Genomic DNA, 227,610 nt, shown 5'->3' on the forward strand with positions numbered 1-227,610 from the left:
AGCCGCCGACCGACGACGAGGTGGCCCGGTGGGCGGCCGAGGCGGACGGGGCCACGCTGGATGATTTCGATGCGTTGTGCGCGCACCTGGCCACGATGCACCCGTCGCGGTATCTGACGCTGATCGAAGGGGTTTCGCAGGTGTTCGTCACCGGCGTGCATCCGATTGACGATCAGAACGTGGCGTTGCGGTTGGTCTCGCTGACCGACCGGCTCTACGACGCGGGCATTCCCGTGGTGGCGTCGGGCACCAAGCTCGACACCATCTTCAGCGAGGAGATGCTTGCCGGCGGGTTCCGCAAGAAGTACCTGCGGGCAACGTCGCGTCTACTGGCGCTGACGGCGGCGGGTCAGGCCGGCCGCACCATCACATAGTCCTGTTCCCAGTGGCCGCCGAGGCGGAATGTCTTGGTGCCGGCGACGGCGAAGCCGTGCTTGGCGTAGAACCGCTGGGCCCGCTCGTTGCGCTGGTTGACGCCGAGCCACACCGACGCGGCCTCCCGGGTCCGGGCGCGCTCGACGACGGCGTCCATCAGTGCCGACGACACGCCGGCGCCGTGACTTTCGGGCACCACGTACAGCTTCGACAGCTCGACGGCCGGTCTGACAGTCACCGCCGACGACACGTCCGGATCGTCGGAGACACCGTCAATCGTCATGGCGTACCCCATGATTCGGCCATCCGCCACGGCGACGAGCACGCCGCGCCGCGGATCGGCGAGGTAATCGGCGAAGCGTTCGCGGGTCAGGTTCTCGGCGATGAACGCGGCGACGTCGTCAGGGCTGACCGACGGCGGGCAGGCAAGCGGGAAGGTGCGGGCGGCGACGTCGGCGAGTTCGGCGAGCTGGTCTTCGGTGGCGGGCTGGACCGTCAGCCGACGTTCCACTGGGCCAGTCGCAGTCCGGTGAGCTTGTCGAGCAGCACGACGTTCGAGACGAGGTCGCGGTAGCAGTCCCACCACACACCACCGGTCATGGTCTGGCCGACCCGGGCGCTCGCCATCATGTTCTGCAGCGCGTCGGGAGCGTCGCTGTTGCGGGGCTCGTAGGCGTCTCCGGTCGGGGTGACCCCGCGGAACGCGAAGGTGATCCCCATGGCGTACGGCGTGGGCAACTGCACGGGCGTGATCGTCACGTCGGCGCGGAACACCTGATTGCGCGGGGCGCGCGGGGGATAGCCGAATCCGGGCGGAGGGGGCGTGGGCACGATGTTGTTGACCGACACGTCGGCAACGAGCCCCTTGAATTCGACCCGCAACACGTCGCCGAGCCGCCCGATAGGGATGCCGGCCGCCGAAGCCGGTGACGCCATCACCCCCGCCAGTGTTGCCAGGGTGGCGGTCAGGAGAACGAGCCAGCGACGCATGCTTGGCATGATCGCACACCCCTTCCGTCGACTGGATGGTCTTGGTGCTTCATCCGCTGCTCGATTCCAATTGCAGCAGCGCGGTCTTGGCCTCCGGCCCGCCGATGTACTGGCCGCTCGTCCCGTCGGATCGCACGACACGGTGGCACGGAATGACCACCGGCAACGGGTTGTGGGCGCACGCCGAGCCCACCGCGCGGACGGCGCGCGGGCTTCCGACCGCGGCCGCGACGTCGGCATAACTTGCCCGCCGCCCGTAGCCGATGTGGCGCAGGTGTTCGACGACGTTGCGTCGGAACCCGCGCGCCAGAGTCAGATCCACGGCGACGTCGAACGTGGTGCGGCGCTTCGCGAAGTACTCGTCCAGTTGGCGGGCGACGTCGTCGAGTCGGTCGGGGGCCCGCAGGATGCGCGGGCTCACGGACTCGGCGAGACGGGCCAGCACGACCTCGTGCCCCTCGACGTCGAAGGCCACCCGGACCAGGCCCGCGGGGGTCGCCGCCAGCAGAAGGGTGCCGACGGGGGAGTCGATCGTCCGGTAGGCCACGTCGAGCACTCCGGCCGGTTCGGCCGCCTCGGCGAGACGGTCGTGCAGCCTCCGCAACGTGTCGTCCTCGTCGGAGGTGGGAATGTCGAAGCCCGGAACGTCAAAAGCGATGTCTATCATGCTGATTCGTCCTCACGGTAGTACGAGCGGAGGGCCTTGATCCCGTCGGCCGCGGCACGCCGCGCGGCCTCGGGGGAGTTGCCCAGGATGACGGCGATCTCGGTGAAGGGCAGTCCGGCGATGTGGTGGTAGGCCACGGCGTGGCGCTGTTTGTCGGGAAGCCGAGCGAGCGCCGCCCACAGGTCGGGGTCGCGGGCGGCGGGGTCTGCACGCGCATCGCAGCGTTCGGGGACCGAGTCGGTGGGGACCGCCCGCCGCGAGCGGGCTCGGCCGAGGTCGAGGGCACGCCGGTGGGCGATGGTCACCAGCCATGCCTCGACATTGGCGTCCTCGGGAAGCTCGGGGTATGCACGCAACGCCGACAGGAACGTCTCGGACCACGCGTCCTCGGCATCCACCGGTCCCACGACGGCGCGGCACACCCGGAGCACGGTCGCACCGTGACACGCCACGATTTCTTCGAACGGTCGCACCTTCACATCATGAAGACGCCGGGGGACACCGGGATGTGAGATCACGTCCCGGGCAACCCGTCGAGAGCTTGTCGCAGGTCGCGCTCGAAGCGCTCTGCGTCGATGCCGAGCCCGTGCAGTACGCCGTCGGCATCCTCTTCCTCATAGAGGGCGAGCAGCAGATGCTCGGTGCCGATGTAGTTGTGGCCCAGGCGAAGTGCGTGCCGGAACGTCAGCTCCAGGGCCTTCTTCGCGCGTCCGTCGAACGGTACGAGGGCGGGCACGTCCTCCGACCGCGCGGGCAGCACGATGCGGTCCCGGATGCCGTCGAGGGCGATGCCCTGAGCCGCCACCAGCTGGGCGGCGAGACCGCTCGGATCCGAGAAGAGTCCCAGGACCAGGTGCGCGGGCGCGATCTCGCCGTTGCCCGCGGCGTGGGCCTCGTTCTGCGCGTGGACCACCGCGGCGCGGGCCCGTTCGGTGAACCGGCTGAAGCCGGCGTCGGGGTCGAGGGCGGCCGTGTCGGTCGGCGTCTTCGGCACGAAGCGTTTCTGGGCCGCCTGCTTGGTGACGCCCATGCATTTACCGATCTCGGTCCACGACGCCCCGGAGCGGCGGGCCTGATCGACGAAGTGCCCGATCAGGTGGTCGGCGACGTCGTCGAGAGCTTCGGCGGCCAGAACGGCGTCGGTCAACTGGTCGAGCGGTTCGTCGTGGACGCGGGTGATGACCTCGATGAGGTCGTCGAGACGGACGGGGCGGCTGATCTTGGCGGCATCACTCATGCGTCAACTGTAGGTTGACGCCACCAAAGCGTCAACCAGTAGTTGACGCTAGCTGCGCGGGTAGCCGCGCCGGACTGTGCGGTCGAGGATCCCCAACGTTCCTCGTAGGGCGAGCTCGGAGATCACGGGGAAGATCCCCATGTCGCGCCAGTGCTGGTGGATGTCGGACCAGTCGTAGAACGAGGTGACGAGGGTGCCGGTGTCGGCGGGCTCCAAGCGGTAGCCGTAGACGTGACCGATCTGCGGCTTGAGCTGCCCCAGGATGGTCCAGGCGATCAGCGCGTCCTGTTCGTACTGCGTGATGGCGACGGTGACGTCGTAGCGGCCGAGTTCGGGGAAATCATTGAGCGCCGCGCGGTCCATGTGGACGACGAAGGAGTCCCCGACGGCGCGGGCGGGCGAGCCGTCGGCGTCCTGGAGCATGCCGGTGGCGTCGATGGCGACGTGGCCCTGGGGGTCGCACAGCACCCCGAATATGTCGGCGGGCGGTGCGGCGATGATGCGGGACACTTCGATGCGATCGGTCATGGCGCCATCGTGTCATGCAGTGGCATAGCTCACGCTCCTGTTTCGTTCCGCCGTCGCACCGGGAACTCGAACGCATGATGCGGGCTAACGACAAGACCACGATCCAACCGAGGATGCTGCGTCGGGCGTTGGACTTCATGCACGAGAACGCCCAGTACGACATCACGATCCGCGACATCGCGTCGGCGGCCGATGTCACTCCCCGGGCGATCCAGTACGCGTTTCGCGAGCACCTGGACACTACGCCGCTGGAGTACTTGCGACGTATCAGGCTCGAACGGGCGCATCGAGAGCTGATGTCCGCCGACCCGTCCTTCGACACGGTGACCTCGATCGCGGGACGATGCGGGTTCAGCCACCCGGGCAGATTCAGCAGCGCCTACAAGCAGGTGTTCGGCACCGAACCGAGCCGCACGCTACGCAGTTCGTAGGGCGTCAGGCCGGCGAGGGGTTACATCGGGGTGAAGCCCACCCCGTTGTATTTCCCGGCCTGCCATCCCTGAGCCCCGAGGCACACCAGGGGCCGTCCGTCGGGAGCCTGCGCGGCGGATTGCGGTTTGGGGCACGGTGCGCCGATGTCCTGGACGCCGAACAATTCGTAGCTGGTCTGCCAGAAGCCCGTGTAGATGGGCGGCCACTGATTCGGGATCCATCGGCATTGCAGCGCTTCGCCACCGGGTCCGCGACCGAACGTGAAGCGGTCCATGTTCGTGCAGGGGCCGGTCAGGTGGGCGTCGTAGTTCATGCCCGGCACATCGGTGGAGTAGCGGACGGGATCGTCCCAGTAGATCGGGCCGGGCTGCGCGGACGCGACGGGTGCGCAACAGAGGGCGGCGCCGAGCGCGCTGGCCACGAGCATCTTGCGGATCATGTTCCACCCCTACGTCGTCGACGGCCGTACCGGCGTCTTGCGACATTAGTCGGTGCGATGGGGCGCTGGAAGCTTTCCCGCGGGGGAAGAGGCCTGAAACGATCTCGGCCCGCCACCCGGGGGGTTGGTGGCGGGCCGAGGGTATCGGGTTTCGCAGTTCGTTTCTCAGTCGAACAACTCTGAAGCTATGGCCCCAACCTGAGAGGGGCCTAATAGCTACATAGGTCTGCGCTACGAAAAATTCCGGGTCGCCGTCACTTGAGCCGCAGGACCGACGCCGGGACCCAGTGGGTGACGGAGTCTTTCTGGCCGCCGTGGGTGATCGGATACGTCACGAGTCCCCACCACCGGCCCTGCTCGCTCAGGCCCCAGCACGTCAGCCGGCCCTCGACGATCGAATCCATCTGAAGACCTTTGGGGTGGTACCTGCCGTCGCAGTGGGCCTCGCGGGGGAAGAGGGCGACGAGATCGATCAGCACCCGGTGCGGTGGATGGACCCGGCGGAAGACCGGGCGCAGCGGTTGACCGCCGTGCCCGATCTGCTGCATCGCCATTGCTCGATCATATGTTCGAAACGGGCGTCGGTGAAGGTCGGCCCGGAAACGACTCAGGCTCGGTCGAAACCGGGCCTGATGCGAGGAAATCTGGTGCGAGGTCCTGGGTTTGACGTAGGTCAGTCGCATTTCTGAAACCGTGAGGTACCGGGCTCGCCAGAGTCGCGAACCGACGTTACGACGTCGTGCAACGGTTCCGGCGACTCCGCGAAGAGTTCCGTCTATACATTGATCGCTGTACTATGGCGCCGTGCGGACGGTTTTCCACGGCGATGCCCTAGCCCGGTTCGGGCATGCCTTATCCGATCCGGTCCGGGCGAGGTTGCTCCTGGCGTTGCGCGAGGGGCCGGGCTACCCCGCTGAACTCGCCGATGTCCTGGGCGCGACTCGGCAGAACGTCTCGAACCACCTGGCGTGTCTGCGTGGCTGCGGGTTGGTCGTGGCTGCACCCGAGGGCCGGCGCATGCGATACGAATTGGCGGACGTTCGTCTTGCGCACGCGCTCGGCGCCCTGCTCGAACTCGTCCTGGTGACGGATCCGAGCGCCTGCCCCGCTTCGCCCGCCGATGATTGCTGCTGAGGACGACTCCGATGACCGACCCCGCCGCGGAGGAGCTGAAACCGCTGATCGCCAGTTCGGCGGGCTGCACCGACGCCGGTTGCACTGCGACCGCGGCCACGGTCTCTCCCGCGCGTCGAGCGGTGCTCACCCGTCGGGTAAGGCTGTTCGTCCTGGCGACCATCACCTACAACCTGATCGAAGCCGTAGTGGCGATCAGCGCAGGCACGATCGCGTCGTCTGCGGCCCTCATCGGGTTCGGGCTCGACTCGCTCATCGAAGTCGCCTCAGCCACCGCCGTCGCCTGGCAGTTCGCAGGCCGAGACCCTGAGGAACGCGAGCGCACAGCGTTGCGGATCATCGCCGTCTCGTTCTTCGCGCTTGCCACCTACGTCACCGTCGAGTCGGCACGAGCACTCTTCGGCGCGGCGGAAGCGGCGCCATCGCCCGCCGGCATCGTGCTCGCGGCGGTGTCGCTCGCCGTCATGCCGTTCCTGTCCTACGCGCAGCGCCGAGCCGGCCGAGAATTGGGTTCCGCAAGCGCTGTAGCGGACTCGAAGCAGACTCTGCTCTGCACCTATCTGTCGGGCGTCCTGCTCGTCGGCCTCCTACTCAACGCTCTGTTCGGGTGGTCATGGGCCGATCCGATCGTTGCGCTCGTCATCGCCGGTGTTGCGGTCAAGGAAGGCCGCCAGGCATGGCGCGGCGAGCACTGCTGTTGACGCACACAACCGAGGGGACCGGATTCAATGACCCGTATCAGCGCTCAGGCGCGGGCCGTCTACGACACCGAAATGCAGGCCGCCCGCGCGACCGCCTCGGCCGACCAGCGCTGGCACCACCTTGAGCGGGCGCATATCGTCTCTCAGCCCTTCGCGTGGCTGCACACCCGCAACCACATCGCCATGCTCAGACTCGCGCTCACACAACATGATCGGCGCGAAGCTTTCGGCCAAGTCATCCGAATCTTGGTAGCCGCTCCCGGCTCGCTGACGGGCCGGTATCCCGAGGGAAATACGGGACGTGTCGCCGCGGGGCTGACCACACCGATGCCGGTGCCACGCGACCTTGCCGCCGTTATGCGGTCTGCCTAGTTCACGTTCGTTCTCGGTTCAACGGACCCGGATTGCCCGAGCGTGACGCCTGCCGGCGCGCCTTCGGGTCATTGCGGTGCCGTAGGGGATGCACCAACCATCGGAGAGCCGCCCGCATTGGGCACAGAAACACGAAAGGCCCGGAATTGCCGGGCCTGACCTGGTAAAACGCTGGTGCGCGATACTGGGATTGAACCAGTTTCATTAGGCGGCCGGTGTGGAACCGTCTGACCTGTGCAGAAAGCCTCTGAACAGGCGACACGCACGACAGTAACGCTGGAGCCAAGCGGAAGCAAGAGGAACCTGGGCTAGTCTCTTATTGCGCGTTTATTGCGCGGACGGGAGGCCACAGTGACGCAGGCGAAAAAGCGGGACCGCCGCAAGTTCGGTCGCATTCGGCAGTTCAAGTCCGGCCGGTGGCAGGCCAGCTACACCGGACCCGACGCCAACGTCTACATCGCACCCAAGACGTTCGACGCGAAGGTCGACGCCGAAGCGTGGCTGACCGACCGCCGGCGCGAGATCGACCGCGAACTCTGGTCGCCGGATAGCGGGCAGGAAGAACGGCCCTCAGCGCTGTTCGGCGAGTACGCCGAAGGGTGGCTGAAGCAGCGGGGCATCAAGGACCGCACCCGCGAGCACTACCGCAAACTGCTCGACAATCACATCCTGCCGAACTTCGCTGACGTCGAGCTGCGCGACATCGCTCCCGACGCCGTGCGCCGCTGGTACGCCACGACCGCCGTCGGCACGCCCACCATGCGCGCACATGCCTACTCGCTGCTGCGGGCGATCATGCAGACCGCGATGGCCGACGATCTCGTCGACTCCAATCCGTGCCGGATCTCTGGTGCCTCGACGGCCCGCCGTGTTCACAAGATCCGACCCGCCACGCTCGGCGAACTGGAAACCATCACCCACGCCATGCCGGCGGCCTATCAGGCGTTCGTTCTCATGGCCGCCTGGCTGGCGATGCGCTTCGGGGAACTCACCGAACTGCGCCGCAAGGATGTCGACCTGGCCGACGAGGTGGTGCGCGTGCGCCGTGCCGTGGTGCGTGCGGGTGACGACTTCAAGGTGACGACGCCGAAATCAGACGCCGGTATCCGCGACATCAGCATTCCGCCGCACCTCGTTCCGGCCATCGAGGACCACCTCGACCATTACGTCAGACCTGGGAAGAACTCGCTCTTGTTTCCTTCGGTGGGAGATCCTGAGCGTCACCTCGCGCCGTCGGCGCTGTACCGCATGTTCTACACCGCCAGATCGAAGGCCGGTCGTGACGATCTCCGCGTGCACGACCTCCGGCACTCGGGTGCGGTGCTCGCTGCGGCGACCGGCGCGACCCTCGCCGAACTCATGGGCAGGCTCGGACATTCAACCCCCCAGGCCGCATTGAAGTACCAGCACATTGCCGGTGGGCGCGACAAACAGATTGCCGCACTGCTGTCGAAGATCGCCGAGAACGGGGGAGCGTGATGGACGCTGTTGCCGCGTACCGTGCTATGACGGCAAAGGACCGTCGTAGCGTCCTGCTTGCTGAATACCGTTGTCACGAGCGATGTTTACTTCTGCACATTTGGCAGGCTCCCACTGGGCGGTACTACTACCAGCCGCCCTATCGCTTGTCGCCCGAGATCACCGCACTCGAGACTGCCGAATCAGCGCGTCGCAAGCGCACGTCGGATGGATACCGCCGATGGCGTGAACGTGCGGGCTCGGTCGACGAACTAATAGAGTTCGCCGCCGGTGGCCCACCCGACGTGTTCATTGGGTTAACCCTTACCTGCGACCACGTCCGAGAAGCGGTTCCTGCGGGGCGATTCGTGTTGGACGCAGCGCAGCCCGGGCGGCCGCTAAGAATCCTCGTTCCATAGGGATGCGGGTCGCGTGACACGCAGTGCGCCCGGAGTGTCATGGAATGTCGCGGCGCGAACATACGGTTATAGTGAGTCTCATCGACGCCCGGCATGGAATGCCTAACCCGAGAATGTAGTCGGCACCTCGGAAACCTCTGGAGGTTTCCGCATGCCTGGAAATTCGTCGAATAACATCCGCCGTCGCCGCTACGCCAAACTGGGCGAAGCGGCCGACTACCTCGGCGTCACCGACCGCACTATCCGGCAGATGATCGCCGACGGTCGACTGACGGGTTACCGCAGCGGCAATCGCCTTGTCCGCGTAGACCTCAACGAGATCGACGCCGCTATGAAGCCGTTCGGCGGTGCGGCCTGACATGACGACCGCAAAGAGAAACCGCCCGAGCGGGGGAACTCGGGCGGCATCAAAGTCCAGGGCGACGGACTACCACCAGAATAGCGGCGATTACCGTCACGAGCCCGAAAGCGCGCAGGACCGTGCCGTGCGTGCCGCTATCGAGCTACTGGCCGATCACGGCTACGCCGTCTCCGCTCGGTGTATCGACTGCGGGCACGTCATCGCCACTGATTCGAGTCTGGCTCGGATGCGCGGGCCGCACTGCCACGCCAAGGCGAAGGCGGTGACCGCATGACGTACGAGTCTGCATCGCAACAGGTGTCGTGGTCCGACGTGCACGCGTTCGTGTTGCCGAAGCTCAAGAAAGCCGGCGACTGGCCGATGGCCGGATCGCCGGAATGGTGTCTGCTTGACGACCGTGATCCGGTGAAGTGGGCTGCGGTTTTGGACGCGGGCCAGCACTGGATTCTGCGGGTCGAAGGCTGGCAGACAGCGGATTGTGACGCATCGGCGGCGATCTCGGCGGGTGCGGATTGGGCCGCGACTTCCCGCCTGGTGACTCAACACAATTCCTATTTCGCAGCACGTCCGTGGACTGCGCGTCAGACATTTCTCCCGAAGGTTGGGGGGTGGCTGCAATGACCGTCGACCGTTCCGACGAGCTTGTTGAGTGGTACGCCGAGGACAACCCTGATGGCGCCCAGCTCCTCGATGACGTCGAGGCATGGTTCCGAAGGTTCATCTGCGTGACAGATGATGGAGACTTGGCGCTGCTCGCGGTATGGACTGTCCACACCCACCTTGTGACAGAGTTGCGGACAACGCCACGGCTGCAACTGGATTCGACAGTTCCCGAGTCTGGCAAGACGACAGTGCTGGACCATCTATACCGGTTGTGTTGGCGGGCAATCTTGGTCGCCAGCCCGCCGTCGCCTGCCCTGATACCTCGGCTCTTGGACCAGGAAATCCGAACCGTCGAAATCGACGAGGTTGACCGGGTGCTGCGCCCGGACGGCCCTGCCACGCCGGATCTGTTGTCCATCATCAATAGCGGCTATCGGCTCGGCGCCACCCGACCCGCGCTGGTACCTGTGAAAGGAGGGGGCTGGGAAGCCAAAGAGATGTCGACCTTCGGGCCCGTCGTGCTATCCGGCAACGCGCCGAATCTACCAGATGACACCCGCTCACGGATCATTCGCATCTTGCTGATGCCCGACTACGGCAATGTCACCGAGGATTCGGACTGGGAGCTGATCGAGGATGAGGCTCAGCGGCTCCATGACCGTATCGCCGCGTTCGCCGATGCGGTGCGGGAACTGGTAGCGGGCCTGGCAGTGGAGCTGCCCGATGGTTGCGTACGCCGCGCGAAAGAGAAGTGGCGCCCACTCAAGCGTGTCGCGGTCGCTGCTGGTGGAGACTGGCCCGCCGTGGTCGACAGCCTTATCAAGCGAGGACTCGCCGAAGACCAGGCCGAGCGCGACGCGGGGCTACGCGCACTGCCGCCCGGCATGGTGCTGCTCGCTGACCTCCGCAAGGTCTGGCCGGACCGCGATGACCTCGTACCCACCGGCGAGTTGATCAATTTGCTGGTGCAACACAACCCCGACTACTGGGGTCCATCGAGCCCGTACGGCAAGTCGATCACGCCGACCCGGTTGGGCAAGTTGTTGACCCAAGCAGCCAAGGTCACGTCTCAGCGCCCTGGTGGACGTGGCCCGCGTGGCTACCTGCGCAAACAGCTCACCCCGGTATGGGAGCGTCTGCGCTTGCAAAGCTCAGACACACCCCCCGGTGCACCCGGTTATCTTGGCGAACCCGGTGCGGAGATGCACCGGGATAACCGGGATAACCAACTGCACCGGGTTGAACCGGGTGCCCCACCGAAGCCAATTCCGCCACCGATCATCACCGGCCCCGGCCGCTGCACCGAATGCGGCTTCCACATCCAAACCCAAGGGCACCGCGACGATTGCTCGGCGGGTGCGGCATGAGCGCCGCGCATGACTGGTGGATGGGCCTGTCGCAGCAGGAGCGCGACCACCTCAACGACATCGCGCAACAGACGCCGCTCGGCCTTCTGGTCTACCCGTACTGGGACGCCAAAGCTGCCGCCGAGATCCTGGCATGGCTGCAACTGGAGAACGACATCCTGCAAGCACATGGCGACTGGCTGTCGCGCACCAAAGCCAGATTCGAGCGCAACGGCTGGCCCTGGACCACCGGAGAACTCATGCGACGAGCACACCTATGGGAGCACGAATGAGCCATCACCCGACCGACCTGTTCGCCGCGCAGCGCGGCGCGCCGTCACTACCCGGTGCCCGCTGTCGGGGTAAGCCGCATCTGTTTGACGAGGCGGCGTCCGACGAATCTGAGGACGTTGTCGCCCAGCGTCATTCACAAGCGCTCGGTCTGTGCCGTCTGTGCCCGGCGCTCGCGTCCTGTGCAACGTGGTTCGACGAACTACCGAAGTCCAAGCGTCCACCCGGTGTGGTCGCCGGCAGACTCAACCCCCAAAAAGCAGGAAGGCCAAGGAAAACCGCATGACATCCACCCGCCGCCGCACCACACGCCTGTGCCTGCTCTGCCAGAAGTGGGCCACACGACACCCCAGCGGCCTCTGTCGCGAATGCCGACCAGTCGCCGGTGACGCAATAACCCAATTCAGCGCCACAATTGAAAGGAACACCACGCCATGAGCGAAGAACACGACCTGTCCGAGGGATTCCCCGAATACCAACGGCCGCCCAAAGACATCGTCGCGCACATCCCGGACCCGGACGCGCCACCGATCCCGACCGGGCCCGGCCACACCGTCACCGTCACTGAATGGGACGAGAACGGCGTCACCCAAACCGAATCCGAAGCGTTCATCACGCGCGCTATCACCAATCTCGATGACCTCTACCGAAGGAATGACAACGATGACTGACAACACCGACGCCCCCGACGCCACGCCCGAAGAATCCACCACCCCGGAGGGCGCCGACACGGACACCGCACCGGACGAGCCCGACCAGGACCACCCCGACGCCACCCCTGACGCGGTCAAGGAAGCCCGAAAGTACCGGCGCAGAGCACAAACCGCCGAATCCGAACGCGACACCCTCAAAGCCCGACTCGAGATCCTGCAACGCGGCGAAGTGGAACGCCTCGTCGCCGACCGCCTCGCCGACCCCGCCGACGTCTGGCGCGACGGAGCCACCCTCGACACCCTCCTCGACGACGACGGCAACATCGACCCCAAACGCGTCGACGACCTCACCAAAACACTTCTCGCCGCCCACGCCCACTGGGGAATCACCCGCCACAAGCCAGCAGGGTTCCAATCCGGCGCTGCTGCACAAACATTCCCGCGCCGCGACTCATTCACAGCAGCATTCGCCCCGAAGGAACGCTAAACTGGGAGGTGCGCTCGGGCATCCGGGCCGGGAGCCCACCCCGAGCGCACCGTCACCCCAGCGGGGGAACCAGGCGCAGCCCAGCGGGCCGCCAGGACAACCAATCCTCCACCGCAGCAATCCCTTCCGTGGACGCTGCCAACACTGGGAAGTGACACACAATGGCAATGGAAACAACCACCACCAGCGCCTACGCTTGGCGCCCCGACGACACCACCTTCGCAGCCGCCGACGTCGTGCCCGAAGCGCTCATCCTCAAGACCTCCACTGTCGCAGGCAGCATCGAAGGTGACAAGCCGTCCTTGCACGTCGCCTACATCGACGACGCCGACGCCCAGTTCATCGCCGAGGCAACCGAAATACCGGAATCCGACCCGACGTTGGCAGAGGTCCTCGTACATACCGGCAAGATTTCCCAGCTTGTCCCGCTTTCCGCCGAGCAATTCAGCCAGGACGGCACCGCCTCGCAGATCGCGCAGTCAGTGTCCCGCGCCCTCGTCAAGCGCGCCGATCAGGCTTACCTCGCGCAGGTCGCGCCGACCCCGCCCGCGGTGCATCCGCCCGCCGGCCTGATCAACATCGACGGCCTGACCGAAGGCAACGACCTCGTCGGGGATCTCGACTCCCTCGTCGATCTCATCGCCGAACTCGAAGCCGAAGGCTCCACGCCTTCGCACATCATCGTCGACCCGCTCGGCTGGGCATCGATCCGCAAATTCAAAACCGGCGCCTCCTATAACTCCAGCCTCTTGGGCGCAGGCACCACCGACGCCGTCCCCATGCTGCTCTCGCTGCCCGTCCTCGTGAACCGCTGGGCACCGGCCTTCTCCGGCATCGTCGTCGACCGCAGCGCCGTAGTCTCCGCCGTCGGACCCGTCAAGGTCGCCACCAGTGAGCACGCCCTGTTCCGCAGTGACAGCGTCCTCGTGCGCGCCACCTGGCGGATCGGCTGGAACGTCGTGCGTCCCGAACGCTGCGGCACCTTCGGAATCGCACTGCCCGGCAGTTAAAAGACGTGGGTCGCGGCGCCCTCACGGTGCCTCCTTTCACCAACAGCGGCAGCCACACCCACAACGCCTGCGGTCCCGGCCTTTTCATGGCGGGCCGGGACCGCAGGCAACACCCCAACCCCACGAACCAAGGAACCGGGAATGACCCGAGCCGCCGAACGAGCCCAACGCCGAGCCGCACGCCACCACCGCGCCGAAATCCTCGCCCGCGACGACTTCCGATGCCAGATAGGCAAACCCGGCTGCAACATCATCGGCAACCACATCCACCCCACCAAACAGATCGCCGCCTGCGAACCCTGCCTCACCCGCAAGCCAGCGGCATGAGCACCATCACCGCAGGTCAACCCCCTGGGGAGGGGGCTCGACGCTCCCTCGATCCAAGCCCGGATGGCATAGGGCTTGCCGCTCCCTCGATCCAAGCCCGGATGGCATAGGGCTTGCCGCTCCGTGGATGCACTTTCGGGCCTGAGATGAGGAGATGAATATGACTGCTGCGGAGCGTGTCCGCGCTGGCTTGGACGCTGCGCTGGCTGAGGCTGGTCAGCAGATCGGGGCGACCCTGGAATGGGATGCGCGCGAGCGTGAGCATGTCGAGGCTGCGGTTGCGGCTGCCGAGGTTGTCGATGTGCTCGATGAGCTGCTGGACGCCGAGCGGGCCGGAGAGCGCCGGCCTTCGATGATTGTGAAGTTGGCGGCCGAGCAGCGGTTGCAGCGGTTGGCGGTGTCAGAGCATTTGCGTCGCCTGAATCTCGACACGCTGGCGCCGGAACAAGGGTCGCGGCAGCATTCGGAGGCTGCGCGGGCTCGGTGGGGTGCGGAGCGTCCGAAGCGGAGGAACGCCTGATGGCGAAGATTGTGCGAGACCCGAGCGTGAGCCATGACGGCTTGTATGGGTCGGTGACTGTCGCCTATGAGCGGGACGCTGAGAGGTCACCGGGCCGGTACCAGTACCAGGCGACCCTCGACGCTTTACACGGCTATGAGCCCGCGGTGGTGGGTTGGTGGGCGTTGCCCGAGGTGATCCGGTCGGGGCGGCCAGCGAGGGTCTCGGGGTCTCGTCAGATGGCCCGTGTCGCCCCGGATGATTCGGTGGAGTGGCTCGGTGTCGTCGAGTCGGCCGATGCCGAGTTGGCCGAGTACCGCGATCTTTGAAGGGACGACCCCGCATGAACGAGGCCAGGCAGTTCCTTGAAACCTGCTTTGGTGATGCGGAGGGCTGGTTGTGTGGGGCCGTCGGCAGCGACCCGTTTCGGCATCCGGGCGGCATGTATGACCACCACGAGTGGAACGAGGTGGCAGTCCGTTGGCCGCGGGATGTTGACCGGGCGGCCGACTGGTTCGCGGAGCGCGCCCCGGTTGGTGATGTGTATGTGTGCCCGTATCTGATGCGGGTGCCGTGGCGGGAGAAGGGCGGATCGGTGCGCCGGGCGTTGATTCACGCCGATGTCGATATTGATGTAGACGAGGAGAAGGTGGCCCGGTTGGGCGGGTTCATCGTGTGGTCGGGCACTGGCGGTCACGGTCACGTCTACGTGCCGCTGCCAAGTTCAGTTTCGGTGACGCGACATGAAGCGTTGTGCCGCCGGCTGGCGGTGACGCTGGACGGGGACGCCAAGTACACCGATAAGGATTTGATGCGTCTGCCGGGAACCTGGAACTACAAGAGCATTATCGATGGTGGGGAGCCTAGCCCGGTAGTCCTACAGATGGGCCGCGACCACGCTGCGGGCTGGCCGCGCGGGCTATGACAGCAGTGCGCCCCGGGCACCGTATCGACGGAGCCGGGGCGCTACTGGGCTTCGGGGGTTCAGACGCGCTCGGGATCTCGCATGAGCCGCAGCGGGATCGGTGGTTTCTGCTGCCGGATCTGTTTGCGCTCCAGCGGCGTCCTCACGACGGTCAGCAAGGTGATGATCTCGTCGGTGCTCATATCGGCCGGGGCGAGATCAGCCAGGGCTTCGCGCAGCTCGTTCACTAACGCCGTGCGGTTCGCCGCGCTCATCGGTCACCCTTGCCGACGAGAGTTAAGCGTGTCGGCCGCTCACGCAGCGCTAGGACTCGGGCATGGGCAGGAGTGAGCGTTGCGATAACCGCCATCATCTCGTCGGTAGAGAGGTCGTCGGGGCTGACACGGTTCAATATCGCCTTCAGTAGCCACACCACATGTGCCCGGACGCCGTCGTCGTCTGCGGACACCGTTGCTATTACGGGGCGGTCCGAGCCCCCGTCGCGGTCGCTCATCGCTTGCCATCCCTTACAACGCTGAGTGCTACCACTGGACAGCCGACACGCGCTTGTCGGCGCTCGTTGACTGTCCGCAGGATCGCGACGAGGGCGGCGAGGTCGCCGCCGGTCAGGTCTTCGTAGCGGAGGGTTGTCAGCATGGCGTTCGCTTCGTGCGCCAGGTCGAGACGGGCAAGCGCGAACACGTCATCAGCTTGGGCGCTCATCGCTGCGCAGTCTTGTCGGCCTGCACAGCTGCGACGAGCAGTGCAGAGGCAAGCTCTCGCGCCTGGTCGGAGTTCAACGGCAATTCGTGGTCGATCTGATCGAGGATGATGCCTGAGTCTGCTGTGTGCACGATGGCCGGGTGGTCGGTGATCCGGTGGACCGCCGAGCAGTAGCGGGTGTGGCGGCCTATACCTCCGCAGCAGGTGCGGGTGGCGGAATCGACGGGGTAAGGGTTCGTTTGCGTCATTTCGTTTCCTCCCGGGGCGACGCTGTTCCCACCGGCCCTATTGCGCGTTTATTGCGCGGAAACGACGAAGGCCCGGTGAAAACCGGGCCTGACCTCGCCGAACAATGGTGCGCGATACTGGGATTGAACCAGTGACCTCTTCCGTGTCAGGGAAGCGCTCTCCCGCTGAGCTAATCGCGCCGGGACAAACTTTGGAGGTGGAGACGGGAATCGAACCCGTGTGCACGGCTTTGCAGGCCGTTGCCTCACCACTCGGCCACTCCACCGCTGGGGTTGATGCCACTGCATCCTCGAGCGGATGACGGGATTCGAACCCGCGACCCTCACCTTGGCAAGGTGATGCGCTACCAACTGCGCTACATCCGCGTGCCACGGGCGAGATCGTCGTCCGTCGCGATGCACGACATTAGTCCACTGAGCCGGGCATATACAAATCCCTTGCCCGTGCGGCGTGCCGCGGTTCAAAACACCTGATAGGCCTCCCGGGCGAGGACAAATCCGTGGCCGTCGGAGTTTGAGCACCGCATGCCCGACGGCTCGCTGTTACAGCTCATACCGCCTCCGGCCTCGTACTGCCCGAACGGCAGCGCAGGCCCACTGCCCAGCGTGGTGTCGCCGGCGCAGACGAACGCCGCGGGCCCGGTGGGGCTCAACGTGATGCCCTGGCCGTAACCGGTGACGTCGGGACAGTCGGCGGGCCGAGGGGGAGGGTCCCAGCTCCGTGACGCGATGTCGCAGCGCACCATCTCGTCGGTCAGGATGCAGCCGATGTTGCCGCTCGGGGAGGTGAATCCGACGAGATCGGCCGTGGCCGTCGGGGAGGTGAGCATCGCGGCCGACGCCCCCGCAGCGGCGGCCCAGATCCAGCGCTTCATGGCCTGACACTACTGACGCAGGGCGCTGAGCAGAGGCAGACTGCCGAATCGACAGCCGGGGGATTCTCGGGGGACCGGCGCCGCGTGTTAGTCTTCTGCCTCGTTCGACTCGTCGGATGGCCGGTCTCGTAGCTCAGTGGGAGAGCGTCCGCCTCACACGCGGAAGGTCGCTGGTTCGAAACCAGCCGGGACCACACAATTCTTCATCTCGCCACCGTGGCCGACTCCGGTGCGCGCCTGCTGAGGTCGCCCGAGCGCCAATGTCGATCTTCGTCGTGGACGTCGTCGCCTTCATCGAATCTTCACCGGAACACGAACCCACCCTTATCCGGGCGTCGGAGGCTGGAAGCAGAGATCCTGCCTGCCTGACGGGGTCTCGGACGCCGTTGAGAAAGGATGCGCCATGCAGCACAAGGGATTTCGTTTCGGCGTTGCCGCGATCGCCGCGTCGGCACTGGTGGTGAGCGCGTGTTCGAACGGGTCGACGGACTCGTCGTCGGACTCGGCCACCACCTCCGCCGCCGCGTCGGCCACCTCCAGCGTGGCCTCCGGTGCCACCGCGCACACCGGCTCCGACGTGATGTTCGCCCAGGGGATGATCCCGCATCATCAGCAGGCGATCGAGATGAGTGACATGCTGCTGGGCAAGCAGGACATCGACCCTGAGGTGGTGTCGCTGGCCGAACAGATCAAGAGCGCCCAAGGCCCGGAGATCGAGCAGATGCAGGGCTGGCTCCAGGAATGGGGGGTGGGTTCCACCCCGCCGGAGGGCGGTGCGATGCCCGGCCACCAGATGCCCGGCCATGACATGCCTGGACACCAGATGCCGGCCGGTGGCGACATGGGTTCGATGCCCGGCATGCCCGCCGGCGGCCACGGCATGATGTCGCAGGCCGACATGGCCGCGCTCCAGAATGCGCAGGGAGCCGGAGCCGGCCGACTGTTCCTGACCCAGATGATCACGCACCACGAGGGGGCGATCATGATGGCGCAGCGCGAGATCGAGGGCGGTCAGTACCCCGCCGCGGTGGACATGGCGCGCACCATCGTCTCGTCGCAGCAGGCCGAGATCGACCAGATGCGCGCAATGCTCGCCGGATGATGCCCTGATCAGAGAGGGGTCGTCGGCAGCTCGACGGTGAACGTCGCGCCGGTGCCGGTCCCGCGGCTGACCGCGGCGATCGATCCGCCGTGCGCGTCGACGAGAGCTTTCGCGATGGCCAGGCCCAGCCCTGCTCCGCCGTGTTCGCGGTCGCGGGCGTCGTCGACGCGGTAGAACCGGTCGAACACGCTGGACAGGTGCTCGGTGGCGATCCTCTCACCGTTGTCGGCGACGGTGATCGTCACCCGGCCACCGTCGGCGCGGCAGTGGATTTCGACGCGACCTCCGGGTGCGGTGTGTCGGAGCGCGTTGTCGAGCAGGTTGTCGAGGACCTGCGAGAGTCGCTGTTCGTCGGCCCAGAGCGGCGGCAGTGCCTGCGCCGTCCGGAGTTGCAGCGCAACACCTTTGGCGTCGTAGCGTTCGCGGGCGGCCGCCACGGCGTGACGGACCAGCCGTTCGGTGTCGACCTCGGCGTAGGCCATCGTGACGGAGCTCTCCTCGGCCTTCGCCAGCGCGGCGACGTCATCGGAGAAGCGCACCAGGCGCCCCGTCTGATCCCGTAACACGGCAACGGTTTCCGCGTTCAGGGTACGCACCCCGTCCTCGAGCGCCTCGACGTACGCGTCGAGCACCGCGACGGGCGTGCGGATCTCGTGGGCGAGGTCACCGAACAGCCGTCGGCGTGTGCGCTCCACCGACTGCAGCCGCGACGCCATCTGGTTGAACGCCGTGGCGAGAGCGTCGAAGTCGTCGCCGAGACGGGGCGGGGACACCCGTACGTCGTAGCGCCCCTCGGCGACGAGCGCTGCCGCACCGGCGACCTCGGTGACGGATCGCTGGAGTCGCCGGCTCACGTAGACGCTCACGGCGAGCGCGGCCAGCGCCGACACCGCGAGCGCGCCCCCGATGGACATCACCGTGGCGTATCCGTAGGCCTCCTCGGCGTGCATCTCTTCCGGCGAGTTCGTCGGGACACCCGCGCGGTGCAGATGCTCCCGGAACAACGGCGGACCCACCACGGCCGCCACCACCGCGGTGGTGGCGGCGCCGACGGCCAACACGATGGCCTGGGCGGCCAGCAGACGCAGACCGATTCCGGGCCGACGCCACCGGCGCGTCGGCGACGCGGCGGTCCGGCGGGTGGCACTCACTCGCCCGTGCCCATCCGGTAACCGACACCGCGCACCGTGACGATGTAGCGCGGGCGTGTGGCGTCGTCACCGAGCTTGCGCCGCAGATGCCCGATGTGGACGTCGACGAGTTGGTCGTTGCCCACCCAGGGTTCGTCGCGGACGATCTCCAGAAGTTGGCGCCGGCTCAGCACGACTCCCGGTCGGCCGGACAGCGTCTGCAGAATGTCGAACTCGGTGCGCGTCAACAGAATCGGTTCGTCTGCGATCCGGACCTCCCTGGCGGCGACGTCGATGCTGAGCGCACCGAAGCGTCGCGGTGGCGCGACCTCTCGATCGGCGCCGGTCGGCGGGGACTGCAATAGCCGGGGACGTCGCAGCATGGCCCGGATGCGCGCGACGAGTTCGCGAGGGCTGAAGGGTTTCGTGACGTAGTCGTCGGCGCCGACGGTCAGGCCGAGCACCGTGTCGAGTTCGGTGTCCCTGGCGGTCAGCATGACGACGTACGCGTCGGAGAAGGTGCGCAGCGTCCGGCACACCTCCAGTCCGTCGATTCCCGGCAGACCCAGATCCAGGACGACCACGTCCGGGTCGAAGTCGCGCGCGAGCGCGATCGCGTCGACGCCGTTGTCGGCGACGACCGCGTCGAACTGCTCACGATGCAGATAGCTGGCCACCACCTCGGCCAGTGGAACTTCGTCGTCGACGACGAGCGCGCGGTATCCCCTGGAGTGCTCGGAGGGCGAACCCTGTGGATGGTCCATAGTGCTCATGGTGCCTGGCGACTGCGCCGTGACGATACCGGTGGCGCGATCACGTACCCAGGGGCGATGCGCGGTCGCTTGCCGTATACCCCATAGGGGTATACGGTGGGACCTGGTCGATACCCCGCGTGCCGGAAGGGAATGACAGTGAGTACAAGCAGATACGCCGTGTCCGGAATGACCTGCGGGCATTGCGAATCATCGGTGCGCGAGGAAGTCGGTGAGGTCGCCGGGGTGGAATCCGTCGATGTCAGCGCCGCGACCGGAACCCTGGTGGTGACCACCAGTGGCCCCGTCGACGACACGAAGATTCTCGACGCGGTGGAGGAAGCCGGGTACTCGGCCGTGCGCGTCGCTTGACCGCCGGAGGCAGCTCCCATGTGAGGAGAGTGCAACGTGACAGGCAATCACGACCATCATGGACATGCCGGGCACGGTGACCACGTCGCGCAGTTCCGGAAACTGTTCTGGCTCAATCTGATCCTCGCCGTTCCGGTCGTCGCGTTCTCGGGGATGTTCGCGATGCTGGTCGGCTACGACGTTCCCGACGTGCCTGGGGCCCGCTGGGTCGCTCCGCTCCTCGGGACGGTGATGTACGTCGTCGGCGGACGCCCGTTCCTCTCCGGGGCGCTGGACGAAATCCGTTCCCGCAAACCGGCAATGATGCTGCTGATTGGCCTGGCGATCACCGTCGCCTTCGTCGCGTCCTGGGGTGCGAGCCTGGGGCTGCTCCACCACGAACTGGAGTTCTGGTGGGAACTGGCACTCCTCATCGTGATCATGCTGCTCGGTCATTGGGTGGAGATGCGCTCTCTGGCGCAGACCACCTCGGCGCTGGACTCCCTGGCCGCGCTGCTGCCCGACGAAGCCGAAAAGGTCGACGGTGACCGAACGATCACCGTGGCGCCTGCGGATCTGCGGGTCGGCGATGTGGTGGTGGTGCGACCCGGCGGCAGCCTCCCGGCCGACGGCCGCATCATCGACGGCCGCGCGGAGGTCGACGAGTCGATGATCACCGGGGAGTCGCGGCCCGTGGGTCGCGGCGTCGGCGATGCCGTGACCGCGGGCACGGTCGCGACGGACTCGGGACTGCGCGTGCAGGTCACCGCCATTGGTGAGGACACCGCGCTGGCAGGGATCCGGCGTCTGGTCACCGAAGCGCAGAATTCGTCGTCGCGCGCCCAGCGTCTCGCGGACAGGGCGGCGGGCTGGTTGTTTTGGTTCGCCCTGGTCACCGCCCTCGTCACCGCGGCGGCATGGTCGGCGATCGGAGACGTCGACGCCGCCGTGATCCGCGCGATCACCGTCCTCGTCATCGCGTGTCCGCACGCGCTGGGTCTGGCGATCCCACTGGTCATCTCCATCGCCACCGAGCGCGCCGCCCGCGGCGGGGTGCTGATCAAGGACCGCCTTGCGCTGGAGGGGATGCGCACCGTCGACGCGGTGCTGTTCGACAAGACGGGCACGCTGACCAGAGGCGAGCCGACGGTGACCGCCGTCGACGCGGTCGCCGGTCTCGACAGCGACACCGTGCTCGCCCTCGCCGCGGCGGCCGAGGCCGACAGCGAGCATCCCCTCGCCCGGGCGATCGTGCGCGCCGCGCAGAAGCGGCGGATCACCGTGCCGACCGCCGCCGGTTTCACGTCGTCCCCGGCGGTCGGTGTGGCCGCCACCGTGGAGGGGCACGACATCCGTGTCGGCGGACCACGTCTGCTTCAGGAGGTGGACGCCGACGAGGTCGCCGAGGCCGATCGGTGGCGCGCCGAAGGGGCCATCATCCTGCACGTCGTGCGCGACGGCGCGGTAGTGGGCGGGCTGCGACTGGCCGACGAGATCCGTCCCGAATCACGTGACGCCGTCGACGCCCTGCACACCCTGGGTGTCGAGGTCGTCTTGATCACCGGCGACGCCGACGCCGTCGCGATGTCCGTCGGCCGGGAACTCGGCATCGACCGGGTCTTCGCGGGCGTGCGGCCGGAGGACAAGGCGACGAAGGTCGCGGCGCTGCAGCACGAGGGCAAGAAGGTCGCGATGGTCGGCGACGGCGTCAACGACGCGCCCGCGCTGGCGCAGGCGGATGTGGGTATCGCCATCGGCGCGGGCACTGATGTCGCGATCGCGTCCGCCGGTGTCATCCTTGCCAGTTCGGACCCGCGCTCGGTGTTGTCGGTGATCGAACTGTCCCGCGCGACCTACCGGAAGATGAAGCAGAACCTCTGGTGGGGCGCCGGCTACAACCTCGTCTCGGTGCCGCTGGCCGCCGGCGTGCTCGCGCCGGTCGGCTTCATTCTGCCGATGTCGGTCGGCGCGGTCCTGATGTCGCTGTCGACGATCGTCGTCGCGCTCAACGCGCAGCTGCTGCGACGCCTGGATCTGAGCCCGGAGGCCGGTACGAGGGCGGTTCTCAGTGGTGATGGTCGTGGCCGTCGGACGGCGCCGGCGGCGCCCCGGCAACCCCGGGGGACTGAAGGGGCGGAGGCGTCGGCGCCCCGGGGCCGGAGTCGTTCATCTTGATCACGGGCATCGGCGCGGAGGGCGCGTGGTGCGAACCCGCTTCGGCGTGGCCGGCTCCCGCGTCGTGGTGCCCGTGGCGCAGACCCGACGTGACCCCCACGGTGGACGCGAGGATCACCACGCCGGCGGCGCCGAGGGAGACCAGAGCGTTCGCGAACGCGGGGATCGACTCCCCGCGGCGTCCGCGCCGCCATACCCAGCCTGCCCCCATCACCGCATAGATTTCGAGCAGCAGCGCACACAGGTCGGCACCCTGGATGTGTTCGACGGTTCCCGCGTGCGGGCCGAACGGCGCTCCGGCGGAACGGGACAACGCCCACAGCACGATCGCCGAGATGTTGAGCGCAATCCCGAAGAACAGCACCGGTGCCGTCGTCCGGAGCAGGATCAGAAGCGCCCACCCCGCCTGCGCCAGTGCCATCGCCGCGAAGAACACACCGGCGGGCATCCACTCGTTCCAGTGCGCCGGCACGACTGCGGCATGGATGACGCCCGCCCCGAGGGAGGCGAAGGCAGCCAGACGCGCCGCCAGTCCGCTGTCGGTATTACTCAGTGCTCTGCGCGCCACCGTCCGATGATGGCAGCAAGTGCGCCGAGAGTCGTTTCCTGCAACTGCATCTCAACCCGACCGAGATTCTTCTGTCACCCTGCGGCGAGGATCGAAGTAGATGTGAGGTCTGCCGGTGTCCGGGTGGCGCTGCACGGTTGCACTGACCTCCCAGACGTCGCCCAGCATTTCGGCGGTCAGGACGTCCGCCGGGCTTCCGGCCGCGACCTGACGTCCGTTGCGGAGCACGTGGATGACATCGCAGTACTGGGCGGCCAGATTGAGATCGTGCAGCGCGATGACGGCTGTGACGCCGAGGGTTGCCGGCAGGGCCAGCACGTCGAACGTGTGCCGTACATCGAGGTGGTTGGTCGGTTCGTCCATGAGCAGCAGGCGTGGCTGCTGCGCGAGCGCCCTGGCAACCAGGACTCGCCGGCGCTCGCCGCCCGACAGCAGCGGGAACGGGCGGTCTTCGAGGTGTGCGACGTCGACCAGTGCCAGCGAGTCACCCACGATTCGGATGTCGGACGCGTTGTCGCCCTCGAACATCCGCTTGTAGGGGCTGCGCCCCATCAGGACCACGTCGCGGACCCGAAGGTCGAAATCGCCCGCGGAATCCTGCAGGACCGCCGCGACGGTGCGTGCGAGCTGCCGTGCGCCGAGGGTGGCGATGTCGGTGCCGTCGATGCTCACCACGCCCGATGCCGGTCGCAGGATGCCGCCGAGCGTGCGCAGCAGGGTCGATTTGCCGCACCCGTTGGGGCCGACGATGCCGACGACCCTGCCCGCCGGAACGTCCATCGACACGTCCTCGACGATGCGGCGGCCGCCCAGATCGACGCAGAGCCCGGCGGTGCTCAGGCGGGCAGCGGTCACCAAGCCGCTCCGGTGTCGGCCCGCCGCGCGTCGCGTCGCAGCAGCCACAGAAAGAACGGCCCGCCGCACAGCGCGGTCAGCACGCCGACCGGAATCTCCTGCGGCGACGCCCACGTGCGCGCCGCGATGTCTGCCAGCACCAGGAAGCCGGCCCCGGCCAGCGCCGCGGCCGGCAGCGCGCGGCGGTGATCGCTGCCGACCAACAGGCGCACGGCATGCGGCAGGATCAGGCCGACGAAACCGATCGGTCCGCTGACAGCGACCAGCACGCCGGTCACCAGGGATGTCAGCACGAACGCGCGCACCCGGAAGCGTTGCGTGTCAACGCCCAACGTCGCGGCGGCCTCGTCACCGGCGAGCAGGACGTTGAGGGTACGGCCGTGGGCCATCAGCACCACCAGGCCCGCGCCGACGACGGCCAGGGGCAGCCAGAGGTTGTCCCACCGCGCACTACCGAGACCGCCGAGCAGCCACGTCAACACCTGCCGGGCCCGGTCGCCACCATCGGCGGTGATCAGCATCAGGCTGGTGACCGCTGACAGCACGTACGCCACGGCGACCCCGGCGAGCACCAGCCGGGTCGTGGTGACCCGTCCGCCCGCGCGAGACAGGCCGTACACGAGCGAACACGCCAGCAGTGCGCCGGCGAAGGCGGCCGCCGACGTCGACAGTGCCCCGACGAGGCTGACCCCGGTGACGATCACCGCCACAGCGCCGACCGACGCCCCGGAGGACACCCCGAGCAGATAGGGATCGGCCAGGGGATTGCGCACCAACGCCTGCAACGTCATGCCGACGACGGCGAGGCCGGCCCCGACCACGGCGCCCAGCACCACCCGGGGTCCGCGGACCTGGGTGATGACGGTCTGGAAGTGGGCAGGCCAGGTGGGGTCGACGAGGTTCGGAACGATCTGGTGGGCGAGGATGCGGGCGACGTCGCCCGGCGGTATCGCGATCGAGCCGATCGCCAGTCCCGCGACGACGGCGGCAAGCACCGTGGCCGCGAGACCGAGCATCAGCACCGGGTAGGGGAGGGAGGCCCGCGCGGCCCGTGTCACCGAAAGCGCTCCGGATGTACTTGTCGGGCAAGGGTCTCGACCGCGTAGGGCGCGCGGACTCCGAGGACCGCATCCTGGAGGGTCAGCACTGCGTAGCGGTCGTCACGGATGGCGGGTACGCCGGCGAGTTCGGGCCTGGACTGCAGGAACGCCCACTTGTCCTCCACCGACGGGGTGCCGAAGTAGTCGTAGATGACGATGACGTCCGGGTTGCGCTGTACCACCTGTTCCCACGAGACGTCGGCGAACGTGTCCTCGACATCGCCGAAAATGTTCGTCCCGCCCGCCAGTTCGATGATCTGGTTGCCGATGCCCTGACGGCCGGCGGTGAACGCGGTGTCCTCGCCGCTGTCGTAGACGAAGATCTTCGCGGTGCGGACGCCGTCGACGGCCGCGGCTGCCGCCGCCACCCGGTCCTGCATCTCCTCGATGAGCGCGTCGGCCCGTTCCGGCACACCGAAGATCGCGGCGATCGTGCGGATCTCGGTGTGCACATCGTCCATCGTGATCGGTTCTGTCGCAAAGTATTCCGGGTTGAGATAGGTCGCGACGCCGGCATCGTGGAATGCCCGCCGGGAACGTCCGGCGGTGTCGTCGAACGCACTGGCATACCCGCCGTAGACGAAATCGGGTGCCGCGGAGAGGACCTGCTCGAAGGACGCGTCCTTGTTCGACAACTGCGGGATCGACCGGTAGGCCTCGGCGTACCGCGGCAGCGGCGGATTGTCGGGGTAGACCGTGGCCACCACGGACTCGCCCAGTCCCAGTGCGAGCATCAACTCGACGGACTGCTGGAAGTAACCTACGGCGCGCTGTGGAGGAGCCTCGAGACGGATCTGCTCACCGCAGTTGTCGACCGACACGACCGCTGACGTGGCGCCCGACTCCGGCGGGGCGGACGCAGCGCAACCGGTCAGCGACACGAGGGCGGCCATCACCGCGGCGACAGAGGACAGGCAGCGACGTGAAGGCATCATGCTTCGGCTCCATCCGGGATTTCCGCGTCCCAGCAAGAGGGCCGACGAGAGCAGTATCCTGACTCCCGGATCAGCGCTCACCCCGACCTTCCAGCCTCTCGGCCGTGGTCGACGTGGGGTTCGCTCCCCGGTCACAGTGGCGGGACCGCGCCGGATTCACACCGGCTTCCTGCCTGTTCATCGGGGCCGGTCGGGTCGACCAGCCATACAGACCTTAGCCGACCCGCCGCGCGTCACACCCGCCACCTGCGCAACGCAATCGGGCCCCACCGGTGACGGTGGGGCCCGATTGTCTGGGTGCGTGGCTACTTGGCGCTCTCTGCGCTCTCCTGGCGGGCCTCGGCGGCGCTGGCGGCGGCGCGGGCAGCCTCGGCCTCGGCTTCCTTCTTCGCGACGTCGCGCTCGGCTTCGGCCTTGTCCTGCTGGGCGCGGCCTTCTTCGCGCAGGCCGTCGTTGTCGGTCACGATGCCGGCAACTTCCTTGGCCTTGCCCTTGACGTCTTCGATGACACCTTCGACCGCGTTCTCAGGTCCGCTGTCGCCCATGGCATTTCCTTTCGCCGTGTTTTCGAGGTGAGATCCCGATACCCGTTCGCTATCCGGATACCAACTTCGTGTGACGGACGTCATGGCCCGGGGGCCGGGACCGGTTACAGGTGCGGTGCTTCCTTGATGGTGCTGTCTTGTTTGCCGACGGTCTGGCAGAACGCGGTGATCGACAGCCGGGTTCCGGTGAGCTCGGCGTTGGCGGGTTCGTTCTTGCCCTCGTCGGTGAGCATCTTGGTGATGGCTTCGTTCTGCTTCTTCTCGTCGGCGGACGCGAAGTCCGCGCACGTGGTGTCACCACCGTCATTGGTGACCTGAGAACAGCCGCTCAACACAGCCGTCGCCGCCAGTGCTGACATCAGAAAAACTTTCGCGTGCGTCATGGCTGTACATGTTGCCCACGAAGCACACGGGCCAAACCACCCGCGCCGGGTCTAGCCCGTGCGCCAACCCGACCGCGCCGACCAGACGAACGGCGTGTGGCGCTGGGCACGCCGGTCCAGTCGTGCCAACGCCGCGGTGAGGTCGTCGGCGAGCGGCAGTTCGGATTCCGGGTCGCAGATCGACAGGAGCCGCCGCACGGGCGGACTCGCGACGATCGCCCAGTCCACATCGCTGCGGGTGCAGTGCACGCTGATGTAGTACAACGCGGTGAAGCCCTGGCTTCCGAAGAAGTCGACGGCACGCAGATCGAGCACGAGCTGCCGTGAAACCCGAAGGTGCCGTTCGACGTAGCGGGCGAGCTCGCGCCCGTTCACCGCGTCGACCTCGCCGACGACGGCGACCGCGATTCGATTCGGAGAACAGGGACGTGTAGCGAAGATTGCTGCACCGCAACGGGTTTGGTCCTCATCGGACGAGATCGACGGCGCGAATATCCGCTCGGTCCTGATGGCTACCATTCTCACTCTCACAGTTCGTGCGGAGGAGCCTCGCCGGTCGTCGCTGGCCGAGGGTGCGCTGAACAAGCGCTTCCGCGGGCTGATAGCTCAACCGTGAACCAGGATAGTACGAAATCCGAAGTTGTCGACACGCTTGCGACAAATTACCGAAATGTCGCCGTAGCCTGACGTTTTCCCACCCGGCGCGGGTAGTGATACTGACGGCTCCGTCAATCTGAGGTGTCCCCGGCGACGGAATCCGTAGGGCACTCAGCGCGGAGGCAGGCGCACCACCTGGACGAAGAATTCGTCGATCTGGCGCACCGCGCTCATGAACTGGTCGAGGTCGACCGGTTTGGTCACGTACGCATTCGCGTGAAGCTTGTAGCTGCGCAGGATGTCCTCCTCCGCGGCCGAGGTCGTCAGCACCACGATCGGGATGTCGCACAGCTCGGGATCGGACTTGATCTGCTCGAGCAGTTGCCGACCGTCGTACTTCGGCAGGTTCAGGTCGAGGAGTACCAGATCAGGGCGAGGTGCCAGCTCGTGGGCTCCGCGCCGGTACAGGAAGTCCAGGCCCTCCTGCCCGTCGCGAGCGACGTGCAGCGTGTTGGCAATCTTGTTCTGCTCGAACGCTTCTCGGGTGATCAATTCGTCGCCGGCGTCATCCTCGACAAGGAGTACGTCGATCGATCGGGTGGGGGCTGTCATCGGATTCCCTTCAGGGCCTTGGGGTCGCGCTGAGGTTGCGCAGAGGTCGCGCATGCGACGTTTCGCTCTGGCGTTGGCGCTGAATGCTGAACGGCAACCCGGTCGAACACCTGCGAACTGGTGATGCTTCGGTTCAGCGGGTGCTTCATTGTCGCACAGAACCCGGGACCGATCCCGGGTTCTGCGCAGCGTGATCCTCAGAGCAGTCGCGAGTCGAGGAAGGTGAGCGCGCGGTCGACGACGTCGCCGGGCAGCGGGTTGTTGTGCGACGCGGCGATGAGCACGCCGACGACGGCGCCGGCGATGACCCGCCGCTCCATCGCGTCCGTCGGTTCGGGCAGACGGTGCGCGAGACCGTCGGCGATCAACCCGAGCAGCCGGACGTACTTGTTGTAGACCAGCCCGCGCGCGTCGGGCACCGTGTACAGCAGTCGCTGACCCAGGATCGCGTTGTCCCGCTCCTCTGGAGACAGCCCGGCGAACACCTCGGCGACGGCGTGCCGGTACGCGGCGATCGGGGACATGTCAGACGGTGCGGCGACGAAGGCGTCGACGATCGGTGTGGTGTGGTCGTCGGAGAGCAGGACGGCCTCTTTGACGGCGAAGTACCGGTAGAACGTACTCGGCGAGATCTCGGCCGCATCGGCGATCTGTTCCACCGTGGTGTTTGCGTAGCCCTGATCCTCGAACAGGCGGAAGGCCTCGCGGCGGATCGCGAGCCGGGTGGCGGCTTTCTTGCGTTCGCGCAGCCCCCGCGTCTCGCCGGATTGCGTCACCGGCACAGTGTGGCAGCCGACACCCTGGACCGGACGCGGCATCCGGATTTGCCCGGAATGGGGGCGGTCGGCGCTAGAGTGCAGCGATGGCACAAGTGCAAGGCGACGATGCCGGTCTGGCGGTCGGCCGCCGGGTCCGCACCGTCGGAGATGACGGGGCGACGGGAGAGATCGTCGAGGATTTCGGGGACCTTGCGGGGACGCCGGTGGTCGTCGATGCCGAGTCGACCGTCCGGTCGCGCCGCTGGGCTGTCGCTCTTGACGACGGTCAGCTGGTTTTTCTCGACGACGATCAGCTCGAGCTGCTGAATTAGACGAGCCCGGCCCGACCCGGCCGGGTTCCCGCCACGTGTGGCGTGCCATCGGGGTCCCGGGTGATCAGCCCGCGATCTTCGAACGTGCTCAACCAGCCCTCCATCGGCCACTCACCCCACCGGCGGTGGAACAGTCGCGCGTTGCGCACGATGTCGGCGAGATGCTGCACCGGGGGGTTGCTGACGGCGTGGTGCTGATGGAATGCGTGCGCGCCGCCGACCCATCGCATCGGGACATTCCTGGCGGCGGCGCAGCGGGCGAAGTCGGTGTCTTCGCCGCCGTACCCCTGATACTCCTCGCAGAATCCGCCGACGGTGCGCCAGGTGTCCGCAGTCACCGCGAACGACAGCGACCAGAACAGCGCGTAATCCGTGGTGCACACCACGGTGTCGCCCGGCGGTGAGGGACGGGCGGGGTGCGGGTCGATCGCATCGTCCGGAACGGGCAGGGGGTAGCCGCGCGTACCCGGTGGCGGGAGGTAGGTGACGGGGCCGCACAGCAGCGCGTCGCGGTGGTCACCGTGATCCGCGGCCGCGCGATAGCGCGCGATCAGACGCGGTGACGGGATGCAGTCGACGTCGAGGAAGACGATCAACTCGGCCGCCGCGTCGAGGGCGGCGTCGGCTCCGAGGTTGCGGGCCATTGCCAGGGGCAGGTGCGGTCCGGCTGCGCACTCGAGGACGGTTGCCGCTGCGTTCTCCTCGCGCACCACGCCCGCGATCGCCGGGTCGGCCAGCGCAACCACGAAGTGCGTGTCGGGCTGCTCAGCGCTGAGGCGCAGGCCGCGCAGCTGCCGCCGGAGATGCCCGTGCCGCCCGTGGGCGACGGTCACGACGGCGGTCTTCACGCGACCGGCCGTCGGCAGCGGTGCGCGGTGTCTTCGATGGCCTCGGCGGCGCGTGCGGCCGCACCGTCGACACGCCAGCGTCGCCACCGACCCGGATCGGACTCTCGCGCGGTCTGCAACAGCAGCGGCCATGCGTCGTCGTCCGGCCATCCGGTGGCGGTGGCGGCCAGCCCGTGGCGCGCAAGGACGTTGGCGGTGGCCTCCTGCTCGTCGAAGGGCCGTGGCTGCGGGATGACGATGGCGCGCCGCCGCGCCGCCGCGAGGTCGGCGACGCTGTTCTGACCGGCGTGGCTCACCACGACGTCCGCGTCACAGATGGCCGCCCACGGATCGTCCACCCAGTCCCCGCCTGCACCGCCGAGCGCATTCCACCGGACCCCGTCCGGTCCCGCCGACGGTATCCGTTCGTCGAACCCACCACCGTCCCCGCCGAGCAGCAGCACGCTCAACTCCCCGGCCCTGATCCGGGCGTCCCGATCGGCGTCGTACCCGTCGACCGTGCGCCCCTCGAACCGGCTGATACCGCCGACGTAGCTCGTCTTCGCCGCGTGCGGGAGGAGCCAGCGGGGTGTGTTCAGCTCGCGCGGCCACGGGGCGAGGATGTGGTCGGCGACCTGGTAGACCAACGTGTGCGCCGGGTCGGTGCGATCGCCGGGCTGGGCCACGACGATGACGGGCACCCCGAGGAGTCGCAGGAACACGGCAACCTCCACCGACACGTCGACGACGCACGCATCGGGGCCGGTGTCGGCCACCCACTCGGCGAGGGCCTGCATGCGCGCGCCGTAGCCGGCGTCGTGGTGGGGTGCCCAGTGCAGGGCGCCGTGCGCCGTGGGTTCGGCGACGTGCTCCGCGGTGTCGTCACGGGGGAGGGTGACGGTCGCGGTGAAGGGATGCGCCTCAGGCAAGGGTCGAGAGGTCAGCGCTGTGACAGGCCGCTGCAGGTGTGCGCTGATGCTGACGGCTCGCGCCATGTGGCCATGGCCGTGATGGTGGATGTAGTAACCGATCATCGGTGTCGTCGCTTCTCGCAGAGATCATCTGCCGGTAGAGGGACAGGTAGGCATCGACCATCGCAGTGGCCGAACACCGCCGGATCGCGTGCTCGCGCACCGCCTTTCGAGAGAGTCGGGACGCGGCCGGTATCGCGGCGGCGAGGGCGTCGACGTCGTTGGGCGGGACCAGCAACCCCGCCTCGGCCGACACCAGCTCCGGGATCCCGCCGCGCTCGAAGGCGACCACCGGCGTTCCGCAGCACATCGCCTCGGCGACCACCAGACCGTAGGGCTCGTCCCAGACCGGGGTGACGAGCGCGACGGCCGCCGAGCCCACCAGGCGCGCCAGCTCCCGGTGGACGAGGTGCCCTGCGTAGCGCACGTCAGGGCCAAGGTGCGGCTCGACGTGCTCGGCGTAGTAGAGCGGATCGGAGATCGGACCGGCGAGCGTGATGGTCCGGCCCGCGCGGCGGGCGGCGGCGATCGCCAGATGGGGCGCCTTCTCGGCGGTGAGCCTGCCGAACCACACCACCGAGTCACCACCGGGGCCCAACGGCCACGCCCGCGCGTCGATACCGTTGGGCACCACCGTGAACGGTCCTCCGCTGGACGCCCACGCCGCCGCGGTGTGCGCCGACACCGCGGCGAATCGGGTTCCGTGCCGGTGCGACGCCTGGATCGCCGACTCCAGCCAGGGTGTGGGCGGGGTGTGGACGGTGGTCAACATCGGTGTGGACAGCGTCGCGGCCATCGCCACCGGCAGGTAGTGCAGGCTGTGGTTGTGGACGACGTCGAAACTTCCGGCGTCGATGCCCGCCAGCTGCATCATCAGGGCGAGGTAGGCGTGGTGGTCGGCCATGAAGTCCGCGGCCGGCATCGAGACGTCCGACATCGCGGCGCCGGACAGCCGTAGCGGGTGCACCGACAGCGAGGCACAGTCCAGGTCGGCGTCCGAACCGTCGGCGGCGTAGAGCGCGACGGTGTGTCCCTGATCGGCGAGCGCCTTTGCGAGGTGCCAGACGTGGGCCTCCAGGCCGCCGGCAAAAGGCTGGCGGATGGGAAACCGCGACGAGGCGATCAAGGCGATCCGCAGCGGCGTCGTCATCGGAGAACCTGACGGTAGATCGCGTGGTGCGCCGAGGCCAGCATGGAGCGCTCCGTCCTGCGCTCGGTCCATGTCGCCCTCGGCGCGGGGGTCCCGCCGAGCCAGTCGCCGTAGGCGAGTTCGACAGCGCTGCTCAGGGAGTCGACGTCGAATTCCTCTTCGGTGAAGGTGTATTCGTGGCAGGGGCGTTGCTCGCTGTAGAACCCGCAGCTGGGGGCGATCACGGCGGTGCCGAGGTCGTAGCAGGCCTCCAGCCATCCGGAGTGCGTGCCGAATCGGTACGGCAGTACCGATACCTGCAGCGACGCGAGGTAATCCCACAGCTGCGCATCGGAAAAGTAGGGGTGCTCGGTGACCCGGACGTGTTCGTAGTCGCCGAAGGCGCGCACCGCCTCCCCGATATCCGGTGCGTACCAATGATTGTCGGGGATGAACACTTCGTCGTGGATGTTGATCGCCAGTTGGGCGGCGGGCAGTCGGGAGGTGATCTCGGTCAGCGCGGCGAGGACCGGAAGGGGGTCCATGTTCGCCCGGATGCTCTTGACGTGCACTCCCACCACGAAGCGGTCGGTGGGGACGCGGGCCGCCTCGATGCGACGACGGTCGAGGACGTGGGGGTGGGGGAGTACAACGGCGTCCTTGTCCCACCGCCGCCGGATCTCCTGCGCGGCGCCGGGGGTGAGCGTGATCAACGCGTCGGCGGCGGCGACGAGGACATCCTGCTGCACCGTGTGCTCGACCGGGTCGACATGGTGGGGGTTGCGCAGATCGTGCACCGTGTACACGAGCGGCTTGTCGCAGGCCTTGAGTTCCTGCACCACACCGGTCAACACGTCGGCGCCGACAGCGTCGAAGCCGAAATGGACGTGGAACACGTCGAAGAGATCGTGATGGGCGCCGACCCAGCCTGGTTCGAGCATCAGCGGCGGCCACCAGCCGCCGGGCACCTTCCGTCGGTCAGCGGGTACCGGGTCCTGCAGACGAACGACCCCGGGGATGTCAGGGTGGGACAGGTGCCGCACGTAGACGTGCGAGCCGGGCACCGAGGCAACGCGCAACAAATCACGACTCCTATCCGGGTGAGGTGTGTCGCGAGGCGGGGACGCACGCGCCGCGAGGCCGTCGTCCCGGGTTGCCCGGCGAACGTATGACTGCGCTTACCCGCCGCAAGAGGGTCAAAACGTGACCGGATGTGACGTGAATCCGACTGTGCTGCGACCGCTTTCGACGCTGCGCGGAGACGTGGGGAGGAGCTAGGCGACCCGGCCGGATCGCGACGGTACGAAGTCGGCCGCCGTTCCGTCGCTGAGCGCCTGGTCCCGCAAGGTGGCCAGCGCTTTGGCCAGCAGTCTGGACACGTGCATCTGCGAATAGCCCATGCGTTCGGCAATCTGCGTCTGGGTCATCTCGTCGAAGAAGCGCAGCTTCAGGACCGCCTGCTCGCGCGGCGGCAGCTTCTCGATCAGCGGGCGGATGGTCTCGTTGTCCACCACGGCGTCGAGCCGTGCGTCCGGCTCTCCCAGGGTTTCCCGCAGCGCGACGAAGTCGCCGTCGGGGCCGGACGTGCTGTCGGTGGACAGCGTCGCGTAGTTGCTGCTCGCGATCGTCGCCTGCACGACTTCTTCCCGGTCGATGCCCAGGTGCGCGGCGACCTCGCTCGGGGTCGGGGCACGGCCCAGCTGCTGGGTCAACTCCGCACGCGCCTTTGCCAATTGGCTGTTCAGATCCTTGAGCCGGCGCGGAACCTTCACCGCCCAGCTGCAGTCGCGGAAGTAGCGCCGCACCTCGCCCATGATCGTCGGTACGGCATAGGCGAGGAAATCCGAACCGCTGTCCGGGTCGAACCGCTTCACCGCGTTGACCAGGCCCACGCTGGCGACCTGGAAGAGGTCGTCGTGGGACTGACCGCGGCCGCGAAAACGCCGCGCGGTGTGCTGAGCCAACGGCAGTGTCATCGCGATGATGCGCTCGTGCAGGCGGCGGTACTCCGGCGATGCCGGATCCAGCTGACGCAGTGCGCGGATCATGTTCGGCACGTCGCTGTACTCGCGGCGGGGCTCAGACAACGGAGGACTCCTCACAAGGCGGTGAACGACGGCTCGTCGCTGAACCAGGTGGCGGTGTTTACCCCGCCGACCACCTGGGCAAACCTCGTCCCCGCCGGGCCGCGTGGACGCAGCCTCAGGAGTGCGTCGCCGGCTCGCCGCCGACCTGATCGCGCAGCGTCGCCAGGGCGCGGGCCAGCAGTCTCGACACGTGCATCTGGGAGACCCCGATCTGCTCGGCGATCTGGCTCTGGGTCCTGTCCTCGAAGAAGCGCAGCTTCAGCACGAGGCGGTCCCTCTCGGGCAGCGCCGCCAGCAGTGGCTGCACGGTGTTGACGTCGATGACCTTCTGGATGTTGTCGTCGGGGGCGCCGAAGGTGTCCTGCAGCGACAATCCCTCGCCGTCTCCGCTGAACGTCGTCGGCTGTTCGGTCGACCGCGTGGAGTACGCATTGGCCGCCACCAGCCCCTCGACGACCTCTTCGCGGTCGATCCCCAGATACTTGGCGAGCTCGCTGGGAGTGGGCGCACGGTTGAGGTCCTGGGTCAGGTCGGCCCGCGCCGCGTTGAGTCGCACATTGAGTTCCTTGAGACGTCGCGGGACCTTGAGCGACCATCCGTGGTCGCGGAAGTACCGCCGGACCTCACCCATCATGGTGGGGACCGCGAACGCCAGGAAATCGTTGGCGCTGTCGACGTCGAACCGGTTGACGGCATTGAGCAGTCCCACGCGGGCCACCTGGACGAGGTCCTCGTGGCCCTCGCCACGGCCTCGGAACCGTCGCGCGATGTGATCGGCCAGGGGGAGGCAGCGAGCGATGATGGCCTCGCGCTGCCGCCGGAACGCCGCCGAGTCGCGGTCGAGGACGGCGAGTTCGCGGAACATGTCCAGGACGTCGTCGTATCCGTCCCGCTTGCGCGGAGAGGTGGTGCGGGTGGGGGGCGAAAGAGACTGGGTGTGCACTGGAATCACGGCTTCCGTGTCGAGCACGTTTCGCGGGTCGGTCCGGGGTCCGTCGGTCGAACTGGGACGTCCGGCGGCGGTGGACCGATGTGCTGTCGTTCCGGCTTTCCGGGCCGGTAAGGCGTAGCACGCACGCGAAACGCTGAGTAACCGCTCACTTGCGTTGGCACCAGGCCAATGAGGTCACGCCGGAGTCTCGACATGCGCTTGTTACGGCAGGTTTATCGCCATGGCTTTCACAGGTGCTCAAGGTCGTCGTCACGGCGATACATGCGTTCGAACACCTGAGTACGAGAATACGTCGTCCGCCGTCGAAAGCAACCCTGCAACGCGGCCGTCACGGCCGAGCGACACGGGTGAGCATCGCGTGCACCGGGTCTGATCAGTGAATTCGGCGTCGACGCTTCGCTTTTTGTCTCTCATTGCCGGTGTACTCCTCATGGAATCCTCAGGAAGGCGCAGTTTGAGGCGGGCTTCCTGCCGGCCCGGGGGGCGAACCGTCCTGAGTCGCGGGGCGCGCCCGGGCGCAATCGGCTTTCCTGGGCTTTCATGCCGCGAGCAAAGTGCCCCGTGGCCCGCTGCGACTCGGGCGATACAGGACGGTGACCACGTAACAGGCTGGTGGCGTGAGGATTTCGCGTGGGCGTCTGCCGGTCCGCGACGAGGGAGCCGACGCGACACGCATACGGTCCGGTGTTTAAGCGACATCTGCCTGGTTATCCGTCCGCTGGTCGGAGCCCAAGCGAGGAGCAGAACATGATCGGAACCATCATCGGCGCAATCGTCGTCGGTCTCATCGTCGGTGCGCTGGCACGGCTCGTGATGCCGGGCAAGCAGAACATCGGCGTGTTGATGACCATCGTGTTGGGCGCCCTCGGGTCGTTCCTGGGGACGTGGATCACCTACACCCTGGGGTATTCGAATTCCAATGGGGGATTCGAGGTCATCCCGTTCCTGGTCGGCATCATCGTCGCCATCGCGCTGATCGCCGCCTACCTCGGAATCACGGGTCGCCGCGGCACCCGCCCGCGCGTCTGAGTCCCCCGTGGGAGCACTTCGACCCGCGGCGGTAGCGGGAGCATTCGCCGCGGGACTGGCCACCGGTGTCCTCACACGGTCGCAGCGGAACACCCACGCCGGCCCGGATGAACTGCCGGAGTCCGCTGCGTCGGCTGCCCCTGAGCCCGCCGAGGCCGAGAAGGTGGACGCCCCGCCGGCCGACGATCCGGCCAAACCCGAGTCGCCCACCGACCTCACCCGGCCGTCGTGGCTGTTCGTGTTGCGAAAGACCGCCCGGGAGTTCACGCACGACCAGTGCACCGATCTCGCCGCGGCGTTGACGTACTACGCGGTGCTGTCGCTGTTCCCCGCGCTCGTCGTCGTCATGTCTCTGCTCGGAGTCATCGGGCAGAGCGAGCGCACGGCCGACGCCGTGCTCGGGATCGTCGATGACGTCAGCCCGGGAGCAGCCGTCGACGTGCTGCGGGAGCCGATCCAACAGCTCGTGAACGCACCGTCGGCCGGATTGACGTTGGTGCTGGGCATCGTCGGCGCGTTGTGGTCGGCCTCGGGCTTCGTCGGGGCGTTCGGGCGGGCAATGAACCGCATCTATGAAGTGGAGGAAGGCCGACCCGGCTGGAAACTGCGCCTGCAGCAACTGTTCCTGACGTTGGTCGGGCTGATCGTCGCCGCGACGGCCGCGCTCCTGCTGGCCGTCAGCGGGCCGGTGGCAGAGGCCGTCGGCGGATACCTCGGGGTCGGAGCCACGGGATTGACGGTCTGGAACATCGCCAGGTGGCCGTTGCTCCTCGTTCTCGTCGTGTTCGGTGTGGCGATGCTCTACTACGTGAGTCCGAATGTGCGCCAACCGAAGTTCCGGTGGATCAGTGTGGGTGCTGCGATCGCGATCGTCACCTGGGTGTGCGCCTCCCTCGGATTCGGGTTCTACGTCGCGAATTTCGGCAACTACAACAAGACCTTCGGCACGCTCGCCGGTGTCATCGTGTTCCTGCTGTGGCTGTGGCTGACCAATCTCGCGCTGCTCTTCGGTGCCGAGGTCGACGCCGAACTCGAGCGTGGTCGCCAACTGCAGGCGGGCATCAGGGCGGAGGACACCCTCAAACTGCCGCTGCGGGACACCAGCCTCATCGAGAAGAACAAGGCCAAGGAGCACGAGACCCGGCTGCGCGGCAGGGTTCTGCGGCGGTCCCGGGGGCGGCATGACGGTTTCGGTGACGATCCGCAGGGGTAAGGCTCGTGCACTGTCCGTGCGTTGATTGAGGAGACGATTCCGTGAGTGTCATTCGTCGTTCACGTTCGCTGGCGCGACGTGGTCTGAAGGTCCAACGACGGGTGGCCTTGGCCCAGTTGCTCTTCTGGCCGGCGCTGATCGGCACGGCCGCCGCGGCCGGACTGGCCACCGTGATCTCGTTGCGGCGCACGGGCGATGACGGCCCCCGGCATGGCGTGTGACCTGTGCGTATCGTCATCACGGGCGCCTCGGGCAATGTCGGCACCGCGCTGCTACGGCGTCTGATCGGGACCGGCGACGGACACGACCTCGTCGGCATTGTGCGCAGGCCACCTCCTGCCGAGGGCGTGTATCGCGAAGTAACCTGGCACGCAATTGATCTCGCTGACGCCGATGCGCAAGACCGGCTCCGCCCGATCTTCGAGGGCGCCGATGCCGTGGTACACCTGGCGTGGGGGTTCCAGCCCACCCGCAACACCGAATACCTGACGCGAGTGGGGGTCGGGGGCACCCGCGCCGTTCTCGGCGCCGCACATGCCGCCGCCGTGGGACATCTGGTGCACATGTCCTCGGTGGGCGCTTATGCGCCGGGCAGATACGGTGACTACGTCAACGAGGACTGGCCCACCCTCGGGATCCGGACCTCGCCCTACAGCAGGGACAAGTCCCGCGCGGAGTCGCTCCTCGACGAGTATCTGGACGAGCAGGGCAGTGCGGCGATCCCGGTGGCCAGGCTGCGGCCGGGATTCATCGTGCAGCGCGATGCCGCCAGCGGTTTGATGCGTTACGCGCTGCCGGGCTATGTGCCGATGCCGGTTGTACCGCTGCTTCCGATCGTGCCTCTCGACCGCAGGTTGTGCATTCCGCTCGTGCACGCCGATGACGTCGCCGCGGCACTCGTGGCCATCGTGCACCGCTGCGCCGTGGGGCCGTTCAACGTCGCCGCGGAGCTCCCGGTGCGCCGCGCCGACGTCGCCGAGGTCCTGAACGCCAGACAGATTCACGTCCCGTCGCAGATCCTGGGAACACTCGTCGATCTCACCTGGCGGGCACGGCTGCAACCGATCGACCGGGGATGGCTCGACATGGCTTTCAGCGTCCCGTTGCTCGACTGTGCGCGGGCGGAGAAGGAACTCGGCTGGCAGCCCACGTGGTCGTCGGTGGCAGCGCTCGCCGACGTCATCGACGGTGTGGCCCGCCAGGCCAGTACCGAAAGTCCGCCACTGCGCCCACGCTCGATGCTCGAACAACTGCGGCGTGACCTCACCGAGGGCCTGATGACCACCCGTCACCTTCCCTGATCGGAAGTGGCGGTGACGCAGCACGATTCCGTGGCGCAGCGCGGTTCCGTCGAGCCCGGGGCCGAACAGGTGGTGGTGCTCGGAGCCGGACCGGCAGGCCTCGGCATCGCGCGCGAACTCAAGCACCGGCACGGAGTCGATCCGTTGATCGTCGACCGGTCCGACGCGCCCGCGGCGAGCTGGCGGGCGCGCTACGACGGGTTCCGCCTGAACACATGCGGATTCTGGTCCCACCTTCCGGGGCAGAGGATCCCGCTGAGTTTCGGGCGCTGGCCGACACGCGACCAGATGGTGGAGTATTTCGACGATTACGTCCGGCGTCAGGGACTGCGGTTGCGGCTGGGAGTGCGCGCCGAGCGGATCGACCGTGACGGTGCGGGGTGGTCGATCACCACCGATGACGCGGACGTGCGGGCCTCGGCGGTCGTCGTTGGCCTCGGCAACCACAACACGCCCGGCCTGCCCCCCTGGCCGGGGATGGACGGATTCACCGGACAGCTTCTCCACGCGGCCGACTATCGGAGTGCGGAGCCCTTCGGTGGGCAGGAGGTGCTGGTGGTCGGGTCGGGGAATTCCGCCGTGGACATCGCACTGCAGCTCAGCAGCGCAGTCGCGGCCAAGGTGTGGATGTCGGTACGGACACCCCCGCAGCTGGTTCCGCGTTCGACGGCAGGTCTTCCCATCGACACGCTCGGGCCACTTCTGGCGACGCTGCCGGTCTGGCTTCTCGACGGTGCCGCCACCGCGATGCGACGGGTCTGGTTCGGCGAGCTCGCAGGCGTCGGGCTCCCGCCGCCGCGCCAGGGCATCTACACCGCGCTGCGGGCGCGGGCCAAAGTGCCGACGATCGCCGACGAGCTGGTGCCGCGGGTCAAGGACGGCCGTATCGAGATCGTCTCCGCGGTGGAATCATTCGAGACGAATCGTGTCGTTCTGGCCGACGGCACCGCGTTGGCTTCCCAGGTGGTGATCGGCGCGACGGGTTACCGCCGCGGTCTCGATGCGCTTGTCGGGCACCTCGGGGTGTTGACCGACGACGGTCATCCGGTGGTCAACGGCCCGCCCGCCGCGGCCCCCGGGCTGTGGTTCGCGGGGTACGAGGAGCCGTTGATCGGTCCGCTCCGGGCGTTCCGCCGGCAGGCACCGGACGTCGCGGCCGAGGTCGTATCCCATCTCGCCGCGTCATCGGCTGCCTCGCAGACCCTTTCGCGCTGATCCGGCCTCCGGACATGCCGAAAGCCCCTGCAAGCAGGGGCTTTCAGCGAGTGTCCGAGGGAAAAGCGGCTAGAACCAGACTTTTCGGCCGCCGACCGGGCGTCCGACGGCGCCGAGGATCCAGAGCACGACACCGACGACGACGAGAATGCCGCCGATCGTGTACAGGATCGAGAGGCTGGTGAAGTATCCGATCAGCAAGAGGATGATTCCGAGGATGATCATGGCAAATCCAATCGGTAGGTGGGTGACGCTTGCGCCCAGAGGTATTGCCCACTTCGTCAAAACCAAACGCGTCTTGCCCAAAGGGGTCTCCTGAGCTCCCCTTCCGGCCCGAGAACCGGCGTGAATCCCCAGGTGAACGGGTACTCCAGCCGCGGCGATCCGGGTGTGCCGGGAACTGCGGGAGGTCACGATGGTCGAGTGGTTGGACCGTCTGCAGCGACGGAGCAAAGCTGCCGGCTTCGTCATCGCCGTCATCTACAAGTATCTCGACGACCAGGGGAACTACCTCGCGGCGCTGCTTGCGTACTACGCGTTCGTCTCCTTGTTCCCGCTGTTGCTGCTGCTGACCACCACCCTCGGCGTGCTGCTGTGGAACCGGCCGCAGTGGCGGGCCGAGATCATCGATTCCGCGATCAGCCAGTTTCCCCTGATCGGTGAGCAACTCAGCCGCCCCGAATCGCTGAGCGGCGGAACGACAGCGGTCGTCATCGGCATCGTCGGCGCCCTCTACGGCGGACTGGGTGTCGGGCAGGCGCTTCAGAACGCGATGGACACGGTGTGGGCGGTTCCCCGGTACGTGCGGCGTGACCCGATCAAGTCCCGCGTGTACAGCATCCTGTTGCTGATCGTGCTCGGGTCGTTTCTGGTGGGTACGACGCTGCTGACCGGTCTGGGACGGAACTGGGCGAATCTGGGCTTTCTGGGCACCTCGGCGGTGGTCGTCGGCTCGGTTCTGTTGAACGCCGCCGTCTGCGCCGTGGCTCTGCGGGTCACGACGGTGCGACCGTTGACGTGGACCCAGGTGCTGCCGGGGGCGGTCCTGGCCGCGGTGTTGTGGCAGGCGCTGCAGTGGTTCGGCGCCACCTATGTGGCGCATGTGGTCGCGTCCGCGAGCGTGACCAACAGTGTGTTCGCAATCGTGTTGGGGCTGTTGGCATTCCTGTATCTCGTGTCCACCGCCTTCATGATCTGCGCCGAGATCAACGTGGTGCGCGTCGATCGTCTGCATCCGCGTGCACTGCTGACAGCGTTCACCGACAACGTCGATCTCACCCATGCCGATCGCCGAGCGTATGCCGGGCAGGCGGAAGCGCAGCGCGCCAAAAGCTTTCAGCAGGTCGCTGTGTCGTTCGAGGAGGAGCTCGAGGAGGAGCTCGAGAAGGAGGCGGAACCCGGCGCCTCCGACGGCGGCACGCCGACCGCTCCCACCCCATAACCTCCGCTGTCGCTGTCGCTGTCGCTGCCGACGGCCGGGATCGGCCCGACCGCGCGGTCACCTCGGGAGTCAGATTCTTTACTCCGGTGTGATCCGGCAACGCCTACGGCGGGACACGAGCCGGGCCGGCCGCTGCTTCAGTCCCCGCGAGGGCGATCCGGACAATCGCCGGTGGATTTGCTGAACCACCGACCATGAGAATTGTGCGTTTTGTCGATTTCGGCCCGGTTCACCCTCTGGTCACGCCTACAGCGGCGACACACACAGCGAAACCACTTGTCTGGGGGCAGAACACATGCGAATCACGAAGAGGGGAGCGCGCAGCGCGGGCATGGCGTGCGGCACCGTCGCGGCATCGGCAGCGCTCGCGGTGAGCACCGCGACCTCCGGGTGGGGCGTGAGCACGGCGATCGTCATCGGCGGCATCGGGACACCGTCGATGCACGAGGTCGTGACCAACCAACTTCTCGGCGGCGCGCTGCAGGATTACGACCAGCGGGTCAGTGTGAACTGGCCGGCGGAGGCGCGACCGTACACGGGGGAGGACGACATGACCCTCGGCCAGTCGATCGAGATCGGCAGGGCCAACCTGAACGCCCAGATCGACACCGCGCTCGCCCAGCTCGAACGTGACGCGGACGGGAACCTGCTCGACGGCGAACAGGTCACCGTCGTCGGACTGTCCGCCGGCTCCCTGGTCGTCACCGAAACCCTGCGTGGCTGGCAGTCGGACGACAAGGAGGATCCGGACGCTGAGGAGATCAACTTCGTCGTCGTCGCGGACTCCAGCCGCCAGGAGATCATCGATGACACCGAGCAATACAACCCGACCTACGACTACACCTACCGGAAGGCTCCGGAGACCGTGTACGACACGGTCGAGGTGACCGGGGAGTACGACGGAATGGCCGACTTCCCGGACCGTTTCAATCTGACCGCGATCTCGAACGCGTTGGCCGGGTCGGTGCTGCGGCACGTGCAGACGATGTTCTCCGATCTGTCCGACGTGCCGAAGCAAACACCACCGTGACGGAGAACGCGCTGGGCGGCACCACGGTCCGCTACCTCGTACCCGCCGAAACCCTGCCACTCGTCCAGTCCAACCCGAGCCTCGCCCCGCGCGAAGCGGAGCTGAGGGCCCAGGTCGACCGCGGCTACAGTCGCAACGATCCCGCCAATGTCGCGGCCCGACTCGCCGGTCCCGACGTCCCCGAACGAATCCGGGACATCGTCACACCGGAGGCCGCTGCGCAGGACACCGAGGACGTCGACCTGGGTATCACCGCGGCGGTGCAGCAGGACGAGGAGAGCGGTGCCGGCGCGATCCCCGAGATCGACGGACAGCGCAGTCTCGGTGAGCAACTCGAAGCAGCGCAGAACGCCGAGGATGGCGCCGATACCTCGCCCGCGCCGACGTCGCGCACGATCGGTGCGGCGGTCGAAGCGATCAGCGAAAGATCCACGACCGCAGACGATGACACGGGTGCAACCCCCCTGACCCCGGACGCCGGCGACACGGAGTCGTCCACGTCCGACGGGGCGAGCGAGTCGGCGGGTTCGGACGTCGGCGATTCGACCACGAGGACCTCGACGAAACCGAGTTCCGACGGCGCAGCGCGCTCCTCATCGTCGGCGGAGTGACCCGCGCATCTCTCGGCCGGCCCCGAAGCCCCGGTTGCCGCCGGGGCTTCGCGGCGTGCAGGGGCACGGGCGCGACGGAGTGCGAGCAGGTTCATTTACATTGAACCTGTCCCATCACGCTTACCGTGATGCTTTCCGGCTGCGAAGGAGAACGCCCCATGGATCCGTCCGGTGTCGCAGGAGCCGAGCCGTCGATCCTCTGGCGCCCTGACCCCTCGACGGTCCGCGACACGGCCATCGTCCGGTTCGCCCGTTGGGCGGCGACGTGCCGGGACACCCGCATCACCGATGAACTCGACTACCGTGCCCTGCACGCGTGGTCGGTGCGTGACCCGGAGGGGTTCTGGTCGGCGGCGGCCGAGTTTCTCGGCGTGATGTTCCGGGATCCGCCGCAACGGACGCTGGGGAGCGCGCAGATGCCGGGCACGCAGTGGTTCCCGGGCTCGACGCTGAACTACGCCGAGCACGCGCTCACCGCCGCTCCGGGCAGAGATGATGCCGACACCGCCGTCGAGTTCGTGCGCGAGGACGGCGTGGAACGCACGGTCAGTTATGCCGAGCTGCGGGATCTGGTCGGTCGGGCGCGAACCGGGCTGATCGCTGCGGGTGTCGGCCGCGGAGATCGTGTCGTCGCGTTGGCCCCCAACTGCGTCGAGACGCTGGTGATGTTCCTGGCCTCCGCGTCTCTGGGGGCGGTGTGGTCCTCGTGCTCGCCGGATTTCGGTACCCGCGCGGTGATCGACCGGTTCGCGCAGATCGAGCCCACCGTGCTTCTCGCCGTCGACGGATACTGCTACGGCGGCAGGCGATTCGACATCCGGGACCGTCTCGAGACGTTGCGCGGGAACCTCCCCACCGTCACCACCACCGTGCTTGTTCCGTACCTGGATCCCGCGGCCGAATTGAGCGGGTCGATCGGCTGGGCGGATTTCATCGCCGCCGACGGCACGCTCGACTTCGATCCGGTGCCGTTCGACCATCCGCTGTGGGTGCTCTACTCGTCGGGCACCACGGGCCTGCCGAAGGGCATCGTGCAGGGGCACGGCGGGATCGTGCTCGAACACCTCAAAGCGCTGCGACTGCAGAGCGACCTCGGTCCGGGCGACCGGTTCTTCTGGTTCACCACCACCGGCTGGATGATGTGGAACTACCTTGTCGGCGGACTGCTGGTCGGCGCGACGATCGTGTTGTTCGACGGCAGCCCCGGTCACCCCGACCTGAACGTGCTCTGGGAGTTGGCCGCCCGACACAGGGTCCGGTTGTTCGGGGTGTCGGCCCCCTTCGTGCATTCCTGCATGGACGCCGGGATCAGCCCGCGTGAACACCATGACCTGTCCTCGATGCGTGTTCTGGGATCGACCGGATCTCCGTTGTCGGTCAAGGGTTTCCGGTGGATCGGCGAACACGTCGGGGAGCACGTGCAGATCTGCTCCGTCTCGGGCGGCACCGACGTGTGCACGGCGTTCCTGGGCGCGGCGCCGACCGTTCCGGTGTGGCTCGGCGAGTTGTCCTGCGCCGCACTGGGGGCCGACGTGCACTCGTTCGACGAGGACGGTGCCGATCTGCGGGGCGAGGTGGGTGAGCTCGTCCTCACCCAACCGATGCCGTCGATGCCGGTGATGTTCTGGAACGATCCGGACGGGACCCGGCTGCGGGCCGCCTACTTCGAGGACTACCCCGGCTGCTGGCGCCACGGCGACTGGGTGGTGGCGACCGAGCGCGGCTCGTTCGTCATCCAGGGCCGGTCCGACTCGACTCTCAACCGCGGCGGGGTACGGATGGGCACCGCCGACTTCTACGCGGTCGTCGAAGGGTTCGCCGAGGTCCTCGACTCGCTGGTGATCGACACCACCGAACTCGGCGACGACGCCGAAGGAGAGCTGCTCTGCTTCGTGGTCCTCGCGCCCTCGGCCTCCCTGGCGGATGTCGAGGCGGCGCTGCGGACCGCGCTGCGCCGCGAGCTCTCCCCGCGACACGTACCCGACCGCTTCATCGCCATCGATGCGGTACCGAAGACGTTGAGCGGCAAGAAGTGTGAGGTTCCGGTGAAGAAGATCCTCGCCGGAGCCGACCCGGAGAAGGCGGTCAGCCGCGAGGCGCTGCAGGATCCCGACGCCATCGCGCCGTTCCTGGCGATGGTGACGAAGGGGACCGTCGACGGGCGCTGACGCTCGTCACCACCATCCGGTCGCCGCCGCGATCTGGCGGCCGAGTTCTGCTGTCATCGTGCGCATGTAGGTCGCGGACACGTGGTGTGAATCGTGGTAGACGAGGATGTTTCCCTCCGTGACCCGGCAGTCGGTCTCGTCGCACACCGCGTCTGACATGTCCAGCGGGTGCAGCAGCGGGTAGTAGGACGCCAGGTCCAGCGTCGGATTGGTCTCCGAGAGCGCCCACGAGCGCTTCACCCCGCAACTCACCGAGTCCCCGCCCCGGGACAGACAGTCCGCCGGGTCCGCCAGCCGTCCGTCGCGGATCAGCCATGGCGTGTCCCGCATCCCGAGGATGCTGATCCCGTTGGCCGACAACGTGTCCCAGATACCGAGATAGGCCTCGGGTACCAGATCGCCCGGTTCGTCCGCGTTCGGCCTCGTCGTCGTCGTGAACACGAAATCGGGGCGGTCGGTGAGCAGCTTGTCCATCGCCCGCTGATTCCACTCGTGGCACTGCGGATACTCCTCGCTGGAGATCGCGATCGTGGGCACCATCTCGGTGGTCAGCGGACACCCCATCTTCAGATAGGTCACCACCCGGAACCCGTGGCGCGTCCCGAGGGTGTCGAGCGCGGTGATCCAGTGTTCGGCGTGCGAACCGCCGGCCAGCGCGATGGTGCGGACCGCGTCCGGGTCGCCGTAGATGCAGTTGATCAGCTCGACGGTCACGAAGTCGCTGATGCACCCGTCCAAGGTCGTCGCCGGGATGTCATCGCGTGCCTCCAGGACCGTCGGCCGCATCGGTAACTGGGGCACGCGGATCCGGTTCGTCAGAGCGAGTGCGCCCGGGTAGTCGCGCTCGGGGAGCTGCGCGAGCTCGTGCCCCTTCGCGCGCTGCATCACGACATGCTCGCGCCAGGCGAACGACGTCACCGCCAGCGAAACGGCGAGAAGCACCACCGCCGACCCGAGCGCGAACCGCGGGCGTCGTACCCAGACCCACACCCGGGCCGCGCGGTCGGCGTCACCGGCCGAATCCGGGTGGCGCAACGGGTTCTCGATCAGGCGGGTCGTCAGGTAGGCCAGCACCAGGGACACCGCCAGCACACCCAGGCCGTCGAGGATGCCGACTCGGGGCGCTCCGGTGTGCACGAGCCAGAAGATCAGCACCGGCCAGTGCCACAGGTACAGCGAATAGGCCATCGCTCCCAGCGCTACGGCGGGGCGCCCCGCCAGCAGTCGAAGGGGGGCGGGTTCGCGCCGCGGCTGCCCGGCGCCCGCGGCGATCACCAGCACGGTCGCCCCGACGGGGACCAGTGCCCAGGGCCCGGGAAAGAGTTGCGCCCCGTCGATCAGCGCTCCGCACGACAGGATCGCGACGACGCCCACGGCCGCCGCGGCGGTGCGTGCCCACATCGGCATGCTCACCCGGGTGAGCAACAGCGCGGCCAGCACCCCGGCCAGCAGTTCCCACGCGCGCGCGAAGCTGTCGTAGTACGCGCCGGCCTGATGTTCGCCGTGGGCGACGATCGCATACCAGAACGACGCGGCGGCCAGTACCGCGAACACCCCGACGAAGACGGTTTTGAGACGGCTGCCGACGAAGCGGCGCAGCACCGCGGCCAGACCCAGTGTCACGGCCAGCATCGCGAGATAGAACTGTCCCTGCACCGACATCGACCACAGGTGTTGCAGCGGGCTGATGGCCTCCCCTGCGCGGGCGTAGTCCGACGCCGCAGCCGACAGGTACCAGTTCTGGTAGTAGCCCAGACTCGCCAGGCTCTGGTCGGCGAACGACTCCCACCGTGTCTGCGGCTGCAGCGTGAAGGTGAGCACGGCGGCACCGCCGAGGACGACGATCAGGGCCGGCAGCAGGCGGCGGGCCAGTCGCTGCAGCATCGGCAGCGGCGACAGGGAAACGCCCGGAGTGAGGGCACGGCCCAGCACCATCGCGCCGAAGAAGTAGCCGGACAGGACGAGGAAGACGTCGACGCCGCCCGAGACCCGCCCGAACCAGATGTGGAACACCGCGACCAGCGCGATCGCGACGCCCCGCAGCCCGTCGAGATCCCCTCGGCGGCGGCCCGGGGACGCTGATACCGACACGCCCGACACTTCACCGCCTCACTGACACCACCGGATGTACGCGGCCGGGTGAACGACACCGGCCGTCGTTGGCCGACAATTTACCGATGCCGTCGCGAAGTGCCTATTCGGACGCGTAGCGCCCAGGCGGGTCGGTCAGTCGACGACGGCGTCGTGCGGGGCCACCACAAAGCCGAATCCGCCGCCGTCACCGGCGTCGTCGCTGGGATCCACCTTCGTCTCGCGTCCGCACACCGGGCAGGTCGCTGCCCTCGCCGGCGGCGGATCACCGGGCAGTTCGCGGCCGCTTCCCGCGCACTCGTGCATTGCACCTCCAGGCTCTCGGTTCGGTCGGTCCGAGACCCCATACCCGCGTCGCACCGCGTCGAAGCGGCGCCCACGCCACGGCGTCACCCCGGCACGGGATGCAGATCGACCTCCTGGGCCTTGACCGCGAAGTACACCGTCTGGCCGGGAGTGAGGTCGAGGTCGGCCGCCGCGGCGGCGGTGATGTCGGCGGCCAGCCCCGTGCCGCCGTCGGGCTGGTCCGTGCCCCGTACCCGCACCGCTGCGCCGTGGACGTCGACCTCGGCGAGGGTCACCGCCATCACGTTGCGGGGGCTGCCGCGCGGGGGTGCGAGATGAACGGCGACGGCGGCCGGTCGGAACAGCGCGACCGCCGCGGTGCCCGGGACCGCGTCGCCGGTTCCACAGATCTCCGCGCCCCAGGCCGCGCGGAGCACGCCGGGGGCGCTCACCGTTCCGGGAACGAGGTTCACCCCGGCGATGCGGGCGGCGAACCTGCTGCGCGGCGCCGTGAGCACCGTGCGGGTGGGACCCGCCTCGGCAACCCGGCCGTCCTCGATGACGACCGCCCGGTCGGCGACGGCCATCGCATCGAGCACGTCGTGGGTGACGATGAGCGCCGTCCGGCGCTGCTCCCGCAGAATCTCGCGAAGCAGCCGTCGCAGCGGAGGCGCGGCCGTGACGTCGAGCGCGGCCATCGGCTCGTCCAGCAGCAGGACGCGTGGCTCGGCGGCCAGCGCGCGGGCCAGGGCGACGCGCTGCGCCTGCCCGCCGGACAGCTGCGCGGGTCTGCGGTCGGCGAGCTCGACGGCGCCGACCGCCTCCAGCCAGCGGCGTGCGCTCGCGCGTGCCCTGGACCGGGACTGCCCCCGGCAGCGGGGTGCGTAGGTCACGTTGGCGGCCACCGACATGTGCGGGAACAGCATCGCCTGCTGGCTGAGCATCGCGACCCCGCGGGCGTGCACCGGCACGAACGTTCCCGACGCGGTGTCGGTGACGACCGTGTCGCCGACCTCGACCCGGCCGTCGTCAGGGCGCAGCAGACCGGCGACCAGCTGAAGCAGGGTGGACTTGCCGGCCCCGTTGGGTCCGAGCACCGCCAGCACCTGGCCGTCGGTGACCGACACGTCGAGGTCGATGTCGCGCTCGCCGAGTCGGGCGCGCACCCGGACGCCGCTCACAGCGGCCCCGCGAGGCGCTGGCTCGCCGAGCCGATCACGATCAGGGCGGCGACCACGATCAACACCAGGGACAGGGCGACTGCGGCGTCGGCGTCGGTCTCGCGCTGCAGGTAGATCTCCAGCGGCAACGTCCGAGTGACGCCCTGCAGCGAGCCGGCGAAGGTCAGCGTCGCGCCGAACTCGCCGAGCGATCGCGCGAACGCCAACACCGCACCCGAGATCAGGCCCGGCACCACCAGCGGCAGCGTCACCGTGCGCAGCACCGTCGTCGGCGCGGCGCCCAGGGTGGCGGCAATGCGCTCGTACCCGGCGCCGGCCGAGCGCAGCGCTCCCTCCAGGCTGACCACCAGGAACGGCAGCGACACGAAGGACTGGGCCAGCACGACGGCGGTGGTGGAGAACGCGATCCGGACGCCGAGCACCTCGAGGTGCTGCCCGAGGAGGCCCTGTCTGCCGAAGGTGTAGAGCAGCGCGATGCCGCCGACCACCGGGGGCAGGACGAGGGGCAGCAGTACCAGGGCCCGCAGCACCTTCTGTCCCGGGATGTCCCCGCGCGCCAGTACCAGGGCCATCGGGACACCGAGCAGCACACACACCGCGGTGCTCGCCGCGGCCGTCTTCAGGCTCAGCGCCAGTGCGGCCCGCGAGGATTCCGAGGTGATCAGCGGGACGAAGTCGGGCCAGTCGATCCGCAGCAGGATCGCCGCCAGCGGCGTGAGGACGAACAACGCGCCGACGGCGGCAGGCAGGTAGATCCACGCGGGGAGACCGACCTCGATCGGTCCGGCGCGACGGCGCACCGGCATCAGGGCCTCCCGAAACCCGCTGCGGCCAGCACGTCGCGGCCCTGCGGGCCGGTGACGAACTCGATGAACGCCGACGCCGCCGCCGGATTGGTGGAGTCGGCGAGCGCCGCGATCGGATAGCTGTTCACCGCATCCGCGGCTTCGGGGAACGCGACCGCGGTGACCGCGTCGCCGGCCGCGGCGGCATCGGTGACGTAGACCAGGCCGGCGTCGGCCTGGCCTGAGGTGACCTTGCCCAGCACGTCGGTGACGGCGGACTCCTCGCTCACCGGTGTCAGGGTGACACCTGTTGCGGCCTCGACCTTTTCGGTCGCCGATCCGCACGGCACCTGGGGTGCGCAGACCACCAACTGGACGCCCGGCCCGGCGAGATCGGCGAAAGACGCGATGGCCCTGGGGTTTCCGGGTGCCGTGACGATCGTCAACGTATTGGTCGCGAAGACGACCGGATCACCGGCGACGGTCCCGCCGTCGACGGCCCGGTCCATGGTGGACGTGTCCGCGGAGGCGAAGACGTCCGCCGGAGCGCCCTGGGAGATCTGCGCGGCCAGATCTGTCGAACCCGCGAAGTTGAACACGACCTGCGTGCCGGGATGGTCTGTCTCGAAGCGGGATCCGAGTTCGGTGAAGGTCGACTTCAGCGACGCCGCGGCGAACACCGTCAGGTCACCGGTGACCGCGTCCGAGGTCGGCAGTGTCGCCGCGGGTCGGTCCTCGCCGGCGGTCGAGCATCCCGACATGAGCGTGGCGACGGTCAGCGCGACTGCGGCCGCTGAACGTCGAATCACGAGGGCCGACCCGGGGTTTCGATGATCACGGTGGTCGCCTTGACCACCGCCACCGCCACGACCCCGGGCTCGAGCCCCAGCCGGCGAACGGACTCGGAGCTCATCAGGGACACCACGGTGAACGGCCCGCACTGCATCTGCACCTCACTCATCACGGTGTCGGCGGTCACGGCGGTCACCAGGCCGACGAGGCGGTTGCGCGCCGAACTCCCGACGCCGAGCACATCCGGTGGCGGCGAGGCGTGCTCCCGGGCGAAGTTCGCGAGCACCCTGCCGTCGATCACCTTGCGCCCGGCCCCGTCCTTGGCGGACTCCAGCGTGCCGCTGTCGATCCAGCGCCGGACGGTGTCGTCGCTGACGCCGAGCAGCGCCGCGGCGTCCCTGATCCGAATCATGGTCACGCGACACCCTCGACTTCCATCCGCATCTGCGGACACGACGCCGAGATTACTCCGAATCTACGGAAGGAGGTTCAGCGGGGCACGCTGAGCGCGATCACCGCGGCATCGTCTTCGAGTCCGTCGCCGAAGCTGGCGAGCAGCACGCGAACGGCCTCGACGAAAGCACCGGCGTCGGTCGGCGTGTGGCGCCCGGCGAACTCGAGCAGGGCGTCGTCGTCGTCGAAGCGCCTCGTGCGTCCCGTCTTCGCCTCGGTCAGACCGTCGGTGTACATCACCAGCGTGTCCCCGGGGCCCAGATGCACGCTGGTCGAGACGAATCTCGGGTTCCTGATCAGCCCCACGGCCTGACCCCCGGGGGTGGCGACGTAGCGTGCGGGGCCGTCCACCGGCAGCAGCAGCGCGGGGGGATGACCGCCGGTGGCGAGCTGCACGTCGAAGCCGTCGGGTGCCGCGGTGATCACCCCGAAGATCACCGTGCAGAACCGGGGGTCGTCGCCGTGGAACTCGTGGCTGAGGACCGCGTCGAGGGTGTGCAACACCGCGACCGGGTCGCGGTCGTTGACCGCGGCGGCGCGCAGGGTGTAGCGCGTCAGCGAGGTCACGGCGGCCGCACCGGCGCCCTTACCCGACACGTCGCCGAGGAACATGCCCCATCTGTCCTCGGCCATCGGGAAGAGATCGTAGAAATCTCCACCGACGTCGTCGCGGGAGGCGTTGTGGTAGTGGGCCGCCGCGGTCAACCCGCGCGGCGGCGACAACGTCGGCGGGATGAGGGACCGCTGCAGGGTCGCGGCGAGCACCTGCGCACGCTCCCGTTCACGGTCGGCGCGGCGCCGGGTCTCGAGGAGTTCGCGTTCATACGAACGGCGTTCGCTGGCATCCTGGATCGCGATCCGCAGCGCCACCACCGCCCCCGCGGCATCGCGCTCGACGTTCGCGGTGACGAATCCCGCCAGCCTCGTTCCGTCCGCGGTCAGCAGATCGGCCGCGACGCCGTCGAGCGAGCCGTTCATGTGGAGCATCGACACGAAGTGGGTCTCGTAGTGGATCCTGCTGCCGGCGGCGAGCAGATCGGGGAACTGCCGGCCGGTGAGGTGCTCGGACCGGTATCCGACCCATCGGCTGAACGTCTCGTTGGCGCGGATGATCCGACCGTCGGGTGAGGTCAGCAACAGCCCGCAGGGCGCACTGTCGAAGAATTCGTCGAGCCCCCCGATCGGACGCGGATCGTCTGTCACAACCGCAGGGCGAAGTCGGCGATCGCGGCCGCGGTGTCCTCCGGGGCGCTCAGATGCGGGCAGTGCCCGCTGGCGTCGAGGGTGACCAGCGTGCTCCCTGCGATCTGCTCGTGGCAGTAGGCGCCCACCTCCCGCGGTGCGAGTGTGTCCCTGGCGCACTCGACCACCACCGTCGGCACCGTGACCCGCGCGAGATCGGCCCGGTTGTCGGACAGGAATGTGGCCCTCGCGAACGCCAGCGCCCGTTGCGGGTCGGTGCGGCAGAACGCGTCGGCCAGTTCGCCTTCGAGGTCGGGACGCTCCGGGGTTCCCATGATCACCGGCGCCATCGCACGGGACCATCCCAGATAGTTGCTCTCGATGGAGTCGAGCAACTCGTCGATGTCCAAGCGGGTGAAGCCGCCGCGGTAATCGCCATCGTCGAGATAGCGCGGGGACGGGGTCAGCAGAACGAGCCCCGCGAACGCGCCCGGGTTCTTCGCGGTGGCGAGCACACCCATCATCGCCGCGACCGAATGGCCGACGTACACGACCTCCCGCAGCCGCATGCCGTCGACGATCTCGAGGATGTCATCGGCGTACTGCTGCAGGTCGGCGTACCGCTTCGCGGTCCACGCTCCGGCATCGGAGGAACCCGACCCGACGTGATCGAACAACACGATGCGGAATCTGTCGGAGAGCAGCGGAACGACGAGTCGCCACAGGTTCTGGTCGCAGCCGAAGCCGTGCGCGAGCATGAGGGGGCGTCCGTCCGGCCGCCCGACGACGCGGACGCTGTTCCTGATGCGGACGTCCATGTAGCGATGATCGCATCTTCGCCGCGTTACTCGTCGTCGAGCACCGAGAAGGGCTCGGTCGGAACCTCCACCACGGCGAGCTGCGCGGCCGACTCCGACGGTACGACGTTGCGCGCCAACGCCTGCAGCGCACGTTCGGTACCGACGTCCTGGCCGGCGCGCTCGGACAACAGCCACCGCACCTCCAGCAGATCGCAGTAGGCCTGGATCGGGGTCCCCGCGCCGCCGACCGCTCGGTGCGCACGGTGCATGGTGGGTGTGGCCACCTCCATCACCCACAACTGCGCGGCGGTCCGCTCATCGACGTCGTGGCCGGCTTCCCGGCACAGCTGCCCCTGATAGGCGTGCAGATCCCCGAGCAGGATCCGTGCCTGCCCCTCGCCGACGTCGAGCCCGGTGAGCCGCCGCAGCTGGGTCGCATGGAAGTTGCGGTCGCCCACCGCGACGTGTAACCGCAGATCCTCGGCGCCGGAACTCACCGGCTGCAGCGACACCTCGTCGACGGCGAAGCCGAGTTCGTTGAGCTTGCGGATCGTGCTCTCGACCCGGTAGCGATCGGCGAAACCGAACGTCGGCTTCGCATCCAGCAGGTTCCACAACTGTTCGTAGCGATCTCTGATACCGACCGCTTCGGCGATGAAACCCGGCTGCAGATCCGGTCTTTCGAGCTTGGCGGCCATGTCCAGCAGCCCGGCCCCGACGTTCTCCACCGTGATGTCGATGTCGTGTGCGCGCTGCCCGTCGGACAGTCCCGGATGCACCTCGCTGGTCTCGGCGTCGACGAGGAACGCCTGCAGCACCTGCCCGTCGCGCGAGAACAAGGTGTTGGCCAGCGAGCAGTCGCCCCAGAAGACACCGTGACGGTGCAGCTCGACGAGCAGCGTGGCCATCGCATCGAACAGCCGGGCCCGGTGTTTGGGCGCATCGGGCGGCAGTCGCATGAAGAGCCGCCGGTACTGCCACGAACCGACCAGATACCGCGTCAGCAGGATCGCGGTGTCGAAATCCGGCTGGAAGACCACACCCGCCGCACGTACGGAGTTGATCCCCATCTCTTCGAGCCGGCTCAGCACGCCGTACTCGCGGCCGGCGATCCGGGGCGGCAACTCCTTGAGCGCCCACAGTTCGCCGTCGGATTCGACGAACCTGACCAGGTGCCTGCTCGGCCCCACCGCGATGTCGCGCAACGCGACATCGGGTGCGGCCCAGTCGGCGAGCGGCCGGTCCCACGGCAGCGCGATCAGCCCCGGGCGCGGGGCCCGTAGCCGCAATTCGGGAGCGGCCATCGGTGAGAGCGGCGGTCGGCTCAGCCCGCGGTCGCCGCGTGCCGGCCCCGGGATTCGGGTGGATTCTGCTCGCGCGGGCGCTCGTGGGAGACCCGGGTCAGGTTGTCACCCGAGTGCGGGTCGAACAGGTGCAGCCGCTCCGAGTCCAGCCACAGGGTGGCCTTGTCTCCGGAACGCACCCGGCTCAGCGGGTCGAGCTCCACACAGATCTGCGTGCGGAGCTGCTCACTGTCGAGTTCATTTGCCAGCTCGGCCAACTGGCCCGAGATCTCCGTCGTCGCCTCGAACGGCACGAAGGCGTACTGCTCGTTGCCCAGCCATTCGGTGACATCGATCTCGACGTCGAAAGTGACCCCACGCGAAGCCTTGTCCCGGTCGACGAACTCGGCGTCCTCGAAGGCACCCGGCCGGATCCCGGCGATATAGACCTTCCCTTCCTCCACCGAGCCGCGCCACTCGTCACGCAGCGGGACGGTCGCGAACGGCAACTCGATCTCGTTGCCCGTCACCCGCGCCGGGACGAAGTTCATCGGCGGCGAGCCGATGAAGCCGGCGACGAACAGGTTGACGGGCTGGTCGTAGAGTTCGCGCGGGCTGGCGACCTGCTGCAGCACACCCTTTTTGAGCACCGCGACGCGATCGCCCAGCGTCATCGCCTCGGTCTGGTCGTGCGTCACGTACACGGTCGTGACACCCAGTTTGCGTTGCAGGCGCAGGATCTCGGTGCGCATCTGGCCGCGCAGCTTGGCATCGAGGTTGCTCAGCGGTTCGTCGAACAGGAACGCGTCGGCCTCGCGCACGATCGCGCGACCCATCGCGACCCGCTGACGCTGACCGCCCGACAGGTTGGCCGGCTTGCGGTCGAGATGCTCGCCGAGCTCGAGCGTCGTGGCCGCGTCGTTGACCCGCTGCCGGATCTCGTCGTCGGACAGCTTGCCCGCCAACCGAAGTGGGAACGCGATGTTCTCGAACACCGTCAGGTGCGGGTAGAGCGCGTAGTTCTGGAACACCATGGCCAGGTTGCGGTCGCGCGGAGCCATGTCGTTGACCCGCTTGTCGCCGATCATCATGTCCCCGGACGTGATGTCCTCGAGCCCCACGATCATCCGCAGCAGGGTCGACTTGCCGCAGCCCGACGGACCGACGAGGATCACGAACTCACCGTCGGCGATGTCGAGGCTCACATCGTTGACGGCCGGATAGCCGTCACCGTATTTCTTGACGATATTGCGCATCGTGATTGCTGCCATGGGGCTATCCCTTCACTGCTCCGGAAGTAAGACCGGCGACGATGCGCCGTTGGAAGACGAGAACCAGGATGACGACGGGGATCGTCACGATCACCGAGGCCGCCATGATGTAGGGGACGGGGGATTCGAAGTACGACGCGCCCTGGAAGAACGCCAGCGCGGCGGGCACCGTGCGTGCGCTGTCCGTGGACGTCAGCGAGATCGCGAACAGGAAGTCGTTCCAGCAGAAGAAGAACGTCAGGATCGCGGTCGTGAACACGCCCGGCGCGGCCAACGGCACGATCACCTTGCGGAACGCCTGCCACTGGGTGGCGCCGTCGACCTGTGCGGCATGCTCCATCTCCCACGGGATCTGCCGGAAGAAGGCCGACATCGTCCAGATCGACAGGGGCAGTGCGAAGGTCAGGTACGGGATGATCAGACCCAGCCAGGTGTCGTAGATGCCCAGCCCGCGCCACATGTCGAACAGCGGACCGACGAGTGCGGCCTGCGGGAACATGGCGATGCCCAGCGCCAGCGACAGCAGCACCTTCTTGCCCGGGAACTCCAGACGCGCAATGGCATACGCGGCGAACATCGCGATGATCACCGAGATGACGGTGGCGACCAGCGCGATGCCGATCGAGTTGATCAGCGCCCTGGTGAACAGCGGATTGCTGAAGATCTGGGCGAAGTTGTCGAACGTGACGGTGCTCGGCAGGAACGACGGTTCGCCCGACACGATGTCCGACGGCGGCTTGAACGCCAGGCTGATCATCCACAGCATCGGCACGAAGCTGTAGATCACGATCACGATGCCCGCGATCGTCCACCACTTGGTGTTCTTGGTCACTGGTCACCCCTGACTTGCGAGAGGTCGGTCTTGAAGACCTTGATGAATATCCACGCGATCGCGACGACCGACAGGAACAGCAGTACCGAGACCGCCGATCCCATACCGAGATTGACCAGTGTCACGTTCTGCCGGTAGGCCAGGAACGAGATGGTCTCGGTGTTGTTGGCGCCGGCCGTCATCACGTACGGATTGTCGAAGATGCGCCACGCGTCCAGCGTGCGGAACAGCAGAGCGACCATGATCGCCGCCTTCATGTTCGGCAGCGTGATCTTCCACAACCGCTGCCACGCCGTGGCGCCGTCGACCTTCGCGGCCTCCTGCATGTCCTCGGGGACCTGGACCAGGCCTGCGAGCAGCAGCAGCGAGATGAAGGGGGTGGTCTTCCAGATCTCGGACAGGCAGATCACGAAGATGGCCGACCAGCGGTCTCCGAACCAGTCGAAGTCGGTCAGGTTGAGCCACTGGTTGACGAAGCCGGAGTCGATGGCGAACGCGTAGCGCCAGATGAACGCCGAGACCACCGTGACGATGCCGTACGGGATCAGGATCGCCGTGCGCAACGGGCCCCGGCCCCGCACGATGCGCAGCATCACGAACGCGAACCAGAACCCGAGTACCAGTTCGATGGCCACCGTCACCACGGTGATCGCCAACGTGGTGACGAAGTCGTTCCACCAGATCGGGTCGGTCAGGATGACGAGGTAGTTGCCCAGGCCGACGAAACTGCGGCCCTCGGGGTCGGTGAGCCGGAAGTTGTACAGCGACAACACCAGCGCGTAGCCGAGCGGGTAGGCGGTGACGAGCAGCATCACCACATACGAGGGCAGGGTCAGGTAGAGCCCGAGCCGGCGTTCGCCTTTGGCGCGCTCGCTGACCGAGGGTTTACCCGGGTCCTTCTGGATGGGGGCGTCTGCCGGTGCGGTCACAGCAGTCGCCTCCCCGCCAGCACGTCAGCCATGAATTGGTCTGTCCTTAAGTTCGTAGTTGCAGTTACTTCGTGTTGTTACGTTGGGCTGTGACCCGGGTGGGTCGGGTGAGGCTGCATGGTCGTAGCCGGCCCTGGTGGTGCGGCTTGAAAGGACTGGCCGCCCGGCCTGCCTGGACTCCTCTGGCCGCTGATTGAGATCTGCGATGTGATCGCTTGTTTAAGGAAATGCTGGCGGGGTTGTCCATGGGGATCATGTTGGTAGACAGGCGAAAAGAGGGGTGATGACGACGGGCCAGGTGTGGGCTGGAGTGGATGTTGGTAAAGAGCATCACTGGGTTTGTGCGGTCGACGACAGCGGGAAGGTGGTGTTGTCGCGCCGGCTGGTCAACGACGAGCAACCGATCCGGGAGCTCGTCGCTGAAATCGACGAGCTGGCCGAGCGAGTGTCGTGGACGGTGGACCTGACCACGGTGTATGCCGCACTGGTGTTGACGGTGCTGGCCGACGCCGGCAAAACGGTCCGGTATCTGGCCGGCCGGGCGGTGTGGCAGGCCTCGGCGACCTACCGCGGTGGGGAGGCCAAAACCGATGCCAAAGACGCTCGGGTGATCGCCGACCAGGCGCGCATGCGCGGCCAGGACTTGCCCGTTCTGCATCCCGATGATGACTTGATCAGCGAGTTGCGGATGCTCACCGGCCATCGCGCCGACCTGGTGGCCGACCGCACCCGCACGATCAACCGGCTGCGCCAGCAACTCGTCGCGGTCTGCCCGGCCCTGGAACGAGCCGCCCAACCGAGCCAAGACCGTGGCTGGGTGATACTGCTGGCGCGCTACCAGCGTCCCAAAGCGATTCGACAAAGCGGTGTTTCGCGGCTGACCAAAGTCTTGACCGATGCCGGTGTGCGCAACGCCGCCTCGATCGCGGCGGCTGCGGTGGCTGCAGTGAAAACCCAGACGATGCGCCTGCCCGGCGAAGAGGTGGCCGCCGGGTTGATCGCTGATCTGGCGCGGGAGGTGATCGCCCTCGATGACCGCATCAAGACCACCGACGCCGACATCGAGGGCCGATTTCGCCGCCATCCACTCGCCGAGGTGATCACCAGCATGCCCGGCATAGGATTTCGGCTGGGCGCCGAATTCCTCGCCGCCGTTGGTGATCCCGCGCTGATCGGATCGGCTGACCAACTCGCGGCCTGGGCCGGCCTGGCGCCAGTGTCTCGAGACTCCGGAAAGCGCACCGGACGACTGCACACCCCCAAGCGTTACAGTCGCCGACTGCGCCGAGTCATGTACATGTCGGCGTTGACCGCGATCCGCTGCGACCCAGATTCCAAGGCCTATTACCAGCGCAAACGAGACGAAGGAAAGCGGCCGATCCCCGCCACCATCTGCCTGGCGCGACGGCGCACCAACGTTCTCTACGCCCTCATCCGTGACAACCGGACCTGGCAACCTGATTCACCCCCGGTCACCGCCGCGGCTTGACTTCTTCATTGAGAGTCCTTTCCGGAGTTTCGGAAGTCACCGACGCGGGCGGATGCCACGTCTGCTGGATCGCGCCCGAGATGTCGGTGTAGAACGGCGTGGGTGGACGGGGGCCGCCGTCGCCGATCGACTCCCGGATCAGGTCGGCGTTCTCGTAGGTCTCCCGGATCTCGGGGTTGTCGTAGGACGCCGCATACGGTGACGGCTCACTCTCGTCGAGCATGTACTGAGTGGCCTTCGGTTCGGCGTTGATGCACTCGACCAGCGCGACGGCCTCCTCCGGATACTCCGTGTACGCGCCGATGCCGAGGTTCGCACCGCCCAGCGGCGGCGCGCTCGGCATATCCGGGGACACCCTGGGGTAGCGGGCCCAACCGATGTCGTCGACGACCTCCTGCGGCAGCGTGCCCTCCTCGGCGGCGCTGCGCGCGGCGGCCAGCACGTACGGCCAGTTGACCATGAACATGCCCTGATCGGACTGGAAGTTGGCGCGCGCCTGCTCTTCCGACGCGTTCGACATGTCGGTGGGCGCGGCGGGAGAGCGACCGAGGGTGCCGACGATCTCGGCGGCCTTGAGCCCGGGCGGAGTGTTCAGCGACGGTTTGGCGTCGCGTCCGGCTTCCACGTCTTCGAGGAGCGCACCGCCGCCCGAGAGCACCAGGGCGTTGATCAACACGGTGTAGCCCTCGTACCGCTGGGCCTGGACCGCGATCTTCTTCTGCTGCCCCACAGCGGCTTTGAGCATCTCGTCCCAGGTGAAGGTCGGAGAGGCGGGGTCGACGCCGGCCGCGGCCGCCGCGGACTTGCGGTACCAGAGCAGCTGCGCGTTCGACTTGTACGGCGCGCCGTAGAGGGTGTCCTCCCACATCCCGGTCTCGATCGGGGCGGGCAGCATCCCGGCGGTCAACCGGCTGGTCTCCTCTGCGGTGTACGGGCGCAGGAACCCGGCGTTGGCGAACTCCGCGGTGAAGACCACGTCCATGCTGACGAGGTCGATCGACGAATCACCGGCGGCCAGACGGCGAACCATCTGTTCGCGCTGGGCGGTCGCGGTGCTCGGCAGCGACTCGATACGCACCTGGTAGGCGCCGTTGGACGCCTCGGCGCACTGCTCGGCACGCGCGACCGAGCCGCCGTTGTCGGGAAGGATGTACCACGTCAAGGTCGGGGGACCGCTCTGGGCGCCGCACCCGGACAACAACGACGCGGCCACCAGAGGCGCACTGGCCAGCGCGACTGCGCGACGCCGTCGCCCGCGGGCGAACTGATTTCGTTTCATCACGTCCTCGTCTATGAAGTTTGCCCTCGTGTCGGAAGTTGTGGTCTCCGATAGGGCCACGTGCAGCACATTCACCTACGGGAAGAGTGTGTCACACCTCACAAGGCTGGTGGGGGAGCGGTCCGCGTGCGGCGGGGCGGTGCCGCCGCTGACCGCCGGTCCGGTGGGCAGGGTGGTCGCCGGAGATGACGTCGGCTGCTGCGCCCCGGGACGGCGATGCGATCATCGCCACCGTATCGACGTTGCGGCGCAAGTGAAGTGCCCCGCCAAGCGGTGCCGGCCCCGACGGTGACGATGGTCGAGCGAGAACACCGGCGCGACGATTCCCGAGGTTTGACACATCAGGCCGACACACCGACGCTGAACACGCAAACTTTCACGCAATCCCGATGTCTTCGCCGAGGAGTTCCCCGTGGCACCCCAGCACCCGTGGTGGCAGACCGCCGTCGTCTACCAGGTCTACATCCGCAGCTTCGCCGACGGCAACGGAGACGGCATCGGCGACATCCGGGGTCTGCGGGCGCGGGTGGGTTACCTGGGCGCCCTGGGCGTCGACGCGATCTGGATCAACCCCTGGTATCCCTCTCCGATGGCCGACGCCGGCTACGACGTCGCCGACTACCGCGACATCGAACCGGCCTACGGGACGTTGACCGAGGCGCAGGACCTGATCGACGCCGCCCACGCGGTCGGCATCCGGGTGATCCTCGACATCGTGCCGAACCACACCTCGGACCGGCACGCGTGGTTCGAGGCCGCGCTCGCCGGTGACCCGGCGGCGCGCGACCGGTATCACGTCCGGCCCGGGCGCGGCGCGAACGGTGAACTGCCACCCAACGATTGGCAGAGCGTGTTCGGCGGACCGGCATGGACACGCATCACCGACGGGCCGCTGCAGGGCCAGTGGTATCTGCATCTGTTCGCGCCCGGTCAGCCCGATCTGAACTGGGAGAACCCGGAGGTCCGAGCCGAGTTCGAGGACATCCTGGCGTTCTGGTTCGACCGCGGCGTCGACGGGTTCCGCATCGACGTCGCCCACGGTCTGGTCAAGGCCGAGGGGCTGCCCGACGGCGCGCAGGCGGACGCGCCGCAGGCGATGCTGCAGGTCGAGGCGCAGCATCCGGCCTGGGATCAGGACGGCGTGCACGACATCTACCGCGGCTGGCGGTCGGTGGCGCAGCGCTACACCCCCGAGCGGATCTTCATCGCCGAGGCGTGGGTGTCCAGCAACGAACGACTGGCCCGGTATCTGCGTCCCGACGAACTGCACACCGCGTTCCAGTTCGACTTCCTGCGCTCGCCGTGGCGCGCGGCGAACCTGCGCGGGGTCATCGACGACGCGATCACCTCGGCCGCCTCGGTCGGTGCGCCTCCGACCTGGGTGCTGTCGAATCACGATGTGACGCGCACAGTCACGCGTTTCTCGCGGTCGCAGCCCGACCATCTCGTCGAGACGGATTGGGAACGGGGACGCTGGTCCGGCGAGGAACCCGATCACGAGCTCGGGCGACGGCGTGCCCGCGCCGCGGCCCTGGTCCAGCTGGCGCTGCCCGGCACGGCCTACGTCTACCAGGGTGAGGAACTGGGTCTCGAGGAGATCGAAGACCTGCCCGACGACGTCCGCCAGGATCCGACCTGGGCGCAGTCCGGCTTCACCGACGTGGGCCGTGACGGATGTCGGATTCCGTTGCCGTGGAACGAATCCGAGCCGACCTACGGGTTCGCCGACGGTCCGGACGCGGTGACGTGGCTGCCTCAGCCCGGGCACTGGGCCGAGCACAGCGTCGAGGCGCAGGAGCGTGATCCGGACTCGATGCTGCACCTCTACCGTGCGGCGCTGAAACTGCGGCCGTCGCTGTGGCGGGACGCCGGAGAGGTGACCTGGCTCGACGTCGCGGCCGAGGTGGCCGCGTTCGACCGCGGCGGCGCGCAGTGCTGGGTCAACACCGGGACCGCTGATGTCACGCTTCCCGCCGGTGCCTCGGTGGTGCTCGCGTCCTCGCCCGGGGTCGACGGGGTGCTGCCCGGCGACACCGCGGTGTGGCTGCAGACCTGAGGAAAGGACTTTTGCTCTGATCACAGAAGTCCCTGTAGCGCACTCTGGATGGAGAACACGACTCCTGAAGGGGTGGCAAAGCATGAATGCGCACTTTCCAGACGCCGAGACGCTGCGCTCAGCGCTGTCCCTGGCCAATCGTGCACCGTCGGTGCACAACTCGCAACCATGGCAGTGGCGGGTCGGGCACGAGAGTGTGCATCTGTACGCCAACCCCGATCTGCTGCTGCCGCACACCGATCCCGATGCCCGGGACCTGATGCTCAGCTGCGGTGCGGCGCTGCATCACTGTGTGGTGGCCTTGGCTGCGCTGGGTTGGCAGGCCAAGATCCACCGGTTCCCCAATCCGGCGGAACCGGACCACCTCGCCGCGCTGGAACTCCGCAGATATCCGGCGGCCGATCTGGACGTGACGCTGGCCGCTGCGATCCCGCGGCGCCGCACGGATCGTCGGTACTACAGCTCCTGGCCGGTGCCCCAGGGTGACGTCGCGCTGATGGGCGCCCGGGCTGCCCGCGCGGGCGTGGCGTTGCGCCGCGTCGATGATCTGGCGGGGCTCAAACGGCTCGTGAGCGCCGCGGCTTTCCAACACCGGACGGATGCCGGATATCTCACGGAGCTGGCTGCCTGGAGCGGCCGGTACGCCGCAACGGCGGGTGTCCCGGCCCGCAGCGTCCCGGCCGAGACCGCGGGGGCGGTGTCGGCGCGGGCCTTCGCGGGCGGGGTGCTGCCGCAGACACCCGACACCGCCGCCGATCAGGACAATGCGGTGGTGCTGGCGCTGGGGACGGCCGGCGACGACCGGCTGTCCTGGCTGCGCGCGGGGGAGGCGACGAGCGTCGTGTTGCTCACCGCGACCGCGCTGGGCCTGGCGAGTTGCCCGATCACCGAGCCTCTGGAGATCGCCGAGACGCGTGAGGCGGTGCGCCGCGACGTGTTCGGCACCGACGGATACCCGCAGATGCTGCTGCGGGTGGGTTGGGCGCCGGTCAACGCCGACCCGTTGCCTTCCACTCCTCGCCGCGACCTCTCCGAAGTCGTTGTGAAGCTGGATGATTCACCGGTGGAGTGAGGATCGGCGGGCGGTGCTCAGGCGCCGCCCGCGCCGTGTCCGCGGTCGAGTTTGGAGATGAACACCGCGGCCTGGGTTCGCCGCTCCATGCCGAGCTTGGCGAGCAGTCGCGAGACGTAGTTCTTGACGGTCTTCTCGGCGAGGAACATCCGCGCGGCGATCTGTTTGTTCGTCAGGCCCTCACCGAGAAGGTCGAGCAGCACCCGCTCCTGGTCGGTCAGACCGGACAGCGGATCGGTCCTCTCGCCCTCGCCCCGCAGCTTCGCCATCAGCGCGGCCGCGGCGCGGTTGTCGAGCAGCGACCGGCCCGAGCCGACCTCCTTGATGGCCCGTGCGAGCTCCATGCCCTTGATGTCCTTGACCACGTAGCCGCTGGCGCCGGCCAGGATCGCGTCGAGCATCGCCTCGTCGGAGGTGAACGACGTCAGCATCAGGCACCGGAGGTCGGGCATCAGTGACAGCAACTCACGGCACAACTCGATGCCGTTGCCGTCGGGCAGACGCACGTCGAGTACGGCCACATCGGGCTGTGCGGTCGGGACACGGGTCAGCGCCTCGGACACCGAACCCGCCTCGCCGACGACGTCGAGCTCGGGATCGCTTCCGAGCAGGTCGATCAGACCACGCCGGACGACTTCGTGGTCATCTACCAGAAAGACCTTCACCATTGCGAGGCTTACCCCTGTGGTCGGCACCGTTTCACAGTGCGTTGGGCGGTTCGCACACCAGTATCGAACAGTCGGTGTCGCGCAGGGCGGCGTTACCGGGTGTTCCGACCAGAGGGGCGACTCCACCGGGCCGGTTTCGGCCGGTGACCAGCAGCTGTAGTCCGTCCCCGTGGGCCGCCAGGTAGTCGAAGAGTCCGTCGCGGGCGCGGACCGCGGAGATGTCGAGGTCCGGATAGCGGTGGCGCCATTCGGCGAGCCGGCGTTCCCAGCGGGCGGTGACGTCGAGTTGCGGCCGCGCCGAGGTCAGCACGCGGACCGGTGCGCCGCGGCGGCGTGCCTCGTCGAGCCCCCGTTCCAGCACTGCGCCCCCGTCGACGTTGTCGGTGATCTCGATGACGACGGCGCGGTCGGGGCGCCGGTGCGGACGGTGCGCCCGTACCACCGCGACAGGACAGTGGGCGGTCGCCGAGACCGCGGCGGCCGTCGAGCCGATCCTGCCCTGGGTCGAGTGCTTGAGCCCGCGGGCGCCGAGGCAGATCAGCACCGCCGAGCGCGCCGCCTCCAGCAGGGTCTGCACCGGCCTGCCCCGCAGAATCTCCACTTCGATCTTGACCGGTTGTTCCGTCGACTCCAGCGCCGTCAGGGCATAGCGCACCGCCATCTCCGCGGTGGCCAGTTGTCGCGCCTGGTCGTGGGGATCCACGGCGCCCTCCTCGTCGGCGTCGATCACGTACACCAGACGCAGCGGGATGTCGCGGTCCACCGCCTGATCGACCGCCCACAGCGCCGCGTCGATCGCGGCGGGCGAACCGTCGATCCCGACGACGATGCACGGTGTGGATGTGGCGTCTAACATGCTGCACCTCTGTGTATTTCGAGTACGTCGCGGACCGGCCGGCGCGGTGTGGGCGCGGGGGTGGCGTCCAGGGCCGGGGCCGCTCCGACCCGCACCAGGACCTGGGGGATCGCCGTGGTGCCGAGCACCGTTGCGACCACCTCGCGACCCGCAGGCACCTCGGTGATGTGGGTGACCGTGCAGGTCGCCAGTCCTGTCATGGTGGCGTCCAACAGAAATGCCGACAGTGCCTCGCCGCAGCGCAGCACGCTCTCGCGCGAATCGTCCTCGGTGGAGAGCACCACGATGGCGGCATCGTCGGACTCCAGTTCACCGCGGCGCTCGGGCTGCGTGGTGACCGGAAACGTGCGTCCGATACCGACACGGTCCCCTTCGGCGGCCGAAACCAGTGCACTGCGCGGGATTCCCTCGGTGGCGACGAAATCAGCTGTCCACCAGAACAATTCGGAGTGGTAGTCGGAGTCGTAGAGCCGCAGCACCTCCGCCAGCTGGGAGGCCTCGACCAGCATGTCGCGCTTGTCGCCCGGTACCGTGTGCACTCTCACCGGATTGTCCGGCTCCGCACCGGCCGCTCCGGTTTCGCCGGGTACGTCCCAGTCCCGCGGCGCGCTGAGCGGCAGACGGTCTGTGCGGCGCACCAGGATCGCATCGGCCCGGCGCTTCTGCTCGGCGGTGACCTCGGTGGCGGTGGCGAATCTGATTCTGGCGATGTGACGGGGGTCGGACGGTTCGGGCAGCCGCTCGACGGTGATGCTCCAGCCCGCGGCGGCCATCGCGACCCGGAAATGGTCGAGAACGGCGCCGCAGCTGATCAGAGCCTCGCGGCCGGTGGAGTCGGCGGCCCGGATCATCCGGTCGGGGTCGGCGTAGAGGTCGACGCCGTGATCGGTGGCCACCCAGCGCCACGGCTGGCTGTTGTGCAGCGACGGTGCCCGGCACGCCACGTCCACCGCGTCGATGATGGTTTCGATGCGAACCTGTGTCGCTGACATGGTGGCCTCCATCGGTCCACCTTCGATACTGCGCGGCGGCAGCGGGGGAGGGCAGGGCCAATGGTCCTCAGATGACGTGTGGCTCGGCGCGGCCGGGGTGGTGCACGATGGAGCGGTGGGGGACGCAGGCGACCATCGGGCAGATGACGGCGCACGCCCGGTCCGTGCCACGTTGTCGCAGTTGAGGCTCCGTGAGCTGCTGACCGAGGTGCAGGATCGGGTGGAGCAGATCATCAAGGGCCGCGACCGGCTCGACGGACTGGTCGAGGCGATGCTCGCGGTGACCTCGGGGCTGGAGCTCGACGAGACGTTGCGGACCATCGTGCACACGGCGATCGAGCTGGTCGACGCGCAGTACGGCGCGCTCGGGGTGCGCGGTCACGACCACGAACTCGTCGAGTTCATCTACGAGGGGATCGACGAGCCGATGCGCGAGCGCATCGGGCACCTCCCGGAGGGGCGGGGCGTGCTCGGCGTGTTGATCGACGATCCGAAACCCATTCGGCTCGAAGACATCTCGCGGCACGCGGCCTCGGTGGGCTTTCCGCCGAACCATCCGCCGATGCGCACCTTCCTGGGGGTTCCGGTCCGCATCCGCGACGAGGTGTTCGGGAACCTGTACCTGACCGACAAGATCGACGGCCAGCCGTTCAGCGAAGACGACGAGGTGCTGGTTCAGGCGCTGGCGGCCGCGGCCGGCATCGCGATCGACAACGCCAGGCTCTACGCCCAGTCGCAGGTCCGCCAGTCGTGGATCGAAGCGACCCGCGACATCGGCACCGAGTTGCTGTCGGGCATCGACCCGGCCGGGGTGTTCCGGCGGGTCGCGGACCGGGCGCAGAAGCTCAGCGGTGCGGCGGCGACCCTGGTCGCCATCCCCGATGATCCGGACCTGCCCGTCGGGGAGGTCGCCGAGCTGACGGTGGCGGCCTCGGCGGGGGAGACGATCGCCGCGGCCCACGACCCGATCCCGGTCGCCGGCACCGCGATCGGAGACGCCTTCGTGCACCGGACACCGGGCATGACGGACGGCGCAGACATCGGCATCGGTGCGACCGTCGGTCCGGCGCTGCTTCTTCCGTTGCGCGCACCGGACGCGGTCCCGGGGGTGCTGATCGTACTCAGACCCGTTGGCGCGCAACCCTTTCGCAGCGATGAACTGGACATGCTGGCGGCGTTCGCCGATCAGGCCGCCCAAGCGTGGCAGTTGGCGAGCACCCAGCACCGGATGCGCGAGCTCGGCATCCTGACCGACAGGGACCGGATCGCCCGCGACCTGCACGACCACGTGATCCAGCGACTGTTCGCCGTCGGCCTCTCGCTGCAGGGATCGATCGCGCGCGCCCGGTCCGAGGAGGTGCAGCAGCGCCTCTCGGCCAACGTCGACGATCTGCAAAGCGTGATCCAGGAGATCAGGACCGCGATCTTCGACCTGCACGGCGGGTCGTCGGCGGTCACCAGGCTGCGGCAGCGTCTCGATGCGGCCGTCGCCGCGTTCCCGGAATCCGGCGTGCGGACCTCGATGCAGTGCGTGGGTCCGCTGTCAGTCGTGGACGCAATGTTGGCCGACCACGCCGAGGCCGTGGTGCGCGAAGCCGTCAGCAACGCCGTTCGCCACGCAGAGGCCTCGACGGTGGCGGTCACCGTCACCGTCGAGGACGACCTGGCGATCACCGTCACCGACGACGGCCGGGGGATCGCCGCCGAGGTCACCGGCAGCGGGCTGACCAACCTGGCGCGCCGCGCGCAGGACGTCGGCGGCTCGTTCTCCGTCCGACGCGGTGCGCAGGGCGGCACGACGCTCACCTGGCGCGCCCCACTGCCGTGAGCCCCGACGCGGCGGCGCGCCGGACTCGCGTCGTCTGATCCTGTTTTCCCAGCGTGCTGCGATGAATGCCCAGGTCGGTGTGCGCGGAGGGGTGGTGACGGCTGTGCTTCTCCTTGGCAACGGTTGCATAACACCCCCTCTGTCGCGTCGGTGATTCCGCCAATTGTCGGTTCAGTAAGCCCGGTAACTACGCGGATGTAATTCGCACGGCGCGGACGCAGAAGGACTGGGAGCACATGTCTCGGACGAAAAAGAGCATCGTCGTTGTCATGATGGGCAGCGCAGGATTGTTCTTGAGTGCCCCGCTGCTGGGTCCGGCGGCAAATGCGACTCCCACCCGGGGCGGTGTGCCGTGCGTTGGAATCCTTCAGCAGATCGTGACCCGTCCCGGCGAGATCCCCCAGGCGCTGACCGACACGGCCCGCTCGTTCACCGAGCCGCCGAATCCGGCCCCGCCGGTCGTCAGGCCACCCGCGAGCTCGTCGTCCTCGGCGGGCACTCCGCCCGTGCCCGGCAGGCCGCCGGCCTCGGTCGTCACCCCGTCGTCGGGGGCGACACCACCCGTCCCGCCGTCTCCCGGAACTCCCGCATCCACGTCGACCCGTGGCGGCACGCCACCGGTGCCGCCGGCCCCTCCTGCTCCCGCCGGCACGCCGGCGTCGGGCGCGACGCCGCCCGCCCCGCCCGTCCCCGGGGTTCCGGCCGTGACGTCCACCGGCGGTGGAACGCCGCCGGTTCCTCCCGTGCCCGGCGCCCCCGTCGGCGCCCCGGTGGCCAACCCGGGACTGCCGACGCCGCCCGTTCCCGGTGCGCCGGTGTTCGGCGACGGCGGTGCCGTCCTGCCGCCGCTTCCGCCCGCACCCGCCGGCCCCGCGGGTGGTCCCGCTGGTCTCGTCGCTCCGCCTGCGCCCCCGGTTCCGGGCGGCCCGGCCGCAGTCCCGGCCGGAGTGGCGCTGCCCCCGGCCCCACCGGGGGCGCCGGGCGCACCGGTGTTCGGTGAGGCCGGCGCGGCTCCGTCCGGCGCTGCTGCACCTGTCGCGCCTGCGGCCGGCTCCGGTGGAGCCGGTGGAGTAGGCGGTGGCTCGGGCATCGGTGGCCCGGGCGGCGGCGGTGCCCCCGTCGAGGGCGCCGGAGGCGCAGTGCCGGCAGGCGCACCTCTGGCCGCAGCAGGGGGCGAGGTTCCCCCTCCGGCTCCGCCGATCCCGGGCGCGCCGGTGATCGGCGAGGCCGGTGTCGTCCCGCCGCCCGCACCGCCCGCGCCCGCACCGCCGGCCGGCGGGCTGGGTGGCGCGGTGCCGCCGCCCGCCCCAGGTGCTCCGGGTGTTCCGGCCGGTGGTGAGGGGGGTGTGGTGACTCCGCCTGCACCGGGTGGACCGGGTGTTCCGACCGGTGGTGAGGGGGGTGTGGTGACTCCGCCCGCTCCAGGTGCTCCGGGCGTGCCGGTGGTGGATGAAGCCGGTGTGGTGACCCCGCCCGCTCCGGGTGGACCGGGTGTTCCGACCGGCGGTGAGGGCGGTGTGGTGACTCCGCCCGCCCCGGGCGCTCCCGGCGCCCCGGTGGTGGACGAGGCCGGTGTGGTGACCCCGCCTGCGCCGGGCGGACCGGGTGTTCCGGCCGTCGGCGACACCGCGGTGGTGACCCCGCCCGCCCCGGGCGCCCCCGGCACCCCTGCGGTGAACTCGGTCGAGACGTTCTCACCGCCCGCACCGCCGGCTGCGACGCCGCCGTCGTCGGGATCGGTCGAGACGTTCTCGCCGCCCGCACCGCCCGCGCCCGGCACAGGGACGAACTCGACCGTCGAGATCTTGACCCCGCCGCCGCCCGGGACACCGGGCCTTCCGTCGGAGGGGTCGACGACCTACACGACACCGCCGACCCCGGAGATCACCTTGAATCCGGCGAACTCCGGAATCGACATCGCCACGCCGCCGGCGCCGGGCCTGCCCGGTGCTCCGCTCGAGGCCACGGCGAACTTCACCACCCCGGGCACCCCCGGTGTGCCGGGCGCTCCGGTGAACTCGTCGATCGACGTGGCGACGCCCGGCGAGGTCGGCGTTCCCGCAGCCCCGATCGAGCGCTCCATGACGGTGACGACACCCGACATCCCGGGTGCTCCCGGCGCGCCGGCGAACGCCGCGGTCGATGTGGCCACTCCGCCTGCTCCCGGTGTTCCGGGTGCTCCGGTGGTGGGTGAGGCGGGCGTGACGACGCCGGGTGCCCCGGGTGCTCCCGGCGCGCCGGCGAACGCCGCGGTCGATGTGGCGACTCCGCCTGCTCCCGGTGTTCCGGGTGCTCCGGTGGTGGGTGAGGCGGGCGTGACGACGCCGGGTGCCCCGGGTGCTCCCGGCGGGCCGGCGAACGCCGCGGTCGATGTGGCGACTCCGCCTGCTCCCGGTGTTCCGGGTGCTCCGGTGGTGGGTGAGGCGGGCGTGACGACGCCGGGTGCCCCGGGTGTTCCGGGTGTGCCTGCCGGTGGGGATGCGGGTGTGGTGACGCCGCCTGCTCCCGGTGTTCCCGGCGCTCCCGCGGCCACCGAGGCCGGGCTGGCGACCCCTCCGGGTCCCGGTGCACCGGGTGCCCCGGTGGTCGGGGACGCCGGTGTGGCGACCCTTCCCGGTCCCGGTGTTCCAGGCGCCCCCATCGTTGACGAAGCCGGACTCGCGACTCCGCCTGCTCCAGTGGCCCCGGTCGAGGGTGCCGGTGGCGCACTACCTCCGGCGGGCCCGCCGGCAGCCCCGGTCTTCGGGGACGCCGGCGCCCCCGTCGAAGCCGCAGCCGGTGTCACCGGCGGTGGTTCCGGCGCAGGCGCAGGCGCCGGTGGTGGCGCAGGCGGTGCTGCGGGTGGTGCCGGTGTCGAGGGTGCCTCGGGTGCTGTCGGCGCAGCCGGTGGTCCCGGTGCAGGCGCCGCTCCCGCAGCGGCCGGCGGTGCCGCGCCGGGTGGCGCGCCCGGTGGACCTGTCGCCGGCGGCGGCCCGGTCGGTGGCCCGGGTGCTCTGCCCGCACCAGGTGCACCGATCGTCGGTGAGGCCGGTGTGGTGACCCCGCCTGCGCCGGGTGTTCCCGGTGGGGCGGCGGCGGTGCCGGCCGGTGCGGTGACCCCGCCCGCGCCGGGTGTCCCGGGTGCGCCGGTCTTCGGTGAGGCCGGTGTGGTGACCCCGCCCGCGCCGGGTGTCCCCGGTGGGGCGGCGGCGGTGCCGGCCGGTGTGGTCACGCCGCCTGCGCCGGGTGTCCCCGGTGGAGCGGCCGCGGTGCCGACCGGTGCGGTGACCCCGCCCGCGCCGGGTGTCCCCGGTGCGCCGGTCTTCGGTGACGCCGGTGTGGCGACACCCCCCGTGCCGGGCGTGCCCGGCGGCGGGACGACGGTGCCCGCCGCGTCGGTGACGCCGCCGGCGCCGGGTGTGCCCGGTGGCGCGACGACGGTGCCCGGCAATGCCGGCACGCCGTCGACCCCGGGATTGCCGCCCGGGTCGACCGACACCTACATCAACTACCCGGCTCCTCCGGTGCCGCCGACCCCGCCGAACTCGACGGGCGTCTCGGCCGGTACTCCGGGATCGCCCACCCCCGGCACCCCCGGAAGCACCCTGACCCTGACGGATCTGCTCACCCCTCCCGGCATCGCCAGGACCCTGCAGAACACCGCGTCCTCGGTCATGGGTGCGACGCCTCCCGGCACGCCGCCGGTGCCCGGCGGCTCCGGCTCGGTCAGTCTCGCCGTGCCGGGCACGCCGAGCCCGATCGCGCCGCTGGCCGCGACGGGTCTGTCGAACCTGGTGTCGCCGCCGTCGCTGACCATCCCGTCGATCCCGGGTCTGCCGGTGCCTTTGCCCAACACGGTGCCGGTGCCGTCCGATCTGCTCTGTGTCGGCACGGACTGGTCTGCCTCGCAAGGGGATTCGGCAGCCACGCCGCCGGCCGCCGAGGTCCCGCGGGTAGTGACCGGCGCCGCACCGACCGGTGACCGTCGGGACCGCTGGGGCAACCGGTAGAAAGCCGGCCCACGAGCCACCCGGCGGCGTCTGAGGAGACAGCGACCTCCCTCAGACGCCGTCGGGTCAGGGTCTAGCCGGTCTGACCGTTCGAGGTCTGCGCCTGGGCGACCAGGTCCGCGGCCACCTTGCTCAGCGGGACGTTCGAATCCTGGGACAGTTTGCGCAACAGTTCGAATGCCCGGACAGCGTCGACGCGGTACCGCTCCATGATCATGCCCTTGGCCTGACCGATGACGTCGCGGCTCTCAAGGGCACGCTTGAACTGCGCCTCACGGCGCGCCGAGTTCCACGCCACCGACGAGTGCGCGGCGAAGATCAGGCCGAGTGTCCGCGCCTCGCTGCCGAACACATCGGGTTTCTCGGAGTACACGTTCAGCGCGCCGAGAGACTCGTCGGCGATGAACAGCTGGAAGGCCATGATCGACCGGATCGGCGTCTCGGCCAGCGCGTCCCGCCGATAGTTGGGAAACCGCTCCTCGGTCTGTAGGTCCCGGACGTGGACAGTCTGCTCTTCCCACGCCGCGGTCAGGCACGGCCCTTCGAGGTAGCGCTGCTGGATCTTGTCCAGCAGCAGCGGCCAGTGATGGGTCGCGGCCGGGGTCTCGACGTGTTTGGCGTTGCGCGTCAACGTGATTCCGGCGTACTGCGCGCCCGGGATCTCGGCGGCGGCATGCTCGGCGAGCTCGGCCACCACCGTGTCCGAATCCGCATCGGGCCTGTTGTGCAGACCCTGCACCAACTCCGCCACACGAAGGTGTGCGGCTTCCACGTCGGCTGAATCGTTCACCGTCACCGTCCGAGTATTTCGCGTCAATAAGACGTCCAGATTACCGCTGCCCCGCGCCCGGGGAGCGCGCATGGGCAATGTCGCTTCTGTGACGACGCCCGCACCGCAGACCGCGGTCGGTGGTGCACCCGGGCACGCAGCACACGGCCACCGGTCCGGCCACGCAGCCACAGCGAACGCCGCAATCGCACCCTCTGGTCAGAGGGCTCGCAGGTAGCGGTCGGTGACCGCGCGCTGAATGGCCGACGTCAGCGGAGCGCCCAGCCGGCTCCACCACGTCGCGTGCCGGGAGAACGCCCTCACCTCGGCGTGGACGAGGTCGGTGGAGGGGTCGTAGCGCACCAGGAACAGTTCCTCACCCGCCTCCGCGTGCCCCGGCAGCGTGCCGTAGGCGAAACCGCGTCGGTCCTGCTCGTCGACGACATAGACGACCCGGCACGGAGCGACGACAGGCCCGAGATGAACCAGCACCTCGGCGCCGACCTCGGCGACCGCCGTCGTCGTCTCCACGCGCAGGCCCGCGCCGCGCAGCATTCCCCACCGCATGCCGTCGTTGCCGGCCCGCTCGAACCGCTCGCGGCCGCGCCCGATCACCGCCGACTTGCTCACGTGGTGATACCCCGCGGGCAGCGCCCCCGCGGTGGCGCCGACCTCGGTGTACGTCAGCGATTTGCCGGCCAGGTCGGTCAGTTTCACCCGCCCAGCTTGTCACCGCGGGCGGGAGAACGGCGCGGCACCCAATACGGTGAGCGGGTGAGCACCAACGATGCGGCCGAAGCGCACACCGGTACCGGATTCGACGCCCACGTCGGCACCGGATTCGACGCCCACGTCGGCGGGGGCTTCAATCCGCCCCGGCCCACCGACCGCGGCGGGCCGGACTACGGCCGCTTCGTCGAGGCGGTCCGCACTCTGCAGGACCACACCCGCGCCGCCGACGCCCCGGACGACGTGATCACCGCGGCCGCCGATCTGATCGAGAAGGCCTCGGCGCTGCTGGCCCCCTACGACGCCGACGAATGGTCCTCGCCGTCGGGCCGACGCATGGACCTGCCCAACCGCGGCAACATCCTGAGCCCGCCGATCGATCTGCGGGTGACCGACGGCCGCGTCGTCGGCACCGCGTGCTTCCGCCGCTACCACCTCGGACGCAACGGCGCTGCGCACGGCGGTGCCGTGGCCCACCTGTTCGACTCGCTGCTGGGCTTCACCGCGTTCAAGCTCAGCGGGAGCAAGGCTCAGCGCACCGCGTTCCTCCACGTGGACTACCGCAGGATCGCGCTGATCGGCGCCCAACTGCAGGTCGAAGCCGCCATCGACGATATCGTCGACCGCAAGATCTACGTCTCGGGACGGCTGCTCGACGGCGAGCACGTCCTGGCCGACGCACATTCGCTGTTCGTGAAGCTGAAACCGGGTCAACCATGACCGACACCGACAAGCCGGGATTCACCCGGCGGTGGGCGCGCCGCCGCGACCGGCTGCGCGAGCGACCCGTCGTCGACCTCACCTACCGCATCTCCGTGGGCGTCGTCGGGCTCGTCGTGCTGGGCCTCGGCATCCTGGCGATCCCGTATCCCGGCCCCGGCTGGGCCATCGTGTTCCTCGGGCTGGCGATCCTGGCCACCGAGTTCGACTGGGCCAAGAGGCTACTGGGCTACGCGCGCCGGCGCTACGACGCGGTGATGGACTGGTTCAAACAGCAGGGCCTGTGGGTGCAGGCGCTCGGCGCGCTGTTCACCTGCGCCGTGGTGGTGGGCACGCTGTGGCTGTTCGGGGCACTCGCTTTCGTCGGCAGGTGGTTCGGCCTGGAGTACGGCTGGCTCGATAGCCCCATTGGTATCGGATCGTGAGGTGACGCCCCGATAGCATGGTCGCGGTCGATCCCGACCCGCCATACCGACAGCGTCCCCACCCACGGAGAGTTTGGAGAGCCCGCATGAGCGCCCCCGCCCGCCCCGCCCCGGCAGCCCCGATCCGGGTCACTGCCGGGACGACCGCAGGGCAGGCGGTTCGCGACGCCGGCTTGCCGTCCCGCGGAGCACCCGACGCCGTCGTCGTGGTCCGAGACGCCGACGGGCGCCTGCGCGATCTGTCCTGGGTGCCCGACACCGACGTCGAGGTGACGCCGGTGGCCGCCGACACCGAGGACGGACGCAGCGTGATCCGGCATTCGGCCGCCCACGTGCTCGCCCAGGCGGTGCAGGAGATGTTCCCCGACGCCAAGCTCGGCATCGGGCCGCCCATCACCGACGGGTTCTACTACGACTTCGACGTCGCCGAGCCGTTCACCCCGGAGCACCTTCAGGCTCTCGAGAAGAAGATGCGCAAGATCGTCAAGGACGGTCAGATCTTCGAGCGGCGGGTGTTCGGATCCAAGGACGAAGCCCGCGCCGAGCTGGCCTCCGAGCCGTACAAGCTCGAGCTCATCGACGACAAATCCGGAGCCGACGATCCGGAGGTCATGGAAGTGGGTGGGGATGAGCTCACCGCCTACGACAACCTCAATCCCCGGACCCGCGAACGGGTTTGGGGTGACCTGTGTCGTGGTCCGCACATCCCGACCACCCGCTACATCCCGGCGTTCACGCTGACCCGCAGCTCGGCGGCGTACTGGCGGGGCGATCAGAACAACGCGAGCCTGCAGCGCATCTACGGCACGGCGTGGGAGTCCCAGGAAGCGCTCGACCGTCACCTGGAGCTGATCGAGGAAGCGCAGCGCCGCGACCACCGCAAGCTCGGCGTCGAGCTGGACCTGTTCAGCTTCCCCGACGAATTGGGTTCGGGCCTACCGGTTTTCCATCCCAAGGGCGGCGTGGTGCGCCGCGAGCTCGAAGAGTACTCGCGTCGCAAGCACATCGAGGCCGGCTACGAGTTCGTCAACACCCCGCACATCACCAAGGAACAGCTCTACATCACTTCCGGGCACCTGGAGTGGTACGCCGACGGCATGTTCCCGCCGATGCAGATCGACGCCGAGTACAACGAGGACGGCACGGTCCGCAAACCCGGCCAGGACTATTACCTGAAGCCGATGAACTGCCCGATGCACCATCTGATCTACCGGTCCCGGGGTCGCTCCTACCGCGAACTCCCGTTGCGGCTCTTCGAGTTCGGCAGTGTGTATCGCTACGAGAAGTCCGGTGTCATCCACGGGCTGACCCGGGTGCGGGGCATGACGCAGGACGACGCGCACATCTACTGCACCCGTGAGGAGATGCGCGACGAGCTGGCGCGGCTGCTGCAGTTCGTGCTCGACCTGCTGGCCGATTACGGCCTGGACGACTTCTATCTGGAGCTGTCGACGAAGGATCCCGACAAGTTCGTCGGCTCCGACGATCTGTGGGAGGAAGCCACCGAGACGCTGCGCGAAGTCGCCGAATCGTCCGGCCTGGCGCTGGTGCCCGACCCGGGCGGCGCGGCGTTCTACGGGCCGAAGATCTCGGTGCAGGTGCGTGACGCGCTGGGGCGCAACTGGCAGATGTCGACCATCCAGCTCGACTTCAACATGCCCGACCGCTTCGAGCTCGAGTACACCAGCTCCGACGGCACACGCCGGCGGCCGGTGCTGATCCACCGCGCCCTGTTCGGCTCGATCGAACGGTTCTTCGGGGTGCTCACCGAGCACTACGCCGGTGCGTTCCCGGTCTGGCTGGCGCCCGTGCAGGTCGTCGGCATCCCCGTCGCCGACGCGCACGCGGGCTACCTCGACGGCGTCGCGGCGGAGCTGCGCCGGCGCGGTATCCGCGTGGAGGTGGACGCCAGCGACGACAGGATGGCCAAGAAGATCGTCAACCACACCAACCAGAAGGTGCCGTTCATGCTCCTGGCGGGCGACAAGGACGTGGAGGCGGGCGCCGTCTCGTTCCGTTTCGGCGACCGCACCCAGATCAACGGGGTGCCCCGCGACCAGGCGGTGGAGGCGATCGTGGACTGGGTCCGCCGCCGCGAGAACGCCACTCCCACAGCCGAACTGGTCGTCCTGCCCTCGGGCGACGCGCAGAGTCCGGTAGCAGGCGAGGGGTGACGTGGACCCGGAGGACACGATCGTAGATCGCGGCGTCGGCGACCCGGACCGTCTGCAGCGGCTCTGGACGCCGCACCGGATGACGTACATCGCCGACGCGGTGAAGGGCGGTTCGGCGGCATCGTCGGAGCCGTTCAGCGACATCCCGAACATGTCGGACGAGGACGGGCTGGTGGTGGCCCGCGGCGATCTGGTGTACGCGGTGCTCAACCTGTACCCGTACAACCCCGGTCACCTGATGGTCGTGCCCTACCGCCGCGTCGCCGAGCTGGAGAACCTCACCGAGGACGAGAGCGCCGAGCTGATGGCGTTCACGCAGAAGGCCATCCGGGTGATGAAGACGGTGTCGCGGCCGCACGGCTTCAACGTCGGACTCAACCTGGGCACCTCGGCGGGCGGCTCGCTGTCGGAGCACCTGCACATGCACGTCGTTCCCCGCTGGGGTGGGGACGCCAACTTCATCACCGTCATCGGCGACTCCAAGGTCATTCCGCAGCTGCTGCGCGACACCCGGCTGCTCCTGGCCACCGAGTGGGAAAACCAGAAGTGAGCAACTTCTATCTGATGACCCGCGCGGCGTATGCGAAGCTGTCGCGTCCCGTGGCCAAGGGTGCACTCAAGGTCGGTCTGACCCCCGACAGCGTCACGATCCTCGGCACCGCCGGATCGGTGCTCGCCGCGCTGACACTGTTCCCGATCGGGCAGCTGTGGTGGGGCGCGGTCGCCGTCTCGTTCTTCGTGCTCGCCGACATGCTCGACGGCGCGATGGCCCGCGAACGCGGCGGCGGAACACGATTCGGCGCCGTGCTGGACGCCGCCTGCGACCGGATCAGCGACGGCGCGGTGTTCTGTGGCCTGCTGTGGTGGGCCGCGTTCGGCCTGCAGAGTGCCGAACTGGTGGTCGCGACGATGATCTGCCTGGTCTCCTCGCAGGTCATCTCCTACATCAAGGCCCGCGCCGAGGCCAGCGGACTGTCCGGTGACGGCGGCCTCATCGAACGTCCCGAGCGTCTGGTGATCGTGCTCGTCGGGGCGGGTCTGGCGGGCTTCCCGCTGTTCCCGCTGCCGTGGCTGCTCCACGTCGCGATGTGGCTGCTGGCGGTCACCAGCCTGATCACCGTGGGTCAGCGGCTGCACAGTGTGCGCACCTCCGCCGCGGCCATGGAGCCGCTGTCGGTGCCCGACAAGCCGGAGGCCACCGAGCAATGACCCGCGACCAGGGTGCGGTGCGCGACGGTGGGGGACTGTTGGCGTTTCCGTCGGCGCTGGCGGGTCAGCTCAGCGACTGGGGGTACGCCGCAGGCTGGCGGCTGGTGCGTGCCGCGCCGGACATCGTGGCGCGCAACACCTTTGAGGCCGGTGCCGTGTGGGCGTCGCGCAACGGCGGACCCGACCAGCTGCGCAGGAACCTGGCGCGGGTGATCGGCTCGGCTCCCGCGGAGGTGCCGGATTCCCTGATGCGGGCGTCGCTGGCGTCCTACGCGCGCTACTGGCGTGAGGCGTTCCGGCTGCCGTCGATGGACCATGCGGAGCTGGGCAGGAAACTGTGGGTGCGCGACATCGAGACGGTGTTCGCCGCGCTCGAGCACGGTCGCGGCGCGGTGCTGGCGCTGCCGCACAGCGGCAACTGGGACATGGCCGGGGTGTGGCTGGCGCAGAACCACGGCACCTTCGCCACCGTCGCCGAACGGCTCAAGCCCGAATCGCTGTACAACCGGTTCCTCGCCTACCGGCAGAGCCTGGGGTTCAACGTGGTGCCGTCGTCGGGGGGCGAACGACCCGCCTACGACGTGGTCCGCGACTGGCTGCTCGACAACGGCATCGTCTGCCTGATGGCCGACCGGGACCTGAGCCGCCGGGGTGTCGAGGTCGACTTCTTCGGCGAGCCCAGCCGACTGCCCGCCGGGCCGGCGAAGCTCGCGATCGAGACGGGTGCCCCGCTGTTCCCGGCGCACTGCTGGTTCGACGGCGACGGCTGGGGGTGCGCCGTGTACGAACCGATCGACACGTCGTCGGGTGATGTCTCCGCGGTCACCCAGGCCCTGGCGGACCGGTTCGCGGCGAACATCGCCGCGCACCCCGAGGACTGGCACATGATGCAGCCCCAGTGGGTGGCCGACCTGTCCGACGAGCGCAGGGCCCACCTGGAGGGAACGTGAGGCGCGGGCGTGCGACGAGGCGACCGTCCTGATGCGCATCGGCATGGTCTGCCCCTACTCGTTCGACGTGCCCGGCGGGGTGCAGTCGCACGTGCTGCAGCTGGCGGAGGTGATGCGCGTCGACGGGCACGAGGTCAGCGTGCTCGCGCCGGCGTCCCCGGACGCCCAGGACTCGCTGCCCGACTACGTCGTCTCCGGCGGCAGGGCGGTGCCGATCCCGTACAACGGTTCGGTGGCCCGGTTGCGGTTCGGTCCCGCCACTCACCGTCTGGTGAAGAAGTGGATCCAGCAGGGCCGTTTCGACGTCCTGCACCTGCACGAACCGAACGCGCCGAGCCTGTCGATGCTGGCGCTGAACATCGCCTCCGGGCCGATCGTGGCGACGTTCCACACCTCGACGACGAAGTCGCTGACCCTGTCGGTGTTCGAGCCGATCCTGCGGCCCATGCACGAGAAGATCGTCGGGCGCATCGCGGTGTCCGATCTGGCGCGCCGCTGGCAGATGGAGTCGCTGGGCAGCGACGCCGTCGAGATCCCCAATGGCGTGGACGTCGGCAGCTTCGCCACCGCGCCGCTGCTGCCCGGTTACCCGCGAACGGGCCCGACGGTGCTGTTCCTGGGCCGCTTCGACGAACCCCGCAAGGGCATGGCGGTGCTGCTGGGGGCGCTGCCGGCGGTGGTGGAGCCATTCCCCGACGTGGAGATCCTGGTCGTCGGCCGCGGCGACGAGGACGAACTGCGCAGCCAGGCCGGACCGCTCGCCGGGCACCTGCGGTTTCTGGGGCAGGTCGGCGACGCGGAGAAGGCGTCGGCGATGCGCAGCGCCGACGTGTACTGCGCACCCAACACCGGGGGTGAGAGTTTCGGCATCGTGCTCGTGGAGGCGATGGCCGCCGGCACCGCGGTGGTGGCCAGCGACCTGGACGCATTCAGGCGCGTTCTCGACGACGGTGAGGCCGGCCGGTTGGTGACCGTCGACGACTCCGCCGCCCTGGCGCAAGGGCTGGTCGAGGTGCTTTCCGATGCCGCCGTGCGCCGCCGTTACATCGAGTGCGCGACCCGCGCCGTGGCGCGCTACGACTGGTCGGTGGTCGGTAAGCAGATCATGCGGGTCTACGAGACCGTCGCGGGCTCCGGGGTGAAGGTGCGGGTCGAGTCGTGATCCCGTGGATCACCGCCGTCGTCATCGCGGTCGTGGTCGGCGCGGTGCTGCTGATCCTGACGTGGGCCTATCAGACCGCGACCCGGTTGGACCGTCTCCATGTGCGCTACGACCTGTCCTGGCAGGCGCTCGACGGCGCGCTGGCGCGCCGGGCGGTGGTCGCGCGCGCCGTCGCGGTGGAGGCGTACGGCGGGGGACCCGAGGGTAGACGGCTGGCTGCGCTGGCCGACGTCGCCGAGCGGGCGCCGCGGGCGTCGCGCGAGGCCGCGGAGAACGAGTTGTCCGCGGCGCTGGCCCGGGTCAACCCGTCGTCGCTGGCGGTGGCCATGGTCGCCGAACTGGCCGACGCCGAGGCGCGTGTCCTGTTGGCCCGCCGTTTCCACAACGACGCGGTCCGCGACACCCTCGCGCTGCGCGAGCGCCCGTTGGTGCGCATGCTGCGTCTCGGCGGCACTGCTTCTCTACCAACCTATTTCGAGATCGCCGAGGCAGGGGAGATGTCTGCGCGGGAACTGGCGCCGGCGCGCAGGCGCACGTCGTCGCGCATCGTGCTGCTCGACGAGGACGGCGCCGTGCTGCTGCTGTGCGGCTCCGATCCCGCCGGCGCGGACGCGCCGACACCCCCGCCCCGCTGGTGGTTCACGATCGGCGGCGCCACGCAGCTGGGGGAGTCGCTGGCCCAGGCCGCGGTGCGCGAACTCGAGGAGGAGACCGGGCTGGCGGTGGCTCCGGAGGCGATGGTGGGTCCGGTGTGGCGCCGCGACGCGGTCATCGACTTCAACGGCGCGGTCATCCGCAGCGAGGAGATGTACTTCGTGCACCGCACCCGGCGGTTCGAGCCCTCCGACGCCGGCCGATCCGGGCTTGAGCGCACCTACATTCACGATCACCGATGGTGCGATGCGACAATGATCGGCAAGCTGGTCGCCGACGGTGAGAACGTGTATCCCCGGCAACTGGGTGAGCTTCTCGACGAAGCCAACAGGCTCGCCGACGCGCCGGACGAGGTGCCGGCCGGCCCGGTGCGATCGATCAGGTGAGGTGAGTGGGCTCACAGGCCCGGCGCAGCGGATCGAATGGATTTGCGGCCGCCTCTAAACTGGATCAGCAGCGAATTAAGGAGATAGCAGTGGAATCCGAATTGACGGGGGCGGCGTCAGGGGCTCCCGCTCGCGGAACCGCCCGGGTGAAGCGCGGCATGGCCGAGATGCTCAAGGGCGGCGTCATCATGGACGTGGTCACACCCGAGCAGGCGCGTATCGCCGAAGGCGCCGGTGCGGTCGCGGTGATGGCGCTCGAGCGCGTCCCCGCCGACATCCGCGCCCAGGGCGGGGTGTCGCGGATGAGCGACCCCGACATGATCGAGGGCATCATCGACGCCGTCACGATCCCGGTGATGGCCAAGGCCCGGATCGGCCACTTCGTCGAGGCCCAGATCCTGCAGAGCCTCGGCGTGGACTACGTCGACGAGTCCGAGGTGCTCACCCCCGCCGACTACACCAACCACATCGACAAGTGGAAGTTCACCGTGCCGTTCGTCTGCGGCGCGACCAATCTGGGCGAGGCGCTGCGCCGCATCACCGAGGGCGCGGCGATGATCCGGTCCAAGGGTGAGGCCGGCACCGGCGACGTCTCCAACGCGACCACCCATATGCGCAAGATCGGCGGCGAGATCCGCCGGCTGACGTCGCTGTCGGAGGACGAGTTGTACGTTGCGGCAAAGGAATTGCAGGCCCCGTACGACCTCGTCGTCGAGGTCGCCCAGGCCGGGAAGCTTCCGGTGACGCTGTTCACCGCGGGCGGCATCGCCACCCCCGCGGACGCCGCGATGATGATGCAGCTCGGCGCCGAGGGGGTGTTCGTCGGCTCAGGGATCTTCAAGTCCGGCAACCCCGCCGAGCGTGCCGCCGCGATCGTCAAGGCCACCACGTTCTACGACGATCCCGACGTGCTGGCCAAGGTCTCGCGGGGGCTGGGCGAGGCGATGGTCGGCATCAACGTGGAGGACATCGCGCAGCCTCACCGGCTCGCCGAACGCGGCTGGTAACGGTAGCGATGGCGATCGAAGAGATCCTCGACCTGGAGCAGATCGAGGTCAACATCTATCGGGGCGGCGTCTTCAGTCCCGAGTCGGGATTCCTGCAACGCACGTTCGGCGGTCACGTCGCCGGGCAGTCGTTGGTCTCCGCGGTGCGCACCGTCGACCCGAAGTATCAGGTGCATTCCCTGCACGGGTACTTCCTGCGCGCCGGTGACGCCCGCTCGCCGTCGGTGTACACCGTCGAGCGGATTCGCGACGGCGGCTCGTTCTGCACCCGCCGGGTGACGGCGATCCAGCACGGCGAGACGATCTTCTCGATGTCGGCGTCGTTCCAGACCGACCAGAGCGGCATCGAACACCAGGACGCGATGCCGCATGCGGTGCCGCCCGACGACATCCCTGATTTCAAATCGGTCAGCAAGGTGTTCGACGACGCGAGCTTCAAGCAGTTCGACGAGTGGGACGTCCGGATCGTGCCGCGCGAGCGCCTCGGTGTGCGGGAGGGCAAGGCGTCCCAGCAGCAGGTCTGGTTCCGCCATCGCGACCCGCTGCCCGACGACCATGTGCTGCACATCTGCGCGCTGGCCTACATGAGCGACCTGACTCTGCTGGGTTCGGCCCAGGTCAACCACGTCGAGGAGCGCAAGCACCTGATGGTGGCCTCGCTCGACCACGCGATGTGGTTCATGCGGCCGTTCCGCGCCGACGAGTGGCTGCTCTACGACCAGTCGTCGCCGTCGGCGTGTGGTGGCCGCTCGCTGACGCAGGGCAAGATCTACAACCGCTACGGCGAGATGGTCGCCGCGGTGATGCAGGAGGGTCTGACCCGCTTCACCCGCGACTTCACGCCTCAGCGAGGGTGAGCGACCCGCGGGTCGGGGTGCTCGCGTTGCAGGGCGACACCCGGGAGCACCTGGCTGCTCTGCGAGAGGCGGGTGCGCAACCCGGCACGGTGCGTCGCGCAGCGGAGTTGGCCGCGGTCGACGCGTTGGTGATCCCCGGCGGGGAGTCGACGGCGATGAGCCATCTGCTGCGGGAGCTCGAGCTTCTCGAGCCGTTGCGGGCGCGCCTGGCCGACGGGATGCCCGCGTACGGGTCGTGCGCGGGGATGATCCTGCTGGCCACCGAGATCGCCGACGCGGGTGTCCCCGGGCGCGAGGCGCTGCCCCTGAGCGGAATCGATATGACCGTGCGGCGCAACGCTTTCGGCCGCCAGGTCGATTCCTTCGAGGACGACATCGCGTTCGACGGCCTCGACGGTCCGGTGCATGCGGTGTTCATCCGGGCGCCTTGGGTCGAGCGGGTCGGGCCCGGGGTCGAGGTGCTCGCACGGGCCGCGGGCCATCCGGTCGCGGTGCGTCAGGGCCGCAACCTGGCCACCGCGTTTCACCCGGAGGTGACCGGCGACCGCCGGGTGCACCGGTTGTTCGTCGACTCGCTCAGGTGATTGCGGTGTAGTTGGTCATTTCGGTGTATTTGGTCACGCCCACGTTGACGAACGACACCGAAATCGCGGTCAGCGGATGGGCAGACCCGTGATCGCGCGGGCCATCACCAGGCGCTGGATCTCGCTGGTGCCCTCGAAGATCGTGAAGATCTTGGCGTCGCGGTGCATCCGCTCGACCGGGTATTCACGGGTGTAGCCGTTGCCGCCGAGGATCTGGATCGCCTCGTCGGTCACGTAGACCGCGGTCTCGCTCGCGACGAGCTTGGCCATCGATCCCTCCGCGGACTCGAATGCCTTGCCGTTGCGCGCCATCCACCCGGCGCGGTAGACCAGCAGCCGAGCGGCGTCGATCCGGGCCTTCATGTCGGCCAGCTTGAACGCGACACCCTGGAACTCGCCGATCTTGCGGCCGAATTGCTCACGCTCGCAGGCGTAGTCGCGGGCGTACTCGAAGGCGGCCCGCGCCACGCCGACCGCCATGGCGCCGACGGTGGGGCGGGTGCGCTCGAACGTCGCCATCGCGGCCTGGCCGGCGGCCTTCTTGCCCTCACGGACCTTCGCGATGCGCGCGTCGAAACGCTCCTTGCCGCCGACGATCATCCGGCCGGGGATGCGGACGTCGTCGAGCACGACCTCGGCGGTGTGCGACGCGCGGATGCCGTGCTTGAGGAACTTCTGCCCCTGGCTCAGACCCTTCGTCCCGGGCGGGATGATGAACGAGACCTGGCCGCGGGTGCCGAGTTCGGGGTAGACGGACGCGACGACGACGTGGACGTTGGCTATACCCCCGTTGGTGGCCCACGTCTTGGTGCCGTTGAGCACCCACTCGTCGGTCGCCTCGTCGTAGCGCGCCCTGGTCAGGATCGAGCCGACGTCGGACCCGGCGTTGGGTTCCGAGGAGCAGAACGCGGCGACCTTGGGATCGTCGACGCTGCCGAACATCTGCGGAACCCATTCGCCGACCTGCTCGGGTGTGCCGTTGGCTGCGACGGACGCGGCGGCCAGCCCGGTGCCCAGGATCGCCAGCGCGATGCCGGCGTCACCCCAGAACATCTCCTCGAACGCGACGATCATGCCGAGTCCGCTCGGTTCGGCGGCCTGCTCGGCGAAGAACTCCATGGAGTACAGCCCGACTTTCGCGGCCTCCTGGATGATCGGCCACGGCGTCTCTTCGCGCTCGTCCCATTCCGCGGCGGCGGGACGGACCACGTCGGCGGCGAACTCGTGGACCCATTTCTGCACGTCCAGCAAGTCCGAGGACAACTCCAGCGAGAATGTCATGGCCGTACCTTACTCTTCAGTAAGATATCTGGGCCATAGGGTGTGGCTCAGCTAACAGTCGTGGGCGCCGTCCGGCCGTGCCGGCGATCGCGGGGTTTGGCGCCGACGACGTCCGGTGTCGGTGAACGCCCACGTAGAATCGTCAACCGGACTTTGATTCAGCTCGACCCGGACGACCGAGACGAAGAAGGTAGTACCTGCATGAGCGGCCATTCCAAGTGGGCCACCACCAAGCACAAGAAGGCCGTGATCGACGCGCGTCGCGGCAAGAACTTCGCCAAGCTCATCAAGAACATCGAGGTGGCGGCCCGCACCGGTGGCGGTGACCCCGGCGGGAACCCGACGCTCTACGACGCGATCCAGAAGGCCAAGAAGAACTCGGTCCCCAACGACAACATCGAGCGCGCCCGCAAGCGCGGCGCGGGCGAAGAGGCCGGCGGCGCCGACTGGCAGAACATCACCTACGAGGGCTACGGCCCCAACGGTGTCGCGATCCTCGTGGAATGTCTGACCGACAACAAGAACCGCGCCGCCGGCGAGGTCCGGGTGGCGATGACCCGCAACGGCGGCAACATGGCCGACCCGGGCTCGGTGGCCTACCTGTTCACCCGCAAGGGCGTGGTGACGCTCGACAAGAACGGGCTCAGCGAGGACGACGTGCTCGCGGCGGTGCTCGACGCCGGCGCCGAGGATGTCAACGATCTGGGTGACAGCTTCGAGATCATCTCCGAGCCCACCGATCTCGTCGCGGTCCGCACGGCTCTGCAGGATGCCGGGATCGAGTACGACTCGGCCGAGGCCAGCTTCCAGCCGTCGGTGTCGGTGCCCGTCGACCTCGACGGTGCCCGCAAGGTGCTCAAGCTCGTCGACGCGCTGGAAGACAGCGACGACGTGCAGGACGTCTACACCAACGTCGACATCCCCGACGACGTCGCCGCGCAGCTCGACGCCGACTGAGGCGCGCGGAACCGCGGCGCGTATGGAGAAGGTCGAAGACTCCGACGGTGTGCAGTGGCGGATCCGCCGCTGGTGGTGGAAGACCGTGCCGTGGGAGACCGGATTCGCGACGCTGGACGCGATGATCTTCCTGATCGTGCTGCCGTTCATGCTGATGTGGCCGTTCTGGCTCGCGGCCAAATGGTGCGGGGTGTCGTGGACGGTCCTCGTCGAATGTGACGGCTCCGAGGTCGCCCGGGAGCGGGTCCGTGGCTGGCGTGCCTCGGGGCAGCGGATCGCCGAACTCGCCGAGTCGGCCCGGGCGGGCACACTGGCCCCGACGCTGGAGTCATCGGAGTCCTGAGGTGCGCGGGGCGCGTGTCCCTGCCCGCTCCCGTCGGTCGCAGAAGCTAAGCTCTCGAACAAATGTTCACCGTGAAGGAGCTGGCGTGCGGGTGATGGGAGTCGACCCGGGACTGACCCGGTGCGGCCTGTCGGTCATCGAGAGCGGCCGGGGCCGGCAGGTGATCGCCCTCGATGTCGACGTGGTGCGCACGCCGTCGGATCATCCTCTGGCGCATCGCCTGTTGGCCATCAGCAACGCCGTCGAACACTGGCTGGACACCCACCGTCCCGACGTGATCGCCATCGAGCGGGTGTTCTCCAATCAGAACGCCAACACCGCGATGGGGACCGCGCAGGCCGGTGGTGTGGTCGCGCTGGCCGCCGCGCGGCGCGACATCGATGTGCACTTCCACACGCCCAGTGAGGTGAAGGCCGCGGTCACCGGCAACGGCCGCGCCGACAAGGCCCAGGTCACCGAGATGGTCACCAGAATCCTTGCGCTGCAACAGAAGCCGACTCCAGCCGACGCGGCCGACGCGCTGGCGCTCGCGATCTGTCACTGCTGGCGTGCGCCGATGATCTCACGGATGGCGGCCGCCGAGGAGATGGCCGCCGAGCAGCGCCGCAAGTACCAGGCGACCCTCAAGGCGAAGACGCGCCAGGTCTCACGGAGCGCCCGGTGATCGCGTCGGTGCGCGGCGAGGTCCTCGACATCGCGCTCGACCACGTCGTCATCGAAGCCGCGGGCGTGGGATACAAGGTCATGGCGACGCCGGCGACACTCGCGACGTTGCGCCGCGGCTCCGAGGCCAGGCTGATCACCGCGATGATCGTGCGCGAGGACTCCCAGACGCTCTACGGGTTCGCCGACTCCGACGCCCGCGATCTGTTCCTCACGCTGCTCGGGGTCTCGGGTATCGGCCCCAGCATCGCGCTCGGTGCCCTGGCGATGTACGACGGGCCGACGCTGCGGCAGGCCATCGGCGACGGTGATCTGACCGCGTTGACGCGAATCCCGAAGGTGGGCAAGAAGACCGCCGAGCTGCTGGCGCTCACCCTGCGTGACAAGGTCGGGTCCTCGACGTCCTCGGGCGTCGCCGCTGCCGGCGGGCACGGCATCCGGGGCCCGGTGGTCGAGGCGCTCGTCGGTCTGGGTTTCGCGGTCAAGCAGGCCGAGGAGGCCACCGACAAGGTGCTGGCCAACGACCCGGAGGCGACGACGTCGAGCGCCCTGCGCGCCGCGCTGTCGATGCTGGGGAAGAAGTAGCCGATGGGTCGCTTCTCCAATGCCGACGGCCCCGGCGACGACGCCGACGAGCGCGAGGTCGCGCCGGCGCTGACGGTCGGCGAAGGTGACATCGACGCCAGCCTGCGGCCGAGATCGCTGGGCGAGTTCATCGGTCAGCCCAGGGTGCGGGAACAGCTCCAGCTTGTTCTGGAAGGCGCCAAGAATCGCGGCGGCACCCCGGACCACATCCTGCTGTCGGGTCCGCCGGGCCTGGGCAAGACCTCGCTGGCGATGATCATCGCCGCGGAGCTGGGTTCGTCGCTGCGGGTGACCTCGGGACCCGCGCTGGAACGCGCCGGCGACCTCGCCGCGATGTTGTCCAACCTCATCGAGGGTGACGTGCTGTTCATCGACGAGATCCACCGGATCGCGCGGCCCGCCGAGGAGATGCTCTATCTCGCCATGGAGGACTTCCGGGTCGACGTGGTCGTGGGCAAAGGCCCTGGGGCGACGTCGATTCCGCTGGAGGTCGCGCCGTTCACCCTGGTCGGGGCGACCACCCGGTCCGGCGCGCTGACCGGTCCGCTGCGCGACCGCTTCGGCTTCACCGCGCACATGGACTTCTACGAGCCCGCCGAGCTGGAACGCGTCCTGGCCCGGTCGGCCGGGATCCTCGGCATCGAGCTCGGCGCCGAGGCCGGGGCCGAGATCGCCCGCCGTTCGAGGGGCACGCCGCGTATCGCCAACCGGTTGCTGCGCCGCGTCCGTGACTACGCCGAGGTGCGCGCCGACGGCGTCATCACCCGTGACATCGCCAAGTACGCCCTGGAGGTCTACGACGTCGACGAGCTCGGCCTCGACCGCCTCGACCGCGCGGTGCTCTCGGCGCTGACCCGCAGCTTCGGTGGGGGACCGGTCGGGGTGTCGACCCTGGCGGTGGCCGTGGGTGAGGAGGCGACCACGGTGGAGGAGGTCTGCGAACCGTTCCTGGTGCGGGCCGGCATGATCGCACGCACTCCGAGAGGGCGGGTCGCGACCGCGCAGGCCTGGAAACATCTCGGGATGACGCCGCCCGCCGGGGCGGGCGGTCTCGGACAGGTGGGTCTGTTCGAATGACAGGAGCGTGATCGCATGCAGTTGGCAGGCCTCATCGTGGCGGTGCTGGCCGCCGTTTTGCACGGCTACATCTTCGTGATGGAGTCGCTGACCTGGACCTCACCGCGCACCCGAGCGGTGTTCGGTCTTACGGCCGAGGAGGCGGAGGCCACCAGGATGCTGGCCTTCAACCAGGGGTTCTACAACCTGTTCCTCGGCATCGTCACCGTCGTCGGTGTGGTCTTCGCGCTCACCGGTGACACCGCGGTGGGGCGGGCGCTGGTGTTCGCCGGCGTCGGCTCGATGCTCGCCGCCGCCGTGGTCCTGCTGGCGTCGTCGCCGGAGAAGGCGCGCGCGGCCGTGACCCAGGGGGCGCTGCCACTGGTGGCGATCGTGCTGCTGGTGGTCGGGGCCGTGTTGTAGCGTCCGGGCAGCTCAGGCCGCCGACTCGCGGGCGCGCCGATACTGGTTGCCGCCGGACCGTTTGGCCTCGTACATCGCGGAGTCGGCGGCCTCGATCAGGTCGCCGAGAAGCTCCCGGGTGTCGGCGTCCCCGTTCAGCCGGCGACAGGCGACACCGACACTGGCCGTGATGCCCCACGACGTCGATGCGATCGCCAGTCGCAGCCTCTCGGCCAGAGCCTCGGCGTCGTCGTCGCGGGTGGCCTCGGCGATCAGGAACTCCTCACCCCCGACCCGGCCCACGACGGCCTCGCCGCGGGCGCAGTGGCACAGGCACCCGCTGATGCTGACGAGCAGGCGGTCACCGGTGGCGTGGCCGCGGGTGTCATTGATCTGTTTGAAGCGGTCCAGGTCGATCATCGCCACGGTCAGGAAGTTCAGATCCCGGTCGGGTGCGGCTCTGAGAAGGCGGCGCACCGACCGGTAGAAGCCGCGGCGGTTGCGCAGTCCCGTCAGCGGGTCGGTGTGCGAGTGCAGGGCGTCGTCCCCGAGCAGATGCACGAGGACCTGGGCGGAGAACGGCACGGCCAGCACGGCGACGGCGATCATCATGAATGCGACCGCGGCCAGGTAGGCGTCCCCGCCGGCCGTGATGTCGGCGGTGCAGATGATCGCCACCCCCGCGGCTGTCGCGAGCACCATCACCAGGTAGTGGCTGGAGTGGAAGAACGCCACATAGCCGGCGAGCGCCGCGAACGTGATACAGCCGAGCAGTCCGGTCAGTGGGTCCGGCCACGAGAGGGCCACGACGGCGATGCTGATGTTGGACAGGATCGAGAACGCGATCGACTCGGCTCTGGTGGGCCAGTGCAGAAACCACACCCCGGCCATCAGCGCGCAGAGCACGGACAGGACGAGGCCGGCCGCCACGCCGAAGCCGGTGTCGGGGCCGGAAGGACTGAGCACCATCAGGGCCGGAACGATCGCGAGCACGAGGTTGATGAGGCCCATCATGCGGCGTGTGAAGCCCTGCAGATTCCGGTCGCCGAGGTACCCCGACAGCCAGTGGTAATGGTCGGGCTGCGCCCACCGCTGGCGAATTCGGCTCACGTCCCGATGGTAGTGAAAGGTCGTCAATAGGCGCGCGTGTCAGTTTCTGGCAACGATCGCGTCGGCCCTCCTATGGGGGGCGGTGCGCCGTGGCCGGTTATCGCTTCCGCAGTCTGGGTATGCGCTGATCACCTGTAGGAAAGGTGAGGACCATGGCCGACACGACGACCCGGGCAGGCCGGGGCACGATGCAGATTCCGCGGAGCAGGGGCGCCGTCAGCGGCCTGCTCATCGTGGCTTTGGGCGTATGGGGCGCGCTGATTCCGTTCGTGGGCCCACTCTTCGACTTCGCGTTCAGCCCTGACCGTCCGTGGGCGTGGACCGCGGGCCGCGGATGGTTGCAGGTGCTGCCCGGACTGGTCGCGGTCCTGGGCGGGCTTCTGCTGTTCGCCTCCCGCAATCGCGCCACCGCGATGCTCGGCAGCTGGATGGCGGTGGCGGCGGGTGCCTGGTTCGTCGTGGGGCGTGCCGTGGCCGGCCCGTTGGGCCTCGGGAACGCTGGTGAGCCCGTTGCCGCCACCGAGGCGCACCGGGTGTGGCTGGAGCTGACCTACTTCTCCGGACTCGGTGCTCTGATCATCTTCCTGGCTGCGCTGGCGGCCGGGAGGTTGTCGGTGCGTAGCGTCCGCGACATCGCCTACCGGGACTCCCGGGCCCAGACCGTGGACGACCCCACGGTCACCGACACCTCGGGATGGTCGCAGCACGGGCCCGCCACCGGTACCGGACCCGATGCGGTGACCGAGCCCGTGGGTCGCCGCCGACGGAGCCTGTTCGGCCGGCGCCGCCGCGACTCCAGGGACACCCTGACCGTCTAGGCGTACCGCGACATTCGGCCCGGGTAGAGACCTCGAGCACAGGGCGACCGGCGGCGTCGACCACGCCACAGAAGGGCCGCGCGAGGTCGGTTCCCTCGTCGCAACTGGGTACTGTTGGCTAGCCAGCCTAAGAAACCCGGAGGCGTAAGTGAACCTGCCGTCGCACCCGCTCGCGGAACTGTTCTCCGCCCGGTTGTCGTGCGCGCCCGTCGACGACGCCCCCGCCGTGGTACTCGGACCCCGGATGGTCAACGTGTGCACCGCGCTCGGCGCACCGCTGAGGGATTGGTGGCAGGTCTGTGAATGGGCGTCGCGCCTCGACGACGACCGGGTGCGCGACACCTTCGGTGCCTACGTGGACGTGCTGGTGGCCGATCGCTGCGTGCGACTCGGAGACGACCTGGTGTCGGAGTTGATCGTTCACGAGGTCGACGGCGATGGCTTGACGGCGGACGAGATCCGCACGCTCCTGGTCGATTTCGTGCAGGCGGCGGCTCAGCCGGTGTAAGCCATCACGTGCTTGATGCGCGTGTAGTCCTCCAGGCCGTACATCGACAGGTCCTTACCGTGGCCCGAGGACTTGAACCCGCCGTGCGGCATCTCGGCGACCAGCGGGATGTGGGTGTTGATCCACACGCACCCGAAGTCCAGCGCGTTGGAGACCCGCAGGGCACGGGAGACGTCCTTGGTCCACACCGACGATGCCAGGCCGTACTCGACGCCGTTGGCGTAGCCGATCGCCTCGTCCTCATCGGTGAACGACTGCACGGTGATCACCGGTCCGAAGATCTCCTGCTGAATCAGCCGGTCGTCTTGACGCAATCCGCCGACCACCGTGGGCTCGACGTAGAAACCCTTGTCGCCCTGGCGGTTTCCGCCGACTGCGACTGTGGCGTGGGACGGGATGTCGGAGAAGAACGACAGCACCCGCTCCATCTGGTTGACGTTGTTGACCGGCGGAACCCATGCGTCCTCGTCGTCGGCGGGGCGACCGAAGGTCGTCGTCGCTCCCTTGGCCTGTTCGGCGAGCGCCGCGGTCAGATCCGCGGCGATCGACGCGGACGCGAGCACCCGGGTGGCTGCCGTGCAGTCCTGGCCGGCGTTGAAGTATCCCGCCGTCGCGATGCCTTCGGCCGTGGCAGCGAGGTCGGCGTCGTCGAAGACGATCACCGGCGCCTTGCCGCCCAGCTCCAGGTGGGTGCGCTTGAGATTCCCGCCGGCGCTGACGGCCACGGCCTTGCCCGCCGCCACCGATCCGGTGATGGCGACCATTTCCGGCGTCGGGTGCGACACCAGATTCGCTCCGGTGACCCGGTCACCGGTCACGACGTTGAGGACGCCCGGGGGCAGGTGCTTGGCGGCGAGCTCGGCGAGCATCACCGTCGTGACCGGCGTGGTGTCGCTGGGCTTGATCACCACGGTGTTGCCCGCCGCGACGGCCGGGCAGATCTTCCAGATCGCCATCATCATCGGGTAGTTCCAGGGCGCCACCTGACCGATGACTCCGACCGGTTCGCGCCTGATCCACGAGGTGTGGTCGGCCATGTACTCACCGGCCGATTTGCCCTCCAGCACCCGCGCCGCGCCGGCGAAGAAGCGGATCTGGTCGACCATCGGCGGGATCTCCTCGACCGCCGTCACGTGGTTGGGCTTGCCGGTGTTGCGGCCCTCCGCGGCAACAAGAGCGTCCGCGTTCCTTTCCACCTCGTCGGCGAAGTCGAGCAGTGCCTTCTGCCGCTGCGACGGGGTGGTCTTCTTCCATTCCTTGAACGCGCCGGAGGCCGCGGCGTACGCGTTGTCGATGTCCTGCTCGTTGGACACCGGGGCGGTGCCGTACTGCTCGCCGGTGCTCGGGTCGATCAGCGGCATCGTCGCACCGCCCGTCGAATCGACCAGCTCGCCGCCGATGAAGTTCTTGACCGTGGTCATGCTCAGCTCCTTCTACAGGTCGCGCAGGATGAGTTCGAGGATGTCGAGGCCTTCGAGCAGGAGGTCGTCGCTGATGGCCAGCGGCGGCAGGAATCGCAGCACGTTGCCGAACGTGCCGCAGGACAACACGATGACCCCCGCCGCGTGTGCGGCGGTCAGCAACTTCCGGGTGAGCTCCGGGTCCGGCTCCAGGGTTCCGGACTTGACGAGCTCGACGGCGATCATCGCGCCCCTGCCGCGGACATCGCCGATGCGGTCGTCCTCGGCCTGCATGCGACCCAGCCTGTCCTTCATCAGCGCTTCGATCTGCGCCGCCCGCGCCACCAGGTTGTCGGACTCGATGGTCTCGATGGTGGCGAGGGCCGCCGCGCACGCGACCGGGTTGCCGCCGTACGTGCCGCCGAGGCCGCTGACATGCGGGGCGTCCATGATGTCGGCGCGGCCGGTGACCGCCGACAGGGGCATGCCGCCGGCGATGCCCTTCGCGGTCACGATGAGGTCGGGGACGATGCTCTCGTGCTCGCAGGCGAACATCGCGCCGGTACGCGCGAACCCGGTCTGCACCTCGTCGGCGATGAACACGACGTCGTTGGCCCGGCACCAGTCCAGCAGCGTCGGCAGGAAACCCTCGGCGGGCACGATGAAACCGCCCTCGCCCTGGATCGGCTCGATGATCACCGCGGCGAGATTGCCGGCGCCGACCTGCTTGTCGATCACGGTGATCGCACGACGCGCGGCCAACTCGCCGTCGGTGGCCAGCTCCTTACCGCCGAACTCGGCGTCGCGGAACGGATAGGACATCGGGGCACGGTAGATCTCCGGGGTGAAGGGTCCGAACCCGTGCTTGTAGGGCATCGACTTCGCGGTGAGCGCCATCGTGAGGTTGGTGCGGCCGTGATAGGCGTGGTCGAAGGACACGACCGCCTGCTTGCGTGTGAATGTCCTGGCAATCTTGACCGCGTTCTCGACGGCCTCGGAGCCGGAGTTGAACAACGCCGACCGCTTGTCGCCGTCTCCGGGTGTCAGCCGGTTGAGGGCCTCGGCGACCGCGACGTATCCCTCGTACGGGGTGACCATGAAGCACGTGTGGGTGAACTCGGCTGCCTGGGAGGCGACGGCCTCCACCACCCGCGGTGACGCGTTGCCGACGGTGGTGACCGCGATCCCGGAGCCCAGATCGATCAGCCGGTTGCCGTCGACGTCCTCGACGATGCCCCCGAAGGCGCGCGCCGCGTAGACCGGCATGGTGGTGCCGACGCCGCGGGACACCGCCGTGTTCTTTCGGCTCGCCAGTTCCACGGACCGGGGGCCGGGAATCGCGGTGGCGAGGTGGCGGCTCTGTTCGAGAGCGCTCACAGGAGACCTCCTACAGGGCCCGGGGCCGGACGGTGATTCGACGCGTGGCGCGTACGTGTGGAGCCTAGTCGCTGTGCGCATCGATCCGTCGACTACCGGCGCAGACGATGACGAAATCATCGCAGAGACTCACGAACCGCGACGGATTTCGTCGGTGAAGCGGGCACGGAAACGCGCCGGGCGGACGGGGGGCGTCGGTGGGGCCCGCCGCAATGGCACACTGGACACCTGAGTCTTGGTCGACGGGCTCCCGCCGGGTCGGGCGGGGAGCGCCGGACGCGGGACCGACACCAAGAGAATTCTCAAAACGTAGAGAGACGCTGTCGCCATGGATCTGGTCGTATTTTTGCCCCTGCTCATCATCATGGGCGCCTTCATGTACTTCGCGTCGCGGCGGCAGAAGAAGGCGATGCAGGCCACCATCGACCTGCACAACTCGCTGGAGATCGGCGACCGGATCCACACCACCTCGGGGCTTCAGGGCACCATCACCGGGATCGGCGACGACTACGTCGACGTCGAGATCGCGCCGGGGGTCGTGACGACCTGGATGAAACTCGCGGTACGTGATCGCATCGTCGACGATGTCGAGGACGACGCAGAGCTCGACGACGAGTCGGCCGTCGAGATCACCGAACGCCCCAACTTGAACAAAGACTGACGGCTGAGATCTCAGCAGCAGCACGTACTCTTTGCGGTGCTGACGACCTGATCTCGAGGAGAATCTGAAACGTGGCATCGTCTTCGACGGTTCACCCTGCCCGCTACCTGGCTTTGTTCCTGGTGTTGCTCATCGGCGCGTTCCTGCTGGTGTTCTTCACCGGCGACAAGAAGCCGGACCCGAAGCTGGGCATCGACCTGCAAGGTGGCACCCGTGTCACCCTGACGGCGCGTACCCCCGACGGTTCGGAGCCGTCGCGCGACGCGTTGCTCCAGGCCCAGCAGATCATCAGTGCCCGCGTCGACGGCCTGGGCGTCTCGGGGTCCGAGGTCATCATCGATGGCAACAACCTCGTGATCACGGTGCCCGGGGACGACACCAGCGAGGCCCGCAGCCTGGGGCAGACCGCACGTCTGTACATCCGTCCCGTCGTCCACGCGATCCCGGCAGGCGAGGGTGCGGCACCGGGCGGCGCGCCCGAGGGGATGCCACCGGGCGCGATCCCGGGCATGCCGGGGGGAGTCCCCGGGATGCCTCCGGGTGCGATTCCCGGGATGCCGCCGGGCGCGATCCCGGGCATGCCGGGGGGTGCGATGCCGGGTATGCCGGAGGGCGCGATGCCGCTGCCGCCGGGAGCGCTTCAGGGCGGACCCGGCGGGCCGGGCGAACCCGTCGCGCCGGCGCCACAGCCGCGTCCGTTCCCGCAGCAGCCGGCGCCGAGTCCGGCTCCCGAACCCCCCGCCGATCCGGCGGCGCCGATCCCGCCCGGCACCCCTGCGGGGCCCGGCGGAATGCCGGCCGATGACGAGAACCTGTCGCTGGCCGACCAGATCAAACAGGAGAAGCTGCGCAGGCAGAGCTCCGACCAGATGATCCAGATCCTCGCCATGCAGCTTCAGGCGAGTCAGTGCGGTCAGGAAGATGTGCTCGCCGGCAACGACGACCCGAACCTGCCGCTGATCACCTGCTCGCAGGACGGCACGACCGTCTACCTGCTGGACAAGTCGATCATCGCCGGCGAAGAGATCGCGAATGCGACATCGGGCCTCAACCAGCAGGCCGGCGAGTACGTCGTCGACCTCGAGTTCAAGGATCAGGGCTCCAAGACCTGGGCGGAGTTCACCGCCGCCAACGTCGGGGTGCAGACCGCCTTCGTGCTCGACTCCAAGGTGGTCAGCGCGCCGGTCATCAATGAGCCCATCCCCGGCGGCAAGACCCAGATCACCGGGCAGTTCACCCAGGACACCGCCCGCGAGCTGGCCAACGTGCTCAAGTACGGGTCGCTGCCGCTGTCGTTCGAGTCCTCCGAGGCCGAGACGGTCTCCGCGACGCTCGGGCTGTCCTCGCTGCGGGCGGGGCTGATCGCGGGTGCGGTCGGTCTGGCCGCGGTGCTGTTGTACTCGCTGCTCTACTACCGGGCGCTCGGCGTGCTCATCGCGCTGTCGCTGGTGGCCTCGGGTGCGATGGTGTTCGCGATCCTCGTGCTGCTCGGCAGGTACATCAACTACACACTCGATCTCGCCGGTATCGCCGGTCTGATCATCGGTATCGGTATGACGGCCGACTCGTTCGTGGTGTTCTTCGAACGCATCAAGGACGAGATCCGGGAAGGACGCTCGTTCCGGTCGGCGGTGCCCCGCGGCTGGGCCCGTGCCCGCAAGACGATCCTGTCCGGTAACGCCGTGACCTTCCTCGCCGCCGCGGTGCTGTACTTCCTGGCGGTCGGACAGGTGAAGGGCTTCGCGTTCACGCTCGGCCTCACCACGATCCTCGACGTGGTCGTCGTGTTCCTCGTGACGTGGCCGCTGGTCTACCTGGCGTCGAAGTCGCCGCTGTGGGCCAAGCCGTCGTTGAACGGGCTCGGCGCCGTCCAGCAGATCGCACGCGAACGCCGAGCGGCCGCCACCGCGGCGGGACGGGGATAGACCATGGCCACAGGAAACCGCACCGACGTCGAGTCGGGCGCCGTCGAAGCCGCCGATCTGGAAGCCGCTTCGATCAATGCCCCCAAGCACGGCTTCTTCGTCCGCCTCTACACCGGCACCGGCGCCTTCGAGGTCGTCGGCAAACGCAAGCTCTGGTACACCGTCAGTGCCCTGATCGTGGCCGTGTCGATCGGCGCGATGATCCTGCGCGGGTTCACCTTCGGGATCGACTTCGAGGGCGGCACCAAGGTGTCGTTCCCGCGCAGCGACACCCAGGCCACCACACAGCAGGTCGAGACGGTCTTCAACGACACCATCGGCAGCCCGCCGGAAGCGGTCGTGATCGTCGGCAGCGGTGACTCGGCCACCTTCCAGATCCGGTCGGAAACGCTGACCAACGACGAGATCATCGAGCTGCGCACCGCGTTGTTCGACGCGTTCCAGCCCGTCGGTCCGGACGGCCAGCCCAGTGAGCAGGCGGTCAGCGACTCGGCGGTGTCGGAGACCTGGGGCGGCCAGATCACCCAGAAGGCGCTGATCGCGCTGGTGGTGTTCCTGATACTGGCGGCCATCTACATCACCGTGCGCTACGAGTGGTCCATGGCGCTCGCGGCGCTGGCCACCCTGGTGTTCGACCTGGTGGTGACCGCGGGCGTGTACGCGCTCGTCGGCTTCGAGGTCACCCCGGCCACCGTGATCGGCCTGCTGACGATTCTGGGCTTCTCGCTCTACGACACGGTGATCGTGTTCGACAAGGTCGAGGAGAACACCGACGGCTTCGAGCACACCACCCGCCGCACCTACGCCGAGCAGGCCAACCTGGCGGTCAACCAGACCTTCATGCGCTCGATCAACACCAGTGTGATCTCGGTGCTGCCGATCATCGCGCTGATGGTGATCGCGGTGTGGTTGCTCGGTGTCGGCACATTGATGGACCTGGCCCTCGTGCAGCTGGTCGGTGTCATCGTCGGCACCTACTCGTCGATCTACTTCGCGACCCCGCTGCTGGTCAGCCTCCGGGAACGCACCGAGGCGGTGCGCAAGCACAACCGGCGCGTGCACAACCGGCGTCAGACCGCGGCGGCCAAGGCCGCCGGCGTCGAGGTCGACGACGAGATCTCCGAGAGCGCCACGAAGTCGGAGGCCGTCGCCGCGGCGGTCGCGGCGCAGACGGCCCCGGCCGACAAGCCCGCCCCCGGGGCGCGTCCGGTGCGGCCCACCAGCAGCCGGACCGGGCGGCCGTCGGGTAAGCGCACGCCCCGGAACCGGTAACCGATGGCAGGCCGTTGGCGTGCGCTGACCGCGGTGCTCGCGGTGGTGGGCGGACTCGGGCTCACCTCCTGCGGCGAGGCCACCGCCGACTCCGTCGACTACGCCGTGGACGGAGTGCTGACCAGCTACAACACCAACACGGTCGTGGGCGCCGCCTCGGCAGGGCCGCAGGCGTTCGCGCGGGTGCTCACCGGCTTCAGCTACCACGGGCCCGAGGGCCAGATCGTCGGTGACCACGACTTCGGCACGATCTCGGTGGTCGGGCGGACCCCGCTGATCCTCGACTATGAGATCAAGCCGGAAGCGGTCTACTCCGACGGCAAACCCATCACCTGCGATGACATGGTGCTCGCGTGGGCGTCGCAGTCCGGCCGGTTCCCGGCGTTCGACGCGGCCAGCCGTTCGGGCTACGCCGACATCGCCGCGATCGAATGCGCGCCGGGACAGAAGAAGGCCCGGGTGTCGTTCGCGCCGGAGCGGGCGTTCACCGACTACGGGCAGTTGTTCACGGCGACGTCGATGATGCCGTCCCATGTCGTCGGCGACGTGCTCGGGCTCGGAGACGGTGCCGTCACGACCGCGCTGCTGAACAACGACATCCCGGCCGCCGAGCGCATCGCGCAGGTGTGGAACACGACCTGGAACCTCGGTCCGGATCTGGACCTCAAGAAGTTCCCGTCGTCGGGCCCCTACAAGCTCGACTCCGTCACCGCCGACGGCGCCGTGGTGCTGGTCGCCAACGACAAGTGGTGGGGCGCCAAGCCGGTCACCGACCGTGTCACCGTCTGGCCCCGCAGCCCCGACATCCAGGACCGCGTCAACGAGGGCGCCTACGACGTCGTCGACATCGCCGCCGGCTCCTCGGGCACCCTGAACGTGCCCGACGACTACGTCCGCACGGACGCCCCGTCGGCGGGCATCGAGCAGCTGATCTTCGCGCCCGAGGGAGCGTTGGCGGCCGTGCCCGCCCGGCGCGCGCTGGCGTTCTGCACCCCGCGCGACGTGATCGCCCGCAACGCCGAGGTTCCCGTGGTCAACGCCCGCCTCACCACCGCCACCGCCACCGAGGACGCCATCGGGTCGGCCGAGCTGACGCCGCAGATCAACGAGTTCGCGGTGGCCAATCCCGACGCTGCGCGCCAGGCGCTCGGCAACACACCGCTGACCGTGCGCATCGGCTATCAGACGCCGAACGCCCGGCTGGCGGCGACGGTCGGCACCATCGCGAAGGCCTGCGCCCCGGCCGGTATCACCGTGCAGGACGCGGCGAATGCCGACACCGGGCCGACGGCGTTGCGGGACAATCAGATCGACGTGTTGATCGCGAGCACCGGGGGAGCGGCGGGCAGCGGGTCGTCGGGCTCGTCGGCGGTGGACGCCTACACGCTGCACAGCGGCAACGGCAACAACCTGCCCCGCTACGCCAACGGGCGCATCGACGCGATCATCTCCACGCTGGCGGTGACCACCGACCCCAAGGAGTTCGCCCGGCTCCTCGGCGAGGCCGGCCCGATCCTCTGGGCGGATATGCCGACGCTGCCGCTGTACCGTCAGCAGCGGACGCTGCTCACCTCGACCAAGATGTCCGCGGTGATCGGCAACCCGACACGATGGGGAGCGGGCTGGAACATGGACCGTTGGAAGCTCAGCCGGTGAGTGGCGAACCGGGCACCGACATCGCCGAGGTCATCAGATCGCTGATGCGTGAGGTGCCCGACTTTCCCGAGCCGGGCGTCCACTTCAAGGATCTGACGCCGGTGCTGGCCGACGCGTACGGCCTGGCGGAGGTGAGCCGTGCGATCGCCGACTCCGCGCGGGGGGCGGACCTGGTGGCCGGTGTCGACGCCCGCGGGTTCCTGCTCGGCGGGGCGGTCGCGGTGACCCTGGGGATCGGCGTGCTGGCGGTCCGCAAGGGTGGCAAGCTGCCGCCTCCCGTTCTCGGTGAGACCTACACCCTCGAATACGGTTCCGCCACTCTGGAAGTACCGGCCGACGGTGTCGAGCTCGCGGGGCGTTCGGTGGTCGTGATCGACGACGTGCTGGCGACCGGCGGAACACTGGCCGCCGCTCATCAGTTGCTCACGAAGGCGGGCGCGAACGTGACCGGCGCCGTGGTGATGATGGAGCTCACGGCCCTGGGCGGGCGCGCGGCGGTCGACCCGCTCGAGGTCACGAGCTTGTACAGCGTCTGAGCGGATATCCTGCCAGGAGCACAGATCTGCGGAGGTGAGCATGGCCGACAAGGTTCGCACGGACCCCGGCTCCGGCCAGGCTGTGCAGACACCGCCTCCGGCTGCGTCCGCCAGCCCGGAGACGCAGCCGATGGAGATCGTCAAGCCCGCGCCCACCAGTGCCTCGCGCCGGGTGCGTGCCCGGCTGGCCCGGCGGATGACCTCGCAGCGCAGCACGGTCAACCCGGTGCTCGAACCGCTGGTCGCGGTGCACCGCGAGATCTATCCGAAGGCCGATCTCACGCTGCTCCAGAAGGCCTACGAGGTCGCCGAGCAGCGCCACGCCGATCAGCTGCGCAAGTCCGGTGATCCCTACATCACCCATCCGCTGGCCGTCGCCAACATCCTGGCCGAGCTCGGCATGGACACCACGACGCTGATCGCGGCGCTGCTGCACGACACCGTCGAGGACACCGGCTACACGCTGGAGGCGCTGACCCAGGAGTTCGGCGTCGAGGTCGGCCACCTGGTCGACGGGGTCACCAAGCTCGACAAGGTCGCCCTCGGGACCGCCGCCGAGGGCGAGACCATCCGCAAGATGATCATCGCGATGGCGCGCGACCCGCGCGTGCTGGTGATCAAGGTGGCCGACCGGCTGCACAACATGCGCACGATGCGGTTCCTGCCGCCGGAGAAGCAGGCGCGCAAAGCCCGCGAGACATTGGAGGTCATTGCGCCCCTTGCGCATCGGCTCGGAATGGCGACCGTCAAGTGGGAGCTCGAGGATCTGTCGTTCGCGATCCTGCACCCGAAGAAGTACGAGGAGATCGTCCGTCTGGTCGCCGACCGGGCCCCGTCGCGCGACACCTACCTGGCGAAGGTGCGTGCCGAGATCACCGCGACGCTGAACGCGTCGAAGATCAAGGCGACGGTCGAGGGCAGGCCGAAGCACTACTGGTCGATCTATCAGAAGATGATCGTCAAGGGCCGCGACTTCGACGACATCCACGATCTGGTCGGCGTCCGGATCCTGTGCGACGAGGTCCGCGACTGCTACGCCGCCGTCGGTGTCGTGCACTCGCTGTGGCAGCCGATCGCCGGCCGCTTCAAGGACTACATCGCTCAGCCCCGGTTCGGGGTCTATCAGTCCCTGCACACGACGGTGGTCGGCCCCGAGGGCAAACCGCTGGAGGTGCAGATCCGCACCATCGACATGCACAAGACCGCCGAGTACGGCATCGCGGCGCACTGGCGCTACAAAGAGGTCAAGGGCCGCAACGGTGTACCGGCGGGCAGTGCGGCCACCGAGATCGACGACATGGCGTGGATGCGCCAGTTGCTCGACTGGCAGCGGGAAGCCGCCGACCCTGGGGAGTTCCTCGAGTCGCTGCGTTACGACCTTGCGGTGCAGGAGATCTTCGTGTTCACCCCGAAGGGGGATGTGATCACGCTGCCGACCGGCTCGACCCCGGTGGACTTCGCCTACGCGGTGCACACCGAGGTCGGGCACCGCTGCATCGGCGCCCGAGTCAACGGCCGCCTCGTCGCGTTGGAGCGCAAGCTCGAAAACGGGGAAGTCGTCGAGGTTTTCACCTCGAAAGCCCAGAACGCGGGCCCGTCGCGGGACTGGCAGGGCTTCGTGGTGTCGCCGCGCGCGAAGGCCAAGATCCGTCAGTGGTTCGCCAAGGAACGGCGCGAGGAAGCGCTGGACTCCGGCAAGGAGGCCATCGCCCGCGAGGTGCGCCGTGGCGGACTTCCGTTGCAGCGCTTGATGAATGCCGAGACGATGGCGGCGCTGGCCCGCGAGCTGCGCTATCTCGACGTCTCGGCCCTCTACACGGCCGTCGGCGAGGGGCATGTGTCCGCCCGCCACGTCGTGCAGCGGCTGGTGGCCCAGCTCGGCGGTGACGACGAGGCCGCCGACGAGCTCGCCGAGCGCTCCACCCCGGCGACGATGCCGATCCGTCAGCGCACCAGTGACGACGTCGGGGTCGCGGTTCCCGGCGCGCCGGGCGTGCTGACCAAGCTGGCCAAGTGCTGCACCCCGGTGCCCGGCGACAACATCCTGGGCTTCGTCACCCGTGGCGGCGGGGTCAGTGTGCACCGCACCGACTGCACGAACGCCGCGTCACTGGAACAGCAGTCGGAGCGGATCATCGACGTGCAGTGGGCGCCGTCCCCGTCGTCGGTGTTCCTGGTCGCCATTCAGGTGGAGGCGCTCGACCGGCACCGGCTGCTGTCGGATGTGACGCGGGTGCTGGCCGACGAGAAGGTCAACATCCTGTCGGCGTCGGTGACGACTTCCAACGACCGGGTGGCGATCAGCCGGTTCACCTTCGAGATGGGCGACCCGAAACATCTGGGCCATGTGCTCAATGTGGTGCGCAACGTCGAGGGCGTCTACGACGTCTACCGCGTCACCTCCGCGGCCTGACGTTCTCCCGCGAGCAGACACAAACTCGCGTGTCGCTACGGCGCGTCGTGCGAGTTCGCGTCTGCTCGGCAGGGGAACCGGTGTCAGTCCAGCTGGATGTTCTTGACGGTGACCGGGAGCTTCGGCGCGCCGTCCGGTCCGCCGCCGTCCACGCCGGCTTCGGCGATCTTGTCCAGCGTCTCCAGGCCCGTCTCGTCGATGGTGCCGAATACGGTGTACTGCGGGGGCAGCTGCGAATCCTTGTAGACGAGGAAGAACTGGCTGCCGTTGGTGCCCGGACCCGCGTTGGCCATCGCCAGCGTGCCGCGGGGGTAGACGACCGGCTCGCCGAGCTTCGGGTCGTCGGGCTGGTACTGATCGGTCGGGTATTCGTTGTCGAACTGGTAGCCCGGGCCTCCGGTGCCTTCACCCGTCGGATCGCCGCACTGCAGGACTCCGAGCGAATCGCTGGTGGTCAGCCGGTGGCACGGCGTGTTGGCGAAGTAGCCCTGCTGGGCGAGGCTCGCGAAGCTGTTCACGGTGCAGGGCGACTTGCCGTTGTCGAGCTGCAGCCCGATGTTGCCCTGATCGGTCTCCATGCTCGCGCTGACCTGAGCCGGTTCGGTCGGCACCTTGCCGGTGCGGGGCGCGTTGTTCGGCTTGCTGGCCGGCTCGGCCTCCGGGTACTGGCAGTTGCCGCCGAGCCCCTCGGGGGCCACGAACTCCGGCAGCGTTACGGCCTCGGCGGGCGGCGGGACGTCGAACGGCGACGACGTCTCGGTGGTGGACGTCGACGCCGACGCGGTCTCGGTACCGGAGTCGCGGTTGACGAGCACGATCGTCGCGACCACCGCGGCGACCACGAGGACTCCTCCGACCGCTGATCCGATGATCGTGTACTGGCGGCGCTTGCGTTCACGCTCCGCCCGATGTTCGAGCTGACGCTCGAGCTTGCGCTTGGCTGTCGCTCGCCGTTGTTCGTTCGTCGGCACGGCCGGTGTCCTCCTTGGCAGTCGATCCGGTCGGCTCCGAGTGTGCCAGCTGATGCTGAGCGCGCACGGCGCGACCCTCGTGAGCCGGGCCGCGACCTGGGCATGGGAAGCTTGCAGGCGTGTTGATCACCGGATTTCCGGCCGGCCTCCTGGCATGCAACTGCTATGTGCTGGCCCCTCGGCAGGGCGCCGACGCCATCGTCGTCGACCCTGGTCAGCGCGCAATGGGCTCGCTCGCGCGGATCCTCGACGAGAACCGGCTCACCCCGGCGGCGGTGTTGTTGACCCACGGGCACATCGACCACATGTGGTCGGCGCAGAAGGTCGCCGACACCTACGGCTGTCCTACGTTCGTCCACCCGGCGGACCGGCACATGCTGACCGATCCGATCGCGGGCCTGGGCCAGGGCTTCCTGGCCGGCCTGGGAAGGCTCGCGCTGAGCCCGGTGTTCCGCGAACCCCGCCAGGTGCTCGAACTCGACCGCGACGGCGACAAGATCGAACTCGGCGGCATCACCGTCACCGTCGACCACACCCCGGGCCACACCAAAGGGTCGGTGGTGTTCCGGGTCGAACAGGGTCCCGACCAGGTCGCGTTCACCGGGGATACGCTCTTCCGCGCGTCGGTGGGGCGCACCGACCTGCCCGGCGGGAGCGGACGCGACCTGCTGGAGTCGATCGTCACCAAGCTGTTGGTGCTCGACGACGACACCCTGGTATTACCGGGGCACGGCGAGCGCAGCACCATCGGCGTCGAACGCCACACCAACCCATTCCTCGAAGGCCTGAAACCATGACCGACTCGTTCAAGGCGCCCAAGGGCGTCCCCGACTACTTCCCACCCGACTCGGCCGAGTTCGTCGCGGTCCGCAGTGGCCTGCTGACCGCGGCGCGACGCGCGGGCTACGGCGACATCGAGCTGCCGATCTTCGAGGACACGGCGCTGTTCGCGCGCGGGGTCGGTGAGTCCACCGATGTGGTCTCCAAGGAGATGTACACCTTCGCCGACCGCGGCGAGCGTTCGGTGACGCTGCGTCCGGAAGGCACCGCCGGGGTCATGCGAGCGGTGATCGAGCACGGCCTGGATCGCGGACAGCTGCCGGTCAAGCTCTGCTATTCGGGGCCGTTCTTCCGCTACGAGCGGCCCCAGGCCGGGCGCTACCGGCAGTTGCAGCAGGTCGGCATCGAGGCCATCGGCGTCGACGATCCGGCGCTGGACGCCGAGGTCATGGCGGTGGCCGATGCCGGGTTCCGCTCGCTGGGCCTGGACGGATTCCGGCTGGAGATCACATCATTGGGTGATGACAGCTGCCGGCCGCAGTACCGCGAACTGCTCCAGGAGTTCCTCTTCGCGCTGGACCTTGACGAGGAAACCCGCAGGCGTGCCGAGATCAACCCGCTGCGGGTGCTCGATGACAAGCGTCCCCATATCAGGGAGATGACCGCGAACGCACCGGTGATGCTCGACCATCTCTCGGATGCGGCAAAGGAGCACTTCGACACGGTGCTGGCGCATCTCGACGCGTTGTCGGTGCCGTACGTGATCAATCCGCGGATGGTGCGTGGGCTGGACTACTACACGAAGACGACGTTCGAGTTCGTCCACGACGGGCTCGGGGCGCAGTCCGGTATCGGCGGTGGCGGACGATATGACGGGCTGATGGCGCAGCTCGGCGGCCGAGATCTCTCGGGGATCGGGTTCGGCCTCGGCGTGGACCGCACGCTGCTCGCTCTGCGCGCTGAGGGTAAGACGGCGGGGGAGACCGCACGGGTCGACGTCTACGCGGTGCCGCTCGGTGCGGACGCGAAAGTGCGTCTCGCCGTGCTGGCCGCGCAGCTGCGCGCGGCCGGCGTGCGGGTCGATGTGGCCTACGGCGACCGCAGCCTGAAGGGCGCGATGAAGGGCGCCGACCGCTCCGGTGCGTCGATCGCGCTGGTTGCGGGCGACAGGGACCTGGAGGCGGGGACCGTCGGGGTGAAGAGCATGGCGACCGGTGAGCAGGTGGATGTCGCTTCTGATGACGTTGTGGCAGAGGTTCTTTCACGACTCACCTGAGTGTCGCGCCGGTAGGATCGCACGTTCATCGGGTGGACCCTGCCCGGCGGGATGTTATGCCGTGCGCCACAGCCGCGGCAATGATCAGTGCTCCCAGCGCCCCCGACGTGATGGTCCAGAGCCGCCGATCCTCGAGGTCCATGTCGCACAGTCTGGTGAAATTCGCGTCGTTGACGAGGCCGCCGGGCACAGGGGTATTCGCGGCACCGGCGTCGTCGTTGGCCCGGGCCGCGGACAGGTCGGGGGCAATCACGCTTCCGCAACCGACGACCTTTCCCTCCGCGGACACCGAGACGGGGGCTATCAATCCAACGATTCCGACGAGCAGGGCCACAATGCCCAGGCCGCCGATCAGCAGTCGCATCCTCATGTAAGCCACGTACCCCCGATCGAAATGTTGATACGGGCCCCTGGTTCGTGAATGTGTGTCCGGGACAGTATGAGTCGGTGCTGGGTGGGTACGTGTGCATATGGATGTTCGACCGGCGACCTGGGTTCCGCGAAACCCAGTCCGGTTCGGGGCGGTTGCCGCGTTGATGACCGTGCCTCTGGTTACGGTGGCGTGCTCCACTGCCTATGAAGCCCTCGGACACCGGACCGCGTATGTGTTGGTGAACGGTATCGAGGTCGCAGATCAGCCGCGGGTGAGATGCGACCAGGTGGAGTGGGTGTGGTTCATCGAGAGTGTCCAGGACAATCCCGGTTTCAGCGCACAGATTCGCACCGGTGACGACGTAGCGGCCCTCCTGGTGCGGATCGAGAACCTGGGTGGCTTCACCGGAAGTTCCTGGAACGCCGCCGAAACCGCGCCGGCTTCTGCGGCCGCCGTCGAAGCGGACGCCGAGGTCGCCGACGGCGACTTTGTCATCACAGGCACAGCAACGGGGTTTTATCGGGATGATCCCGCCGAGACCGCGACGGCCACCTTCGAGATCCGCACCGACTGCTGAGAACGCCGAACGGCCGCCGCGACGAAAGTCGTTGGGAGACAACAGTCAGGGCTGTTGAACCGGGCAAGCTTCGACCGGGACCGGCAGCGTCACCTCACCCGCGCGCTCGAACCGGAAAGTGACGTCGGTGCTCGTGGCTGGGACCAGATCCGGGTCCAGGCGGTCCAGCACCACCGCCGGAGCGCTCGCGTCGTCGACGCCCGGCTCTGCGTTGGGTTCACCGAAGCTGACCGTCGACTTGGGCGGGATGACCACGTCGCGGATGACCCGTGCCTGCTCTGCCGCACTCGTCGATATGCCGAGGAGCCGCTCGGTTTCGGCCGGGCGGTTGTTGGTGAGGGTGAACCGCAGCGCACCGCCGGCGTTGAGCTGTATCGCACATCGGCCCGGCACGTAGGTGGGCACGATGTAGGCATTCTCCACCGAGGTATCGACGGTGTCCGACCCCGATCCGCGATTGGACGACTCCGGAAGGGGGTCGTCAGCGCACCCGACGGTGGAGGTCAGCAGCGCCACGGAGACCGCCAACGCCGAACCACTCTTACTCAGCTTCTCTGAAGGCATGGTCGTCTACGTTCCCCATCGAGCGGTTCTGATACCTCGCGCTTGCCCGGCGGATGTACGTAGGTCACAGAGTTAAGAGCGCGCTGTGGAAGGCGTGCGATTCCACTGAGTCTTTGCCGTCTCTCGACGGCCAAACACTCCGCCCTGGTTGCGATTTCGCAACGATTTCCCGCTGGGAATTGTCCGGTGCCCTACCCGGGTAGGCGATCTGCAGATTGTCCGCAGAAGCCGCCCATCGCTTCTGCGATTCAGAGGGAGGCCGCCATGACCGTGGTAGAACGCATCGGCAACACAGAGTTGACCGGCGCAGGAACCGGGGCCGCACGCGATCTGGACTGGATGGACGTCGAGAAACAGTTGTCGTCGATGGCAGCGTGCGGCGACCGGGCTGAGCGTCGGCGACGCAGGCAACACATCATCACCGAATGCCTGCCGCTCGCCGATCACATCGCGTGTCGATTTGCCGGCCGGGGCGAGCCATCTGATGACCTGATTCAGGTCGCGCGCATCGGACTGGTCAAGAGCGTTGATCGCTATGTGCCGGACAAAGGCCGCTTCATGGCGTTCGCGGTGCCGACGATCCGCGGTGAGGTACGACGACATTTCCGCGACAGCACCTGGTCGATGAGGGTGCCCCGAAAAATCCAGGACACGCAACTGCGAATGCGGCACGCCGCAGAAGAACTCTCACAACGGTTGAAGCGAGCACCGACGGATCGAGAAATCGCGCGGGAACTGGGGGTCGACGACGGTGAAGTCTCGCGATGTCGTTCGGCGCACTGGGCATATCGACCGGTGTCACTCGACGCGCCCCGAGGGGACGCTGAGCAGGAGTGCGCCGGCATCGGGGAACTCCGCGGTGCCGACGATCCGGGCTTCGACTCCGTAGAGGATCTCATCGTGTTGAGCGGAGTCATCGCCGAACTGGATCCTCGCCGCCGCGCAATCTTGGGAATGCGCTTCTACGACTGCCTGACCCAACGAGAAATCGCCCTACGTCTGAATGTTTCGCAGGTGCAGGTCTCCCGGCTGCTGGACAGCACGTTGGCCCGGCTGCGTCAACGCATGTTCGTCGAGGTGGTCGCGGTGTAGTGCATCTTCGCGCCCATTGCCGGCCAGTGCCGGCCAGTTCTGAACTTCGATCCTGAAAGTGGTTGCACCCCAGATCGTTTGATTCTGGTGCGACCTGGTCAGGGTAACGTCGGTCGGCTTCGCGGCGTACGTCGCCCGGCAGGCGATCCGGTTGTCCGGTCATGGTGATGTCAGCAAGATCGCCGCAGTCATCCTGGCGTCCGGCGGCTCACTCAGCGTCATCACCGTCGCCAAGGTCGGCGATTGGTCGGCGCTGGACGGGTGCGGAACTCGGCGAAAGGATGGACGGACCGGCTGATACCGGTTGACCGCGAAATCGATCGCTCTCAGGTGGCCGGCCAGCGTCTGTCCAGTGCCTCGCGTACGTGGTTGATCAGACGATCCAGCCGGTCGCGGTCGGTGCTGTCGAAATCCTGCTCAGCGACAACGCGTTCCATGCGTCGCAGCCGGTCGCTGAGGGCCTCCCGGTGGGCCGGGACGACCACCACCCAAGCCAGTTCCCGCAGCATCGACACCAATCGGGCCAGCACGGTCGGATCGCTCGCGCCATAGAGTTGCGGCTGATCGCAGACCATGTCGAGCAGGTCGGGCAGGTCCGGCCGGGCCAGCACCACCCGCACCACTCCGTCGTCGTCCCGCAGCGTCCGGCGCCCCAACCGGTACCTGGCGAGTTCGCACAGTGTTGCGCTGCACGAGTTCAATCCGTGTACGGCGGTGGTGGGATCGTTGATGCCGGGGCTTAGGGCGCGGACCACCACATCGGTGAGCTGACGGAGCCCGTAACCGATGTCCTGTGCTGCGGTGCGCTCCAGACCGGTGCTCAGCGCGCCGCGAACCTGCTCGCGCAGTCGCGACAGGCGCTCGCCGGAAAGGGGATCGCCGGGCGGCCCGGTTGACCAGCACAACGCCGCCGGCACCCCCGACACGATGTCCGACCCAACCGGGCGGTCGATCCAGACCACCACGTCCGCCTCGACCGCCGCCGCAAACAGCGCCTGCTCGTCGACCTCGACGAGGAAACCCGACGATCGGGCGGTGACCACAGACGCGTCGGTGGGCGGGAAGGGTGTGTAGTCATGGTCCGGTGTGTCGTCGAGCCGTTTCAGCATGCGGCGCGCCGTGGTCTCGATGTCGGACGAAACATGGTCGAGCATGGTTTCTATCCGGATCTGGCGTACCAAATGCCCGAGGAACAGGACCAACGCCAACACGCTCACCATGGCCAGGAGGTAGGCGACCGTCACCGAGAGTTGGGGGACGAACTCCGCCCCCGCGTCGGCGTCGTTGCGGACGGTACGCAACACCGTCAACGCATAGACGAACGTCGCGAGGAACAGTGCCAAGGTGCGCTGGACGAATGGGTCCGCCGCGAATGTGCGCAGCAGTCGCGGTGTGTACTGAGTGCTGGCCAGCTGCAGAGTGACCACGGTCAGGGAGAAGGTCAGCGACGTCACCGTGATCAGCGACGTCGCGATTGCCCCGAGGACTTCACGCGCCGCGTCGGCCCCGCCACCGAACAGGTACGCCGACAATGTCTCAGGCATCCGCTTATCGAGGGCGGCATCGAGTTCTGGGAGGGCGACGCCGGCGACGATCGCAAAGACGACCCCGAGAGCGGGGACGGGCCACAACCGGCTTCGCCAGGCATCGACGAACACGGTGCGTCGGCGCCGGACGGCTTCCAGCGGCCAGGGCTTGTCCCGATCTTCCCCGCGGTCACGGCTCATGCGACCGAAGCTACCCAGTGCGCACTTCGGGTTCGTCAAGAACGGCGCCAGGGGTCGAGAGTTCATCCGTGAGCTCAGGTCGCGCCTGGGGTGTGGCGTCAGCGTCCAAAATCTGTGATCAGCTGCTGCCCGCACGTTGCCGGCACGGAGGTGCGCGCGGCGGGACCGGATCTGCCAGGATCAACCAGGGTTTAATTGACGCATATGTTAACCTCGTGCGCACGTGTCCTCGATGCGCAGCGGCTGCGGTATTCGCTGGCGTTCGCGAGGAGTTTGCGAGAGAGTGCAAATTCTGCAGCCCTCCGAGGTAGCTCGTTGACTGGTCGTAGCAGCCTCAGCTGTGCTGCTCGATTGCTGATCTGATTGCTCGGAGCTAGCCACGCGGTTGCTGGTGTGTGTATTATCGTCCGTGTAAATTTAGCTGGTGCACGTTACGCGCAGCTCCGAAGGGGCGGCGTGACGCGTGTCCGGTGTCATGTCACAGAGACACCTCCGGCTGTTCGACACGCGGGTAGAGCCCCCAGACGGTCTCGCTGAATGTCTGGGGCTCGGCACGGAGTCGACGGGCGCAGGGTGTGACGGAGCAAAGGAGCTGCGTTGGCCGCCGCCAGTCCCCGAAAGTCGCGTCGGACCCCCGGCCGTCACCGCAAGCCCAGCAACCATGCCCACTGGTTGAGGGTCGGTGCCGTCGGCTTCGGTCTGGCCGCAGCGATCATCAGCGGTCAGGGCGTGGCGACCGCGGATACCGACGACTCGTCGGGGTCGGGCGAGAGCAGCGCGACGGCCAGGGGTAAACAGGCCGCCGTCGCCGATCGCCCGAGCGCGTCGGAGCAGAGCGAATCGCCTTCGTCCCCCGACAGCGACAACGATGGCGTCGGCACCGACGACGAGACCACGGACGACACCGACACCGACACCGGCGCGGAGAGCCCGGACGTCGAGGTAGACGAACAAGATCAGGATCCGCAGCCCGACACCGTCGAGGAGCCCGACGAGGACACGTCCGAGGTGACCGTCGACGAATCCGACGGTTCGCGCACGCACCAGAAACCGGTCGTCACCGAGACCACGCCCCCTGCCGAGGCAAGCCCGCCGTCGACACCCGCGGACGGGACCGACGCGCCTCAACCGGAAACGGCGCCTCCCGCCACGGGCGGCAACAACGCTGACCCGGGCACCACGCCCGCGCCGAGTTCGCCCGGCGGGTCGACGGGCGGCCCGTCGACCGCGGCACCTGACGACGAAGCCGCCACACCGGAGACTGAGGCCGAAACCGAAGCGGCGTACCTGCTCAATTTCGTCAAAGAGTTGGTGAAGGTGTTCGGAGGGGCCACGACCGACGGTGGCGGCACCGCACCGCCGATGTCGTGGGACAAAGTGCTGCAGGGCCTCTTCCTCGGGCGCAAGGATCAAGAGACGAGAAACGCCACCAGAGAGTTGATTGAGCTCGCCAACGAGAAGACGCTCGCCGAGCTCGGCACGTCGATCGGATGGGTTCCCTTCGTCGGGACGGGCCTGTACGGGGCCAGCTTCGTGGGCAATCTGGGAGCGCTGATCAGCGCTGTGCTGCGCGGCGACAGCGCTGACATCGCTGACGAATTCCGTGATCTCGGCCGCGACCTGGTCGGCATGGTCCCGGTCGTCGGCGCACCCACGGCGGCGAAGCTGTACGCCGGCGGATCGGACGCCGTCGGTGCGTCAGCCCAGATGTCGGCCCAAATGTCGGCGCAGATGACAGCGATGGCGACAGCGACGCCACCCCCTCCAGTGGGAACGCAGGCGCACTTCCTGTGGGTGCTGCAGCGCGCCGTGAACCGGTTGGCGGGCTGGCCCGGACCGGCGGGTCAGAACTTCGTCGACATCACGAACCGTGTGACCGACCAGACCCTGGACAACGCCGACAATCAGCTCGACATCCTTATCGCCAATGCGTTCGCGGGCAGTCCGGCTGTGTGGCTTCCCGACCTGGGCAGGGTTCTGGGGCTCTTCGTACTGACGGCAATACCCGGGTACTCCTACACCGACAGCCTGAACGCCTGGGGCAGCTTCCTGAACAAGATCATGCCGCCTTACAAAATCGCCGACGGGGCGGGCACTCTCGACGTTATCTCGAACTACAAGATCACGGGTGCTGCCGTGGTCGGCGCAGCGACTCTTCTGAGGGACATGCTGAACGGGATCTACGATCCGGTTCAGTGGGAGATCAACATCATCAAGACGACCACCGGGGCGACCGTCACGGCGTCGGATCTCAATGACTTCAACACGATCATGACCAAGGTCGCCGCCGCTCAGGCCGGGGCTATTTTGATCGGCGGTGACGGTGGTGCGTTCGACGATCCGACCAGAGCCTGGAATGTCACGCTGCCCACCTGGACCGAGGCTCAGGTTAATCCGTACACGATCACCACCTACGTAGCGCTCGTCGCCATCTACAAGCGCTTCCAGGAGATGGCCACGCTGACGACGTTCACCACATGGACGACGTACGACAGTTGGCACTACACCAACGCTTTGGGCATGTACGCGGCCGGAACGTTCCACGCAGTCGATCCCGACGGCGGCTCGATCGAATTCCGTGCCGACGGCACGCTCGGCAGGACGTACACCACTGAGGGCAATGCGCTGGTGACCATCAACACCGTCGGAGGCGGCTTCACCTACACTCCGCCGGCGTTGTGGGACCCCCAGGCTCAAGGCGCGGCGTTCCGCCACCGCAGCACTGCAGAGGACCCGGAGGAGAGGTTCGACTGGGTCACCGTGGACGCGTACTCCGCCGACGGCGTCCCCTACAGCCTCCGGATGGGCATCGAGATCATCGACGGCACGAACGCCGTGCCGGTGTACACCGGTGTCACGGGCCAGAGCACGGACGCGTTGGGCGTGGTGAAGGGCAAGCTCAACGCGACAGACTCCGACGGCGACCCAATTAGGTACTACCTGGTCGAATCATCGGTCAACGGTCTGAACGGTAACTCCGCCTACACCAAGAACGGCGCCGGCAACGGCGGCATCGTCACCGTCAACGAGAACGGTGATTTCACCTACGTGTCGAGTGCGACTGCCGGCGCCACGCAGAGCTTCCAGGTGCGGGTCAACGACGCCCACCACGGCAACACGATCGTCACGGTCACCGTGCCGAACACCACCAGCATCACCCCGGGCAACGTCAACACCTCGACGCCCTACGTGGTCACCGGGACGGTGCCGGCTTCGACCAACAAGCCGGGAGCGTTCACCAGCTACACCCTCGTCGGCGGCACGACGAAGGGCACGGTGACCTCGTTCAACCCGGTCACCGGCGCGTTCACCTACACCTCCAGTGTGGGCCGTGTGTTGGACAACGACGATGTGATCACCGTGATCGGCACCGACGCCGACGGCCGTTCGGTGACGCTGCGCCTGAACGTGAAGCCGACGACGGTCACCAATGCTCCGACGTTGACGCTGACCACGGCCCCAACGGTCGGCACGCTCGTCGGCACCACTCAGACCAGCACGGGCAAGTTCACGTACTTCGATGCCGACGGCGACGCGCCGATCTGGCCGACAAGTGTGACCAGCTCGCGCGGCGGCACCGTCACCGTGGCCGCCGACGGTACGTTCACCTACACGAGCAACCTCACAGTGGCGCAGCGCCACGCGGTCGCCCGGATCGGGGCCGCGGGCAGCACCTTCAACGGTGTCGCCCTCGCTGCCTGGGAGGATGCGTTCACCATGACGGTCTCCGATGGGTTCGGGGGCACCGCCACGCAGACGGTGAAGGTGCCGATCTACGCGATCAACGCCAATCCCACGCTGGGCCTCGGGGGCCTCGCGTGTGGGTTCGGGACCTGCACCATCACCATCACGACGACCGACCCGGACGGCGACGATCTCAGCGGCAGCTTGAACACCTCGAACAACGGCCAAGGTGATCCCTGGTACACCCTCGAGAGAGGGTCGGTCACTATCAACGCGGGAAACCAGCACACGATGAGCTGGACTGGAAACAGCGGCGGCCTTGGCACCCAGCAAACGGGTGTCCAGAGATACACCGTCTATGACGGCTACTACCGGGTCACCAACGGCGTCGTCGACTCCAGCTACTTCGCGCGGGCGTGGGTTAACTGGAACAACACCACCAGGACCACCGGGAACTAGTGCAGGCGCGCCGAACTGCGCCGAACCCCGCAGCGAGCGCGCGGTCTTGCACACCCCGACACGGAGTGTCGGTGTGCAGACCCGCGCGCTCGCGGGGAAACGCTAGATCGCCATCGCGGCGCGCACGTCGGCTTCCGACGCCGAACCGCCTGTGCCGCTGGAGGTTACGCGACCGGCCTCGAGGATGTAGTAGCGCTGCGCCGATTCGAGCGCGAAGCCGATGTGCTGCTCCACGAGGAGCACGCCGAGGTCGCCGCGACTGGTCAGCGCGGTGATGGCCTCTTCGATCTCATGCACGACCGACGGCTGAATACCCTCGGTCGGCTCGTCGAGGATCAGGCACTTCGGCGTGGTGATCAACGCCCGTGCGATCGCGAGCTGTTGGCGCTGGCCGCCCGAGAGCAGACCGGCGCGGCGGGTCAACAGCTCCTTCAACGCCGGGAACAGATCGAGTTGTTCGTCGATCAGTGCCTTGCCGTTCTTTCGGCCGTCGGCGACCACCTGCAGGTTCTCGGCGGTGGTGAGTTGTCCGAAGGACTGCTGGCCCTGCGGGACGTACGCCAGGCCGCGGTGCACCCGCGCGCTGGGCCGCAGCCTCGTGATGTCCTCGCCTCCGAAAAGCACCTTCCCCGCAGTGCATTTCAGCAGGCCGACCGCCGCGCGCAGCAGTGTCGTCTTGCCGGCGCCGTTGTGTCCCATCACCGCAGCGACACCGTCGGTGGGGACTTCGATGCTGACCCCGTGAATGACCTCGCTGCGTCCGTAGCTGGTACGGACGTCGATCAGTTGCAGCATCAGGAGTTCTCCTCGACCAGTTCGATGCCGTCGGCGCCGGCCGCGGCGGTCCCGAGGTAGACCTCCTGGACGCGGGGGTTGGCCTGCACCTCGGCGACCGAGCCTTCGGCGATCACGTGGCCGCGGGCGAGCACGGTGACCGACGTGGCGAAGGCCCGCATGAAATCCATGTCGTGCTCCACGACGACCACGGTGCGTTCGGCGCCGATGCGGCGCAACAGGTTTCCGGTCTCTTCCCGTTCTTCGGCGCTCATGCCCGCCACGGGTTCGTCGAGCAGCAGCACGTCGGCGTTCTGCACCAGCAGCATGCCGATCTCCAGCCACTGCTTCTGACCGTGGGCGAGGACTCCGGCGGGTTTGTCGGCCAGATGGGTCAGCCCGGTGGTGTGCAACGCCTGCTCGATGGCGGGCAGCACACCGTTGCGCCGCCGGAGCAGCGTCCACACCGATCTGCCTGCGCCCGCGGCGATGTCGAGGTTCTGCAGCACCGTCAGCTGTTCGAACACGCTCGCGGTCTGAAACGTGCGCCCGACGCCGAGGCGCGCGATCTGGTTGACCTTCTTGCCGAGCAGTTCGACCCCGGACTTGTTCACCGATCCCGACGCCGACACCAGCCCGGTGATTGCGTCGATCACGGTCGTCTTGCCCGCGCCGTTGGGTCCGATCAGGAAGCGCAGATCGCCCTGGAACAGGGTCAGGTCGACGTCGCTGACGGCCTTGAATCCGTCGAAATCGACTGTGAGACCCCGCACTTCGAGGTACTGCGCGCCCATGCCCGCGTTGCCGCCCTCGGCGGGCTCCTTCGCCGCGATGCTCGCCTCAACGTCACTCATGAGCTCGCACCCACCTTTTCTGCGTCGGGGTCCGTGTCGGGGGCCTTGTCGGGCTCCGTGTCGGCCTCGGCTTTGCGCCTGCGCTTGAGGAACACCCCGAGTCCGGCCAGCCCCGCGGGCAGGAACCCGACGACGAGGATGAACAGCAGACCCTGGCCGTAGGTCCACGCCGACGGAAAGCGTTCGGAGAACAGTGTCTGGGCCCATGCCACTCCGATGGCGCCGAGGACCGGCCCCAGCAGCGTGGCACGCCCGCCGATGGCGACACCGATCAGGAACGCGATCGACGGGAGGATGCCGACCTGCGACGGGGCGATGAAACCGACGATCGGCGCGAACAGCGCCCCGGCGATGCTCGCGAACAGCGCCGCGACCGCGTAGGCCACCACCTTGATGTTGGCGGGGTCGTATCCGAGGAAGCGGACCCGCTCCTCACCGTCGCGCACCGCCACCAGCAGCTCGCCGTAGCGACTCTGCATCAGCTGGCGCACCACCGCGACCACGAGCAGCAACACCGCCGCGGCGATGAAATACAGCATCCTGCGGTTCGCCGGATCGTTGAGGGTGAAGCCGAAGAAGGTGCGGAACCTGTTGAGCCCGTTGGACCCTCCGAGACTGGTCTGACCGACGAGCAGGATGGCCAGCGCGGCGGCCAGCGCCTGGGACAGGATCGCGAAGTACGCTCCCTTGACCTTGCGCTTGAAGACTCCGAGACCGAGCGCGACCGCGATACCGGTGGGAATGACGACGATGGCGATCAGCGTCACCGCCGGCGAGGCGAACGGCGTCCAGTACGACGGCAATTCGCGAACACCCTGGATCTGCATGAAGTCCGGCACGTCGTCGCCCCGCAACTGCGCATCGGCGATCTTGAGGTGCATGGCCATCATGTAGCCGCCGAGGCCGAAGAACACCCCCTGGCCCAGCACCAGCATGCCGCCCCGCCCCCAGGCCAGGCCGATGCCGACGGCCACGATCGCGAAGCACAGGAACTTGCCGAGCAGGCTGAGCCGGAAATCCGACAGGATCGCCGGTGCCAGCACGAACAACACCAGCGCCGCGACCCCGAAGCCGGCCCAGGTCTGCCACCGCCCTAAGAGGGCCCTCATACGAGACTCCTTGTCCGGACCGTGAACAGCCCCTGCGGCCGCACCTGGAGAACGATCACGATGATGACGAACACGATCACCTTGGCCAGTGATGCGGTCGTGTTGTACTCGATGAACGAGTTGAGGAAGCCGAGCGCGAACGCCGCGATCACCGTGCCCTTGATCTGGCCGAGGCCGCCGATGACGACCACCAGGAACGCGTCGATCAGATAGCTCTGCCCGATCGTCGGACTGGTCGACCCGATCAGCGTCAGCGCCACACCGGCGACAGCGGCGAGACCGGATCCGATGAAGAACGTCGTGATGTCGGTCTTGCGTGACGAGATGCCGCTGGTCTCCGCGAGGTCGCGGTTCTGCACCACGGCCCGGATGCGTCGACCCATCGGGCTGACCTTGAGGACAGCGGCCAGCACGGCGACGCATGCGATCGCCAGCACGAGGATGAAGATGCGGGTCTTGGGCACCACGGCGCCGAAGATCTCCACGCCGCCGGAGAGCCACACGGGCGCGATGACGTTGACCGCCGGCGCACCGAAGATGTCACGGGCCACCTGCTGCAGGATCAGGCCGACGCCGAACGTCACCAGCAGTGTGTCCAGCGGACGGTGATACATGCGCTGGATCAGCGTGACCTCCAGCAGCGCCCCCATCGCGCCACCGACGAGGAATCCGATGACCAGCGAGAGGATCAGCGACACACCGGCATTCGACACCACCTGCTGCACCACGTAGGCGGTGTAGCAGCCGGCCATGATGAACTCGCCGTGCGCCATGTTGATGACGCCCATTTGGCCGAACGTCAAAGACAACCCTAGTGCGGCCAGCAACAGGATTGAGCCGAGGCTCAATCCCGTTGCCAGCTGCCCGATTACGACATCCACGTGATACCTATGCGATTCCCGTCGCTTCGCTCGCCCTCTTATCCGGACAGTCCGGCGGCCCAGGGGTAGGACTTCAGGAAGGGATCGGGCTCGATCGGCGCCGGGGATTCCCACACCGTGTAGATGAGCCCGTCGGGACGGATCTCGCCGATGCGGGCGGTCTTGGTGATGTGGTGGTTGTCGCCGTCGATCGTGACCAGGCCTTCGGGGGCGTCGAACGTCACCCCGTCGGCGTTGTCCTGGATCGCCTTGACGTCGAAGGACTGGGCCTTCTCGACGGTGTTCTTCCACAGGTAGACCGACACGTAGGCGGCCTCCATCGGATCGGAGGTCGGCTTGTCGGCGCCGAACTTGTCCTTGTAGGCCTTGACGAACTCGTTGTTCACCGGGGTGTCGATGGTCTGGTAGTAGTCCCATGCGGTCAGCTGACCGTCGATGTTCTGCACGCCGATACCGCCGACCTCCTCCTCGGCGATCGAGACCGAGACGACCGGCATGTCCTGCGGCGTCAGGCCGACGTTCTTGTATTCGCGGAAGAACGCGACGTTGGAGTCGCCGTTGAGGGTGTTGAACACCGCGTCGGCGTCGGCCGAGCGCACCTTGTTGATGATCGTGGAGAAGTCGGTCGAGCCCAGCGGGGTGTAGTCCTCGCCCTTGATCTCGATGCCGTTGGCTTCGGCGTAGGCCTTGATGATGCGGTTCGCGGTCTGCGGGAAGACGTAGTCGCTGCCGACCAGGTAGAGCGACGTGACGCCCTTCTCCTTGAGGTAGTCCAGGGCGGGCACGATCTGCTGGTTGGTGGTCGCGCCGGTGTAGAAGATGTTGGGGGAGGACTCCAGGCCCTCGTACTGCACGGGGTAGTAGAGCAGCGAGTTCGCGCTCTCGAAGACCGGCAGCATGGCCTTGCGGCTCGACGAGGTCCACCCTCCGAAGACCGCGGCGACGCAGTCGCTGCTGATGAGCTTCTCCGCCTTCTCGGCGAAGACCGTGGGCTCGGACGCTCCGTCCTCGCTGACCAGCTGGATCTGCTTGCCCAGGACGCCACCCGAGGCGTTGATCTGCTCGACTGCCAGATCGATGGCGTTGCGCACGGTGACCTCGGAGATCGCCATGGTTCCCGACAGCGAGTTCAGCGCGCCGACCTTGATCGACGAGCCGGAGGTGTCAACGCAGGACTCGGCATTTGCTGAGTCCGTTTCGCTCGCTTTACTGCCACAGCCGGCCAGCAGCAGGCTGGCGACGGCCACGACGCTTCCTGCAGTCAGCGCCGAGCGTGAGAACGAATGGCGTCGAGGTTGTTGCATGAACGGCCTTTCTGGCAGACGGCAGCACACATACCCTGATGAGGCGCCGTGTTGGGTTCCTTCGGCACGCGTCAGAACAGTTCTGTACGGCGAAGTTTCGACACCGCCCCGGTGTCGAATCGGGACGTTAGAGCGCCTGTGTTTCTGCCAAATGTCTGTGTGTGACGGGCAGGTTAACCTGTGTCGTCACCGACAGTTTGTTTGCCGTCAACCCGCTCTGCGGGGGAGGAGCGGCACGGGCGTAACGATCCGGTAGCGTCCGCCGATGTGACGAACATGCGAACAGCTACAGCCAAGGTAGGAACGGCGGTCGGCGCGTCACTGTTGGCGGCGGCCACGTCGATGATGATCGGCCAGCCGGCGGCGAGCGCCCAGGACGCCCATCAGGTCCGGTACACGCTCACCTCTGCGGGCGCCTACGAGTTCGATCTGTTCTATCTGACGACCCAGCCGCCGAGCATGCAGGCCTTCAACGCCGACGCCTACGCGTACGCCAAGCGTGAGAAGGTCAACCTGGCCCCGGGTGTGCCGTGGACGTTCGAGACCACGATGGCCGATCCGAACTGGGCGATCCTTCAGGTCAGCAGCACGACCCGCGGGGGACAGGCCGCTCCGAACGCGCACTGCGACATCGCCGTCGACGGTGAGATCCGCACCGAGCACAACGATCCGTACAACGTGCGGTGCCAGCTCGGTCAGTGGTGATTCACTGACCGAGCCCCGCGAGAGCGGGCGGTAGCGGGTCGCGATGCAGCACGCCGAGGCGCTGGGTCGCGCGGGTCAGGGCGACGTAGAGGTCGGCCGCCCCGCGGGACCCCTCGGCGAGGATCCGTTCGGGATGTACGACGAGCACCGCGTCGAACTCCAGTCCCTTGGTCTCTGTCGGCAGTACCGCGCCCGGTATGTCCGAGGGTCCGATGACGACATGTGTGCCGTCCCGGTTGTCTTCGTCGCGGACGAAATCCGCTATTGCAGAAGGTAGTTCGGCGTCGCTGAGCTGGCGTGCCCACGGCGCCACGCCGGTCGAGCGCACCGATTCGGGCGGGACGACGTCGGGGGAGAACTCGGCGAGCACGGCCGCCGCGACATTCATGATCTCGGCCGGGGTGCGGTAGTTCACCGTCAGTGTGCGGTACACCCAGCGGTCGGGCACATAGGTCTTGAGCATCTCGTCCCAGGACGTCGTCCCGGCCGGTGAGCGACGCTGCGCGAGATCGCCCACGATCGTGAACGATCGACTCGGGCAACGCCGCATCAGCACCCGCCAGTCCATCTCGGACAGTTCCTGCGCTTCGTCGACGACGGTGTGCCCGTAGGTCCAGTCACGATCTGCCGCAGCACGTTCGGCGAGTTCCCGGGTGTCGCGTTCGAGGAAGCGCTCGGCGAGGTCCTCGGCGGCGATGACGTCCTGGGCCATCAGCTGGTCCTCGTCGTCCATCAGATCCTCGCGGCCGATCATCAGATCGAGGACCCCGGCGGCGTAGGCGGCCTCCTCCTGGCGCTCCCGCTCGGCTGCTTCCTCGCCGGACTTGTCGCGCCCCAGCAGGTCGACGAGTTCGTCGAGCAGCGGGATGTCCGACAGAGTCCAGGCGGCGCCGTCCTCGCGATACAGCACGGGGTCCGCGCCGGCGGCACGCAGACGCTCGTGTGACGAATACAGTTCGGCGAGAACGGTTCCCGGTGTCAGCACCGGCCAGAGCAGATCGAGTGCGGCCTTGAACGCCGCGTGGTCCTCGAGTTCGTCGAGCAGGTCGGCCCGCAGATGTTCCCACGCCGCGCGGTCGTCGCGGGTCAGCCAGCCCCGGCCGATCTTCGCGATCGCGCGTTCGCTCAGTGCCCAGGTGAGGACGTCGACGAACGTGGCGCGGGCGTCGTTGTGCGGTTGTTCGGTCGCGCGCGCTTCCTGGACCGCCCACTGGGCGATGTCGGGGCCGATGCTGATCGACACATCGGACAGGTCGATCGGCAACGGCTCCTCCGGCACGCGCTGGCGGTCGGCGACCGCGGCGGCGAGCACGTCGAGCATGGCCAGCGACCCCTTGGCGGTTGCGGCGGCCGGGTCGTCCTCGGCGGTGGCGCGCAGGCCGGGGAACAGGTCGCCGGTGGTCGTGAACACCACGTTGGTCTCGCCCAACGACGGCAGCACCCGGCCGATGTGGCGCAGGAACGCGCTGTTGGGTCCGACCACGAGCACACCGTGGCTCTCCATGCGTTTGCGCTGGGTGTAGAGCAGGTAGGCCACGCGGTGCAGGGCGACGACGGTCTTGCCGGTCCCCGGCCCGCCCTCGATGACCAACACGCCGGGATGGTCAAGCCTGATGATCGCATCCTGCTCGGCCTGGATGGTGGCGACGATGTCGCGCATTCCCTCGCCGCGCGGCGCGTCGACCGCGGCCAGCAGTGCCACGTCGCTGGAATCGCCGGGCTGGTCGCCGGTATCGCCGTCTCGGGGTCTGCCGAACACCTCGTCGGTGAAATCGAGCAGCCGGCGGCCGAGGCTGTGGAACTGCCGGCGGCGGCGCATGCCCTCCGGATTGGCGCCGGTGGCGGTGTAGAAGGCGCGCGCGGCCGGTGCCCGCCAGTCCAGCAGCAGGGGTTCGTGGTCGTGCGCGTCGTCGAGCACGCCGATGCGGCCGATGTAGAGGTGCTCGCCGTCGACGCCGTCGAGGCGGCCGAAGCACAGCCCGGCGTCGGCGACGTTGAGCCTGTCCATCTGCGCGGCGGTCGCGCGCACCTCGGCGTCGCGAGCCAGCAGCGTCGCGCCGTTCTGGGTGTCGACGTCGCCGCGCAGCGCCGCGCTGTAGCGCGCCTTGACCCGGGCTCGCTCGGTGTCCAGCCGGGAGTAGAGGTCGTTCACGTAGGCCTGCTCGGACTGCAGTTCGGCCTCGTAGTGAGACGGGTGGTGAGTCGACATGTGCTCCTAACGGATGTGAGCTGAGATGCGATTCTACGAGGCGGGCGGCGTTGCTTGACACCGCATCGAACGTATGTTCGCATAGGGTATGCGCTGGGCCGGTCAAGGTGTCGCCGTCGACGACGGAGCGTTGCCGGGCCTGCAGCGTCTGGGATTGGTCCGCAGTGTGCGTACCCCGCAGTTCGACGGAATCACCTTCCACGAGGTCCTGTGCAAGACCGCGCTGAACAAGATCCCGGCCGCCTCGATGCTGCCCTTCAGGTTCACCGTCAACGGCTACCGCGGCTGCTCGCACGCCTGCCGGTACTGCTTCGCCCGACCGACCCACGAGTACCTGGAGTTCGACCCCGGGCGTGACTTCGACACCCAGGTGGTGGTGAAGACGAACGTCGCCGAGGTGCTGCGCCGTGAACTGCGACGGCCGTCCTGGTCGCGGGAAACCGTTGCGCTGGGCACGAATACCGACCCGTACCAGCGGGCCGAAGGCCGCTATGCGCTGATGCCGGGGATCATCGGCGCCCTCACCGATTTCGGGACGCCGTTCTCGATCCTGACCAAGGGCACACTGCTGCGGCGCGACCTGCCGTTGCTCACCGACGCGTCACGCCGGGTGGACGTCAGTGTCGCGGTCTCGCTGGCGGTCGGCGATCCGGACCTGCACGGCCGGCTCGAGCCGGGTACGCCGACGCCCGAGGCGCGGCTGAGCCTGATCTCGGCGATCCGCGAGGCGGGGCTGCGCTGTCACGTGATGGTCGCGCCGGTCCTGCCCGGGCTGACGGATTCCGACGATCATCTCGACGACCTGCTGGGCCGGATCGCCGGGGCCGGGGCCACCAGCGCGACGGTGTTCGGACTGCATCTGCGCGGCAGCACCCGCGGCTGGTTCATGGACTGGCTGGCCGAGGCCTACCCCGATCTGGTCGGCGAGTACCGCCGGTTGTACCGGCGCGGGGCGTACCTTCCGGCTGAGTACCGCGCCGACCTCGCATGCCGGGCGGCTCCGCTGTTGGCGCGCCACGGCCTGGCACGCGCACCGCGGTTCGCCGCGCCCCTGCCCGGCGCCGGGCCGGTGGACGCGGCGCCCGAGCTGCAGCCGACGCTGTTCTGACCGCCTGGTCAGCTCTTGTTGCGCTTGACCTCGTTGAACGGAATGCCCTTGTCGGCGGCCAGCTCTCGGGGGAAGCCGAGGATGCGCTCGCCGATGACATTGCGTGCCATCTCGGAGCTGCCGCCGCCGAGGGACCCGGTCTGGCGCGAGAGGTAGCGCACACCGATCTCGAGCAGCCCGGACAGTTCCGGCGCGTCATCGGAGCCTTCGTCGATGACGCCGGCGGTCCCTGCGATCGCGAGCGCCGTGTCTACCTCGAGCTCGGTGGTCTCGGCGTGGAACAGCCGGATCAGCGTGCCGGCGTTGGGCGGCAGCGAGCCGTCGGTGATGCTTCGGAAGACGTGGTCGATGAGCTGTTCCTTGACGATGCGGCGTACCAGGGCACGTCCGGCGAGGTCCTGCACGAGGGGGTTGTCGCTCTGCCCGGTGGCCTCGGCGAGACCGACGTGGTCGGGCGGCATCTCGCTGGCGTTCTCGGCGGCGGTGCCGCTGGCGAACTCTGATCCGCCGCCGACGGCGCGGCGCTCGTGGTGCAGCTGGCGGGTGGCGACCTCCCAGCCCTTGTTCACCTCGCCCACCACGGCGTCGGCGCCGAGTTCGAGGCCGTCGAAGAACTCCTCGCAGAACTCCTCGTTGCCGTTGACCTCCTTGATGCGGCGCATCGTGATGCCGGGGGAGTCCAGCGGTACCAGGAACATGGTCAGGCCCTCGTGCTTGGGCACGGTCCAGTCGGTGCGGGCCAGCAGGAGCCCGTAGTCGGCGGCGAAGGCGCTGGTGCTCCAGGTCTTGGCGCCGTTGATGATCCACGTGTCGCCCTGCTTGTCCGCGCGGGTGATCACCCCGGCCAGATCCGACCCGCCGCTGGGTTCCGACAGCAGCTGGCAGAGGATCTCGTCGCCACGGACAGCGGCTGAGATGCGGTCGCGCTTCTGGTCTTCGGTGCCCATGTCCAGGATGGTCGCCGCGCAGATCGTGAAGGTCGGGACGTTGAGGATCAGCGGCATCTCGTAGCTGCGGCATTCGGCGTTGAACGCCCGCTGGTAGGCGTAGTCCAGGCCGAGCCCGCCGTACTCGCGGGGGAAGCAGATGCCCGCGAAACCGCCTTCGTACAGCCGCTTCTGGAGTTCCTTGGCGCGGTCCCACGACTCCTGGTCGGCCCGCACCGAGAACGGCGGATTGTCCGGGTCGATGGACGGCATGTTCTCGGCGAGCCACGTCCGGGCGCGGGCGGCGAACTGTTCGAAGGTCTCGACGGTGCCGGTCGATTCGGTCGAGGTCATCGTCTCGGTCATGCCGTCGCCTCCTGCGCGCTGCTGCGCGCGTACACCGCGCGGTGATGGTCCTCCGGCGATCCGAACATGGCCCGGTAGAGGGCGACCCGCCGCAGATAGAGGTGCAGATCGTGTTCCCAGGTGACCCCGATGCCGCCGTGCAATTGCACGCAGTCCTGCAGCATCACCGGCGCGCGTTCGGCCACATAGGCTTTCGCGACACTGACGAGCAGTTCGGCATCCGGGGAGCGGTTACCGACCGCCCGTACCGCGCCCGCGGTGGTGCCACGCGCGGCCTCGAACCACATCTTCATGTCGGCCGCACGGTGCTTGAGCGCCTGATAGGACGCCAGGGGCCTGCCGAAGCTGTGCCGGTCGAAGAGCCACTGGTTGGTCATCGCCAGGACTGCGTCGAGGATGCCGACGATCTCCGCGCACTGCAGCACGAGCACGATCTGGCGCTGACGCTCGATGATCGCCGGCGTCTGGTCCGCTGTACCGACCACGGCCGATTCGTCGACCTCGACGGCGTCGAACTGCACACGCGCATAACGCTTCACCAGGTCGACCGAACTCTGTGGCGTGACGGTGACCCCGTCCGCGTCGGTGGGGACCACGAACTGGCGGACGACGCCGTCGAGTTCGGCCACGACGACCAGAGCCCCGCTCTCGGCGCCGGCCTCGACACGGTCCTTGACGCCGTCGATCCGGTAGCCGCGGTCTGTGCGCGTGGCTGTGGTGGCGGCCTGCGACGGAGCGAACGGACGCCGTGGCTCGTAGACCGCCCACGAAGCGACGAGCTCGCCGGACACCAGCGCCTCGATGGTCTGTTCGTGCCCGTTGGGTGCCTCGACGAGGGCGGCCAGGACGGCGCTGACCGGATGCAGAGGTCCGGGTGCGACGGTGTGCCCGATCTGTTCGGCGACGATCGCGAGGTCGGCGACCCCGTCACCGGACACGCTGCCGCCCCCGAGTTCCTCGGGCACCAGGAGGCTGGCCCACCCGAGTTCGGCGGCGCGTTGCCACCATTCGGGCTGGAACGACACTTCCGACGCATGCAACCCCCGCACGTGGGTCAGGGACGCCTGCTTCTCCAGGAACGTCGTGGTGGTGGAGGCGAACAGCAGTTGTTCCGGATTGGGGGATGTCATGAAATGTGTTCAGCCTCTTCGGTTACAGGAATGTCAGGCGATGACGAGGGCGGGGGCGTCGGGCTTGTGGACCACCTTGTTCGGCACCTTGAACAGGTCGACGAGGTTGCCTCCCATCACCTTCCGGATGCCGTCCTCGTCGAGGCCGTTCTCCTCGAGTTGGTCGACGAGCGTGATCGGGTCGGCGAGGCCTTCCGGATGCGGCCAGTCCGAACCGAAGATGACCCGGTCGATGCCGAGCAGATCGGCCATCTTGCCGAAGTCGTCCTCCCAGAACGGCGCCACGTACACGCCGCGCCGGAACGCGTCGATCGGGTTCTCGGGGAACTCCTGGGGCATCTTCTTGTAGACGTCTTCGAATTGGTAGAAGAGGTAGGGCACCCAGGACGCGCCGTTTTCGATCGACAGGATGCGCAGATCGGGATTGCGGGTGAGGGCGCCGTGGCACACGAGTGCGGCCATCGTGTCCTCGATCGGGCGTTTGCCCATCGCGACCATCCGGAATGCGGTGGGGCGGAACGGCAGGAACTCGTCGGCCGGTTCCCAGTCGTTGAGGTACTGGGCGTAGCCGCTGTCGGAGGCGTGCATGCAGACCGGGATTCCGGCCTGGACGCAGGCATCCCAGAACGGGTCGAACTCGGGCAGACCCAGTGAGCGGCTGCCGCGGTAGCCGGGTACCGGCGCCGGGCGCACCAGCACCGTTCTGGCGCCGCGCTCCAGGCACCACTGCAGTTCCTCGAGGGCGCGGTCGACGACGGACAGGTTGATCACCGGTGTCGACAGGATGCGGCCCTGGTAGTCGAACTGCCAAGTCTCGTACATCCATTGGTTGAGGGCGTGGACGATGTCGAGGATCAGATCCGGATCGTCCTTCATGCGTTCCTCGACGAGACTGGCCAGCGTCGGGAACATGATCGTGTAATCGAGCCCGAGGCCGTCGAGGACCTCCAGCCGTGCTTCGGGATTGCGGAAGGCGGGAATCGCCTTCATCGGCTTGCCCATCACCTCGCGGAAGCTCTTGCCGCCGCTGCCGTGCTTGAAGTATTCCTCCTGCGCACCGGGGCGGGCGACGACCTCGAAGGTCGGGTTGGGGATGTAGTCGCTGATGTGGTTGCGCACGACGATCTTGGTGCGCCCGTGCACATCGATGTAGTCGATGACGCCCTTGCGGTGATCCGGGAGGAACTGCGTCAGCGCTTCTTTGGGCTCGTAGAAGTGATTGTCGGCGTCGAAGACCGGATAGTCGAGGCTGCGTGACGGCATGATGTGGCTCCTCACATGACGTATTTGCACTCAGCGGTAATCACATTACCGATTGGTGGTAACGACATTACCACGCAGAAATGTAACGGCACCAGATCCAACCGGGGTGCTTTCCGCCGCCCAGCTCAGGGCGGTGTGAGGCCACGCAGACAGAACGTGTGCACGTGGCTGCCCTCGATCGGAATTCCGTTCAGGTCTGCGCCCAGCTCGCGCAGTCGCAGCGTCCCGAGCACCGTCTGCATGAGGATCGCCGCATCGGTGTCGACGTCCAGATCGGCGCGGAACGACCCCTCGGCGATACCCCGGCGCAGAATGTCACCCAGTAGCCGGTGCAGTGGCGCCAGCACCGTCGCGAACTCTTTCGGCCTGGTCTCCAGCAGGTGGTCGTTGTAGTAGGTGAGCCCCCGGTTGATGCTGTCCTGCGTGCTCGACTGCGCCGGCGCGCTGATGCGGTCGATCAGCACCCGCAGTGCGTCGGGGCCGGCCAGCTGTTCGGTCTCGGCGCGCCAGCGCTCGGTCGCCTCGGCCATGATCTTCTCGACGAGCGCGAGCAGCAACTCGTCCTTGGTCGAGAAGTGCTGATAAAAGGCGCGCAGTGAGGTCTTGGATCTCTCGACGACTTCGAGCACGGTGAAGTCCGTTCGTCCGGTCTCGCCGAGGATGTCGAGAGCCGAGCGCATGAAGCGACCGGCGCGGGACTGCGCTCGGTCTTGTCGGACAGCCGGGTCCTGTCGGACGGTCGGATCCGGCTGCGCCTTCGCGGACATGGTAATGACGTTACCGCTTTCGGCGAACCTCGGTTACTGTTCCCAGCGACGGTCACCGAGTGGAGGGGTTGCGCAGATGGCAGAGGCACAGTGGACGGTGCAGGGATTGCTCGACCTCTTCGACGCAGAACCCACGGGCGACAACATGTTCACCGTGCAGACCGGACCTGCGGGCGAGGACGAGCGCCAGGTGGTCGAGGGCACCCAGATCCTCGCAGCGTCGATCGTGGCTGCAGCCAAACGGTTTCCGGACAAGTCGATCCGCTCGGTATACACGGTCTTCGCCCGCGCGGTGATGGTCGCCGCCGGTCCGGTGGAGCTGGAGATCGACGTGGTCAGCGAAGGACGTTCCACCGCAACGGCTGTGGTGACCGCCAAGCAGAACGGCAAGCGATGCATCACGACGACGGTGCTGGCCGACGTGCCGACCGGTGACGTGATCCGCCACCATCTGCCCAAGCCGGAGGTGGCGGGACCGGCCGAGGCGCATCTGTCACCGATGCCGATGGCCGGGTGTGAGTTGCGGCTGGTCGACGTCGTCGACGTCAACAGCCCCGACGAGGTCGGTCCCCCGGAGCTGTATGCGTGGCTGCACTACGACCCGATCCCGGACCGCGACGACCTGGCGAAGGCGCTCATCGCGTATTTCACCGGCCACCTTGGCATTTCGACGACCATGCGGGCACACGAGGGGATCGGGACCGCCCAGGCGCACCTGACCGTCTCGACGGCGCCGATGACGGTGTCGGTCAGCTTCCACGAACCGGTCACCTGGGGCGGTTGGCTGCTCTACACCCACGAGAGCACCCAGGTCGGGTCGGGCATGTCCTATGTGCGCGGCGCGGTGCATACCGAAGAGGGCGAGCTGATCGCGTCGTTCACCCAGGACGCGCTGATCCGTCCGCTGCGCACCACCGACACCGCGATCAAAGAGCAGTCGCGGCTCTAACCCGCAGCCAGCGCCGACTGCAGCACTTCGAGCGGCAGACCGCCGAGATCCAGCGCGCGGCTGTGGAAGTCCTTGAGCGACACTCCGCGGGCCAGCGTCTGATCGCGTAGCTGCTGCCAGATCCGCTGCCCGATCGCATAGGACGGCGCCTGACCCGGCCAGCCGAGGTAACGGTCGAGCTCGAACCGCAGGTTCTCCTCGGCCATCGCGCTGTGGGTCTGCAGGAAAGTCCACGCCCGGTCCGCATCCCAGACGCCGCCGTCGGGTGCGGTCAGCCCGCAGTGCACGCCGATGTCGATGACCACGCGCGCGGCCCGGAACCGTTGCGCGTCAAGCATTCCCATCCGGTTGCCGGCGTCTTCGAGCCAACCCAGCTCGGCCATCAGCCGTTCGGCGTACAGGGCCCAGCCCTCGCCGTGGCCGGACACCCAGCAGCCCAGCCGGCGCCAGCGGTTGAGTTGGTCGGCCAGTACCACCGCGCGCCCGATCTGCAGGTGATGCCCGGGCACGCCTTCGTGGAAGACGGTGGTCATCTCCTGCCAGGTGTGGAAGGTGTGGACACCGGGCGGCACGGACCACCACATCCGGCCGGGCCGGGTCAGGTCTTCGGACGGGCCGGTGTAGTAGATGCCGCCGGTCTGGGTCGGCGCGATCCGGCACTCCAGGTTGCGCAGCGCAGGATCGATGTCGAAGTGCTTGTCGGCCAAAGCATCCACCACCCGGTCGGACAGCTGCTGCATCCACTCCTGCAGCGCGTCGGTGCCGTGGACGAGGTAGCGTTCCTCGCCGTCGAGTCGCCGCAGCGCCTCGGCCGCCGACGCTCCCGGGTACAGCTTGTCGGCGATGTCGTCCTGCTCGGCGACGATGCGCGAGAGCAGATCCAGCCCCCACTCGTAGATTTCGTCGAAGTCGACCGCCGCCCCGAGGAACGTGCGGGACAGCAGGGCGTACGCGTCGCGCCCGCATCCATCGGTATCGCGCGCGTGCGGCCCGACCTCGTCGCGCAGCACCGTCGTCAGCGACGCGTAGGCGTTCGCGGCGTCCTGCGCCCGCTGCTGGAGTTCGGCCTGCAGCGTCGAGTTCTCGGCGGGAGCCCCGGCGACCATCTCGACGAACAGCTCGGCGATCTGACCCGCCTGCTGGATCCCGCGGCGGACCTGCCGGGCGGCGGGTGCACGACCCGAGGCCGCGGCCGACCGCAGGGAGTCGGCGTAGCCGGCGACGCGCTGCGGGATCTGCGCCAACCGGGCGCTGTAGACGGTCCAGTCGTCCTCGCTGTCGGTGGCCATCAGGTCGAACACGTCGCGCATCGTCTGCAGCGGCGAGGCGATCACGTTCAATTCGCCGACGTCGAGGCCGGCGTCGTGCAGGTCCACCAGAACACCCAGACGCTCGCGCATCGCGGCGATCGTCACGACGTCGACATCGTCGACCGGGGCGGTGCCGTCGAGTTCACGCAGCGCCGCGCGGGCTGCCTCGGCCCGCTCCCGCACGCCGTCGGGGGAGTAGTCGGTGATCTGGTCGTCGTGGCCGGCGATACCCGATTCGGTTGCCGCACAGGGATCCAGCGCTGCCGAGGTCTCCAGATAGCGTTCGGCGACGGCGTCGACGGCGGTGGCGGCCCTACCCAAGGTTGTTCGTCGCAAAGGTGTCGCATCGGGCGGGGTCCCCGGTCTGGTAGCCGGTGGTGAACCACTTCTGCCGCTGCTCCGACGATCCGTGTGTCCACGACTCGGGGTTGACCCTGCCCGTCGCGGTCTCCTGGATCCTGTCGTCACCGACCGCCGCCGCCGCCGACAGCGCGTCGGCGATCTGCTGGTCGGTCAACGGCTCGAGGAACGGCACGTCGGTGCCCTCCTGCTTCGTGATCGCCGCGTAGTGGGCCCACACCCCGGCGTAGCAGTCGGCCTGCAACTCGGTGCGCACCCCACCGCCCGTCGGGCCGGTCGGGTCCTGCTGGGCCCTGCCCAGCACGCCCTGCAGGTTCTGCACGTGGTGGCCGAACTCGTGGGCGACGACGTACTCCTCGGCGAACGGGCCGCCACTGGAACCGAACTGGGTCTTGAGGACGTCGAAGAAGCCGGTGTCGAAGTACGCGGTCTGGTCGACAGGGCAGTAGAACGGCCCGACCTCGCTGCTCGCGGGGCCACACCCTTCGGTCTGGACGCCGTTGGTGAAGATCTCGACGCGCGGGCGCGTGTAGTCCGGCATCAGCTGCGCCCACACCCCGTCGAGCGAGTTTCCGGTCGCGACCACGCGGCACTGGACGATCTCGTTGGCGTCAGCTCCGGTCCGGCACTGGCTCAGGTCGAAACCCGGCGCCTCGACCCCCTGGGTGTCGGTCTGCTGAGGGACCACGGAGCTGGGGTCGACGCCGAGGAACAGCGCGACCACCACGATGAGCAGGCCGCCGAGACCGCCGCCGACGGCGATGCCGCGGCCCGGGCCTCGTCCGCCACTGCTCGTCGAGGTGGTACTGGTGTCGATCCGCATGCCTTCGTTGAAGGTCATCGCGCCACCTCCGTCCGAGTGTGTCGAGTCGACCCGGCCGACTGACGTCCCGGGGCTGGTCCAGCTTCGCACACTACGATTTCCGGCGTGGCGATCGTCGACGGAGATTCCACCCTCGTCAGCACCCCGTCGGGCGACCTGCGCGGCGACATCGACGGCGGGGTCGGGGTGTGGCGCGGGGTGCCGTACGCCGAGCAGCCCGTCGGCCTCCGCAGATTCCTGGCCCCGGCCGAGCTCGCGCCCTGGATGGGTGTGCGTGACGCCGTCGAGCACGGACCGCTGCCCCCGCAGACCAAATCGTTCGTCGGCGGCGGGCGCGACGACCCGAAGGCCCGTGACGAAGCGTGCCTGACGCTGACCGTGTGGTCCCCGGACACGACCGGGTCGCTGCCGGTGATGGTGTGGATTCCCGGCGGGGCGTTCGTCTACGGCGCGGGACAGTTCCAGCTCTACAACGGTTCTCGCCTGGCCGCCAACGGCGACGTCGTGGTCGTCAACGTCACCTACCGCATCGGGGTCTTCGGCGGATTCGAACTGAGCGACCTCGGTGAGGGTTTCGACGACAACCTGGCTCTGCGCGATCAGATCGCGGCGCTGCGGTGGGTGCGGGACAACATCGCGGCGTTCGGTGGCGACCCCGGCAGGGTCACCGTCTTCGGCGAATCGGCGGGGGCGACGTCGGTTCTGGCCCTGATGGCCGCCCCGTCGGCAACCGGGTTGTTCGGCCGGGCGATCGCACAGAGTCCGGCGCTGCCGCTGATCGCCGACCGGCACCTGCGCGCCGCGAACGCCCAGGAATTCCTGCGCCGACTCGGCGTCGACGCCGCCGAGGTGAAGACGCTGCCGCAGCGGCAGCTGCGTCGCGCGGCCGGACTGGTGCAGCTCACCAGTGCGGCCACCACCCCGACGCTGGCCTACGGGCTGACCACCGGCACCGATCTGCTCCCGCTGCATCCGCTGGACGCGGCGCGGCAGGGACGGATGTCGAGCGTCCCGCTGATCGTCGGCACCAACAGCCATGAGGCGTCGATGTTCGCCTGGACGAAGCCGCCGATGCTCCCGACCACCCGCGAGTCGATCGACGGCTTCTTCGAGAGGACGGCGCCGCACGCCAAAAGGCAGGTGCTGCAGGCCTATCCGGGATATCCCCGGCGCAGCGCGCTGGTCGCGATCGGCGCTGATGCGATGTTCGGCGGACCGACCTGGGCGTTCGCCGACGCCTACAGCGCGCACGCGCCGACCCGGATGTACCGGTTCGACCACTTCGGCATGAGTCTGCGCATGCTCGGCCTCGGCGCCACCCACGGCAGCGAGATCGTCCACATCCACCACAGTTATGCGTCCTTCGTCGGACGCAAGCTGCACCCGCTGGGCCGGCGTATCCAGCCGGGTGTCGGGCGCAGGATGCAGCGGTCATGGCTGGACTTCGCCCGCGACAACGCCGAGGTCGACGAGGGGCATTGGCCGCTCTACGAGATCGGAGCGCGACTGACCCGACTCATCACCTCCACCCGCGACGTGATGGCGTCCGATCCCGACAGGGATCGGCGGGAGGCCTGGGCGCAGGTGTATCAGCCGCCGAAGCGCTCGTCGGTGTAGTCGCGCAGGTTGTGCAGGAACTTCTGGAACATCCGGGCCATCACCGGTCGCCCGAGGAACAGCCCGGCGCGGCCTGCCACACCGTTGGGTTGCAGCGCCATGATCCAGGTCAGGTGGCACCCGTTCTGCGTCGGCACCACGCGGTAGTCCTCCGCGAAAGCCGAGATGCTGCGGGTGGATGCCGCATTGAAGCGGAAGGCCATGCGGCTGAACGGTTCCCACGCAAGGAATACCTCGTCGCCGGTGATCCCGCCGCGCATCTGCACGGTGCGGGTGGTGCCGACGCCCCGCGGCTCGGGTGTCGTCCACGTGACGTCGGTGATGACGGTGGCCCAGTGTGGCCAGGACGTCTCGTCGGCGAGCACCTCGAACAGCTGCTCCGGGGTGATGGCCAGGTCGACGGTGCTGACGAAGCGGTACGGGGCGGAGTCGATGAAGTCCAGGCCGACGCGCTCGCAGGAATGCATGACCATACACCTTAGGGCATGGTGTCGAGCCAGTGCTCCGCGAACAGACGCATAGTCGGGTGTGTCGACGGCGTGGCGTGCGAGTTCACGTCTGCTCGCGGCGGGTTCCGGTGCGGTGGAGTGCCCTCCCACCGGCCCCTTAGACTGATCTGTCGACCCTCGTCGCGACACCTACCCCGAAAGAGGAGTTCTTCGTGCTTCGCACCCGTACCGCCGGTTCATTGCGCCCTGCCGATGCCGGCCAGACGGTGACGTTGGCCGGGTGGGTGGCTCGCCGTCGCGACCACGGCGGCGTGATCTTCATCGACCTGCGCGACGCGTCCGGCGTGTCCCAGGTGGTCTTCCGCGACGGCGCCGTGCTGGAGCAGGCGCACCGCCTGCGTTCGGAGTTCTGCGTCGCCGTCACCGGCGTCGTCGAGATCCGCCCGGAGGGCAACGCCAACGCCGACATCCCGACCGGCGAGGTCGAGGTCAACGCGACATCGCTGACCGTGCTGGGGGAGAGCGCCGCGCTGCCGTTCCAGCTCGACGAGACCGCCGGTGAGGAAGCCCGGTTGAAATACCGCTACCTCGACCTGCGCCGCGAGGTTCCCGGCAACGCCATCCGTCTGCGCTCCAAGGTCAACGCTGCCGCCCGCGGTGTCCTGGCCGGCCACGACTTTGTCGAGATCGAGACCCCGACGCTGACACGTTCGACTCCCGAGGGGGCCCGCGACTTCCTGGTGCCCGCCCGCCTGCAGCCCGGCTCGTTCTATGCGCTGCCGCAGAGCCCGCAGTTGTTCAAGCAGCTGCTCATGGTGGCCGGCATGGAGCGCTACTACCAGATCGCACGCTGCTACCGCGACGAGGACTTCCGCGCCGACCGTCAGCCGGAGTTCACCCAGCTCGACATGGAGATGAGCTTCGTCGACGCCGACGATGTGATGGCGCTGTCCGAGGAGGTGCTGCGGGCGGTGTGGGCGACCATCGGCTACGACCTGCCCCTGCCGCTGCCGCGGATCAGTTACGCCGACGCGATGCGCCGCTTCGGTTCCGACAAGCCGGATCTGCGGTTCGGTCTGGAGCTCGTCGAATGCACGGAGTACTTCGCCGACACACCGTTCCGGGTGTTCCAGGCGCCCTATGTCGGGGCGGTCGTCATGCCGGGCGGGGCATCGCAGCCGCGCCGCACTCTCGACGGCTGGCAGGCATTCGCCAAGCAGCGCGGGCACAAGGGACTGGCCTACGTACTGGTCGGTAAGGACGGTGAACTCACCGGTCCCGTCGCCAAGAACCTCACCGACGCCGAACGGGCGGGCCTCACCGCGCACGTCGGTGCGAACCCGGGCGACTGTGTGTTCTTCGCGGCCGGCACCGCCAAGAGCGCCCGCGCACTGCTGGGGGCCACCCGCATCGAGGTCGCCAAACGCCTCGACCTCATCGACCCCGACGCCTGGGCGTTCACCTGGGTGGTGGACTGGCCGATGTTCGAGTCCGCCGCCGAGGCGACCGCTTCCGGCGACGTCGCCGTCGGGTCCGGGGCGTGGACGGCGATGCACCACGCGTTCACCGCGCCGACCCCCGAGTCGGAGGCGACCTTCGACACCGACCCGGGAAGTGCCCTGTCCAACGCCTACGACATCGTCTGCAACGGCAACGAGATCGGCGGTGGATCCCTCCGTATCCATCGCCGCGACGTCCAGGAGCGGGTGTTCGCGATGATGGGCATCTCCCAGGAGGAAGCCGAGGACAAGTTCGGATTCCTTTTGGAGGCGTTCACTTTCGGGGCTCCTCCGCACGGCGGCATCGCGTTCGGCTGGGATCGCATCGTCGCGCTGCTCGCCGGACTGGACTCGATCCGTGAGGTGATCGCGTTCCCGAAGTCCGGCGGTGGCGTGGACCCGCTGACCGAGGCGCCCGCACCCATCACCGCGCAGCAGCGCAAGGAATCCGGGATCGACGCCAAGCCGGGTAAAGACGGCGCGTAGTCGACCTCCGCGCGGGTTTGCCACGGTACGATCCGCGCGTGCAGCCTGAATCGGCTCCGGCAACGGATGCCACGTCTGAGACTCCCCGGTCATCGCGAGCGTTGAACGCGACCGTGCTGACCACCCTCGCCGTGGTCATCGCGGTCTACGTCGGTGCACTGGTCGGATACCGGCTGTTGGAAACGCCGCCGCAGCCCTTCGAATTCACCGAGTCCTCGGTGATCGGAGAGACGGCGGTCATCCTGCGACTGGGCAAGATGGAGACGGTCGAGAACAAGCTCACCCTCGACGTCCTCGTGCACCCGGACAGGGACCTGCTCGCCAGCGGGCCCGAGGCGGCCGCCAATCCTGTTGTGCGGCTGAGCTCGTGGACGCAGGACGGGGACCTGATCCACATGCACGACGACTTGAAGAGCAACGCCTCGACGGTGGAGCTCACGGCGGTGGGCGACCCCGACCACTGGCCGTTGGACACCTACGTCAGCAACACCATCGGCGTCGAGGTCTTCTACGGCGAGGGACCGAACCGGCGCAGCGTTCCCGCCGTCATCGTCGTCGCCGGCGCGATCAACGGGTGGGACGTCGACAGCGACATGGGTGTCCTGGACGCGCCGTGGGGTCCGGTTCCGAGCGTGTCGTTCCATCTGGAGCGCACCCGCGGGGCGCATGCCGTCGATTTCGGAATTTTGCTCGTGCTGATGGTGCTCCCGGGCACCGCGTTGTTCGTCGCGATCGAGATGCTGCTGAACCGGCGCAAGTTCCTGCCGCCGTTCATCACCTGGTACGCGGCGATGCTGTTCGCGGTCGTGCCGTTGCGCAACATCCTGCCGGGGGCGCCGCCGACAGGTGCGTGGATCGACGTGGCGGTGATCCTGTGGGTGTTGCTCGCGCTGTCCGCCGCGATGGTCGTCTTCCTGGCGGCCTGGTGGCGGCAGACCCGGGCCGAGGAGCATCCTGTCCCCAAGCCTGACCCCGACCCCAGTGCGCCGAAGGCAGGGACGATGAAGCAATGACAGCCGACGACAAGGACAAGCTGATCGCCGACACCGCGGCTCTCGACGAATTCAACCGTGCGATCGTGGAGGAGTTCCGCGCCAACGGCGGCAAGGTCGGCGGCCCGTTCGAGGGTGCGACTCTGCTGCTGCTGCACACGACCGGCGCCAAGTCGGGTAAGACGCGGCTGTCGCCGCTGGCCTACCTGACCATCGACGGCAGGATGATCATCGTCGGCTCGTACGCGGGCGCACCGCGCCATCCGGCCTGGGTGCACAATGTCCGGGCCCACCCGAGGGCGTTCATCGAGATCGGCACGGACGCCTACGATGTCGACGTCCGCGAACTCCCCGACGGGGAACGTGACGCGATGTATCCCAAGCTCGTCGAGTTGGCGCCCGCCTTCGGCGAGTATCAGGCCAAGACGACGCGGGCCATCCCACTGTTCGAGCTGACCCGCGCCGAGTAGCGCGACGTCTCAGAGTCGTTCGATGATGGTCGCGTTGGCCATTCCGCCGCCCTCGCACATCGTCTGCAACCCGTAGCGTCCTGCGCGCTGCTCCAGCGCGTTGACAAGCGTGGTCATGATGCGTGCGCCGCTGGCGCCGAGCGGGTGCCCGATCGCGATCGCACCGCCGTGCACGTTCGTCCTGGACAGCACGTCGGCGCCGTCGCCTCCACCCACGTCCGCCGCCCACGACAGCACGACCGGGGCGAACGCCTCGTTGACCTCGAACAGGTCGATGTCGGACAATGTCAAACCCGAACGGGCCAGCGCCTTTTCGGTTGCGGGGATCACGCCGGTCAGCATGTACAAGGGATCCGAGCCGACCACGACCGTGGTGTGGATGCGGGCGAGGGGCCGCAGTCCCAGCCGCCGCGCCGCGGCTCCGCTCGTGATCATCACCGCGGCGCTGCCGTCGGACAGCGGCGACGAGTTGCCCGGGGTGATCTCCCAGCCGATCTGCGGGAAGCGTGCCCCGATCGCATCGTCGAAGAACGCGGGTCGCAGGCCGGCGAGGGTCTCGACCGTGGTGTCCGGACGGATGATCTCGTCGTACTCCAGCCCGGCGATGGGGGCCAGTTCGTTGTCGAACAGTCCGTCCTTGGTGGCGCGGGCCGCCTTCTGGTGACTCTCGGCGGAGAACTCGTCGAGCCGGGCCCGCGACAGATTCCATTTCGCGGCGATGAGCTCAGCGCTGATGCCTTGCGACACCAGGCCTTCGGGGTAGCGTCCCGCCATGTCCCGGCCGAACGGGTTGCTGCCCGGCAGCACCGAGGAGCCCATCGGGACCCGGCTCATGGACTCGACGCCCGCGGCGATCACGACGTCGTAGGCCCCGGAGAGGACGCCCTGGGCGGCGAAGCTGATCGCCTGCTGGCTGCTGCCGCACTGACGGTCGACGGTGGTGCCCGGCACGGACTCCGGGAATCCGGCGCCGAGCAGCGCGTTGCGCGCGATGTTGACCGCCTGGTCGCCGACCTGGGTCACCGCGCCGGCGATGACGTCGTCGACCTCGGCGGGGTCGACGCCCGTGCGCCCGACCAGTTCCCGGAGGCTGTGGGCCAGCAGGTCGGCGGGCAGCACGCCGTGCAGCGCGCCGCCGGCCTTCCCCTTTCCGACCGGGGTGCGCACCGCACCCACGATGACGGCGTCGCGGTCTGAATGAGCGGCCATGGATTCCTCCGAACTCGTCGCTGAGTATGATTTTGTGTACTCAGGTGTAACACCTGGGTATAGTCAATACAACCCAGCTGCGGAGTGATGTCCATGACAGTGCTGCAAGGTCCGCTCGCCGACCGCTCCGCGTGGTCTGCCGTCGGCCGCTGCCCGATCGAGAAGACGATGGCGCTCGTCGGGACCAGGTCGGCGATGCTGCTGATGCGCGAGGCGTACTACGGCACGACCCGTTTCGACGACTTCTCCCGCAGGGTCGGGATCACCAAGGCCGCGACGTCGGCGCGGCTGGCCGAACTCACCGAGGCCGGGCTGTTGACCAAGCGTCCCTACCGGGAACCCGGTCAGCGCGTCCGCGACGAATACGTGCTCACCGAGGCCGGCACGGAGTTCATGCCCGTGGTGTGGGCGATGTTCGAGTGGGGGCGCAAGCATCTTGATGACACGTCACTGCGGCTGACCCATCTGGGGTGCGGCGCCGACGCGAGCGTCGACATCGTCTGCGACAAAGGGCATTCCGTTCCGCCGGACGAGCTCGGGATGCGGCTCGTCCGGCGGAACCGGAGCGCAGATGGCGGTTAGCCCAGGGTGGCGCGGAAGTCGCGGGCGGCTCCCATGAGCTCCTCGACCCGGGACTTCTCGGCGGCGTTGGCGAACAGGCCGTCCTTCTTGAAATACGTTCCGACGACGGCGCCGTCGGCCACGCTGAGCTGATCGGCGACGTTCTCGGCCCGCACCCCGGTGTTGACGAACACCGGCACGTCGCCGGCGGCGGACTTCACGACCCGCAGGGCGTCGGTGTCGGTCGGGGAGCCGGCAGTCGCGCCCGACACGCAGATCCCGTCGGGGGCGGTGGCGAACACCGTGGTGCGGGTGATGGATGCCAGGTCGCGATCGGCGAGGTACGTCGCGGATTCGGGGACGATGTTGTACAGCAGCTTCACCCCGGCGCCGCCGACGCGGGCCCGGTGGCGGGCGACCTCGCCGACGTTGGTGTCCCACAGGCCGAAGTCACTGGCGTAGACACCGGTGAAGATCTCGCGCACGAACTTCGCGCCGGTCGCCACCGCGAGGTCGATCGACGCCCGCGCGTCCCACAGCACGTTGACGCCGTAGGGCACCGAGATGTCGGGCAGCAGTTCGCCGATGATGCGCGCCATCGTGATCGCGGTGATCGGCTCGGTCTTGGTGAGATACGGCAGGCTGAACTCGTTGCTGATCATCACGGCGTCGACGCCGCCGCTCTGCAGCGCTTCCAGTTCGGTGCGGGCCCGGTTCACGACGGCCGCGATCCCGCCGGCGGAGTCGTAGCCGGGATCGCCGGGCAGCGCGGACAGATGCAGCATCGCGATGACGGGCTTGGTGACGTTGAAGACCTCGTCCAGCCAGGTGGTGGTCACTGTATTACCTCTTTCTCAACATGGGGTTCGGGGGAGACGGCCGGCGCTCAGTCCATGTAGGCGCCGCCGTTGACGGCCAGCGCCTCTCCGGTGATGAAGCGGGCGTCATCGGACAGCAGGAAGGCGACCGCGCGGGCCACGTCGTCGGCCTGCTCGAGGCGACCCAGTGGGGTGTCGGCGATCATCATCGCCCGCACCCCGTCGGGGGTGGTGCCGCGCAGTTCGGCCTCCCACTCCAATTCCCGTGACTGCATGGGTGTTTCGACAAAGCCGGGACACACGCAGTTGACGGTGATGCCGTGCTCGCCGAGCTCGTAGGCCATCGCCTGGGTCAGTCCGACGACCCCGAACTTCGAGGCCACGTAATCGGCCAGGAACGGCACGCGGCCCTGCTTTCCGGCCATCGACGCGGTGTTGACGATCACCCCGGGCACCCCGGACCGGACCATCTCGCGGGCCGCGGCCTGGCCGCACACGAAGACGCCCTTGAGGTTGACGTCCATCGTCTGGTCGAAGCGCTCGATCGGGGCGTCGAGAAAGCGGTGCATGAACGAGATCCCCGCGTTGCTCACCCACGCGTCCAGGCCGAACCGTTCGGCGATGTCGGAGGCCACCGCCGCGGCCGCGTCCGGTGACGTCACGTCCAGGGGGGCCGACTCGTGCCCGGCCGACGGGTTGGGCAGTTCTGCGGCGACCGAGCGTGCGGCCTCACCGTTGACGTCGGTGACGACGACCCGCCAATCCCGTTGTGCCAGTGTGCTCGCGATCGCTCGGCCGATACCCGATCCGGCACCGGTCACCACGACGGTTCTGGTCATGTGCAGCTCTTTTCCTATCTGGTTTCGCCGGCGATACGCCGGCCGGTGGTGGTGTCGAACAGGTGGGTGGCGCCCTGTCGCACGGCGAGCTCCACCCCGGTGCCCTCGGTGATCCCCGACAGCCGGGCGGTGTCCACCACACTGGTGAGCTCCGTGCCCCGGGCGTCGACGGTCACGATGGCGCGGGGGCCGAGGTGCTCGATCAGGGCGACCCGGGCCGGCGCATCGACGGCTCCGACGGTGGGCAGCAGGTCGTCGGGGCGCACGCCGAGCGTCAGCGGACCATCGGTGGCACCCTCGTCGATCGGCAACGCGAATCCGTTTGCCAGCGTGAAGGTTCCGCCGGTGAGGGTGCCTTCGAGCAGGTTCATCTTCGGGCTGCCGACGAAGGCCGCTACGAAGGTGTCGGCCGGGCGGGCGTACACGTCCTGCGGTGCGCCCTGCTGGGCGATCTTGCCGTCGCGCATGACGATCATGCGGTCCGACAGCGTCATCGCCTCTTCCTGGTCATGGGTGACGTACACCGAGGTGATACCGAGACGCCTTTGGATCTGCGCCAGTTCGGTCCTGGTCTCCACGCGCAGTTTGGCGTCGAGGTTGCTCAGCGGTTCGTCGAACAGGAACACCGACGGCTCGCGGATGATGGCCCGCCCGATGGCGACCCGCTGCTGCTGGCCTCCGCTGAGGTCCTTCGGTTTGCGGCCCAGCAGTGCCGACAGGCCCAGTGACTCCGCGACCGTCGCCGCCCGCGCCAAGGCCTCGCGGCGCGGTGTCTTGTTCGCGCGCAACGGGAACGCGATGTTCTCGGCGACGGTCAGGTGCGGGTAGAGAGCGTAGTTCTGGAAGACCATCGCGATGTCGCGGTCGCGCGGTTGCAGGTGCGTCACGTCGCGGTCACCGATGGTGATGGTCCCGGAGGTGACCGTCTCCAGGCCTGCCAGCATCCGCAGCGTCGTCGACTTGCCGCATCCGGAGGGGCCGACCAGCACGCTCAACGATCCGTCAGGCAGCTCGAGGTCGAGATCGCTGACGACGGAGGTGGATCCGTACGCCTTGGTGACGCCGGAGAAGCGGACGGTTGCCATGGAGTCCAAAAACCTATCTGTGTCTAGCCCGGATTTTGCGTGGTAATTGGTGTGGGTTCGGTGTGATGCCGAGTTGTGTTGTTGGGTAGTGGTTTTCGTGTGGTGGCGTAGAGGTGCTGTCCCGTGTCGCCGGGTGGGGCGGGCTTTCCTGGGGCCTGTGGGTCCTTCATCGTTGATGGGTCCGATGGGGTGGGGTGTTATCCGAAGGCGGTGCGGACGCGGTGCCAGGCGGCGGCGATCGCCGCCGCCCAGCGCCAGGTGGCATCGATGCGTAGCCGCAGTTGGCGGGCGCCGCGGGTGATACGGGCGGCCACGTGCAGGACCCGGTAGCGGAACGTGGTGATCTCGACGCGGGCCAGAGCGCGATCGCTGGCGAACCCGATGAGGCGGGTCCAGGTGACCAGGTCAGCGGCGGCCAGGACGATTTCGAGCCAGGCAGCATTGGCCCAGAAGGAGTGGCAGGGCAGGTTACGCAGCCCGGTGGCTTTGAGTTCGCGGATACGGTCCTCGACGCGGGCGTGCTGGCGGTGCCGTAGTTCCAGACCGGCGACCTGACCGGGTACGACACCCGGTGGTGTGTCGGTGATGAACGCGGTGACCCGCATGCCGTCGGCGTCGGTGAACCGCAACTGCGCGCCGGGGTGGGGGCGTTCTTTACGCAGGATCAGCCGGGTCCCTTCGGGCCAGGAGGCCAGGTTGACCAGGTCGGTGGCTTCAGCGACCCACGCGCCGTCGCGGATCCCGCCGTCGGTGTCGATCGCTGGATACCAGCAATCGCCGAGGTTGAGGGTGTCCACGGCGTCCTGGACGCGGGTATCGACGGGGTACCCGAAGGAGAACCCGGCCCCGGCGGCCCGGCACGCTGCGGCGAATTTGTGGGTGGATCCGGCGGTATCGCAGCGCACCAACACCTTCGGGGCCTCGGGGTTGTCGGGATCGTCGGGGTTGGGCCGCCACGCCGCTGGCAGCGATGCCAAAGCCTGGTGCAGGACGATGATGTGGTCGGAGGCGGTGTTGGAGCCGGCGTTACCGTTGCGCAGCAACCCGGCCAGGGCTTCGCCGCCGGCGATGTCGGGGCGGTCCAGAAACGCCAGCAGCGGGTGCAGCCCGAACGTTTTCTTCCAGGTCGGCGCAGCCCCGGCCTTGTTGTCGGAGTGATCGATCACCAGCGTGGCATCGATGTCGATATGCAGCCAGCCGCCGGTGGTGGGGGCGGCTCCGACAGCCCAGGCCGCTGCCCGCGCCGCGGCTCGGGCTGCGCGCACCCCGGGTAGATGCGCGGCATCGATCCGCTCATCGATCAGCCGCCACATGGTGGTCGTTGAGGCCTTGGCCCCCAGGACGTGCTCCCGGTCACCGCACAGCTGACCGACCGCGTCGATGCAGTCCGCGCCGTCGGCGACCGCGGCCGCCAGATCAGCGAACACCTCCCCAGGCGCATACACCCACGGGCCGCGGTAGGTGTCGGCCAACGCGGCCGTGACCTGCGCCGATAAGCCGGTCCGGTCGGCAAGCTCACGCAGCATGCCCATCCCGGCATGCGACACAACGCCATGGCCGTCGGCGGAAACTTTCACCGGCGATGCCGCCGCGATATTCTTCACCTGCGAAGTGCCTTCCCGTCAGGGTTTTTGAACCGTAGAGAAGTCCAATTATTCCTTGCAGGACAGGCACTTTCGCTTATCTACACACCCCCACAGTCAACATTCCACGAAAAATCCGGGCTAGAACTTGACCGCGCCGCCGCTGATGCCCTGCACCAGCTTGCGCTGGATGAAGAAGCTCGCGATGACGACGGGGACGACGGCGATCAGGATCGCCGCGCTCATCGAGCCGATCTGCACCCCGCGGAACGTGTTGAAACCGGCGATGGCCACCGGCAGGATGGCCGCCTTGCCCGGCGCCAGGATCAACCCGTAGAACAGGTCGTTCCACGAGAGGGTGAACCCGAAGATCGCGGCCGCGCCGATGCCGGGCAGCACCTGGGGCAGCACGACGAGGCGGAACGCGGCGAACCGGGTCAGCCCGTCGACCTGGGCCTGCTCCTCCAGGGAGCGCGGAACGGCTTCGAAGAAGCCGATCAGGAACCAGGTCACCACGGGCAGAACGAAACTCAGGTGCGCGAAGATCACCGGCACCAGCGTGTCGGTCAGGCGCAGCGCGTAGGCCATCGTCAGGAACGGGAACACCAGCACGGCCGGCGGAAGCACCTGCGCGGCGAGCATCCCGAAGCGCGTCAGCGTGCCGCCGGCACGGTAGCGCGCGATCGCGTAGGCGCCCATGCTGCCCACCACGACGCTGATGCCGACCGTCACCAGCGCGACCAGAGCACTGCGGCCCGCTGCGCCGAGAATCCCGGACTCCAGCACGTTTCGCCAGCCCGAGAAGTCCGGGGTGAAGGTGAGCAGGAACGGATCATTGAGCTGCTCCGGCGTTTTCACACTGGCCAGCGCGATCCACACGATCGGGAACAGCACCGAGATGGCGGCCGCCCACAGCAGTGCCACGCGCAGCACGGTGACCACAGAGGGACGGTTCATCGAATCCCCGCCTCCCTGGCCCTGTCCATCCGGCGGAACGCGAACACGATGGCCGCCAGCACCACGATCAGCACGACGAACGCCATCGACGACGCCGATCCGAGCCGGAAGAACTGGATGCCGGTCTGATAGATGAAGTACTGCAACGTCTCTGTCTCGGTGCCGGGCCCGCCACGCGTGGTGGCGAACACGTACTCGAAGACCTTCATCGCGTCCAGGGACCTCAGCAGGATCGCGACCACCAGCACCGGGGCCAGCAGCGGCAGTGTGACCCGCCGCAGCACATACAGTCCGCGCGCGCCGTCGACGCGGGCGGCGTCCAGAGGTTCCTTCGGAATGGACTCCAGCCCGGCGAGGAGCAGCAGCACCATGAACGGCGTCCACTGCCACACGTCGATGAACGCGAGGGTGTAGAGCGCGCGGCCGGGCCCGAAGAAGTCGTAGTCGATGCCGATGGCGTGCAGCATCGCCGGGATCGCGCCGAGCTGGTCGTTGAGCAGGAAGCGGAACGTCAGCCCGACGGCGATGGGCGTGATGAACATCGGTGCCAGCAGCATCGACCGGGTGAGATCGCGTGCCCAGCGCTGCTTCTGCAGCGCGAGGGCGATCGCCAGGCCGATGACCAATTCCAGGCCGACGGCGACGAGCACATACAGCGCGGTGGTGCCGAACGCGTTCCAGAACCCGCTGTCGCCGAACGTCGCGACGAAGTTGTCGGCGCCGACGATGTCCGGGGCTCCCTGGTCGGTGAGCTTGTAGTCGGTGACGCTGAGATACGCCGCATATCCCAAGGGGAAACCGACCACCCCGACGAAGAGGGCGACGAGGGGGGCGACCATGCCGTGTTGGAATTTCACGGTGGTCTCGCTCCTTTCGTGGGGTGGTCGGTTTCCGTCTTTGGGGTGGGCTGAACTGCTAGCCCTGGATCTTCTCGGCTTCGGCCTGTGCGGTGGCAAGGGCGTCGTCGACGCTCTTCTCACCGGCGACCGCTTCGTTGAGCGCGGTGCCGACGGCCTGGATCATCTCCTCGCCGCTGGGGCCCTGGGTCAGTGGCGCCGCATCGGCGAGCAGCTGCTCGACGGTCCGGTAGTACTCCTCGCCGAACTGGCCCTGCAGCACAGCGGGATTCTGCAGCGTGCTCTTGCGGATCGCCGCGCCGCCCTTCTCGGTGCGCACGACATCGTTGGGCTTGGCGGTGATCCACGAGACGAACGCCCATGCCGCGTCGGGAGTCGCGGAGTTGGCCGGGATCGCCCAGCTCCAGGAGCCCAGCACCTGCTTGCCGCCGGGGATGGTGGCGAGCTTGATCTTGCCGGCGGCAGGTCCGGAGCCCGGCTCGTTGAGGGCGGGCAGCTGCCAGTTGTAGTTGATCATCGACGCGGACTGGTTCGCCGACACCGAGCGCTGCGCCTCGTCCATGCCCCAGCTGAGGCTGTTGGCGGGTGCGGCGGTGTTGTAGGTGTCGATGTAGGCCTCGAGCGCCCGCTTGGCCTCAGGGGTGTTCAGCGTGATCTTGCCGTCGGCGTCGTAGATCGACCCGCCCGCGGCGAAGAGCCAGTTGCCCCACTCCTCGAAGATCTTGTAGCCGCGCTGCGGCTGCATCGCGATGCCGGCGCGGTCACCGCTCTTGAGCGCCTTGCTGGTGCTGACGAGTTCGTCGAGCGTGGTCGGCACCTGCTGGTTGGCGGCGGCGAGATCGTCGGCGTTGTACAGGTATCCGAGCGCGTAGTTGTAGAACGGAACGCCGTAGCGGGTGCCGTCGACGGTGGTGATGTCGGTGAGCGGCGTGAAGAAGTCGCCGGCGTCGTAGTCGGGGGTGCTGTCGATGCGGGCATCGAGTGGCTGCAGGAACTTCGCGTTGGCGAAGTCGACCATCCAGGGGTTGTCGACGACGATCAGGTCGTAGGCCGGCGACGAGGACTGGAACGAGGACACCAGTTTGTCGCGCATCTGGTCGAACGTGAGCGACTCGATGTTGATCTCGACGCCCGGGTATTCGGCGTTGAAGTCGGCCACCATCGACTTGACGATGTCGGTGTCGGGCACGTTCTCCATCAGGATCCGCACGGTGCCCGAGGTGTCGGCGGAGACCTCGCCGCTTCCGGTGCTCTCGGCCTGCTCGGGTCCGCCGCTGCCGGCGCACGCGGAGAGCACCAGCGCAAGGACGGCCAACAGAGCGAGCACGGCGGAGCGGGCAGTCTTCCCGCCCCGCCGGGCAGTGGGAATTTGGGCGAATCTCATGACAGTGCTGTTCCTTTCATCGGGTGGTGCGGGCGATCTTGTGGGAGACGGGCGTCATGACCGCACCGAGCTCCCGCCATGTCTGGTACGCGTCGTCGTAGGCGTGCCGCCTGGCAGGATCAGGGCGGTAGGGCGCATCGAGGGTGATGAACCGGTCGGCGTCCGCCCAGTCGTCGAGCGCCCCGACGCCGATCGCGGCGATCACCGCCGCGCCGAGAGAGGCGCCGGGGTGACCGATGACCGGATTCATCTCGCACCCGAGCACATCGGCGTGGATCTGCTTCCACAGCGTGGATCTGGAGCCGCCGTTGGTGATCATCACCCGGGTGAACGGGATGCCGATCTCGCCGAAGACGTCGACATGGTGGCGGAAACCGAAGGCGATCGCCTCGAGGACCGAGCGGTACATGTCGGCACGTGTGTGGCCGAGGTGCATGCCGGCGAACACGCCACGCAGGTCGGGGTCGTGCACAGGGCTCTTCTCGCCGAGAAAGTAGGGGAGGCACAGGATCTCGCCCGGTGCGCGCTGTGCGGCCTCGTCGTCGAGCTCGGTCAGTTCGGCGCCGCCGATCAGCGTCTGGAACCAGCGGATCAGGCTGCCGCTGGTGGCCATGCAGCCGTTGGGCAGCCAGCGCCCGGGCACGGGGTGGGCGTCGAGGTAGAGCCGCTCGTCGACGATCTCGGTGTCACTGGCGACCAGGATGTCGCCCGCCCCACCGAGTTTGACGAGCGCGTCCCCGGCCCCGTTCACGCCGGCGGCGTAGGCGGACAGCACGTGGTCGGCGCCCCCGACCACCAGTGGGGTGCCCGCGCGCAACCCGGTCGCGTCCGCGGCCGCGGCGCTCAGTTCGCCCACCCGGGTGCCGGGACGCCGGAGGGGAGCCAGCGTCGCGGGGTCGAGTCCCGCGGCGCCCAGTACGGCGTCGGCGGTGTCGCCAACGATGCTGAACAGGCCGGATTCCAGCGCCCAGTTCTGCTCGACGTGGACGTCGGCGCCCAGCGCCGAGAGAACCCAGTCGTAGGAGCCGACCCAGTGCGCGGTGCGCGCATAGACCTCGGGCTCGTGCTCCCGCAGCCACACGGTGGTCGGAGCCACCGACTGCTGAGTCAACGCCGATCCGGTCAGCGTCACCAGATCCACGTCGGCCAGTGCCCCGGCCAGGTCGTCGACCTCGCGGTGGGCACGGGCGTCGTTCTGAAGTATGGCTCGCCGCAACGGTTTTCCCGCGTCATCGATCGGTACGACGGCCGGGACCATGCCCGAGGTGGCGAGCGCGCCGATCTCGTCCGGCGCGACGCCGCTGTGTGCCAGCACTTCCCGAACCGAGTCGATCACGTTGGCGTGCCACTGGGTGGTGTCGGCCTCGGCGAAGCCGGGCGCGGGGGAGTGCAGCGCGGTTTCGCGGGATGCGGTCGCCACGATGCCCGAGGTCGTGTCCAGCAGCACCGTCTTGGTTCCGGTGGTGCCGATGTCGACTCCGATGGTGTACCGGCTCACCGGGACCCCACCGCCGAAATGTCCTGCACCGAATCCTGTTGATCGGCAACGCAGATCACCTCGACCCCGGCGTCGCGCGCGGCGACGAGCGCGGGGTGGTCGGGCGGGCCGTCGCTGACGATGATCTGGACCTCGGCAAGCGCGGAGATGCTGACGAAGGTGACACGGCCGAGCTTGCTCTTGTCTGCGGCGACGATGACCCGGTCCGCCCGGCGGGTTGCGGCGCGCTTCACCCGGCTCTCGGCCTGGTGGTAGTCGGAGATCCCGCGTTCGCCGTCGATGCCGGCGACACCCATGACGTAGGTGTCGCAGTTGTAGTTGGCCAGTGTGTCCTCGGCGCCCGGGCCGATGAGGCTGAGTTCACTGGCACGCAGTTCGCCTCCGGTCAGCACGACCGAGGTGTCGGGCTCGTCGACGAGTGCCAGCGCCGCAAGGACGCTCGGTGTGACGACGGTGAGGCCGAGGTCGCGGCCCTTGAGCGAGTTCGCGACGGCCAGGGCGGTGCTCCCGGAGTCCAGGATGAGGGTTTCCTTGCGTCCGATCAGGTCCGCGACGACCTCGGCGATGTGCGCCTTCTCCTGCGCGGCGTCGGCGACCCGGGTGGCGAACGCCGGCTCGTTGTCCTTGCCCTGCAACGCAATCGCACCGCCGACCACACGGCGCAGAACGCCGAGGGCCTCGAGTGCCTCGACGTCGCGGCGGATGGTCATCTCGGATACGTCGAACTCTGCGGCCAGGTCGGCGAAGTTGACCTCGCGGGCGGATCGAACGCGCTGTTCGATCCGTTCCCTGCGGGTTTTCACGTCCACGGTCACCAAGGCTTCTGTGCAAAATTAACAGTGGTTTACCACGCGCTAGCTGCACTTTGCGGCACCGGCGAGGCGAGTGGTGTGAATATATAACAGGAAAGTGTGTGTTGCCCACATTTGTCTGGCGACTGTTCATTTCTGGTGCTCAGCACGGTTAACTTGCCCCGGTGCTGCACTTACGCGTGGTCGTTCCCGAAGACATGCGCGACGACGTCCTCGACGTGCTGCGCAGTCAGGTCGGCGTCGCCCACGTGCTGCTCCATCCGGGCGCTGCCGTCGACCCCGCCGGCGACGTGATCGCGGCCGACCTCGCTCGCGAATGCGCGAACGACGTCATCAAGAACCTCAAGGACCTCGACGCCCAGCATCGCGGTGCGATTACCCTGACCGTCCTGGACACCGTGCTGTCGACCAGAGCCCACAGGGCCGAGGAGGAGGCCGTCGGAGATCCCGCGGACGCCGTCGTGTGGGACGAACTCATCGGCCGCACACGGGAAGAGGCGACGCTGTCGGTCACCTTCGTGCTCTTCCTGACGTTGGCGTGTCTGCTCACCGCGATCGGCGTCGTCACCGACTCGACGGTGACCGTGGTCGGCGCCATGGTGCTCGGTCCGGAGTTCGGTCCGCTCGCCGCACTGTCGGTCGCGCTCGTGCAGCGCCGCATGGCCCTGGCCCGCCGTGCCGCCGTCGCCCTGGTCGTCGGCTTCCCGATCGCGATGGCGATCACCGCGATCGCCACCTGGGCCGCCGAGTCCCTCGGCTGGATCACCCTCGACAGCGTTGCGCACGTCGAGGAGGTCGACTTCATCTTCCGGGTCGGTCCGGTGTCGTTCATGGTCGCGCTGCTCGCCGGCGCGGCGGGCATGCTGTCGCTGGTGTCGGCGAGATCGGCCGGGCTCGTCGGGGTCTTCATCTCCGTCTACACCGTGACCGCAGCGGGATTCGCGGTGGTCGCCGCGACGGTCGGCGCCTGGGACGTCGCGGCGAAGTCGGCACTGCAGCTGGTGGTCAACCTCGTCGGCATCGTTCTGGCCGGGGTCCTGGTGCTGGTGCTGCGTCCGCGCGGTCGTCTGGTGGCGCGCACGGCCCGCAAGTAGCGGACGCGCACGCGAGGGACGCAACCTGCATCGCATCCGGTGTTGTGATGGGATTGGCCGCTATGGGTATCAAGGTAGCTCTGGAGCATCGCACCAGCTACACATTCGACCGCCTCGTCGAGGTTCATCCTCACGTCGTGCGGCTGCGCCCGGCCCCGCACTCGCGCACACCCATCGAGGCCTACTCCTTACAGGTCGAGCCCGCCGATCACTTCGTCAACTGGCAGCAGGACGCCTTCGGTAACTTCCTCGCGCGGCTGGTGTTCCCGACCCGCGCCCGCAGCCTGACCATCACCGTCGGCCTGATCGCCGACCTGAAGGTCGTCAACCCGTTCGACTTCTTCATCGAGGACTACGCCGAACGCGTCGGCTTCGCGTATCCGAAGGCGCTGGCCGAGGATCTCAAGCCCTATCTGCGTCCCGTCGACGAGGACGGGGAGGGCACCGGCCCCGGCGACCTCGCCGCCGCGTGGGTGTCGAACTTCTCCGTGGCCACGGGCACCAGGACGATCGACTTCCTCGTCGCGCTGAACCGCGCCGTCAACGCCGACGTCGGCTATTCGGTGCGGATGGAGCCCGGGGTGCAGACCCCGGACGTCACGCTGCGCACCGGGATCGGCTCCTGCCGCGACTCGGCGTGGTTGCTGGTGTCCATTCTGCGTCAGCTCGGCCTGGCGGCGCGCTTCGTGTCGGGGTACCTGGTCCAGCTGACCTCGGACGTCGAGGCGCTCGACGGCCCGTCGGGCCCGGCCGCGGACTTCACGGATCTGCACGCGTGGACCGAGGTCTACATCCCCGGAGCCGGCTGGATCGGGCTGGACCCCACCTCCGGTCTGTTCGCCGGGGAGGGCCACATCCCGCTGTCGGCCACCCCGCATCCCGAGTCCGCCGCTCCGATCACCGGTGCCACCGAACCCTGTGAGACCGTCCTGGAGTTCAGCAACGTCGTGACCCGGGTGCACGAGGACCCGCGGGTGACGCTGCCCTACACGGACGCCAGTTGGGCCGCGATCAACGCGCTCGGCCGCCGGGTGGACGAACGGCTCCGCGAGGCCGACGTGCGCCTGACCATGGGCGGGGAGCCGACGTTCGTCTCGATCGACAACCAGGTGGATCCGGAGTGGACCACCGCCGCCGACGGACCGCACAAGCGGGAGCGGGCATCGGCGCTGACCGCGCGACTGAAGAAGGTGTGGGCGCCGCAGGGCCTGGTGCAGCGCAGCCAGGGCAAGTGGTATCCCGGAGAACCGTTGCCGCGCTGGCAGATCGGGCTCTACTGGCGCGCCGACGGGGAACCGCTCTGGAGCGATGACCGGCTGCTTGCCGATCCGTGGCCCGAGACGCCCGGCGTTCGAGGAATCGCCCCCGATGCCCACCGCGCGCTGCTGGCCGCGATCGCCGACGGCCTCGGGCTGCCGGCAGACCGGGTCCGCCCCGCCTACGAGGACCCGCTGACCCGGCTCATCGCAGCCGTGCGCCGACCCGAGGGGCCTCCGGTCGCCGCCGACGACGACCTGGCCGCAGACGACGCCGCGGGCCGGGCCGCACTGATGCAGCGGCTCGACGAATCGGTCGGCGAACCAACGGCGTTCGTCCTGCCTCTGCACCGCCGCGACGACGACGCCGGCTGGGCCAGCGCGGACTGGACGTTGCGGCGCGGTCGCATCGTGCTGCTCGACGGCGACTCACCGGCGGGCCTGCGGCTGCCGCTGAACTCGATCAGCTGGAAGCCCCCCAAGCCGACGTTCGAGGCCGACCCGATCCACCGTCGCCCGGCGCTGGGACGTGGCGCCGCCCTCGCGCGCTCGGCCACCGCGACACCGGAGGAGACGTCGGACGACGACGAGTGGGTTCCGACGACGGCGCTGGTCGGTGAGATCCGCGACGGCCTGCTGTATGTGTTCCTGCCGCCCGTCGACGAGCTGGAGCACTTCATCGACCTGATCGCGCGCATCGAGAGCGCCGCGGCCTCGATCGACTGCCCCGTCGTGATCGAGGGCTACGGCCCGCCGCCGGATCCGCGCCTCACCACGATGTCGATCACGCCCGACCCGGGCGTCATCGAGGTCAACGTCGCGCCCACCGAGAGTTTCGTCGAGCAGCGCGCCCAGCTGGAGACGCTCTACCGGGAAGCCCGGCTGGCCCGGCTCTCGACCGAGGCGTTCGATGTCGACGGCACCCACGGCGGCACCGGGGGCGGAAACCACATCACCCTCGGCGGCGTCACCCCGGCCGACTCGCCACTGCTGCGCCGGCCCGACCTGCTGGTGTCGATGCTCACCTACTGGCAGCGGCACCCGGCGCTGTCCTATCTGTTCGCCGGGCGTTTCATCGGCACCACCTCCCAGTCGCCGCGGGTGGACGAGGGGCGTCCGGACGCCCTCTACGAACTCGAGATCGCCTTCGCTGAGATCGCGCGGTTGTCGAAGGCCGAGGGGGGCGCCGCTCCGGAGCATGGTCGCTCCGCAAGCTCCGCAAGCTCCGCTCCGGAACATGGTCGCTCCGCAAGCTCCGCTCCGCCCTGGCTCGTCGACCGGGCCCTTCGTCATCTGCTCACCGACATCACCGGCAACACCCACCGTGCCGAGTTCTGCATCGACAAGCTCTACAGTCCCGACAGCGCGCGGGGCCGACTCGGGCTGCTGGAGCTGCGCGGGTTCGAGATGCCGCCGCATCCCCAGATGGCGATGGTGCAGTCGCTGTTGGTGCGCTCGCTGGTCGCCTGGTTCTGGGACGAGCCGCTGCGTGCCCCGCTGATCCGCCACGGAGCCAACCTGCACGGCCGATACCTGTTGCCGCACTTCCTGATTCACGACATCGCCGAGGTCGCGGCCGACCTGCGCGCGCACGGTGTCGAGTTCGACACCAGCTGGCTCGACCCGTTCACCGAGTTCCGCTTCCCGAGAATCGGCACCGCCGTGCTCGGCGGGGTGGAGATCGAGTTGCGCGGCGCGATCGAGCCGTGGAACGTGCTGGGTGAGGAATCGACGGCCGGCGGCACCGCCCGCTACGTGGATTCGTCGGTCGAACGGCTCCAGGTGCGTCTCATCGGAGCCGACCGGTCGCGCTACCTCGTCACCGTCAACGGTCATCCGGTCCCGATGCTCGCCACCGACAACCCCGATGTCCAGGTCGGCGGTGTGCGCTACCGCGCCTGGCAACCGCCGAGCGCGTTGCATCCGACGATCACGGTGGACGGTCCGCTGCGGTTCGAGCTGATCGACGCCGCGACGGGGGTGTCACGCGGGGGATGCACCTATCACGTCTCCCATCCGGGCGGACGTTCCTACGACAGCCCGCCGGTCAACGCGGTGGAGGCCGAGTCGCGCCGGGCGCGCCGTTTCGAGGCCACCGGGTTCACCCCCGGTGCGGTCGACCTCGCGGCGCTGCGGGAGAAGCTTGCCCGCCAATCCACCGATGTGGGCGCGCCGGGGATCTTGGATCTGCGGCGAGTGCGTACCGTTCTGCAGTAATGGCCGTCCCCGCAACACCTCCGACACCCCGACTGGGTGCCGGACGGACCGACGTCGACAATCCGCTGGAGCCCTACGGCTCCATGCGGGCGCAGCCGTCGCTGTTCGACGTGGCGTCGGCGTTCGGTGGCCTGGCCGGCTACGACGAGTTCGTCGACACGGCAGGCGATGTGAGGCCCGCCTGGCAGGAACTGGCCGACTGCGTCCGTGACCGCGGCCGCGGCGGACTCGACCGGCTGCGGGCCGTGGTCCGTGATCTGGTCGACAACGACGGCATCACCTACGTCCAGACCGACCGCGAGGGAGAGCCCGTCGCCGGGCCGTGGCGACTCGATGCGCTGCCACTGGTCATCTCGGCGTCGGACTGGGATCACCTCGAGGCCGGTCTGGTCCAACGCTCGCGGTTGCTCGACGCCGTGCTCACTGACGTCTACGGCGAACGCCGGGTCGTCACCGGCGGTGTGCTGCCACCGGAGCTGCTGTTCTCCCATCCCGGCTACCTGCGGGCGGCCAACGGCATCGAGATCCCCGGCCGCCATCAGCTCTTCCTGCACGGCTGTGACATCAGCCGCAACGGCACGGGTGACTTCGTCGTCAACGCCGACTACACGCAGGCGCCGTCGGGGGCGGGTTACGCGCTCGCCGACCGGAGGGTCGTCGCGCACGCGATCCCCGACCTCTACGAGCAGATCGGGCCGCGTCAGAGCTCGCCCTGGGCCCAGGCGCTGCGGCTGGCGCTCGTCGATGCCGCGCCCGACGCGGTCGACGAGCCGATGGTCGTCGTGCTCAGCCCCGGCATCCACTCCGAGACCGCGTTCGACCAGGCCTATCTGGCCAGCGTGCTGGGTCTTCCGCTGGTGGAGAGCGCCGACCTGGTGGTGCGCGACGGCATGTTGTGGATGCGGTCCATGGGCACCCTGAAACGGGTCGACGTGGTGCTGCGCAGGGTGGACGCCGACTACGCCGATCCGCTCGACCTGCGGCCGGCCTCCCGGCTGGGTGTGGTGGGCCTGGTGGAGGTGCTGCGCCGTGGAGCGGTCACGGTGGTCAACTCGCTGGGCAGCGGCGTGCTGGAAAGCCCTGGGCTGCTTCGCTTTCTGCCCGAGATGGCCGAACATCTCCTCGGTGAGACACCGCTGCTGCCGACCCCGCACCTGTACTGGGGTGGTATCGATATCGAGCGCTCCCACCTGGTGAGCAACCTGGGGTCACTGGTGATCAGGCCGGTGACCGGGGGTGAGCCGATCGTCGGCGCCACGCTGTCGGCGGCTCGCCGCGAGGAACTGGCGGCCAGGATCACCGCCACCCCGTGGCAGTGGGTCGGTCAGGAACCTCCCGAGTTCTCCTCGGCCCCATCGGATTTCCTGCCCGGCGGGCTGTCCTCGTCCAGTGTCGGGATGCGGTTGTTCACCGTGTCCCAGCGCAGCGGTTACGCGCCGATGATCGGTGGACTCGGTTATCTCCTGGCTCCTGGGGCGGATGCGTACCGACTCAAAAGTGTTGCTGCCAAGGATGTCTGGGTCCGCACCGCGACCAGGGTGACCGCCGAGGCGGTTCCGCTGCCGGCGCTGGCCACCTCGAGTCCGACCCAGGAGGTCAGCTCACCGCGTGTGCTGTCGGACCTCTTCTGGATCGGCCGCTACGCCGAGCGCGCCGAGCACACGGCCCGGCTCCTCACCGTCACCCGGGAGCGCTACCACGAGTACCGGTACCGGCGCACGATGGACGGCAGTGAGTGCGTCCCGGTCCTGCTCACCGCACTCGGCGAGATCACCGGCACCGACACCGGAGCCGCCGGCGACTACGCCGAGATGGTCGCGACCGCGCCGACGACCCTGTGGTCGCTGACGGCCGACCGTCACCGCCCCGGCTCCCTGGCCCAGTCGGTCGAGCGGCTCGGCCTGGCCGCCCGTGCCGTGCGTGACCAGATGTCCAACGACACCTGGATGGTGCTGTCCGCGCTGGACCGGGCGCTGCTCAACGCGCCTGACACACCGCCGGATTCACAGGCCGAGGGGGACGCGTTCCTCGCCTCGACCAACACCCTGGCCCTGGCCGGGATGATGGCGCTGTCGGGTGTGGCGGCCGAATCCATGGTCCACGACGTCGGCTGGACCATGATGGACATCGGCAAGCGGATCGAACGCGGACTGGCGCTCACCGCCCTGCTGCGAGCCACGCTGACCACGGTGCGCACCCCCGGCGCCGAGCAGACGGTCACCGAGTCGGCCCTCGTCGCCTGCGAGTCCCTGGTGATCTACCGCCGACGAAATCCCGGCAAGATCAGCGTCGCGGGCGTCGCCGATCTGATGCTCTTCGATGCCGACAACCCGCGCTCGCTGGCCTATCAACTCGAGCGGCTGAGAACCCATCTGCGATCCCTTCCGGAGTCGACGGGATCCTCGCGCCCCGAGCGGATGGTCGACGAGATCGCCGCCCGGCTGCGCCGGATGGAGCCGGGTGAACTGGAGGAGGTTGCCGCCGACGGCACCCGGGACGGACTGAGGGCTCTGCTCACCGCGATCCACCGCGACCTGCGCGAGCTCTCCGCTGTCATCACCACGGTCCACCTGTCGCTGCCCGGGGACATGCAGCCGCTGTGGGGGCCCGACGAACGGCGGGTGGTGCCGTGACCGCCTTCCCCGACGGTCCCGTCGCAACCGGCGGCAGCCGCTGCTACGAGGTGACGCACCGCACCGAGTACCGGTACTCCGACGTCGTCACGAGCTCGTACGGCCGCGGCTTCCTCACGCCGCGCGACTCGGCGCGTCAGCGATGCCTGTTCCACGAACTCGCCATCGAGCCCGACGCCGCCGACAGCTCCACCAGCCGCGACGTCTACGGCAACATCAGCTCCTATTTCCACGTCACCGCACGGCACCGGCGGCTGGTCATCACGAGCCGGTCGGTCGTCGAGGTCGACCCGCCGCCGCCGGATCTGTACCAGGGGCCCTCGGCGCGCGCACCGTGGGAGATCGCGCGGCCGGTGGGCGCCGACGGCGCGCTGGCCAAGGAGTTCACGCTCGATCTGCAGCCACCCGAGATCACCGAGGAGCTGCGGGCCTACGCCGCACCGAGTTTCGTCGCCGGCCGGCCTCTGATCGAGGTGCTGCGCGACCTGAACGAGAGGATCTACACCGACTTCACCTACCGGTCCGGCTCGACGACGGTATCGACACAGGTCGCAGAGGTTTTGGCGGCGCGCGAGGGGGTATGTCAGGACTTCGCGCGGCTGGCGATCGCCTGCCTGCGTGCCAACGGTCTGGCCGCCAGCTACGTGTCTGGATACCTGGCGACGGACCCTCCGCCCGGGAAGGAACGCATGGTGGGAGTTGACGCGACGCACGCATGGGCGTCGGTGTGGACACCGCAGAATCTGTGGCTGGGCCTCGATCCGACCAACAACCAGATGGTCGACGAACGTTACGTGACGGTGGGTTTCGGGCGCGACTACGCCGACGTGCCGCCCCTGCGCGGCATCATCTACACGGATTCGGAGAGCAGCGTCATCGATGTGTCGGTCGACGTCGCGCCATACCTTGGGGGAGTACTGAATGCGTGACTTCACGTGCCCGAACTGCGGCCAGCGGCTGTCGTTCGAGAACTCGGTGTGTCTGAACTGCAAGAGTGCGCTGGGGTTCTCACTCGACGACATGGCGCTGCTGGTCATCGCGCCGACAGAGGAGAGCGAACACGCCGGTGCGGTCGACGAGCGGGAGTACCAGCTGTGCGCGAATCTGCATCTCGCCGAATGCAATTGGCTCGTCGAGAAGGGGCCGATCGCCAAGCTGTGCGTGTCGTGCGCACTGACCCGGACCCGTCCGAACGACGCCGACGTGGTCGCTCTGGCCGCGTTCGCGACCGCGGAGAGCGCCAAGCGCCGCCTGATCGCCGAACTGTGCGAGCTCAAGCTCCCGATCGTCGGCCGCGATCTCGACCCGCAATTCGGTCTGGCGTTCGATCTGCTCTCGAGTCAGTTCGAGAAGGTGTTCACCGGCCATGAAAACGGTGTCATCACACTGGATCTCGCCGAGGGCGACGACGTGCACCGCGAACAGCTGCGGATCTCGATGGACGAGCCCTACCGCACCCTGCTCGGGCATTTCCGTCACGAGATCGGCCACTACTACCAGTACCGGCTGATCGGAACGTCGCAGGACTATCTGGACCGTTACCACGAGTTGTTCGGTGACCCGGAGGCCGACTACCAGGCTGCGCTCGACCGCCACTACAGCGAGGGTGCGCCCGCCGGCTGGGAGCAGGACTACGTGTCGTCCTATGCGACCATGCACCCCGCCGAGGACTGGGCCGAGACGTTCGCGCACTACCTGCACATCCGTGACACCTTGGACACCGCCGCGGCATTCGGGTTCGCCCCGGCCACCGCGACCTACGACCGACGCGTCCTCGGCCCCAGCGGTTTCGACACCCTCATCGATCTGTGGCTGCCGCTGTCGTGGGCGCTGAATCAGGTCAACCGGTCGATGGGCAAGGAGGACGTGTACCCGTTCGTCCTTCCGCCCCCGGTGCTGGAGAAGATGCGGTTCATCCACACGGTGATCGACGAGATCACCTCGAGCCCGGCGAAACTGGCCGAGGTCGGTGCGCCCGCGGAGGACCAGAGCCAGCAGTTGGACTGACGCCGACAATCCGCCGAAATTGCATTCCAGCAGGAAAAGTTCGAGTGGACTCCTGCACGGACGCAGTCTCGGCGGGACAACGGGACAAGTTAGTGGGCAACACACGGGTGACGGTCGGCCGCTCGCGGGGCGGTTCTCCCTAGGATCGCCAGGTGGCTGATCGCTATGGCACCGACATCCTGGCCGACAACCCGCACCGGGCGCGCAAGCCCCGTTCCGTCGAGACACCCATCGAGATCGGGATGGTCGTCGAGGACGCCCAGACCGGGTTCGTCGGCGCCATCGTGCGCGTCGAGTACGGCCGGATGGAACTCGAAGACCGCAACGGCCGTCGTAAACCGTTCCCGGTCGGGCCGGGCTATCTGATCGACGGCAAGCCCGTCATCCTTACCGCACCGAAGAAGGCGGGACCGGCGGCGCCGACGCGCACCGCGTCCGGGTCCGTCGCGGTCCAGGGTGCCCGCGCGAAAGTCGCACTGGCCAGCCGCATCTACGTCGAGGGGCGCCACGACGCCGAACTCGTCGAGCAGGTGTGGGGGGAGGACCTGCGCATCGAGGGCGTGGTCGTCGAGTACCTCGGCGGGGTCGACGACCTCGCCGCGATCGTCGCCGACTTCCGGCCCGGTCCGGGCCGACGGCTCGGCGTGCTGGTCGACCATCTCGTCGCAGGGTCGAAGGAGGCGCGCATCGCCGAAGCGGTGAGGCGCGGACCCGGTGGCGAACACACGCTCGTCGTCGGACACCCGTTCATCGACATCTGGGAGGCGGTCAAACCCGCCCGTCTCGGCATGAAGGCCTGGCCGGTGATACCGAAGGGGCAGGACTGGAAGCACGGCGTGTGCGCCGCGCTGGGCTGGCGGCACCGCGACCAGGCCGACATCGCGGCGGCCTGGCAGAAGATCAGGGGTCGGGTACGGGACTGGACCGACCTGGAACCCGAGCTGATCGGCCGGGTCGAGGAGCTGATCGACTTCGTCACCGCGCCCGTGTAAGCAGGGAGCGTGTCCGACAGCCTGTTCGACGTGCCCGGGGAGCCCGCGCCGCCCGCCGCGGGGCCCGTCGGCGCGTCGGTTCCGCTGGCGGTGCGCATGCGTCCGGCGAACCTCGACGAGGTCGTCGGCCAGGACCACCTGCTCAAGCCCAACTCGCCACTGCGCCGCCTCATCGAGGGTTCCGGCGCGGCGTCGGTGATCCTGTACGGCCCGCCCGGCACCGGCAAGACCACGCTCGCCTCGATGATCTCCCAGGCCACCGGACGCCGGTTCGAGGCGCTGTCCGCGCTGGCGGCGGGGGTCAAGGAAGTGCGCGCCGTCATCGATGTGGCCCGCCAGGCCGCGGTGCGCGGCGAGCAGACCGTGCTGTTCATCGACGAGGTGCACCGGTTCTCCAAGACCCAGCAGGACGCGCTGCTGGCCGCGGTCGAGAACCGGGTGGTGCTGCTGGTCGCGGCCACCACCGAGAACCCGTCGTTCTCCGTCGTCGCACCGCTGCTGAGCCGATCGCTGATCCTGCAACTGCAACCGTTGACCCCGGCCGACGTCACGACGGTGATCCGCCGCGCGATCACCGACGAGCGCGGCCTGGGTGGCAGGGTGACCGTCAGCGACGACGCCATCGAGCAACTGGTGCTGTTGTCCGCCGGCGATGCCAGGCGCGCCCTGACCGCGTTGGAGGTCGCCACAGAAACAGTCTCCGAGTCGGGCGAGACGGTGACCGTCGAGGTGATCGAGCAGTCGCTGGACAAGGCGGCGCTGCGGTATGACCGCGACGGCGATCAGCACTACGACGTCGTCAGCGCGTTCATCAAGTCGGTGCGCGGGTCCGACGTCGACGCCGCCCTGCACTATCTGGCCCGGATGCTGGTCGCGGGGGAGGACCCGCGGTTCGTCGCCCGCAGGCTGATGATCCTCGCCAGCGAGGACATCGGGATGGCCGACCCCACCGCGCTGCAGATCGCGGTCGCGGCCGCGCAGACGGTCCAGCTGATCGGGATGCCGGAGGCGCAGCTGACGCTCGCGCAGGCGACCGTGCACCTGGCGACGGCACCCAAGTCCAACGCGGTCACCACCGCACTCGGGGCGGCGATGGCCGACATCCGGGCGGGCAAGGCGGGCCAGGTGCCGGCACACCTGCGCGACGGGCATTACTCGGGGGCGCAGAAGCTGGGCAACGCGGTGGGCTACAAGTACGCCCACGACCATCCCGGCGGCGTTGCGTCACAACAGTATCCGCCCGACGAGCTGGTCGGTACCGACTACTACCGGCCGACCAACCACGGTGTCGAGCGTGAGATCTCGGCGCGTGTGGAGAAGCTGCGCGCGATCATCCGCCGTTCGCGCTGAGTGGCCGAAGTCCACCTTTTGCAGAAGAAGTGCGAGTGAACCGCAGCAAAAAGCGGATTTCGAGAGACCCCGAGGACATCCTGAGCGCGCCCCAGACAAGGATGATCCCGGCTGGTCGGGGGCCCAGCCGGGATCACCAGGGTGTTGTGTCGTGTCAGCGAAGCGTGCCCGTGCGCCCCCGGCCCGCGACACCTGCCCGACGACCCATCAGCGCGGCGACCAGTGCCACACCGATGGCCGCGACGACGACCTGGACGAGCAGCTCCAGCCAGTCGATGCCGCTGGTGGCCGTCGGGATGCCGATCGCGCGCGCCAGCGCCGTGCCGAGGAACGCCGAGACGATGCCGACCAGGATCGTCACGAGCATGCCGATCGACTGCTTACCCGGTAGGACGAGCCGGCCGAGAACGCCGACGACGATGCCGATGAGAATTGCGCTGATGATGCCGGTAATGGTCATTTCTTCCTCCAAGAGAAGTGCGGCTGCCGCAGAAATACCCTGGGCCCCCGGGCAATAAACGCTGACGTCAAACCCGATGCCGAGTCGATACCCTCGACGATGTGCAGACCGAGACGCTCGACATCGACACCTCCCGGCGCAGGTTCGTCGACCTGACGTCGGCCGTGCGGGATTTCTGTGCGGAACGCGGCCCTGACGCCGGCGGACTGTGCAACGTGTTCGTGCCGCACGCGACGGCGGGGATCGCGGTGATCGAGACGGGTTCGGGTTCCGACCACGACCTGATCGATGCGATCGAGCGACTCCTGCCCCGCGACGACCGATACCGCCATGCACACGGATCACCGGGGCACGGCGCCGACCATGTGATGCCGGGGTTGGTGTCTCCGTCGGTGACGATTCCGGTGGCCGGGGGCGAGCCGCTGCTGGGAACCTGGCAGAGCGTCGTGCTCATCGATCTGAACAGGGACAATCGCCGCCGATCGGTGCGGCTGAGCTTCGTGTCGGGCTGACCCCGTCGTCCGTGGGAGTGCCCGCCACCCAGACCGGTACTGTAGTGCGGTCGAGTATTCGCAGGGTGAACCGAAGGACGTCAGGACGTGCAGACACACGAGATCAGGAAGCGGTTCCTTGATCATTTCGTGAAGGCGGGCCATACCGAGGTGCCCAGCGCTTCGGTGATCCTCGACGATCCGAACCTGTTGTTCGTCAACGCCGGCATGGTGCAGTTCGTCCCCTACTTCCTCGGGCAGCGCACCCCACCGTGGGATCGGGCCACCAGCGTTCAGAAGTGCATCCGCACCCCCGACATCGACGAGGTCGGGATCACCACCCGGCACAACACCTTCTTCCAGATGGCCGGCAACTTCAGCTTCGGCGACTACTTCAAGAAGGGCGCCATCGAGCTGGCGTGGTCGCTGCTGACCAACCCGGTCTCCGAAGGCGGGTACGGCTTCGACCCCGAAAGGCTCTGGGCCACCGTCTATCTGGACGACGACGAGGCCATCGAGCTGTGGCAGGAGGTCGCCGGGCTGCCGGCCGAACGCATCCAGCGGCGCGGAATGGCCGACAACTACTGGTCCATGGGCATTCCCGGTCCGTGCGGGCCGTGCTCGGAGATCTACTACGACCGCGGACCCGACTACGGCATCGACGGCGGACCCGAGGCCAACGAGGACCGCTACATCGAGATCTGGAATCTCGTGTTCATGCAGAACGAGCGCGGTGAGGGCACCTCGAAGGACGACTTCGAGATCCTCGGGCCGCTGCCGCGCAAGAACATCGACACCGGGATGGGCGTCGAGCGCATCGCCTGCCTGCTCCAGGGCGTCGACAACGTCTACGAGACCGACCTGGTGCGCCCGGTCATCGACCTCGTCGCCGGAATCGCCCCGCGCGGTTACGGACAGGGCAACCACACTGACGACGTCCGCTACCGCATCATCGGCGACCACAGCCGCACCGCGGCGATCATCATCGGCGACGGGGTCACCCCCGGCAACGAGGGCCGCGGCTATGTCCTGCGGCGGCTCCTGCGCCGCATCATCCGGGCGGCCAAGCTGCTCGGTGTCGAGCAGCCGATCATGGGTGAGCTGATGGCGACGGTGCGCGACGAGATGGGTCCGTCGTATCCGGAGCTGGTGACGGACTTCGAGCGGATCAACCGCATCGCGATTGCCGAGGAGACGGCGTTCAACCGCACCCTCACGGCCGGCTCCCGGCTCTTCGAGGACGCCGCGGAGACCACCCGCAAGGCCGGGTCCACGGTGCTCTCCGGCGACGACGCGTTCACGCTGCACGACACCTTCGGGTTCCCGATCGACCTGACGCTGGAGATGGCCGCCGAAGCGGGGCTCAGCGTCGACGAGGAAGGCTTCCGCGGCCTGATGGCCGAACAGCGCCGTCGTGCGAAGGCCGACGCGGCGGCCCGCAAGCAGGCGCACACCGACCTGTCGGCCTACCGCGAGCTCGTCGACGCCGGCCCCACCGAGTTCACCGGCTTCGATGAATTGACCACCGAGGCAAGGATTCTCGGGATCTTCGTCGACGGCAGACGCGTTCCGGTGGTGTCGCATGTGCAGGGCGGAGACGCTCCCGGACGGGTCGAGCTGATCCTGAACCGCTCCCCGTTCTACGCCGAGTCCGGCGGGCAGATCGCCGACGAGGGCACCGTCACCGGCACCGGGGCGTCGCAGACCGCGAAGGCCGCCGTCACCGACGTGCAGAAGATCGCGAAAACGCTGTGGGCGCACCGCATCACGGTCGAGTCCGGTGAGTTCGTCGAGGGCGACACCATCGTCGCAGCCGTCGACCCCCGGTGGCGCCACGGTGCCACCCAGGGGCATTCGGGCACCCACATGGTGCACGCGGCGCTGCGACAGGTCCTGGGCCCCAACGCCGTTCAGGCCGGATCGCTGAACCGGCCCGGCTATCTGCGGTTCGACTTCAACTGGCAGGGTGCGCTGTCCGACGATCAGCGCTCCCAGATAGAAGAAGTGACCAACGAGGCCGTCGAGGCCGACTACGAGGTGCACAACTTCACCACCGAACTGGAGAAGGCCAAGTCGATGGGCGCGATGGCGCTCTTCGGCGAGAACTACCCCGACGAGGTCAGGGTGGTCGAGATCGGCGGGCCGTTCTCCATCGAGCTGTGCGGTGGCACCCACGTGCGAAGCTCGGCCCAGATCGGACCCGTCACGATCCTCGGCGAGTCCTCGGTGGGCTCCGGTGTGCGGCGGGTCGAGGCCTACGTCGGACTCGACTCGTTCCGTCACCTCGCCAAGGAACGCGCCCTGATGGCGGGGCTGGCGTCGTCGCTGAAGGTGCCCTCCGACGAGGTCCCCGCCCGGGTCGAGAACCTCGTGGAGCGGCTGCGGGCCGCCGAGAAGGAACTCGATCGGCTGCGGCTGGTCAACGCCCGAGCGGCGGCGGCCAACGCGGCCGCGGGCGCGGAGCAGATCGGCGGGATCAGGCTCGTCGCGCAGCGGATGGCGGGCGGGATCTCGGCCGGCGATCTGAGGTCTCTCGTCGGCGACATCCGCGGCAAGCTCGGCAGCGATCCGGCAGTGGTCGCGTTGATCTCCGAGGCGGACGACGACACGGTGCCGTTCGTCGTGGCGGTCAACCAGGCGGCGCAGGATCGTGGCCTGCGCGCCAACGATCTGGTGAAGGTGCTCGGGGCCGCGGTCAACGGCCGCGGCGGGGGTAAGGCGGACCTGGCGCAGGGGTCCGGCAAGGGGGCGGCAGGTATCGACGCCGCATTGGCAGCGATACGTGCGGAGATGGGCCGGAGTTAACCCCGTGCCCGACACCGACTGGACCAGCCGCGTCCCCGACCGTCCCGGTGATCCGAACGCGGCCCCGGACCCGGGGCGCGGCCGCCGGCTCGGGATCGACGTCGGCTCGGTGCGCATCGGTGTCGCGGTCAGCGATCCCGACGCGGTGTTGGCCACGCCGGTGGAGACGGTGACACGGGACCGCAGGTCCGGCAGGCATCTGCGTCGGCTGACGACGTTGGTGGGGGAGTTCGAGGCGGTCGAGGTGGTGATCGGGTTGCCGCGCACACTGGGCAACCGGGCGGGATCCTCGGCGCAGGACGCCACCGAGGTGGCCGGCCAGCTGGCGGCGCGGATCGCGCCGGTGCCGGTGCGGCTCGCCGACGAGCGGTTCACCACGGTGACGGCGCAGCGGGAATTGCGGGAGGCGGGAGTACGGGCCCGTGGCCAGAAGTCGATGATCGACCAGGCCGCGGCGGTGGGGATCCTTCAGAACTGGCTGGACCAGCGGCGAGCAGCGTTGCCCGCACACGGAGAGGTCTTGGATGACTGACGAATGGCAGAGTGGCCGCGCCGAGCCGCTGGCGGTGGGACCGCCGAGGCAACGGATGACGCGCCGCGAGCGCGCACGGGCCGAGCGCCAGCGGCGACGCCGCCGGGCCGGTCTGGTGATCACGCTGTCGATGCTCGTGGTGGTGGTGGTCGTCGCCGTCTTCCTGGGCTCGAAGATGTGGCACTCGCTGTTCGGCGGCACCACCGGCGACTACGCCGGTGACGGCGTCAACGACGTGGTGATCCAGGTGCACGACGGCGACTCGACCACCGCGATCGGGCAGACGCTGCAGGACAACAACGTCGTCGCCAACGTCAAGACCTTCGTCGACGCGGCCGACGGAAACTCGGCGATCTCGGCGATCCAGCCCGGTTTCTACAAGGTGCGCACCGAGATCCCGGCGTCCAGCGCGGTGCAACGCCTCGCGGATCCGGCCAACCGGGTGGGCAAGCTGACCATCCCCGAGGGCCGCCAGCTCGACGACGTCAGGGACGTCAAGACCAACGCCGTGACCGCAGGCATCCTGACCCTGATCGCGAACGCGTCGTGCGTCGACCTCGACGGCGACCGGCGATGCGTGTCGGCCGACGACCTCAAGCAGATCGCCGGGGCAGCTGCGCCCGCCGACCTCGGCGTCCCGCAATGGGCGACCGACGCCGTCGACCGGATGGGCGCCGACCATCGCAGGCTCGAAGGCCTGATCGCGCCAGGGACCTGGAACATCGACCCGTCGGCGCAACCGCAGGACATCCTGTTCACGCTCATCTCCACCAGCGCGAGCCAGTATGAGCAGAGCGGCCTGCTCACGGCCGCCGAGTCGGTCGACCTGTCGCCCTACGAGATCCTGACCGTCGCGTCGCTGGTGCAGCGCGAGGCCACGCCGGAGGACTTCTCGAAGGTGGCCCGCGTCATCTACAACCGGCTCGACGAGCGCCGCACGCTGGAATTCGACTCCACGGTGAACTATCCACTGGATCGTGTCGAGGTCGCGACGACCGACGCCGACCGCGGCCAGGCCACACCGTGGAACACCTACGTGCGACCGGGGCTGCCCGCCACGCCGATCTGCTCGCCGGGCAACCCGGCACTGGTCGCCGCGGAGAACCCCGAGCCGGGCGACTGGCTGTACTTCGTGACGATCGACCTGCAGGGCACCACCCTGTTCACCCGCGAATACGAGCAGCACCTGGCCAACATCCAGCTCGCGTTGCGCAACGGTGTCCTCGACTCCGGCCGCTGATCGGCCCCGGCGGGCCGCGGTCCTGGGCTCGCCGATCGCGCATTCACGCTCCCCGCAGCTGCATCTGGCGGCCTACGCGGCGCTGGGGCTGAGCAGCTGGCGGTACGACCGCATCGAGTGCGGCGAGGACGAGCTGCCCGGCTTCGTCGCCGGTCTCGGAGACGAATGGGTGGGGCTCTCGGTGACCATGCCCGGCAAGTTCGCGGCGCTGCGCTGCGCCGACGAGGCCACCGAGCGGGCCCGGCTGGTGGGTTCGGCGAACACCCTGGTGCACACGGCGACCGGCTGGCGCGCCGACAACACCGACATCGACGGGGTGGCGGGCGCGCTCGCCGACGCCGGAGTGTCCGGATCCGCGGTCGTCGTGGGGTCGGGCGGGACGGCGCCGGCGGTGGTCGCCGGCCTGGTCCAGCTCGGCGCGCGCCACGTCACGGTCGTCGCCCGCAACGCGGAGAAGGCCCAGGGAATGGTGGCGCTGGGGCGGCGGTGCGGTGCCACCACCGAGTGGGTCGATCTGACCGGCGACGACGTGACCGGCGCCGTCGCTGCCGCGGACGTCGTGGTCAACACGGTCCCCGCCGACGCGGTCGCACCCTATGCGCCGCGGCTGGCCGGAACGCCGGTGCTGCTGGACGCGATCTACGATCCGTGGCCCACACCGCTGGCCGCGGCCGTGACCGCCGCCGGCGGACGCGTCATCAGCGGCCTGGAGATGCTGCTGAACCAGGCCTTCGCCCAGGTCGAACAGTTCACCGGGATGCCCGCGCCGCAGAAAGCGATGCGGGGGGCCCTGGGTCTGGCTTAGCCTCTGTTGATGGGGGACGTCGCGGCGGGGGTCGCCGCCGCTGGTGTGCTGGTCTGGCTGATCGCGTTGAGCGCCTTCGACATTCGGCATCGCCGTCTCCCCAACGTGCTGACCCTGCCCGGAGCGGCGGTGATCCTGGTGGCCGCGACCGTCGTCGGCCACGGCGGCCCCGCGTTGCTCGGCGCGACCGCGTTGTTCGCCGTCTACGTGACCGTGCACCTGTTCTCGCCGGGCGCACTGGGGGCCGGCGACGTGAAGCTCGCCATCGGACTGGGCGCTCTGACGGGTGCCTACGGCGCTGATGTCTGGGTGGTCGCTGCCCTCGGGGCCTCGCTGATGACCGGGGCGCTGGCGCTGTGCCGGCGACTGCAGGGGGCCGGGCCCGACGTGCCGCACGGACCGTCGATGTGTCTGGCTGCGGGAACCGCGCTCGGCCTGGCCGCTCTGGCCTGACCGACGTCACCTGCTCGGATTTCAACGCGGCTGACCTGGCGTGCGAAACTGGGACGCGTGTTGCGATGGACGACTGCAGGTGAATCCCACGGCCGGGCGTTGGTGGCGATGGTCGAGGGGATGGTCGCCGGCGTCGAGGTGACCTCCGGTGACGTCGCCGGGCAGTTGGCCCGTCGGCGGCTGGGCTACGGCCGTGGCGCCCGGATGAAGTTCGAGCAGGACCAGGTGACGATGCTGACCGGGCTTCGCCACGGCGTCACCCTCGGCGGACCCATCGCCATCGAGATCGGCAACACCGAATGGCCCAAGTGGGAGACCGTGATGGCTCCCGACCCCGTCGACCCGGAATCCCTGGCCGACAGCGCCGCGCGCAACGCGCCGCTGACCCGGCCCCGACCCGGGCACGCCGACTACGCGGGAATGCTCAAGTACGGCTTCGACGACGCGCGGCCGGTGCTGGAACGGGCGAGCGCGCGCGAGACCGCGGCCCGCGTGGCGGCGGGCACCGTCGCCCGCGCGTTCCTGCGCCAGGCGCTCGGCGTCGAGATCGTCTCGCATGTGATCTCCATCGGCGCCTCGAAGCCCTACGACGGACCGCCGCCGTCGGCCGCCGATCTCGCCGCGATCGACGACAGCCCGGTGCGGGCGTTCGACTCCGACAGCGAAGCGCTGATGATCGCCGAGATCGAGGCGGCCAAACGCGACGGCGACACCCTCGGCGGCGTCGTCGAGGTCGTGGCACACGGTCTCCCGGTCGGCCTCGGCTCCTTCACCAGCGGTGACGACAGGCTCGACAGCCAACTCGCCGGGGCCGTGATGGGCATCCAGGCCATCAAGGGTGTGGAGATCGGTGACGGGTTCGAGACCGCGCGCCGCCGTGGCAGCGTCGCCCACGACGAGATCTACCCGGGTCCGGACGGCGTGATGAGGTCCACCAACCGCGCCGGCGGTCTCGAAGGCGGCATGACCAACGGCCTGCCGGTTCGGGTACGCGCGGCGATGAAGCCGATCTCGACCGTGCCGCGCGCGCTGGCCACCATCGACATGACCACAGGTGAAGAGGCTGTCGCGATCCACCAGCGCTCCGATGTGTGTGCGGTGCCCGCCGCGGGCGTCGTGGTGGAGACGATGGTCGCGCTCGTGCTCGCCCGCGCGGCCCTGGCCAAGTTCGGCGGCGACTCGCTCGGTGAGACGCGGGCCAACATCGACGGCTATCTGCGCGCCGTCTCCGCCCGAGAACCCTCCGCGAACGGGGCGCCGACCTGATGGCGCCGAAGGCGGTCCTCATCGGCCTGCCGGGATCGGGCAAGTCCACGATCGGACGCCGGCTGGCCAAGAGCCTCGGTGTGCCGCTGCTCGACACCGACAACGCGATCGAGGAGACCACCGGTCGCACCATCGCCGACATCTTCGCCACCGACGGCGAATCCGAGTTCCGCCGCATCGAGGAGCAGGTGATCCGCGACGCGCTCGCCACCCACGACGGAGTGCTGTCGCTGGGCGGTGGCGCGGTGACCACCGAAGGGGTGCGCGAAGCCCTCGCCGGGCACACCGTGATCTACCTGGAGATCAGCGCCGCCGAGGGGGTGCGCCGCACCGGAGGCTCCACCGTCCGGCCCCTGCTGGCCGGACCCGACCGTGGCGAGAAGTTCAAAGCGCTGATGGCAGAACGTGTTCCGCTGTACCGGCAGGTCGCGACAATGAGGGTCAACACCAACCATCGCAACCCCGGCGCCGTGGTGCGCTACATCTGCGCGCGGCTGGAGAATCCCGACGCCGAACCGGATCGCCGCCGCAGGCGTTCGGTGTGGCGCCGGGCGCCGTTGTCGCTGACGGCATCCCCGTCCACCGAGGCGCCGCCGAGTCCGGCCACCGTCGCGGCCAGGAAGGCCCGAGGATCATCGTGCATGCGAAAGGACCCGCAGTGACCGAACCGGTGACCGTCGATGTGCGGACCGACCCGCCCTACCCGGTGATCATCGGGCGGGGCCTGCTGGGCGACCTGGGCCGCGTTCTCGACGGCAGGCACAAGGTCGCGATCCTGCATCAGCCGACGCTGACCCAGACTGCCGAAGCGATCCGGACTCACCTGTCGGAGAAGGGAATCGACGCGCACCGCATCGAGATCCCGGATGCCGAGGGCGGCAAGGAGCTGCCGGTCGTCGGGTTCATCTGGCAGGTACTGGGCCGCATCGGGGTCGGCCGCAAGGATGCGATCGTCAGTCTCGGCGGGGGAGCGGCCACCGATGTCGCTGGATTCGCCGCGGCGACCTGGCTGCGCGGTATCGACATCGTCCACGTTCCCACCACGCTGCTGGGCATGGTCGACGCCGCGGTGGGCGGCAAGACCGGCATCAACACCGACGCGGGCAAGAACCTGGTCGGTGCGTTCCATCAGCCGGCCGCGGTGCTGATCGACCTCGCGACGCTGGAGTCGTTGCCGCGCAACGAGATCGTCGCGGGAATGGCCGAGATCGTGAAGGCCGGCTTCATCGCCGACCCGGTGATCCTCGACATGATCGAGGCCGACCCGGAGGCGGCGCTCGATCCCTCCGGTGTGGTGCTCCCGGAGCTGATCCGGCGGGCTGTCGTCGTCAAGGCCGAGGTCGTCGCCGCCGACGAGAAGGAATCGCAGCTGCGCGAGATCCTCAACTACGGGCACACTCTGGCGCACGCCATCGAACGCCGCGAGCGCTATCAGTGGCGCCACGGCGCCGCCGTGTCGGTCGGGCTGGTGTTCGCCGCGGAGCTGGGCCGGCTGGCCGGCCGGCTCGACGACGACACCACCGAACGCCATCGTGCGATCCTGACCTCGCTGGGACTGCCGGTCACCTACGACGCCGACGCCCTGCCCCAGCTGATGGAGTCGATGCTGGGCGACAAGAAGACCCGCGCCGGCGTGCTGCGATTCGTGGTCCTCGACGGGTTGGCCAAACCGGGCCGTCTGGAGGGACCGGATCCGTCGCTGCTGGCCGCGGCCTACGCGGAGGTCGCGCGGGACTGACGTCCGCGCAGACGTATTCGGCGGACATCGGTGCTGGGCACCGAGTAACAGATCGCGGTTGCCACGAAGATCGGCGCGGCGAACGCCAGCGCCACCACCACTGCGACCACGGCCAGGTTGGGTTCGGTCAGCCACCCCCTCGGGAAGCGCGGGACGCTGAGCGCGAACCAGCCGGCGACGACCGCCAGGCCGACCAGCCCGATCGTCGCGACCTTGATGGAGCGCAGGGCCAACCTGGTCTGCTCGGCGGCCGACGCCAGCGAGCGCCGCAGTTCGCGGGTGCGGACGTAGACGAACAGGAACTCGACGAGTACTGCGAGTGCCGCGGTGGTGGTGATCGCAGCCACCACAGCGTCGCTCGGCGACCGGTCGTACACGGCGCGCAGGTAGTCGACGGTGGTCTCGGACAGGATCAGCGTGGACGACATCGCCGCCGCGAAGGTGAGCCAGCCGCCGAGGTCTGCCAGGAAGCTGTAGGCGGCGATATCGTCGGTGTCCGCGGCGCCGGCCCGGTTGACGGCGTGCCCGGCCAGCATCCAGCCGAGACCGCCGAACAGCGCGGTGGTGCCCGCGGCGAGCATGCCCGTCGCCAGGGCGGTCTGGGTCCAGCTGATCGCGCAGACGGCGCCGCGTTCGCCGGCGTCGGGCGTCTGGTTACCCGAGATCAGGCTGAACAGAAAGCTGTCCAGCATCAGGATCAGCACCGCAGACGAGAAGAGCGCCAGGATGTGCACGCCTTCGCGGCTGTTGCGGTCGAACAGCAGCGCTATCGCGGTGATCAGGAAGCCGCCGAGAACTCCGGCGAGTTGCGAGTGGCCGGCAGCCGCGGCGAGCGGACTCCAGGTGTCGGACGTGCAGAGCTCGTCCGGGATCACCCGTCAGATCAGTTGTCGCGCTTGTCGACCGGTCTGGTCTCGTCGTCGGCTACCGCCACCGACGAACTCTGTTGCTGAGACTCGGTGCCGTCGGCGTAGCGGTCGTAGTCCTCGGAGTTGCCCTCGGAGCTGCCGGTGTCGCGCACCGCGGCGAACACGTCGGTGTCGGCGCGGTCGTCGTCCTCGCGGCGGCGCTCCTGTGCCGGGGCCTTGCGGTCGACCAGCCAGTGGCCGAGCGCGACACCGATGATCGCGGAGATGAACACCAGCAGGGCGGTGAAGGCGGCGAACGTCGTCAGCTCGTTGATGAGCCCCTCGACGTAGAGGTTCTTGTAGAACAAGCCGATGAACCAGGCGACCGCGCCGCTGACGACACCGGCGAACAGTCCGGCCAGCAGCCACGACATCGCCAGATCGTCGCGCCGGTCCGGGTCGGGATTGCGGCGGGCGTCCGACCGGCCGTCGGCGTAACCCCAGATCAGAGCCACCACCGCGTACGCCGCGACCAGCACTGCGCTGATCAGACCGGCCTTGGTCTCCCACGCGTTGATCATCGCGCCCTGCAGCAATCGGACGATGACCATCAGCGCGGCCAACACCAGTCCACGCACCAACCACTTGCTCATGGGGCCTCACCTTAGCGAGTAGCGTCACCCGCTGTGACGATTTCTGCGCGCCGTGACCGTCTGCGCCGCCTGCTGGCCGACGCCGGGCTGGACGCGATGCTGGTATCGGACCTGGTCAACGTGCGTTATCTGTCCGGGTTCACCGGTTCGAACGCCGCGTTGCTGGTGCTCGCACAGGACGAAACGCCGGTGCTGGCGACCGACGGGCGCTACCGGACCCAGGCCGCGCATCAGGCGCCCGACGCCGAGGTCGTCATCGAACGGGCGTGCGGTCCCCATCTGGCCGCTCGGGCGGCCGCCGACGGAGTGCGCAGGCTCGGTTTCGAGAGCCATGTCGTCACCGTCGACGCGTTCACCGCGCTGTCCGAGGCGGCCGGGAACGGCTGCGAGTTCGTCAGAGCGGCAGGCACCGTCGAGGGTCTGCGCGAAGTCAAGGACGCCGGTGAGGTGGCGCTGCTGCGGTTGGCGTGTGAAGCCGCCGACGCCGCGCTGAAGGATCTGCTCGAGCGCGGCGGGTTGCGGGCCGGACGCACCGAACGCGACGTCCGCAACGAGCTGGAGTCGCTGATGCTGGCACACGGCGCCGACGGAGCGTCGTTCGAGACGATCGTCGCCGCCGGCGCGAACTCGGCGATCCCGCACCACCGGCCCACCGACGCGGTGCTGGCCGCAGGGGACTTCGTCAAGATCGACTTCGGTGCGCTGGTCGCGGGCTATCACTCCGACATGACGCGGACGTTCGTGCTCGCCCCGGTCGCCGACTGGCAGCGCGAGATCTACTCGCTGGTCGCGGCGTCCCAGCAGGCGGGTCGGGACGCACTCGCGCCCGGGGTCGCCCTGTCCACCGTCGACGCGGCAGCCAGGCAGGTCATCGCCGATGCGGGCTATGCGGAGAACTTCGGTCACGGCCTCGGCCACGGGGTGGGTCTCCAGATCCACGAAGCGCCGGGAATCAACTCCGCAGCCGCCGGTACACTGCTTGCTGGCTCTGCGGTGACCGTGGAGCCCGGTGTCTATCTGCCCGACCGCGGCGGTGTCCGCATCGAGGACACGCTCGTGGTCGACAAGCACCCAGAACTATTGACCAGGTTCCCCAAGGAACTGGTCATCATCTAGCAAGCTAGGAGTACAACCCACTGTGGCATCGACCGCCGACTTCAAGAACGGGCTCGTCCTTCAGATCGATGGCCAGCTGTGGCAGATCGTGGAGTTCCAGCACGTCAAACCCGGTAAGGGTCCCGCGTTCGTGCGTACCAAGCTCAAGAACGTGGTGTCCGGCAAGGTCGTCGACAAGACCTACAACGCGGGCGTGAAGGTCGAGACCGCGACCGTCGACCGCCGTGATGCCACCTACCTGTACCGCGACGGTTCGGACTTCGTGTTCATGGACTCCGAGGATTTCGAGCAGCACCCGCTGCCCGAAGCGCTCGTCGGGCGCCTCGCGGGCTTCCTGCTCGAGAGCATGCCGGTGCAGATCGCGTTCCACGACGGGGTGCCGCTGTACCTGGAACTGCCGGTCACCGTGGAGTTGCTCGTCGCGCACACCGAGCCCGGACTGCAGGGCGACCGCTCCAGCGCCGGCACCAAGCCCGCGACGATGGAGACCGGCGCCGAGATCCAGGTGCCGCTGTTCATCAACACCGGCGACAAGCTGAAGGTGGATTCGCGGGACGGAAGTTACCTGGGAAGGGTCAATGCCTGACCGGAAGGGTGATCGGGGCAGGCATCAGGCGCGCAAACGCGCCGTCGACCTGCTGTTCGAGGCCGAAGCCCGTGGGATCACTGCCGCCGAGGTCGCGGAAGCGCGAAATGCACTGGCGGACAACGGCGCCGATGACATCGCGCCGCTGAACCCGTACACGGTGACGGTGGCGCGCGGCGTGACCGACCATGCGGCGCACATCGACGACCTGATCTCGGCCCACCTGCAGGGCTGGACGCTGGATCGGTTACCGGCCGTCGACCGGGCCGTGCTGCGGGTGGCGGTGTGGGAACTGTTGCACGCTGTGGATGTTCCCGAGCCTGTGGCCGTCGATGAGGCGGTCGAGTTGGCGAAGCAGCTCTCGACCGACGACTCGCCGGGCTTCGTCAACGGTGTGCTGGGCCAGGTGATGCTGGTGACACCGCAGATCCGGGCGGCCGCGGCTGCCGTGCAGGCCAGCCCGGACAGCGGTAGCGCCACCCCGTAGATCTGGACCAGCGCGGCGCTGTGCGTCAGGCGGCTTCGAACGTGACGAGGTCGATGCTGAAGCGGTCTTCGACAATGCTTCGCCGAGATATCCGGGTGCCCGGCAGCGGCGGCGCGATCGAGTAGTAGGTGGCGTGGGTCGGGGTGACGAACTCGGCGCGGTGCTCGCCGGCGCGCACCGAGGTGGTGACCGTCCAGCCCGGAGCTTCCTTCGCGTAGTTGCAGGCCTCGCACAGGCCGAGCCCGTTGACCGCGCTGGTTCTGCCGCCGTCGCGGTCGGGGGTGGCATGGTCGTGGTGGCGGATCGGCGCGTTGCAGTACGGAGTTCGGCATGTGCGGTCGCGGATTCCGATGAACGCTGCCAGTCCCTTGGGGAAGGCTCGCGATCTCGACTCCATCGCGACCAGTTGGCCGCTCCCGGGATGGCGGTACAGACGCCGCAGGGTCGCCTTGACGTCCTCGTCGGCTACGGCGTCGCCGGTGAGCTTGCACGCGAATCCCGCGGGAACCGGCCCGTAGCCGTCGAGCCAGGCGGGTTCTGTGTCGTCGCCCGCCAGCGTCGTGTCGGCCATCACCAGGTTCAGTGACACCGAAACCGGTTGCGTGGCAACTTTTCCGGTGATCCGCGCGTAGGCGGTGTCGGCCATGACCTGGCCGCGGGAACGCTCGTCGAACGTGGTGTCGGCTGCTCTTTTCAACGCGGCGTACATCCCGACCCCTTGAGCGACCGGGAGCAGGACCGTCACGTAGACCATGCAGTTGGGTGCCGGCCGGGTGGTCACGCATCGGTCCTGTTCGGCCTTGGCGGACCGTTCCACTACCGCGGCGGCGTCGAGCCGGGCAGTGATCCTTTTCGCTTCGGCTTCCACGCGGTTGTTGCCCCACCCCGCCAGCTTCGAGGGATCGCTGCAGAGCTCCTCATCCAGCCGACGGCGATGTTCTGCGCTCAGGCACGCGGATTCGCGCACGATCAGCGTGGCGCGGTACTCCGACAGCACCCCGCATTCCAGGGCGGCCAGAGTGTGGGGCATCTCGTGCACCAGCGCGTTGGCGAAACCGAGGTGCTGGTTACCCTTCACCGGCGCATCATGGCGGGCGAGCGCGATCTCCGAGGCGAGACCCTTCCCGCGCTTCCTCGTCCCGATCCCGGCGGCCCGCTCGGCTGCAGCACGCTTGGCAGCCCACAGCGCCGTGACGCGTGCCTGCGCGGCGGCCGCCCTCGACTTCAGCGCTTCGTACTGCTCGACAAGGACCCGGAGCTCCTTCTCGGACGCCTCCGTGTCGTAGTCGAACAGACTTTCGAACATATCCGGGACGCTACACCCCGGGGCCGACAAGAATCGGACCTACAACTCCAACGCCTGATAGGTACTGCGCACGAACTTCGGCTGCGCCGTCTGCAGTTTGGCCAGCGACGTGTTTCCCGCTATCGCCGCCGCCACGTCGACGCTCATACTCGGCAGATTCTGGATCAGGTAGATCAGGATGACGTCGGCGGACGGGTCGGCCTGCCACCACGTCCCGTAGGCGCCCGGCCACGAGAACGTCCCCAGCCCGCCGGGACCGAACAGCTGACGGGACTTCGCGGGATCGGTGACCACCGACAGGTTCAACCCGAACCCGCGGCCGATCCAGAACGGCGCCCCGAGGAAATCCTGACGTTTCTGCTCGGCGGTCAGCCGGTCCGTCCGCATCGACATCGCCGAGTCCTCCGACAGCACCCGGGTGCCGTCGAGCGTCCCGCCGTTCAGCAGCATCCTCGCGAACCGCAGGTAGTCGTCGACCGTCGAGAACAGTCCCGCGCCGCCCGTGCAGAACGGGGGATCGACGATCGGGGCCGGACCCATCACGTCGTGGCGCAGCGTGCCGTCCTTGTCGAGCTGATACATCGTCGCCGCGCGACGCCGGCCCTCGGAGCCGACGCTGAACCCGGTGTCGGTCATCCCGAGGGGTTCGAAGATGCGCTCGGCGAGCACCTCGCTGAGGGGCTTGCCCTCGATCCGCGACAGCGCGATGCCCAGCACGTCGGTCGCGTGGCTGTACGTCAGACGCTCACCGGGCTGGTGCACGAGCGGAAGCGCGGAGAGTTCGGTGAGCCACCGGTCCTGGTCCTGCCGCGTGGGCAGCTTGCGGTAGGCGTCCGACAGCGGACCCAGCACCGAGAACATGTAGGCCAGCCCGCTGCGGTGGGTCATCAGATCCTCGATCGTGATGTGGCGCTGCGCGGGCACCGTGCGGTCCAGCGCGCCGCGAGGCTCCGCGAGGACACGCATGTCCGCCAGCTCCGGCAGCCACGTCGCCACCCGGTCGGTCAGAGAGAGCCGGCCCTCCTCGACGAGCGACATCGCGGCGGCGACCGTGACCGGCTTCGTCATCGACGCGATGCGAAAGATCGTGTCCCGCTGCATCGGCAGCTGCGCGTCGACATCGCGGTAGCCCAGTTCGTTGACCTGTCGCACCTCTCCGGCATGCCAGACCAGCGTCACCGCGCCGGCCAGCAGGCCGGCATCGATGGCGTCGACGATGGAGGCCTTGTTGCGGTCGAGGTTCACCCGGCAGAGGCTACCTGCCGGCCCGAGCCCGACTGTGGCGTGCGCTACGGAGCGCTTGCCCAGGTGCAGTTTTCGCACCCCGACCTGATAAGCTCGCCGCAATTTCCGACATCCTTTAACGATCCGTCCCGTGAGGCGGAGAAGGAGGTCCGGCTCCCTCGTGGGCGCACCCGACCAGTCCGGTTCCGACCGGGAGCTGATGTCCGCAGCGGACGTCAGCCGAACCATCGCCCGCATCGCGCATCAGATCATCGAGAAGACCGCACTCGACGGTCCCGACGGTCCGCGCGTCATCCTCCTCGGCATCCCGACCCGGGGCGTCACGCTGGCCTCCCGGCTGGCCACCAACATCGCCGAGTTCAGCGGAGTGCAGGTCGCCCACGGCGCACTCGACACCACGCTCTACCGCGACGACCTGATGACCAAACCGCCCCGGGCGCTCGCGGAGACGTCGATCCCGGCCGGCGGCATCGACGGCGCGCTGGTGATCCTCGTCGACGACGTCCTCTACACCGGCCGTTCGGTGCGCTCCGCCCTGGACGCGCTGCGCGACCTCGGCCGGCCGAAAGCGGTGCAGTTGGCGGTCCTCGTCGACCGCGGTCACCGGGAGCTGCCGATCCGCGCGGACTACGTCGGCAAGAACGTCCCGACCTCACGCAGTGAGAACGTGAAGGTCCGCCTCACCGAGAACGACGGAGTCGACATCATCGCCATCGCACCGTACGGAGGGCCCCCGAGGTGAAGCATCTGCTGACCGCGGCAGACCTCAGTCGCGACGACGCCACCGCGATCCTGGACAATGCCGACCGATTCCGCGAGGCCCTGGTCGGCCGCGAGGTCAAGAAGCTGCCCACGTTGCGGGGCCGCACCATCATCACGATGTTCTATGAGAACTCCACCCGCACCCGGGTGTCGTTCGAGGTGGCCGGCAAGTGGATGAGTGCCGACGTCATCAACGTCAGCGCGTCGGGATCGTCTGTCTCCAAAGGGGAGTCGTTGCGCGACACCGCCCTGACCCTGCGCGCCGCCGGCGCCGACGCGCTGATCATCCGTCATCCCGCCTCGGGGGCGCCCCAGCAGCTGGCGGCCTGGACGCTCGACGAGCACGGCGGACCGTCGGTCATCAATGCCGGCGACGGCACCCACGAACACCCCACCCAGGCCCTGCTCGACGCGCTGACGATCCGCCAGCGGCTCGGCTCTGTCGAGGGAAAACGGGTCGTGATCGTCGGCGACGTGCTGCACAGCCGGGTCGCCCGGTCCAACGTGGCGCTGCTGCACACGCTGGGTGCGGAAGTGGTCCTGGTCGCGCCCCCCACCCTGCTGCCGGTCGGCGTGACGGAATGGCCGGTGACCGTGTCCCACGAGCTCGACGCGGAACTGCCCCTCGCCGACGCGGTGCTGATGCTGCGCGTGCAGGCCGAACGCATGAACGGCGGCTTCTTCCCGTCGTCGCGGGAGTACTCCGTGCGCTACGGATTGTCCGAGAAGCGGCAGTCGACCCTGGCCGAGCATGCCGTCGTGCTGCACCCCGGCCCGATGCTGCGCGGGATGGAGATCGCGTACTCGGTGGCCGACTCGTCGCAATCGGCTGTCCTGCAACAGGTTTCCAACGGTGTTCATGTCCGGATGGCGGTGTTGTTCCACCTGCTCGTCGGGTCGGAAGAGGAAGCGATCAGCGCATGAGCGTGGTGTTGAAGTCCGTGCGCCTCTACGGTGAGGGTGACGCCGTCGACGTGCTGGTGCGTGACGGGATCATCGCCGAGATCGGCACCGGACTGTCCGCGGACGAGACGATCGACTGCACCGGCCGGATTCTGCTCCCCGGATTCGTCGACCTGCACACGCACCTGCGCGAGCCGGGTCGCGAGTACGCCGAGGACATCGAAACAGGTTCCGCTGCAGCCGCTCTCGGTGGCTACACCGCGGTGTTCGCGATGGCCAACACCGACCCGGTCGCCGACTCCGTGGTGGTCACCGACCACGTCTGGCAACGCGGTCAGCAGGTCGGGCTGGTCGACGTGCATCCGGTCGGCGCCGTCACCGTCGGCCTGGCGGGCAAACAGCTCACCGAGATGGGCCTGATGGCGGCCGGTACCGGGCGGGTCCGGATGTTCTCCGACGACGGTGTGTGCGTGGACGATCCGCTGTTGATGCGGCGCGCACTCGAATACGCCTCGGGGCTCGGCGTGCTGATCGCCCAGCACGCCGAGGAGCCCCGGCTCACCGTCGGCGCGGTGGCCCACGAGGGCCCCAACGCCGCCCGTCTCGGACTGGCCGGCTGGCCGCGTGCCGCCGAGGAGTCCATCGTCGCCCGCGACGCGCTGCTCGCCCGCGACGCCGGCGCGCGCGTCCACATCTGCCACGCGTCGACCGCCGGAACGGTCGAACTCGTCCGCTGGGCCAAGGAACAGGGCATCGCGATCACCGCAGAGGTCACCCCGCACCATCTTCTGCTCGACGACACCAGGCTGGAGACCTACGACGGCCGCAACCGGGTGAACCCGCCGCTGCGGGAGGTCAGCGACACCCTCGCGCTGCGCCAGGCACTGGCCGACGGCGTGATCGACTGTGTGGCAACCGATCACGCCCCGCACGGCGAGCACGAGAAGATGTGCGAGTTCGCCAACGCGCGCCCGGGCATGCTCGGGTTGCAGACCGCGCTGTCGGTCGTCGTCGAGACCATGGTCCAGCCCGGCCTGCTGACCTGGCGGGACGTCGCCCGCGTGATGAGCGAGGCGCCGGCCCGCATCGTCGGGCTGCCCGACCAGGGGCGGCCGCTGGAGGTCGGGGAGCCGGCCAACCTCACCGTCGTCGATCCCGATGCCCGCTGGACGGTGAGCGGTCCAGCTCTGGCCAGCCGCTCGGACAACACGCCGTACGAGGCGATGGAACTGCCGGGGGTCGTCACCGCGACCCTGTTGCGCGGCACGGTCACCGCCCGCGACGGAAAGGCCGGCGCGTGAACACCCCGACGCTGGTCACATCCCTGGTCATGGCCGCCGTCGTCGCGATCCTGATCGCGGTGCTGATCCAGGCGATGATGCGCGGCTGGCGCCACCGGGTGGCGCGCCAGATGCAGATCATCGGAAACCTGCCGCCGCTGCCCGATACCGTGGGCCCGACCCTGGTTCCGGCCACCAAGGGTCTCTACGTCGGCAGCACGCTGGCGCCGCACTGGAACGACAGGGTGGCCGCCGGCGATCTGGGTTTCCGCGCCAAAGCCGTCCTGACCCGCTATCCCGAAGGAATCATGTTGCAGCGCACCGGCGCCGGGCCCATCTGGATCCCCGACGAGTCGATCGCCGAGATCCGCACCGAGAAGAGTCTTGCCGGGAAGGCACTCACCCACGAGGGAATTCTCGCGATCCGCTGGCGACTTCCGTCGGGAACGGAGATCGACACCGGATTCCGCGCAGACGACCGACGTGACTACTCGAAATGGCTCCCGGAGGAAGTGGCATGACCGCACATAAGGCCCTACGCAGCGCGTCACAGATCGCCCGGCTCGTCCTGGAGGACGGCCGCGTCTTCACCGGGACGCCGTTCGGCGCCGAGGGCGAGACCCTCGGCGAAGCGGTGTTCTCGACCGGCATGTCCGGATATCAGGAGACGCTGACCGACCCGAGCTACCACCGCCAGATCGTCGTCGCGACCGCACCCCAGATCGGCAACACCGGGTGGAACCACGAAGACAGCGAGAGCCGCGGCGACAAGATCTGGGTCGCCGGCTACGCCGTACGCGACCCGTCGCCGCGCGCGTCGAACTGGCGCGCCACCGGCACGCTCGACGACGAGTTGAAGCGGCAGGGGATCGTCGGGATCGCCGGCATCGACACCCGCGCGGTGGTGCGTCACCTGCGCAGTCGCGGTTCGATGAAGGCCGGGATTTTCAGCGGTGAGCAGGCCGACGCGTCCGTCGACGATCTGATCGCGCGCGTCCGCGACCAGGCCGCGATGCTCGGCGCCGACCTCGCCGGTGAGGTCAGCACCGACACCGACTACGAGGTCGGTTCCGAAGGGCCGCAACGGTTCACCGTCGCCGCGCTGGATCTGGGCATCAAGACCAACACGCCGCGCAACTTCGCCAAGCGTGGGGTTCGCAGCATCGTGCTGCCGTCGTCGGCGACGTTCGACCACATCGCCGAGCTGAAGCCCGACGGCGTGTTCCTGTCCAACGGTCCCGGCGACCCCGCGACCGCCGATCACATCGTCGGCGTGACGCGCGAGGTGCTCGACGCCGGGATCCCGCTGTTCGGAATCTGTTTCGGCAACCAGATCCTGGGCCGGGCGCTCGGCCTGTCGACCTACAAGATGGTCTTCGGACACCGTGGCATCAACATCCCGGTCATGGACCACACCACCGGCCGGGTCGCGATCACCGCTCAGAACCACGGATTCGCGCTCGAAGGGGAAGCCGGGCAGACGTTCGACACCCCGTTCGGGCAGGCCGAGGTCAGCCATACCTGCGCCAACGACGGTGTCGTGGAGGGTGTTCGGCTGTCCAACGGTCGCGCGTTCTCGGTGCAGTACCACCCGGAGGCGGCCGCGGGTCCCCGCGACGCCGAGTACCTGTTCGACACGTTCATCGACCTGATGGCGGGGCAGAAGTGACGGATACCGCGCTGTCGCCGCGTGTGAGCGCGCGTATTTGTACGAGTTTCCTCAGCGCGTCGTGTGCAGACACGCGCGCTCGCGGTGAAAGGGGCCAGTAGATGCCACGCCGGACAGACCTCAACCATGTGCTGGTGATCGGATCCGGACCGATCCTGATCGGGCAGGCCGCCGAGTTCGACTACTCCGGCACCCAGGCCTGCCGGGTGCTGAGGGCCGAGGGCCTGCAGGTCACCCTGATCAACTCCAATCCGGCCACGATCATGACCGACCCGGAATACGCCGACCACACCTACGTCGAGCCGATCACCGCGGACTTCGTCGAGAAGGTCATCGCCCAGCAGGCCGAGCGCGGCAACAAGATCGACGCGCTGCTGCCGACCCTGGGCGGGCAGACCGCGCTCAACACCGCGGTGAAGCTGTACGAGAACGGTGCGCTGGAGCGCTACGACGTCGAGCTGATCGGCGCCAACTTCGACGCGATCCAGCGCGGCGAGGACCGGCAGAAGTTCAAGGACATCGTCACCAAGGTGGGCGGCGAGTCCGCGAAGTCCAGGGTGTGTTTCACCATGGACGAGGTGCGCGACACGGTCGCCGAACTCGGGCTGCCCGTGGTGGTCCGGCCGAGCTTCACCATGGGCGGACTGGGCTCCGGGATGGCGTACTCGGCCGACGATGTGGAGCGCATGGCGGGGGAGGGCCTCGCGGCGTCCCCGTCGGCGAACGTGCTGATCGAGGAATCCATCTACGGATGGAAGGAGTACGAGCTCGAGCTGATGCGCGACGGCCGCGACAACGTGGTGGTGGTCTGCTCGATCGAGAACTTCGATCCGATGGGCGTGCACACCGGCGACTCGGTCACCGTCGCGCCGGCGATGACACTCACCGACCGCGAGTACCAGAAGATGCGCACCCTGGGCATCGAGATCCTGCGTGAGGTCGGCGTCGACACCGGCGGCTGCAACATCCAGTTCGCCGTCAACCCGAAGGACGGCCGGCTCATCGTCATCGAGATGAACCCCCGGGTGTCGCGGTCCTCGGCGCTGGCGTCGAAGGCCACCGGGTTCCCGATCGCCAAGATCGCGGCCAAGCTCGCGATCGGTTACACGCTCGACGAGATCGTCAACGACATCACCAAGGAAACCCCGGCGTGCTTCGAGCCGACGCTGGACTACGTCGTGGTGAAGGCGCCGCGGTTCGCGTTCGAGAAGTTCCCCGGCGCCGACGCGACGCTGACCACCACCATGAAGTCGGTCGGCGAGGCGATGTCGTTGGGGCGCAACTTCATCGAAGCGCTCGGCAAGGTGATGCGCTCGCTGGAGACCGGCCGGGCGGGCTTCTGGACGGGGGAGGACCCCGTCGGTGAGCTCAGCGAGGTGCTCGCGCGGCTGCGCACACCCACCGACGGCCGGCTCTACGACATCGAATACGCGCTGCGTCTCGGCGCGACCGTGGAAGAGGTCGCAGAGGCCTCGGGCGTCGACCCGTGGTTCGTCGATCAAATCGGCGGCCTGGTCGAACTGCGTGCCGAGCTGACCGACGCCCCCGTGCTCGGCGAGGAACTGCTCCGCCGCAGCAAGCACCACGGGCTCTCCGACCGCCAGATCGCCGCGCTGCGACCCGAACTCGCCGGCGAGATGGGCGTGCGGGCGCTGCGTCAGCGGTTGGGGATCCACCCGGTGTTCAAGACCGTCGACACCTGCGCGGCCGAGTTCGAGGCCAAGACTCCTTACCACTACAGCAGCTACGAGATGGATCCCGCCGCGGAGACCGAGGTCGCCCCGCAGACCGAGCGGGGCAAGGTGCTGATCCTCGGGTCGGGCCCCAACCGGATCGGGCAGGGCATCGAATTCGACTACAGCTGTGTGCACGCCGCGACCACGCTCAGCGAGGCCGGTTTCGAGACCGTGATGATCAACTGCAACCCCGAGACGGTGTCGACCGACTACGACACCGCCGACCGGCTGTACTTCGAACCGCTGACGTTCGAGGACGTGCTGGAGATCTACTACGCCGAGCAGAGATCGGGCGAGGGCGGCCCGGGCGTGATCGGGGTGATCGTGCAACTCGGTGGTCAGACGCCGCTCGGACTGGCCGAACGGCTGGAGAAAGCCGGGGTGCCGATCGTCGGCACCAAACCCGAGGCGATCGACCTGGCCGAGGACCGAGGCGAGTTCGGCGAGGTGCTGCGCCGCGCCGGGCTGCCCGCGCCCCGGTTCGGCATGGCCACCAGCTTCGACCAGGCTCGCCGCATCGCCGCCGAGATCGGCTACCCGGTGCTGGTGCGGCCGTCTTATGTGCTGGGCGGGCGCGGCATGGAGATCGTCTACGACGAGGACACCCTCGAGGGCTACATCACCCGGGCGACCCAACTCTCGCCCGAGCACCCGGTGCTCGTGGACCGCTTCCTCGAAGACGCGATCGAGATCGACGTCGACGCGCTGTGCGACGGCACCGAGGTGTACATCGGCGGCGTGATGGAGCACATCGAGGAGGCCGGCATCCACTCCGGTGACTCGGCGTGCGCGCTGCCCCCTGTGACGCTGGGCCGCAGCGACATCGAGGCGGTGCGGCGCGCGACCGAGGCGATCGCGTTCGGGGTCGGCGTGGTCGGCCTGCTCAATGTGCAGTACGCGCTCAAGGACGACGTCCTCTATGTCCTGGAGGCCAATCCGCGCGCATCGCGCACCGTCCCCTTCGTCTCCAAGGCGACCGCGGTACCGCTGGCCAAGGCGTGCGCGCGGATCATGCTGGGCGCGAGCATCGCCGAGCTCCGCGAGGAGGGCGTGCTGGCCAGGACCGGTGACGGTGCGGCGACCGCGCGCAACGCGCCCGTGGCCGTGAAGGAAGCCGTCCTTCCCTTCCACAGGTTCCGCAAGGCGGACGGCGCGCAGATCGACTCGCTGCTCGGGCCGGAGATGAAGTCCACCGGCGAGGTGATGGGCATCGCCCACGATTTCGGCAGCGCGTTCGCCAAGAGCCAGACCGCCGCCTACGGTTCGCTGCCCGCCAGCGGCACCGTGTTCGTCTCGGTCGCCAACCGCGACAAGCGGTCCCTGGTGTTCCCGGTCAAGCGGCTCGCCGACCTCGGGTTCAAGATCCTGGCCACCGAAGGCACCGCGGAGATGCTGCGGCGCAACGGAATCCCGTGTGAAGAAGTGCGCAAGCACTTTGAAGAACCCAGTGCGGACCGCCCACTGCGCTCTGCGGTCGAGGCGATCAAGGCCGGCGACGTCGACATGGTGCTCAACACCCCGTACGGCAATTCGGGGCCGCGCATCGACGGCTATGAGATCCGGTCGGCCGCGGTGTCGATGAACATTCCGTGCGTGACCACCGTGCAGGGCGCGTCGGCTGCGGTGCAGGGCATCGAGGCGGGGATCCGCGGTGACATCGGCGTGATGTCGCTGCAGGAACTGCACTCCACGCTGGGCTCGTGACCGACAGCGGGTTCGGCGAGCGCCTCGCGGTCGCGAGGGTCCGGCGGGGACCGCTGTGCCTGGGCATCGACCCGCACCCGGAGCTGCTGCGGAGCTGGAATCTGGGCGTCGACGTCGACGGTCTGTCCCGCTTCGCCGACCTGTGCGTGACGGCATTCGAGGGCTTCGCCGTCGTCAAGCCGCAGGTCGCGTTCTTCGAGGCGTACGGGTCCGCCGGCTTCGCCGTCCTGGAGCGCACCATCGCCGCGCTGCGCGCCTCGGGCGTGCTGGTCCTCGCCGACGCCAAGCGCGGGGACATCGGCACCACGATGGCCGCCTACGCCACCGCCTGGGCGGGCGACTCCCCGCTGGCCGCCGACGCCGTGACGGCCTCCCCGTACCTGGGCTTCGGATCGCTGCAGCCATTGCTCGACACGGCGCGGGAGAACGGCCGCGGGGTTTTCGTGCTGGCGGCAACCTCCAACCCCGAGGGCGCATCGGTCCAGCGCGCCGACGTGGCGGGGCGCACGGTCGCCCAGACCGTCGTCGACGCCGCGGCCGAGCTGAACCCGCCGGGGGCGCCCGGCTCGGTCGGCGTCGTCGTCGGCGCCACGTTGAGCGATCCGCCCGATGTCGGCGCGCTGAACGGTCCGGTGCTCGTTCCGGGGGTCGGCGCCCAGGGCGGACGTCCCGAAGCGCTGGCGGGCCTGGCAGGGGCCGGTCCGGGTCAACTGCTGCCGGCGGTGTCGCGGGAGGTGCTGCGATCCGGCCCGGACGTGGCTGCGCTGCGCGACGCGGCCGAGCGGATGCGCGACGCGGTCGCATACCTGACCTGATCCGTCGTTACCGCCCCGATGCCGATCCGCGACACGCCCGACACGCGATGACCAGCGAAATTCTCAGGTCCGGTGCGCCGGACGGTCTCCCGAACCGGGTCGGGTGACCCCGGGATGGGCGACGGCACTGCGCGACAGCGATCAATACCCCCGCTGTGCTGGGCGTTCGCCGTTTTCCAGCGCATCCGGCGGCCCCCGAGTCGAGCGTCGGGCCGTGCGCGCGATCGCGGCCGCCCGCGCACTACACGCTGGGCTTTTGACGCGATTACCGGGGGGTGGGGTTAGCTTTCGTCAGCGACCGTGGGTACGGTCGTCCACGCTGGCTGGTTCTGGTTTACGCCACTTCCAGCCGAGACAAATCAGATGATGGTGACGAGACGGAGGAACACCCGTGGCCCTTCCCCAGTTGACCGACGAACAGCGCGCGGCAGCGTTGGAGAAGGCTGCTGCCGCACGTCGAGCGCGAGCCGAGCTCAAAGATCGGCTCAAGCGCGGCGGCACCAACCTCAAGCAGGTCCTCACGGACGCCGAGACCGACGAGGTCCTGGGCAAGATGAAGGTCTCCGCACTTCTGGAGGCTTTGCCCAAGGTCGGCAAGGTCAAGGCCCAGGAGATCATGACCGAGCTGGAGATCGCCCCGACCCGCCGTCTGCGCGGCCTGGGCGACCGTCAGCGCAAGGCTCTGCTGGAAAAGTTCGACTTCTCGTAAAGGGAGGTCGGTGAGCGAAGGTAGGGGGCCGGACAGCGCATCCGGGGCCACGGTCCTGGTGTTGTCCGGCCCATCTGCCGTCGGGAAGTCCACCGTCGTGCGCTGCCTGCGGGAGCGCGTCGCCGATCTGTACTTCAGCGTGTCGGTGACGACGCGGGCTCCGCGGCCCGGCGAGGTCGACGGGGTGGACTACTTCTTCGTGACCCCAGAGCGGTTTCAGCAGCTCATCGACGACAACGCCCTGCTCGAATGGGCGGACATCCACGGAGGCCTGCACCGCTCCGGGACGCCCGCCGCCCCCGTGCGCGAGGCCGCGGCCGCCGGCCGCCCGGTACTGATCGAAGTCGACCTCGCCGGCGCCCGCGCGGTCAAGAAGACGATGCCCGAGGCGACGTCGGTCTTCCTCGCACCGCCGAGCTGGGAGACGCTGGAGAGCCGATTGATCGGCCGCGGCACCGAGACACCCGAGGTGATCGCCCGCCGGCTGGAGACCGCCCGGGCGGAACTGGCGGCTCAGGACGACTTCGACGAGATCGTCGTCAACAGTCAATTGGAGTCTGCCTGCGCGGAATTGGTAGCCTTGCTGGTGGCCCACGCGCCGGAACGACGCGATCAGCCCTAATTTTCAGATCTTTTTCAGGAGAACCTCTACGTGAGCACCCCGCTGACCCCTACGGCCGATTCGCGGCTCGCCGCGGCTGACATCGATCCGTCCGCCGCGAGCGCCTATGACACGCCGCTGGGCATCACCAACCCGCCCATCGACGAGCTGCTGGACCGGGCGTCGAGCAAGTATGCGCTGGTCATCTACGCCGCCAAGCGCGCGCGCCAGATCAACGACTACTACAACCAGCTCGGTGACGGCATCCTCGAATACGTGGGTCCGCTCGTCGAGCCGGGCCTGCAGGAGAAGCCGCTGTCCATCGCGATGCGGGAGATCCACGGCGACCTCCTCGAGCACACCGAGGGCGAGTAGCGCGGAGCGGTGGCTGCCAAGCGGATCATCGTCGGCGTCGCCGGTGGCATCGCCGCCTACAAGGCGGCCACGGTCGTCCGCCAGCTCACCGAAGCCGGTCATTCCGTCCGGGTCGTCCCGACCGAATCCGCGCTGAAGTTCGTCGGAGCCGCGACGTTCGAGGCTCTGTCCGGTAATCCGGTCCACACGGGCGTCTTCGAAGACGTCCACGAGGTGCCGCACGTCCGGATCGGGCAGGCCGCCGATCTCGTCGTCGTCGCCCCGGCGACGGCTGACCTGCTGGCGCGCGCCGCGGTCGGCCGTGCCGACGACCTCCTGACCGCGACCCTGCTGACCGCCCGGTGCCCGGTGCTGTACGCGCCCGCGATGCACACCGAGATGTGGCAGCACCCCGCCACGGTCGACAACGTCGCGACGCTGCGCCGGCGCGGATGCGTCGTGATGGAACCCGCCTCCGGGCGTCTGACCGGCGCGGACACCGGCCCCGGCCGACTGCCCGAGGCCGAGGAGATCACCACCGTCGCGCAACTGCTGCTCGCCCGCGGCGACGCCTTGCCCCACGATCTCGCCGGAGTCCGGGCGCTGGTCACCGCGGGTGGCACCCGCGAACCCATCGACCCCGTCCGTTTCATCGGCAACCGCAGTTCGGGCAAGCAGGGCTATGCGGTGGCACGGGTCATGGCCCAGCGCGGCGCCGACGTCACGCTGATCGCCGGCAACACCGCGGGCCTCATCGATCCGGCCGGAGTGCACGTCGTGCACGTCGGGTCGGCGACCCAGCTGCGCGATGCGGTGTCCAAACACGCCCCCGACGCCAACGTGCTGGTGATGGCCGCGGCCGTCGCGGACTTCCGTCCCGCCCACCCCGCGACCAGCAAGATCAAGAAGGGCCCCGACGCGACGACGGACCCGGCCATCGAGTTGATCCGCAACGACGACGTCCTCGCCGGTGCGGTCCGCGCCCGCGACGACGGCCAGCTGCCCAACATGGCCGCGATCGTCGGATTCGCCGCCGAAACCGGCGACGCGAACGGGGATGTGCTGTTCCACGCCCGGGCCAAGCTGACGCGCAAAGGATGCGACCTGCTGGTCGTCAACGCCGTCGGGGAGAACCGCGCCTTCGAGGTCGACCACAACGACGGCTGGCTGCTGTCGTCCGACGGATCGGAATCCGCGCTCGAACACGGGTCGAAGACGGTGATCGCCAGCCGTATTGTGGACGCGATCGCAGCCTTCCTGCACTCCGGTGCGGGGTAAGGCCACGAAAAAGCTGTCAGGATGCGCGTAAGGGTTGCGCGCGGCGGGGGGACAGGCTTGGGTGCGAGGGGCGCCCGGAGTCGCGCGGTCGCCTCGCTATAAGTTGACGTACTACCTATCTCAGGTGCGCTTGAGTGGAAGGAACCGGACGTGAGTGAAGCTCGGCTGTTTACCAGTGAGTCGGTGACCGAAGGTCATCCCGACAAGATCTGCGACGCCATCAGCGACTCGGTGCTCGACGCGTTGCTCGCGGGCGACCCGAAGTCCCGTGTCGCCGTGGAGACGCTGGTGACCACCGGACAGGTCCACGTGGTCGGTGAGGTCACCACGAACGCGAAGGAAGCCTTCGCCGACATCACCAACACCGTGCGCGAGCGCATCCTCGAGATCGGCTACGACCACTCCGACAAGGGCTTCGACGGCGAGACCTGCGGTGTCAACATCGGCATCGGACGGCAGTCGCCCGACATCGCCCAAGGCGTCGACACCGCGCACGAGACCCGCGTCGGCGGCGCGGCCGACCCGCTCGACTCGCAGGGCGCCGGCGACCAGGGCCTGATGTTCGGCTACGCGATCGCCGACACCCCCGAGCTGATGCCGCTGCCGATCGCGCTGGCCCACCGCCTCTCGCGCAAGCTGACCGAGGTCCGCAAGAACGGCACGCTGGACTACCTGCGTCCCGACGGCAAGACCCAGGTCACCGTGCAGTACGACGGCACCACCCCGGTCCGCCTGGACACCGTGGTGCTCTCCACCCAGCACGCTGACGGCATCGAGCTGGACAGCCAGCTGGAGCCGGAGATCAAGCAGCACGTCATCGACGCGGTGCTCACCGAACTCGGCCACCAGACGCTGGACACCTCGAATCCGCGGATCCTGGTCAACCCGACCGGCAAGTTCGTGCTCGGCGGCCCGATGGGTGACGCCGGTCTGACCGGCCGCAAGATCATCGTCGACACCTACGGCGGCTGGGCCCGCCACGGCGGCGGCGCCTTCTCGGGCAAGGATCCGTCGAAGGTGGACCGCTCCGCGGCGTACGCGATGCGCTGGGTGGCCAAGAATGTCGTCGCCGCCGGCCTCGCCGAGCGCGTCGAGGTCCAGGTCGCCTACGCGATCGGCAAGGCCGCACCCGTCGGGCTGTTCGTCGAGACGTTCGGCTCCGAGACCGTCGACCCGGTCAAGATTGAGAAGGCCATCGGCGAGGTGTTCGACCTGCGTCCGGGTGCGATCGTCCGCGACCTCGACCTGCTGCGCCCGATCTACGCGCCCACCGCGGCGTACGGCCACTTCGGCCGCACCGACATCGAACTGCCGTGGGAGCAGCTCAACAAGGTCGACGACCTGAAGTCAGCCGTCTAGGACACGGCGAACTCGTAGTCGTCGATCGGGAAGCTGCGGCTGCGCCAGTGCGCCTCCAGCGTGCTGGCCGGCCGCAGCGGCACGTCCCCGTGCTGATCGAAGTAGTAGCTGTTCGACAGGCGGCAGCTGTCCTGCCAGAAGATCTGGCGGTGCCGTTTGCGCATCATCTCGGCGAAGTACCGGTCGTTGGCCTCGCGGCGCACCTCCACCCGTGACGCGCCGCGCCGACCGGCCTCGGCCAGGCAGCGCACGATGTGGCGGGTCTGTGCCTCGATCAGCGCGAAGTACGAGGAGCCGACGTAGCCGTACGGCCCGAACACCGTGAAGAAGTTCGGGAAGCCCGGCACGCTCACCCCCTCGTAGGCCTGCAGCCGGTTCTCCTCCCAGAATCGGGACAGGGAACGCCCGCCCGAACCGGTCACCCGGTAGGTCGGGACGTTCTCGGTGTCGAGCACCTTGAACCCCGTCGCGAGGATCAGCACGTCGGCGTCGCGCAGCTGCCCGTCCGTGGTCGCCACGCCGGCACCGGTGATCTTGTCGATGGGTTCGGTCACCAGCTCGACGTTGTCGCGGTTGAACGTCGCCAGGTAGGTGTTGTGGAACCCCGGGCGTTTGCAGCCGACGGCGTAGCGCGGCGTCAGCTTCTCGCGCACCACCGGATCCTTCACCTGGCGACGCAGGTAGGCCAGGCCCATTCTGCTCATCCGCTTCGCCATCGGGTTCACGGTGAAGTACTGCGCCGCCAGCGGGAACGTCAGCTCCACGTAGGCCTGGCTGAGGAAGCGCTGCAGCGTCTGGCCGAACGGCAGCCGCATCATCGCCCTCGCCGTCCTCGACAGCGGGACGTCGAACTTCGGGAAACACCAGATCGGGGTGCGCTGAAAGACCGTGAGCCGCGCCACGATCGGCGCGATCTCGGGGATGACCTGAACGGCCGACGCCCCGGTGCCGATGATCGCGACGCGCTTGCCCGTGAGGTCGACGTCGTGGTCCCAGCGTGCGGTGTGGATCGTCGTGCCCGCGAAGGAGTCGACGCCCGGGATGTCGGGCAGGTTCGGCACCGTCAGGGCGCCGCCGGCGTTGATCACGAACCTGGCCGTCACCGTGCTCTGCACGCCGCCCGACTCGACGGCCAGCCGCCAGAGACCCGCGGAATCGTCGAACTCGGCGCTGCGCACGGTCGTCGCGAACCGGGTCCTCGACCGCAGCCCGTACTTGTCGAAACAGTGGTCGGCATAGGACTTGAGCTCCCTCCCCGGCGCATAGGTCCGGGACCACTCGGTGCTCTGCTCGAACGAGAACTGGTAGGAGAACGACGGAATGTCCACTGCGACACCGGGATAGGTGTTCCAGTACCACGTGCCGCCGGGCTCGTCGCCGGCCTCGACGATGAGGAAGTCCGGCATGCCGGCGCGATCGAGCTGGATGGCCGCCCCGATCCCGGAGAATCCTGCGCCGACGATGACGGTGTGGAAGTCGGGCTTGGTCATGGCGCTCCTTCGGTCAACTCACGCTAGCGCGGCACGCAAGGCCTCCAGGCCACGTTCGGTGGCCTCGGTCGCGGCCGGAACGATGCCGGCGTAGCCGAGGTAGCCGTGCACCAGCGACTCGGCGTGGTGCAGTTCGACCGGCACCCCGGCCGCGGTGAGCAGCTCCGCGTACCTGACCCCGTCGTCGCGCAGCGGGTCGTGGCCCGCCACCGCGATGTACGCCGGCGGCAGACCCGTCAGATCACCGCGGGCCGGCACCAGGGTGACGGGGGGCCCCGACGGTCCGGACAGATCGAGGTCACCGACGTACCAGCGGCTGAAACCCTTGCAGGAGGCCAGGTCGAGGATCGGCGCGTCCGCGTTCTCCCGGAACGACGGCAGTGAGGTGTCGAACGTCGTCGACGGGTACCAGAGCAGCTGGAAGCGCAAGGCGATGCCGGCGTCGCGGGCCGACTGGGCCGTCACCGCGGCGAGGTTGCCGCCGGCGGAATCCCCGGCCACCGCGACCCTGTCCGCGTCGGCGCCGATCTGGTCGGCGTTGTCGGCCACCCAGCGCGTCGCGGCCCACACGTCCTCGACGGCCGCCGGATAGGGATGTTCGGGGGCGAGGCGGTAGTCGACGGACACGACGACCGCCCCGGCGCCGGCGGCGTGCATCCGTGCCTGCCCGTCGTAGGTGTCGAGATCGCCGACCGTCCAGCCGCCGCCGTGGAGGAAGACGACGACCGGGAGCACCGACTGCTCGGTCGGAGGGCGGTAGATGCGCAGCGCGATCGGGCCCGCCGGACCGTCGATGGCACGGTCCTGCGTTTCGACGTCCGGGTGGACCGGGCTGCGCGGCAGATCCCGGAAGCGTCGGCGCGCCGCTTCCGGTCCGCCGTCGGTCGTCAGCTGGAACGGGACGGCGTCGAGAACCGTCTGCAGAACCGGATCGAGGGCAGCCATGCCCACACCGTACGCACCCCGCCACGAGCCGAGGCGATAGCTTCTGTGCATGACTCGGACGCTGTGGATCTCGGCCGCGGTCGTGGCGGCGGCCTACGGGGTGTTCCTGATCGTCGCCGCGACCCAGGTGCACGCCGGTGCGGAGCTGACCGGGCGGTTCGTCCTGCAACCGGCGGTCAAGGCCCTGGCCGCGGTGCTGCTCGCCGGGGCGGCGCTGACCCACGGTGTGGTGCGGGAACGGGTCTGGCTCGTCGGGGCGCTGCTGTTCTCGGCGGCCGGGGACTACCTGCTGGCGATGCCGTGGTGGGAACCGTCGTTCGTGCTCGGACTCGCGGCGTTCCTGGTCGCCCACCTGTGTTTCCTGGCCGCGCTGCTCCCGCTGGCCCGGCGCACCCCCGTGCGGGTCGCCGCGGTCATCGTCACCGTCCTCGCGTGTGCGGCACTGCTGGTGTGGTTCTGGCCGCGGCTGCTCGAGCAGGGGATGGCGGTGCCCGTCACCGCGTACATCGGCGTGCTCGGCGCGATGGTGTGTGTCGCGTTGCTCGCCGATCTGCCCACGCCGTGGACGGCGCTGGGCGCGGTGTGCTTCGCGGTGTCGGACGCGATGATCGGCATCAACGTCTTCGTGCTCGGGTCCGAGGCGTTGGCGGTGCCGATCTGGTGGGTGTACGCCACATCGCTGCTGCTGATCACGGCGGGACTGCTGTTCGGCAGAAGGTCGGAGCCCTCTGCTACACCTGCGCTGTGACCGGGACGACCACCGCGCGCCACGCCGCCGAACACGAGCCGATCGCCCGTGTGCTGCCGATGCTGACGGTGCCCCATCTCGACCGCGAGTTCGACTACCTGGTGCCCGCCGAGCAGTCCGACGACGCCCAGCCCGGCGTGCGGGCCAAGGTCCGCTTCCACGGCAGGCTCGTGGACGCCTTCGTCCTCGAAAGACGTTCCGACACAGATCATGTGGGCAAACTCGGGTGGCTCGACAAGATCGTCTCACCCGAGTGTGTGCTGACCCACGACGTACGGCGGCTCGTCGACGCCGTGGCCGCCCGATACGCCGGTACCCGCGCCGACGTGCTGCGGCTCGCCGTTCCACCCCGGCACGCGACCGTGGAGAAGAAGCCCCCGGTTCCGGTGGAACCGTTCACTGTCGCGCCGGTCGACACCGCCGCGTGGGCGGCCTACAGCGGCGGGGCGCAGTTCGTCTCGGCGCTGCAGGATGCCCGGGCCGCGCGTGCGGTGTGGCAGGCGCTGCCCGGCGAAACGTGGCCGCACCGGCTGGCCGAGGCGGCCGCGGTGACCGTGGGCGCCGGGCGGGGGGTGCTCGCGGTGGTTCCCGACCAGCGCGATGTCGACCTGTTGCACGCCGCCGCGATCGAGCGGGTCGACGCCGGTCGGGTCGTCGCGCTGTCGGCGGGCCTCGGCCCGGCTGAGCGGTACCGGCGGTGGCTCTCGGTTCTGCGCGGGCAGGCCCGGGTCGTCATCGGCACGCGCAGCGCGGTTTTCGCACCCGTCGCCGATCTGGGTCTGGTGTTGATGTGGGACGACGGAGACGACTCGCTCGCCGAGCCGCGGGCGCCCTACCCGCACGCCCGCGAGGTCGCGATGCTGCGGGCCCATCAGCTGCGGTGCGCGGCGATGGTCGGCGGCTACGCCCGCACGGCCGAAGCGCAGGCGCTGGTCCGCAGCGGGTGGGCGCACGACCTGACGGCGACCCGGCAGACCGTCCGCGCCCACGCGCCGCGCGTGATCGCGCTGGAGGACAGCGCCTATGCCCACGAGCGCGATGCCGCCGCCCGCACCGCGAGGTTGCCGACCGTCGCCCTCGACGCCGCCCGCTCCGCGCTGGCCGCGAACATGCCCGTCCTCGTCCAGGTGCCGCGGCGCGGATACGTGCCGGCGCTGTCGTGCGCGAAATGCCGCGCCGTCGCCCGCTGCCGACACTGCACGGGTCCGCTGTCGCTGCCGGCCCGCGACGCTCCGGGCGTGGTGTGCCGCTGGTGTGGACGCGAAGAGCTGTCGATGCGCTGCGCGCGGTGCGGATCCGACGCGATCCGCGCGGTCGTCGTCGGCGCCCGCCGTACCGCCGAGGAACTCGGCCGCGCCTTCCCCGGCGCCCAGGTGATCACCTCCGGCGGTGACGACGTCGTCGCCTCGGTGCCGCAGCGCGCCGCCGTCGTCGTCGCGACCCCGGGCGTCGAGCCGGTCGCCGACGGCGGCTACGGCGCCGCGCTGCTGCTCGACAGTTGGGCACTGCTGGGCCGCCAGGATCTGCGCGCCGCCGAGGACACCCTGCGACGCTGGATGGCGGCGTCGGCGATGGTCCGCAGCCGTGCCGACGGGGGTGTGGTCGCGGTGGTGGCCGAATCCGCGATCCCGACGGTGCAGGCGCTGATCCGCTGGGACCCGGTCGGTCACGCGGAGGCCGAACTCGACGGTCGCACCGAGGTCGGGTTGCCGCCGGCGACGCACATGGCCGCCCTCGACGGTGTCCCGGCTGCGGTCGACGCGCTGCTGCACGCGGCCGCACTGCCCGACGGCGCGGAGGTGCTCGGGCCGGTCGACCTACCCGTCGGCGCGCGCCGCCCGGCCGGCATCGCCGTGGATGTGACGGTGAGCCGGATGCTGGTACGGGTGCCGCGTGACGGCGGCCTGGAGCTGGCCGCGGCGCTGCGACGCGCGACGGTGGTGCAGAGTGCACGCCACGATCACGAGCCAGTCCGCGTCCAGATCGACCCGTTGCACATAGGGTGATGCCCATGACGGCGGGGCGGGTGCTCAAGGCGCTGATTCCGTTGATCTTGATCGCGTTCGGGGTGCTGTGGCCGGTGGTCTTCGACGGCGGGTCCGGCGACCCCACCGACATCGACGACCCGGTCGTGATCAGCCACTACGACGTGAACATGGCCATCGCCGCCGACGGCACGATGACCGCGGTCGAGACCATCACGACGGAGTTCTACAGCACCGACCGCCACGGCATCTTCCGGTACTGGGACGTGGCCAACCAGAACGACCCCCACCTGCGCCAGAAGCCCGAGATCCAGTCGATCCTGCTCGACGGCCGACCGGTCACCTACCAGATGCTCTGGGAGGACGCCGGTCGCTTCCGGGTGGCCAAAATCGGCGACGCCGATCGCTATCTCAGCGACGGCACCCACGTCTTCGAGATCCGCTACACCATCCCCAGTGTCCTCGACCCCGGCGATGTCGGCGCCGACCGTCAGTTCGCCGAGACGGTCGGCGGGGGAACACCATCTGAAAGCGTCTTCTTCTGGAACGTGATCGCCCCCGCCTGGAACAACCGCATCGAACGCGCCGACGTCACGCTGACCCTGCCGGGCGGGGCCGGCGCCGCACAGTGCTCGGTCGGATTCGGTGTCGGACGCGCATGCGACGGCCTGACCGTCGACGGCAACCGCGTCCGGTTCAGCGCACAGGACCTGCCGCCGCGCACCCCGGTGACGGTGCGCGCCGGCGTGGACGTGCCCACCCCGCCGCGCGCCACCCTGCCCTGGCCCTACACCTGGGACCGTGTGCTCGGACAGTCCGTCAGCGGTGCGGTGGGGGTCGGCGCGCTGGCGGTACTGCTCGGTGCCATCGCGCTGCTGTGGTTCCGCAGCGTGCTGGAGAAGCCGCCGGGCTTCCCGCTGCAGTACGCACCTCCGCCGGGGCTGGGCCCGGTGCAGGCCGAATACATCCGCACGGAGTCGGTGTCCAAGCACGGGCTCACCGCCACCCTGTTCTATCTCGCCGAGCAGGACCTGATCCGTCTGCGGCAGGTCAACGACACCCACTGGAAGATCACCAGCACCGCCGAGCCCGGGCGATGGGGTGACATCGATCCGGTCAGCGTGGCGGTGGCGTCGCGGTTGAAGATCATCAACAGAGGGTCGGAGTTCGAGGCGAAGAAGACTGCCAAATCGGGCGAGAAGCTCAACAAGGCCAAGACGGACATGGCCAAGGCGGTCGAGTCGTGGGCCCTCGACACCGGGCTGATGGTGCCGCGCAAGAAGGAGCTGTGGTTGCGTGCGGCCAACGCCGTCGCATTCATCCTGATGGTCTGCGCGTTCTTCCGCTGGGGATTCCCGGCCACCATGTGGGCGGTGCCGTTCGCGGTGTTCTTCCTGCTCTCGGCGGGGTCCTGGCGCGACGGAGTGGGCACCCGGCGCACCGCGGCGGGCCGCGACCTCTGGTCGCGGGTCGGTGGCTTCCACCGCTTGTTGTCCACCGATTCGGCGGAGAGCCGGTTCGACTTCTCGGCGCGCAAAGACCTCTACATCGCCTACGTGCCGTTCGCCGTCGCCGCGGGCGTCGCGGCGGTATGGGCGCAGAAGTATCAGGATTACACCGGTTCGGTTGCGCCCCAACCGGAGTGGTATGGATCATCGCACTCGTCGAGCTCCGGAACCGCCTTCTCGGGTGGGGCCGGAGGCGGTGATTTCGACAGCTTCGAATCGGCGCTGTCGTCCTCGATCGGCGCCTACACCGCGTCGCAGGCGTCGTCCTCGTCCTCGGGCGGCGGAAGCAGCTTCAGCAGTGGCGGGGGAGGCGGCGGGGGCGGCGGAGGAGGAGGTGGATCGTGGTGAGTTTCCTGCTCGCCGTCATCCTGGTGGTGGCCGTGCTGGTCCTCATCGGTTTCGTGATGGGCTACAACAGGATCCGGTCGGCCGATGTGCGGGTCGCCGAGGCGCTGTCGGGCATCGACGTCGAGCTCACGCGACGCGCGTCGCTGATCCCGAGCCTCGTGCACACCGTGCAGACCTTCGCCGCGCACGAGAAGGCCGTCCTCGACCACGTGACCGATGCCCGGGCGGCACTGACCTCGGCGACGGGGGGCAATTCGGTCGCCGAACGCAGCGCGGCCGAGCAGCGCCTCGATTCGGCGCTGGAGCCGCTGTGGGCGCTGGGTCAGTCCTATCCGCAGCTGAACTCGTCGACCAACTTCCTCGACCTGCAACGCAATCTGGCCGACACGGAGGACAAGCTCGCGTTCGCGCGGCAGTACTACAACGACGCGGCGGCCACCCTCAACCGGCAACTGTCCACGATTCCGTGGATGTTCGTCGCGCCGCTGACCGGTGTGACCGAGAAGGAGTACTACCAGACGCCCCGGGCTTGATCGTCCGGCTCCTCCCTAGACTGTCTCGGTGCGTCTCGTCTTCGCCGGCACCCCGGAACCCGCCCTCCCGTCCCTGCAGCGGCTGATCGATTCCGCCCGCCACGACGTGATCGCCGTCCTGACCCGCCCCGACGCGGCCGCGGGGCGGCGCGGCCGGCCGAGCCCGTCGCCGGTGGCCGAGCTGGCCGCCGCGCACGGTATCCCGGTGCTGAAGCCGCCGCGGCCCAACTCGGAGGAGTTCGTCGCCGAACTCGCCGCGCTGGCACCGGACTGCTGCGCCGTCGTCGCCTACGGCGCCCTGCTGCGCGAGGAACTGCTCACAGTCCCTGCCCACGGCTGGGTGAACCTGCATTTCTCGGTGCTGCCTGCATGGCGCGGCGCCGCGCCGGTGCAGGCCGCGCTCGCCGCGGGCGACGAGGTCACCGGCGCCACGACGTTCCAGATCGAACTCAGCCTCGACTCCGGTCCGGTCTACGGGGTGGTCACGGAGACGATCCGGCCCACCGACACCGCTGGCGACCTGCTCGGCCGGCTCGCCGAGTCCGGGGCCGGCCTGCTGGAGGCGACCATGGACGGGATCGAGGACGGCACACTGACCGCGGTGCCGCAGCCCGCCGAGGGGGTCAGCATCGCGCCCAAGGTCAGCGTCGACGACGCCCGCATCCGTTGGGAGCTACCGGCGCACGTGGTCGACCGGCGGATCCGTTCGGTCACTCCGAACCCGGGCGCCTGGACCATGGCCGGCGAACTGCGCATCAAGGTCGGGCCCGTCACGGTGCCCGAGGACGGACCGAAAGATCTTGAGCCGGGGGAGATCCGGGTGGGCAAGAAGCATGTACACGTCGGCACCGCAACGGACGCGGTGCTGCTCGGCACGGTGCAGCCGCCGGGCAAGAAGTCGATGAACGCCGCCGACTGGGCGCGTGGCGCGCGCGCCGAGGACATCCGGAGGGCCCGATGACGCGACCCGACAAGAAGCGTCCGCCCCGCCGCAAGCGGCTGGATCCGGCTCGGCAGGCGGCCTTCGATGTGCTGCGTGCGGTCTCCGAGCGCGACTCCTACGCCAACCTGGCACTGCCGGCGCTGCTGCGGGACCGCCGGATCACCGGGCGCGACGCGGCGTTCGCCACGGAGCTGACCTACGGAACGTGCCGCGCCAAGGGACTGCTGGACGCGGTGATCGCGGCCGCGGCGGGCCGCCCGGTCGACCACATCGACCCGATCCTGCTGGATCTACTGCGGCTCGGCGCGTATCAAATCCTGCGCACTCGCGTCGACGACCACGCCGCGGTGTCGACGACCGTCGAGCAGGCGGGTCTCGAATTCGACACGGCGCGAGCAGGTTTCGTCAACGGGGTGCTGCGCACCATCGCACGCCGTGACGAGGCGGACTGGGTCGCCGAACTCGCCCCGCCGGCGGCCACCGACCCGGTCGGGCACCTCGCGTTCGTCCACGCCCACCCCCGGTGGATCGGCCAGGCGTTCGCCGATGCGCTGGGCGCGCGGGCCGGTGAACTGGGCGCACTGCTGGCCAGCGACGACTCCCGACCCGAAGTTCACCTCGCGGCCCGGCCGGGGATGCTCACCGCCGCCGAACTCGCCGAACAGACCGGCGGCACCGTGGGCAGGTACTCGCCGTACGCGGTGTACCTCGGCGACGGCGATCCCGGTGGCGTCGCCGCGGTGCGCGAGAGCCGCGCCCTGGTGCAGGACGAGGGCAGCCAGCTCGTCGCCCGCGCGCTGACCCTGGCCCCGGTCGACGGCCCCGACGGTGGCCGCTGGCTGGATCTGTGCGCCGGCCCGGGTGGCAAGACGGCGCTGCTGGCCGCGCTGGGACAGCCGTCGGGCGCGACGGTGACCGCGGTAGAACCCGCCCCGCGGCGCGCCGAGCTCGTCGAGCAGAACACCGCGGGCCTGCCGGTGGACGTGGTCCGGGTCGACGGCCGGGAGTCAGGGCTGACGCCGGGCTTCGACCGGGTGCTCGTGGACGCGCCGTGCACCGGTCTCGGTGCGCTGCGGCGCAGACCCGAAGCCCGCTGGCGGCGTCAGCCCGGCGACGTGCCCGCGCTGGCCAAGCTGCAACGCGAGTTGCTCGCCGCCGCGATTCGGCTGACCAGGCCGGGAGGAGTGGTGCTCTACGCGACATGTTCGCCGCACCTGGCCGAGACCGCCGGCGTGGTGGCCGACGCGCTGCGCCGGCAGCCGGTGACCGCCCTGGACACGCGTGAGCTGTTCTCGCCCGCCACCGACACCGGAGATGGCCCGTCGGTACAGCTGTGGCCGCACCGGCACGGCACCGACGCGATGTTCGCCGCCGCTCTTCGGGTCGACGCTGCGGCCCGGTGACCCGCGCGTCGTAGGCTGAACCCCATGCCCAAACCGCTGATCGCACCGTCGATCCTGGCCGCCGACTTCGCCAGGCTCGCCGAGGAGGCCGCCGCAGTCGACGGCGCCGACTGGCTGCACGTCGACGTCATGGACAACCACTTCGTGCCGAATCTCACGCTCGGCCTGCCGGTGGTGGAATCGCTGCTGAAGGTCACCGACATCCCGATGGACTGCCATCTGATGATCGAGAACCCCGAGCGGTGGGCGCCGCCGTACGCCGAGGCGGGCGCCTACAACGTGACCATCCACGCCGAGGCCACCGACAATCCGGTCGCGGTCGCCCGCGACATCCGCGCCGCCGGCGCCAAGGCCGGGCTGTCCATCAAGCCGGGGACGCCGATCGAGCCGTATCTGGAGATCCTGCGCGAGTTCGACACGCTGCTGGTGATGTCGGTCGAGCCGGGCTTCGGCGGCCAGAAGTTCATCGCGGAGGTGCTGCCGAAGGTCGGAATCGTGCGCCGGTTGGTCGATTCCGGCGAGTTGACCATCGTCATCGAGATCGACGGCGGCATCAACGCCGACACCATCGAGGAGGCCGCCGAAGCCGGTGTCGACTGCTTCGTCGCGGGCTCGGCGGTCTACAGCGCCGAGGATCCAGCCGCCGCGGTGCAGTCGCTGCGCAGCCAGGCTGCCGCGGCGTCGCGTCATCTGGTCCTGTGAACCTGGACGCGGCGATGGCGGCGGCCATCGCGCAGTCGGAGCGGGTGAAAGGCAGGACCTACCCCAATCCGCCTGTGGGCGCGGTGATTCTGGACTCAGACGGTGAGATCGCCGGCGTCGGCGCGACCGCTCCGACCGGCGGCCCGCACGCCGAGGTGGTGGCGCTGCGCCGTGCCGGCGAGCGGGTCGCCGGGGGAACGGCGGTGGTGACCCTGGAGCCGTGCAACCACTTCGGTCGCACGCCGCCGTGTGTCGATGCGCTGATCGATGCCGGGGTGGCCGCCGTCGCGTTCGCCGTCGCCGATCCCAATCCGGCGGCCGCCGGCGGTGCCGCGCGCCTCGCCGCGGCCGGTGTGCGGGTCAGCGCCGGGGTGGGAGCGGATGCGGTCACCGGGGGACCGCTGCGGGAGTGGTTGCACAAACAGCGCACCGGAAAGCCGCATGTGACATGGAAATTCGCTGCCAGTGTGGACGGCCGCAGCGCTGCGGCCGACGGCACCAGCCAGTGGATCACCAGCGAGGCGTCCCGTGCCGACGTACACCGCCGGCGCGCGGCCGCCGACGCGATCGTCGCCGGAACGGGCACGGTGTTCGCCGACGACCCGGCGCTGACGGCACGTCTTCCCGACGGCAGTCTGGCCGACCACCAGCCGCTGCGTGTCGTCGTCGGGATGCGCGAGATCTCACCCGACGCAACGGTTCTCAACGACGATTCGCGGACCATGGTGATCCGGACACGCGACCCCCACGAGGTGATCAAGGCGTTGACGGATCGCACCGACGTGCTCGTGGAGGGTGGGCCCACGCTGGCCGGCGCGTTCCTGCGCGCCGGCGCGATCGACCGGATACTTGCTTATGTCGCACCGATTCTGCTCGGCGGTCCCGTGACGGCTGTCGATGACGTGGGGGTGTCGAGCATCACACAGGCGCACCGCTGGCGGTTCGACGGCATGCAGGCCATCGGGCCCGACGTGCTGCTGAGCCTCGTCCCGAACTGATCCGTTATCTGGCTGTTATTCAATCGTTTCCAAAATCGGGGTGTAGCCGCTTGGGTGGGCAAGCACACACCGTGCCCAACGCGTGGCGGGCGGATCGGACACCGGATCTCGGTAGACTTCTGCCAGATGCCGCCGAGTACGCCGAGTAAGGCGGGAATATCGCGCTTTCACCGTTGAGTTGCGCATGGTGAGCACGAACAAAGGACACAACGACCATGACTGCACTGCAGGACTGGATCAACATCACCCCGGTCAATCCGAACACCATCAAGTCCGCCATCGTCGATGCGTGGCGTGGCCTGACCTCCAACCACACCGAGCCTGTCGCAGACCTTCAGCTGATGGGACGCGGACTCGAGCGCTGCTGAGCGTCCTCGACCGGATCCGTCTCCTCGGCGTGCGTGTCGCGGGCCGCGATCAGAAGGCCCAGCACGGCGCCCACCACACACACCACCGCGGTGATGGTGAAGATCTCGGCGTACTGCAGGACGTAGGCCTCGCGGACGCGGTTGGCCTCGGCCGCCAGCCGCTCGGCCAGTGAGTCGCCGCCCGCGCTGGCCGGCAGGCTCGCCAGATGCTGGTTGAAGCGGTAGAGACCCCACGCCGACAGCGCGGCGATGCCGATGAGCATGCCGATCATCCGGGACACCACGACCGCGGCCGAGGCGATGCCGTGCTGCGCCGACGGCACCACCCGCAGCGTCGCCGACGTCAGCGGCCCGATCACCAGCCCGAGACCGAAACCGGTGATGATCAGGTCGGTGCCGAGCACCGGAAGGCTGAGGAAGCCGATGCTGTGGCGCGCCTCCAGCACATCGGCCGGCCAGTGCGAGATCAGCAGGTAACCGCCCGCGGCGATCAGCAGGCCCGCGAACGCGATGATCCGGTCGCCGACCCGGGTGGCCAGCCAGCCGCCGAGCAGCGCGCCGACGGGAAGCGCGGCGAGGAACCACAGCAGCAGGAACGCCGCCTCGATCTGATCCTTGCCCAGGACGCCCTGCGCGAACAGCTCCACGTTGACCAGCGTCACCATCAGTGCGGCTCCGGCGGCCAGGGAGGCGCCCAGCGCGGCCAGGAAGGGCCGGAACCGGACCCCCTTCGGGTCCAGCAGGCGGGTGCGCGCGAACTTCTCCCAGACGAAGAAGGCCACGGCCGCGATCAGCGCCGCGATCAGGACGGGCACGCCCCAGCTGGGCAGGACCTCCTTGCCGTCCGGTTTCGGGTTGTACAGGCCGATCACCGCGAGGCCCAAGGCCACGGCGAGAAGCAGGCCGCCGACGACGTCGATCTTCTGGGGGACCTCGGTCTCCATCCGCCCGGGCAGGCTGAAGTGGATCATCACCATCGCGACCAGCGCCAGCGGGACGTTGACCCAGAAGACCGACTGCCAGTGGTGGAACAGCCACACCAGCGAGATGCCGTAGATGGGGCCGAGCACGCTGCCCAGTTCCTGGGCGGCGCCGACCCACCCCAGCACCGCCGCGCGGTTGCGCGCGGCCCACAGATCGGCGGCCAGCGCGAGCGTGACCGGCAGCAGCGCACCGCTGGCGGTGCCTTGGATCACGCGGCCCAGCACCAGGATGTCGAGGTCGGTGGACATCGCGGTCACCACGGAGCCGAGCGCAAAACCGGCGAGGCTGACCTGGATCAGCATCTTGCGGCCGAACCTGTCGGACGCGCGTCCCAGCAGCGGCATCGCGGCGATGTAGCCGAGCAGGTAGCCGGTGATGATCGGGGTGACCCGCTGGATCTCGTTGATGCCGATACCGACATCGCTCATGATGTCGACCATGATCGTGACGACGACGTAGGTGTCGAGCGCCCCGAGGATGACGGCGAGCGAGCCCGCGCTGATCGCGATCAGGCGATTGGTGGCGGCGGGAGCAGTGATTGTGGGCATCACACCGCAGGTTTGTCGACGGTCACCGGCTCGCCCCACTTCGACAGCGTCATCGTGACGCTGTTGCCGGGCGAGGGCTCCAGCCGCACCTGCATGAGCTTGTGATCACCTTCTTCGGCGACCCACGCGGTACCGGGCACCGGACCGGTGGCGCCGATCTGCGGCGCGATCTTGTTGACGGCGTCGGCGCTGACCTCGCCGGTGACCCGCACGGTCTGCGTCCCCTCGACCGTTTCCCGGCCGTCGGCGCTGGGGTTGGAGAAGTTCGCCAGGACGTTGGCCAGGCCGACGTTCGGATCGAGGATGGCGGCGACGTCGTACACGTCGGCGGCCGGACCGAAGTTCGACAGCGATCCGCCGGCGGTGATCGTGGCCCAGAGGTCGCCGTCGGACACCACGAACTCGACGTCGTTGAGCCGCTGACCGAGGAAGATGATGTTCGCCGTGCCCTTGGCGGCGACGGCGGGGGTCTGCGTCAGGTCGCCTTCGAGCTGTTCGACCGGCAGCTCGGCGATCTGACCCTGCACGGACAGCGTGAGGTGGGCGCTCGTCTGGTTCCTGGTCGTCTCGGAGGACTCGCTGAGCAGCGTCGTCGGGTCGGGGAGATCTTTCCCCGAGTCTTCTGTGGACGAGCTGGAGCACCCTGCGAGCAGGGCGACGGCAGCGAAAAGGGCGGCGAAGATCGCCAACAGGCGGGTCTGCATGCCTGCATCGTAGAGGGTTCGGGTGTCGGGTCGTGTGCTCCGCGCCGCGGGTCGACCCGGTGGCACCCCTTCCCAACTGCCTGTTCCCGGATTTCCGGGGCGCTCAGATGATCGGCGGATCGTCCGGTCTGAGCAGCCGTAGCCAGCGGTATCCGTAGCCCTCCAACGACAGTTCGATCCCGCCGCGGGCATCGACAGGAAATTCGGCGCGCCCGTCGAGCAGGTCCACCAGGCGGGAACCCTCAGGAAGGTCACCGAGCGTCAGCGGGACCAGGCAACCGTCGGCGCCGAAGTTGTGCAGCCCGACCATCGCCCAGCCCGACGACTCGCGGCAGACGTGGGCCAGCACGGCGGTGTGGGGCTGCTTGAGGATTTCCACCGTCGACCACCCGATCTCGGGTTGCTGTCGGTAGGTGTAGATCAGGTCGCGCACGAACCACCAGAACGACCGATGGTCGCGGCGTTGATCGGCGACGTTGACCCGGTCGGGGCCGAAGAGCCCCTCGGGCAGCGGCCGGGGCAGCCTGCGCTTCGGCGCCGTCGAGAACCCTCCGTTGGTGCCCGAGGTCCACTGCATCGGGGTGCGCACCGCGAATCGTCCTGGGACATCCAGGTTCTCGGCCATGCCGATCTCCTCGCCGTAGAACAGCACGGGAGTGCCGGGCAGCGAGAACGCCAGCGAGTACACCATGCGCATCCGACGCTGGTCGGCGCCGAGCATCGACGGTAGCCGTCGCCGCAGCCCGCGGTCGTAGAGCTGCATGTCGGGGTCGGGCCCGAACGCGTCGAACACCTCCTGGCGCTCACTGTCGCTGAGCTTGTCCAACGTGAGTTCATCGTGATTGCGCGCGAAATTGGCCCACTGGCTGGTCACGTCCAGCGATGGCCGACTTCGCAGCGCTTTCGCCAGAGGGCGCGCGTCGCCGCGCGCCAGCGACAGGTACATGCTCTGCATGCCGATGAAGTCGAACTGCATGTTCAGGCCGTCGCCGTCAGATCCTCCGAAGAACGCCTTCTGATCCTTGTAGGGCACGTTGACCTCACCGAGAAGCACGGCGTCGCCGACACGGCGGGTGACGAAATTGCGCACGTCTCCGAGGTACTGGAACGGGTCGAAGACCCCCGGATCGCCGGGAGCGCCGTCGCGGGCGAACAGGAACGGGACGGCGTCGACACGGAATCCGGCGACGCCGAGTTGCAGCCAGAAGCCCAGTGTCCGTGAGATCTCTTCCTGCACCTGTGGATTGGCGATGTTCAGGTCCGGTTGATGTTTGTAGAAGTGGTGCAGGTACCACTGGCCGGTCTTCGGGTCGAGCTCCCAGAGACTGTCCTCCTGGTCGGGGAACACGACGTCTTCGGAGGTGTCGGGTGGCTCGGTGGCGGTCCAGACGTAGTAGTCGCGGTACGGATCATCGGTGCCGCGCCTGGCCGACTTGAACCACGGGTGTGCGTCGGAGGTGTGGTTCATCACGAAGTCGACGATCACCCGGATCCCGTGTGACCCGGCGGTGCGGATCAGCTCGACGAAGTCGCCGAGGTTACCCAGTCGCTCGTCGACGCCGAAGAAGTCGGTGATGTCATAGCCGTCGTCCTTGCGCGCGGTCGGATAGAACGGCATCAGCCACAGGCACGTGATGCCGAGGTCGGCCAGGTACTCGATGCGTTCGGTCATTCCGCGGATGTCTCCGCAGCCGTCGCCGTTCCAGTCGTAGAACGTCTCGATGTCGGCGCAGTAGACGACGGCGTTCTTCCACCACAGGTCGCCGGTCTCGATGGTTCTCATCACGGCACCGCGGGCGCGCTCGGCGAGAGCTGCGGCAGCACGTGCTCGCCGAAGGCGTCGATGAAGGATCGCTGGTGCTGGCCGACGAAATGCAGATACAGCTCGTCCCAGCCCTGGTCGAGATATTCCTGCAGCCACGCCGCGTGCCGACCGAGATCGCTGGAGATCCGCACAGACGGCTCCATCTGCTCCGGGGTGACGGCCTCACCGATCGTGTCGAACGCCTCGACGGTCTCGATGTCCCAGGACACCGGCGGGCCGAGCACGTTGGTGCGCCACTGGTCGTGCGCGATCGCCAGCGCCTCCTCGTCGGTCGGTGCCCAGCTGAGGTGGATCTGGAGCCGCGCCGGACCGCGACCGCCGGCGTCCCGGTAGGAATCGAGCACCTGCCGCAGCGTCTCGGCGGGCTGGTTGACTGTGATCAGCGCGTCGGCCCATGCCGCGTGACGGGCAGCCGTCGCCGGCGTGATGGCGGGACCGACCAGGTCGGGGACGGTCTCCGGCAGCGTCCACAGCCTCGCGCGGTTCACGTGGATCAGTCCGTCGACGCTGACCTCCTCACCCTTGAGGAGCCGACGGATGACGTCGACGCATTCGACGAGTCGTTGGTCGCGGATCTCCTTGCGCGGCCAGACGTCGCCGGTGATGCGCTCGTTGGAGGCCTCACCGGATCCCAGCGCAGCCCAGATCCGGCCCGGGAACATCTGCGCCAGCGTCGCGATCGCCTGGGCGATGATCGCCGGGTGGTAGCGCTGACCAGGTGCGTTCACCACCCCGAACGGCAGCTTCGTCGTGGCCAGGGCGGCGCCGAGGAAGGCCCACGCGAATCCGGACTCGTTCTGCCGTTCGCTCCACGGGCTGAAGTGGTCCGAGGACATCGCGGCCGTGAAGCCCGCCTGTTCGGCGTGCTGTACGTCGTGCAACAGCTGACCCGGCGGGATCTGTTCGTGCGAGCAGTGAAATCCGATGACCGTCATCGCTCCGGAATACCCCGATCCCGCCAGGTCTAGGCTGTCGTGGTGTTCACCGGAATAGTCGAAGAGCTGGGTGAAGTCGTCGGTGTCGAGGACCTCGGTGACTCGGCGCGCCTGGTCATCCGGGGTCCGATCGTGACTTCGGATGCGGGACACGGCGATTCGATCGCGGTCAACGGCGTGTGCCTGACGGTCGTCGACGTGTTGGCCGACGGTTCGTTCTCCGCCGACGTGATGGCCGAGACGCTGAACCGGTCCAGTCTGCGTGGCGTCGACGTCGGCGCCCGGGTGAACCTTGAGCGTGCCGCGGCGATCAACAGCCGGCTGGGCGGGCACATCGTCCAGGGCCATGTCGACGGGACGGGGCACATCGTCTCGCGCACCCCGTCCGAGCACTGGACCGTGGTGCGGATCGCTCTGCCGGAAACACTGGCACGGTATGTCGTTCAGAAGGGGTCCATCACCGTCGACGGGGTGTCGCTGACAGTGTCGGGGCTCGGGCCCGACTGGTTCGAGGTGTCGCTGATTCCGACCACCCTGGACATGACGACGCTGGGCCGCGCGGCCGTGGGGGCGCCCGTCAATCTCGAGGTGGACGTGATCGCGAAGTACGTCGAGCGGTTGCTCGGTCAGCGAGACCCCTCGGGCGGATAGTGGGTCAGCTCTGATCGTCGGCAGTCGACGGATCCGTCTTGGCGGCGTCTGTCTTGCCCGCGTCTGTCTTGCCCGCGTCGTCGTCCGGTTCGGCATCTGCTGCCCGAGAACCGGTGGGCGGCTGCTGTTCCCACGCGGATCGCATCAGGTCACCCGGCCTCCAACCGCTGAACGCCCGACCGGTGTCCTCCCGGTCCGCAGCCCACAGCCGAGGGCCACGAAGACGGGCGGGCCGCTCGATGTCGTCCGACGGTTCGGCGACGTCACCGAAGTCGAGCTCGACAGCAGGTAGGGCGTCGTCACGGCGGGGCGCGGACACCACCGGTCGTTGCCGGACGATCGTCGGGGTCGACTCCGCGACGTCGCTGAGGAGTTGTGCGGAGCGCACGGCACCGGCGGCCACGGTCTGGGCGTCCGAGACCCACCGCGTCGGCGGGGGGACGAGGCGAAACGGCACGGGCTCGGAAGGGAAGGTGCCCGCGACGCCGGCGTCCGGACGCTCGTAGCCGGTTTCGATGACAGCCCTCAGGAACGGGTCCAAGGCCGTCACCAGGTCCGGCGGGACGCCCAGCTCGAGCAGCGGCATCGTCAGAGGAAGTTGACCGACGGGGGTGGGAATCAGTTTGTCGGTGACGAGGCCGTCGCGGCTGGTGGTCACGATGGCCGACGGATCGTTCGGATCGATCTCCTGGTAGTAGCCGGAGTGCAGGTAGACGAACCCCAGGACGGCGTTCGCGTCCGCGGCGATGTTGAGGACGAAGTCCGGCGCGTCGGAGATGCCGTCGTACATCTTGGACACCTGCAGCACCTTCGTTCGCTCCGGCGTGGTGCCCTCACCGAAGGTCACGCCGACCAGAGGCACATACACCCCGGCGGGGAGTCTCGTCAGGATTCCTCCGCTGTTGCGGCGAGGGTTGCTCGCCAGGACGAATTCGACGTCGCCGGTGTGGAAGTCCGGATCGCGTTCGAGTTCGGCCAGGGCACCGGCCACCGTGCCGGCGCCCTGCGAATAGCCGACGACGTAGATGGTGCCCGTCGGGTCGTCGGCGCGCGCCTGGCGTATCCCTCTGACGATCTTGGCAGCGGCGTCGGCCTCCGATTCGTTGTACGTCGGGTCGGTGAAGCCGGTCGCCATTCCGAGGCTGCGGGGATAGTCCACGAAGGTGAGATTCGATCCCTCCGCTGCATAGCGCCCCTGGAAACTGTCGGCCATCCGGAGGAACGGCACCCCGTCCTCTGCTCCGATCACCGGCTTGGTGCCGTCGACGAAGATGCTCGCCGACAGCAGGTGCACCGGCATGACCGGTGTCTCGACGGTATGGGCGACGCCCAGCAGGACGGCCGCCTCCACGGCCAGTCCGGTCGTCACGAACGGGCCCCATTTCTTCATGCGGGATTTCTGCATCGGTGTATCGCCCCCGGTGAGTGCTTTGTTTGCCACAAATGTTGTTGGCAAACGCGTACCCCACGGGTTGCCGGCAAAATCCCGTCGACGACGCCGGTCTGCTAAGCCGTTGCGTTGAGAAATTTCAGTAGGCGAGAAGCCGCTGGACACGGCGCCGCAGGGGTGGCTACGGTCACGCGGATCCCTGACCGGGCGTCGGCGACCCGGTGTCCGCCCGCGCGGTCGGAGCCGACCGAACGAGCGGGCAATAAGCGAGGACCTGCCGTGGTTCATACTGAAGGGTGTTGACACGTGGTTCCGGGCCTCCCGGAGCCGGCAAGGGTGGTGAAGATGACGAGGCTGGATTCGGTCGAGCGCGCGGTTGCCGACATAGCCGCAGGCAAGGCCGTGGTCGTCATCGACGACGAAGACCGAGAGAACGAAGGCGACCTGATCTTCGCCGCGGAGAAAGCCACTCCCGAGCTCGTCGCGTTCATGGTCCGCTACACGTCGGGCTATCTGTGTGTGCCGCTGGCCGGTGAGATCTGTGACCGGCTGGGACTGCTGCCGATGTACGCGGTCAACCAGGACAAGCACGGCACCGCCTACACAGTCACGGTCGACGCGAAAGTCGGTGTGGGGACCGGAATTTCGGCGTCCGACCGGGCGACGACCATGCGCTTGCTGGCCGACCCCGACTCGGTCGCCGACGATTTCACCAAGCCCGGCCATGTGGTGCCGTTGCGGGCCAAGGACGGTGGTGTGCTGCGACGGCCCGGCCACACCGAGGCCGCTGTCGACCTCGCCAGGCTCGCCGGCCTGCAGGCCGCCGGCACCATCTGCGAGATCGTCAGCCAGAAGGACGAGGGAGCGATGGCGCAGACCGATGAGCTGCGCATCTTCGCCGACGAACACGACCTGGCGCTGATCTCGATCGCGGACCTGATCGAGTGGCGGCGCAAGCACGAGAAGCACATCGCCCGCGTCGCGGAGGCGCGCATCCCGACCCGGCACGGCGAGTTCCGCGCGGTCGGTTACACCAGCATCTACGAGGACGTCGAGCATGTCGCGCTGGTCAAGGGCGACATCGCCGGACCTCACGGCGACGGCCACGACGTGCTGGTGCGGGTGCACTCCGAGTGCCTGACCGGGGACGTGTTCGGCTCACGCCGCTGTGACTGCGGTCCGCAACTGGATGCCGCGCTGGCGATGGTCGCGCGGGAAGGCCGCGGCATCGTGCTCTACATGCGCGGTCACGAGGGCCGTGGCATCGGCCTGATGCACAAGTTGCAGGCCTACCAGCTGCAGGACGCCGGCGACGACACCGTCGACGCGAACCTCAAACTGGGCTTGCCCGCCGACGCTCGCGACTACGGCACCGGCGCGCAGATCCTGGTCGACCTCGGGGTGCGGTCGATGCGTCTGCTGACCAACAACCCGGCCAAACGGGTCGGACTCGACGGCTACGGCCTGCACATCATCGAGCGTGTGCCGCTTCCGGTGCGCGCCAACGCGGAGAACATCCGGTACCTGATGACCAAGCGCGACCGCATGGGCCACGACCTCGTCGGCCTGGATGATTTCGACGAAGCAGTGCCCGGTGAGTTCGGCGGTGCGGTGTGAGGGCCCGGAGCGGAGCGGAGAAATGAGTGGCGCCGGTGTTCCCGACATGCCCGCGCTGCACGCCGAGGACGTGACGCTGGCGATCGTGGCGAGCACGTGGCACGAGACCATTTGTGACGCGCTGCTCGACGGTGCCCGCAAGGTGGCCGAGCAGGCCGGCGTGACCGACCCGACCGTGGTGCGGGTGCTCGGTGCCATCGAGATCCCGGTGGTCGCGCAGGCGCTGGCCCGCACGCACGACGCGGTGATCGCGCTCGGCGTGGTGATCCGCGGCGAGACACCACATTTCGACTACGTGTGTGACGCCGTAACGCAGGGTCTGACCCGGGTGTCGCTGGACGCGTCGACGCCCGTGGCCAACGGGGTTCTCACCGTCAACACCGAGAACCAGGCGCTGGACCGGGCCGGGCTGCCGAACTCCGCCGAGGACAAGGGCGCCCAGGCCGCCGCGGCAGCGCTGTCGACGGCACTGACGCTGCGTCAGCTGGCATCGCCGTCGTGAGCGGCGATTGGGACCTCGAGGTCAAGCCTCATCTCACACCGATCTTCGCGTGGGGTGCCGCGGTCATCATCGTGGTCGCCCACGTGGCGGTCGGAGCGCTGCTGAAGGTCGGGTCGTCCGGGGTGGTGTTCCGCACCGCGGATCAGGTGGCGATCGCGTTGGTCGGTGTCGTCATCGCCTGCTTCGTGACGCTGTTCGCGCGGCCCCGGCTGCGCGTCGGGCCGTCCGGAGTCGCCGTGCGAAATCTGTTCGGCTACCGCCTTTTCCCGTGGACCGAGGTCGTCGACGTGTCGTTCCACGAAGGCGCCCGATGGGCGCGGCTCGATCTTCCCGACGACGAGTACGTCCCGGTGATGGCGATCCAGGCCGTCGACAAGGGGCGTGCGGTCGAGTCGATGGACACGGTGCGCGCGCTCATCACCCGCTATCTCGACGACGTCAACTCACAGGAGCGTCCCCGTCGCCCATGACCGCGCCCTCGCGGCGCGGATCGGCTCCGCCCACCCAGCCGTCGCCGGCGCGGACGATCGCGGACAGACCGCTGGACTGATCGGCGAGATCGACCTTGTGGCCGAGTTCACGCAGGCCCCGCACCAGTGGGTCGTCGGCGCCGTCGTCCGCGGTATCGATGACCGGATGTTCACCGCCGACGTTGGTCTCGGGCGAGTTGTCGGCGCCGAAGTCGACCATCGACACCGCCTGCTGGGGATCCAGACCCCAATCGAGCATGCCCACCACGGTTTTCACGACGAACTGGATGATGGTCGACCCGCCCGGTGAACCGGCCACCGCGTAGAGCCGACGATCGGGTCCGGAGGTGTCGAAGATCAGGGTCGGCGCCATCGTGCTGCGGGGCCGTTTCCCCGGTTCGAGCCGGTTGGCCACGGGCGCCCCGTCCGGGCCGGCGGGCTCGGCGGAGAAGTCGGTCAGCTGGTTGTTGAGCAGGAACCCGTCGACCATGTGGAAGGAGCCGAACGCCGACTCGACGGTGGTCGTCAGTGACGCCGCATTGCCGTCGCGGTCGACCACGCTGACGTGGCTCGTGCCGTGCTCCGGCGTGGGCGGAACCGGCGCGGTGGGCGGGCCGAAGTTGCCCGGCTCCGCGGTGCCCATGGACCGGTCGGGGGAGATCAACGCCGCACGTCCGGCGAGATAGTCGTTGCCCAGCAGCGTGTCCGGTGATCCACCGGGTAGCGCCACGAAATCCGTGTCGGCGACGTAACGGTCGCGGTCGGCGTAGGCCAGACGTTCGGCCTCGGAGATCAGGTGTACGCCCATCACCGACGGCCGCCCGCCGTTGAGATCGACGTCGGTCGGGGCGTGGTCGGCCATCGGAAAACGTTCGAGCATGCCCAGCGTGGCCGCGACCGCGATTCCTCCCGAGGACGGCGGCGGCATGCCGCAGATCTCCTTGCCGCGGTAGGGGGTGCACAGCGGATCACGCTGCTTGACCGTGTAATCCGCGAGATCCTCGACGGTCATCAGACCGGGCGTGCGTCCTCCTGACGGGTCGGTGACCGATGCGACGATGGCCCGTGCGATGTCCCCGGTGTAGAACGCCTCGGGGTCGGCGGCCACGGCGCCCAGTGTCTTGGCGTACGCCGGGTTGGTCAGCGTGGTGCCTGCCGACTTCGGGGTGCGGTCGGCGTTCAGGAAGTACGCGGCGGCGTCGTCGTCGAGTGCGAGCTTCGGCGCCGCGGCGGCGATGGCGGCCGCCAGGCGCGCGCTGACGTCGAAGCCGTCGTCGGCGAGGGTGACGGCGGGGGAGAACAGGTCGCGCCACGGAGTGCGGCCGTGCTCGGCGTGCACCTGCGCCAGCATCGCGACGATGCCGGGCACCCCGATCGAGCGTCCGGATGCCCTTGCATCGGGTTTCGGCTCGGTGCGGTCGGTGTCGGAGATCCAGCGCAGGGAGTTCTCGGTCGCCGCCGCCGGCGCGGTTTCGCGGCCGTCGAACGCCTGCACCGACTGCGCGGCGGCATCGTAGTAGAGCAGGAAACCGCCGCCGCCGAGTCCCGAGGACTGGGGCTCGACCAGGCCGAGCACGGCCTGCGCGGTCACCAGCGCGTCCGCCGCGGTGCCTCCGTCGCGCAGCACCTCACACGCGGCCCTGGTGGCGAGCGGGTTGGCGGTGGCGACCGCGTAGGACCTGGTGTGGACAGCGGTCATGTCGCTGCGATAGCCGGTCGCGGTCTCCGGCGCGGTGTCGTCGGACCGGCCGCCGTCCGACGACACCGGGGTGCCGTTGGCGACGATGTCGCACGGGCCCGGCGGCGCGGCCGGTGTGTCCTGTCTCGCAGTGCAACCGGTCAGGATCAGCGAGAGGCCCAGCAGGACTCTCAGCGCGGACGTCGTCGTGCGGCGGGTGGCCCACATCACTGCCACGGTAGCGGCTCTACCCCGTCGGAGGGCGGCAGTAACCTGGGACCGTGCCCGATCCAGCGACGTACCGACCCGCTCCCGGGTCCATCCCCGTCGAACCGGGCGTGTACCGATTCCGCGACCCGCACGGACGCGTCATCTACGTCGGCAAGGCGAAGAGTCTGCGCAGCCGGCTCAACTCGTATTTCGCCGACATCTCCGGTCTCGCGCCGCGGACCCGCCAGATGGTGATGACGGCCTCCAGTGTGGAGTGGACCGTCGTCGGCACCGAGGTCGAGGCGCTGCAGCTCGAGTACAACTGGATCAAGGAGTTCGATCCGCGATTCAACATCCGCTACCGCGACGACAAGTCCTATCCGGTGCTGGCGGTCACCCTCAACGAGGAGTATCCGCGGCTGAAGGTCTACCGCGGGCCGCGCCGCAAGGGAGTGCGCTACTTCGGTCCGTACTCGCACGCGTGGGCCATCCGCGAGACCGTGGACCTGCTGACCCGGGTTTTCCCGGCCCGCACCTGCTCGAACGGAGTGTTCAAGCGGCACAGTCAGATTGACCGGCCGTGTCTGCTCGGCTACATCGACAAGTGTTCGGCCCCGTGTGTGGGCCGGGTCAGTGCCGAACAGCACCGGCAGATCGTGCAGGACTTCTGCGATTTCCTGGCCGGTAAGACCGACCGGCTGATCCGCGAGATGGAACAGCAGATGACCGCGGCCGCCGAGGACCTGGACTTCGAGCGGGCGGCGCGGTTGCGCGACAACATCGGGGCGATGCGCCGCGCGATGGAGAAGCAGACCGTGGTGTTGGGCGACGGCACCGACGCCGACGTGGTGGCCTTCGCCGACGACGAACTCGAAGCCGCGGTGCAGGTGTTTCACGTCCGGGGCGGGCGGGTTCGCGGCCAGCGCGGCTGGGTGATCGAAAAGTCCGGAGAGCCGGGCGAATCCACGCTGGAGTACCTGGTCGAGCAGTTCTTGACGCAGTTCTACGGCGATCAGGCCGAACTCGGGGGCGCCAGCGACGCCGGCGGTGACGAGGCTAGCAACCCGGTCCCCAAGCAGGTTCTGGTTCCCGTGCTGCCCGAGACGACGGACGAACTGGAGACCTGGCTGTCACAGCTGCGCGGATCGCGCGTCGCGCTGCGGGTGCCCCAACGCGGGGACAAACGCGCACTGGCCGAGACGGTCAAACGCAACGCCGAAGGGGCGCTCAATCAGCACAAGCTGAAGAGGGCCGGCGATTTCACCGCCAGAAGTGCTGCGCTGCAGAGCATTCAGGAGAACCTCGGTCTGCAGGACGCGCCGCTGCGCATCGAGTGCATCGACATCAGTCACGTCCAGGGCACCGATGTGGTGGCCTCGCTGGTGGTCTTCGAGGACGGGCTGCCCCGCAAGTCCGACTACCGCCACTTCGCGATCCGGGAGGCCGCCGGCGACGGCCGCTCCGACGACGTCGCATCGATCGCAGAGGTGACACGGCGCCGGTTCCACCGCCACCTGCGCGACATGCAGGAACCCGGGGAGATGGTCGCCGAAGGCCGGTCGCGCAGATTCGCCTATCCGCCGAACCTGTTCGTCGTCGACGGCGGCGCCCCCCAGGTGAACGCCGCGCAGGCCGTCCTCGACGATCTCGGAATCTCCGACGTCGCGGTGATCGGGCTGGCGAAGCGACTCGAGGAGGTGTGGGTCCCCAACCTGGACGGCACGGCGCCGGATCCCATCATCTTCCCCCGCAACAGCGACGGCCTCTACCTGCTGCAGCGGGTCCGCGACGAGGCGCACCGGTTCGCGATCTCCTATCACCGCAGCAAGCGCTCGAAGCGGATGACCGCCTCGGCGCTGGATTCGGTGCGCGGGCTCGGTGAGCACCGGCGCAAGGCGCTGGTGACCCACTTCGGTTCGCTGGCCCGGCTCAAGCAGGCGACGGTCGAGGAGATCACCGAGGTGCCCGGCATCGGCGCTGCGACAGCGCGGGCGGTGCTCGACGCGCTCGGCATCGAAGCGCCTCCGGAACCCGGGGCCGAGGCGCCGCCCGATTCGGGAGCGGCTGCGGCCGTTATGGGCAATGATCAGAGCAGGGTACCGGGATGACAAGGCAGGGCATGCGCGACGATCTGCGGGGGGAAGCCGACAGTGTTGTCCACGACGGGACCGACGACATAGACAACGAGAACGACATCGACAACGGCATAGACAACGAGAACGGCAACGGCATCGACGTGGTCCTCGTCACCGGCTTGTCCGGAGCGGGGCGGGGGACCGCTGCCAAGGTGCTCGAAGACCTGGGCTGGTATGTCGCCGACAATTTGCCGCCCGAGCTGATCGCGCAGATGGTCGATCTCGGGTTGGCGGCGGGCTCGCGCATCACCCAACTCGCCGCGGTGATGGACGTGCGGTCACGCGGCTTCACCGGCGACCTCGACTGGGTGCGCAGCGAATTGGCGACGCGCAACATCGTGCCCCGTGTCGTGTTCCTGGAGGCCTCCGACGACATCCTCGTGCGCCGTTACGAGCAGAACCGTCGCAGCCATCCGTTGCAGGGCAACCAGACGCTGGCCGAAGGGATCGCGGCCGAACGCGCGATGCTCGCGCCGGTGCGCGCCTCCGCGGATCTGGTGATCGACACCTCCGCGCTGTCGGTGCACGGACTGCGCGACAGCATCGAGCGTGCGTTCGCCGCCGAGACGGTGGCCCACACCAACGTCACGGTGGAATCGTTCGGTTACAAGTACGGGCTGCCGATGGATGCCGACACCGTGATGGACGTCCGGTTCCTGCCGAACCCGCACTGGATCGACCGCCTGCGTCCGCACACCGGTCAGAACGCCGACGTCCGCGACTACGTGCTCGGCCAACCCGGTGCCGACGAGTTCCTCGACTCCTACCATCAGCTGTTGAACGTCGTCATCGACGGATACCGCCGGGAGGGGAAGCGCTACATGACGGTCGCGATCGGCTGCACCGGCGGCAAGCATCGCAGTGTGGCGATGGCCGAGGCGCTGGCGGCACGGCTGGCGGGTAGTGACGCGCTGACGGTGCGGGTGCTGCACCGGGATCTGGGGCGCGAATGAGGTACCGATGAGCCCCCGCATCGTCGCGCTGGGCGGCGGGCACGGGCTCTACGCCACCCTGTCGGCCGCGCGCCGGCTGACCCCGCACGTGACCGCGATCGTGACCGTCGCCGACGACGGTGGATCGTCGGGCCGGTTGCGCAACGAACTCGACGTGGTTCCGCCCGGAGATCTGCGAATGGCGTTGGCGGCGTTGGCTTCCGACAGCCCGCATGGCCGGTTGTGGGCGACGATCATCCAGCACCGTTTCGGTGGCAGCGGCGCGCTGGCCGGCCATCCGATCGGCAACCTGATGCTGGCAGGCCTCAACGAGGTGCTGGCCGATCCGGTCGCCGCGCTCGACGAGCTCGGCCGCGTCCTGGGGGTCAAGGGTCGCGTGTTGCCGATGTGTCCGGTGGGACTGAGCATCGAGGCCGACGTGGTCGGGCTCGAATCCGATCCGCGGGTCAGCCGCGCGATCCGCGGTCAGGTGGCGATTGCCACAACCGTGGGCAAGGTGCGCCGGGTCCGGTTACTGCCTTCCGACCCTCCCGCCACCCCCCAGGCGATCGACGCGATCATGAACGCCGACCTCGTCGTACTCGGTCCGGGATCGTGGTTCACCAGCGTGATCCCGCACGTCCTCGTACCGCAACTGGCCGCCGCGCTGCAGGCGACGACGGCCCGGCGCGCGCTGGTCCTGAACCTGGTCGCCGAACCGGGGGAGACGGCCGGCTTCTCGGTCGAGCGTCACATCCACGTGCTGGCCCAGCACGCGCCCGGCTTCACGGTGCACGACATCATCGTCGATTCCGCACGTGTCACCGGCGACCGCGACCGCGAACAACTGCGTCGTACTGCCACAATCATCGGCGCCGACGTTGAGTTTGCTGACGTATCCAGACCTGGTACACCTTTACATGACCCGGCGAGACTGGCCGCGGCGCTGGACGGAGTCCGCAAGCGGGGCTCGACCACCGCAGTCGCGCAGCCTACTGTGCCGACCCCGACAGTCAACGGACCGAGAGGTGACGACCCGTGGCGATGACAGCCGAGGTCAAGGATGAACTCAGCCGACTGGTGGTCAACTCGGTGAGTGCGCGCCGTGCCGAGGTGGCGTCTCTTCTGCGTTTCGCCGGCGGTCTGCACATCGTCTCGGGTCGCGTGGTCGTCGAGGCCGAGGTCGATCTGGGAATCATCGCGCGCCGCCTCCGCAAGGACATCTACGACCTGTACGGGTACAGCGCGGTGGTGCACGTTCTCTCGGCGAGCGGGATCCGCAAGAGCACCCGGTATGTGGTGCGTGTCGCCAAGGACGGTGAGGCGCTGGCCCGTCAGACCGGTCTGCTGGACCTTCGGGGGCGGCCGGTGCGCGGGCTGCCCGCACAGGTCGTCGGCGGCAGCGTCGCTGACGCCGAAGCAGCTTGGCGCGGAGCGTTTTTGGCGCACGGATCGCTGACCGAGCCCGGCCGCTCGTCGGCGCTGGAGGTCAGCTGCCCCGGACCCGAGGCCGCCCTGGCACTGGTCGGCGCAGCGCGCAGGCTCGGGGTGAGCGCGAAGGCCAGAGAGGTCCGCGGCAGCGACCGAGTGGTGGTCCGCGACGGCGAAGCCATCGGTGCCCTGCTGACCCGGATGGGCGCCCAGGACACCCGGCTGACGTGGGAGGAGCGGCGTATGCGCCGCGAGGTCCGCGCGACGGCCAATCGGCTCGCCAACTTCGACGACGCCAACCTGCGGCGCTCCGCCAGGGCGGCGGTGGCCGCGGCTGCACGGGTCGAACGCGCGCTGGAGATCCTGGGCGACACCGTTCCCGACCACCTCGCCGCTGCCGGGACACTGCGGGTCGCCCACCGGCAGGCCTCGCTGGAGGAACTGGGCCGCCTCGCCGACCCGCCGATGACGAAAGACGCTGTGGCAGGGCGGATCCGGCGCCTGCTGTCGATGGCCGACCGGAAGGCCAAGCAGGACGGCATCCCGGACACCGAGTCGGCGGTGACCCCGGATCTGCTCGAGGACGCCTGAGCTGCCAGGCCACCGTCCAGGTGTGCGGGCTGGTGACCATGTTGAGGTGCCCGAGCACCGTCGGCGATCGACTGGAGCGGGAAGCGCGGGTTCGAGGTCACGCTGCCGTAGTCGAACGTGTCGACCTTGTATTCCGCGCCGGCCGATCGTCCACGTCGAACCTTTCCCCGGGTGCCCGGCGATAGCCGCCGGCCGACGACGGGACCTAGGTTTGACGACATGACGTTACGAGTAGGGGTGGTCTGCCCGGAACCGCCGTTCAACTCCATGCCGGGGCAGACCGGCCTCGACATCGAGGTGATGACGGCGCTGGCCGACGCGATCGGCGAGCAGGCCGAGTTCACCGACTGCGACTGCGCCGACTACGACGGGGTGTTCGACCGGCTCGCCGCAGGCGACGTCGACTGCGTGATCGCCGGCAGCACCGTCACCCCGGAACGGGAGGGCCGTGCCGCGTTCCTGCCTCCATATCTGATCTCGGGGCAGGGCCTCGCCGTCGACACCACCCGACTCCCGCACGTGAGGTCCGCCGATGACCTGTCGGGCCTGACCATCGGCGTGCAGCGCGGCACCACCAGTGAGCGGGTCGCCGAGGAACTGGTGGCCGAGGGCAGGGCCGAGCGGGTCCGCGTCTACGACTACGGCGCGATCGGCACCGCGATCGCCGATCTGGTGACGGGCGGATGCGACGCCGTGATGAAGCTGGCGCCGGCGCTGGCCGAACTCGTCAAAGACGTACCCGAGGTCGACGTGGTCCAGCGGGGGCTGTCGGTGGAGGAGATCGCGATCGCGGTGAACCCCTCCGACCAGCAGCTGCTGGCCCGCCTGCAGGTGGCGCAGGCCGAGCTCGAAGCCGACGGCACCCTGCAGCGCATCCGGCGCAGATGGCTCGGTAACCCCTACGTCAATCAGAGTTCAGGCGTGTTCTAGCGGCGGCAGGGGCGACCGCGCGCAGGTGGAGCGGCTACTACTAGGCTGGCTGCCGAGCATTGCCGACGATTCACTGATCGAGCCAGAGGAGACACACGTGACGATCCGGGTAGGCGTGAACGGCTTCGGCCGTATCGGGCGCAACTTCTTCCGCGCGCTGGATGCGCAGAAGGCCGCAGGCAAGAACACCGACATCGAGATCATCGCGGTGAACGACCTCACCTCCAATGCGACGCTGGCGCATCTGCTGAAGTTCGACTCCATCCTCGGCCGGCTGCCCTACGACGTCAGCCTCGAAGGTGAGGACACCATCGTCGTCGGCGACACCAAGATCAAGGCCCTCGAGGTCAAAGAGGGCCCGGCGGCGCTGCCGTGGGGCGATCTGGGCGTCGATGTCGTCGTGGAGTCGACCGGCATCTTCACCAAGCGGGACAAGGCCCAGGGCCACCTCGACGCCGGCGCGAAGAAGGTCATTATCTCGGCGCCCGCCAGCGACGAGGACATCACCATCGTGCTCGGCGTCAACGACGACAAGTACGACGGCAGCCAGAACATCATCTCCAATGCGTCGTGCACCACGAACTGCCTCGGCCCGCTGGCCAAGGTGCTCAACGACGAGTTCGGCATCGTCAAGGGCCTGATGACCACCATCCACGCCTACACCCAGGACCAGAACCTGCAGGACGGTCCGCACGGTGACCTGCGCCGCGCCCGCGCCGCCGCGATCAACATCGTGCCGACCTCGACCGGTGCGGCCAAGGCCATCGGCCTGGTGCTTCCCGAGCTGAAGGGCAAGCTGGACGGCTACGCCCTGCGCGTGCCGATCCCCACGGGTTCGGTCACCGATCTGACCGCCGAGCTGGCCAAGCCGGGCACCGTCGACGAGATCAACGCCGCGATGAAGGCCGCCGCCGACGGACCGCTCAAGGGCATCCTGAAGTACTACGACGCGCCGATCGTGTCGAGCGACATCGTCACCGACCCGCACAGCTCGCTGTACGACGCCGGGCTGACCAAGGTCATCGACAACCAGGCCAAGGTCGTCTCCTGGTACGACAACGAGTGGGGCTACTCCAACCGCCTCGTCGACCTCGTCGGCCTGGTCGGCAAGTCACTCTAGGCGAGCGAAGCGACGGGAGAACCGAGGCGCGATGGGCATCAAGTCACTCGACGACCTTCTGGCCGAAGGTGTTTCGGGACGGGGCGTCCTCGTGCGCTCCGACCTGAACGTGCCCCTCGACGGGGGCTCGATCACCGACCCGGGACGCATCATCGCGTCGGTGCCGACGCTGAAGGCGTTGAGTGACGCCGGCGCCAAGGTCGTCGTCACCGCGCATCTCGGCAGGCCCAAGGGCGAGCCGGATCCGAAGTTCTCCCTCGCGCCGGTCGGCGCGGCGCTGGGGGAGAAGCTCGGCCGGCACGTCCAGCTGGCCGGCGACGTCGTGGGCAGCGATGCCCTGGCGCGTGCCGAGGGGCTGACCGACGGCGACATCCTGCTGCTGGAGAACATCCGCTTCGACGGGCGCGAGACCAGCAAGGACGACGCCGAACGGCTCAAGCTGGCGAAGGCGCTCGTCGAACTCGTCGGTGATGATGGCGCGTTCGTCTCGGATGGCTTCGGTGTGGTGCACCGCAAGCAGGCGTCGGTGTACGACGTCGCGACGCTGCTGCCGCACTACGCGGGCACGCTGGTCGACACCGAGGTCAAGGTGCTCGCGCAGCTGACCGAGTCGACGGAGCGCCCCTATGCGGTGGTGCTCGGCGGTTCAAAGGTGTCGGACAAGCTCGCCGTGATCGAGAACCTTGCGACCAAGGCCGACAGCCTGATCATCGGCGGCGGCATGTGCTTCACCTTCCTTGCCGCACAGGGGCTTTCGGTGGGCAGCTCGCTTCTCGAAGAGAGCATGATCGACACCTGCCGCACACTGCTCGACGACTACGGCGACGTGCTGCACCTGCCCGTCGACATCGTGGTCGCCGAGAAGTTCTCCGCCGACTCGGAGCCTCAGACGGTGGCCGCCGACAAGATCCCCGACGACAAGATGGGCCTCGACATCGGTCCGGAGTCGGTGCGGCGGTTCTCGGCGCTGCTGTCGAACGCGAAGACGATCTTCTGGAACGGCCCCATGGGCGTGTTCGAGTTCCCGGCGTTCGCCGCGGGGACGAAAGGAGTGGCCGAGGCCATCATCGGCGCCACCGGCAAGGGTGCGTTCAGCGTCGTCGGGGGCGGCGACTCGGCGGCCGCGGTCCGTCAGCTGGGCCTGCCCGAGGACGGTTTCTCGCACATTTCCACCGGTGGCGGTGCGTCGCTGGAATACCTTGAGGGCAAAGAGCTGCCCGGCATCGAAGTTCTGAATTAGGAGAGTCCGTTGACCCGTAAGCCGCTGATCGCCGGCAACTGGAAGATGAACCTGAACCACTTCGAGGCGATCGCGCTGGTTCAGAAAATCGCATTCTCGTTGCCGGACAAGTACTTCGACCGGGTGGACGTCACGGTGATCCCGCCGTTCACCGATCTGCGCAGCGTGCAGACGCTCGTCGACGGCGACAAGCTGCGACTCACCTACGGCGCCCAGGACGTGTCCCAGCACGATTCGGGCGCCTACACCGGCGAGATCAGCGGCGCGTTCCTGGCGAAGCTGGGCTGCACGTTCGCCGTCGTCGGGCACTCCGAACGCCGCACCTACCACGGTGAGACCGACGAGCTGGTCGCCGCGAAGGCCACTGCGGCGCTCAAGCACGGTCTGACCCCGATCGTGTGCATCGGCGAACAACTCGAGGTGCGCGAGGCCGGCAACCACGTCGAGTTCAACGTGAACTCGCTGCGCGGCTCGCTGGCCGGGCTCTCCGCCGAGCAGATCGCCCAGACGGTCATCGCCTACGAGCCGGTGTGGGCGATCGGCACCGGCCGGGTGGCCAGTGCCGCCGACGCGCAGGAAGTGTGCAAGGCCATCCGCGACGAATTGGGCAACCTCGCGTCGGCCGACGTCGCCGCAGGTGTCCGGGTTCTCTACGGCGGATCGGTCAACGCCAAGAACGTCGGCGAGATCGTCGGCCAGGGCGACGTCGACGGCGCACTGGTCGGCGGGGCGTCGCTGGACGGTGAGCAGTTCGCCACGTTGTCGGCGATCGCCGCGGGCGGCCCGCTGCCCTGACCTGCCTCGGACAGGCTGTAAGGTTGGGGCCATGCAATTGGCCCTGCAGATCACCCTGGTCGTGACCAGTGTCCTGGTCGTCCTCCTGGTCCTGCTGCACCGTGCCAAGGGTGGCGGTCTGTCCAGCCTGTTCGGCGGCGGTGTGCAGTCCAGCCTGTCCGGTTCCACGGTGGTCGAGAAGAACCTCGACCGGGTGACCCTGTTCGTCACCGGCATCTGGATCGTGTCGATCATCGGTATGGCGCTGTCCATCAAGTACGGCGTCTGACGCTCTCGGTCTGCGTGCCGGGTGGCCAGCCCGGATAATCGTTGAATGCCTTCCTCCCCGGCAACTCCCGACCAGTCCCTCGAACCCATCGGAGCGGTGCAGCGCACCCAGGTCGGTCGGGAGGCGACGGAGCCGATGCGCGAGGACATCCGCCTGCTCGGGACCATCCTGGGCGACACCGTGCGGGAACAGAACGGTGACGAGGTCTTCGATCTCGTGGAGCGGGCCCGTGTCGAGGCCTTCCGGGTGCGTCGCTCCGAGATCGACCGCGCCGACATGGCGAAGCTGTTCGACGACGTGGACGTGCACCGCGCGATCCCGGTGATCCGCGCATTCACCCATTTCGCCCTGCTGGCCAACGTCGCCGAGGACATCCACCGGGAACGGCGCCGCCGCATCCACGAGGCCGCCGGAGAACCGCCGCAGGACAGCGGGCTCGACGCCACCTACCTCAAACTCGACGACGCCGGTCTGGATGCGGGCGCCGTCGCTGACGCGCTGGCTGGAGCCCTGGTGTCCCCGGTGATCACCGCGCACCCCACCGAGACGCGGCGGCGCACCGTGTTCGACACCCAGCACCGCATCACCGAGTTGATGCGCCTGCGGCTGCACGGGCACGACACCACCCCCGACGGCCGCGACGTCGAGCAGGAACTGCGACGCCACATCCTGACGCTGTGGCAGACGGCGTTGATCCGGTTGTCCCGGCTGAAGATCCAGGACGAGATCGAGACCGGTCTGCGCTACTACGAAGCCGCCCTCTTCGAGGTGATCCCTCAGGTCAACGCCGAGGTGCGGGCCGCGCTGCAGCAGCGGTTCCCCGAGGCGGGGCTGCTGGAGCAACCGATCGTGCGGCCCGGCTCCTGGATCGGCGGTGACCGCGACGGCAACCCGAACGTGACCGCCGAGGTGGTCCGGCTCGCGACCGGCAGCGCCGCCTATACCGCGCTGGCGCATTACTTCGCCGAACTCACCGGCCTCGAACAGGAACTGTCGATGTCGGCGCGGCTGGTGCACATCACCGACGAGCTGGCCGCCCTCGCCGACTCGTGCCATGAGCCGGCCCGCGCGGACGAGCCGTACCGCCGCGCGCTGCGCGTCGTCCACGCGCGTCTCACCGCCACCGCACAGCGGATCCTGGACCGGCAACCCGAGCACGAGCTCGATCTGGGCATGGAACCGTACGCCGCGCCCGGCGAACTGCTCGACGACCTCGACGTGATCGATGCGTCGCTGCGGGCCAACGGCAGCGCCGTGCTGGCCGACGATCGGCTGGGCCGGCTGCGGGAAGCGGTACGGGTCTTCGGGTTTCACCTGTCCGGACTCGACATGCGGCAGAACTCCGACGTCCACGAGGAGGTCGTCGCCGAACTGCTGGCGTGGGCCGGTGTGCACTCCGACTACACCTCGCTCAGTGAGGACGACCGCGTCGAGGTACTGGCCGCCGAGCTGGCCACCCGCCGCCCCCTGACCAGCCCCGACGCCGATCTCTCCGAGCTCGCGCGCAAGGAACTCGACATCGTCACGGCGGCCGCCCGCGCGGTGCACGTCTTCGGTCCGCAGGCCGTGCCGAACTACATCATCTCGATGTGCCAGTCCGTGTCGGACATGCTCGAAGCGGCGATCCTGCTCAAGGAGGCAGGGCTGCTCGACGCGTCCTCGGAGCATCCGTACGCACCCGTCGGGATCGTGCCGCTGTTCGAGACCATTGACGACCTTCAGCGGGGATCGTCGATTCTCGAAGCAGCCCTTGACCTTCCGCTGTATCGCGGTCTGGTCTCCGCCCGCGGCGACAGCCAGGAGGTGATGCTCGGGTATTCGGACTCCAACAAGGACGGTGGCTACCTGGCCGCCAACTGGGCGCTCTACCGCGCCGAGCTGGAACTGGTGGAGTCCTCGCGCAAGACCGGAATCCGGTTGCGGCTCTTCCACGGTCGCGGTGGCACCGTCGGTCGCGGCGGCGGCCCGAGCTACGACGCGATCCTGGCCCAGCCGCCCGGCGCGGTGCGGGGTTCGCTGCGGATCACCGAGCAGGGTGAGGTGATCGCCGCGAAGTACGCCGAACCGCGGATCGCCCACCGCAACCTGGAGACGCTGCTGGCCGCCACGCTGGAGGCCACACTGCTGGACATGGAGGGGCTGGGCGAGCTCGCCGGCAGCGCCTACGAGGTGCTCGACGACCTCGCTGCCCGGGCACAACGTGCGTACGCCGAACTCGTCCATGACACACCGGGATTCGTCGACTACTTCAAAGCGTCGACACCGGTCAGCGAGATCGGTGCGCTGAACATCGGCAGCAGGCCCACGTCGCGTAAACCGACGACGTCGATCTCGGATCTGCGGGCCATCCCGTGGGTGCTGGCCTGGAGCCAGTCACGGGTGATGCTGCCCGGCTGGTACGGCACGGGCACCGCATTCGAGGACTATGTGGGCGACGGTGACGACGCCGAGGCGCGGCTGCAGGTGCTGCAGGACCTGTACCGGCGGTGGCCCTTCTTCGCGACCGTGCTGTCCAACATGGCCCAGGTGCTGGCGAAGTCCGATCTCGGTCTCGCCGCGCACTATTCCGAACTCGTCGAGGACGAGGAGCTGCGTCGCCGGGTGTTCGACAAGATCGTCGACGAACATGCCCGCACCATCCGGATGCACAGGCTCATCACCGGCCACGAGGATCTGCTGGCCGACAACCCGTCGCTGGCCCGGTCGGTATTCAACCGCTTCCCGTACCTGGAGCCGCTGAACCATCTGCAGGTCGAACTGCTGCGCCGCTACCGGTCCGGGGATGAGGACGAACTGGTTCAACGGGGCATCCTGCTGACGATGAGTGGGCTGGCCACCGCGCTGCGCAACAGCGGTTAGATCGTTGCTGCCGCAACAGCGGCTAGAGCCCCGCGCTTCGGCGCACCCTGCCCAACGCGCCCCGGATCACCTGCTCGGTCGCGGCCAGCGGCATGATCACCGACTCACCCATCCCGACGATGCGCTCGACCCGGGTGACGATGCCCTCCATCCGGTCGACGACGGCGATGAGGCGGGGAGCGAGCTCATTGATGTGGGTGATGGCACCGTTGAAGCGCTCCAGTGTGACGTCCAACTTCTCCATCGAATGGTTCAGATCCTCGAGCGTCTCGCTCAGACCTTCCAGGATCGTGTCGACCTGCTCGACGGTGACGTCCGCGTTCAACGCCGCCTGGGCGAGCTTGCGGATCCGTTCGGGACCGGTCCGGACGGGTCTGCCCCCTTTATCTGCCATTCGGCCAGTATGGCCCACCCATCGGATACGGTGGGGAGGATGCGCGCATGAACATGCGGGTCGCGCTGTTCGCCACCTGCTACAACGACCTTATGTGGCCGGAGACTCCGAAAGCCGTTGTGCGGCTTTTGCGTCGACTCGGGTGTGAGGTCGAGTTCCCTGCCGAGCAGACCTGCTGCGGCCAGATGTTCACCAACACCGGGTACGCCGAGGAAGCCATTCCCGCGGTGCGCAACTTCGTCGCGACGTTCGCCGGCTACGACGCCGTGGTCGCCCCGTCGGCTTCCTGCGTCGGGTCGGTCCGCCACCAGCACCACGACATCGCCGCCCGGGCCGGCTGCCGGGCGATGCAGAACGAGGTCGACACCCTCGCGCCGAACGTCTACGAGCTCTCCGAGTTCCTCGTCGACGTTCTCGGCGTCACCGATGTCGGCGCCTACTTTCCGCACCGGGTCACCTACCACCCGACCTGTCACTCGCTGCGGATGCTGCGGGTCGGTGACCGACCGCTCGCGTTGCTGCGAGCCGTGCGCGGCATCGATCTGGTGGAGTTGCCTGGCGCCGATCAATGTTGTGGCTTCGGCGGGACATTCGCGGTGAAGAACGCGGACACCTCAGTTGCGATGGGGGCCGACAAAGCCCGAGCAGTACGCGAGACCGAAGCCGAAGTGCTTGTCGCCGGCGATAACTCGTGCCTCGCGCACATCGGCGGGCTGTTGTCGCGGCAGCGCAGCGGTGTGCGCGTGATGCATCTGGCGGAGATCCTGGCCGCGGACGGTGCGTCGTGAGCGGCCATCCACACGTCGGGGTGACGCGGCAGTTCCTCGGGATGCCCACGTTTCAGACCGCGGCGCGCGAGGCGCTGCAGGATGCGGTGTTGCGGCGAAATCTCGCGCACGCCACCGGAACCATCCGCGCGAAGCGGGCCCGGGCCGTCGCCGAACTCGACAACTGGGAACAACTTCGGCTGGCGGCCGAGGCGATCAAAGACGCTGCGCTGCACCGACTCGACGAGCATCTCGTCGAGTTCGAGGCGAAGGCGACCGCGGCCGGTGCCACGGTGCACTGGGCGCGCGACGCCGAAGAAGCCAACCTGATCGTCGTCGACCTGGTGCGGGCCGCCGGCGCCACCGAGGTGGTCAAGGTCAAGTCGATGGCGACCCAGGAGATCGAACTCAACGAGGCGCTGGCCGAGGCGGGTATCGACGCGTGGGAGACCGACCTCGCCGAGCTCATCGTGCAACTGGGCGACGACTGGCCCAGCCACATCCTGGTGCCTGCCATCCACCGCAACCGCTCCGAGGTGCGCGAGATCTTCCTGCGGGAGATGGGCAAGGTCGGACGGCCGGCCCCCGAAGACCTGACCGACGAGCCGCGGCGGCTGGCCGAGGCCGCGAGGCTGCACCTGCGGGAGAAATTCCTGCGGGCGACGGTTGCCGTGTCGGGCGCGAACTTCGCGATCGCCGACACCGGCAGCCTGGTGGTGGTCGAGTCCGAGGGCAACGGTCGGATGTGCCTGACACTGCCCGAGACGCTGATCTCGGTGGTCGGTATCGAGAAGGTGCTGCCGTCGTGGCGGGATCTCGAGGTGCTGCTGCAGGTGTTGCCGCGCAGCAGCACGGGGGAGCGGGAGAACCCGTACACGTCGATCTGGACCGGCCCCGCTGACGGTGACGGTCCGCAGAACGTACACATCGTGCTGCTGGACAACGGACGGACCGAGGTCCTGGCCGACCCGAAAGGCCGAGATGCGTTGCGTTGCATCCGTTGTTCGGCGTGCCTGAACGTGTGCCCTGTCTACGAGCGTGCCGGCGGGCACTCGTACGGCTCGGTGTATCCCGGGCCGATCGGGGCGGTGCTGACTCCTCAGTTGCGGGGCACCGCCAGCGAGATCGACCGTTCGCTGCCGTACGCGTCGAGCCTCTGCGGAGCGTGCTTCGACGTCTGCCCGGTGCGCATCGACATCCCGTCGATGCTGGTTCATCTGCGTACCCGGGTGGTGGACGAGAACCGTGGTGGCATCCCGTCGGCAGAGCAGATCGCGATGAAGGCCGGCGGATGGGTGATGGCCGACCACCGGCGGCTGTCGGGGGTCGAAAAGATGGCGGGTGCCGGCGGAAAGGTGTTGCGCAGCAGAGCGTTGGGCGGCAAAGAGAACTTGACCTCCCTGCCGTGGCCGGCGCGAGGGTGGTCTGAGGCCCGCGATGCGCCGGTCCCTCCCGTGGAGTCGTTCCGTAGCTGGTGGGAGCGGACCGAGGGCGGTACCCGTGAGTGAGGCGCGTGAACAGATCCTCGGACGGATCCGGGCAGCCCTGAGCGATCGTCCGGACGCGCCGGGTGTGCCGTGGACGTACGGCAGCGCCGTCGGGACCGGTGCCGTCGATGTGGTGGACCGCTTCATCGAGCGGGTCGCGGACTACCGCGCACAGGTGTCGCGGGTGGACGACGCCGGACCGGCGATCGCGCTGGCGCTCAACGGGTTCGGTCGGGTGGTTGCCGACGAGGATGTGATCCGTGAGTGGCCGGAGGTCGGGTCGTGGGTCTCTGACTCCGGACTCTCTGCAGCCGAGCTGGATGCCGTCGATGCGGTGGTGACGACGGCGACGGTCGGCATCGCCAACACCGGCACGATCGTGCTGTCCCACGGGCCGGGGCAGGGCAGACGGGCGCTGAGCCTGGTGCCCGATGTGCATGTATGTGTCGTACGCGTGGATCAGATCGTCGACGACGTGCCCCACGCGGTGGCCCGGCTGATCGAATCCGGTCTGCACACCCGACCCCTGACATGGATCAGCGGTCCGAGCGCGACGAGTGACATCGAGCTCGATCGCGTCGAGGGTGTCCACGGCCCGCGCACGCTGCGGGTGATCGTCGTCGGATGAGTGGTACCGGCCCGCCGGGGTCATTAGAACGGTGGTGGGTCATTGCCGTAGTCGGGTGGATGTGCGGGGTCTGGCCACAGAGTCGGCCTTGGTGTGGCTTTCGGTGTGACGCGTCCGCGTCCTCCTTCGGCGGCACGTTCGGTCGCGTTGAGACGGCGTTCGCGGGTGATGTAGGCGGCGCGGTTGTGGGCGCGGGTGCGTCGGCGGATCGGCATCCTCAGGTTCCGGCCGGGCCGGGGCGGGGACGGGGATTGCGGTCGTGGGGGTGTCGGGGTGGTGGTGGTGTTCCAGTTCGGGAACAGCAAGCTGCTCAACGGCTTTGTCACGCAGTGGGTTCCGGTAGGTGTGGTGATCGTGAGGGTGCCGTCGGGGTGTTGGGTGTCGGCCCAGC

226 protein-coding genes, 4 tRNA genes and 1 riboswitch (2 of these 231 cut by a window edge) are annotated in these 227,610 nt (G+C 68.5%); of the genes, 131 read left to right on the forward strand and 99 right to left on the reverse strand.

What is annotated here, in order from left to right:
- Positions 1 to 374: the final stretch of a cell division protein ZapE gene (gene zapE, locus DYE23_RS11735; RefSeq protein ID WP_011894763.1), read on the forward strand. The gene continues 676 nt to the left of window position 1, outside the view; 374 of the gene's 1,050 nt are visible here — the last part of the coding sequence; the start codon falls outside the window, past its left edge; the stop codon is at positions 372 to 374.
- Here the strand turns inward: zapE and DYE23_RS11740 are convergent.
- The 6 genes from DYE23_RS11740 to DYE23_RS11765 are packed head-to-tail and all read right to left on the reverse strand — an operon-like array spanning position 350 to position 3,797.
- Entirely contained in the window at positions 350 to 886 is a 537-nt protein-coding gene (locus DYE23_RS11740) for a GNAT family N-acetyltransferase (RefSeq protein ID WP_099961327.1), read from the reverse strand. The two genes, zapE and DYE23_RS11740, sit on opposite strands and share 25 nt — an antisense overlap.
- Positions 871 to 1,365, reverse strand: a complete 495-nt coding sequence (locus DYE23_RS11745) for a hypothetical protein (RefSeq protein ID WP_172527906.1) — start codon at positions 1,363 to 1,365, stop codon at positions 871 to 873. Before DYE23_RS11745 ends, DYE23_RS11740 begins: the two co-directional genes overlap by 16 nt.
- A gap of 49 nt (positions 1,366 to 1,414) precedes the next feature.
- Positions 1,415 to 2,032, reverse strand: a complete 618-nt coding sequence (locus DYE23_RS11750) for a methylated-DNA--[protein]-cysteine S-methyltransferase (protein ID WP_011894760.1) — start codon at positions 2,030 to 2,032, stop codon at positions 1,415 to 1,417.
- Positions 2,029 to 2,511 carry an RNA polymerase sigma factor gene (locus DYE23_RS11755; RefSeq protein WP_013471975.1) on the reverse strand — a complete coding sequence of 161 codons (483 nt, stop codon included), beginning with the start codon at positions 2,509 to 2,511 and terminating at the stop codon, positions 2,029 to 2,031. The genes DYE23_RS11750 and DYE23_RS11755 overlap by 4 nt, the downstream gene beginning before the upstream one ends.
- Positions 2,512 to 2,546: 35 nt before the next feature.
- A complete protein-coding gene (locus DYE23_RS11760; RefSeq protein ID WP_013471974.1) occupies positions 2,547 to 3,269 on the reverse strand; it encodes a Clp protease N-terminal domain-containing protein in 723 nt (240 codons plus the stop codon).
- 48 nt (positions 3,270 to 3,317) lie between these two features.
- The gene (locus DYE23_RS11765) at positions 3,318 to 3,797 is read right to left on the reverse strand and encodes an SRPBCC family protein (RefSeq protein WP_013471973.1); all 480 of its coding nucleotides are present in this window, start codon (positions 3,795 to 3,797) and stop codon (positions 3,318 to 3,320) included.
- Between the two features lie 74 nt (positions 3,798 to 3,871).
- Between DYE23_RS11765 and DYE23_RS11770 the strand changes: the two genes are divergently transcribed.
- Positions 3,872 to 4,228, forward strand: a complete 357-nt coding sequence (locus tag DYE23_RS11770; RefSeq protein ID WP_011894756.1) for a helix-turn-helix domain-containing protein — start codon at positions 3,872 to 3,874, stop codon at positions 4,226 to 4,228.
- Positions 4,229 to 4,248: 20 nt separating this feature from the next.
- Here DYE23_RS11770 and DYE23_RS11775 read toward each other — a convergent pair whose 3' ends face one another.
- Positions 4,249 to 4,668 (reverse strand): hypothetical protein, encoded by a 420-nt coding sequence (locus tag DYE23_RS11775; RefSeq protein WP_011894755.1) that lies wholly within the window; start codon positions 4,666 to 4,668, stop codon positions 4,249 to 4,251.
- Between the two features lie 254 nt (positions 4,669 to 4,922).
- Positions 4,923 to 5,216 carry a hypothetical protein gene (locus DYE23_RS11780; protein ID WP_049777447.1) on the reverse strand — a complete coding sequence of 98 codons (294 nt, stop codon included), beginning with the start codon at positions 5,214 to 5,216 and terminating at the stop codon, positions 4,923 to 4,925.
- 256 nt (positions 5,217 to 5,472) lie between these two features.
- Between DYE23_RS11780 and DYE23_RS11785 the strand changes: the two genes are divergently transcribed.
- From DYE23_RS11785 to DYE23_RS11865, 15 genes are all read left to right on the forward strand, one after another.
- Positions 5,473 to 5,802 (forward strand): ArsR/SmtB family transcription factor, encoded by a 330-nt coding sequence (locus DYE23_RS11785; protein WP_011894753.1) that lies wholly within the window; start codon positions 5,473 to 5,475, stop codon positions 5,800 to 5,802.
- A gap of 11 nt (positions 5,803 to 5,813) precedes the next feature.
- A complete protein-coding gene (locus DYE23_RS11790) occupies positions 5,814 to 6,503 on the forward strand; it encodes a cation efflux transmembrane domain-containing protein (protein ID WP_011894752.1) in 690 nt (229 codons plus the stop codon).
- Between the two features lie 27 nt (positions 6,504 to 6,530).
- Entirely contained in the window at positions 6,531 to 6,875 is a 345-nt protein-coding gene (locus tag DYE23_RS11795; protein ID WP_011894751.1) for a DUF3703 domain-containing protein, read from the forward strand.
- A gap of 351 nt (positions 6,876 to 7,226) precedes the next feature.
- Complete coding sequence (locus DYE23_RS11800) at positions 7,227 to 8,354, forward strand: tyrosine-type recombinase/integrase (RefSeq protein ID WP_115327262.1); 1,128 nt, start codon at positions 7,227 to 7,229, stop codon at positions 8,352 to 8,354.
- A gap of 549 nt (positions 8,355 to 8,903) precedes the next feature.
- The gene (locus DYE23_RS11805) at positions 8,904 to 9,110 is read left to right on the forward strand and encodes an excisionase family DNA-binding protein (RefSeq protein WP_115327263.1); all 207 of its coding nucleotides are present in this window, start codon (positions 8,904 to 8,906) and stop codon (positions 9,108 to 9,110) included.
- A gap of 273 nt (positions 9,111 to 9,383) precedes the next feature.
- A complete protein-coding gene (locus DYE23_RS11815) occupies positions 9,384 to 9,734 on the forward strand; it encodes a DUF2742 domain-containing protein (protein ID WP_115327265.1) in 351 nt (116 codons plus the stop codon).
- A complete protein-coding gene (locus DYE23_RS11820; RefSeq protein WP_115327266.1) occupies positions 9,731 to 11,083 on the forward strand; it encodes a DUF3631 domain-containing protein in 1,353 nt (450 codons plus the stop codon). Before DYE23_RS11815 ends, DYE23_RS11820 begins: the two co-directional genes overlap by 4 nt.
- The gene (locus tag DYE23_RS11825) at positions 11,080 to 11,355 is read left to right on the forward strand and encodes a hypothetical protein (RefSeq protein ID WP_115327267.1); all 276 of its coding nucleotides are present in this window, start codon (positions 11,080 to 11,082) and stop codon (positions 11,353 to 11,355) included. The genes DYE23_RS11820 and DYE23_RS11825 overlap by 4 nt, the downstream gene beginning before the upstream one ends.
- Before the next feature lie 432 nt (positions 11,356 to 11,787).
- Positions 11,788 to 12,024, forward strand: a complete 237-nt coding sequence (locus DYE23_RS11835) for a hypothetical protein (RefSeq protein ID WP_115327269.1) — start codon at positions 11,788 to 11,790, stop codon at positions 12,022 to 12,024.
- Complete coding sequence (locus DYE23_RS11840; RefSeq protein ID WP_115327270.1) at positions 12,017 to 12,493, forward strand: hypothetical protein; 477 nt, start codon at positions 12,017 to 12,019, stop codon at positions 12,491 to 12,493. Before DYE23_RS11835 ends, DYE23_RS11840 begins: the two co-directional genes overlap by 8 nt.
- A 161-nt stretch (positions 12,494 to 12,654) precedes the next feature.
- Positions 12,655 to 13,503 carry a phage major capsid protein gene (locus tag DYE23_RS11845; protein ID WP_115327271.1) on the forward strand — a complete coding sequence of 283 codons (849 nt, stop codon included), beginning with the start codon at positions 12,655 to 12,657 and terminating at the stop codon, positions 13,501 to 13,503.
- Between the two features lie 141 nt (positions 13,504 to 13,644).
- Positions 13,645 to 13,830: a hypothetical protein gene (locus DYE23_RS11850; protein ID WP_115327272.1), complete on the forward strand. Its 186-nt coding sequence runs from the start codon at positions 13,645 to 13,647 to the stop codon at positions 13,828 to 13,830.
- Positions 13,831 to 13,990: 160 nt separating this feature from the next.
- On the forward strand, positions 13,991 to 14,350 hold the full coding sequence (locus DYE23_RS11855; RefSeq protein WP_147292278.1) for a hypothetical protein: 360 nt from the start codon (positions 13,991 to 13,993) through the stop codon (positions 14,348 to 14,350).
- A 53-nt stretch (positions 14,351 to 14,403) separates the two neighbouring features.
- Positions 14,404 to 14,658 carry a hypothetical protein gene (locus DYE23_RS11860; protein WP_147292279.1) on the forward strand — a complete coding sequence of 85 codons (255 nt, stop codon included), beginning with the start codon at positions 14,404 to 14,406 and terminating at the stop codon, positions 14,656 to 14,658.
- Positions 14,659 to 14,672: 14 nt separating this feature from the next.
- Positions 14,673 to 15,254, forward strand: a complete 582-nt coding sequence (locus DYE23_RS11865) for a hypothetical protein (RefSeq protein WP_115327275.1) — start codon at positions 14,673 to 14,675, stop codon at positions 15,252 to 15,254.
- Between the two features lie 59 nt (positions 15,255 to 15,313).
- Here DYE23_RS11865 and DYE23_RS30610 read toward each other — a convergent pair whose 3' ends face one another.
- From DYE23_RS30610 to DYE23_RS11895, 8 genes are all read right to left on the reverse strand, one after another.
- Entirely contained in the window at positions 15,314 to 15,508 is a 195-nt protein-coding gene (locus DYE23_RS30610; RefSeq protein ID WP_147292280.1) for a hypothetical protein, read from the reverse strand.
- Positions 15,505 to 15,747 carry a hypothetical protein gene (locus DYE23_RS30615; RefSeq protein ID WP_147292281.1) on the reverse strand — a complete coding sequence of 81 codons (243 nt, stop codon included), beginning with the start codon at positions 15,745 to 15,747 and terminating at the stop codon, positions 15,505 to 15,507. Before DYE23_RS30615 ends, DYE23_RS30610 begins: the two co-directional genes overlap by 4 nt.
- Positions 15,744 to 15,956, reverse strand: a complete 213-nt coding sequence (locus DYE23_RS11870; RefSeq protein ID WP_115327276.1) for a hypothetical protein — start codon at positions 15,954 to 15,956, stop codon at positions 15,744 to 15,746. The genes DYE23_RS30615 and DYE23_RS11870 overlap by 4 nt, the downstream gene beginning before the upstream one ends.
- Positions 15,953 to 16,204, reverse strand: a complete 252-nt coding sequence (locus DYE23_RS11875; RefSeq protein ID WP_115327277.1) for a hypothetical protein — start codon at positions 16,202 to 16,204, stop codon at positions 15,953 to 15,955. Before DYE23_RS11875 ends, DYE23_RS11870 begins: the two co-directional genes overlap by 4 nt.
- Positions 16,205 to 16,309: 105 nt before the next feature.
- A tRNA-Val gene (locus DYE23_RS11880) sits at positions 16,310 to 16,384 on the reverse strand.
- Between the two features lie 12 nt (positions 16,385 to 16,396).
- Positions 16,397 to 16,470 (reverse strand) — tRNA-Cys (locus DYE23_RS11885).
- Positions 16,471 to 16,497: 27 nt separating this feature from the next.
- Positions 16,498 to 16,570: transfer RNA gene (locus DYE23_RS11890), tRNA-Gly, on the reverse strand.
- A 95-nt stretch (positions 16,571 to 16,665) separates the two neighbouring features.
- Complete coding sequence (locus DYE23_RS11895; protein ID WP_099961350.1) at positions 16,666 to 17,079, reverse strand: DUF6636 domain-containing protein; 414 nt, start codon at positions 17,077 to 17,079, stop codon at positions 16,666 to 16,668.
- A gap of 122 nt (positions 17,080 to 17,201) precedes the next feature.
- On the opposite strand from DYE23_RS11895, the gene DYE23_RS11900 reads away from it, so the two are divergent.
- Positions 17,202 to 17,273: transfer RNA gene (locus tag DYE23_RS11900), tRNA-Val, on the forward strand.
- Between the two features lie 209 nt (positions 17,274 to 17,482).
- A complete protein-coding gene (locus DYE23_RS11905; protein ID WP_115327278.1) occupies positions 17,483 to 18,181 on the forward strand; it encodes a DUF305 domain-containing protein in 699 nt (232 codons plus the stop codon).
- Positions 18,182 to 18,189: 8 nt separating this feature from the next.
- Here DYE23_RS11905 and DYE23_RS11910 read toward each other — a convergent pair whose 3' ends face one another.
- Together DYE23_RS11910 and DYE23_RS11915 are read right to left on the reverse strand one after the other, a co-directional pair.
- Positions 18,190 to 19,332 (reverse strand): sensor histidine kinase, encoded by a 1,143-nt coding sequence (locus DYE23_RS11910; RefSeq protein WP_115327279.1) that lies wholly within the window; start codon positions 19,330 to 19,332, stop codon positions 18,190 to 18,192.
- Positions 19,329 to 20,084 (reverse strand): response regulator, encoded by a 756-nt coding sequence (locus DYE23_RS11915; protein ID WP_115327280.1) that lies wholly within the window; start codon positions 20,082 to 20,084, stop codon positions 19,329 to 19,331. Before DYE23_RS11915 ends, DYE23_RS11910 begins: the two co-directional genes overlap by 4 nt.
- A gap of 138 nt (positions 20,085 to 20,222) precedes the next feature.
- Between DYE23_RS11915 and DYE23_RS11920 the strand changes: the two genes are divergently transcribed.
- Both DYE23_RS11920 and DYE23_RS11925 read left to right on the forward strand, forming a co-directional pair.
- On the forward strand, positions 20,223 to 20,435 hold the full coding sequence (locus DYE23_RS11920; protein WP_041788635.1) for a heavy-metal-associated domain-containing protein: 213 nt from the start codon (positions 20,223 to 20,225) through the stop codon (positions 20,433 to 20,435).
- 36 nt (positions 20,436 to 20,471) lie between these two features.
- Positions 20,472 to 22,589: a heavy metal translocating P-type ATPase gene (locus DYE23_RS11925; RefSeq protein WP_115327281.1), complete on the forward strand. Its 2,118-nt coding sequence runs from the start codon at positions 20,472 to 20,474 to the stop codon at positions 22,587 to 22,589.
- Here DYE23_RS11925 and DYE23_RS11930 read toward each other — a convergent pair.
- From DYE23_RS11930 to DYE23_RS11970, 9 genes are all read right to left on the reverse strand, one after another.
- Positions 22,480 to 23,157, reverse strand: a complete 678-nt coding sequence (locus tag DYE23_RS11930) for a hypothetical protein (RefSeq protein ID WP_115327282.1) — start codon at positions 23,155 to 23,157, stop codon at positions 22,480 to 22,482. The two genes, DYE23_RS11925 and DYE23_RS11930, sit on opposite strands and share 110 nt — an antisense overlap.
- A gap of 51 nt (positions 23,158 to 23,208) precedes the next feature.
- Positions 23,209 to 24,012 carry an ABC transporter ATP-binding protein gene (locus tag DYE23_RS11935; RefSeq protein ID WP_115327283.1) on the reverse strand — a complete coding sequence of 268 codons (804 nt, stop codon included), beginning with the start codon at positions 24,010 to 24,012 and terminating at the stop codon, positions 23,209 to 23,211.
- On the reverse strand, positions 24,009 to 25,070 hold the full coding sequence (locus tag DYE23_RS11940) for a FecCD family ABC transporter permease (RefSeq protein WP_115327284.1): 1,062 nt from the start codon (positions 25,068 to 25,070) through the stop codon (positions 24,009 to 24,011). Before DYE23_RS11940 ends, DYE23_RS11935 begins: the two co-directional genes overlap by 4 nt.
- Positions 25,067 to 26,047: an ABC transporter substrate-binding protein gene (locus DYE23_RS11945; RefSeq protein WP_115327285.1), complete on the reverse strand. Its 981-nt coding sequence runs from the start codon at positions 26,045 to 26,047 to the stop codon at positions 25,067 to 25,069. The genes DYE23_RS11940 and DYE23_RS11945 overlap by 4 nt, the downstream gene beginning before the upstream one ends.
- Positions 26,048 to 26,098: 51 nt before the next feature.
- A riboswitch (cobalamin riboswitch) is annotated at positions 26,099 to 26,219 on the reverse strand.
- A 133-nt stretch (positions 26,220 to 26,352) separates the two neighbouring features.
- Entirely contained in the window at positions 26,353 to 26,592 is a 240-nt protein-coding gene (mbp1, locus tag DYE23_RS11950) for a microaggregate-binding protein 1 (RefSeq protein WP_011894732.1), read from the reverse strand.
- Between the two features lie 104 nt (positions 26,593 to 26,696).
- Positions 26,697 to 26,951, reverse strand: coding sequence for a hypothetical protein (locus DYE23_RS11955; protein ID WP_374226439.1), 255 nt, complete (start codon positions 26,949 to 26,951; stop codon positions 26,697 to 26,699).
- Positions 26,952 to 27,026: 75 nt separating this feature from the next.
- Positions 27,027 to 27,494 (reverse strand): STAS domain-containing protein, encoded by a 468-nt coding sequence (locus DYE23_RS11960; RefSeq protein ID WP_115327286.1) that lies wholly within the window; start codon positions 27,492 to 27,494, stop codon positions 27,027 to 27,029.
- Between the two features lie 249 nt (positions 27,495 to 27,743).
- Entirely contained in the window at positions 27,744 to 28,184 is a 441-nt protein-coding gene (locus tag DYE23_RS11965) for a response regulator (RefSeq protein WP_011894729.1), read from the reverse strand.
- A 197-nt stretch (positions 28,185 to 28,381) separates the two neighbouring features.
- Positions 28,382 to 29,002 (reverse strand): TetR/AcrR family transcriptional regulator, encoded by a 621-nt coding sequence (locus DYE23_RS11970; protein ID WP_172527758.1) that lies wholly within the window; start codon positions 29,000 to 29,002, stop codon positions 28,382 to 28,384.
- Positions 29,003 to 29,046: 44 nt separating this feature from the next.
- Here DYE23_RS11970 and DYE23_RS11975 point away from each other — a divergent pair, with 44 nt between their 5' ends.
- On the forward strand, positions 29,047 to 29,274 hold the full coding sequence (locus DYE23_RS11975; RefSeq protein ID WP_013471953.1) for a hypothetical protein: 228 nt from the start codon (positions 29,047 to 29,049) through the stop codon (positions 29,272 to 29,274).
- On the opposite strand, the gene DYE23_RS11980 is transcribed toward DYE23_RS11975, so the two are convergent.
- From DYE23_RS11980 to DYE23_RS12005, 6 genes are all read right to left on the reverse strand, one after another.
- Positions 29,271 to 30,122 (reverse strand): glycosyltransferase family 2 protein, encoded by an 852-nt coding sequence (locus DYE23_RS11980; protein WP_115327287.1) that lies wholly within the window; start codon positions 30,120 to 30,122, stop codon positions 29,271 to 29,273. The genes DYE23_RS11975 and DYE23_RS11980 overlap by 4 nt on opposite strands.
- Complete coding sequence (locus DYE23_RS11985) at positions 30,119 to 31,135, reverse strand: glycosyltransferase (protein WP_115327288.1); 1,017 nt, start codon at positions 31,133 to 31,135, stop codon at positions 30,119 to 30,121. Before DYE23_RS11985 ends, DYE23_RS11980 begins: the two co-directional genes overlap by 4 nt.
- Positions 31,023 to 32,222, reverse strand: coding sequence for a glycosyltransferase (locus DYE23_RS11990; RefSeq protein ID WP_115327289.1), 1,200 nt, complete (start codon positions 32,220 to 32,222; stop codon positions 31,023 to 31,025). Before DYE23_RS11990 ends, DYE23_RS11985 begins: the two co-directional genes overlap by 113 nt.
- Positions 32,219 to 33,283, reverse strand: a complete 1,065-nt coding sequence (locus DYE23_RS11995) for a glycosyltransferase family protein (RefSeq protein WP_011894725.1) — start codon at positions 33,281 to 33,283, stop codon at positions 32,219 to 32,221. Before DYE23_RS11995 ends, DYE23_RS11990 begins: the two co-directional genes overlap by 4 nt.
- 192 nt (positions 33,284 to 33,475) lie before the next feature.
- Complete coding sequence (locus tag DYE23_RS12000; RefSeq protein ID WP_011894724.1) at positions 33,476 to 34,288, reverse strand: SigB/SigF/SigG family RNA polymerase sigma factor; 813 nt, start codon at positions 34,286 to 34,288, stop codon at positions 33,476 to 33,478.
- Positions 34,289 to 34,403: 115 nt separating this feature from the next.
- Positions 34,404 to 35,153 (reverse strand): SigB/SigF/SigG family RNA polymerase sigma factor, encoded by a 750-nt coding sequence (locus DYE23_RS12005; RefSeq protein WP_235660575.1) that lies wholly within the window; start codon positions 35,151 to 35,153, stop codon positions 34,404 to 34,406.
- 834 nt (positions 35,154 to 35,987) lie between these two features.
- Here DYE23_RS12005 and DYE23_RS12010 point away from each other — a divergent pair.
- The 5 genes from DYE23_RS12010 to DYE23_RS12025 are packed head-to-tail and all read left to right on the forward strand — an operon-like array spanning position 35,988 to position 39,998.
- Positions 35,988 to 36,269, forward strand: a complete 282-nt coding sequence (locus DYE23_RS12010; RefSeq protein WP_013471946.1) for a GlsB/YeaQ/YmgE family stress response membrane protein — start codon at positions 35,988 to 35,990, stop codon at positions 36,267 to 36,269.
- Between the two features lie 7 nt (positions 36,270 to 36,276).
- A complete protein-coding gene (locus tag DYE23_RS12015) occupies positions 36,277 to 37,482 on the forward strand; it encodes a YihY/virulence factor BrkB family protein (RefSeq protein WP_115327291.1) in 1,206 nt (401 codons plus the stop codon).
- A 41-nt stretch (positions 37,483 to 37,523) separates the two neighbouring features.
- Positions 37,524 to 37,703: a hypothetical protein gene (locus DYE23_RS30620; protein WP_147292282.1), complete on the forward strand. Its 180-nt coding sequence runs from the start codon at positions 37,524 to 37,526 to the stop codon at positions 37,701 to 37,703.
- 3 nt (positions 37,704 to 37,706) lie between these two features.
- Positions 37,707 to 38,783, forward strand: coding sequence for an NAD-dependent epimerase/dehydratase family protein (locus DYE23_RS12020; protein WP_115327292.1), 1,077 nt, complete (start codon positions 37,707 to 37,709; stop codon positions 38,781 to 38,783).
- Positions 38,784 to 38,795: 12 nt separating this feature from the next.
- Positions 38,796 to 39,998 (forward strand): flavin-containing monooxygenase, encoded by a 1,203-nt coding sequence (locus DYE23_RS12025; protein WP_115328944.1) that lies wholly within the window; start codon positions 38,796 to 38,798, stop codon positions 39,996 to 39,998.
- A 69-nt stretch (positions 39,999 to 40,067) separates the two neighbouring features.
- Here DYE23_RS12025 and DYE23_RS12030 read toward each other — a convergent pair whose 3' ends face one another.
- Complete coding sequence (locus tag DYE23_RS12030) at positions 40,068 to 40,223, reverse strand: hypothetical protein (RefSeq protein WP_013471942.1); 156 nt, start codon at positions 40,221 to 40,223, stop codon at positions 40,068 to 40,070.
- A gap of 190 nt (positions 40,224 to 40,413) precedes the next feature.
- Here DYE23_RS12030 and DYE23_RS12035 point away from each other — a divergent pair, with 190 nt between their 5' ends.
- The 4 genes from DYE23_RS12035 to DYE23_RS12045 all read left to right on the forward strand — a co-directional run bounded on the left by DYE23_RS12035 (position 40,414) and on the right by DYE23_RS12045 (position 45,248).
- Positions 40,414 to 41,439, forward strand: coding sequence for a YihY/virulence factor BrkB family protein (locus DYE23_RS12035; RefSeq protein WP_099962688.1), 1,026 nt, complete (start codon positions 40,414 to 40,416; stop codon positions 41,437 to 41,439).
- Between the two features lie 295 nt (positions 41,440 to 41,734).
- The gene (locus DYE23_RS31380; RefSeq protein WP_235660383.1) at positions 41,735 to 42,469 is read left to right on the forward strand and encodes a PE-PPE domain-containing protein; all 735 of its coding nucleotides are present in this window, start codon (positions 41,735 to 41,737) and stop codon (positions 42,467 to 42,469) included.
- On the forward strand, positions 42,466 to 43,080 hold the full coding sequence (locus tag DYE23_RS31385) for a PE-PPE domain-containing protein (protein WP_235660384.1): 615 nt from the start codon (positions 42,466 to 42,468) through the stop codon (positions 43,078 to 43,080). Before DYE23_RS31380 ends, DYE23_RS31385 begins: the two co-directional genes overlap by 4 nt.
- A 158-nt stretch (positions 43,081 to 43,238) precedes the next feature.
- Positions 43,239 to 45,248, forward strand: coding sequence for an acetoacetate--CoA ligase (locus DYE23_RS12045; protein WP_115327293.1), 2,010 nt, complete (start codon positions 43,239 to 43,241; stop codon positions 45,246 to 45,248).
- A gap of 6 nt (positions 45,249 to 45,254) precedes the next feature.
- Here DYE23_RS12045 and DYE23_RS12050 read toward each other — a convergent pair whose 3' ends face one another.
- The 12 genes from DYE23_RS12050 to DYE23_RS12100 form a co-directional block, all read right to left on the reverse strand.
- Positions 45,255 to 47,339 carry an acyltransferase family protein gene (locus DYE23_RS12050; protein ID WP_235660386.1) on the reverse strand — a complete coding sequence of 695 codons (2,085 nt, stop codon included), beginning with the start codon at positions 47,337 to 47,339 and terminating at the stop codon, positions 45,255 to 45,257.
- A gap of 135 nt (positions 47,340 to 47,474) precedes the next feature.
- Entirely contained in the window at positions 47,475 to 47,645 is a 171-nt protein-coding gene (locus DYE23_RS30860; RefSeq protein ID WP_013471937.1) for a hypothetical protein, read from the reverse strand.
- A gap of 83 nt (positions 47,646 to 47,728) precedes the next feature.
- Entirely contained in the window at positions 47,729 to 48,805 is a 1,077-nt protein-coding gene (locus DYE23_RS12055; RefSeq protein WP_115327295.1) for a sulfate/molybdate ABC transporter ATP-binding protein, read from the reverse strand.
- On the reverse strand, positions 48,802 to 49,611 hold the full coding sequence (locus DYE23_RS12060) for an ABC transporter permease (RefSeq protein ID WP_172527760.1): 810 nt from the start codon (positions 49,609 to 49,611) through the stop codon (positions 48,802 to 48,804). Before DYE23_RS12060 ends, DYE23_RS12055 begins: the two co-directional genes overlap by 4 nt.
- Complete coding sequence (modA, locus tag DYE23_RS12065; RefSeq protein WP_115327296.1) at positions 49,611 to 50,399, reverse strand: molybdate ABC transporter substrate-binding protein; 789 nt, start codon at positions 50,397 to 50,399, stop codon at positions 49,611 to 49,613. The genes DYE23_RS12060 and modA overlap by 1 nt, the downstream gene beginning before the upstream one ends.
- Positions 50,396 to 50,794 carry a TOBE domain-containing protein gene (locus DYE23_RS12070; protein WP_255206909.1) on the reverse strand — a complete coding sequence of 133 codons (399 nt, stop codon included), beginning with the start codon at positions 50,792 to 50,794 and terminating at the stop codon, positions 50,396 to 50,398. Before DYE23_RS12070 ends, modA begins: the two co-directional genes overlap by 4 nt.
- Positions 50,795 to 50,871: 77 nt before the next feature.
- Positions 50,872 to 52,038 carry a PP2C family protein-serine/threonine phosphatase gene (locus DYE23_RS12075; RefSeq protein ID WP_115327297.1) on the reverse strand — a complete coding sequence of 389 codons (1,167 nt, stop codon included), beginning with the start codon at positions 52,036 to 52,038 and terminating at the stop codon, positions 50,872 to 50,874.
- Positions 52,035 to 52,835: an alpha/beta fold hydrolase gene (locus tag DYE23_RS12080; protein ID WP_099961370.1), complete on the reverse strand. Its 801-nt coding sequence runs from the start codon at positions 52,833 to 52,835 to the stop codon at positions 52,035 to 52,037. Before DYE23_RS12080 ends, DYE23_RS12075 begins: the two co-directional genes overlap by 4 nt.
- Before the next feature lie 26 nt (positions 52,836 to 52,861).
- On the reverse strand, positions 52,862 to 54,121 hold the full coding sequence (locus DYE23_RS12085; protein WP_099961371.1) for a DUF4032 domain-containing protein: 1,260 nt from the start codon (positions 54,119 to 54,121) through the stop codon (positions 52,862 to 52,864).
- A 20-nt stretch (positions 54,122 to 54,141) separates the two neighbouring features.
- Complete coding sequence (locus DYE23_RS12090; RefSeq protein WP_099961372.1) at positions 54,142 to 55,371, reverse strand: ABC transporter ATP-binding protein; 1,230 nt, start codon at positions 55,369 to 55,371, stop codon at positions 54,142 to 54,144.
- A 4-nt stretch (positions 55,372 to 55,375) separates the two neighbouring features.
- Complete coding sequence (locus tag DYE23_RS12095) at positions 55,376 to 56,203, reverse strand: carbohydrate ABC transporter permease (RefSeq protein WP_011894705.1); 828 nt, start codon at positions 56,201 to 56,203, stop codon at positions 55,376 to 55,378.
- Positions 56,200 to 57,132 (reverse strand): carbohydrate ABC transporter permease, encoded by a 933-nt coding sequence (locus DYE23_RS12100; protein ID WP_011894704.1) that lies wholly within the window; start codon positions 57,130 to 57,132, stop codon positions 56,200 to 56,202. Before DYE23_RS12100 ends, DYE23_RS12095 begins: the two co-directional genes overlap by 4 nt.
- 283 nt (positions 57,133 to 57,415) lie before the next feature.
- Here DYE23_RS12100 and DYE23_RS12105 point away from each other — a divergent pair, with 283 nt between their 5' ends.
- The gene (locus DYE23_RS12105; RefSeq protein WP_006247666.1) at positions 57,416 to 58,621 is read left to right on the forward strand and encodes an IS110 family RNA-guided transposase; all 1,206 of its coding nucleotides are present in this window, start codon (positions 57,416 to 57,418) and stop codon (positions 58,619 to 58,621) included.
- On the opposite strand, the gene DYE23_RS12110 is transcribed toward DYE23_RS12105, so the two are convergent.
- On the reverse strand, positions 58,605 to 59,900 hold the full coding sequence (locus DYE23_RS12110) for an extracellular solute-binding protein (protein WP_115327298.1): 1,296 nt from the start codon (positions 59,898 to 59,900) through the stop codon (positions 58,605 to 58,607). The genes DYE23_RS12105 and DYE23_RS12110 overlap by 17 nt on opposite strands.
- Positions 59,901 to 60,312: 412 nt before the next feature.
- Between DYE23_RS12110 and DYE23_RS12115 the strand changes: the two genes are divergently transcribed.
- Positions 60,313 to 61,956 carry a glycoside hydrolase family 13 protein gene (locus DYE23_RS12115; RefSeq protein WP_013471929.1) on the forward strand — a complete coding sequence of 548 codons (1,644 nt, stop codon included), beginning with the start codon at positions 60,313 to 60,315 and terminating at the stop codon, positions 61,954 to 61,956.
- 82 nt (positions 61,957 to 62,038) lie between these two features.
- Positions 62,039 to 63,028 (forward strand): Acg family FMN-binding oxidoreductase, encoded by a 990-nt coding sequence (locus DYE23_RS12120; protein WP_115327299.1) that lies wholly within the window; start codon positions 62,039 to 62,041, stop codon positions 63,026 to 63,028.
- Positions 63,029 to 63,045: 17 nt separating this feature from the next.
- Here the strand turns inward: DYE23_RS12120 and dosR are convergent, their stop codons facing one another.
- Genes dosR through DYE23_RS12135 form a run of 3 tightly spaced genes read right to left on the reverse strand, consistent with a single transcriptional unit; the run spans position 63,046 to position 65,544 of the window.
- On the reverse strand, positions 63,046 to 63,696 hold the full coding sequence (gene dosR / locus DYE23_RS12125) for a hypoxia response regulator transcription factor DosR/DevR (RefSeq protein WP_013471927.1): 651 nt from the start codon (positions 63,694 to 63,696) through the stop codon (positions 63,046 to 63,048).
- A gap of 31 nt (positions 63,697 to 63,727) precedes the next feature.
- Positions 63,728 to 64,552, reverse strand: a complete 825-nt coding sequence (locus tag DYE23_RS12130) for a universal stress protein (RefSeq protein WP_099961375.1) — start codon at positions 64,550 to 64,552, stop codon at positions 63,728 to 63,730.
- Positions 64,546 to 65,544, reverse strand: coding sequence for an Acg family FMN-binding oxidoreductase (locus DYE23_RS12135; protein ID WP_115328946.1), 999 nt, complete (start codon positions 65,542 to 65,544; stop codon positions 64,546 to 64,548). Before DYE23_RS12135 ends, DYE23_RS12130 begins: the two co-directional genes overlap by 7 nt.
- A 100-nt stretch (positions 65,545 to 65,644) precedes the next feature.
- On the opposite strand from DYE23_RS12135, the gene DYE23_RS12140 reads away from it, so the two are divergent.
- Entirely contained in the window at positions 65,645 to 67,372 is a 1,728-nt protein-coding gene (locus DYE23_RS12140) for a GAF domain-containing sensor histidine kinase (RefSeq protein WP_115328947.1), read from the forward strand.
- 367 nt (positions 67,373 to 67,739) lie between these two features.
- Here DYE23_RS12140 and DYE23_RS31390 read toward each other — a convergent pair whose 3' ends face one another.
- A complete protein-coding gene (locus DYE23_RS31390; protein WP_235660648.1) occupies positions 67,740 to 68,087 on the reverse strand; it encodes a hypothetical protein in 348 nt (115 codons plus the stop codon).
- On the opposite strand from DYE23_RS31390, the gene DYE23_RS12145 reads away from it, so the two are divergent.
- Positions 68,077 to 71,361, forward strand: coding sequence for a hypothetical protein (locus tag DYE23_RS12145; RefSeq protein ID WP_235660650.1), 3,285 nt, complete (start codon positions 68,077 to 68,079; stop codon positions 71,359 to 71,361). The two genes, DYE23_RS31390 and DYE23_RS12145, sit on opposite strands and share 11 nt — an antisense overlap.
- Positions 71,362 to 71,434: 73 nt before the next feature.
- Here the strand turns inward: DYE23_RS12145 and DYE23_RS12150 are convergent, their stop codons facing one another.
- Together DYE23_RS12150 and DYE23_RS12155 are read right to left on the reverse strand one after the other, a co-directional pair.
- On the reverse strand, positions 71,435 to 72,151 hold the full coding sequence (locus tag DYE23_RS12150; protein WP_172527908.1) for a GAF and ANTAR domain-containing protein: 717 nt from the start codon (positions 72,149 to 72,151) through the stop codon (positions 71,435 to 71,437).
- A gap of 198 nt (positions 72,152 to 72,349) precedes the next feature.
- Positions 72,350 to 72,847, reverse strand: a complete 498-nt coding sequence (locus DYE23_RS12155; protein ID WP_099961378.1) for a DUF1990 domain-containing protein — start codon at positions 72,845 to 72,847, stop codon at positions 72,350 to 72,352.
- Between the two features lie 57 nt (positions 72,848 to 72,904).
- On the opposite strand from DYE23_RS12155, the gene DYE23_RS12160 reads away from it, so the two are divergent.
- The 11 genes from DYE23_RS12160 (at position 72,905) to pdxT (ending at position 82,987) form a co-directional block, all read left to right on the forward strand.
- A complete protein-coding gene (locus tag DYE23_RS12160) occupies positions 72,905 to 73,579 on the forward strand; it encodes a PaaI family thioesterase (protein ID WP_013471920.1) in 675 nt (224 codons plus the stop codon).
- On the forward strand, positions 73,576 to 74,004 hold the full coding sequence (locus tag DYE23_RS12165; RefSeq protein ID WP_011894691.1) for a TIGR02611 family protein: 429 nt from the start codon (positions 73,576 to 73,578) through the stop codon (positions 74,002 to 74,004). The genes DYE23_RS12160 and DYE23_RS12165 overlap by 4 nt, the downstream gene beginning before the upstream one ends.
- Before the next feature lie 86 nt (positions 74,005 to 74,090).
- Positions 74,091 to 76,178 (forward strand): threonine--tRNA ligase, encoded by a 2,088-nt coding sequence (gene thrS, locus DYE23_RS12170; RefSeq protein WP_099961379.1) that lies wholly within the window; start codon positions 74,091 to 74,093, stop codon positions 76,176 to 76,178.
- Between the two features lies 1 nt (position 76,179).
- Positions 76,180 to 76,728, forward strand: a complete 549-nt coding sequence (locus DYE23_RS12175) for an ATP adenylyltransferase (RefSeq protein ID WP_011894689.1) — start codon at positions 76,180 to 76,182, stop codon at positions 76,726 to 76,728.
- Positions 76,725 to 77,387: a phosphatidylinositol phosphate synthase gene (gene pgsA, locus DYE23_RS12180; protein ID WP_099961380.1), complete on the forward strand. Its 663-nt coding sequence runs from the start codon at positions 76,725 to 76,727 to the stop codon at positions 77,385 to 77,387. The genes DYE23_RS12175 and pgsA overlap by 4 nt, the downstream gene beginning before the upstream one ends.
- The gene (locus tag DYE23_RS12185; protein WP_115327301.1) at positions 77,384 to 78,337 is read left to right on the forward strand and encodes a phosphatidylinositol mannoside acyltransferase; all 954 of its coding nucleotides are present in this window, start codon (positions 77,384 to 77,386) and stop codon (positions 78,335 to 78,337) included. Before pgsA ends, DYE23_RS12185 begins: the two co-directional genes overlap by 4 nt.
- Positions 78,338 to 78,368: 31 nt before the next feature.
- Complete coding sequence (locus tag DYE23_RS12190; protein ID WP_011894686.1) at positions 78,369 to 79,499, forward strand: glycosyltransferase family 4 protein; 1,131 nt, start codon at positions 78,369 to 78,371, stop codon at positions 79,497 to 79,499.
- On the forward strand, positions 79,496 to 80,539 hold the full coding sequence (locus DYE23_RS12195) for an NUDIX hydrolase (protein WP_115327302.1): 1,044 nt from the start codon (positions 79,496 to 79,498) through the stop codon (positions 80,537 to 80,539). The genes DYE23_RS12190 and DYE23_RS12195 overlap by 4 nt, the downstream gene beginning before the upstream one ends.
- Positions 80,540 to 80,697: 158 nt before the next feature.
- Positions 80,698 to 81,546 carry a pyridoxal 5'-phosphate synthase lyase subunit PdxS gene (pdxS, locus tag DYE23_RS12200; protein ID WP_235660576.1) on the forward strand — a complete coding sequence of 283 codons (849 nt, stop codon included), beginning with the start codon at positions 80,698 to 80,700 and terminating at the stop codon, positions 81,544 to 81,546.
- Positions 81,547 to 81,554: 8 nt separating this feature from the next.
- Positions 81,555 to 82,403: an acyl-CoA thioesterase II gene (gene tesB, locus DYE23_RS12205; protein ID WP_011894683.1), complete on the forward strand. Its 849-nt coding sequence runs from the start codon at positions 81,555 to 81,557 to the stop codon at positions 82,401 to 82,403.
- Positions 82,400 to 82,987: a pyridoxal 5'-phosphate synthase glutaminase subunit PdxT gene (gene pdxT, locus DYE23_RS12210; protein WP_011894682.1), complete on the forward strand. Its 588-nt coding sequence runs from the start codon at positions 82,400 to 82,402 to the stop codon at positions 82,985 to 82,987. The genes tesB and pdxT overlap by 4 nt, the downstream gene beginning before the upstream one ends.
- 69 nt (positions 82,988 to 83,056) lie before the next feature.
- Here the strand turns inward: pdxT and DYE23_RS12215 are convergent, their stop codons facing one another.
- On the reverse strand, positions 83,057 to 84,268 hold the full coding sequence (locus DYE23_RS12215) for an acyl-CoA dehydrogenase family protein (protein WP_013471915.1): 1,212 nt from the start codon (positions 84,266 to 84,268) through the stop codon (positions 83,057 to 83,059).
- A 201-nt stretch (positions 84,269 to 84,469) separates the two neighbouring features.
- Here DYE23_RS12215 and DYE23_RS12220 point away from each other — a divergent pair, with 201 nt between their 5' ends.
- The 6 genes from DYE23_RS12220 to DYE23_RS12245 all read left to right on the forward strand — a co-directional run bounded on the left by DYE23_RS12220 (position 84,470) and on the right by DYE23_RS12245 (position 88,295).
- A complete protein-coding gene (locus DYE23_RS12220) occupies positions 84,470 to 85,225 on the forward strand; it encodes a YebC/PmpR family DNA-binding transcriptional regulator (RefSeq protein ID WP_011894680.1) in 756 nt (251 codons plus the stop codon).
- Between the two features lie 22 nt (positions 85,226 to 85,247).
- Positions 85,248 to 85,568 carry a hypothetical protein gene (locus DYE23_RS12225; RefSeq protein WP_011894679.1) on the forward strand — a complete coding sequence of 107 codons (321 nt, stop codon included), beginning with the start codon at positions 85,248 to 85,250 and terminating at the stop codon, positions 85,566 to 85,568.
- Positions 85,569 to 85,653: 85 nt separating this feature from the next.
- Complete coding sequence (gene ruvC / locus DYE23_RS12230; RefSeq protein ID WP_013471912.1) at positions 85,654 to 86,232, forward strand: crossover junction endodeoxyribonuclease RuvC; 579 nt, start codon at positions 85,654 to 85,656, stop codon at positions 86,230 to 86,232.
- A complete protein-coding gene (gene ruvA, locus DYE23_RS12235; RefSeq protein WP_011894677.1) occupies positions 86,229 to 86,816 on the forward strand; it encodes a Holliday junction branch migration protein RuvA in 588 nt (195 codons plus the stop codon). The genes ruvC and ruvA overlap by 4 nt, the downstream gene beginning before the upstream one ends.
- A gap of 3 nt (positions 86,817 to 86,819) precedes the next feature.
- Positions 86,820 to 87,893: a Holliday junction branch migration DNA helicase RuvB gene (gene ruvB / locus DYE23_RS12240; RefSeq protein ID WP_115327303.1), complete on the forward strand. Its 1,074-nt coding sequence runs from the start codon at positions 86,820 to 86,822 to the stop codon at positions 87,891 to 87,893.
- 15 nt (positions 87,894 to 87,908) lie between these two features.
- Positions 87,909 to 88,295, forward strand: a complete 387-nt coding sequence (locus DYE23_RS12245) for a DUF1304 domain-containing protein (protein WP_011894675.1) — start codon at positions 87,909 to 87,911, stop codon at positions 88,293 to 88,295.
- 12 nt (positions 88,296 to 88,307) lie between these two features.
- On the opposite strand, the gene DYE23_RS12250 is transcribed toward DYE23_RS12245, so the two are convergent.
- Positions 88,308 to 89,384: a GGDEF domain-containing protein gene (locus DYE23_RS12250; protein WP_115327304.1), complete on the reverse strand. Its 1,077-nt coding sequence runs from the start codon at positions 89,382 to 89,384 to the stop codon at positions 88,308 to 88,310.
- A gap of 152 nt (positions 89,385 to 89,536) precedes the next feature.
- Between DYE23_RS12250 and DYE23_RS12255 the strand changes: the two genes are divergently transcribed.
- Positions 89,537 to 90,202: a hypothetical protein gene (locus DYE23_RS12255; RefSeq protein ID WP_115327305.1), complete on the forward strand. Its 666-nt coding sequence runs from the start codon at positions 89,537 to 89,539 to the stop codon at positions 90,200 to 90,202.
- 148 nt (positions 90,203 to 90,350) lie between these two features.
- Entirely contained in the window at positions 90,351 to 90,710 is a 360-nt protein-coding gene (locus DYE23_RS12260) for a hypothetical protein (protein WP_011894672.1), read from the forward strand.
- Here the strand turns inward: DYE23_RS12260 and DYE23_RS12265 are convergent.
- Both DYE23_RS12265 and gabT read right to left on the reverse strand, forming a co-directional pair.
- On the reverse strand, positions 90,698 to 92,131 hold the full coding sequence (locus DYE23_RS12265; RefSeq protein ID WP_013471909.1) for a gamma-aminobutyraldehyde dehydrogenase: 1,434 nt from the start codon (positions 92,129 to 92,131) through the stop codon (positions 90,698 to 90,700). The genes DYE23_RS12260 and DYE23_RS12265 overlap by 13 nt on opposite strands.
- 12 nt (positions 92,132 to 92,143) lie before the next feature.
- Positions 92,144 to 93,487, reverse strand: a complete 1,344-nt coding sequence (gene gabT, locus DYE23_RS12270) for a 4-aminobutyrate--2-oxoglutarate transaminase (RefSeq protein WP_115327306.1) — start codon at positions 93,485 to 93,487, stop codon at positions 92,144 to 92,146.
- Between the two features lie 328 nt (positions 93,488 to 93,815).
- Here gabT and yajC point away from each other — a divergent pair, with 328 nt between their 5' ends.
- From yajC to DYE23_RS12300, 6 genes are all read left to right on the forward strand, one after another.
- Positions 93,816 to 94,148: a preprotein translocase subunit YajC gene (gene yajC / locus DYE23_RS12275; protein ID WP_011894669.1), complete on the forward strand. Its 333-nt coding sequence runs from the start codon at positions 93,816 to 93,818 to the stop codon at positions 94,146 to 94,148.
- A 71-nt stretch (positions 94,149 to 94,219) separates the two neighbouring features.
- Positions 94,220 to 96,073 carry a protein translocase subunit SecD gene (gene secD, locus DYE23_RS12280; RefSeq protein WP_099961385.1) on the forward strand — a complete coding sequence of 618 codons (1,854 nt, stop codon included), beginning with the start codon at positions 94,220 to 94,222 and terminating at the stop codon, positions 96,071 to 96,073.
- 3 nt (positions 96,074 to 96,076) lie between these two features.
- Positions 96,077 to 97,345, forward strand: a complete 1,269-nt coding sequence (gene secF / locus DYE23_RS12285; RefSeq protein ID WP_011894667.1) for a protein translocase subunit SecF — start codon at positions 96,077 to 96,079, stop codon at positions 97,343 to 97,345.
- Between the two features lie 3 nt (positions 97,346 to 97,348).
- Positions 97,349 to 99,001 carry an ABC transporter substrate-binding protein gene (locus DYE23_RS12290; RefSeq protein WP_115327307.1) on the forward strand — a complete coding sequence of 551 codons (1,653 nt, stop codon included), beginning with the start codon at positions 97,349 to 97,351 and terminating at the stop codon, positions 98,999 to 99,001.
- Positions 98,998 to 99,537, forward strand: a complete 540-nt coding sequence (locus DYE23_RS12295; RefSeq protein WP_011894665.1) for an adenine phosphoribosyltransferase — start codon at positions 98,998 to 99,000, stop codon at positions 99,535 to 99,537. The genes DYE23_RS12290 and DYE23_RS12295 overlap by 4 nt, the downstream gene beginning before the upstream one ends.
- A 40-nt stretch (positions 99,538 to 99,577) precedes the next feature.
- The gene (locus tag DYE23_RS12300) at positions 99,578 to 101,950 is read left to right on the forward strand and encodes a RelA/SpoT family protein (protein WP_011894664.1); all 2,373 of its coding nucleotides are present in this window, start codon (positions 99,578 to 99,580) and stop codon (positions 101,948 to 101,950) included.
- Positions 101,951 to 102,033: 83 nt separating this feature from the next.
- Here the strand turns inward: DYE23_RS12300 and DYE23_RS12305 are convergent, their stop codons facing one another.
- Positions 102,034 to 102,921 (reverse strand): peptidylprolyl isomerase, encoded by an 888-nt coding sequence (locus tag DYE23_RS12305; protein ID WP_011894663.1) that lies wholly within the window; start codon positions 102,919 to 102,921, stop codon positions 102,034 to 102,036.
- A gap of 119 nt (positions 102,922 to 103,040) precedes the next feature.
- Between DYE23_RS12305 and DYE23_RS12310 the strand changes: the two genes are divergently transcribed.
- Positions 103,041 to 103,718 (forward strand): MBL fold metallo-hydrolase, encoded by a 678-nt coding sequence (locus DYE23_RS12310; protein ID WP_099961387.1) that lies wholly within the window; start codon positions 103,041 to 103,043, stop codon positions 103,716 to 103,718.
- On the forward strand, positions 103,715 to 104,977 hold the full coding sequence (gene hisS / locus DYE23_RS12315) for a histidine--tRNA ligase (RefSeq protein WP_115327308.1): 1,263 nt from the start codon (positions 103,715 to 103,717) through the stop codon (positions 104,975 to 104,977). The genes DYE23_RS12310 and hisS overlap by 4 nt, the downstream gene beginning before the upstream one ends.
- 25 nt (positions 104,978 to 105,002) lie before the next feature.
- Here the strand turns inward: hisS and DYE23_RS12320 are convergent, their stop codons facing one another.
- Positions 105,003 to 105,341, reverse strand: coding sequence for a hypothetical protein (locus DYE23_RS12320; protein ID WP_013471903.1), 339 nt, complete (start codon positions 105,339 to 105,341; stop codon positions 105,003 to 105,005).
- A gap of 172 nt (positions 105,342 to 105,513) precedes the next feature.
- Here DYE23_RS12320 and DYE23_RS12325 point away from each other — a divergent pair, with 172 nt between their 5' ends.
- Positions 105,514 to 105,927: a lipoprotein LpqH gene (locus DYE23_RS12325; protein ID WP_235660387.1), complete on the forward strand. Its 414-nt coding sequence runs from the start codon at positions 105,514 to 105,516 to the stop codon at positions 105,925 to 105,927.
- Positions 105,928 to 105,972: 45 nt separating this feature from the next.
- Here the strand turns inward: DYE23_RS12325 and DYE23_RS12330 are convergent, their stop codons facing one another.
- Positions 105,973 to 106,491: a copper chaperone PCu(A)C domain-containing protein gene (locus DYE23_RS12330; RefSeq protein ID WP_013471902.1), complete on the reverse strand. Its 519-nt coding sequence runs from the start codon at positions 106,489 to 106,491 to the stop codon at positions 105,973 to 105,975.
- Between the two features lie 186 nt (positions 106,492 to 106,677).
- Here DYE23_RS12330 and DYE23_RS12335 point away from each other — a divergent pair, with 186 nt between their 5' ends.
- Positions 106,678 to 107,583, forward strand: a complete 906-nt coding sequence (locus tag DYE23_RS12335; RefSeq protein WP_172527762.1) for a SigB/SigF/SigG family RNA polymerase sigma factor — start codon at positions 106,678 to 106,680, stop codon at positions 107,581 to 107,583.
- Between the two features lie 326 nt (positions 107,584 to 107,909).
- Here the strand turns inward: DYE23_RS12335 and DYE23_RS12340 are convergent, their stop codons facing one another.
- Positions 107,910 to 109,310, reverse strand: coding sequence for a DUF2254 domain-containing protein (locus DYE23_RS12340; RefSeq protein ID WP_115327309.1), 1,401 nt, complete (start codon positions 109,308 to 109,310; stop codon positions 107,910 to 107,912).
- A gap of 597 nt (positions 109,311 to 109,907) precedes the next feature.
- Between DYE23_RS12340 and DYE23_RS12345 the strand changes: the two genes are divergently transcribed.
- Entirely contained in the window at positions 109,908 to 113,453 is a 3,546-nt protein-coding gene (locus DYE23_RS12345; protein WP_115327310.1) for an Ig-like domain-containing protein, read from the forward strand.
- A 102-nt stretch (positions 113,454 to 113,555) separates the two neighbouring features.
- Here DYE23_RS12345 and urtE read toward each other — a convergent pair whose 3' ends face one another.
- The 5 genes from urtE to urtA are packed head-to-tail and all read right to left on the reverse strand — an operon-like array spanning position 113,556 to position 118,375.
- The gene (gene urtE, locus DYE23_RS12350; RefSeq protein ID WP_115327311.1) at positions 113,556 to 114,248 is read right to left on the reverse strand and encodes an urea ABC transporter ATP-binding subunit UrtE; all 693 of its coding nucleotides are present in this window, start codon (positions 114,246 to 114,248) and stop codon (positions 113,556 to 113,558) included.
- The gene (urtD, locus tag DYE23_RS12355) at positions 114,248 to 115,081 is read right to left on the reverse strand and encodes an urea ABC transporter ATP-binding protein UrtD (RefSeq protein WP_115327312.1); all 834 of its coding nucleotides are present in this window, start codon (positions 115,079 to 115,081) and stop codon (positions 114,248 to 114,250) included. Before urtD ends, urtE begins: the two co-directional genes overlap by 1 nt.
- Positions 115,078 to 116,190 (reverse strand): urea ABC transporter permease subunit UrtC, encoded by a 1,113-nt coding sequence (urtC, locus tag DYE23_RS12360; protein WP_013471897.1) that lies wholly within the window; start codon positions 116,188 to 116,190, stop codon positions 115,078 to 115,080. The genes urtD and urtC overlap by 4 nt, the downstream gene beginning before the upstream one ends.
- Entirely contained in the window at positions 116,187 to 117,071 is an 885-nt protein-coding gene (urtB, locus tag DYE23_RS12365) for an urea ABC transporter permease subunit UrtB (protein WP_011894651.1), read from the reverse strand. Before urtB ends, urtC begins: the two co-directional genes overlap by 4 nt.
- 38 nt (positions 117,072 to 117,109) lie before the next feature.
- The gene (gene urtA, locus DYE23_RS12370; protein WP_041787942.1) at positions 117,110 to 118,375 is read right to left on the reverse strand and encodes an urea ABC transporter substrate-binding protein; all 1,266 of its coding nucleotides are present in this window, start codon (positions 118,373 to 118,375) and stop codon (positions 117,110 to 117,112) included.
- Positions 118,376 to 118,651: 276 nt separating this feature from the next.
- Between urtA and DYE23_RS12375 the strand changes: the two genes are divergently transcribed.
- Positions 118,652 to 119,080, forward strand: coding sequence for an Rv2576c family protein (locus DYE23_RS12375; RefSeq protein ID WP_011894649.1), 429 nt, complete (start codon positions 118,652 to 118,654; stop codon positions 119,078 to 119,080).
- Between the two features lies 1 nt (position 119,081).
- On the opposite strand, the gene helR is transcribed toward DYE23_RS12375, so the two are convergent.
- Entirely contained in the window at positions 119,082 to 121,289 is a 2,208-nt protein-coding gene (gene helR, locus DYE23_RS12380; RefSeq protein ID WP_115327313.1) for an RNA polymerase recycling motor ATPase HelR, read from the reverse strand.
- Positions 121,290 to 121,377: 88 nt separating this feature from the next.
- Between helR and DYE23_RS12385 the strand changes: the two genes are divergently transcribed.
- A complete protein-coding gene (locus DYE23_RS12385) occupies positions 121,378 to 122,397 on the forward strand; it encodes an Rv2578c family radical SAM protein (RefSeq protein WP_011894647.1) in 1,020 nt (339 codons plus the stop codon).
- An 8-nt stretch (positions 122,398 to 122,405) separates the two neighbouring features.
- Here the strand turns inward: DYE23_RS12385 and DYE23_RS12390 are convergent, their stop codons facing one another.
- The 4 genes from DYE23_RS12390 to DYE23_RS12405 all read right to left on the reverse strand — a co-directional run bounded on the left by DYE23_RS12390 (position 122,406) and on the right by DYE23_RS12405 (position 126,849).
- Positions 122,406 to 123,689 (reverse strand): acyl-CoA dehydrogenase family protein, encoded by a 1,284-nt coding sequence (locus tag DYE23_RS12390; RefSeq protein ID WP_115327314.1) that lies wholly within the window; start codon positions 123,687 to 123,689, stop codon positions 122,406 to 122,408.
- A complete protein-coding gene (locus DYE23_RS12395) occupies positions 123,686 to 124,819 on the reverse strand; it encodes an acyl-CoA dehydrogenase family protein (RefSeq protein ID WP_011894645.1) in 1,134 nt (377 codons plus the stop codon). The genes DYE23_RS12390 and DYE23_RS12395 overlap by 4 nt, the downstream gene beginning before the upstream one ends.
- Before the next feature lie 33 nt (positions 124,820 to 124,852).
- The gene (locus tag DYE23_RS12400; protein WP_011894644.1) at positions 124,853 to 126,082 is read right to left on the reverse strand and encodes an amidohydrolase family protein; all 1,230 of its coding nucleotides are present in this window, start codon (positions 126,080 to 126,082) and stop codon (positions 124,853 to 124,855) included.
- 125 nt (positions 126,083 to 126,207) lie between these two features.
- The gene (locus DYE23_RS12405; RefSeq protein WP_011894643.1) at positions 126,208 to 126,849 is read right to left on the reverse strand and encodes a TetR/AcrR family transcriptional regulator; all 642 of its coding nucleotides are present in this window, start codon (positions 126,847 to 126,849) and stop codon (positions 126,208 to 126,210) included.
- A 76-nt stretch (positions 126,850 to 126,925) separates the two neighbouring features.
- Between DYE23_RS12405 and DYE23_RS12410 the strand changes: the two genes are divergently transcribed.
- Complete coding sequence (locus DYE23_RS12410) at positions 126,926 to 127,798, forward strand: acyl-CoA thioesterase (RefSeq protein WP_115327315.1); 873 nt, start codon at positions 126,926 to 126,928, stop codon at positions 127,796 to 127,798.
- Here the strand turns inward: DYE23_RS12410 and DYE23_RS12415 are convergent.
- Both DYE23_RS12415 and ypfJ read right to left on the reverse strand, forming a co-directional pair.
- On the reverse strand, positions 127,795 to 129,429 hold the full coding sequence (locus tag DYE23_RS12415) for a DUF885 domain-containing protein (protein WP_099961390.1): 1,635 nt from the start codon (positions 129,427 to 129,429) through the stop codon (positions 127,795 to 127,797). The genes DYE23_RS12410 and DYE23_RS12415 overlap by 4 nt on opposite strands.
- Entirely contained in the window at positions 129,422 to 130,309 is an 888-nt protein-coding gene (ypfJ, locus tag DYE23_RS12420; protein WP_013471890.1) for a KPN_02809 family neutral zinc metallopeptidase, read from the reverse strand. Before ypfJ ends, DYE23_RS12415 begins: the two co-directional genes overlap by 8 nt.
- An 87-nt stretch (positions 130,310 to 130,396) precedes the next feature.
- Here ypfJ and DYE23_RS12425 point away from each other — a divergent pair, with 87 nt between their 5' ends.
- Positions 130,397 to 131,908: a carboxylesterase/lipase family protein gene (locus tag DYE23_RS12425; protein WP_011894639.1), complete on the forward strand. Its 1,512-nt coding sequence runs from the start codon at positions 130,397 to 130,399 to the stop codon at positions 131,906 to 131,908.
- On the opposite strand, the gene DYE23_RS12430 is transcribed toward DYE23_RS12425, so the two are convergent.
- Positions 131,881 to 132,381: an SRPBCC family protein gene (locus DYE23_RS12430; protein WP_172527763.1), complete on the reverse strand. Its 501-nt coding sequence runs from the start codon at positions 132,379 to 132,381 to the stop codon at positions 131,881 to 131,883. The two genes, DYE23_RS12425 and DYE23_RS12430, sit on opposite strands and share 28 nt — an antisense overlap.
- A gap of 188 nt (positions 132,382 to 132,569) precedes the next feature.
- On the opposite strand from DYE23_RS12430, the gene aspS reads away from it, so the two are divergent.
- The 3 genes from aspS to DYE23_RS12445 are packed head-to-tail and all read left to right on the forward strand — an operon-like array spanning position 132,570 to position 135,804.
- Positions 132,570 to 134,342 carry an aspartate--tRNA ligase gene (gene aspS / locus DYE23_RS12435; protein ID WP_115327316.1) on the forward strand — a complete coding sequence of 591 codons (1,773 nt, stop codon included), beginning with the start codon at positions 132,570 to 132,572 and terminating at the stop codon, positions 134,340 to 134,342.
- A 38-nt stretch (positions 134,343 to 134,380) separates the two neighbouring features.
- Positions 134,381 to 135,355, forward strand: coding sequence for a DUF8686 domain-containing protein (locus tag DYE23_RS12440; RefSeq protein WP_011894636.1), 975 nt, complete (start codon positions 134,381 to 134,383; stop codon positions 135,353 to 135,355).
- On the forward strand, positions 135,352 to 135,804 hold the full coding sequence (locus DYE23_RS12445; protein WP_115327317.1) for a nitroreductase family deazaflavin-dependent oxidoreductase: 453 nt from the start codon (positions 135,352 to 135,354) through the stop codon (positions 135,802 to 135,804). Before DYE23_RS12440 ends, DYE23_RS12445 begins: the two co-directional genes overlap by 4 nt.
- Before the next feature lie 9 nt (positions 135,805 to 135,813).
- Here the strand turns inward: DYE23_RS12445 and DYE23_RS12450 are convergent, their stop codons facing one another.
- Positions 135,814 to 137,013, reverse strand: a complete 1,200-nt coding sequence (locus DYE23_RS12450) for a thiolase family protein (protein ID WP_011894634.1) — start codon at positions 137,011 to 137,013, stop codon at positions 135,814 to 135,816.
- Between the two features lie 93 nt (positions 137,014 to 137,106).
- On the opposite strand from DYE23_RS12450, the gene DYE23_RS12455 reads away from it, so the two are divergent.
- The gene (locus DYE23_RS12455; protein ID WP_011894633.1) at positions 137,107 to 137,595 is read left to right on the forward strand and encodes a winged helix-turn-helix transcriptional regulator; all 489 of its coding nucleotides are present in this window, start codon (positions 137,107 to 137,109) and stop codon (positions 137,593 to 137,595) included.
- Here the strand turns inward: DYE23_RS12455 and DYE23_RS12460 are convergent.
- The 9 genes from DYE23_RS12460 to DYE23_RS12500 all read right to left on the reverse strand — a co-directional run bounded on the left by DYE23_RS12460 (position 137,592) and on the right by DYE23_RS12500 (position 147,413).
- Positions 137,592 to 138,413 carry a BtpA/SgcQ family protein gene (locus DYE23_RS12460; protein ID WP_011894632.1) on the reverse strand — a complete coding sequence of 274 codons (822 nt, stop codon included), beginning with the start codon at positions 138,411 to 138,413 and terminating at the stop codon, positions 137,592 to 137,594. The genes DYE23_RS12455 and DYE23_RS12460 overlap by 4 nt on opposite strands.
- Positions 138,414 to 138,460: 47 nt before the next feature.
- Positions 138,461 to 139,231 (reverse strand): SDR family NAD(P)-dependent oxidoreductase, encoded by a 771-nt coding sequence (locus DYE23_RS12465; RefSeq protein ID WP_011894631.1) that lies wholly within the window; start codon positions 139,229 to 139,231, stop codon positions 138,461 to 138,463.
- Positions 139,232 to 139,245: 14 nt separating this feature from the next.
- Positions 139,246 to 140,316 (reverse strand): ABC transporter ATP-binding protein, encoded by a 1,071-nt coding sequence (locus DYE23_RS12470; protein WP_115327318.1) that lies wholly within the window; start codon positions 140,314 to 140,316, stop codon positions 139,246 to 139,248.
- A 197-nt stretch (positions 140,317 to 140,513) separates the two neighbouring features.
- On the reverse strand, positions 140,514 to 141,920 hold the full coding sequence (locus tag DYE23_RS12475) for an IS1380 family transposase (RefSeq protein WP_016341434.1): 1,407 nt from the start codon (positions 141,918 to 141,920) through the stop codon (positions 140,514 to 140,516).
- A 120-nt stretch (positions 141,921 to 142,040) separates the two neighbouring features.
- Positions 142,041 to 142,856, reverse strand: a complete 816-nt coding sequence (locus DYE23_RS12480; protein WP_011894629.1) for a carbohydrate ABC transporter permease — start codon at positions 142,854 to 142,856, stop codon at positions 142,041 to 142,043.
- On the reverse strand, positions 142,853 to 143,713 hold the full coding sequence (locus tag DYE23_RS12485) for a carbohydrate ABC transporter permease (RefSeq protein ID WP_011894628.1): 861 nt from the start codon (positions 143,711 to 143,713) through the stop codon (positions 142,853 to 142,855). The genes DYE23_RS12480 and DYE23_RS12485 overlap by 4 nt, the downstream gene beginning before the upstream one ends.
- Before the next feature lie 58 nt (positions 143,714 to 143,771).
- Entirely contained in the window at positions 143,772 to 145,097 is a 1,326-nt protein-coding gene (locus DYE23_RS12490) for an ABC transporter substrate-binding protein (protein ID WP_011894627.1), read from the reverse strand.
- 16 nt (positions 145,098 to 145,113) lie between these two features.
- On the reverse strand, positions 145,114 to 146,595 hold the full coding sequence (locus tag DYE23_RS12495; protein WP_011894626.1) for an FGGY-family carbohydrate kinase: 1,482 nt from the start codon (positions 146,593 to 146,595) through the stop codon (positions 145,114 to 145,116).
- The gene (locus DYE23_RS12500) at positions 146,592 to 147,413 is read right to left on the reverse strand and encodes a DeoR/GlpR family DNA-binding transcription regulator (protein ID WP_276051521.1); all 822 of its coding nucleotides are present in this window, start codon (positions 147,411 to 147,413) and stop codon (positions 146,592 to 146,594) included. Before DYE23_RS12500 ends, DYE23_RS12495 begins: the two co-directional genes overlap by 4 nt.
- A 158-nt stretch (positions 147,414 to 147,571) precedes the next feature.
- Here DYE23_RS12500 and DYE23_RS12505 point away from each other — a divergent pair, with 158 nt between their 5' ends.
- The 7 genes from DYE23_RS12505 (at position 147,572) to DYE23_RS12535 (ending at position 158,956) form a co-directional block, all read left to right on the forward strand.
- Positions 147,572 to 148,501 carry a DUF389 domain-containing protein gene (locus DYE23_RS12505; protein WP_011894624.1) on the forward strand — a complete coding sequence of 310 codons (930 nt, stop codon included), beginning with the start codon at positions 147,572 to 147,574 and terminating at the stop codon, positions 148,499 to 148,501.
- 62 nt (positions 148,502 to 148,563) lie between these two features.
- Complete coding sequence (locus DYE23_RS12510) at positions 148,564 to 151,974, forward strand: transglutaminase family protein (RefSeq protein WP_115327320.1); 3,411 nt, start codon at positions 148,564 to 148,566, stop codon at positions 151,972 to 151,974.
- Positions 151,974 to 154,607, forward strand: coding sequence for a circularly permuted type 2 ATP-grasp protein (locus DYE23_RS12515; RefSeq protein WP_011894622.1), 2,634 nt, complete (start codon positions 151,974 to 151,976; stop codon positions 154,605 to 154,607). Before DYE23_RS12510 ends, DYE23_RS12515 begins: the two co-directional genes overlap by 1 nt.
- A complete protein-coding gene (locus DYE23_RS12520) occupies positions 154,604 to 155,536 on the forward strand; it encodes a transglutaminase family protein (protein ID WP_011894621.1) in 933 nt (310 codons plus the stop codon). Before DYE23_RS12515 ends, DYE23_RS12520 begins: the two co-directional genes overlap by 4 nt.
- Positions 155,529 to 156,614, forward strand: a complete 1,086-nt coding sequence (locus DYE23_RS12525) for a zinc-binding metallopeptidase family protein (protein WP_011894620.1) — start codon at positions 155,529 to 155,531, stop codon at positions 156,612 to 156,614. The genes DYE23_RS12520 and DYE23_RS12525 overlap by 8 nt, the downstream gene beginning before the upstream one ends.
- Positions 156,615 to 156,766: 152 nt before the next feature.
- Complete coding sequence (locus DYE23_RS12530) at positions 156,767 to 157,606, forward strand: DUF3097 domain-containing protein (protein ID WP_011894619.1); 840 nt, start codon at positions 156,767 to 156,769, stop codon at positions 157,604 to 157,606.
- Positions 157,607 to 157,615: 9 nt separating this feature from the next.
- On the forward strand, positions 157,616 to 158,956 hold the full coding sequence (locus tag DYE23_RS12535; protein WP_011894618.1) for a replication-associated recombination protein A: 1,341 nt from the start codon (positions 157,616 to 157,618) through the stop codon (positions 158,954 to 158,956).
- A 154-nt stretch (positions 158,957 to 159,110) separates the two neighbouring features.
- Here DYE23_RS12535 and DYE23_RS12540 read toward each other — a convergent pair whose 3' ends face one another.
- Positions 159,111 to 159,416 (reverse strand): GlsB/YeaQ/YmgE family stress response membrane protein, encoded by a 306-nt coding sequence (locus tag DYE23_RS12540; protein ID WP_011894617.1) that lies wholly within the window; start codon positions 159,414 to 159,416, stop codon positions 159,111 to 159,113.
- 101 nt (positions 159,417 to 159,517) lie between these two features.
- Between DYE23_RS12540 and DYE23_RS12545 the strand changes: the two genes are divergently transcribed.
- From DYE23_RS12545 to aroB, 9 genes are all read left to right on the forward strand, one after another.
- Positions 159,518 to 159,928 (forward strand): secondary thiamine-phosphate synthase enzyme YjbQ, encoded by a 411-nt coding sequence (locus DYE23_RS12545; protein ID WP_011894616.1) that lies wholly within the window; start codon positions 159,518 to 159,520, stop codon positions 159,926 to 159,928.
- Positions 159,929 to 160,015: 87 nt separating this feature from the next.
- On the forward strand, positions 160,016 to 162,712 hold the full coding sequence (alaS, locus tag DYE23_RS12550; protein WP_011894615.1) for an alanine--tRNA ligase: 2,697 nt from the start codon (positions 160,016 to 160,018) through the stop codon (positions 162,710 to 162,712).
- A 4-nt stretch (positions 162,713 to 162,716) separates the two neighbouring features.
- The gene (ruvX, locus tag DYE23_RS12555; RefSeq protein ID WP_115327321.1) at positions 162,717 to 163,244 is read left to right on the forward strand and encodes a Holliday junction resolvase RuvX; all 528 of its coding nucleotides are present in this window, start codon (positions 162,717 to 162,719) and stop codon (positions 163,242 to 163,244) included.
- A complete protein-coding gene (locus tag DYE23_RS12560) occupies positions 163,237 to 164,484 on the forward strand; it encodes an endolytic transglycosylase MltG (protein ID WP_013471873.1) in 1,248 nt (415 codons plus the stop codon). The genes ruvX and DYE23_RS12560 overlap by 8 nt, the downstream gene beginning before the upstream one ends.
- A complete protein-coding gene (locus tag DYE23_RS12565) occupies positions 164,462 to 165,289 on the forward strand; it encodes a shikimate dehydrogenase (RefSeq protein ID WP_115327322.1) in 828 nt (275 codons plus the stop codon). Before DYE23_RS12560 ends, DYE23_RS12565 begins: the two co-directional genes overlap by 23 nt.
- A 9-nt stretch (positions 165,290 to 165,298) precedes the next feature.
- Positions 165,299 to 165,742 carry a prepilin peptidase gene (locus DYE23_RS12570; protein ID WP_011894611.1) on the forward strand — a complete coding sequence of 148 codons (444 nt, stop codon included), beginning with the start codon at positions 165,299 to 165,301 and terminating at the stop codon, positions 165,740 to 165,742.
- Positions 165,743 to 165,799: 57 nt separating this feature from the next.
- Complete coding sequence (gene aroC / locus DYE23_RS12575; RefSeq protein WP_041800164.1) at positions 165,800 to 167,008, forward strand: chorismate synthase; 1,209 nt, start codon at positions 165,800 to 165,802, stop codon at positions 167,006 to 167,008.
- Entirely contained in the window at positions 167,008 to 167,670 is a 663-nt protein-coding gene (locus tag DYE23_RS12580) for a shikimate kinase (RefSeq protein WP_011894609.1), read from the forward strand. The genes aroC and DYE23_RS12580 overlap by 1 nt, the downstream gene beginning before the upstream one ends.
- Positions 167,667 to 168,746: a 3-dehydroquinate synthase gene (gene aroB, locus DYE23_RS12585; RefSeq protein ID WP_115327323.1), complete on the forward strand. Its 1,080-nt coding sequence runs from the start codon at positions 167,667 to 167,669 to the stop codon at positions 168,744 to 168,746. The genes DYE23_RS12580 and aroB overlap by 4 nt, the downstream gene beginning before the upstream one ends.
- On the opposite strand, the gene DYE23_RS12590 is transcribed toward aroB, so the two are convergent.
- Together DYE23_RS12590 and DYE23_RS12595 are read right to left on the reverse strand one after the other, a co-directional pair.
- Entirely contained in the window at positions 168,722 to 169,621 is a 900-nt protein-coding gene (locus DYE23_RS12590; RefSeq protein WP_011894607.1) for a hypothetical protein, read from the reverse strand. The two genes, aroB and DYE23_RS12590, sit on opposite strands and share 25 nt — an antisense overlap.
- Before the next feature lie 8 nt (positions 169,622 to 169,629).
- Positions 169,630 to 170,247: a B-4DMT family transporter gene (locus DYE23_RS12595; RefSeq protein WP_011894606.1), complete on the reverse strand. Its 618-nt coding sequence runs from the start codon at positions 170,245 to 170,247 to the stop codon at positions 169,630 to 169,632.
- Between the two features lie 33 nt (positions 170,248 to 170,280).
- On the opposite strand from DYE23_RS12595, the gene DYE23_RS12600 reads away from it, so the two are divergent.
- The 3 genes from DYE23_RS12600 to nusB are packed head-to-tail and all read left to right on the forward strand — an operon-like array spanning position 170,281 to position 172,436.
- A complete protein-coding gene (locus tag DYE23_RS12600) occupies positions 170,281 to 171,363 on the forward strand; it encodes a M24 family metallopeptidase (RefSeq protein WP_011894605.1) in 1,083 nt (360 codons plus the stop codon).
- A 22-nt stretch (positions 171,364 to 171,385) separates the two neighbouring features.
- Positions 171,386 to 171,949 (forward strand): elongation factor P, encoded by a 564-nt coding sequence (gene efp, locus DYE23_RS12605; RefSeq protein WP_011894604.1) that lies wholly within the window; start codon positions 171,386 to 171,388, stop codon positions 171,947 to 171,949.
- Positions 171,942 to 172,436, forward strand: coding sequence for a transcription antitermination factor NusB (gene nusB, locus DYE23_RS12610; protein ID WP_011894603.1), 495 nt, complete (start codon positions 171,942 to 171,944; stop codon positions 172,434 to 172,436). The genes efp and nusB overlap by 8 nt, the downstream gene beginning before the upstream one ends.
- A 25-nt stretch (positions 172,437 to 172,461) precedes the next feature.
- Here the strand turns inward: nusB and DYE23_RS12615 are convergent, their stop codons facing one another.
- Complete coding sequence (locus DYE23_RS12615; RefSeq protein ID WP_041800163.1) at positions 172,462 to 173,742, reverse strand: HNH endonuclease; 1,281 nt, start codon at positions 173,740 to 173,742, stop codon at positions 172,462 to 172,464.
- Between the two features lie 39 nt (positions 173,743 to 173,781).
- A complete protein-coding gene (locus DYE23_RS12620; protein WP_011894601.1) occupies positions 173,782 to 174,987 on the reverse strand; it encodes a serine hydrolase domain-containing protein in 1,206 nt (401 codons plus the stop codon).
- A 160-nt stretch (positions 174,988 to 175,147) separates the two neighbouring features.
- Between DYE23_RS12620 and pyrR the strand changes: the two genes are divergently transcribed.
- The 12 genes from pyrR (at position 175,148) to metK (ending at position 188,157) form a co-directional block, all read left to right on the forward strand.
- The gene (gene pyrR / locus DYE23_RS12625) at positions 175,148 to 175,729 is read left to right on the forward strand and encodes a bifunctional pyr operon transcriptional regulator/uracil phosphoribosyltransferase PyrR (protein ID WP_011894600.1); all 582 of its coding nucleotides are present in this window, start codon (positions 175,148 to 175,150) and stop codon (positions 175,727 to 175,729) included.
- Positions 175,726 to 176,673 (forward strand): aspartate carbamoyltransferase catalytic subunit, encoded by a 948-nt coding sequence (locus tag DYE23_RS12630; RefSeq protein WP_115327324.1) that lies wholly within the window; start codon positions 175,726 to 175,728, stop codon positions 176,671 to 176,673. The genes pyrR and DYE23_RS12630 overlap by 4 nt, the downstream gene beginning before the upstream one ends.
- Positions 176,670 to 177,953, forward strand: coding sequence for a dihydroorotase (locus tag DYE23_RS12635; RefSeq protein WP_115327325.1), 1,284 nt, complete (start codon positions 176,670 to 176,672; stop codon positions 177,951 to 177,953). Before DYE23_RS12630 ends, DYE23_RS12635 begins: the two co-directional genes overlap by 4 nt.
- Complete coding sequence (locus DYE23_RS12640) at positions 177,950 to 178,453, forward strand: PH-like domain-containing protein (protein WP_011894597.1); 504 nt, start codon at positions 177,950 to 177,952, stop codon at positions 178,451 to 178,453. Before DYE23_RS12635 ends, DYE23_RS12640 begins: the two co-directional genes overlap by 4 nt.
- Positions 178,450 to 179,601, forward strand: a complete 1,152-nt coding sequence (carA, locus tag DYE23_RS12645; protein WP_115327326.1) for a glutamine-hydrolyzing carbamoyl-phosphate synthase small subunit — start codon at positions 178,450 to 178,452, stop codon at positions 179,599 to 179,601. Before DYE23_RS12640 ends, carA begins: the two co-directional genes overlap by 4 nt.
- 101 nt (positions 179,602 to 179,702) lie before the next feature.
- The gene (gene carB, locus DYE23_RS12650; RefSeq protein WP_115327327.1) at positions 179,703 to 183,041 is read left to right on the forward strand and encodes a carbamoyl-phosphate synthase large subunit; all 3,339 of its coding nucleotides are present in this window, start codon (positions 179,703 to 179,705) and stop codon (positions 183,039 to 183,041) included.
- Positions 183,038 to 183,856, forward strand: a complete 819-nt coding sequence (gene pyrF / locus DYE23_RS12655) for an orotidine-5'-phosphate decarboxylase (RefSeq protein WP_115327328.1) — start codon at positions 183,038 to 183,040, stop codon at positions 183,854 to 183,856. The genes carB and pyrF overlap by 4 nt, the downstream gene beginning before the upstream one ends.
- A 391-nt stretch (positions 183,857 to 184,247) precedes the next feature.
- Positions 184,248 to 184,565 (forward strand): integration host factor, actinobacterial type, encoded by a 318-nt coding sequence (mihF, locus tag DYE23_RS12660; protein ID WP_011894593.1) that lies wholly within the window; start codon positions 184,248 to 184,250, stop codon positions 184,563 to 184,565.
- Positions 184,566 to 184,575: 10 nt separating this feature from the next.
- Positions 184,576 to 185,187, forward strand: coding sequence for a guanylate kinase (gene gmk, locus DYE23_RS12665; RefSeq protein WP_115327329.1), 612 nt, complete (start codon positions 184,576 to 184,578; stop codon positions 185,185 to 185,187).
- A 42-nt stretch (positions 185,188 to 185,229) separates the two neighbouring features.
- Complete coding sequence (gene rpoZ, locus DYE23_RS12670; RefSeq protein ID WP_041800794.1) at positions 185,230 to 185,541, forward strand: DNA-directed RNA polymerase subunit omega; 312 nt, start codon at positions 185,230 to 185,232, stop codon at positions 185,539 to 185,541.
- Between the two features lie 9 nt (positions 185,542 to 185,550).
- Positions 185,551 to 186,798 carry a bifunctional phosphopantothenoylcysteine decarboxylase/phosphopantothenate--cysteine ligase CoaBC gene (coaBC, locus tag DYE23_RS12675; RefSeq protein ID WP_011894590.1) on the forward strand — a complete coding sequence of 416 codons (1,248 nt, stop codon included), beginning with the start codon at positions 185,551 to 185,553 and terminating at the stop codon, positions 186,796 to 186,798.
- 150 nt (positions 186,799 to 186,948) lie between these two features.
- Entirely contained in the window at positions 186,949 to 188,157 is a 1,209-nt protein-coding gene (metK, locus tag DYE23_RS12680) for a methionine adenosyltransferase (protein WP_011894589.1), read from the forward strand.
- Here metK and DYE23_RS12685 read toward each other — a convergent pair.
- Together DYE23_RS12685 and DYE23_RS12690 are read right to left on the reverse strand one after the other, a co-directional pair.
- Positions 188,154 to 189,647 (reverse strand): flavin-containing monooxygenase, encoded by a 1,494-nt coding sequence (locus DYE23_RS12685; RefSeq protein WP_115327330.1) that lies wholly within the window; start codon positions 189,645 to 189,647, stop codon positions 188,154 to 188,156. The genes metK and DYE23_RS12685 overlap by 4 nt on opposite strands.
- Positions 189,648 to 189,665: 18 nt before the next feature.
- Positions 189,666 to 190,592, reverse strand: a complete 927-nt coding sequence (locus DYE23_RS12690; protein ID WP_013471858.1) for an alpha/beta hydrolase — start codon at positions 190,590 to 190,592, stop codon at positions 189,666 to 189,668.
- Positions 190,593 to 190,641: 49 nt separating this feature from the next.
- Between DYE23_RS12690 and DYE23_RS12695 the strand changes: the two genes are divergently transcribed.
- The 9 genes from DYE23_RS12695 (at position 190,642) to DYE23_RS30865 (ending at position 200,128) form a co-directional block, all read left to right on the forward strand.
- On the forward strand, positions 190,642 to 191,340 hold the full coding sequence (locus tag DYE23_RS12695; RefSeq protein WP_115327331.1) for a lysoplasmalogenase: 699 nt from the start codon (positions 190,642 to 190,644) through the stop codon (positions 191,338 to 191,340).
- Positions 191,341 to 191,399: 59 nt separating this feature from the next.
- Positions 191,400 to 193,346 (forward strand): primosomal protein N', encoded by a 1,947-nt coding sequence (locus DYE23_RS12700; protein WP_172527911.1) that lies wholly within the window; start codon positions 191,400 to 191,402, stop codon positions 193,344 to 193,346.
- Positions 193,347 to 193,351: 5 nt separating this feature from the next.
- Positions 193,352 to 195,181, forward strand: a complete 1,830-nt coding sequence (locus tag DYE23_RS12705; RefSeq protein WP_115328949.1) for a DUF2207 domain-containing protein — start codon at positions 193,352 to 193,354, stop codon at positions 195,179 to 195,181.
- Complete coding sequence (locus DYE23_RS12710) at positions 195,175 to 195,714, forward strand: LemA family protein (protein ID WP_115327333.1); 540 nt, start codon at positions 195,175 to 195,177, stop codon at positions 195,712 to 195,714. The genes DYE23_RS12705 and DYE23_RS12710 overlap by 7 nt, the downstream gene beginning before the upstream one ends.
- A gap of 28 nt (positions 195,715 to 195,742) precedes the next feature.
- Positions 195,743 to 196,675 carry a methionyl-tRNA formyltransferase gene (fmt, locus tag DYE23_RS12715; protein ID WP_115327334.1) on the forward strand — a complete coding sequence of 311 codons (933 nt, stop codon included), beginning with the start codon at positions 195,743 to 195,745 and terminating at the stop codon, positions 196,673 to 196,675.
- Positions 196,672 to 198,060, forward strand: coding sequence for an RsmB/NOP family class I SAM-dependent RNA methyltransferase (locus DYE23_RS12720; RefSeq protein ID WP_115327335.1), 1,389 nt, complete (start codon positions 196,672 to 196,674; stop codon positions 198,058 to 198,060). The genes fmt and DYE23_RS12720 overlap by 4 nt, the downstream gene beginning before the upstream one ends.
- 24 nt (positions 198,061 to 198,084) lie before the next feature.
- The gene (gene rpe / locus DYE23_RS12725) at positions 198,085 to 198,762 is read left to right on the forward strand and encodes a ribulose-phosphate 3-epimerase (RefSeq protein WP_115327336.1); all 678 of its coding nucleotides are present in this window, start codon (positions 198,085 to 198,087) and stop codon (positions 198,760 to 198,762) included.
- A complete protein-coding gene (gene ribD / locus DYE23_RS12730) occupies positions 198,759 to 199,760 on the forward strand; it encodes a bifunctional diaminohydroxyphosphoribosylaminopyrimidine deaminase/5-amino-6-(5-phosphoribosylamino)uracil reductase RibD (RefSeq protein WP_115327337.1) in 1,002 nt (333 codons plus the stop codon). The genes rpe and ribD overlap by 4 nt, the downstream gene beginning before the upstream one ends.
- A gap of 215 nt (positions 199,761 to 199,975) precedes the next feature.
- Positions 199,976 to 200,128: a hypothetical protein gene (locus DYE23_RS30865; protein ID WP_172527764.1), complete on the forward strand. Its 153-nt coding sequence runs from the start codon at positions 199,976 to 199,978 to the stop codon at positions 200,126 to 200,128.
- Here the strand turns inward: DYE23_RS30865 and DYE23_RS12735 are convergent.
- The 4 genes from DYE23_RS12735 to DYE23_RS12750 form a co-directional block, all read right to left on the reverse strand.
- Complete coding sequence (locus DYE23_RS12735; protein ID WP_013471852.1) at positions 200,095 to 201,660, reverse strand: MFS transporter; 1,566 nt, start codon at positions 201,658 to 201,660, stop codon at positions 200,095 to 200,097. The two genes, DYE23_RS30865 and DYE23_RS12735, sit on opposite strands and share 34 nt — an antisense overlap.
- Positions 201,660 to 202,364: an LppX_LprAFG lipoprotein gene (locus DYE23_RS12740; protein ID WP_013471851.1), complete on the reverse strand. Its 705-nt coding sequence runs from the start codon at positions 202,362 to 202,364 to the stop codon at positions 201,660 to 201,662. The genes DYE23_RS12735 and DYE23_RS12740 overlap by 1 nt, the downstream gene beginning before the upstream one ends.
- Before the next feature lie 103 nt (positions 202,365 to 202,467).
- Positions 202,468 to 204,147, reverse strand: a complete 1,680-nt coding sequence (locus DYE23_RS12745; RefSeq protein ID WP_011894575.1) for an alpha-amylase family protein — start codon at positions 204,145 to 204,147, stop codon at positions 202,468 to 202,470.
- Entirely contained in the window at positions 204,147 to 205,124 is a 978-nt protein-coding gene (locus tag DYE23_RS12750) for a TIGR03885 family FMN-dependent LLM class oxidoreductase (protein ID WP_115327338.1), read from the reverse strand. The genes DYE23_RS12745 and DYE23_RS12750 overlap by 1 nt, the downstream gene beginning before the upstream one ends.
- Before the next feature lie 42 nt (positions 205,125 to 205,166).
- On the opposite strand from DYE23_RS12750, the gene DYE23_RS12755 reads away from it, so the two are divergent.
- Positions 205,167 to 205,775, forward strand: a complete 609-nt coding sequence (locus DYE23_RS12755) for a riboflavin synthase (RefSeq protein ID WP_172527765.1) — start codon at positions 205,167 to 205,169, stop codon at positions 205,773 to 205,775.
- Between the two features lie 4 nt (positions 205,776 to 205,779).
- On the opposite strand, the gene DYE23_RS12760 is transcribed toward DYE23_RS12755, so the two are convergent.
- Entirely contained in the window at positions 205,780 to 207,165 is a 1,386-nt protein-coding gene (locus tag DYE23_RS12760; RefSeq protein WP_172527766.1) for a PE-PPE domain-containing protein, read from the reverse strand.
- 345 nt (positions 207,166 to 207,510) lie between these two features.
- On the opposite strand from DYE23_RS12760, the gene DYE23_RS12765 reads away from it, so the two are divergent.
- Genes DYE23_RS12765 through DYE23_RS12775 form a run of 3 tightly spaced genes read left to right on the forward strand, consistent with a single transcriptional unit; the run spans position 207,511 to position 209,754 of the window.
- Complete coding sequence (locus DYE23_RS12765; RefSeq protein ID WP_011894571.1) at positions 207,511 to 208,782, forward strand: bifunctional 3,4-dihydroxy-2-butanone-4-phosphate synthase/GTP cyclohydrolase II; 1,272 nt, start codon at positions 207,511 to 207,513, stop codon at positions 208,780 to 208,782.
- Positions 208,783 to 208,804: 22 nt separating this feature from the next.
- Positions 208,805 to 209,284 carry a 6,7-dimethyl-8-ribityllumazine synthase gene (gene ribH, locus DYE23_RS12770; protein WP_011894570.1) on the forward strand — a complete coding sequence of 160 codons (480 nt, stop codon included), beginning with the start codon at positions 208,805 to 208,807 and terminating at the stop codon, positions 209,282 to 209,284.
- Positions 209,281 to 209,754, forward strand: a complete 474-nt coding sequence (locus DYE23_RS12775) for a PH domain-containing protein (RefSeq protein ID WP_011894569.1) — start codon at positions 209,281 to 209,283, stop codon at positions 209,752 to 209,754. Before ribH ends, DYE23_RS12775 begins: the two co-directional genes overlap by 4 nt.
- On the opposite strand, the gene ggt is transcribed toward DYE23_RS12775, so the two are convergent.
- Positions 209,723 to 211,660 (reverse strand): gamma-glutamyltransferase, encoded by a 1,938-nt coding sequence (gene ggt, locus DYE23_RS12780; protein ID WP_085981133.1) that lies wholly within the window; start codon positions 211,658 to 211,660, stop codon positions 209,723 to 209,725. The genes DYE23_RS12775 and ggt overlap by 32 nt on opposite strands.
- 53 nt (positions 211,661 to 211,713) lie before the next feature.
- Between ggt and uvrC the strand changes: the two genes are divergently transcribed.
- The 10 genes from uvrC to ppc all read left to right on the forward strand — a co-directional run bounded on the left by uvrC (position 211,714) and on the right by ppc (position 223,943).
- Complete coding sequence (gene uvrC, locus DYE23_RS12785; RefSeq protein WP_011894567.1) at positions 211,714 to 213,750, forward strand: excinuclease ABC subunit UvrC; 2,037 nt, start codon at positions 211,714 to 211,716, stop codon at positions 213,748 to 213,750.
- Positions 213,747 to 214,730, forward strand: a complete 984-nt coding sequence (gene rapZ / locus DYE23_RS12790; protein WP_011894566.1) for an RNase adapter RapZ — start codon at positions 213,747 to 213,749, stop codon at positions 214,728 to 214,730. Before uvrC ends, rapZ begins: the two co-directional genes overlap by 4 nt.
- A gap of 7 nt (positions 214,731 to 214,737) precedes the next feature.
- Positions 214,738 to 215,757: a gluconeogenesis factor YvcK family protein gene (locus DYE23_RS12795; RefSeq protein ID WP_011894565.1), complete on the forward strand. Its 1,020-nt coding sequence runs from the start codon at positions 214,738 to 214,740 to the stop codon at positions 215,755 to 215,757.
- Entirely contained in the window at positions 215,754 to 216,731 is a 978-nt protein-coding gene (gene whiA / locus DYE23_RS12800) for a DNA-binding protein WhiA (protein WP_011894564.1), read from the forward strand. The genes DYE23_RS12795 and whiA overlap by 4 nt, the downstream gene beginning before the upstream one ends.
- A 219-nt stretch (positions 216,732 to 216,950) precedes the next feature.
- Positions 216,951 to 217,661: an ABC transporter substrate-binding protein gene (locus tag DYE23_RS12805; RefSeq protein WP_011894563.1), complete on the forward strand. Its 711-nt coding sequence runs from the start codon at positions 216,951 to 216,953 to the stop codon at positions 217,659 to 217,661.
- A 97-nt stretch (positions 217,662 to 217,758) separates the two neighbouring features.
- Positions 217,759 to 218,781, forward strand: coding sequence for a type I glyceraldehyde-3-phosphate dehydrogenase (gap, locus tag DYE23_RS12810; RefSeq protein WP_013471844.1), 1,023 nt, complete (start codon positions 217,759 to 217,761; stop codon positions 218,779 to 218,781).
- A 31-nt stretch (positions 218,782 to 218,812) separates the two neighbouring features.
- Positions 218,813 to 220,021, forward strand: coding sequence for a phosphoglycerate kinase (locus DYE23_RS12815; protein WP_011894561.1), 1,209 nt, complete (start codon positions 218,813 to 218,815; stop codon positions 220,019 to 220,021).
- A 9-nt stretch (positions 220,022 to 220,030) separates the two neighbouring features.
- Complete coding sequence (gene tpiA / locus DYE23_RS12820; protein WP_011894560.1) at positions 220,031 to 220,816, forward strand: triose-phosphate isomerase; 786 nt, start codon at positions 220,031 to 220,033, stop codon at positions 220,814 to 220,816.
- 31 nt (positions 220,817 to 220,847) lie between these two features.
- Positions 220,848 to 221,084, forward strand: a complete 237-nt coding sequence (gene secG, locus DYE23_RS12825; RefSeq protein WP_011894559.1) for a preprotein translocase subunit SecG — start codon at positions 220,848 to 220,850, stop codon at positions 221,082 to 221,084.
- 45 nt (positions 221,085 to 221,129) lie between these two features.
- On the forward strand, positions 221,130 to 223,943 hold the full coding sequence (ppc, locus tag DYE23_RS12830) for a phosphoenolpyruvate carboxylase (RefSeq protein WP_115327340.1): 2,814 nt from the start codon (positions 221,130 to 221,132) through the stop codon (positions 223,941 to 223,943).
- A 22-nt stretch (positions 223,944 to 223,965) separates the two neighbouring features.
- On the opposite strand, the gene DYE23_RS12835 is transcribed toward ppc, so the two are convergent.
- Complete coding sequence (locus tag DYE23_RS12835; RefSeq protein WP_115327341.1) at positions 223,966 to 224,337, reverse strand: ATPase; 372 nt, start codon at positions 224,335 to 224,337, stop codon at positions 223,966 to 223,968.
- 53 nt (positions 224,338 to 224,390) lie between these two features.
- On the opposite strand from DYE23_RS12835, the gene DYE23_RS12840 reads away from it, so the two are divergent.
- Genes DYE23_RS12840 through DYE23_RS12850 form a run of 3 tightly spaced genes read left to right on the forward strand, consistent with a single transcriptional unit; the run spans position 224,391 to position 227,219 of the window.
- Complete coding sequence (locus tag DYE23_RS12840) at positions 224,391 to 225,125, forward strand: (Fe-S)-binding protein (RefSeq protein ID WP_172527912.1); 735 nt, start codon at positions 224,391 to 224,393, stop codon at positions 225,123 to 225,125.
- Between the two features lie 41 nt (positions 225,126 to 225,166).
- Positions 225,167 to 226,612 (forward strand): LutB/LldF family L-lactate oxidation iron-sulfur protein, encoded by a 1,446-nt coding sequence (locus DYE23_RS12845; RefSeq protein ID WP_235660580.1) that lies wholly within the window; start codon positions 225,167 to 225,169, stop codon positions 226,610 to 226,612.
- Positions 226,605 to 227,219, forward strand: a complete 615-nt coding sequence (locus DYE23_RS12850) for a LutC/YkgG family protein (RefSeq protein ID WP_115327344.1) — start codon at positions 226,605 to 226,607, stop codon at positions 227,217 to 227,219. Before DYE23_RS12845 ends, DYE23_RS12850 begins: the two co-directional genes overlap by 8 nt.
- Positions 227,220 to 227,242: 23 nt before the next feature.
- Here the strand turns inward: DYE23_RS12850 and DYE23_RS12855 are convergent, their stop codons facing one another.
- Positions 227,243 to 227,610, reverse strand: the 3' end of a protein-coding gene (locus tag DYE23_RS12855; RefSeq protein ID WP_115328950.1) for an HNH endonuclease signature motif containing protein. 1,324 nt of this gene lie beyond the right edge of the window; the window shows 368 of its 1,692 coding nt (coding positions 1,325–1,692); its start codon lies beyond the right edge, outside the window; it ends in the stop codon at positions 227,243 to 227,245.

Source organism: Mycolicibacterium gilvum (assembly GCF_900454025.1).
GTDB classification, from domain to species: domain Bacteria; phylum Actinomycetota; class Actinomycetes; order Mycobacteriales; family Mycobacteriaceae; genus Mycobacterium; species Mycobacterium gilvum.

Bases quoted from the DNA above. Each gene is read 5' to 3' on its own strand.
- DYE23_RS12615 (WP_041800163.1), bottom strand. From the start codon at position 173,742: ATGTTCGAAAGTCTGTTCGACTACGACACGGAGGCGTCCGAGAAGGAG.
- DYE23_RS11875 (WP_115327277.1), bottom strand. From the start codon at position 16,204: ATGACGCAAACGAACCCTTACCCCGTCGATTCCGCCACCCGCACCTGC.
- ribH (WP_011894570.1), top strand. From the start codon at position 208,805: ATGAGTGGCGCCGGTGTTCCCGACATGCCCGCGCTGCACGCCGAGGAC.
- DYE23_RS11865 (WP_115327275.1), top strand. From the start codon at position 14,673: ATGAACGAGGCCAGGCAGTTCCTTGAAACCTGCTTTGGTGATGCGGAG.
- DYE23_RS11965 (WP_011894729.1), bottom strand. From the start codon at position 28,184: ATGACAGCCCCCACCCGATCGATCGACGTACTCCTTGTCGAGGATGAC.
- DYE23_RS12795 (WP_011894565.1), top strand. From the start codon at position 214,738: ATGAGCCCCCGCATCGTCGCGCTGGGCGGCGGGCACGGGCTCTACGCC.
- DYE23_RS11770 (WP_011894756.1), top strand. From the start codon at position 3,872: ATGATGCGGGCTAACGACAAGACCACGATCCAACCGAGGATGCTGCGT.
- DYE23_RS12030 (WP_013471942.1), bottom strand. From the start codon at position 40,223: ATGATCATCCTCGGAATCATCCTCTTGCTGATCGGATACTTCACCAGC.
- hisS (WP_115327308.1), top strand. From the start codon at position 103,715: ATGACCGACTCGTTCAAGGCGCCCAAGGGCGTCCCCGACTACTTCCCA.
- DYE23_RS12690 (WP_013471858.1), bottom strand. From the start codon at position 190,592: ATGGCTGCCCTCGATCCGGTTCTGCAGACGGTTCTCGACGCCGTCCCG.
- DYE23_RS12265 (WP_013471909.1), bottom strand. From the start codon at position 92,131: ATGACCACGGTCAAGAACTTCATCGGCGGCGAGCTGGTCGATTCGACG.
- DYE23_RS11825 (WP_115327267.1), top strand. From the start codon at position 11,080: ATGAGCGCCGCGCATGACTGGTGGATGGGCCTGTCGCAGCAGGAGCGC.
- DYE23_RS30610 (WP_147292280.1), bottom strand. From the start codon at position 15,508: ATGAGCGCGGCGAACCGCACGGCGTTAGTGAACGAGCTGCGCGAAGCC.
- ggt (WP_085981133.1), bottom strand. From the start codon at position 211,660: ATGTGGGCCACCCGCCGCACGACGACGTCCGCGCTGAGAGTCCTGCTG.
- DYE23_RS12300 (WP_011894664.1), top strand. From the start codon at position 99,578: ATGGCCGACAAGGTTCGCACGGACCCCGGCTCCGGCCAGGCTGTGCAG.
- DYE23_RS11970 (WP_172527758.1), bottom strand. From the start codon at position 29,002: ATGCCGCGTCCGGTCCAGGGTGTCGGCTGCCACACTGTGCCGGTGACG.
- DYE23_RS11905 (WP_115327278.1), top strand. From the start codon at position 17,483: ATGCAGCACAAGGGATTTCGTTTCGGCGTTGCCGCGATCGCCGCGTCG.
- DYE23_RS12805 (WP_011894563.1), top strand. From the start codon at position 216,951: ATGACGTTACGAGTAGGGGTGGTCTGCCCGGAACCGCCGTTCAACTCC.
- urtE (WP_115327311.1), bottom strand. From the start codon at position 114,248: ATGCTGCAACTGATCGACGTCCGTACCAGCTACGGACGCAGCGAGGTC.
- nusB (WP_011894603.1), top strand. From the start codon at position 171,942: ATGCCTGACCGGAAGGGTGATCGGGGCAGGCATCAGGCGCGCAAACGC.
- DYE23_RS12480 (WP_011894629.1), bottom strand. From the start codon at position 142,856: ATGAACCGTCCCTCTGTGGTCACCGTGCTGCGCGTGGCACTGCTGTGG.
- DYE23_RS12560 (WP_013471873.1), top strand. From the start codon at position 163,237: ATGACTGACGAATGGCAGAGTGGCCGCGCCGAGCCGCTGGCGGTGGGA.
- DYE23_RS12385 (WP_011894647.1), top strand. From the start codon at position 121,378: ATGCGCTGGGCCGGTCAAGGTGTCGCCGTCGACGACGGAGCGTTGCCG.
- DYE23_RS12190 (WP_011894686.1), top strand. From the start codon at position 78,369: ATGCGCATCGGCATGGTCTGCCCCTACTCGTTCGACGTGCCCGGCGGG.
- DYE23_RS12845 (WP_235660580.1), top strand. From the start codon at position 225,167: ATGCCCACGTTTCAGACCGCGGCGCGCGAGGCGCTGCAGGATGCGGTG.
- DYE23_RS12700 (WP_172527911.1), top strand. From the start codon at position 191,400: ATGCTGACGGTGCCCCATCTCGACCGCGAGTTCGACTACCTGGTGCCC.
- DYE23_RS30615 (WP_147292281.1), bottom strand. From the start codon at position 15,747: ATGAGCGACCGCGACGGGGGCTCGGACCGCCCCGTAATAGCAACGGTG.
- DYE23_RS12165 (WP_011894691.1), top strand. From the start codon at position 73,576: ATGACCGACACCGACAAGCCGGGATTCACCCGGCGGTGGGCGCGCCGC.
- DYE23_RS11795 (WP_011894751.1), top strand. From the start codon at position 6,531: ATGACCCGTATCAGCGCTCAGGCGCGGGCCGTCTACGACACCGAAATG.
- helR (WP_115327313.1), bottom strand. From the start codon at position 121,289: ATGTCGACTCACCACCCGTCTCACTACGAGGCCGAACTGCAGTCCGAG.
- DYE23_RS12320 (WP_013471903.1), bottom strand. From the start codon at position 105,341: ATGCGACTGCTGATCGGCGGCCTGGGCATTGTGGCCCTGCTCGTCGGA.
- secG (WP_011894559.1), top strand. From the start codon at position 220,848: ATGCAATTGGCCCTGCAGATCACCCTGGTCGTGACCAGTGTCCTGGTC.
- DYE23_RS12835 (WP_115327341.1), bottom strand. From the start codon at position 224,337: ATGGCAGATAAAGGGGGCAGACCCGTCCGGACCGGTCCCGAACGGATC.
- DYE23_RS12290 (WP_115327307.1), top strand. From the start codon at position 97,349: ATGGCAGGCCGTTGGCGTGCGCTGACCGCGGTGCTCGCGGTGGTGGGC.
- urtD (WP_115327312.1), bottom strand. From the start codon at position 115,081: ATGAGTGACGTTGAGGCGAGCATCGCGGCGAAGGAGCCCGCCGAGGGC.
- DYE23_RS12750 (WP_115327338.1), bottom strand. From the start codon at position 205,124: ATGACGGTCATCGGATTTCACTGCTCGCACGAACAGATCCCGCCGGGT.
- DYE23_RS12720 (WP_115327335.1), top strand. From the start codon at position 196,672: ATGACGCGACCCGACAAGAAGCGTCCGCCCCGCCGCAAGCGGCTGGAT.
- ypfJ (WP_013471890.1), bottom strand. From the start codon at position 130,309: ATGACCTTCAACGAAGGCATGCGGATCGACACCAGTACCACCTCGACG.
- DYE23_RS12490 (WP_011894627.1), bottom strand. From the start codon at position 145,097: ATGAGATTCGCCCAAATTCCCACTGCCCGGCGGGGCGGGAAGACTGCC.
- thrS (WP_099961379.1), top strand. From the start codon at position 74,091: ATGAGCGCCCCCGCCCGCCCCGCCCCGGCAGCCCCGATCCGGGTCACT.
- DYE23_RS11760 (WP_013471974.1), bottom strand. From the start codon at position 3,269: ATGAGTGATGCCGCCAAGATCAGCCGCCCCGTCCGTCTCGACGACCTC.
- DYE23_RS12245 (WP_011894675.1), top strand. From the start codon at position 87,909: ATGCAGTTGGCAGGCCTCATCGTGGCGGTGCTGGCCGCCGTTTTGCAC.
- DYE23_RS12400 (WP_011894644.1), bottom strand. From the start codon at position 126,082: ATGCCGTCACGCAGCCTCGACTATCCGGTCTTCGACGCCGACAATCAC.
- DYE23_RS11750 (WP_011894760.1), bottom strand. From the start codon at position 2,032: ATGATAGACATCGCTTTTGACGTTCCGGGCTTCGACATTCCCACCTCC.
- DYE23_RS12735 (WP_013471852.1), bottom strand. From the start codon at position 201,660: ATGCCCACAATCACTGCTCCCGCCGCCACCAATCGCCTGATCGCGATC.
- tesB (WP_011894683.1), top strand. From the start codon at position 81,555: ATGGCGATCGAAGAGATCCTCGACCTGGAGCAGATCGAGGTCAACATC.
- DYE23_RS12325 (WP_235660387.1), top strand. From the start codon at position 105,514: ATGACCGTGCCTCTGGTTACGGTGGCGTGCTCCACTGCCTATGAAGCC.
- DYE23_RS12090 (WP_099961372.1), bottom strand. From the start codon at position 55,371: ATGGCAGCAATCACGATGCGCAATATCGTCAAGAAATACGGTGACGGC.
- DYE23_RS11765 (WP_013471973.1), bottom strand. From the start codon at position 3,797: ATGACCGATCGCATCGAAGTGTCCCGCATCATCGCCGCACCGCCCGCC.
- DYE23_RS11975 (WP_013471953.1), top strand. From the start codon at position 29,047: ATGGCACAAGTGCAAGGCGACGATGCCGGTCTGGCGGTCGGCCGCCGG.
- carA (WP_115327326.1), top strand. From the start codon at position 178,450: ATGACCGCACATAAGGCCCTACGCAGCGCGTCACAGATCGCCCGGCTC.
- DYE23_RS12410 (WP_115327315.1), top strand. From the start codon at position 126,926: ATGGCAGAGGCACAGTGGACGGTGCAGGGATTGCTCGACCTCTTCGAC.
- DYE23_RS11955 (WP_374226439.1), bottom strand. From the start codon at position 26,951: ATGTCAGCACTGGCGGCGACGGCTGTGTTGAGCGGCTGTTCTCAGGTC.
- DYE23_RS12340 (WP_115327309.1), bottom strand. From the start codon at position 109,310: ATGAGCCGTGACCGCGGGGAAGATCGGGACAAGCCCTGGCCGCTGGAA.
- DYE23_RS30860 (WP_013471937.1), bottom strand. From the start codon at position 47,645: ATGCACGAGTGCGCGGGAAGCGGCCGCGAACTGCCCGGTGATCCGCCG.
- DYE23_RS12635 (WP_115327325.1), top strand. From the start codon at position 176,670: ATGAGCGTGGTGTTGAAGTCCGTGCGCCTCTACGGTGAGGGTGACGCC.
- DYE23_RS11845 (WP_115327271.1), top strand. From the start codon at position 12,655: ATGGCAATGGAAACAACCACCACCAGCGCCTACGCTTGGCGCCCCGAC.
- DYE23_RS12765 (WP_011894571.1), top strand. From the start codon at position 207,511: ATGACGAGGCTGGATTCGGTCGAGCGCGCGGTTGCCGACATAGCCGCA.
- DYE23_RS12705 (WP_115328949.1), top strand. From the start codon at position 193,352: ATGACGGCGGGGCGGGTGCTCAAGGCGCTGATTCCGTTGATCTTGATC.
- DYE23_RS12005 (WP_235660575.1), bottom strand. From the start codon at position 35,153: ATGTTCCGCGAACTCGCCGTCCTCGACCGCGACTCGGCGGCGTTCCGG.
- DYE23_RS12815 (WP_011894561.1), top strand. From the start codon at position 218,813: ATGGGCATCAAGTCACTCGACGACCTTCTGGCCGAAGGTGTTTCGGGA.
- DYE23_RS12740 (WP_013471851.1), bottom strand. From the start codon at position 202,364: ATGCAGACCCGCCTGTTGGCGATCTTCGCCGCCCTTTTCGCTGCCGTC.
- DYE23_RS11915 (WP_115327280.1), bottom strand. From the start codon at position 20,084: ATGAGCACTATGGACCATCCACAGGGTTCGCCCTCCGAGCACTCCAGG.
- DYE23_RS12745 (WP_011894575.1), bottom strand. From the start codon at position 204,147: ATGAGAACCATCGAGACCGGCGACCTGTGGTGGAAGAACGCCGTCGTC.
- urtA (WP_041787942.1), bottom strand. From the start codon at position 118,375: ATGCAACAACCTCGACGCCATTCGTTCTCACGCTCGGCGCTGACTGCA.
- DYE23_RS12045 (WP_115327293.1), top strand. From the start codon at position 43,239: ATGGATCCGTCCGGTGTCGCAGGAGCCGAGCCGTCGATCCTCTGGCGC.
- DYE23_RS11745 (WP_172527906.1), bottom strand. From the start codon at position 1,365: ATGCGTCGCTGGCTCGTTCTCCTGACCGCCACCCTGGCAACACTGGCG.
- carB (WP_115327327.1), top strand. From the start codon at position 179,703: ATGCCACGCCGGACAGACCTCAACCATGTGCTGGTGATCGGATCCGGA.
- DYE23_RS30865 (WP_172527764.1), top strand. From the start codon at position 199,976: ATGACTGCACTGCAGGACTGGATCAACATCACCCCGGTCAATCCGAAC.
- mbp1 (WP_011894732.1), bottom strand. From the start codon at position 26,592: ATGGGCGACAGCGGACCTGAGAACGCGGTCGAAGGTGTCATCGAAGAC.
- dosR (WP_013471927.1), bottom strand. From the start codon at position 63,696: ATGGTGAAGGTCTTTCTGGTAGATGACCACGAAGTCGTCCGGCGTGGT.
- DYE23_RS12510 (WP_115327320.1), top strand. From the start codon at position 148,564: ATGGGTATCAAGGTAGCTCTGGAGCATCGCACCAGCTACACATTCGAC.
- DYE23_RS11985 (WP_115327288.1), bottom strand. From the start codon at position 31,135: ATGATCGGTTACTACATCCACCATCACGGCCATGGCCACATGGCGCGA.
- DYE23_RS12760 (WP_172527766.1), bottom strand. From the start codon at position 207,165: ATGAAGAAATGGGGCCCGTTCGTGACGACCGGACTGGCCGTGGAGGCG.
- DYE23_RS11840 (WP_115327270.1), top strand. From the start codon at position 12,017: ATGACTGACAACACCGACGCCCCCGACGCCACGCCCGAAGAATCCACC.
- DYE23_RS11790 (WP_011894752.1), top strand. From the start codon at position 5,814: ATGACCGACCCCGCCGCGGAGGAGCTGAAACCGCTGATCGCCAGTTCG.
- DYE23_RS11895 (WP_099961350.1), bottom strand. From the start codon at position 17,079: ATGAAGCGCTGGATCTGGGCCGCCGCTGCGGGGGCGTCGGCCGCGATG.
- ppc (WP_115327340.1), top strand. From the start codon at position 221,130: ATGCCTTCCTCCCCGGCAACTCCCGACCAGTCCCTCGAACCCATCGGA.
- DYE23_RS12390 (WP_115327314.1), bottom strand. From the start codon at position 123,689: ATGACCGAGACGATGACCTCGACCGAATCGACCGGCACCGTCGAGACC.
- DYE23_RS12135 (WP_115328946.1), bottom strand. From the start codon at position 65,544: ATGTCAGCGACACAGGTTCGCATCGAAACCATCATCGACGCGGTGGAC.
- DYE23_RS11835 (WP_115327269.1), top strand. From the start codon at position 11,788: ATGAGCGAAGAACACGACCTGTCCGAGGGATTCCCCGAATACCAACGG.
- DYE23_RS11960 (WP_115327286.1), bottom strand. From the start codon at position 27,494: ATGGTAGCCATCAGGACCGAGCGGATATTCGCGCCGTCGATCTCGTCC.
- DYE23_RS12330 (WP_013471902.1), bottom strand. From the start codon at position 106,491: ATGCCTTCAGAGAAGCTGAGTAAGAGTGGTTCGGCGTTGGCGGTCTCC.
- DYE23_RS12445 (WP_115327317.1), top strand. From the start codon at position 135,352: ATGACAGCCGACGACAAGGACAAGCTGATCGCCGACACCGCGGCTCTC.
- DYE23_RS12085 (WP_099961371.1), bottom strand. From the start codon at position 54,121: ATGGCCGCTCCCGAATTGCGGCTACGGGCCCCGCGCCCGGGGCTGATC.
- DYE23_RS12540 (WP_011894617.1), bottom strand. From the start codon at position 159,416: ATGACCATTACCGGCATCATCAGCGCAATTCTCATCGGCATCGTCGTC.
- whiA (WP_011894564.1), top strand. From the start codon at position 215,754: ATGACAGCCGAGGTCAAGGATGAACTCAGCCGACTGGTGGTCAACTCG.
- rapZ (WP_011894566.1), top strand. From the start codon at position 213,747: ATGACAAGGCAGGGCATGCGCGACGATCTGCGGGGGGAAGCCGACAGT.
- DYE23_RS11780 (WP_049777447.1), bottom strand. From the start codon at position 5,216: ATGCAGCAGATCGGGCACGGCGGTCAACCGCTGCGCCCGGTCTTCCGC.
- DYE23_RS11815 (WP_115327265.1), top strand. From the start codon at position 9,384: ATGACGTACGAGTCTGCATCGCAACAGGTGTCGTGGTCCGACGTGCAC.
- DYE23_RS12450 (WP_011894634.1), bottom strand. From the start codon at position 137,013: ATGGCCGCTCATTCAGACCGCGACGCCGTCATCGTGGGTGCGGTGCGC.
- DYE23_RS12220 (WP_011894680.1), top strand. From the start codon at position 84,470: ATGAGCGGCCATTCCAAGTGGGCCACCACCAAGCACAAGAAGGCCGTG.
- urtC (WP_013471897.1), bottom strand. From the start codon at position 116,190: ATGAGGGCCCTCTTAGGGCGGTGGCAGACCTGGGCCGGCTTCGGGGTC.
- pdxS (WP_235660576.1), top strand. From the start codon at position 80,698: ATGGCCGAGATGCTCAAGGGCGGCGTCATCATGGACGTGGTCACACCC.
- rpe (WP_115327336.1), top strand. From the start codon at position 198,085: ATGCCCAAACCGCTGATCGCACCGTCGATCCTGGCCGCCGACTTCGCC.
- DYE23_RS12215 (WP_013471915.1), bottom strand. From the start codon at position 84,268: ATGACATTCTCGCTGGAGTTGTCCTCGGACTTGCTGGACGTGCAGAAA.
- DYE23_RS12255 (WP_115327305.1), top strand. From the start codon at position 89,537: ATGGCCGACACGACGACCCGGGCAGGCCGGGGCACGATGCAGATTCCG.
- DYE23_RS12080 (WP_099961370.1), bottom strand. From the start codon at position 52,835: ATGGACGTCCGCATCAGGAACAGCGTCCGCGTCGTCGGGCGGCCGGAC.
- DYE23_RS12515 (WP_011894622.1), top strand. From the start codon at position 151,974: ATGGCCGTCCCCGCAACACCTCCGACACCCCGACTGGGTGCCGGACGG.
- DYE23_RS12035 (WP_099962688.1), top strand. From the start codon at position 40,414: ATGGTCGAGTGGTTGGACCGTCTGCAGCGACGGAGCAAAGCTGCCGGC.
- ruvB (WP_115327303.1), top strand. From the start codon at position 86,820: ATGGGTCGCTTCTCCAATGCCGACGGCCCCGGCGACGACGCCGACGAG.
- DYE23_RS12185 (WP_115327301.1), top strand. From the start codon at position 77,384: ATGACCCGCGACCAGGGTGCGGTGCGCGACGGTGGGGGACTGTTGGCG.
- DYE23_RS12580 (WP_011894609.1), top strand. From the start codon at position 167,008: ATGGCGCCGAAGGCGGTCCTCATCGGCCTGCCGGGATCGGGCAAGTCC.
- DYE23_RS12470 (WP_115327318.1), bottom strand. From the start codon at position 140,316: ATGGCAACCGTCCGCTTCTCCGGCGTCACCAAGGCGTACGGATCCACC.
- DYE23_RS11850 (WP_115327272.1), top strand. From the start codon at position 13,645: ATGACCCGAGCCGCCGAACGAGCCCAACGCCGAGCCGCACGCCACCAC.
- DYE23_RS12455 (WP_011894633.1), top strand. From the start codon at position 137,107: ATGACAGTGCTGCAAGGTCCGCTCGCCGACCGCTCCGCGTGGTCTGCC.
- DYE23_RS11820 (WP_115327266.1), top strand. From the start codon at position 9,731: ATGACCGTCGACCGTTCCGACGAGCTTGTTGAGTGGTACGCCGAGGAC.
- DYE23_RS11775 (WP_011894755.1), bottom strand. From the start codon at position 4,668: ATGATCCGCAAGATGCTCGTGGCCAGCGCGCTCGGCGCCGCCCTCTGT.
- DYE23_RS12375 (WP_011894649.1), top strand. From the start codon at position 118,652: ATGCGAACAGCTACAGCCAAGGTAGGAACGGCGGTCGGCGCGTCACTG.
- DYE23_RS12060 (WP_172527760.1), bottom strand. From the start codon at position 49,611: ATGCCGGTGCGCCGTCGCGCCGGACCGATCGAGGTCGGTCTCCCCGCG.
- DYE23_RS12840 (WP_172527912.1), top strand. From the start codon at position 224,391: ATGCGGGTCGCGCTGTTCGCCACCTGCTACAACGACCTTATGTGGCCG.
- DYE23_RS12685 (WP_115327330.1), bottom strand. From the start codon at position 189,647: ATGACCAAGCCCGACTTCCACACCGTCATCGTCGGCGCAGGATTCTCC.
- DYE23_RS11870 (WP_115327276.1), bottom strand. From the start codon at position 15,956: ATGAGCGCCCAAGCTGATGACGTGTTCGCGCTTGCCCGTCTCGACCTG.
- DYE23_RS12010 (WP_013471946.1), top strand. From the start codon at position 35,988: ATGATCGGAACCATCATCGGCGCAATCGTCGTCGGTCTCATCGTCGGT.
- DYE23_RS12405 (WP_011894643.1), bottom strand. From the start codon at position 126,849: ATGTCCGCGAAGGCGCAGCCGGATCCGACCGTCCGACAGGACCCGGCT.
- DYE23_RS12525 (WP_011894620.1), top strand. From the start codon at position 155,529: ATGCGTGACTTCACGTGCCCGAACTGCGGCCAGCGGCTGTCGTTCGAG.
- DYE23_RS12105 (WP_006247666.1), top strand. From the start codon at position 57,416: ATGACGACGGGCCAGGTGTGGGCTGGAGTGGATGTTGGTAAAGAGCAT.
- DYE23_RS12130 (WP_099961375.1), bottom strand. From the start codon at position 64,552: ATGTTAGACGCCACATCCACACCGTGCATCGTCGTCGGGATCGACGGT.
- DYE23_RS11945 (WP_115327285.1), bottom strand. From the start codon at position 26,047: ATGATGCCTTCACGTCGCTGCCTGTCCTCTGTCGCCGCGGTGATGGCC.
- DYE23_RS12695 (WP_115327331.1), top strand. From the start codon at position 190,642: ATGACTCGGACGCTGTGGATCTCGGCCGCGGTCGTGGCGGCGGCCTAC.
- DYE23_RS12570 (WP_011894611.1), top strand. From the start codon at position 165,299: ATGGGGGACGTCGCGGCGGGGGTCGCCGCCGCTGGTGTGCTGGTCTGG.
- DYE23_RS12110 (WP_115327298.1), bottom strand. From the start codon at position 59,900: ATGAAACGAAATCAGTTCGCCCGCGGGCGACGGCGTCGCGCAGTCGCG.
- DYE23_RS11805 (WP_115327263.1), top strand. From the start codon at position 8,904: ATGCCTGGAAATTCGTCGAATAACATCCGCCGTCGCCGCTACGCCAAA.
- DYE23_RS12395 (WP_011894645.1), bottom strand. From the start codon at position 124,819: ATGACATCCCCCAATCCGGAACAACTGCTGTTCGCCTCCACCACCACG.
- DYE23_RS11855 (WP_147292278.1), top strand. From the start codon at position 13,991: ATGACTGCTGCGGAGCGTGTCCGCGCTGGCTTGGACGCTGCGCTGGCT.
- DYE23_RS12465 (WP_011894631.1), bottom strand. From the start codon at position 139,231: ATGACCAGAACCGTCGTGGTGACCGGTGCCGGATCGGGTATCGGCCGA.
- yajC (WP_011894669.1), top strand. From the start codon at position 93,816: ATGGATCTGGTCGTATTTTTGCCCCTGCTCATCATCATGGGCGCCTTC.
- DYE23_RS31380 (WP_235660383.1), top strand. From the start codon at position 41,735: ATGCGAATCACGAAGAGGGGAGCGCGCAGCGCGGGCATGGCGTGCGGC.
- DYE23_RS12430 (WP_172527763.1), bottom strand. From the start codon at position 132,381: ATGGTCATGCATTCCTGCGAGCGCGTCGGCCTGGACTTCATCGACTCC.
- DYE23_RS12595 (WP_011894606.1), bottom strand. From the start codon at position 170,247: ATGAGCAAGTGGTTGGTGCGTGGACTGGTGTTGGCCGCGCTGATGGTC.
- DYE23_RS11990 (WP_115327289.1), bottom strand. From the start codon at position 32,222: ATGACGACGCCGCTGCGGATCGCCTTGATCGCCTCGTCGCGGTTTCCC.
- DYE23_RS12070 (WP_255206909.1), bottom strand. From the start codon at position 50,794: ATGATTCGGATCAGGGACGCCGCGGCGCTGCTCGGCGTCAGCGACGAC.
- DYE23_RS12225 (WP_011894679.1), top strand. From the start codon at position 85,248: ATGGAGAAGGTCGAAGACTCCGACGGTGTGCAGTGGCGGATCCGCCGC.
- secF (WP_011894667.1), top strand. From the start codon at position 96,077: ATGGCCACAGGAAACCGCACCGACGTCGAGTCGGGCGCCGTCGAAGCC.
- DYE23_RS12120 (WP_115327299.1), top strand. From the start codon at position 62,039: ATGAATGCGCACTTTCCAGACGCCGAGACGCTGCGCTCAGCGCTGTCC.